This is a genomic window from Rathayibacter caricis DSM 15933, assembly GCF_003044275.1.
GTDB classification, from domain to species: domain Bacteria; phylum Actinomycetota; class Actinomycetes; order Actinomycetales; family Microbacteriaceae; genus Rathayibacter; species Rathayibacter caricis.
Genome location: NZ_PZPL01000001.1, coordinates 1811407 through 2036129, shown reverse-complemented (window position 1 = coordinate 2036129; position 224723 = coordinate 1811407). Strand labels below are relative to the sequence as shown.

Here is a 224723-nt window from a genome sequence, read left to right as displayed (position 1 = left end):
CCGTGAGGTCCTTGATCGCGCCGTCGATGATCTTGCCGTCGCGGGCGGCCTCGCCGACACCGGTGTTCACGACGACCTTGACCAGGCCGGGGACCTGGTGGATGTTGCCGAAGCCGAACTGCTCCTTGAGCGCCGGGACGATGTCGGCCTGGTACTTGGCCTTGAGCCGCGGCTGAACCTTCGCAGCCGCTGCGGTGGTGTCAGTCATCAGAGTTCCTCACCCGACGCCTTCGCGTAGCGAACGCGAACGGTCTTGGTCACGCCGTCCTTGGTGACGGACACGTTGCGGTGCCCGACCCGGGTCGGCTTCTTGGTCTTCGGGTCGACGAGCGCGATGTTCGAGATGTGGATCGAGGCCTCGACGGTCTCGATGCCACCCTCCTTGGAGCCGCGCTGCGTCTGGCCGACGCGGACGTGCTTCTTGACGAAGTTCACGCCCTCGACGACGACACGGTTCTTCTCGACCAGGACCTCGAGAACCTTGCCCTGCTTGCCGCGGTCTCCGCCGCGGGCCTGGGTAGCGCCCGAGATGACCTGGACGAGGTCACCCTTCTTGATCTTGGCCATGACTAGATAACCTCCGGTGCCAGCGAGACGATCTTCATGAACTTCTTGTCGCGGAGCTCGCGACCGACCGGTCCGAAGATGCGGGTGCCGCGGGGGTCCCCGTCGTTCTTGAGGATGACGGCGGCGTTCTCGTCGAACTTGATGTACGAACCGTCGGGACGACGGGTCTGCTTGACGGTGCGGACGATGACCGCCTTGACGACGTCGCCCTTCTTGACGTTGCCACCGGGGATCGCGTCCTTGACGGTGGCGACGATGATGTCACCGAGACCGGCGTAGCGGCGGCCGGAGCCACCGAGGACGCGGATCGTGAGGAGTTCCTTGGCGCCGGTGTTGTCGGCGACCTTCACTCGGGATTCTTGCTGAAGCATGTCTCTCTCCTGCTAACTCAAGTAGGCCGCGGCCTACTTGGCCTTCTCGAGGATCTCGACCAGGCGCCAGCGCTTCGTGGCGCTGAGGGGACGGGTCTCGCTGATGACGACGAGGTCGCCGATGCCCGCGGAGTTGAGCTCGTCGTGAGCCTTCACCTTGGACGTGCGGCGGATGACCTTGCCGTAGAGCGGGTGCTTCACGCGGTCCTCGACCTCGACGACGACGGTCTTGTCCATCTTGTCGCTGGTGACGTATCCGCGGCGGGTCTTGCGGTATCCGCGAGTGCCCGCCTCCTTGACGTCGTGGGCGGCCGACTCGTGGCCGGCGGTCTCGTTGGCCGTTGCCATTACTTGGCCTCCTCATTCGACTCGGTCGCCGCGACCTCGGCCTTGGCGGCCTTCTTGGTGGTCTTCGGCTTCTTCTCCGCCTTGGCCGGGGCCTCGACGGGTGCGGGGGTGGCGCGGATGCCCAGCTCGCGCTCACGGATGACCGTGTAGATGCGGGCGATGTCGCGCTTGACGGCACGCAGGCGGCCGTTGGTGTCGAGCTGTCCGGTGGCCGACTGGAAGCGGAGGTTGAACAGCTCCTCCTTGGCCTTCTTCAACTCGGTGACGAGACGCTCGTCCTCGAAGGTGTCGAGCTCGGCGGGGGCGAGCTCCTTGGATCCGATCGCCATTACGCGTCTCCCTCCTCGCGCTTGATGATGCGTGCCTTCAGGGGCAGCTTGTGGATGGCACGAGTCATAGCTTCGCGAGCGAGCTTCTCCTCGACGCCGGCGACCTCGAAGAGGACCCGACCCGGCTTGACGTTGGCGACCCACCACTCGGGCGAGCCCTTACCGGAACCCATGCGGGTCTCGGCGGGCTTCTTGGTCAGCGGGCGGTCGGGGTAGATGTTGATCCACACCTTTCCACCGCGCTTGATGTGACGCGTCATGGCGATACGAGCGGACTCGATCTGACGGTTGGTCACGTAGGCCGGGGTGAGCGCCTGGATACCGAAGTCACCGAACGACACCTTGGTGCCACCGGTGGCCTGGCCCGAGCGGCCGGGGTGGTGCTGCTTGCGGTGCTTGACTCGACGGGGAATCAACATGGTTATGCCTCAACTCCTGCTGCGACGGGCGCCTCGCCCTGCTGGCGGGGGGCGCGACGCGGTCGGTCGCTGCGCTCGGGGCGCGACGACTTGCTGTTCGCCTGCTCCCGCGCGAGCTCCTTGTTCGTGATGTCGCCCTTGTAGATCCAGACCTTCACGCCGATGCGGCCGAAGGTGGTCTTGGCCTCGTAGAAGCCGTAGTCGATGTTCGCGCGGAGGGTGTGCAGGGGCACACGGCCTTCGCGGTAGAACTCCGAACGGCTCATCTCGGCGCCGCCGAGGCGGCCGGAGACCTGGATGCGGACGCCCTTGGCGCCGGCGCGCTGCGCGCCCTGCAGACCCTTGCGCATCGCGCGGCGGAAGGCCACGCGGGCGGAGAGCTGCTCGGCGATGCCCTGCGCGACGAGCTGGGCCTCGGCCTCGGGGTTCTTGACCTCGAGGATGTTGAGCTGGATCTGCTTGCCGGTGAGCTTCTCGAGGTCGGCGCGGATGCGCTCGGCCTCGGCGCCGCGACGACCGATCACGATGCCCGGACGGGCGGTGTGGATGTCGACGCGGACGCGGTCACGGGTGCGCTCGATCTCGATGCGGGCGACGCCCGCACGGTCGAGCTGCGTGGCGAGCAGGCGGCGGATCTTGACGTCCTCGGCGAGGTAGTCGCTGTACCGCTGGCCCTTCTTGGTGCTGTCGGAGAACCAGCGCGACACGTGGTCGGTGGTGATTCCCAGACGGAAACCGTAGGGGTTTACTTTCTGACCCATTACTTGGTCCCCTCCTCAGGAGTGGCCAGCACGACGGTGATGTGGCTGGTGCGCTTGTTGATGCGGAAGGCACGACCCTGAGCACGGGGCTGGAATCGCTTGAGGGTGGTTCCCTCATCGACGAAGGCGCGGGACACGAACAGGTCCTGGTCGTCGAGGTACTCGTTCGAGGCATCGGCCTTGACGCGAGCGTTGGCCATCGCCGAGGCGACGAGCTTGTAGACGGGCTCGGACGCGCCCTGCGGCGCGAACTTCAGGATGGCCAGTGCCTCCTGAGCCTGCTTGCCGCGGATCAGGTTCACGACACGGCGAGCCTTCTGGGGGGTGACGCGGATGTGTCGCACGCGTGCGATCGACTCCACCATTTCTCTCCTCCTTCTCGTCGCCGCTTAGCGGCGACGGCCCTTCTTGTCGTCCTTCTCGTGACCGCGGAAGGTCCGAGTGGGGGCGAACTCGCCGAGCTTGTGGCCGACCATGGTCTCGGTCACGAACACGGGGATGTGCTTGCGACCGTCGTGGACCGCGATGGTGTGGCCCAGCATCGCCGGGATGATCATCGAACGGCGCGACCAGGTCTTGATGACGTTCTTGTTGCCGGCTTCGTTGGCCGTGAACACCTTGCGGAGCAGGTGGTCGTCAACGAAGGGGCCCTTCTTGAGACTGCGAGGCATCTTCTACAACTCCTACTTGCGCTTCTTACCGGCGGTGCGGCGGCGGACGATGAGCTTGTCGCTCTCCTTGTTGGGGCGACGGGTGCGTCCCTCGGACTGTCCCCAGGGGCTGACCGGGTGGCGTCCACCGGAGGTCTTGCCCTCTCCACCACCGTGCGGGTGGTCGACCGGGTTCATCGCGACACCGCGGACGGTCGGGCGGACGCCCTTCCAGCGCATGCGGCCGGCCTTGCCCCAGTTGATGTTCGACTGCTCGGCGTTGCCGACCTCGCCGATCGTGGCGCGGCAGCGCGCGTCGACGTTGCGGATCTCGCCCGACGGCAGACGGAGCTGCGCGTAGGGGCCGTCCTTGGCGACGAGGCGGACCGAGGTGCCGGCCGAGCGGGCGAGCTTCGCTCCCCCACCGGGCTTGATCTCGATGGCGTGGATGACCGTACCGGTCGGGATGTTGCGCAGCGGCAGGTTGTTGCCGGGCTTGATGTCGGCGCCGGCGCCCGACTCCACGATGTCGCCCTGCGAGAGCTTGTTCGGGGCCAGGATGTAGCGCTTGGTGCCGTCCACGAAGTGGAGCAGCGCGATGCGCGCCGTGCGGTTGGGGTCGTACTCGATGTGAGCGACCTTGGCGTTGACGCCGTCCTTGTCGTTGCGACGGAAGTCGATCAGACGGTACTGGCGCTTGTGGCCACCACCGATGTGACGCGTCGTGATGCGGCCGGAGTTGTTGCGGCCACCGGTCTTGGACAGCGGGCGAAGGAGCGACTTCTCGGGCGTCGAGCGGGTGATCTCGGCGAAGTCGGCAACGCTGGAGCCGCGGCGACCAGGGGTCGTGGGCTTGTACTTACGAATAGCCATTGTCTGTTTCCTCTACGCTTCTTCGGCTCAGCCGACGTTCGTGAAGATGTCGATGGAGCCGGACTTCAGCGTCACGATCGCGCGCTTGGTGTCCTTGCGCTTGCCGGTGCCGAACTTGGTCCGTCGGGTCTTGCCCTGGCGGTTCAGCGTGTTGATCGACGCGACCTCGACTCCGAAGATCTTCTCGATGGCGAGCTTGATCTCGGTCTTGTTCGAGCGGGGGTCCACCACGAAGGTGTACTTGCCCTGGTCGATCAGGCCGTAGGACTTCTCGGAGACCACCGGGGAGATGATCACGTCGCGGGGGTCCTTGTTGAACGCGGCGGACTGGCTCATGCGTTCACCTCTTCCTTCTTGGACTCGGCGCCGGTCTTGAGGGCGACGAAGCCCTCGAGAGCAGCCTGCGAGAAGACGATGTCGTCCGAGACGAGCACGTCGTACGCGTTGAGCTGGTCGAACGGCAGGATGTGCACGAACGGCACGTTGCGGAGGGACAGCTCGGCGATGAAGTCGTCGCGCTCGAGGACCACGAGGACGTTGCGCGACACCGAGAGGGCGTCGAGCAGGACGAGGACGTCCTTGGTCTTCGGGGTCTCGCCGAGGGCGAGGGACTCGACCGCGTGGATGCGGCCGCCGCGGGCGCGGTCGGAGAGAGCACCGAGCAGGGCTGCGGCGATCATCTTCTTGGGGGTGCGCTGCGCGTAGCTGCGGGGGGTCGGTCCGTGGACGACGCCACCACCGGTCATGTGCGGGGCGCGGATCGAGCCCTGACGAGCGCGACCGGTTCCCTTCTGCTTGAACGGCTTGCGACCGGCTCCGGAGACCTCGCCACGGTTCTTCGTCTTGTGGGTTCCCTGGCGCGCCGCGGCGAGCTGGGCCACGACGACCTGGTGGATGAGGGGGATGTTGGTCTGCACGTCGAAGAGCTCGGCGGGGAGCTCGAACGAGCTCGCCTTCTGGCCCTTGACGTCGAGGATGTCGATAGAGGTAGCCATGGAACTACGCTCCCTTCACGGCGTTGCGAACGAACACGAGGCGACCGCGCGCACCGGGGACGGCGCCCTTGACGAGCAGCAGGCCCTTCTCGGCGTCGACGGAGTGCACCTTGAGGTTGAGCACGGTGACGCGCTCGCCACCCATGCGACCGGCCATGCGCATGCCCTTGAAGACACGGCTGGGGGTCGAGGAGGCTCCGATGGAGCCGGGCTTGCGGTGGTTGCGGTGCGAACCGTGCGAAGCCGAGACGCCCTTGAAGTTGTGACGCTTCATGACACCGGCGAAGCCCTTGCCCTTGCTGGTGCCGACGACGTCGACCTTGGTGCCGGCTTCGAAGACGGCGTCGACGGTCAGCTCCTGGCCGGCCGAGTACTCGGCGGCGTCGGCGGTGCGGACCTCGGTGAGGTGGCGGCGGGGGGTGACTCCCGCGGCGTCGAAGTGACCGGCGGCGGGCTTGTTCACCTTGCGCGGGTCGATCGCTCCGGCGGCGATCTGGACGGCCGAGTAGCCGTCCTTCGCCTCGGTGCGGATCTGGGTCACGACGTTCGGGCTGATCTCGATGACGGTGACCGGGACGAGCTTGTTCTCGGCGTCCCAGACCTGGGTCATGCCGAGCTTGGTGCCGAGGAGGCCCTTGGAGGTCTTGGTGGCGACAGACATGTGTTACCCCTCCCCTTAGAGCTTGATCTCGATGTTGACGTCGGCCGGGAGGTCGAGGCGCATCAGCGAGTCGACGGCCTTGGGCGTCGGGTCGATGATGTCGATGAGGCGCTTGTGGGTGCGCATCTCGAAGTGCTCGCGGCTGTCCTTGTACTTGTGGGGAGAACGGATCACGCAGACCACGTTCTTCTCGGTCGGAAGCGGCACGGGGCCGACGACCGTTGCTCCGGCACGGGTGACCGTGTCGACGATCTTGCGCGCCGACGTGTCGATGACCTCGTGGTCGTACGACTTCAGTCGGATGCGGATCTTCTGTCCCGCCATGTGTGATCTCTCACTCTCTTGTTATTGCGTCGTACGCTGCGGACCCGTGGGCCCGCGTCGCATTGGACGCGCTCGCGAAGGAACTCCGGGGAACCGGGGAGTGCACCAGTGTTCTTCTGTCAAAAGCACCGCGCTCGGGGCGCTCCAGCGACGTGCAGAACGCACGACGCACGGAGAGCCCGTTGAGTTGTCGGTTGTTTCGTTCTGCTACCCGCTGCCTCGACGTCGCACCGGCTGGGCCGCCCTCTCGGGTCGAGCCTCAGCGGTGCCGTCTCGGCACTGCCTGGCAGTGTTCCACCGGTCGCAGCACGCTGCTTCGGCGGAAATTTTGAACTAGAAGAGTCTCCCACAGAACGGGCACCCGTGCAACCCGGGCGTGTCGCGGATCGAGGACCCCTCCTCGCCCGGGATTCCGGGGCGGCGCCTCATTCGTAGAGGAGGGCGCGGAGGGTCGTCTCGGCGGAGTTCGGACGGGCAGGGTCGATCGTCTCACCCGCGCGGTAGTGGTCGAGGACCCGCGGGTCCACGTAGCTGGCGCGCGCCACCGTCGGGGTGTTGCCGAGCACCTCGGAGGCGTCGCGCATGGCCTGCGCGATGGCGGAGTTCCGGGCCCGCTGCGTCGGCTTCGGTCCCGTGCGCGCAAGGCTGAGCGCGGCGGCGACGGTGCCGTGGAGAGTGCGGAAGTCCTTCGCGGTGAAGTCGTCGCCCGCCTTCTCCCGGACGTAGTCGTTGATCTCGGGAGCGGACAGCGGCCGCCACTCCCGCCCGTCCTTCCACGCGAGCAGGCGGGCGTTCGGGCCGCGGCGCTTCAGCGAGCGCACGACGCTCGCCAGGTCGTGGTCGAGGATCTCGCTCGTCCAGGCCTGATGGCTCTTGCCCGGGAAGGCGAGGGCGACGCGATCGCCGTGGGTCGTCGCGTGCGAGCACAGCAGCGTCGACAGGCCGATGCTGCCGTGCTCCTTGGCGTAGCGCTCGCTCCCCACGCGGAGGGAGCCCGTGTCGAGCATCCGGAACGCGGTTGCGAGAGCACGCTCGCGGCCGTAGCCGTCGCGACGGAGGTCCATCGTCACCGCGCGGCGCGCGCTCGGCAGCGACTCGGCCAGACGGAGTGCGCGGTCGAACTTGATCCGGTCCTTCTGCTCGCGCCAGGTCGGATGGTAGATGTACTGCCGACGGCCGGCCGCATCGACGCCCATCGCCTGGATGTGACCGTTGGGGTACGGCGCGATCCAGACGTCCTTCCACGCCGGGGGGATGCCCAGCGCATCGAAGCGGGCCCGGAGCTCGGGGTCGGTGACCGTCACGCCCTTCGGGTCGCGGTAGCTGAATCCGGAGCCAGCGCGGACGCGGGTGTACCCGCGACTGCTCGAATCGGTCCTGCGGAGTCTCTGCGCACGCGTCTCAGCCATCGGCCCGACCCTAGGCCGGGCTCCGTCCGCTCTGCACCCGCTTGACGGGAGGGTGCAGAACGAGCCAGGAGGGGCCGCTACTCGTTGCCGAGGCGCTTGTCGGCCTGGCGCTTGAGGTCCTCGATGCGCTCGTCGTACTTGCCCTTGGTGAGCCTGCTGGCGATGTCGCCCGTCTTCTCGAGCACCTGGTCGGAGACGCGCTCCGCCTTCTCGCTGCGCAGCGCCTCCTGCGCCTTCTGGCTCTTCAGCAGCTCCGCTGCCTGACGTCCGAGCTTCCCGAGATCCACCATGACTGCTCCTTGTTCGAGGGCGCGACGATCCGCGCCGAGCCAGTGTGGCGGGCGGGGCTGGACGAACGGTGGGGCGCTAGAGGGCGAGGACCCGGGCCGCGGCCTCGGCGAGGGCGCGACCGTAGGAGGGTCCGTGGCCGGCGGCGTGCACCGCGAGCGGGTGCAGCTGGTGCAGCGGGACGCGCTCCTGCCAGCCGTCGGCGAGAGGGTACGCCTCGTCGTAGCCCCGGAGGATCTCGTCGAGGTGAGGCGCGCCGAAGAGCGCCAGCATGGCGAGGTCGGTCTCGCGGTGGCCGCCGTGCGCGGCAGGATCGATCAGCACGGCGCCGGAGACGGACCAGAGCACGTTCCCCGTCCAGAGGTCTCCGTGCAGGCGGGAGGGCCGCTCCTCGCCGTCGAACTCCCCCGCCGCGACACGATCGAGCGCCTGCGCGACGGTCCCGGCATCGGAGCGCGAGAGGTTCCCCTCCCGGACCGCGACGGGGAGGAACGGACGGACACGCTGCTCGGCGTAGAAGACGCCCCACGACTCCTCGGGGCTGCAGGGCATCCGCCGGCGGCCGATGTACGCGGGGCCGTCCCAGCCGTCCGGGGCGGCACCGAACGCCGCGGCTCCCGCGTCGTGCGTCCGGGCCAGCGCTCGGCCGAAGGCCCGCGCAGCGACCGGATCGGGGCGGACGACCTCGATCTCCTCCAGGTCGATGCGGCCCGAGCCGACGGAGAGGACCTCGACGCAGGGCGCGCCGCCGGACGCCTCCGCCTCCCGCAGCCACTCCAGGCCCGCCGCCTCCCACTCGAAGAACCGCGGGGCCGCGGACGGATCGCTCTTGACGAAGGACATGGAGATCACGGTAGCCCGCACTCCGTGACCCCGCCCGGACACACGGAAGGGGCCGCCCGCACGAAGCGGACGACCCCTCTCGAGAGATCGAGCAGGCGAACCTACTTGACGATCTTGGTGACCGTTCCGGCACCCACGGTGCGTCCACCCTCACGGATGGCGAAGCCGAGGCCCTCCTCCATGGCGATCGGCTGGATCAGCGCGACCGTCATGTCGGTGGTGTCGCCGGGCATGACCATCTCGGTGCCCTCGGGCAGCGTGATGACGCCGGTGACGTCGGTGGTGCGGAAGTAGAACTGCGGGCGGTAGTTCGCGTAGAACGGGTTGTGACGCCCACCCTCATCCTTGGACAGGATGTACGCGGTGCCCTCGAAGTCGGTGTGCGGCGTGACCGAACCCGGCTTGACGACGACCTGGCCGCGCTCGACGTCCTCGCGCTTGGTGCCGCGGAGGAGCAGACCGCAGTTCTCGCCGGCCCAGGCCTCGTCGAGCTGCTTGTGGAACATCTCGATACCGGTGACCGTGGTCTTCTGCGTCGGGCGGATGCCGACGATCTCGACCTCGGAGTTCAGAGCGAGGGTTCCACGCTCCGCACGGCCGGTGACGACGGTTCCACGACCGGTGATCGTGAAGACGTCCTCGATCGGCATGAGGAACGGCTTGTCCTTGTCGCGGATCGGGTCCGGGATGGACTCGTCGACGGCGTCCATCAGGTCGATGATCGACTGGGTCCAGGCCTCGTCGCCCTCGAGGGCCTTGAGACCGGAGACGCGCACGACGGGGGCGTCGTCGCCGGGGAAGCCCTGCGACGAGAGCAGCTCGCGGACCTCGAGCTCGACGAGCTCCAGGATCTCCTCGTCGTCCACCATGTCGGCCTTGTTCAGGGCGACGAGGAGGTAGGGGACGCCGACCTGCTTGGCGAGGAGGACGTGCTCACGGGTCTGAGCCATGGGGCCGTCGGTGGCGGCGACCACGAGGATCGCGCCGTCCATCTGCGCCGCGCCGGTGATCATGTTCTTGATGTAGTCGGCGTGACCCGGGGCGTCGACGTGCGCGTAGTGGCGCTTCGGCGTCTCGTACTCGACGTGCGAGATGTTGATCGTGATGCCGCGCTGGCGCTCCTCGGGAGCGGAGTCGATCGACGCGAAGTCGCGCTGAACGTTGGTCGCGGACGGGAACTTGTCAGCGAGAACCTTGGAGATCGCCGCGGTCAGCGTGGTCTTTCCGTGGTCGACGTGACCGATGGTTCCGATGTTGACGTGCGGCTTGGTCCGCTCGAACTTGGCCTTAGCCACTGTGGGTCCTCCTCAGGACTTAGGTGCAAGCATCCGCATCCGACGCCGCACGGGGCGGCACGAGGACATGAGGGCTTGCGGGGGTTTTGTGTACTTATGTTACCGGCAGAGGTCGTGCGGGTTTCCACGCGCGTAAGCGGCAGCAAACCCGCACGACACTACCAGTCCCCCGCCGTCCGGTCGAACGGCGGGGGGAGGGGGCGGAGTTACTCGCCCTTGTTCTTCTGGACGATCTCCTCGGCGACGGCCTTGGGGACCTCGCTGTAGGTCTCGAACGTCATCGAGTAGACGGCGCGGCCCGAGGTCTTCGAGCGCAGGTCGCCGATGTAGCCGAACATCTCGGACAGCGGCACGTTGGCGCGGATGACCTTGATGCCGGTGGCGTCCTCCATCGACTGGATCATCCCGCGACGCGAGTTGAGGTCGCCGATGACGTCGCCCATGTACTCCTCGGGAGTGCGGACCTCGACGGCCATGAGCGGCTCGAGGAGGACGGGCTGCGCCTTGCGCGAGGCCTCCTTGAACGCGATCGAGCCGGCGATCTTGAACGCCATCTCGGAGGAGTCGACGTCGTGCGCGGCACCGTCGACCAGGGTCGCCTTGACGCCCACCATCGGGTAGCCGGCGAGCACGCCGACCTGCATGGCGTCGCGGATGCCCGCGTCGACCGACGGGATGTACTCGCGGGGGACGCGTCCGCCCGAGACGCCGTTGACGAACTCGTAGGTCTTGTCGGCCTCGACCTCCATCGGCTCGATGGTGATCTGGACCTTCGCGAACTGACCCGATCCACCCGTCTGCTTCTTGTGGGTGTAGTCGTACTTCTCGACGGTGCGGCGGATCGTCTCGCGGTAGGCCACCTGCGGCTTGCCGACGTTGGCCTCGACGTTGAACTCGCGCTTCATGCGGTCCACCAGGATGTCGAGGTGCAGCTCACCCATTCCCTTGATGACCGTCTGACCGGTCTCCTGGTTCTGCTCGGTGCGGAAGGTGGGGTCCTCCTCCGCGAGCTTCTGGATCGCGGTGCCGAGCTTCTCCTGGTCGGCCTTCGTCTTGGGCTCGATGGCGACCTCGATGACGGGCTCCGGGAAGGTCATCGACTCGAGGACGACCTGCGCCTGCGGGTCGCTGAGGGTGTCACCGGTGGTGGTGTCCTTCAGGCCGATGACGGCGTAGATGTGGCCGGCGGTGACCGAGTCGACCGGGTTCTCCTTGTTGGAGTGCATCTGGAAGATCTTGCCGATGCGCTCCTTCTTGCCCTTGGTCGAGTTGATGACCTGGGCGCCGGAGTCGAGCTTGCCCGAGTAGACGCGGACGTAGGTCAGGCGACCGAAGAACGGGTGCACGGCGACCTTGAACGCGAGCGCCGAGAAGGGCTCGGTCGAGTCGGCGTGCCGCATGATGACCTTCTCCTCATCGCGGACGTCGTGCGCCTCGATGGCGGGGACGTCGAGCGGGGAGGGGAGGTAGTCGACGACCGCGTCGAGCATGGGCTGGACGCCGCGGTTCTTGAACGCGGAGCCGCAGAGCACGGGGTAGATCTCGGAGTTGACGGTCAGCTTGCGGATCGCGGCCTTGACCTCGGCCACGGTCAGCTCCTCGCCGCCGAAGTACTTCTCGAGCAGCTCGTCCGAGGTCTCGGCGACGGTCTCGAGCAGCTTCTGGCGGTACTCGGCGGCCTTGTCGGCGAGGTCGGCCGGGATCTCCTCGATCTCGTACTTCGCCCCCAGCTGGACGTCGCCCTTGGAGTCGCCGCGCCACGTGAGCGCGCGCATCTCGACCAGGTCGATGACGCCCTCGAAGGACGACTCGGCGCCGATCGGGAGCTGGATGACCAGCGGCTTCGCGCCGAGGCGGTTCACGATGGTGTCGACCGTGTAGTAGAAGTCGGCGCCGAGCTTGTCCATCTTGTTGACGAAGCAGATGCGCGGGACGTCGTACTTGTCGGCCTGGCGCCAGACGGTCTCGGACTGGGGCTCGACGCCCTCCTTGCCGTCGAAGACGGCGACGGCGCCGTCGAGGACGCGGAGCGAGCGCTCCACCTCGACGGTGAAGTCGACGTGACCCGGGGTGTCGATGATGTTGATCTGGTTCTTGTTCCAGAAGCAGGTCGTCGCGGCGGACGTGATCGTGATGCCGCGCTCCTGCTCCTGCGCCATCCAGTCCATCGTGGCGGCGCCGTCGTGGACCTCACCGATCTTGTGCGTGATACCCGTGTAGAACAGGATGCGCTCGGTGGTGGTGGTCTTGCCGGCATCGATGTGGGCCATGATGCCGATGTTGCGGACCTTGTTCAGGTCGGTGAGCACATCTTGTGCCACGGAGTTCCTCCGATGAGTGATGGAGCCAGCGCAACGGGCTCATGGCCGATCGGCTGGGGTTCAGGTGGGACGATCGCCCGACCGCGGGGATCGGGCGATCAGCCGCCGGGCCGGGTCCGCAGCGCGGACGCTGCGGACCCGGGGGTCGCGGCCGCTCGGGAGCGGCCGCGGGACGCGCTACCAGCGGTAGTGCGCGAAGGCCTTGTTCGACTCGGCCATCTTGTGGGTGTCCTCGCGACGCTTCACAGCGGCGCCGAGACCGTTCGACGCGTCGAGGATCTCGTTCATGAGACGCTCGGTCATCGTCTTCTCGCGACGGGCCTTCGCGTAGCTGGTGAGCCAGCGGAGCGCGAGGGTGTTGGCGCGGTGGGGCTTGACCTCGACCGGGACCTGGTAGGTCGAGCCGCCGACGCGGCGGCTGCGGACCTCGAGGGTCGGACGGACGTTGTCGAGCGCCTTCTTGAGCGTGACGACGGCGTCCTGGCCGTTCTTGGCGGAGACTCCCTCGAGGGCACCGTAGACGATGCGCTCGGCGAGTCCCTTCTTGCCGTCCAGGAGGATCTTGTTCACGAGCTGGCTGACGACCGGTGCGCCGTAGACGGGGTCTGCGACGACGGGGCGCTTGGGAGCGGGGCCCTTACGAGGCATTACTTCTTCTCCATCTTCGCGCCGTACCGGCTGCGAGCCTGCTTGCGGTTCTTGACGGCCTGGGTGTCCAGGGCGCCGCGAACGATCTTGTAGCGGACACCGGGGAGGTCCTTCACACGACCGCCGCGCACGAGCACCATCGAGTGCTCCTGCAGGTTGTGGCCCTCGCCGGGGATGTAGGCGGTGACCTCGGTGCCGTTGGAGAGCTTCACGCGGGCCACCTTGCGGAGGGCCGAGTTCGGCTTCTTGGGCGTGGTCGTGTAGACGCGCGTGCAGACGCCGCGCTGCTGGGGGTTGGCCTTCAGGGCGGGCGCCTTGGTCTTGGTGACCTTGGGCGAGCGTCCCTTTCGGACCAACTGCTGAATCGTTGGCACTGATTTGCTCCTTGAATGCTGCACGGTGACAGCGGATCGATGGTCGACATTCGGCCTGTCCGTCGCCGGACGCGGCCGAGTTCATCTGGACCCGACGCACCCTCCTGCACCGGCGAGCGGCGCAGAGGGGAGGAGGACGGGTATGCCGTGGGGGCCGTCCGATCGGACGAACCCGCGGACCCTTGCGGACCCGGTGGAGCGAAGCGCGGCACGCGATCGACCCGGAGGCACGACACGAGCGCACGGCAAAGCGCACACCCGAAGAATATTACGGGGAGTGACGGGGCCGGTCAACCGGACGGCGTCCGCCGTCAGCGAGCAGGGCGGCGGGCGGGCTACTCCCGCTCGTCCCCCTCCCAGCCCCAGTGGGGCGTGCCTCCGCCGGCGTCGCGTCGCGCCAGCAGCAGCAGGAAGACGATGTGGACGGCCGCCGCCAGCACCCCGGTCGCGACCGCGAAGGCCGTGCCGGCGTGGTCGAGCGCGTAGCCCAGGATCTCGGCCGGCTGCTGGAGTCCGAGACCGTAGATCGCGCCGCCGACGAGCAGGAAGAGGAGGTAGACGACGACTCCGGCGAGCAGCGACGGCCCGAGCACGCGGGTGACCGACGGGCGCGCGGCGAGGGTGATCATCGAGAGCAGGACCGCCACGACGCACGCGCCGACCGCCACCGGGCCCAGGATCGGGCCGGCGTCGCGCTCGGGCACGACGTCCTGGTCGAGCAGGAGGCTCAGCACCCCGAACGCGCAGACGACCAGGGCGAGGTAGAGGAACGCGGCGAACGCGGCCAGGGCGATGCCGTAGCCCAGTCCCGCTCCCCTGCCCTGCTCCCCCGGCGAGGTCACGACTGCGCGGCGGCTTCCCGCTGGGCGTTGCGGCGCTTCACGCCGCGCGCGCGGGCGGCGATGAGGGCGCCGCCCCAGACGCTCACCTCGCGGCCGAGCACCGCGGCCGCGGCGACTTGGAGGAGGACGGCCGGGTCGCTCAGGAACTCCACGAGCTCGGTGCGGTCGGCGGGCGGAACGGCTCCCCCGATGTCGTACCAGGCGCCGGCGAGCGCCGCCGCTCCTGCGAGCAGGGCGATGAAGAAGCCGCCGAGGACGTACGCCCACCATCCGGCGCGGTTCACGGCGAGGACGAGGAGGGCGAGACCGATCAGGAACGCGGCGACGGGCGCCAGGAACGCGGCGGTGGGACCCTGCGCGAGGGCGACGGCGAGAGGGTCGCCCTGCGCGGCGTCCACGACGAGGCGGATCGCCGTGAGGCACGCCAGCAGCAGGGCCGCGAAGACGGCGGTGGCCAGCAGGGCGACGGCGAGGCCGGCGATCCGGTTCCCCTTCCGGCGCGGCGGAGCGGGCTCGGGCTCCACCGGTCCCAGCGGCGAGCGCTCGGCGGGCCCGGCGGCCGCGGGCGCCGTGGCGGGCGCCCCGCCGGTCAGCGGCTCGGGCCACACGTACTCGCGGGTCTTCTGCGGCCCGGTCGCAGTGCCGGACCCCTCGGGCGCGGACGGCATGCGCTCGGTCTCGGCGTCGCTTCTCCAGGTCACCCGGTCAGGATAGGCACACGCCCGCGCGGGAGTGGTCAGGCGCGCGGCCACCCGCAGAAGGGTGGCACGACCGCCTCACTCCAGCGGGTTCAGCAGGCGGTGGAGGAACTGCCGGGTCCGCGGCTCCCGCGGCTCGCGGAGGATCTCGGCGGGCGCGCCCCGCTCGACGACCACTCCGTCGGCCATGAAGACCACCTCGGAGGCGACCCTCCGCGCGAACTCCAGCTCGTGCGTGACGACGAGCATGGTCCAGCCCTCGGCTGCGAGCTCGCGCATCAGCGACAGCACGTCGCCGACCAGCTCGGGATCGAGCGCCGAGGTCGGCTCGTCGAAGAGCAGGAGCTCCGGACGCAGCGCGAGCGCGCGCACGATCCCGACGCGCTGCTGCTGCCCGCCCGAGAGCTCGAAGGGGTAGGCGCCGCCGCGGCCGCCCAGGCCCACCCGCTCGAGCAGCGCCTCGGCCTCGGGGACCACCTCGGACGCCGGGCGGCGCTGCACCCGCAGCGGTCCCTCCGTCACGTTCTCGAGCACGCTGAGGTGCGGGAACAGGTTGAAGTGCTGGAAGACCATGGCCGAGCGGTCGCGGAGCGCCGTGAGCGGGCGCCGGCCGACGCCCGCGGCGAAGTCGAGCGAGGTGCCGTCCGAGAGCACGACCACACCCGCGTCGGGCACCTCGAGGCTGTTGAGCGAGCGCAGCACGGTGGTCTTGCCCGAGCCGGACGGGCCGATCAGGGCGATGACCTCGCCGCGGCGGATGTCGAGGTCGATGCCGCGGAGGACCTCGACGGAGCCGAACGACTTGCGCAGGCCCCGGACGGAGAGCACGGGGCGCGCGTCCTGCGGGGCGTCAACGGGCGACATAGCGGTCCAATCGCTTCTCGAGGATGCTCTGCCCGCTCGAGAGCACGAGGCAGATGAGCCAGTAGATCAGGGCCGCCTCGAGGTAGAGCAGCATGAACTCGCTCGACGCCGTGGCGATCTTCTGCGCCTGGCGGAAGAGCTCGGTCACCAGGATCAGCGAGGCGAGCGAGGTGTCCTTCACCAGCGAGATGAACGTGTTCGACAGCGGCGGCACCGACACTCGAGCGGCCTGCGGGAGGATGATCCGCCGCAGGGCCAGTCCCCGGCCCATGCCGATCGTGTGCGCCGCCTCCCACTGCCCCTTGGGCACGCTGAGGATCGCGGCCCGGATGACCTCGGCCGCGTAGCCGCCGACGTTCAGGGCGAACGCGATGATGGCGCTGGGCCACGGGTCGATCCGCACGCCCAGGCTGGGCAGGCCGTAGAAGATGACGAAGAGCTGCACCAGGAGCGGGGTGCCGCGGATCACGGAGATGTAGACGCGGGCGATCCACGCGAGGATCCGGACCTTCGAGAGCCTCATCAGCGCGACGGCCAGAGCGAGGACCAGTCCGAGCACGAAGCTGGCGAGAGCGAGCGGGATCGTGCCCACGAGGCCGCCGGACAGGATCGGCCAGAACGACCGCAGGACGAGGTCGAGGTCCATGTGGTCTCCTCTCGCCGGGGCGATGGGCGGTGCGGGCGGCCGGGCGGTGCGCGTCGCTCCCCTGGGATGCTGTCACGCATCCGGGACGGACGCGGGAGGTTGCCACGGAGCCGGCCCGCGTGGGAGGCGCCGTGGACGACGGGAGGGAGCCGGCGCGAGCGACCGACCCCCTCCTGTGCGGTCCTACTCGGAGACGTCGGCTCCGAAGTAGCGCTCGGAGATCTCGGTCAGCGTGCCGTCGGCGCGGAGCTCGTCGAGCGCGTCGTCGACCGCGGCGACGAGGTCGTCCGAGCCCTTCGGGAAGGTGAAGGCGCTCTCGGAGCTGTCGTCGGTGGTCACCGCGACCTTGAGGCCCGCGGCCTGGTCCGGGAAGTTCGTCGACCAGTCGAGCCAGGTGAGGCGGTCGTTGATGGTCGCGTCGACGCGACCCTGCTCGACGAGGGCGACGGCCTGCGCCCAGCCCTCGACGCCCTCGACCTGCGCGCCGGCGTCCTGCGCCAGCTCGTACCAGTTGCTCGAGAGGGACTGCGCGGTCGTCTTGCCCGCGAGCGAGTCGAGCGAGGTGATCTCGGTGTCGGCGGTCGGGACGACCACCACTCCGGGGCTCACGGCGTAGGGCTCGGAGAAGTCGTAGCGGGCGCTGCGCTCGTCGTTGATCGAGACCTGGTTCGCGATGACGTCGAAGCGGCCCCCGTCCAGGCCCGCGAACATCGCGTCCCACTGCGTCTCCTCGAACTCGGGCTCGACGCCCAGCTTCTCGGCCACGGCCGTGATGATCTCGACGTCGTAGCCCGTCAGCTCGCCCGTGCCGCCGTCGGCGTGGAACGAGAACGGCTGGTAGGTGCCCTCGGTGCCGATGGTCAGCACGCCCGCGTCCTGCACCTCGGCGAGGCTCAGACCGGAGTTCGCCGCGGTGGTCCCCTCGTCGGTGGAGCCGGAGACGGCGTCCTCGGTGGAGGCAGGCGCGCAGCCGGCGAGGACGAGGGCGGTGGCGGCTGCGGCGGTGCCGAGCAGGACGCGCAGGGGGGTGCGGGCGGGGAGGTGCGTCACGGTGGGTGTCCTTCGGTGCTTCACGATGTGGTCGCGCCGGTGGTCGGCGCGGGTTCCCGAGCGGGGGCTCCGGGAGCGGGACGGCGCGGACCGGATCCGCGGCCGCCCGGAGTGACCATAACCACCGGGAGGGGGCGGCCTATTCCCCGATGTCCCCGGATGACGGTGCGAGCGCGGCGAGGAACTCCTCCGCTCCCGACACCTCGTCGGCGGTGAGGCCCTCGGCCGACTCCGGACGGACGAGGTGGAACGGGGTGTCCTGCTCGCGCGCCCAGGCGTAGGCGTCCTCGCGGAGGTTGTCGTCGATCCAGACCACGGCGTCGATCGGCGCGGTGGCACGCGCCCGCTCGAGCCACAGCGCGACGGGCTGCAGCTTGCCCGTGCCGCCCGGGAAGCGCGCGTCGCGGGGAAGGCCCCCGCGGAACACGATCGCCTCCGTCCCCTCGGGCAGGCGCAGATCGCGGGCGAGGACCGAGGTGAGCTCGGGCGGCCAGGTGGTCGCCCAGACGATCGTGCCGGCGGCGGCGAGGCGGGCGACCAGCGCGGCGCGGTCGGCGTCGAGCACCAGCCGGTGGCCGCCCGCCGTCCGATCGCTCACGACGGACGGATTCAGGACGCCGTCGACGTCGAGGAGGATGAGCGCGGCCATGCCTGCCACCGTAGCCGCGGCACCCAGGGCGCCGCGAGAAGCCGTAGCGTGGCGGGATGCCCCCCTCCGCTCGACTGCCCGGCGGTCGCACGGTCGCGCTCGAGCCGGACGCGGTCAGGACGGGCTCGCTCGTGCTGACGATCGACGGCGTCGAGCAGTCGCTGATCGACCCGTCCGACCCGGGTGCCCTCGACCTCGAGTACACCGCCCGGCTCGGAGCGGTCGTGGACGCCCTCGCGCCGCCCCGTCTGGCCGTGCGCGTGCTGCACCTGGGCGCGGGCGCCCTCTCCCTCGCGCGCTACACGCAGTGGACGCGGCCGGGATCCGAGCAGACCGTCGTCGACATCGAAGAGGGACTGGTCGACTTCGTCGTCGAGCACGCTCCCCTCCCGCCGGGCACCCGCCTGCGCGTCGTCACGGCCGACGCCTCAGCCTCCCTCCCCCGCGGCACCGTCGACCTGGTCGTCCTGGACGCCTACGACGGCGACGAGATCCCGGAGGCGTTCTTCGGCGCGGCGGCGCTGGCCCGGATCGCCGACCGCGTCGGCGAGGGCCTGCTGGCCGTGAACGTCGCCGACGACGCCGACCATCGCCGCCTCGACCGGATCCGCGCGGCGGTGGAGCCGCTGCTGCCGGTCACCGAGGCGATCGGAGCGGAGTCGTTCGCCCGCGGGCGATCGTCCGGCAATGCGATCCTGCTCGCCTCACGCGGCGCCGTCGCCGCTGAGGTCGCCGTCCAGCTGCTGGCCGCGGGTCCTCATCCGGTCGCCGCCGCTGCGCAGCGCCACGTCGTGCCCGTCGAGGTTGCGGTAGAAGTCGACCCGTGACTCGAGCGCGATGCCCGCGTCGAGGTACTTCACCCTGATCCGCTTGATGTAGGTGCGGACGGTGTGCTCGGCGATCCGCATCTCCACCGCCACCGTCTTGACCGCGGTGCCGGCCCCGTAGGAGCGCATGACGCGGCTCTCCTGCGGGCTGAGGACCGGGCGGCGGTCCTCCTCGGTCATCAGGAAGCGGCCGCGGGCCGCCTCGGAGATCCAGGTGCGGCCGGACGAGACCGACACCACGGCCGCGGCGAGGTCACCGGGGTCGTCGCCCTTCCAGACGAAAGCCGAGCGCTCGAAGCGGAGCACGGCGCGCACGGTCTCGAGCCCGAGCATCGTCGAGAGGGCCACGACTCCGCGGTACCGGCCGACGAGACCCGCCAAGGTGCGGACGAGGTCGCCGGTGGCGACGCCGTCGAGGTCCACCACGGCGACGGTGCCGGTGTCGGCACGGCTCGACGCGTCCTGCACGTCGAACTGCGGAAGGGCCGCGCCCAGGAGGGCGAGCAGGGCGGCGCGGTCGATCGCGAGACCGTCGACGACGGTCAGGGCGAGACGCTCGGTCTCGGGCACAGGGACTCCTCGTGGGCGCGGTCGGGAGCCGCCCCGGGGGCACCGTAGCGCCCTCGGAGCCCCCGGACCAGATCTTGGGACACACTGTCTCCACCGGGACCGGCTCCCTGGCTTCCCGCGACCTCGGCGCCTCTCGGGGTGTCCCCAGTGCGCGGGGTGCCCTGCGCGGGCTAGTGTCTGGCGGATGGACCGCCTCGACACCTCGACCCCCCGCGCCAAGAGGCTCCCGGCCGAGGAGGTGCGGGAGCGGATGCTGCACGCCGCCCGCGGGGTGATCGCGGAGAACGGCCTGACGGTCGGCTTCGCGCACCTCCCGATGGAGGAGTACATCCGGCTCGCGGAGGTCCCGCGCAGCTCCGTCTACCGCATCTGGAGCACCCGCGAGGAGTTCGTCGCCGATCTGATCGGCGAGGTCTTCGTGCGCGACCGCTACGCCGGGGGTACCGACCCCGAGGCCCAGGAGCTCATGCGGGAGGTCTACGAGCGGCACGGCGACCGCCTGTCCACGTCCCGCGGCCGCCGGGCGGTCGCGTGGGAGATGATCCGGATCGGGGCGAACGCCAACATGGCGAACCTGCGCCGCTCCGTCGACTGGTCCTCCTACAACGCCCTGCTCGCCTGCACGTTCTCGATGGAGGAGGGACCGGCTCGCGAGGCGGTCCGCGCCACCGCGAAGCGCATCGAGACGATGCTCACGCACCGGATGCAGACCTTCTACCAGGAGATGCTCGACGTGTTCCACGGGAGCATGCGCCCCGGATTCACGACGCTGCAGCTCGCCCACCTCACCGCGATCGTGATCGACGGGCTGGCGCACCGCAGCCGGCTGATCGACGAGGAGCTCGACGCGACGATCACCGCTCCGGGCCTGGACGGCGAGCCGGTGGAGTGGAATCTGGCCGCGTGGACCATCCGCTCGATCGTCGAGGGGATGCTCGAGCCCCCCACCGAGGACTAGCCCTCCGGGATCGGCTCGCAGAACCCGTCGATCAGCATCATCACTCCGGCGACGACGAGGCTCGGCGACTCGGGCCGCTCGGGGACGAGCGGTCCGGTGACCAGCTCCGGCGCCGCGATCCTCGCGACGCAGAGTCCTTCGATGTACGCCGAGATCGCGGACGCGAGCGACGTGTACTCGTCGCCGAAGCCCGGGCGCAGCCGCAGCCCCGCCTCGGTCAGGGTGTAGCGGTAGTACTTGGCCATGTTCTCGATGAAGTGCTGCTGGCGCTTGCGGAGGGCGTCGTGGACCACTCCCCGGACGGGCTCGTCGTGCGACTCGACGGTGCCGGCCAGCGAGACGAAGTTGCGCCAGTGCTGCGACGCGAAGGTGTTCTCGTAGTTGGCCTCGATGGCGACGGCCACGGAGGCGACGAGGGTCGCGCGCCGCTCGTCGGCCGGGGCCTCGGCGTCCGTGTTCCGCTGCAGGTAGGTCGCGCCCACCTGCAGCGCCGGCTCGTCGAGGCGGGTCGAGAGGAGCCGGTCGGGGATCCTGGCGAGCAGTTCGTCGAAGAAGTCCTGGCGGCTCGGCCAGATCCGGTAGACCGTGCTCCGCGGGACCCCGGCCGTGCGGATGAGGTCCTCCAGCGGGAGGTGGGAGACGCCCACCCTCAGGCCGTCGCTGCGCACGACGTCGAGTCCGGCGTCCACGAGGCGGGAGCGCACCTGCTCACGCGTCAGTCGGGGTGCGCGCGCGGGTGTCGCGGGCGGGACGGGGGTCTGGCTCATGCGGCCTCCGGCGGGAAGGCGGAGGCGCCGTCGTCGGCCCCCGGTGCTGGGAGCGTAGCGCGTGTCCCACCATCGTCGGGACGGGCGCGGCCCGCTGCCGGCCCGTGAGCCGAGCGGGCCGCGCTGCCTGTCCCCCTGGTGGCCGCCCCATCGGCCTCGCCCACGGTAAGCGCAGTCCGGACGCGGAGTCAAAACATCGGGACATCATGTCGCGTCGCGCGACGCGCGGATCCGCCGCGGTGCTCAGCGGATCGGACGGCGACGCGGGTCCTCCGACGGCGGGAGATCGGACCCGACCGGGGGCGTCGGCGCCTCGCCGCGGGAGTGCGCGAGGGAGGCGGCCACCGCGTCGGCCGCCTCCGCTCCGGCACGCTCGGCCAGCGCTGCGTTGCGCATCAGCCACGCGTGGTGGCAGGGGCTCGCGGCGATCCTCGTCACGACGGAGGCGAGACGCATCGCGTCCCCCACTCGCGCGAGCGGGTTGAGCTCCGCGAGGACGGACGGGACGTCCGGCAGCGACATCAGCGTGTAGCGGCACGTCGAGACCGCGTACTCGTCCACGCCCGCCTCGGCCGATCGCGCGCCGACGATGACGTCGCCCAGATCGAGGTCGCGAGTGCGCGCCCCGAGGACGGACACCAGCGTCACGCGGATGTCCCCCGCGAGAGCCACGACGTGCACTCCGGCCGGCCAAGGCGGGAGCCGGCTCAGCTCCGACGAGCCCGTGCGCATCGCGATGCCGGCCTGGGAGGAGAGGGCGTCGATCATCGGCATCCCCGTGCACTCACCCGCCCGCGCCGCGTCCTCGGACGCCGCCTCGCCGCAGGACGCAAGAAGGGCCGAGACCCCGAGCCGGGACTGCGGCTCGAGCCCGGCGACGACCGCGGGGCTGACCGACCCGGTCGACTCGATCATCTCGCCCAGGCGGGCGGCGAGGTCCGAGCCCGTGTTCGGCGTGCCGAAGGTGATGACGTCCGAGACCATCGACTCGACGCTCACCCCGTCGACCTCCTGGCTGAGCGCCTGGCGAGCGGCGAGGCCGCCCATCGAGTGCGCCACCACGATCGCCCTGTTGCCGGTCGCGGAGACCAGGCAGGCGAGGGAGGACGCGAGTGCGTCGCTGATGCCCGGATCCGTCACCCAGCGCGCCGAGAGGTCGCGGTAGTCGAACGTGTAGACGAGGGAGCCCTCGATGTCCTGCAGCGTGCCGATGACGGAGCGCTCGGCGACGACTCCCGGCTGATCCGCCTCGGCGCCCGGAGGGTCCGTGTCGGCGCCGGCGACCAGGTCGACGAGGTGCGAGAAGGCGCCGGTGCGGGCCTCGTCATGCGTCGAGGTGCCGAGCCAGCCGTGCACGACGACGATCGGCACGTTCTCGGCGGAGGGAGTCGCGTCGACCTCGTCGTCCTGCAGCACGGGAGCGAGCTGCGCGACTCCGCACGAGGCCGGGACGGACGGCGCTGCGACGGCGGGCGCTGCGGGCAGCACGACGGCACCGACCGCCACGAGAAGGGCGGCCAGCGCGACGACCACGACTCTCATCCGCGCGTATCCTCACCGCTGCGACCCCGACCGGACGGGCGCGGGGCGGTACCCCGTCGAACGTCCCTCGAGTCAATCACCGACGCAGGCACCGCGCGGTTCCTGGGCGACTCCCATTCACCCCCCTTGCGGTGGGCAACCGGCGTGGCGGGACGCTCCGGGAACGACGAAGGCCCCGCCGGGAACCCGGCGGGGCCTTCGATCACTCGGTCGGAGCTCAGCTGTAGTTGCCGGGCTCGTATCCGTCACTCGAGAACGAGTCGAAGTCGACGAACGACAGGTCGGCGTCGCTGAACGCGGCGTCGTCGGCGAAGATGCGGTTGGGGTACCGCTCGGCCTTCGCCTCCTCGGTCGCCTCGACGGACACGTTGCGGTACTTCGGGAGACCGGTACCGGCCGGGATCAGCTTTCCGATGATCACGTTCTCCTTCAGGCCCAGCAGCGGGTCGCGCTTGCCCTCCATGGCCGCCTGCGTCAGGACGCGGGTGGTCTCCTGGAAGGACGCGGCCGACAGCCACGACTCGGTCGCGAGCGAGGCCTTGGTGATTCCCATGACCTCCTGGCGTGCGGACGCGGTCCGCTTGCCCTCGGTCAGAGCCGCACGGTTGACCTCGCTGTAGCGCGAGCGGTCGACGAGCTCACCCGGCAGCAGATCCGTGTCGCCGTGGTCGACCACGGTGACCTTGCGGAGCATCTGACGGACGATGACCTCGATGTGCTTGTCGTGGATCGGCACACCCTGCGAGCGGTAGACGCCCTGGACGCCGCCGACCAGGTGCTTCTGGACCTCGCGGACGCCCAGCACGCGCAGGACCTCCTTGGGGTCGACCGTTCCGACGTGCAGCTGCTGACCGAGCACGACCGACTGGCCGTCCTCGACGAGGAGCTGCGAGCGCTTGAGCACCGGGTAGATGACCGCCTCGTCGCCGTTGTCCGGCTGGAGGATGAGTCGTCGGGCCCGGTCGGTGTCCTCGATCGTGATGCGACCGGCGGCCTCAGCGATCGGCGACGCACCCTTGGGGGTGCGGGCCTCGAAGAGCTCCTGCACGCGGGGCAGACCCTGCGTGATGTCGTCGGCCGAGGCCGATCCACCGGTGTGGAAGGTGCGCATCGTGAGCTGCGTGCCGGGCTCGCCGATCGACTGGGCCGCGATGATGCCGACGGCCTCTCCGATGTCGACGAGCTTGCCGGTGGCGAGCGAACGGCCGTAGCAGGCCGCGCAGACGCCGACGGCGGACTCGCAGGTCAGGACCGAGCGCACCTTGATGTGGCGCACCTCGGCTCCGACCAGCTTCTCGATGAGGACGTCTCCGACGTCCTCTCCGGCCTCCGCGATGACCTCGCCGGCCTCGTTCGTCGCCGGGGTGGCGAGCGAGCGAGCGTAGACGGAGTTCTCGACGTTGGAGTCCTGCGACCAGGCGCCGGTGGCGTCCTGGAGCATGATCGGCAGCTCGAGGCCCTTGGTGGTGCCGCAGTCGTCCTCGCGGATGATGACGTCCTGCGAGACGTCGACGAGTCGACGCGTCAGGTAGCCCGAGTCCGCGGTGCGGAGCGCGGTGTCCGCCAGACCCTTGCGGGCACCGTGCGTGGCGATGAAGTACTCGGCGACCGACAGGCCCTCGCGGTACGAGGAGATGATCGGTCGGGCGATGATCTCGCCCTTCGGGTTGTTCACCAGGCCTCGCATGCCCGCGATGTTGCGGACCTGCAGCCAGTTACCACGGGCGCCGGACGTGACCATCCGGTTGATGGTGTTGTCGGTCGGGAAGTTCGCGCGCATGGCCTTCGCGACCTCGTCGGTCGCCTCGGTCCAGATCTTCACGAGCTCCTGGCGACGCTCCGCCTGGGTGGTCAGACCCTTGTCGTACTCGGTCTCCACCTTCGCGGCCTTCTTCTCGTAGCCCGCGATGATCTCGGGCTTGGAGGGGGGCGTGAGGATGTCCGACAGGGCGACGGTCACACCGGACCGGGTGGCCCAGTAGAAGCCGGCGTCCTTGATGCGGTCGAGAGAGGCGGCGACCTCCACCTTCGGGTAGCGCTCCGCGAGATCGTTGACGATCCCGGAGATGGTCGTCTTGTCGGCGACCTGCTCGAAGTAGGGGTAGTCGACCGGCAGCGCCTCGTTGAAGAGCGCGCGGCCGAGCGTCGTGTCGAGCAGGATCGGCGCGGTGACCTTGCCGTTCTCGTCGAGCTCGACGCCCTCGGGTGCCGTGCCCTGCGCGAAGAAGACGTCCGACATGCGGATCTTCACCTTCGAGTTCAGGTGCAGCGAGCCCTGGTCCTTCGCGAGGATCGCCTCGGAGACCGAGGAGAACGCGCGTCCCTCACCGGCGGCACCCTCGCGGATGGTCGTCAGGTGGTGGAGGCCGATGATCATGTCCTGCGTGGGCAGGGTGACCGGACGGCCGTCGGAGGGCTTGAGGATGTTGTTCGACGCGAGCATCAGGATGCGCGCCTCGGCCTGGGCCTCGACGGACAGCGGCAGGTGGACGGCCATCTGGTCGCCGTCGAAGTCCGCGTTGAACGCGGCGCAGACGAGCGGGTGCAGCTGGATCGCCTTGCCCTCGACCAGCTGGGGCTCGAAGGCCTGGATGCCGAGTCGGTGCAGCGTGGGCGCGCGGTTGAGCAGGACGGGGCGCTCGCGGATGATCTCCTCGAGAACGTCCCACACCTGGGGGCGCGAACGCTCCACCATGCGCTTGGCGGCCTTGATGTTCTGCGCGTGCGACAGGTCGATCAGGCGCTTGATGACGAACGGCTTGAACAGCTCCAGCGCCATCTGCTTGGGCAGACCGCACTGGTGCAGCTTGAGCTGCGGTCCGACGATGATCACCGAGCGGCCCGAGTAGTCGACGCGCTTGCCCAGCAGGTTCTGGCGGAAGCGACCCTGCTTCCCCTTGAGCATGTCGCTCAGGGACTTCAGGGCGCGGTTGCCGGTTCCGGTGACGGGGCGACCGCGGCGGCCGTTGTCGAACAGGGCGTCGACGGCCTCCTGCAGCATGCGCTTCTCGTTGTTCACGATGATCTCGGGGGCACCGAGGTCGAGCAGGCGGCGGAGTCGGTTGTTGCGGTTGATCACGCGGCGGTAGAGGTCGTTCAGGTCGCTCGTCGCGAACCGGCCTCCGTCGAGCTGCACCATCGGGCGCAGCTCCGGCGGGATCACCGGGACGACGTCGAGCACCATCGCGGCCGGCGAGTTGCCGGTGGCGAGGAACGAGTTGACGACGCGCAGTCGCTTGATGGCGCGGATCTTCTTCTGACCCTTGCCCTCGGCGATCTGCAGGTGCAGCGTCTCGGCCTCGGCCTGGAGGTCGAACTGCTCGAGGCGCTTCTTGATCGCCTCGGCGCCCATGTAGGCCTCGAAGTAGACGCCGTAGCGGTCGACGAGCTCGTTGAAGACCGCGTCCTCGGGCTTGAGGTCGCCGACCTTGAGGGTGCGGAACTGCTCCCACACGCTCTCGAGACGCGCGATGTCCTCGTCGAAGGACTTGCGGATCTGCGACATCTCCTTCTCGGCGCCGTCCTTGGTGCGGCGCTTCTGGTCGCTCTTGGCGCCCTCCGCCTCCAGGGCGGCGAGGTCGGTCTCGAGACGGGCCAGGCGGTCCGCGATGCGGGAGTCGCGCTGGTCGGAGAGGGTCTTGATCTCGAGCCGGAGCTCGTTCTCGAGGCCGGGCATGTCGGCGTGACGGCCGTCGTCGTCCACGTCGATGATCATGTACGCCGCGAAGTAGATGACCTTCTCGAGGTCCTTCGGCGCCATGTCCAGCAGGTATCCGAGGCGCGAGGGGACGCCCTTGAAGTACCAGATGTGGGTGACGGGGGCGGCGAGCTCGATGTGGCCCATCCGCTCGCGGCGGACCGAGGACTTGGTGACCTCGACGCCGCAGCGCTCGCAGACGATGCCCTTGAAGCGGACTCGCTTGTACTTGCCGCAGGAGCACTCCCAGTCGCGGGACGGTCCGAAGATCTGCTCTCCGAACAGGCCGTCCTTCTCGGGCTTGAGGGTGCGGTAGTTGATGGTCTCGGGCTTCTTCACTTCACCGTGCGACCAGCGACGGATGTCATCGGCCGTCGCGAGGCCGATGCGCAGCTCGTCAAAAGTTGTTACGTCGAGCAATGTTTTCTCCTTGTCGGAAAACAGGTGTCTCGTCAGAGACGGGAGGTCGTCAGATGCTGGCGCGGGATCAGATGTCGTCGACGGAGGACGACTCGAACCGGGAGGAGATGTTGATGCCGAGCTCTTCCGCGGCGCGGTAGACCTCGTCATCGGTGTCGCGCAGGCTGACCGCGGTGCCGTCGGCCGAGAGGACCTCGACGTTCAGGCACAGCGACTGCATCTCCTTGATGAGGACCTTGAAGGACTCGGGGATGCCCGGCTCCTGGATGTTCTCACCCTTGACGATGGCCTCGTACACCTTCACGCGGCCGAGGATGTCGTCCGACTTGATGGTGAGGAGCTCCTGCAGCGCGTAGGCGGCACCGTAGGCCTCGAGGGCCCACACCTCCATCTCGCCGAAGCGCTGTCCACCGAACTGCGCCTTACCACCGAGCGGCTGCTGGGTGATCATCGAGTACGGGCCCGTCGAGCGCGCGTGGATCTTGTCGTCGACGAGGTGGTGCAGCTTCAGGATGTACATGTAGCCGACCGAGACCGGGTCCGGGAAGGGCTCCCCGGAGCGGCCGTCGAACAGCTGCGTCTTGCCGGACGAGCCGATCAGGCGCTCACCGTCGCGCGTCGGGGTGGTGGAGTCGAGGAGCCCGGCGAGCTCCTCCTCCGCCGCGCCGTCGAACACGGGGGTCGCGACCTTGGTGCCGGGCGCCGCCTCGCGGGCGTGCTCGGGCAGGCGTGCGGCCCACTCCGGCTCGCCGTCGACCTTCCAGCCCTGCTTCGCGATCCACCCGAGGTGGATCTCGAGGACCTGGCCGAAGTTCATGCGGCCGGGGACGCCGAGCGGGTTGAGGACGATGTCGACCGGGGTGCCGTCGGCGAGGAACGGCATGTCCTCGACCGGCAGGATCTTCGAGATGACGCCCTTGTTGCCGTGGCGGCCGGCGAGCTTGTCGCCCTCGGTGATCTTGCGCTTCTGGGCGATGTAGACGACCACGCGCTGGTTGACGCCCGAGCCGAGCTCGTCGTCGCCGTCCTGCGCGTCGAACACCTTGACGCCGATGATCGTGCCCTGCTCGCCGTGGGGCACCTTCAGCGACGTGTCGCGGACCTCGCGGCTCTTCTCGTTGAAGATCGCGCGGAGCAGGCGCTCCTCGGCCGAGAGCTCGGTCTCGCCCTTGGGCGTGACCTTGCCGACGAGGATGTCGCCGGGGCGGACCTCGGCGCCGATGCGGATGATGCCGCGCTCGTCCAGGTCGGCCAGGAGCTCCGGGCTGACGTTGGGGAGGTCGCGGGTGATCTCCTCCTTGCCGAGCTTGGTGTCGCGGGCGTCGACCTCGTACTCCTCGATGTGGATCGAGGAGAGGACGTCGTCCTTCACCAGGTTCTGGCTGAGGATGATCGCGTCCTCGAAGTTGTGACCCTCCCACGGCATGAACGCGACGAGCAGGTTCTTGCCCAGCGCGAGCTCGCCGTTCTCGGTGGCGGGGCCGTCGGCGACGATCTCGCCGACCTCGATGCGCTCGCCGGCCGAGACGACCACGCGGTTGTTGTACGAGGTGCCCTGGTTGGAGCGGTCGAACTTGCGCAGGAAGTAGGTCTGCGTTCCGCCCTCGTCCAGCTGGACGGTGACGGAGTCGGCGGAGACCTCCTGGACCACGCCCGCCTTGTCGGCGGTGATCACGTCGCCGGCGTCGATGGCCGCGAAGCCCTCCATGCCGGTTCCGACCACGGGCGACTCGCTGCGCAGCAGCGGGACGGCCTGGCGCTGCATGTTCGCACCCATGAGCGCGCGGTTCGCGTCGTCGTGCTCGAGGAACGGGATCAGCGAGGTCGCGACCGACACCATCTGGCGCGGGGAGACGTCCATGTAGTCGACGCGGTCGGCGTCGACGAGCTCGACCTCTCCGCCCTTGGGGCGGACCAGGACCTTGCCCTCGGCGAAGTGGAAGTCCTTGGTGAGGGGGGCGTTCGCCTGGGCGACCAGGTACTCGTCCTCCTCGGACGCGGTGAGGTAGTCGATCTGCTCGGTGACGCGACCCGCGACGACCTTGCGGTACGGGGTCTCGATGAAGCCGAACGAGTTGATGCGCGCGAAGGACGCGAGCGAGCCGATCAGGCCGATGTTCGGGCCTTCCGGGGTCTCGATCGGGCACATGCGGCCGTAGTGCGACGGGTGGACGTCGCGGACCTCGACGCCGGCGCGCTCGCGGGAGAGGCCGCCGGGGCCCAGCGCCGACAGGCGGCGCTTGTGGGTCAGACCCGCGAGCGGGTTGTTCTGGTCCATGAACTGCGACAGCTGCGACGTTCCGAAGAACTCCTTGATCGCGGCCACGACGGGGCGGACGTTGATCAGGGTCTGCGGCGTGATCGCCTCGATGTCCTGCGTGGTCATGCGCTCGCGGACGACGCGCTCCATGCGGGACAGGCCGGTGCGGACCTGGTTCTGGATCAGCTCGCCGACCGCGCGGATGCGGCGGTTGCCGAAGTGGTCGATGTCGTCGACGTCCAGGCGCAGGTCGACCGGAGCGCCCTCGCGGACGCCCGGCAGCGTGGTGCGGCCGTCGTGCAGCGCGACCAGGTACTTGATGGTCGCGATGATGTCCTCGACCGTCAGGACCGAGTCGGACAGCGCCTTGTCGATGCCGAGCTTGCGGTTGATCTTGTAGCGGCCGACCTTCGCGAGGTCGTAGCGCTTGGAGTTGAAGTAGAAGTTGTCCAGCAGCGCGCGGGCGGCCTCGGCGGCGACCTGCTCGCCCGGACGGAGCTTGCGGTAGATGTCGCGGAGAGCATCCTCCTTGGTGAGGATGTTGTCCTTCTCGAGCGTCAGCTCGATCGACTCGTAGCCGGCGAACTGCTCGAGGATCTCCTCGCTGGTGAGGCCGAGGGCCTTCAGGAAGACGGTGACCGACTGCTTGCGCTTGCGGTCGATGCGCACGCCGACCTGGTCGCGCTTGTCGATCTCGAACTCGAGCCACGCACCACGGCTCGGGATGACGCGGGCGGAGTAGATGTCCTTGTCGGACGTCTTCTCCTGCTGGCGCTCGAAGTACACGCCCGGCGAGCGGACGAGCTGGGACACGACGACACGCTCGGTGCCGTTGATGATGAACGTGCCCTTCTCGGTCATGAGCGGGAAGTCGCCCATGAAGACCGTCTGGGTCTTGATCTCACCCGTGAGGTGGTTCATGAACTCGGCCTCGACGTACAGAGGAGCGGCGTAGGTCTTGCCGCGCTCCTTGCACTCCTCGATCGTGTACTTCTCGGGCTCGAGGTACGGGTTCGTGAAGCTCAGCTGCATCGTCTCGCTGAGGTCCTCGATCGGGGAGATCTCCTCGAAGATCTCGTCCAGACCGGAGTTGGCGGGGAGGTCCTCCCGGCCGGCGGCCTTCGCCTCGGCGACGCGGGTCTTCCACGCCTCCGAGCCGACGAGCCAGTCGAAGCTCTCGGTCTGCAGTGCGAGCAGATCCGGAACCGTCAGGGTGTCGCTGATCTTGGCGAACGAGAGACGCGATGCGGCGCGTCCGTTCTTGGGTGAGGTGGTGGTTGCGTTGGGCGCAGCAGCCAAGGAAGGAACCTCCGTAGACCCTCGCGGGTCTCAATCTGTGGGATGTGTGGAGTGGGCTCCCGCCGGGCGGGCCGACACCCGCCCTCCACACGCCGCAGGGACCGTTTCGACGCGGTCTTCGGGGTGGGGGCTAGAGTGTGGCATCGGCATCCACCATCTGATGCCGGGTTCCGGTGACCTGCCGACCGCAATATGAGGGCGTGGGTACTCGGGAGCGCAAAGTACAAATATAGATGCATCGCGCCACGCCGCGCAAGTGCAGATCCTTGCGTCGTGTCGCGGGGTCCGGTATACGCCCCGGGCAGGCCGCCGTCGGGGTGCCGCGTCCCTCAGACTGAGGGGATGCAGGAACGAACCGGACGCCGACGCGGCGACGACGCCGAGCACCCCCGCGCGGTGCTCTCCAGCGGCTACCTCGCGCAGATCGAGCCCGACCGGCACTCCCCCGACGCCGCGACACTCGTGGTCGACGGGACGCCGCAGTCGCACGTCGACCTGGCCGATCCGACGCACCTGTCCTTCGAGTACGTGCGCCGCATCGGCCACGCCATCGATCTGCTCGCCCCCGAGGGCGAGGCCGTCACCGCGCTGCACCTGGGCGCCGGGGCGCTCACCCTCCCCCGCTACGTCGCCGCGACCCGGCCGGGCTCGCGTCAGCAGGTCGTCGAGATCGAGGGCGCGCTGGTCGAGCTGGTGCGGGAGGCGCTGCCGCTGCCCCGGGGAGCCCAGATCCGCATCCGCCAGGGCGACGCCCGCGAGGTGCTCGGCAAGCTCCCGCCCGGACTCCTGGGCAGCATCGACGTCGTCGTCGTCGACGTCTTCTCGGGGGCCAGGACCCCGGCGCACGTGACGAGCACGCAGTTCTACTCCGCGATCGCCCCGCTGCTCGCGCCCGGGGGCGTCGTCGCCGTCAACGTGGCCGACGGAGGGGCGCTCGCGTTCGCCCGCGCGCAGGCGGCGACCCTCTCCTCCGTCTTCGCGCACACCGCGATCATGACCGACACGCAGATGCTCAAGGCGAAGCGGTTCGGGAACGTGGTGATGCTCGCCTCCGCCGCGCCGCTGCCGGTCGATGGACTGCCGCGGCGCCTGGCCTCCGACCCCGCGCCCGCGAAGCTCGTGCAGGGCCGCGAGCTCGACAACTTCGTCGCGGGCGCCTCCGCCGTCACGGACGACACGGCCACGCCCTCGCCGCTGCCGGCCCGCAGCATCTTCCAGGTGCGGCGCGGCTGACCCTCGTCGGATGGGCGCGTCCGGAGGAGAGCCGTGCGCTCCGCCCCGTAAACTGGGCCGGCCCGAGCGGCCGCCCGCTCGTCGCACACGACCCGCGACGCACCGGATCCGCACCCCACGAGGAAGCACTGCTCTGAGCATCATCATCCGCCACGATCCCGCGACGCTCCGCGAGGAGATCGACGTCGACGCCGCCCAGGAGCGCCTCGAGGAGATCGGCGCGCTCCGCTCCCTCGCCGCTCTCACCGAGAAGGCCGAGCTGCTGCGCCTGCTCGGCCGGCTCGACGAGGCCTGGGACCTGGCCAACGAGGCCGTCCGCCGCACCCGCTTCTCGGGCGACCGCGCCGAGCTCCTGACCGCGCGCGTCCGCCGGGCCCGGCTCATGCAGCTGCGCGGGCGCCCCGACGAGGCGCTCTCGGAGCTCGCGCTGTGCGTCGAGGAGGCGCGCACCCACGAGTGGCACCTCGAGCACTCCTTCGCGCTCAAGCACCGGGGCCTCGCGTCCTTCGAGCTCGGCGAGTACGGCCGCGCCGCGCGCGACTTCGACGCCGCGACCGCGCTCGGCGAGCGCGTGGGCGTCCCGGAGGAGGAGCTCGAGATCGCACGGCTGGGCTTCGCCGCCGCGACCGAGTTCCAGGGCGGAGCGACGCGCGAGCGGACCGAGGGCACCGTCCGCGGGCGCCGCCGGGCCGACGGCGCCAAGGACGCCGCGGCGACCGACGACTCCGACGGCGCCGAGAGCGCCGACCAGGCCTGACGGCTCGCCCGACGGACGGCGGACGCGTGGCCGAGCTGGAGCAGGTCCGGGCCTGGGCCGAGGAGCTCCTCGTCGAGCACCTCGACGACTCCTGGAGCTTCGGCTTCGATCACGCGCGCACGCGGGGCGGCGCCTGCCACTGGAGTGACCGGCGGATCACCCTCTCGCGTCACCTCGCCGCCCGCTGGAGCGACGAGGAGGTGCGGCAGACCCTCCTGCACGAGGTCGCGCACGCGCTCGCCGGCCCGACCGCCGGGCACGGAGCCGCGTGGCGCGGCATCGCCGCTCGCCTGGGGTACACCGGCTCGCGCACGCACAGCAACCCGACCGCCGACGAGCTGGCGCCGTGGGTGGGCACCTGCCCGAGCGGACACCTCTTCTACCGGCACCGCCGGCCGTCCCGCCCCCTGGCGTGCGGACGCTGCGCCCGGCGCTTCGAGGCGGCGAACGCGATCCAGTGGCGCCGGCGCCCGGTCCCGGCGGCGTGAGCGCGACCGGCGAGCCGCGCGCGATCCGCGGTCGCGCGCCCAGCACGGGGCAGTGGCTCGAGGAGGCCGACGGCCGGCGCTGGTGGTTCGACTCCGGCAGCCTCGCGCTCGACTTCGCGTTCACCGGCGCGATGCGCGGCGCCCCCGGTGAGCGGCTGCCCTCGGGCGAGGCCCTGGGGGCCTGGCTCGCCGAGCGGTTCGACGCGCTGGACGAGGGCGGACGCGAGGCCGACCTGGCCGACGCTCTGATGCTGCGGGACGCGATCGCGCGGCTGGCGGAGGCCGCCGAGCAGGGCGGCTCCGGGGAGCCGGGGGACGTCGACGTGCTCAACCTCTTCGCGGCGATGCCGGACATCCCGCCGATGCTGTCGGGCGGATCGCGGCGGGCCGGCCGGGCGACCGCCGCGGCCCGCCAGGTGCTCTCGACGATCGCGCGGGAGGGTGTCGAGCTGCTGGGCGGCTCGGGCGCGGGGCGACTCCGCCGCTGCGACGCCGAGGACTGCCGGATGCTCTACCTGGACACGTCGCGGGCGGGCACGCGCCGCTGGTGCTCGATGCAGCGCTGCGGCAACCGGGCGAAGGTCCGCGCGCACCGCAGTCGGAGCGCGGCGCGCGCGGCCGGCCGCTAGTCGATGACCCGGACTTCCTTCCAGAACGCGACGTAGCCCGAGAAGTCCTTGCCGACGCGGTCGAACGCGGTGGGGTACGGAGTCGGGTAGGACCAGGCGCGGTCCTTCAGCAGACCGTCGCCGGACTTCACCGAGAAGTACTGGCACTCGCCCTTCCAGGGGCAGGTGTAGGGGGTGTCGCTCGGCTCGAGCAGGTCGGTCGCGACGCTCGAGGGCGGGAAGTACCAGTTGCCCTCGATCGAGATGAGGTCGGAGTCGGGGGCGTCGGCGAGGACGACGTCGTGGAGGACGGCTTTCATGCGGGCCAGCTTTCGGGTTCGGTCGCGGGGGCGGTGCGAGCGGGAGCGCTCCGTGCGAACGCTACGCCGCTCCGGGCCCGGCGGTCGAGGGGGCCCTCAGCGCAGGACGGTGACGTCGGCGACCGAGTCGAGACGGGCCGCGGCGGCGACCTCGTCGGCCCGTCCCGACTCCTTCAGCGCACGACCCGACGGCGACGCCGACAGCAGGTGGGAGCAGGCGCGGCGGAGCCCGGCGAACGACGCGGACGCGACCGCCGCGTCGGGCGAGGTGTGGTCGATCCCGAGCGTGATGAGGGCGTCGATGAGCGCGCCCGCGGCGAGCTGGTCCTCGAGGGTGAAGCGCGCGGCCCCGTCCTCGTCGACGTCGCCCGCGGCGACCACGTTGACGCTGGTGCGGCCGCCGTTCTCGTGCTGGCGCTCGAGGATCCAGCGGGCGACGGCGGTGCGGTCGGCGAGCCCGGCCCGCACGACGCGGCCCTCGACGCCGTCGAGGGGCAGCTCCGGGCCACCGGGCAGCGCGTCGACGACGACGGTGATGTGCGCGGGAGCGAGGACGCGCAGCGCCCGCGGACCCCAGTCGAAGCGGATCTGGTAGGTCGACTGGTCGTGGGCGGAGGACGCGGCGTTCACCCTGACACGGTACCGGGCGCATACACGGCCGAGAGCTCCCGCGCACCCGGTGACGGCACAGGGCCCTGCGGAGGAGGATGGGCGTCGTGAAGGTGATGCTGAAGCACGTGCTCGACACCGACGTGGACTCCGCCTGGCGCGCTCTGCAGAGCCCGGCCGTGTTCCGCGAGGTGATGTCCCCCCTCCTGACCGCCGCGTCGCTGGACGAGGGCGGCTTCCGGCCGACGTGGGGGCTGGGCCCGCACGACGTCGCGATGGACGCGCTCGGGATCGTGCCGATGGGCGCGCAGGAGATCGACCTCTCGTACCGGCGCGTGCCGTCGATGCCGGACGTGCGGATCCTGCGCGACAGCGGCGCTCCGCTCTCGGGCGCTCTGCGGCTGATCACCGCCTGGGACCACCGGATGGCGGTCGCTCCGCTCCCGGACGGGCGCACGCTGTTCCGCGACAAGCTCGAGTTCAGCGCCGGGCTCGCCTCGCCCGCCCTCTGGCCGTCGATGTGGGCGTTCTGGCAGTGGCGCGGCATCCGCATCCGCTCGCTCGCACCGACCTGGCGCCACGACGTGGGCGCGGATGCGCGCCCCCGCGGAGAGGCGGCGCAGTGAGCCCCGACGGCACCGCGGAGGAGGAGGTCGAGCTCTCGCGCGCCGAGCTGATCCGCTTCCAGTGGCCCTCAGCGGAGGACGAGTCGGACGAGTCGGACGAGGTCTCGCCCCGCCGCAGACTCGCGTCGGCGATCGAGGTCGCCGACTGGCGACGCCACGTGCACGCCCTCTACGCCGAGGTCCGCCGCCTCTCCAACGTGGACCTGCTCGCGGCGCACGCCTCGTGGATCCGCGGGCGCAACGCGCTCTTCGCGCGCCACCCCTCCACTCCGCTCCTGCCGGCGGACCGCGCTCACTTCCGCTCCCTCGCCATCGCTCCCTACGACGCCTCGTGGCGGTTCGAGCTCGAGGTCGCACCGGCCGAGGAGCCGCGGAGGATGGACGTGGAGACCGGGACGGACGGGACCGTGCCGTTCGAGCTGATCGGCACCGTCGCGGTCCCCCGCGCCGGGACGCTCGACGTCTGGCGGCTCGGCTCCTACGGCGGCGGGCTCTTCCTGCCGGTCAAGGACGCGCTGGCCGGGACCCCCGGCGGCACGTACGGCGGCGGGCGCTACCTGCTCGACACCGTGAAGGGCGCCGACCTCGGCCCCGGGAGCGCCCCGTCGACCCTGGTGCTCGACTTCAACTTCGCCTACAACCCCTCCTGCGCGTACGACCCGGCATGGGCGTGCCCGCTCGCGCAGGCCGGCAACACGCTCGCCGTCGAGGTGCCGGTGGGCGAGCGCTACAAGGGCTGAGACGCGCCCGGAAGGCGGGCTCCGATGCGGTGAGCGACCGGAGTCCGCTAGGGTTGTGGGGTGCGAGCGCGAAGTCTGCGCTCCCCCGCGTCGTAGAACGCCCCTTGTCCCCTGAGGACTCTGACCGTCGAGGACCCCGTCCCGACCATCTGGCGCACCGTGCATGAGGCCTCCGGCCGCGCGCACAGCTTCGTACGGCGAACGGATGTGACCACCGTCACCTTCGCCCGAAAGCCGATCACCCGCGCCCGGCCGTACGCCTGCGCTGTCGGATCGGCATGATGCCCCGAAAGGCACCATCCATGTCGTCCATCCCCACCTTCGCCGCTCTCGGCGTCCCCGCTCCCCTCGTCTCGGCCCTGACCGCGAACGGCATCACCGAGCCGTTCCCGATCCAGGTCGACACGCTGCCCGACACCCTCAACGGCCGCGACGTCCTCGGACGCGGCAAGACCGGCTCGGGCAAGACCCTCGCCTTCTCGATCCCGATGATCGCCCGCCTCGGCGGATCGCTCGCCGGCGGCCGCCGCCGCCCGGGCCGCCCGCTCGGACTCGTCCTCGCGCCGACCCGCGAGCTCGCCACCCAGATCACCGCGGCCATGCAGCCCCTCGCCGACGCCTACGGCATCGTCACCACGACGATCTTCGGCGGCGTCTCGCAGCAGCGCCAGGTCGCGGCCCTCAAGCAGGGCGTCGACATCGTCGTGGCCTGCCCCGGCCGCCTCGAGGACCTGATGAAGCAGGGCTTCGTCAACCTCGACGCCGTCGAGATCACCGTGCTCGACGAGGCCGACCACATGGCCGACCTGGGCTTCCTGCCCGTCGTCACGCGCATCCTCGACAAGACGCCGCGCGGCGGTCAGCGCCTGCTGTTCTCGGCGACGCTCGACAACGGCGTGGACAAGCTCGTCAAGAAGTACCTGCAGAACGAGGTGCTCCACTCGGTCGACGAGGCCAACTCGCCCGTCGCGCTGATGACCCACCACGTGTTCGAGGTCGACGGCCTCGACTCCAAGAACGCCCTCGTGAAGACCCTCGCGTCCGGCACCGGCCGCCGCATCCTCTTCATGCGCACCAAGCACCACGCGAAGAAGCTCGCCAAGCAGCTCACCGGCCAGGGCATCCCCGCCGTCGACCTGCACGGCAACCTCTCGCAGGTCGCCCGCGACCGCAACCTCGCGGCGTTCGGCGCCGGCGACGTGAAGGTGCTCGTCGCGACCGACGTCGCCGCCCGCGGCGTCCACGTCGACGACGTCGAGCTCGTCATCCACGTCGACCCGCCCATGGAGCACAAGGCGTACCTGCACCGCTCGGGCCGTACCGCTCGCGCGGGCTCGGAGGGCGACGTCGTCACCGTCGTGCTGCCCACGCAGCGCGGAGACGTGAAGACGCTCCTGCGCAAGGCCGCCATCCAGGTCCAGCCCCAGCAGGTCACGGCCGACTCGGCCGCCGTCGCGAAGCTCGTCGGGGACGTCGCGGCGTACGTGACCCCCTCGGCCGTCGTCGAGCCCGCCCGCGGGCAGTCGCAGGGCGGACGCTCACAGGGTGCGAACGCGCAGCGCAAGCGCGCGGCCCGCACCGACGGCACCGGCTCCGCCCCCCGCGGCGGACGCGGAGAGCGCTCGGCGGCCCCCGCCGGCGGCTCCGACCGTCCCCGTCGCGACCGCACCGCCGGCTCCGACGGAGCCGCCCGCGGCGGACGCACCCGCTCCGCGGCCCCCGCGTCGACCTCCGGCGGCTCGCGCTCGTTCTACAGCACCGCGACCGGCGGCGCCTCCTCGGCCGCACCGGCCCGCGAGGGCTCCGGCGGCGGCGCCCGCCGCGGCGGACGACGCGCGCAGGGCTGAGCTTGTTGGTGCGCCGCGGGGCGGCGCACCGCGGTCGGCTCTCCGAGGTGGTTGCGATTCGCAGAGCGTGTCGCGTCCGGCTACGCCGATCCGCTCGCACGCGGATCGGCGGTTCGCCTCGTGGGTGCTGCTTCGGCGGCACGTTCGGGTGAAGTGGGCGCGCTGAATGTAAAGAAGGCCGGGAGTTCCTCTTGCGGAGTCGTCCGTGGGAGGGGGTCCCGGCCTTCGTCGTTGCTGGGGGGCGTGCGTGGGTACGGTCCGACTGAAAAGTGGGTCCCGGTGACGGGGTGCCTCGAGTCGTCGACAGCGTGTAGTGCTCGGAACGGGGTTCGCCGCGGTCGATGTTCGCAACCGAGGTCACGAGCCGGCTCCGGGCCAGATACTGCCGGCCCAGCGGTCCTCGTCCTCGATGACGAACGGACCCGGTCAGCAAGAGCGAGCCAAGCAGACTGCGATTCCGACGCGGACCGCCGTCCCGCACGCCGAAGGACGAGCAGAGCGTCGGCCAGGACCTCCGCTCAGCCACCATCGCCGCTGACGGGTGCTCTCAGCTGAGGTTCTGCTTCCACAGTGGTTGCGACAGCTCCTCTCCCCCCAGCGAAGCAACACGCCACGCCACGCAGCGGGACGCCCGGTCCGCGGGCCAGGCGATCCCCTCAGGCGGGATGCACCACGCCTCGCGGCACGCGCCCCCGTCGGGCGGAAGTCGCGGCAGCGCTTCCTCTCCGGAGGGAGGCGCCGAAGCGCGCGGCGGAGCCGAACGCGCGATCCGCGTGCCAGCGGATCGCGCTAGGCGGAACGCAGGACGCTCCACGGAACGCGACCACCCCTGGAAGCCGACCGCGGTGCGCCGCCCCGCGGCGCACAAGACGAACACCGCGGAGCCGAACGCGCGATCCGCGTGCCAGCGGATCGCGCTAGGCGGAACGCAGGACGCTCCGCGGAACGCGACCACCCCTGGAAGCCGACCGCGGTGCGCCGCCCCGCGGCGCACAAGACGAACACCGCGGAGCCGAACGCGCGATCCGCGTGGCAGCGGATCGCGCTAGGCGGAACGCGCCACGCTCCACGGAACGCGGCCGCCTCCGACGGAAGTCGCAGCAGCGCTTCCCCTCCGAAGTGAGGCGCCGAAGCGCACGGCGAAGCCGAACGCGCGATCCGCGTGTCAGCGGATCGCGCTAGGCGGAACGCACGACGCTCCGCGGAACGCGACCACCCCTGGAAGCCCACTGCGGTGCGCCGCCAAGCGGCGCACAGTTCAACTCAGCCTTCCGACCGATGCCAGGGCCGCGCGGACCAGGGCGCCGCGTCCGCCCTCCATCTCGGCGGAGACGGCGTCGGAGCAGGCCTCGTCGGGGGTCATCCAGGTGAGCTCGAGGGCGTCCTGGCGGGGGTCGCAGGTGCCGGTCACGGGGACGACGTAGGCGAGGGACACGGCGTGCTGGCGCTCGTCCGTGAAGGGGCCCATGCCGGGCATGGGGAAGTACTCGGCGACGTGGAAGGGCAGCGGGCTCGCCGGCAGCAGCGGGAACGCCATGGGGCCGAGGTCCTTCTCGAGGTGCCGGAAGAGGGCGTCGCGCAGCGTCTCTCCGTACATCACCCGACCCGACACGATCGTGCGCGTGATCTGGCCCGATGCCGTCGCGCGCAGCAGCACGCCCACCTCCGTGACCTGGCCGAGCCCGTCGACGCGCACGGGCACCGCCTCGACGTACAGCAGCGGGAGCCGACGGCGGATCTCGGCGAGTTCGTCGTCGGACAGCCACCCGGAGTTGGGGTCAGGGGTACGCACGCTCATGGAGCCATTCTTACCCGACGTTCATGTCGGTCCGGTTTCGCAGCGGGCGCGGCGGGGCCGGCGGCGATGATGGAGTCATGGGAATCGATCCGAACGCCGTGCTGTGGTCCTCCTCCGAGAAGGACCGGGTGGGACGCCCGCTGCTGGTGCTCCTGCACGGCTACGGCTCGCACGAGGGCGACCTCTTCTCGCTCGGCGCGTACCTGCCGCTGGAGCCGGTGCTCGCGTCGCTGCGCGCCCCGCTCGCCCTGGACGGGCGGGCGAACGCGTGGTGGCCGCTGCGGCTGCCGATGGATCCGGAGCAGTCGCGCACCGATCCGGCCGAGGTCGAGCAGCCGACCCAGGACGTCCTCGACTGGCTGGACGCGCTCGACCACCCGGGCCCGATCGGACTCCTGGGCTTCTCCCAGGGGGCGGCGCTGGCGGTGCAGCTGCTCCGGCGTGCGCCCGGCCGCTTCGCGTTCGCGGTCGCCCTCTCGGGGTTCGTCGTGCCGCTGCCCGAGGGAGACGACGCGGATGAGCGCCTCGCGCGGGAGCGCCCGCTCGTGTTCCGCGGCCGCGGGACGCTGGACACGGTCATCCCGGAGAGGGCGGTGACGGAGGGCGACGCGTGGTTCCCGGCGCACACCGAGCTCGACTCGCGCGTCTACGAGGGCGTGGCGCACGGAGTGAGCCAGGCCGAGATCGCCGACGTGAGCGCCTTCATCCGCCGCGCGTTCGGCTGAGCCGCCGACGGCGGGCGCCGCGTCAAGGGTTTGCCCGTGGCGGACGCCGCGGCCAGTGTCGGTGGTGGCAGGGAGGATGGAATCATGCCCACCGATCTCGGCGGCAGCGCTCTCGAGCGCTTCTCCCCCGCCACCCGCGCCTGGTTCCAGGGCGCCTTCCCGGCGCCCACCGCGGCGCAGGAGGGGGCCTGGTCGGCGATCTCGTCGGGCTCGCACGCGCTCGTGGTCGCTCCGACCGGTTCGGGCAAGACGCTGTCGGCGTTCCTCTGGGCGATCGACCGCCTCGTGCAGGGCCCACCGCCGGAGGATCCGCAGCACCGCACCCGCGTCCTCTACGTCTCGCCGCTGAAGGCGCTCGGCGTCGACGTCGAGCGCAACCTCCGCTCCCCGCTCGTCGGGGTCACGCAGACGGCGCTGCGCCTGAACGCCGAGGGCATCGGAGTCGCTCCGTCGACCGTCACGGTCGGCGTCCGCTCCGGGGACACCCCCGCCGCCGAGCGGCGCGTGCTGCAGAAGACGCCGCCCGACATCCTCATCACCACGCCCGAGTCGCTCTACCTGATGCTCACCTCCGCCGCGCGCGAGTCGCTGCGCGGCGTCGAGACCGTGATCGTCGACGAGGTGCACGCCGTCGCCTCGACCAAGCGCGGGGCGCACCTCGCGGTCTCGCTCGAGCGCCTCGACGCCCTGCTGCCGAAGCCGGTCCAGCGCATCGGCCTCTCGGCGACGGTGCGCCCGCGCGAGGAGGTCGCCCGGTTCCTGGCGGGCCGCTCGCCGGTGTCGATCGTGGCGCCGGTGTCCGAGAAGCAGTGGGACCTCACGGTCGTCGTGCCGGTCGAGGACATGTCCGAGCTCGGGGCGGCCGCTCCGCAGGAGGGCTCGACCATGGGCGCGACCGGCCCGCAGAGCGGATCGATCTGGCCGCACGTCGAGGAGTCGATCGTCGACCGCGTGCTCGCACACACCTCCTCCATCGTCTTCGCCAACTCGCGTCGGCTCGCCGAGCGGCTCACCGCCCGGCTGAACGAGATCTACGCGGAGCGCCGCGAGGCCGACCTCGAGCGGGCCCGCGCGACGGCCGAGCCTGTCGCCGTCGGGGCCCTCGTCGACGAGGCGATCGGGTCGATGGCCACGGGGGCGTCCCGCCGGGCCCCGGCCGAGCTCATGGGCGCGGCCGGCGGCACGAGCGGCTCCGGGCAGTCCGCCCCCGACGACGAGCCGCTGCTCGCTCGCGCGCACCACGGCTCCGTCAGCAAGGAGCAGCGGGCGATCATCGAGGACGACCTGAAGTCCGGCCGCCTCCGCTGCGTCGTCGCCACGTCGAGCCTCGAGCTGGGGATCGACATGGGCGCGGTCGACCTCGTCGTGCAGGTCGAGACGCCGCCGTCGGTCGCGAGTGCCCTCCAGCGCGTCGGACGCGCCGGCCACCAGGTCGGCGAGGTGTCGCGCGGCGCCTTCTACCCCAAGCACCGGGCCGACCTGCTGCACTCCGCGGTCACCACCGAGCGGATGCGCTCCGGGCTGATCGAGGCGATCCAGGTCCCCGCGAACCCGCTCGACATCCTCGCGCAGCAGACCGTCGCCGCCACGGCGCTCGAGGCGCTCGACGTCGACGACTGGTTCGACACGGTCCGCCGCAGCGCGCCGTTCGTGTCGCTGCCCCGCTCCGCCTACGAGGCGACGCTCGATCTGCTGTCCGGCCGGTACCCCTCCGACCAGTTCGCGGAGCTGCGGCCCCGACTCGTCTGGGACCGCGACGCCAACACGCTGACCGGACGGCCCGGTGCGCAGCGCCTGGCCGTCACGAGCGGCGGCACGATCCCCGATCGCGGGCTCTTCGGCGTCTTCATGGTCGGTGAGCCCGGCTCGACCGGCAACCGCGTCGGCGAGCTCGACGAGGAGATGGTCTACGAGTCGCGCGTCGGCGACGTCTTCGCACTCGGAGCGACGAGCTGGCGGATCCAGGAGATCACCTACGACCGCGTGATCGTGACGCCCGCGTTCGGCGAGCCGGGCCGCCTCCCGTTCTGGAAGGGCGACTCCCAGGGCCGGCCCGCCGAGCTCGGCGAGGCGATCGGCGCGTTCACCCGCGAGCTGGGCGGGTCGGCCGCCGATCCGGCGCGGGCGCGCTGCGCGGAGGCGGGCCTGGACGAGTACGCCACGAACAACCTGCTGTCGTTCCTCGACGAGCAGCGGATCGCCACCGGGCAGATCCCGGACGACCGCACGCTGGTGCTCGAGCGCTTCCGCGACGAGCTGGGCGATTGGCGGCTCGTGCTCCACTCTCCGTACGGCATGCAGGTGCACTCCCCGTGGGCCCTCGCCGTCGGCGCGCGCGTGCGCGAGCGGCACGGGGTCGACGGAGCGGCGATGGCCGGCGACGACGGCATCGTCGTCCGCATCCCCGACACCGAGTCGGAACCCCCCGGCGCCGAGCTGTTCCTGTTCGAGCGCGACGAGCTCGAGTCGCTCGTGACGAGCGAGGTCGGCGGGTCGGCCCTCTTCGCTGCCCGCTTCCGCGAGTGCGCGGCGCGGGCGCTGCTCCTGCCCCGCTACAATCCCGGCAAGCGCTCACCGCTCTGGCAGCAGCGCCAGCGCGCCGCGCAGCTCCTCGACGTCGCGCGTACCTACCCGACCTTCCCGATCATCCTCGAGACGGTGCGCGAGTGCCTCCAGGACGTCTACGACCTGCCCGCGCTGCTGCGCCTGGCCGCGCGGCTCGACGGGCGCGAGCTGCGGATCCTCGAGGTCGAGACGCCGACCGCGAGCCCGTTCGCCCGGTCGATGCTCTTCGGCTACGTGGCGGCGTTCATGTACGAGGGCGACAGTCCGCTCGCCGAGCGCCGGGCCGCCGCGCTGTCGGTCGATGCGGCGCTCCTGGGCGAGCTGCTCGGCCGCGCCGAGCTGCGCGAGCTGCTCGACCCGGTCGTCCTCGCGCAGATCGAGCGCGAGCTGCAGCGCGTCGAACCGGAGCGGCGTCTGCGCGGGCTCGAGGGCGCGGCGGACCTGCTCCGCCTGCTCGGTCCGCTGACGATGGACGAGCTGGGCGAGCGCCTCGTCGAGGAATCCGTCGCGTCTGCGGACGTCGCGGCCGCTCCTCCGATCGCGCGCGAGACGCTCGAGTCGGTCGTCGCTCAGCTCGTGAAGGCGAAGCGCGTCCTGCCCGTCGGCCTCGGCGGCGAGCAGCGCTACGCGGCGATGGAGGATGCGGCGAGGCTCCGCGACGCCCTCGGCGTGCCCCTGCCGATCGGCGTTCCGGTCGCGTTCATCGACCCGGTGCGCGATCCGCTCGGCGACCTCGTCGCCCGCTACGCGCGCACCCATGGCCCCTTCACCGCCGCCGCCGTCGCGACGAGGCTCGGCCTCGGCGTCGCGGTCGTCACCGACACACTCCGCCGCCTCTCGGGCGAGCGGCGGGTCACCGAGGGCGAGTTCCGGCCGAACGGCACGGGCAGCGAGTGGTGCGACGCCGAGGTGCTCCGCCGGCTCCGGAGCCGCTCGCTCGCCGCGCTCCGCAAGGAGGTCGAGCCGGTCGACGGCGCGACCTACGGGCGGTTCCTGCCGGCCTGGCAGCACGTCGGCGGGTCGCTCCGCGGCATCGACGGCGTCGCCTCCGTCATCGACCAGCTCGCCGGAGCGCCGATCCCCGCGTCGGCCTGGGAGACGCTGATCCTGCCCTCCCGCGTCCGCGACTACTCTCCCGCCCTGCTCGACGAGCTCACCGCCACCGGCGAGGTGCTCTGGGCCGGCGCCGGCACGCTGCCCGGCAACGACGGCTGGGTGAGCCTGCACCTCGCCGAGACGGCCGGTCTCACCCTGCCCGTGCCCGGCGAGACGCTGCCTCTCGGCGAGCTGCAGCAGGAGATCGTCGGGGTCCTCGGCTCCGGCGGCGGCTACTTCTTCCGTCAGCTGTCCGAGGCGGTCGGCTCGACCGACGACTCCGCCCTGGTCGACGCGCTCTGGGAGCTCGTCTGGGCCGGGCTGCTCACCAACGACACGCTCGCTCCGCTGCGCACCCTCGTCGGCACCAGCGGAGGAGCGCACCGCCAGCCGCGCGCACCGGCCCGGGCCCGCGCGCCCCGCGGCCGCATGATGACCCGTCCGACCATGCAGACCCGGGTCGGCCCGCCGACCGCGGGCGGGCGCTGGTCGATCGTGCCGCTCGCCGAGTCCGATCCCACCATCCGCGGTCACGCGCTCGGCGAGGTGCTGCTCGAGCGGTACGGCATCGTCACGCGCGGCTCCGTGCAGGCCGAGGGGGTGCTCGGCGGCTTCGCGCTCGCCTACAAGGTGCTCAGCGGCTTCGAGCAGCAGGGCCGCGCCCGCCGGGGCTACTTCATCGAGAAGCTCGGAGCCGCCCAGTTCGGCACCGCGGGCAGCGTCGACCGGCTGCGCACCTTCGTGCCGCAGGACGACGCGCGCGACCGGCCCCGGCCGGTGCTGGCCCTCGCGGCGACCGACCCCGCGAACCCGTTCGGCGCGGCCCTGCCGTGGCCGCAGGGCGAGGGGCACCGGCCCGGACGCAAGGCCGGCGCGCTCGTCGCGATCGTCGACGGCGAGCTCGCCGTCTACCTCGAGCGCGGCGGCAAGACGGCGCTCACCTTCACGAGCGACGAGACCGCGCTCGCCGACGCGGCCGGCGCGTTCGCGCAGCTCGTGCGCTCCCGCGGAGTCGAGAAGCTCACCGTCGAGAAGGTGGACGGCGAGTTCTCTCTCGGCACCGCATTGGGCGACGCCCTCGTCGCGGCCGGCTTCGTGGCGAACCCGCGCGGACTCAGGATGCGCGCGTGAGCGCCGGGAGGAGCACCCGTGCCCGAGGGTGACACCGTCTACCGATCGGCGCACAACCTGGCCGAGGCGCTCGACGGCCACGTTCTGACGACCTGCGACGTCCGCGTGCCGAAGTACGCGACCGTCGACCTCTCCGGCGAGACGATCGACTCGGTCGTCCCGCGCGGCAAGCACCTGCTGATGCGCGTGGGCGAGGCGCTGATCCATTCGCACCTCAAGATGGAGGGCAGCTGGCACCTCTACCCGCTCGGCGGCCCGCGGCCGAAGTGGCACCGCCCCGCGTTCCAAGCGCGGATCGTGCTCGAGACCGAGCAGTGGCAGGCCGTCGGCTTCGAGCTGGGGCTCCTCGAGATCGTCCCCCTGTCGGCCGAGGAGGACGTCGTGGGCTACCTCGGTCCCGACCTGCTCGGGCCGGACTGGGATCCGGACGAGGCGCTGCGCCGCCTCTCGGCCGACTCGGATCGGCCGATCGGGCTGGCGCTGCTCGACCAGCGGATCATGGCCGGCCTCGGCAACGTCTACCGTGCCGAGCTCTGCTTCCTCCGCGGTGTGCTGCCGACCCGCCCGGTCGGCGAGTCCGGCGACCTCGTGCGGATGATCGCCCTGGCGAAGAAGCTGATCACGGTCAACCGCGAGCGCATCGAGCGCACCACGACCGGCAACCTCCGCCCGGGTCAGCAGCTCTGGGTGTACGGGCGCGACCGCAGGCCCTGCCGGCGCTGCGGCACGCCAATCAGGCAGGGCGAGCTGGGCGACAGCGAGCTGCGGCTGCGGGTCACCTACTGGTGCCCGCACTGCCAGAACTGACCGACCCCGACAGAGAAGCAGGTGCTTGTCGCGCTTTTTTCACTGCCGAGAAGGAGCATGGGGAAGGTCATCGTCGAGATCCCCCGACCACAGCACTCCCTCTGCGTCAGCTCGAACGAAGTTAATTCCGTCGCCGAGAGGCTCTGAGATGCTCTCCTGAATCTCCGCCGCTCCTGAACGGGCATCGATTCCCAAGTCGGCGTCGAAGAATCGGCGTAGGCCGAGGACGAGATCAGGGTCGAAGCTACTCCGATAGATGACGGCGAGGTGCGCTGCCCCATCCACCCACGCAGCAAGAATTTCGGGGGTTCGGTCATCCGGCCCGATGTCCCGCGCCACGAAGTCGAAGAACAACGTCAAAATCCTCTGAGCCAAGTCTGTTTCGTGCAACATACCTCCTGGCAATGAGCTTTGCTCAATACTAGCATGAGGAGCACAATGAAACAGACGATCTTACGGGGCATCGGCGTCGTACTCACCACCCTCGGCCTGCTCGTCGGTGCAGCAGCACCGGCAGAAGCAGCCCAGCCCCCGAAGGGATACCAGACCGACCAGGTGATGGCGACAGTTGACAATCCTCGGTTGGGCAAGATTCTCTTGCGTCGCGGCTTCTGGGACGCGGACATTCAGCGAGGATTCGGGATGGATAAGGCGTGGCACAAGCACGCATTGACCTCCCGGGCAGCCCAGAAGGTGCTCCTCGGCTCCACGAATAACAAAAAACAATCGAATGGCAACTTCGATCTTCGGACGTACGTCGGCAAATACGATTGCAAGGACCAGTGGAACTGCACCCTGAGAGAACAGATGCTCGTTCACGCGATTTTCGATCCGACGACCTATACCAGCTATCATGGCTGGCCGGTCAATGGCAAATTGGGTATGGTGACCGCCTATTGTGACAACAATGGCATCGAGAAGTGTCCGCGATGGGTGACCTACGCACTCACCAATCCCGGTAAAACGAATCCCTATCGTCTCAGCGGCGAGAGCACCGAGAAGTCCGGGCCGACTCCCCTGCCGGCGCCGGCGGAATCAACCCAACGATCGCAAGCCGACTCGCCTGTCCTCAAGTGGAGCTACAGCGAGCTGGCGCGGACGGTCACCAGGCCGTAGCGGCTCCATCACTCGTCACTGAGGACAGCGGACGTGGACTTCCGTCCACCGATCCTCACAGTTTTCCATCTCCGAGGCTGTCGACGAACACCCGCCCTGCCGAACCCGAGGGCGAGACTCCGCCTTCGCGGTCGGCAGGGACGGGCGAGAGACATGGGAATGGTCGGGATTTCACCTCAAGGTCGCACCGAACGTGCCGCGGGCCAGCACGCCCGCAGCACCTGGCGAAGAGGCTGATCACGGTCAACCGCGAGCGCATCGAGCGCACCACGACCGGCAACCTCCGCCCGGGTCAGCAGCTCTGGGTGTACGGGCGCGACCGCAGGCCCTGCCGGCGCTGCGGCACGCCGATCAGACAGGGCGAGCTGGGCGACAGCGAGCTGCAGCTGCGGGTCACCTACTGGTGCCCGCACTGCCAGAACTGAGGGTCCGCGCCGCCCCGGGTCGGGCGTCTCCGGCCGATCCCGGTGCGGATCGCGCCTCAGGGGACGGGGCTCCCCTCACTCGGGCATCCTGATTTCTGAGCATCACTCATCTCCCTCGCAGATCATCTCATCCGGGGTCCTTCGTCGATGCCTCGCGCCAACTCTCCACCTCGATCACGCCAGTGTCCTCGCCCGACGAGTCGAGTCGCTCCCGGGAACCCATTCTTGTGTGGCCCTACCCGAGAGCACGAGAGCGAGACCACCATGACCCGACCCCCCTCACACGCCATTCCCGCCACGATCCACCGCCGGACGGTCCTCGTCGGCGCGACCTGGACCGTCCCCACGATCGCGGTCGCGATCGCCGCACCCCTGGCCGCCGCATCCGGCGGTACTCCGTCCGTCTCGCCCGCGAACGGCACCGTGATCACCACCTGGAAGGGCGATCACCACTACGGCAGCGGCAACTCGAACTCCAAGCGGCGCTCCTACGATCTGCCCGTAGCCGTCACCGACGCGTCCGGCGCCGCCGTCGCGAACGCGACCGTCACGGTCGTCGCGACCGGTCGCAACCGCGACGGCGACCTCCTCGGCGTCTACGCCTCTCCGGCACCGTCGAACGGCGGACCCGAGAGCAGTCCGCACCCGTCCGCGACGATCACGACCGGCGCGACCGGCGTCGCCCTGTTCGCCGTCAACACGCAGAACCTGTCGTCGAGCGAGCGGCCCGCCGAGGCCGTCCTCACCATCACGGTGACCACGCCCGGCGGATCCGCGACCTCGGTCGTGACGGTGCGCCTCACCGAGACCGACTGACCGGCACCCCCGATCGACCGGCGCACTCGCCGGTCGTCCCGTGCCGTGGGGGCCGCTCTCCCCCTCCCACGGGCACGCCGCAGGGTGCTACTCCGCCTTCGCCGCGCGCGGGGACGGCACGTGCGCGCTGTGGACGGACAGCTGGAGCCGCTCGACCGACTCGACGCGCGGCGCGACCACTCCGCTGTTCGCGACGATCCAGCTGCCGACCAGCAGCAGCTCGTCCTGTCCGGCCGTCAGCGGCCCGCTGACGGTGAAGGTGCCCAGCGTCGGAGTCGAGAACGTCACGCGCACGGGATCGCCGTGCTGCAGCCCGTCGACCGACCGCTCCCCCGTCGGCGCTTCGCGCGCCGCCGCCAGCGCCAGGCTCTGCACCTCGGTGCCGGTGCCGAGGAACACGTCGGCGACGACGAGCTCGCCGCCCACTGCGCGGCCGACGACGCCCTCGATGCCGTAGAGGCCGTAGCGGGGCGAGCGGATGAGCATCCGCACGTCGTCGCCGACGCCGATCTCGGCGAGCGCTCCGCGGATCGACTGCACGTCGCGGCGGGCGGGAGCGGAGGCGAGGGCGTCGAGGATCTGCATCCGATCAGGGTAGCCCGCCGACCGGCGCCGCCTCGGGGAGGGTGCCCCGGAACGACGAAAGCCCCGCCGGAGCAGGGCTTTCGAGAGGTGCGGAGTCGGTGGGATTTGAACCCACGGAACCCAATAAAGGGTTCTCCACCTTAGCAGGGTGGTGCACTCGACCGGACTATGCGACGACTCCCGAGCGCCCGCTGGGCGAACGCACGACGACCATCATAACCGTACGCGGCGCACCGGGACGACACCGCGGGCGCGGGCTACTGCTCGTCGAGGGTGCGGCCGACGGTGCACGTCTCCTGCTGCGCGGTCTGGCCGGTGACGTCGCTCGGCAGCGCCACCGCGGTCCCCTCCGGCGCCGGGGTGTCGGAGGCGGCGTCGGTCGGCTCCACCGCGGGAGGAGCCTCGGACGCCGGGTCGGACGGGGCGGGCGTGGACCCGCCGGCCGCCTCCGAGCCGCCGCCGGTCGTGCCGGTCAGCGCGATCGGCCGATCGGCCTGCAGCGCCGCGGTCAGCGTCGCCGCCGCCTCCTCGCTCGGGTAGACGCCGTTCCCCTCGATGAAGGTGGGGTACTGCACGAAGACCACATCGGCGAGGTCGACGTCCTTCACGGCGAGGCCGATCGAGACCATCGTGTTGACGTTCTCGAGCGACGTGGACAGCTGCATGTTCGAGACGGCGGCCTTCGCGAGGCCGTAGAGGGCGACCGGGTTCGAGAGCGTCGACGCGCTCTTCACCTTGCGCACGAGCGACGAGAGGTACACTTGCTGGCTCGAGATGCGGGTGAGGTCGCTGCCGTCGCCCACGCCGTGGCGGGTCCGGAGGAACGCCAGGGCCTCGGCCCCGACGAGCGTGTGCGTGCCGGCCGCGAGCGTCAGCCCGGTGTACTCGTCCTCGAGCGGGGTGGCGACGCAGACGTCGACTCCGCCCACCGCGTTCGACATCTCGATGACGCCGTCGAACTGGATCAGGGCCGCGTACGGGATCTCGAGCCCGGTCAGCTGCTCGACCGTCTGCACGGTGCAGGCGAGCCCACCGGACTCCAGCGACTGGTTGATCTTCTCGGAGTTCACCGCCTCGGTCACCGCTCCCGTCTCGGGGTCGGTGCACGACGGGATGGGCACGTACAGGTCGCGAGGGAAGCTGACCACCTCGACCGAGGAGTGGTCCTCGGAGATGTGCAGCAGCATCGTCACGTCGTTGAGGTTCTCGGTGCGGTCGCCGAACGCGCCCGCCTCGGACCCCTCGGCGCTGTCGCTGCCGGCCAGGAGGATGTTGACGCCGCCCTCGATCGCGCCGATCTCGGGGACCGGACTGCCGGCCTCCAGGTCGACGGAGGGACGGGCGCTGGCGACGATCATCGACGCGGCGATCGCGATGATGCAGACCGTGCTGAGCACGCCGACGCCGACGCAAGCGGCGAGGATCCGGCCGAGCCGGCGCAGACCGCTCTGCGGGCGCAGCCGACCGTGGCGGGCGGCGGTCCTGCGCGACGGGGCTTCGCTCATCGGATGGGTCTCCCTCTCGGTGTCGCCGCGGGAGTCGCTCCGTGCTCCTCCCCGGCGGTCGGGCGCTCGAGGAGGGGCGTCTCCCGGGGACCGGGCCCGCCTCGGCTCAGCCGAAGAATCCGACCGAGCAGGTCTGCTGGTCGGCGCTCTGGCCGGTCACCGAGTCTGGCAGCGCAACCTTGGATTCGCCCGCGGGAGCCGGCACCGGGGTGCCCGGGGTCGCCTCCGCCGTCGCGAGCGGCTCGGCCGTCGCGGGACCCGCCGGGATCTCGGACTGCGCGGGCGCCGGAGCGGCGGGCGCTCCCTCGACGACGGCGCCGCCGCCGGTGCCCCCGGTGATCGCGATCGGCTGGTCGGTCTGCAGCGCGGTGGCGAGCACGTCGCCCGCGGTGCGCTCGGGAACGACTCCGCCGTAGGTCTCGGCCGTCGGGTACTGCGCGAACACCACGTCGGCGAGGTCCACGTCGCTGAGGGCGAGGCCCATCTGCACCATCGTGTTGACGTTGTTGAACTCGGTCGAGAGCGTCATGTTGCCCAGCGCCGCCTTCGCGAGCCCGTAGAGGGCGACGGGGTTCAGGAGGGTGTCGGCGCTCTTGATCTCGCGCACCAGCGAGGAGAGGAACACCTGCTGGTTGCTGATGCGGGTCAGATCGCTGCCGTCGCCGATCCCGTGGCGGCTGCGGAGGAACTGCAGCGCGGCCATGCCCTCCAGCGAGTGGGTGCCGGGCGTGAGGTAGGTGTTGGTGTACGGATCGGCGATCTCGGTGGCGACGCAGACCTCGACCCCGCCGACCGCGTTCGACATCTCGATGACGCCGTTGAACTGCACGACCGCTCCGTAGTCGACGCGGACGCCCATGAGATCCTCGACCACTCCGGCGACGCAGCCCAGGCTGACGTCCTTGCCCATCGCCTCGTTGATCTTGGTGTCGGACCGCTCGGGGATCGTCTCGCCGGTCGCCGCGTTCACGCAGGAGGGGATGTCGACGTACATGTCGCGCGGGAACGAGACGACCGTGGCGTTGGTGTGATCGGCGGAGACGTGCAGGAGCATGTTCACGTCGTTCAGGACGCTCGTCTCCTGGTCGGGGTCGCCATAGGCGTCGCCCTGCCCCTGCCGGGAGTCGCTGCCGACGACGAGGACGTTGAAGCCGCCCTCGAGGGCGCCGATCTCGGGTGCCGCTCCGGCGGCCCCGACGCTCGACCCGGCGGCGACGGGGTGCAGGTCGACGGAGGGCTGCGCGGACTGCACGAGGAGGGTCGCGGCGATCGCGACGACGGAGATCGAGGCGGCGATGCCGACTCCGGAGACCGCGGCGGCGGCCTTCACGAGGGTGCGGGGGACGCTGTGCCGCTTCTGCCGACCGTGCCGCACGTGCGGACGCGGGGACCGCGCCGACTCGTCCGCGGCGGATCGATCCGTCGAAGGGCGCGTCCTGAGCATCCGTCTCCCGTTCGCGTGCTGGGTGCTGCCTGATTCCTGCGCGCCGCAGCCGGGCGGGGTGCCACCGGCGTGTGCGCGTCGGGACATAGTACCCGGCGGGCCCCGGAACGGTCGGGGAGGCGGGATCCTGCGACCCGACGGGCGACAGCGGACCGCGACACGCCGCTAGCGTGGAACCGATCCCGGCGAACGGACATACCTGGACATGACCACCTCCTCACCGCCGCGGGACACCGCCGGGTCCAGCTGGGCCTCCGTGCTCGCGGGCGACCCGGACGGCTTCGGCCGGCTCTACGACACCTTCCGGCACCGCGTCTTCTGGCACGCGCTGCGGCATACCGGCGCCCTGCACGACGCCGAGGACATCGCCGCCCTCGTCTTCCTGGAGGCCTGGCGCAAGCGCGCAGGCATCCGTCTGGTCGACGGGTCGCCGCTGCCCTGGCTGCTCGCCACGACGAACAACGTCGCCCGCAACGTGGACCGCTCGCGTCGCCGGCACCGGATCGCGCTGAGCCGGCTCCCCCTGCACGAGGAGTACGGCGAGTTCACCGACGACTCGGACCGGCGGATGGACGACGCGCCGCTCCGCGAGGCGATCCGCCACGCCTTCGCCGGGCTCTCCCGGCGAGATCAGGACGTGCTCTCGCTCTGCGTCGTCGCCGAGATGCCCGTCGCCGAGGCCGCCGCGGTGCTCGGCGTCCCCGTCGGGACCGTGAAGTCCCGCCTCTCCCGCTCCAAGGCGAAGCTCGCCGCCCTGATCGCCGACCTCACCGCCGACGCCGCCACCGATGGAGGTGCCCGATGAACGACAAGCCCGTCATCGATCCCGCTCGCGACCGCGCTTTCCGCGCGATGATCGTCGAGAACGCCCGCGCCGGGAGCGCCCGGCCGTCGCTGCGCGGCCGCGCGTCGCTGCTCATCGGCCTCGTCGTCGCCGCACTGCTCGTCTCGGGCGGCGGAGTCGCCCTCGCGGTGACGGGCGTCCTCCCCGGCCCGGTCTCCGCACCCGCTCCGGTCGAGACGGTGACGGTCACCCCGACTCCCACGCCGACTCCCACTCCGACGACCGTTCCGGCACCGCCCCCGGAACCGGAGCCCACGCCGACCCCGACGGCCGCCGATGTCGGCAGCTGGACCATCGGCTTCGACGGTGTCGGCCCGATCGCGTTCGGCGGCACGACGGCATCGGCGACCGCCGCGCTGGACACGACGGACCTCGCGCCGTTCGACTTCGGAGTCGAGGAGTGCCGGGCGGACTACCGGCAGCTGCCGGGCAACGACCGCTCGTTCGTCGGCGTGGACTCCGACGAGGCGGGCGCCGTGGACGGCATCGAGGTCGCCGACTACCCGAGCGACGAGGGCGTCCAGCTCGGAGGAGCACTGCCCCGTACCGCGGAGGGCGTCTCGACCGGTTCGACCCGGGAGGAGCTCCTCGCCGCCTACCCCGGTCTCGTCGAGGAGGCGCCGGTCGCCGGCGACGGCCTCTACTCGCTGGCGGGACCCGAGGGGCGCACCCTCTGGTTCCGGGTCGCGAGCGCCACGGAGACGGTGGCGGCCATCACCCTGACTGCCTTCTCCGACTACACGATCGGAGGCTGCGGCGCGTAGGGCCGGGGCGTCCCGCCGCGGGCTGCGCTCCCGTGGCGGACGTCGCGCTCCCGCGTGATCCGGCGGAGGGCGTGGGATTCGAACCCACGAGACATCTCTGCCCACCAGTTTTCAAGACTGGCTCCATCGGCCGCTCGGACAGCCCTCCCGGCCGCGCTCCCGAGGGGCGCGACAGTCGATGGTAACCGACGGGCGTCCCGCGGGCGGGGACCGCGTTCGGAACCGAGGGCGTGAGCGTCGCGGCGACGCTGAGGGCCGCTGGCGGGCGCTCCCGACCTCGGTTCGGGACGGCGCGGGTCAGCGCAGGGTCGAGAGGGCGGCGGCGACGCCGTCCTCCTCGACGGGGGGCACGACGGCCGAGGCGACCGCGCGGACCTCGTCGGGCGCCTGACCCATGGCCAGGCCGGCTCCGTGCTCGGCGGCCCAGGTGAGCATCTCGATGTCGTTGCGGCCGTCGCCCAGGGCGACGACGTCGGAGCGCTCGATGCCGAGCTCCTCGCGGACGACCTCGAGGGCGGTCGACTTGTTCACTCCGTGGGGGGCGATGTCGAGCCACGCCGTCCAGCCGATGGCGTAGCTGACCTGGTGCAGGCCCATCTTCTCGACGAGGCCGGAGAACTCCTCGATGCCGGTCTCGGGCGAGATGACGACGACGCGGGTGCAGAGGCGGCCCAGGAGCTCCTCGAACGGGACGTGGGTGGTCTCGACGCCCATCACCGCGCCTCCCGGGAACGCCTCGGTGTAGAAGAAGGCGCCGTGCTCGTCCTCGACGGCGTAGTGCGCCTCGGGGAGGAAGCGGAAGATGTTCTGCAGCACCTCGGTGGGGTCGAAGGTCTTGACGATCTCGGGGCGGTAGCCGCCCTCGACGCCCTCGTCGCGGCGCAGGGTGACCGCGCCGTTGCAGCAGATCACGTACTCCGGAGCGATGCCCAGGCGCGCCACGACGGGCAGCGTCGACGCGGGCGAGCGGCCCGTGGCGAGCATGACCTCGTCGCCCTGGCGCTGGACGCGCAGGATCTCGTCGATCACGGCGTCGGTGATGGTGCCGTCCTCGTGCATGACGGTGCCGTCGATGTCGAGCGCGACGAGGCGACGACCGGAGGCGGCGCTCATGCCGTGGCGACCGGCTCGAGGACCTCGAGGCCACCGAGGTGCGGGCGGAGCGCCTCCGGGACCACGACCGAGCCGTCGGCGCGCTGGTGCGTCTCGAGCAGGGCGACGATCCAGCGGGTGGTCGCGAGAGTGCCGTTCAGGGTCGCGACAGGAGCGGTCTTGCCGGACTCGGTGCGGTAGCGGGTGTCGAGACGGCGGGCCTGGAAGGTGGTGCAGTTCGAGGTCGACGTGAGCTCGCGGTAGGCGTCCTGGGTGGGCACCCACGCTTCGACGTCGAACTTGCGCGCGGCGCTCTGGCCGAGGTCGCCGGCGGCGGTGTCGATCACGCGGTAGTGCAGGCCGAGGCTCTGCAGCATGCCCTCCTGGTAGGAGAGGAGGCGCTCGTGCTCGGCCTCCGCGTCCTCGGGCAGCGTGTAGACGAACATCTCGAGCTTGTTGAACTGGTGCACGCGGATGATGCCGCGGGTGTCGCGACCGCCCGAGCCGGCCTCGCGGCGGTAGCAGGTGCTCCAACCGGCGTAGCGCTTGGCTCCGCCGGCGAGGTCGAGGATCTCGTCGCTGTGGTAGCCGGCGAGCGCGACCTCGCTGGTGCCGGTGAGGTAGAGGTCGTCGTCGCGCAGGCGGTAGACCTCGTCGTCGTGCTCGCCGAGGAACCCGGTGCCGTCCATGATCTCGGGTCGCACCAGCGTGGGGGTGATCAGCGGGGTGAACCCGGCCTCGAGCGCACGCTCGAGGCCGAGGTTCATCAGGGCGATCTCGAGGCGGGCGACGAGGCCCTTGAGGAAGTAGAAGCGGGCGCCGCTGACCTTCGCGCCGCGCTGCATGTCGATGCCGTCGAGGAGCTCGCCGATCTCGAGGTGGTCGCGCGGCTCGAAATCGAACACGGGGCGCTCGCCGACCGTCTTGACGAGCTCGAACGCCTCCTCACCACCGGCGGGCACGCCCTCGATGATCGGGTTGGCGATGCGCTTCACGAGCGAGGTGAAGCGCTCATCCGCCTCCGCCGCCTCCTGCTGGGCCTGCTTGGCGCCCGCGGCGAGACGCTGCGCCTCCTGCACGAGGGCGGCCTTCTCGTCCTTCGGGGCCTTCGCGACGGTCTTGCCGAAGGCGTTCTGCTCGGCGCGCAGCCGCTCGGCCTCGGTGATCGCCGCGCGCCGTACGCGGTCGGCCTCGAGAGCCTCGTCGACGAGCTCGACGGAGTCGCCGCGCGCCTCCTGCGAGCGCTTGAGGACGTCCGGGTTCTCGCGGAGAAGTACGGGATCAATCACCCCGGCAGTTTAGCCGGGGCGCGCATCGTGCCCTCCCCACCTGGGGATCGACCGAGCAGTGCCATCCGATCGGGGGCAGTGCTGCGAATCTTGTGAGTCCCCTCCCCCGCCCCGCCCCCGAACGGAACCGCCGCATGACCGACCCGACCGCTCCCGTCCTCGTCGCCCGCGACGGCCCGATCGCCCGCGTCGTGCTGAACCGCCCGGGCGCCCTCAACTCGATCGACCTCGGCTTCGCCTCGCTGCTGCTCGAGACGGTCCTCGAGCTCGACGCCGATCCCGACTGCACGGTGATCGTGATCGAGGCTGCCGGTCGCGCGTTCTGCACCGGCGGCGACGTCTCGGCGATCATGGGGGCCGCCGAGCCCGAGCTCTACCTCCGCGAGCTGGCCACGGTGTCGGCCGAGGTCTTCCGCGTGCTGGAGCAGACGGACGCCGTCGTGGTCTGCGCCGTCGACGGGATGACGGCCGGCGCCGGCATCGCGTTCGCCCTCGCGGCCGACATCGTCGTCGCGACTCCGGGCGCGGTGTTCCTCAGCGCCTACGGCGACGTGGGGCTCGTCCCCGACTGCGGAGTGACGGTCTCGCTCCCCCGGACGATCGGCCGCCGCCGCGCGCTCGACTTCACCCTCTCCGGGCGTCCGGTCCGAGCGATCGAGGCGCTGGAGTGGCAGCTCGTCACCGAGATCGTGCCGCGCGCCGATCTCGCGGGTCGGATCGACGAGCGCGTCAGCGCCCTGGCCGCGCGTCCCGCCCACGTGGCCGCCGCGACGAAGCGGCTGCTGCGCACCGATCCGCTCGTGCACGCCGAGCGCCTCGAGGAGGAGGTCGACGTGCTGATCGAGCTCCTCGGGACGCCGCAGACGCGGGCGCTGCTCGGCGCCGAGCACGACCGCCAGCGCGCCCGTCGCGCCCGCACCACCGCCGGGGTGTAGCCCTCCCAGCCGGAGCGACGCCGCCGCCCGCTACCGTTCCTCCATGACGGAGACCGGATCCAGGCGCGCGGCGGTCGTCGTGAACCCCTCGAAGGGCGACCAGGCGCGGCTGCGGCACCTCGTGGCGACGGCCGAGCAGGAGCACGGCTGGGCGCCCACCGTCTGGTTCGAGACGACCCCGTCGGAGCCCGGAGCGACGCAGGCCCGCGCGGCGACCGCCTCCGGGGTCGACGTCGTGCTCGCCGCGGGAGGCGACGGCACGGTGCGCTCGGTCGCGGAGGGGCTGCGCGGCTCCGGCACCGCCCTCGCCGTGCTGCCGTTCGGGACGGGCAACCTGCTCGTGCGGAACCTCGGCCTGCCCCTCGGCTTCGAGGAGGCGGTGCGGGTCGCGTTCGGCGGCGGCGAGCGCCGGATCGACACCGGCGTGGTCGAGCTCGAGCGCCCGGACGGCGAGCGGGTCGAGAACGTGTTCCTGGTGATGGCGGGCCTCGGCATCGACGCGAAGATGATCGCGAAGACCAACACAGCGCTGAAGAAGGCGGTGGGCTGGCTCGCGTACGTCGACGGCGGCGTCCGCGCGCTGGCCGAGCTCCAGCCGGTGAAGCTGCGCTACTCGATCGACGGCGCGGCGTCGCGCACGGTCTCGGTGCACTCGGTCATGGTCGGGAACTGCGGGGTGCTGCCCGGCGGGATCCTGCTGATCCCGGACGCGGAGCCGGACGACGGAGTGCTCGACATCGTGGCGCTGCGGCCGCGCGGCCCGCTGGGCTGGCTCAAGGTGTGGAACACGATCACGTGGGAGAACGGCGTGCTGCGCCGCTCCGCCGCGGGCCGCAAGCTCATCGACCTGCGCGAGGACGCCCGTGACGTGATCTACCTCAAGGGCGAGGACGTGCGCATCCGGGTCGAGGAGCCGCAGGAGATCCAGCTGGACGGCGACGGCTTCGGGCTGGCCTCGGCCGTGCGGATCCGGGTGGATCCGGGCTCGCTGCTCGTGCGGGTGTCGGAGCGCTGAGCCGGAGTCAGCGCCGCCACTCGGGCGGCGGCACGGCGAGTCCGCCGAGATCCCTGATCGACGCGGCGCCCGACTGCCGCAGCATCGTGCGGAACTCGGCGTCGAGGACCGCGAGGTAGCGGACGACCTCGTCCGCCCCTCCCGCGGCGAGCGCCCACATCACCGGGCGGCCGACGAACACCGCGCGGGCGCCGAGCGCGAGTGCCGCGAGCACGTGCCTCCCGGAGCGCACGCCGCTGTCCGCGAAGACCTCGACGTCTCGGCCGACCGCCTCGACCACCTCGGCGAGAGCGGCGACGGCGGTGATCGAGCCGTCCATCCGCCGGCCCCCGTGCGTCGAGACGACGACCCCGGAGGCGCCCGCGTCGACCGCGCGGCGGGCGTCGTCGCCGCGCAGCACGCCCTTCACGACGACGGGGAGTCCGGAGACCTCGGCGAGCCACCCGATGTCGGCCAGCCCCGGATGCGGGACCGGGCGGTGCAGCACCCGCTCGCGCTCGGCGGCCGTCAGGTTTCCCAGGCGCGCTCGGCCGGGCACGTCGGGCCAGCTGAGCGGCTCGGTCCCCGGTCGCTCCTCCCGGAGCACCGGCGTCTCGACGGTGAGCATCAGCGCGCGGGCGCCCGCGGCGGCGGCCCGCTCGACGAGGGCGCGGGTCACGTCGCGGTCGGCGAGGAGGTAGACCTGGAACCACCAGGGCGCGCCCTCGGCGGTGACGCGCTCGAAGGGCACGGCCGTGTTGGTCGAGACGCCCAGCAGCGTGCCGGCGCCGGCCGCCGCCTCCGCCGTCGCGACCTCGCCGCGCGGGTCGGCCGCCACCTGCTGCGCCATCGGCGCGATCATCACCGGGCCGGCGATCGGGGTGCCGAGGACGGTCGTGGCGATCGAGGCGTCGGGCTCTCCGTGCAGGGCGGCGGGGCGGAAGCGCACCGCGTCCCAGGCCGCGAGGTCGGCGTCGCGCTCGAGCGCCCCTCCCGCGACCGCCCCGTAGTACTCGGCGACGAACCAGGGCAGCAGCTCGCGGGCGCGCTCCTCGAGCTCGGCGGCGAGCCGCACCGCGGTGTCAGAGCCCATCGAGAGCCTCCACCTCGAGCACGAGGGCGGAGGACGGCGCGAGCAGCGGGGTCCGCAGGCCCACCTCGGCGAGCAGCGAGCCCGGGAGCACGACCTCGCCGCGGCGCGTCCACTCCGGGGGCACCGCGTCGAGGAAGCGCTCGGGAGCGAGCTCGTCGACCACCCGCACCCGGTAGCGCAGCGACGGGTCGAGCCCGACGAGCCGGGTGGCCGGAGGCACCGCGTCCTCTCCGGTGCTCGAGCGCGCCAGTCGGTAGACGGCGTACCGGCGGTCGGGCGAGACGGCTCCGGTGAGCTCGGAGCCGTCGTCGGCCGTGTCGCCGTGCACGAGCTCGGCCGTCGCGAGGAGCGGCCGGATGCGCTTGTAGAAGCGGATCCACGCGGCGAGCGCTGTCCGCTCCTGGGCACTGCAGCCGGTGATGTCGGTCTCGATGCCGGGCGAGGAGAACAGCGTGGTCGCCATGCGGAACGCGAGCTCGGCTGTCCGCCCGGTGGTGTGCGCCCGCTCGGGGCCGACGTGGCTGCCGATCAGCTCGGGCGGCAGCAGCAGCTCGGTCCAGCGCTGGATCCGCAGTCGCTCGAGCGGATCGTTGGTGTCGGACGCCCATACCCGGTCGGTCCGCGCGAGGATCCCGAGGTCGACGCGACCGCCTCCGGAGGCGCAGGACTCGATCTCGAGCCCGGGGTGCCGCTCCCGCAGCGCGTCGAGCAGGGCGTAGACCGCGCGGGTCTGCGCATCCGCCCCCGCCCGTCCCGCGTGGACCGCCTCGAGCAGATCGCGGTTGTGGTCCCACTTGAGGTAGTCGATCGCGTACTCCTCGACCAGGGCCGAGAGCCGCTCGAGCAGCAGCGCCGACACCTCCGGACGCGCGACGTCGAGCACGTGCTGGTTGCGCCAGCTCCGCGCTCGGCGCGGCGACTCGAGCAGCCAGTCGGGGTGCTCGCGGGCGAGCCTCGAGCCGGGGCTCACCATCTCGGGCTCCACCCACAGCCCGAACTGCATCCCGGCGCCGCGCACGTGCTCGACGAGCGGGTGCAGACCCTCGGGCCACACCTCCGCGTCGACCGTCCAGTCGCCCAGGCCCGCGGAGTCGTCGCGCCGCCCGTCGAACCAGCCGTCGTCGAGGACGAAGCGCTCGACTCCGATCTCGGCGGCCGCATCGGCCAGGCGGATCAGGGTCGGCAGGTCGTGCCGGAAGTAGACGGCCTCCCAGGTGTTGAGGTGGACGGGCCGCTGGGTGCTCGGGTGCGAGGGGCGGGCGCGGAGGGAGGCGTGCAGCCGCCGCGAGAGGCCGTCGAGTCCGGCGTCGCTCCAGACGAAGTGCGCGGCCGAGGCCTCGAAGCGCTCGCCGGGGCCGAGGGCGATCTCGCCGGCCCGCAGCAGCTCGCCGGCGCCGAGCGCGCCGCGCCCCTCCGGCAGCCGGTCGACGCGGTGCACGGAGTCGCTGCTCCACGCCAGGTGCACGCCCCACACCTCGCCGCTGCGGTCGCCGAAGCCGGCGGTGCCCGCGATCGCGAGTGTCGGGGCGTCGTGCCCCGTGCGGCCGCGCCGCGACTCCCGCACGATGCTGCCGTGCGAGACGGGGCGGCGCTGGGGCGAGCGCTCGCGGGTCCAGCGGCCCGAGAGGTCGAGGAACTCGACGGCCCGCGCGTCCAGCGGCAGGGTCGCCTCGAGGATCGAGGGCTCGAGGACGCGCTCGCCGCGGTTCGCGAGGGCGTGCACGACGACGAGCACCCCGGCGTCGTCGAAGTGGAAGGAGGACGAGAGCGCGAGCTCGTCGGCGACGGCCTCGAGCACGAGGCAGCGCTCGTCGCTCTCGAGCGACACGACCCGCCAGGAGGGCAGCAGCGGCTCGCCGGCGATGTGCCCGGCGAGACCCGGCCGGCCCTGCCAACCGTCCTGCTCCCCCGGCAGGATCGTCTGCGGCCACGGGGCGTCCAGGGCGCTGGAGGGGACCTGCCGAACGGACGCGGCGTCCAGCGCGGCGAGCGCCTCGGCGTCGACCGGCCCGGGGTCGCGGCCCCAGTGCAGGATCTCGGGCAGCCCCTCGTCGCGGAGGGCGACGATCAGCGCTGTCCCGGCCGCTCGGAGCATCCGGACGCTCATGCGAGACTCCCGTCGCGCAGGGCGAGGACGCGCACGCCGCCGGCCGGGATCCCGACGGAGCCGTCGGCCTCGTCGCCCGAGACGAGGTCGCGTCCGCTCGCCTCCACGGTCACCGCCTCGTCGGTGTGGTTGAGGAGGAACAGGAAGCGGCCGGCGGGCCCCTCCCGCCGCACCGCCTCCACGCCCCGCGGCGCATCGAGCACCGGGGCGGTCAGGGCGGGATCGAGCAGGTCGAGCAGACCGCCGATCCCGTCGTCGTCGAGGAGCGCCGACACGTACCAGGCCTCGCCCGCGCCGACCCGGCGACGGGTCACGGCGGGGAGTGCGTCGAGGACCCCGCCGCGGTAGCGGGCCACGACCTCCGCGTCGACGGCGTGGACGCGCTCGGTCCACTCCGCTCCCCGCCAGCCGGTGTCGAGCTCGAAGGACTCGCCCTCCTGCAGCGGGCCGAACTCCTCGGAGCCGGCACCGAGCAGCGCCGAGAAGGCGCCGGGAGCGAGCCCCGTGCGCACGCGGTTCGCGGGGTCGACGATGCCCGAGAGCGGAGTGACGATCACCGTGCCGCCCGCCTCGGCGAACGCCGTCAGCGCCGCGACCGTTTCGTCCGAGACGAGGAACAGCGCCGGCACCACCACGAGGGAGTAGGCCGAGATGTCGCGCCACGGCGGGACGATGTCGACCAGCACGGTGCGGTCGAAGAGCACGCGGTGCCAGGCCCTGGCCTGCTCGGCCCAGCGGAGCCGGTTGTGCGGCTTCAGCCCGGACGAGAACGCCCAGCCCGCCTCGTCGTCGTGCAAGAGCGCCACGCGGGCGGGCTCGACCCGCGTGCCGAGCACCGGCTCGAGGCGCTGCAGCACGCCACCGAGCTCGACGACCTCCCGCCAGATCTTCGTGCCGGTGCCGGCGTGCGGCAGCATCGCGGAGTGGAACTGCTCGGCGCCCGCCGTCGACGCGCGCCACTGGAAGAACATCGCGCCGTCGGAGCCGCGCGCGATGTGCGCGAGGCTGTTGCGCAGGATCTCGCCCGGGTCCTTCGCGCGGTTGCGCGGCTGCCAGCTCGCCGCTCCGGTCGAGTGCTCGAGCAGGAGCCACGGCGCGCGGTCCTCGGTCAACCCGCGCATCCGATCGGCCGAGAAGGCGAGGTCCTGCTCGCGGCGGGGATCGGCTCCGGTCGTGTAGTGGTCGTTCACGACGATGTCGCAGTGCGGCGCCCAGCGCGCGTAGTCGACGACGTCGGGGCCCTGGCCGACCATGAAGTTGGTGGTGATGGGAGTCTCGACACCGGCCGCGCGCAGCACCTTCTTCTCGGCGAGGTAGTGCGCCAGCAGCTCGTCCGAGGAGAAGCGGTCGAAGTCGAGCTGGAGACCGGGATTGTGCATCGCCCGCGATCCCCGCGGCGGGAGGATCTGCTCGAAGTCGGAGTAGCGGTGGCCCCAGAACGCGGTGCCCCAGCTCGCGTTCAGGGCGTCGAGGGTGCCGTAGCGGTCGCGGAGCCAGCGGCGGAAGGCCGTGGCGGACTCGTCGCACCAGCAGTGCCGGTTGCCTCCGCCGAGCTCGTTCGAGACGTGCCAGAGGGCGACCGCGGGGTGGCGGCCGTAGCGCTCGGCCAGCGCGCCGGCGATGCGGAGGGCGTGGGAGCGGAAGACGGCCGAGCTGGGGCACCAGCCCAGGCGGCCGCCGGGGTGGATCGGCACCAGATCCGCGTCGACCGGCAGGATCTCGGGGTGCGCGGCGAGCAGCCAGCTCGGCGGCGCCGCGGTCGGGGTCGCGAGGTCGATTGCGATGCCGCCCTCGTGCAGCAGGCCCACGATCTCGTCGAGCCACTCCCAGTCGAAGACGCCCTCGGCGGTCTCGACGAGACCCCAGGAGAAGACGCCGAGAGTCACCATCGAGACGCCCGCCTCCTGCATCAGCCGGACGTCCTCGCGCCACACCTCCCGGGGCCACTGCTCGGGGTTGTAGTCGCCGCCGAAGGCGAACCGGGGCAGGACGGGGGCGCGGTGGGTCCGGGGATCGACGCTGGTCACCCTGCGAGCATCCCGGTCGCCGGCGGGCTTTGTCAAGCGGTGCAACAAAGGGCGGGGTGGGGGTGGGGGTGGATCTCGATACGCCCGCTGCGCGGGCTACTCGATCAGCGAAGGCACCACGGGCGGAGGGGGATCTCGATACGCCCCCTCCGCGGGCTACTCGATCAGCGAAGGAGGCGCACGCCCCTGCTGGTCGAGTAGCCGCGCAGCGGCGTATCGAGACCCCCGGCACCAGCAGGGTAGGTCTGGGTCTCCCCGATCAGCAGGGCGGCCGCGCGTCAGGCGAGCAGGCTGCGGACCGCCAGGGCGGCGCCCGCGCGGGCCCACTCCGAGAAGTCCCAGGTGCGCACGTCGAGCTCGACCGGCACGGCCTCGCGCTCGAGGCGCTCCGCGATCCCGGCGCGGATCGACGCCTCCGCGAAGGCGACGACGGCGATGCCGTCGCCGCTGACGACCACCTTCTCGGGGTCGACGAGGTTCGCGACCTCGGCGATGATCACGCCGAGCGCCCGGCCGGCGCGCTCGAACGCGCGCAGCGCCTCCGGATCGCCGTCGCGGGCGGCCCCGACCACGTCCTCGTAGGTCGCGTCGGGGCGGCCGGACGCGGCGACCACCGCCTCGTTCACGAGCATCGTCGACGCGCAGCCGCGGTGCCCGTGCGCGCAGAGCTCCCCCTCCGGATCGACGATCGTGTGGCTGACCTGGCCCGGACGGCTGTGGCCGCCCTCGACCAGGCGGCCGTTCACGACCAGCCCGCAGCCGATGCCGGTGCCCACCGTGACCAGCGCCATCGACTCGAGGCCGGCGCCGGCGCCGAACCAGTGCTCGGCCGCCGTCAGCGCCTGCACGTCGTTCTCGACCGAGCACGCGAGCCCGGTGGCCTCGCGCACCAGCCGGGCCAGCTCGACGTGGTGCCAGTCGAGGAACGCCGAGTGCTCGACGACGGCGCCGCCCGGGTTCTGGCGCACGCGGCCCGCGATCGCGATGCCGATCGAGGTGAGCGGAGCGCCGTCCCCTGCGAGCTCGTGCGCCGCCTCCGCGATCTGCCGCACGACCTCGGCCACGTCACTGCTCCGCAGGGCGTGCTCGGTCGACGCCGTCACCTCGGCGCCGAGGTCGGTGACCACCGCGTAGAGGGTGTCGCCGGTGAGCTTGACGCCGAGGAAGCGGCGGGCGGAGCTGCGCACCCGCAGCATCTCGGAGGGGCGCCCGGTCGCCGCGCGCAGCCGGGTCTCGCCCTCGGCGAGCAGCCCCGCCTCGACGAGCGTGCGCGCGATGCGGGTGAGGCTGGCCCGCGAGAGCCCGAGCCGGCGCGCCAGCTCGGCCCGCGGCAGCGATCCGTGGATCAGCACCTCGAGGAGCGTGGCGCGCGTGGCCGCGGGCATGTCCTCGATCCGCAGGGCCGCCGCGGGGACGACCGGCACGGGCGCGGTCAGCGGCGAAGTCGTCATCTCGCCGAATGTAGTCCGTCGGAGGTGCTCACGGCGCTCCCACGGCCGCCGCGCGATCGCCGGCCCGCTCCCACTCGCCGGTGAAGTGGTTGAAGCAGACCGAGTTGTCGATCCGCGACCGGTCCGGCGCCTCCTCCGAGCCGACCACCTTGCCGACCCGCTCGGGGTCGGGGGCGGCGAGCGCGAGCAGCCGCGTGTAGTCGTGCTGCGGGTTCAGGATCACGTCGTCCGCCGGCCCGCGCTCGACGATGCGGCCGCGGTAGAGCACGAGGATCTCGTCCGAGAAGTGCCGCGCGGTCGCCAGGTCGTGCGTGATGTAGAGGACCGCCAGCCGGTCCTCCCGCTGCAGCCGGCCGAGCAGGTTGAGCACGCCGAGGCGGATCGACACGTCGAGCATCGAGACCGGCTCGTCGGCGATGACGACCTGCGCCCCCGGGGCGAGCGCCCGGGCGATGGCGACGCGCTGCCGCTGCCCGCCCGAGAGCTCGTGCGGGCGCCGCGGGGCGAACTCCTCCGCCGGCTCGAGGTTCACCCGCCGGAGCATCTCGAGCACCCGCTCGTGGGTCTCGACCGCCGTGCGGGTGCGGTGGTGGATCCGCAGCGGCCGCGCGATGTGGTGCTCGAGCGAGTGGAACGGGTTCAGCGAGGCGAAGGGGTCCTGGAACACCATCTGCACGTGCCGCCGGTAGACCGAGCCCTGCACGGGCGTGCGGTCGTCGAGGGTCACGTCGACGGAGCCGGACGTGGGCTTCTCGAGCCGCGCGAGGATCCGCGCGATGGTCGACTTCCCCGATCCGGACTCGCCGACCAGGGCGACGGTGCGCCCCGGGACGAGGTCGAACGAGACGTGGTCGACCGCCCGGAACGCCTCGCGGCGCAGCCCCTTGCGGATGCTGAAGTCCTTCACCAGATCGGTGACGCTGACGCTGGTCATGCGATGTCCTCCTCGAGAACGGCGTCGGGGTGCTCCCCCGAGCGGATGAAGGCTCCGCGCGAGCCGGACAGGCTCGGGAACGAGCCGAGCAGCTTGCGGGTGTAGGGGTGCTCGGGGGCGCGGTAGATCTGCTCCGCCGTCGCGAGCTCGACGATCTCGCCGCGCAGCATCACGGCGATGCGGTCGCTGATCTCGAGCAGCAGCGGCAGGTCGTGCGTGATGAAGATCACGGCGAAGCCCAGCTCGTCGCGCAGCCGCACGATCTCGCGGAGGATGTCGCGCTGGACCACCACGTCGAGCGCGGTCGTCGGCTCGTCCATGATCATCACCTGCGGCTCGAGGATCATCGCCATCGCGATCATCACCCGCTGCCGCATGCCGCCCGAGAGCTCGTGCGGGTACGAGGTGAGCCGCACCGGATCCACGCCCACGCGGCGCAGGACGTCGGCCGCGCGCTCCTTCCGCTCCTTCCGCGACAGCCCCGGCCGGTGCGCGACCAGGACGTCGTCGAGCTGCGCCCGCACCGAGGTGACCGGGTTGAGCGCGTTCATCGCCCCCTGGAACACCATCGAGAGCTTCGACCAGCGGAAGGCCCGCATCCCGTCGTCGCCCAGCTCGAGCAGATCGGTGGAGGTGCCGTCGCGGTCGTGGAACACCACCCGGCCCGAGGCGATGCGCGCCGGCGGCTTGTGCAGCCGGTTGACCGCGTAGGCGAGGGTCGTCTTGCCGCAGCCCGATTCTCCGGCGAGCCCCAGGATCTCGCCCTCGCCCAGGCGGAAGGTGGCGCCGCGGACCGCCGTGACGGGCGACTCCACCTCGTAGACGACGCCGAGGTCCTCGACCTCGAGCACGGTGCGGGTCATGCGGCGCTCCTTCGCGCGGTGCGGGCTCCCGAGCGCTCGGCCTTGGCCGCCGCGCGGGCGCGACGGGCGTGCAGACGGACGTTCTTGAGCCGCGGGTTGATGATCTCGTCGATCGAGAAGTTGACCAGCGACAGGCCCATGCCGAACAGCGCGATGATCAGGCCGGGAGGGCCGAACCACCACCAGGCTCCGAGCGGCAGGGCGAAGCCGTTCTGCGCGTAGAAGAGCATCGTGCCCAGCGTCGACGAGTTGGACGCGCCGAGGCCGAGGAAGGACAGGCCCGCCTCGCCGAGGATCGCCGCGATCACCGCGAAGACGAACTGCGAGGCGAGCACCGGCAGCAGGTTCGGCAGGATCTCGACCGCGATCACGCGCCAGGCCCGCTCCCCCGCGACCTTCGACGCCGAGACGTAGTCGCGGCTCCGGATCGACAGGGTCTGCGCGCGCAGGACCCGCGCGGATCCGGCCCAGCTCGTGATGGCCAGCACGACGCCGATGGTCCAGAGACCGCGCTGCTCCTGGGGCACGAAGCCCGAGATGACGATCACCAGCGGCAGGCCGGGGATCACCAGGAACACGTTCGAGAAGAGCGAGAAGGCCTCGTCGACGATGCCGCCGAGGTACGCGCCGAGGATCCCGAAGAAGGCCGAGAGGGCCGTCGCGAGGATCCCCACGATCAGGCCGATCTCGAGCGAGCCGCGGGTGGCGAAGGCGAGCTGGGCGAGCACGTCCTGGCCGGTCTGCGTCGTGCCGAGCCAGTGCTCGGCCGATGGCCCGGTCAGGCCGATGTCGCGGATGGTCGTCGGGTCGCTCACGAGGAGCGGTCCGACGAGGCCGAACAGGGCCACGCCGAGCACGAGGGCGAGCCCGATGATCAGCCACGGAGTGGGCGTCGGCAGCATCATCCGCCAGGCCGGCCGCGGGGGCCGACCCTTGGAGGCCTCGACGGTCGCGAGCTGCTCGGTCGCGTCGACGACGACGGTGTCGGAGGAGGGGGCGAGGTTCGTCATCGGCGTCAGCTCCGCGCTCGGGTCCGGGGATCGATGATCCCGTAGAAGAGGTCGACGACGAGGTTCGCGCCGAGCACGGCCAGCGTGATGAAGAGGAAGATCCCCTGCATCAGCGCGTAGTCGTTGTTGGTGACCGCCGAGAGCAGCTTCGATCCGATGCCCGGGTACGAGAACACCTGCTCGGTGACGATCGAGCCCGAGACCACGAAGCCCAGCGAGATCGCGAAGCCGGCCACCGAGGGCAGCACCGCGTTGCGGGCCGCGTAGGAGCGGAGGATCTTCCCCTGCGAGAGGCCCTTCGCCTGCGCGGTGAGGATGTAGTCCTCGGACAGCGTCGACACCATCATGTTGCGCATCCCGAGCAGCCAGCCGCCGAGGGACGCGATCACGATCGTCGCGGCGGGCAGCAGTCCGTACTGGATCGCCGAGAGCAGGAACTCCCCGTTCCAGCCCGGGTCCAGCACCACGTCGTAGCCGCCCTGCGAGGGGAACATCCGGAGTGTGGTCGCGAACACGTAGACGAGGATCAGCGCGAGCCAGAAGTAGGGCACGGCGGCGAGGAGCGTCGTGGCCGGCACGAGCGAGTCGAGCCAGGTCCCGGGCTTCCAGCCGACGATCGCGCCGAGGGCGACTCCGATCACCGTCGCGATGACCGTAGCCACCCCCACCAGCACGATCGTCCAGGGCAGCGAGGTCCCGATGACCTCGCTCACCGGAGCGGGGAAGTACGAGACCGAGACGCCCAGGTCGCCGCGGAACACGTTGACCAGGTAGCTCCAGTACTGCGAGATCAGCGGCTCGGAGGTGTTCCCTCCGAGCAGCAGCTCGTAGGCCTGGCGGGTCTCGGCGCTGACGATGCCGCCGCGCTGCTGCAGCTTGGCGAGCAGGATGTCGACCGGGTTCCCGGGCAGCAGGCGAGGGATGACGAAGTTGATCGTCAGCGCCGCCCACAGCGCGATCAGGTAGAACCCGAGTTTGCGCAGGTAGTAGTTCACGCGCGGCTCACTCGCCGGTGGGGGTCAGGTTCTTGAAGATCTGCGCGTTGTCCGGCGACGCCCAGATCGCCGGGAAGGCGTACAGGTCGTCCTCGGTGGGCCAGCCGTCGAACTTGGCGGCGTTGTACTCCGAGGTGGTGCCTCCGGTCATGACCGGGATGTAGGGCATGTCGGCGACGATCTTCGCCTGGATGATGTCGAACTGCGCCTGGCGGGCGGCGGTGTCGTCCGGGCTGGTGGCGGTCAGGGCCTCGACGGCCGCGTCGACCTCGGGGTCGCTGTAGCGGGCCACGTTGATCGGAGCAGCCTCGCCGACGGGAGCGGTGTTCGCCGTGGTGAAGAAGTTGTTGTAGAGGTAGTACGGGTCGGAGGCGGGGCCCTGGCCGAGCGAGTCGATCGCGAGCTGGTAGTTGCCCTTGCTCTTCTTATCGGTCCACTCGTTCCACGAGGACTGCGACGCGGTGACCGCGATGCCGGCGTCGCCGAGCTGCTGGGCCATCGTGTCGATCGCGGTGATGTAGTCGGTCCAGCCGGTGACGACCTCGATGGTCAGCTTCAGCGGCACGCCGTCCTTGGCGTAGATCCCGTCGCCGCCCTTCGCGTAGCCGGCCTCCTCGAGGAGCGCCGTCGCGCGGTCGAGGTCCGGCGAGCTGGGCGCGACCGGCTCGGTGACCGCGGTCGAGATCGACTCGGCCTGCGACTCCGTCAGCACGAAGGTCGGCGAGACCTCGCTGGCGGTGTTCTGGAAGGCGAGGGAGTTGATCTGGTCGCGGTTGAGCGCGTAGTAGATCGCCTGGCGGACGGCCGGGTCGGTCTGCGGGCCGACGCAGCCGAGGTCGACGTTCGCGCAGCTGAGCAGGGCGACCTGGTTCTGCGGGACCGTGATGGCCTCGTAGCCGGGGTAGTTCTTCGCGACGTTCTCGATGTCCGGCACCGGACCGGTCTGCCAGTCGATGGTGCCGGCGGCGAGGGCGTCGACTCCGGCGGTGTTGCCCGAGAGCGACAGGAAGCGGATCGCCTTCACGGCGGGGGCGCCGTCCCAGTAGTCCTCGTTGACGCCGAGGGTGAAGGCCTGCGCCTTGAAGTCGGCGAGGAGGTAGGGGCCGGTGCCGACCGGCTCCGCGACGACGTCGGTCACCGGGTCGACGTCGGCCCAGAGGTGCTCGGGGACGATCGGCGTGCGGCCGAGGACCGTGGGGCCGGTGACGAAGGCCGGGTGGTCCCAGGTGATGCTCACGTGGGTGTCGTCGGTCGCCGTGACGACGCCGTCGAAGCCGCCGGTGTTCAGCGACGGGTTCTCGACCAGCATCTCGAAGGTGAAGACGACGTCCTCGGCGGTGAACGCCTCTCCGTCGCTCCAGGTCACGTCGTCGCGCAGCGTCACGTCGAGCTGCGTGCCCTCGGCGTTCCAGGTGTACTCGGTGCCCAGCAGCGGCACGTAGGGGTCGGAGTTGATGTTCGTGACGAAGAACAGCGATTCGTAGATGGTGCCGAGCCCGCCGATCTTGGAGGGCGAGTACGGGTTGAAGTTGATCTGGTAGTCGCCTGCCTGACCGGTGTAGGCGACGAGGGTGTCGGCCGACGAGGTGCCGGAGGAGCTCGCTCCCCCGGTGCAGCCGGAGAGCAGGAGGGCGGACGCCGCGGTGGCGGCGGCAGCGGCGAGGACGCGCAGGCGTCGGCCTTCTCGAACGCGAAGGAACATCGTTGATCCTTTCCTGGCGTCGGCAACGCAGGGCTGTCGACGGTGACGGAGCTGTGTGCGGCGAGCGCCGCCCGAGCATTGTTACATGACTGAACTAAGTGGTCAACAGATTCGGGAGCAACTCGTGAGAGCGCTCTTCCCCGCACACGACGACCGCCGCGGGACGACGGGGATCAGCCCCGGCGGGGCGCGGTGGTGCCGCGCATCACGAGTCGCGGGCGCTCCGGCGAGCGCTCGGGCGGCAGAGCCCCGTCGATCACGGCGAGCAGCGCCTCGGCCGTGAGCACGCCCAGGCCGTGCACGTCGCGGCTCATCACCGAGAGCGGAGGGTCGGCCAGGCGGCACAGCTCAGAGTCGTCCCAGGCGAGCAGCGAGAGCTCGCGCGGCACGGCGACTCCGAGGGCCCGTGCGGCGGCCAGCCCGCCGAGAGCCGCCAGATCGTTGTCGAACACGATCGCGGTCGGGCGCTCGTCGTCGGCGAGGAGCGCCCGGGTCGCGGCCTCCCCCGAGCGGGCGGAGTAGTCGCTCTCGACCGAGCGGCCCGACAGACCGGCCACCCGCAGCCCCCGCTCGAACGCCTCGCCGCGCTCCCGGGTGTGGCCGAGCCGGAACGGGCCCGACACCCGCCCGATCCGCCGGTGCCCGAGCGCGACGAGCGCCGCCATCGCCTCGAGCATCGGCGTCGCGTTGTCGACGGGGATCGACGGGACCGTGCCGCCCGCCGCCCGCCCGCCGAGCACGACGACGGGCAGCCCGAGCTCCCGCGCCCGCTCCGGCCGCGGATCGTCCTCGACGGGGTCGCCGAGCACCGCTCCGGCGACGCGCGGATGCGCGGCCCAGCGCGCGAGGACCGCGATTTCCGCGGCCTGGTCGTGCGCGACCTGCAGCAGCACGCCCCCGCCTTCCGGCACCAGGACGTCCTCCATCCCGGCGACCAGCTCGGCGAAGAACGGATCGCCGCCGTGCTCGCGCGGAGGGCGGCGCACGACGATCCCGACGATCGGGAGGCGCGCCGCCCCGCCGGCGCTCAGGCCGGCACCGCCGCGTGCAGCCCGCCGGCGTGGCGCACGACCAGCGGATCGAGGAACGCGTCCGGATCCGCGTCGGCCGCGGCACCCGAGATCGTGAAGCGCGCGGACTCCCCCGCCAGCAGGGTGACGAGGCCCTCGTCCACCCGGGCGCCGGCGTCGACGCGGTCGACGAGCAGGGTGACGTCTCGCGCCAGGGAGCGGGCCGTGACCGTGACGACGACGTCGGCGCCGGACCGCTCGGCCGAGGCCTCGAGCGGCGACGGGTCGAGAGCCTGGTCGACGACCTCGGCCGGGTGCAGCAGCGCGCGCGTCCATCCCTCCGGCTGCACGCTGACGATCTCTCCGGCCACGTCGCCGAACGCCGTGATCGCGGCGGGCAGCGGAGTCGTCGCCTCGCCGCGCGCCGGAACCGCCGCGTCCCAGCGCTCCTCCGCGAGCACCGTGCCGTCCAGCTGCAGGCGCCGGGCGACGACGGAGCCGCTCCACGCCTCGTCCGTGTCGTTCAGCAGCACCGCGGCCGGCCCGCCGTCGCGGGGCTGGATGGTCGCGAGCCGGGGCGCGTACGCCGCCCGGAGCGCGAACCAGAGGGGCTTCCGGTGCTCGTGGAAGTCGACGGCCGCCCACGAGACGACCGGCCAGTCGTCGTTCAGCTGCCACACCACGACTCCGGTGTTCAGCGGCGACAGCGAGCGGAAGTGCTCGATGCCGAAGCGCAGCGCGGCCGCCTGGTTCAGCTGGGTCGCCCAGTGCCAGTCCTCGATCGAGACCGGTGTGGGCAGGTGACCGGCGAGTCCGCGCTCGAGCTTGAGGTTGCCCTCGTGCGCCTTCTGGTGCACCAGCATCTGCTCGCCGTAGGGCTCGAGCGGCTCGTCGTGCACGACGCTCGTGAGCGTCGACCAGGCGGGCGGGCCCTGGAAGCCGAACTCCGAGACGAACCGCGGGCGCCAGTCGGCGTAGCCGGTGTAGTCGCGCGTGTTCCAGACGTCCCAGATGTGCACGGTGCCGTTGGCCGGATCGTTGGGGTGCAGGTAGTCGTCGAACGAGTACGGGCTGCCCGGCGAGTAGAACCGCGTCGGGTCGAGCTCGGCGAGGATCCCCGGGAGCAGGCGCCGGTAGTAGGCGTTGCCCCAGGTCGCGCCCGCGAGCCGGGTGCGCCAGCCCCAGTCGGTGTAGCCGACGATGTTCTCGTTGTTGCCGTTCCAGATGATCAGCGACGGGTGCGCGCTGAGCCGGGTGACCGCCTCGCGCGCCTCCGGCTCGACCTCGACGGCGAGCCACTCCTCCTCGGCGTAGGCCGCGCAGGCGAAGAGGAAGTCCTGCCAGACCAGCACGCCCTGCTCGTCGCAGAGGTCGTAGAAGTCGTGCGACTCGTAGATCCCGCCGCCCCAGACGCGCAGCAGGTTCATGTTCGCCTCGGTCGCGTCGGCGATCCGCCGCGCGTACCTGTCGCGGTCGACCTCGGTGACGAACGCGTGGTCCGGGATCCAGTTGGCCCCGCGGATCTGCACCGTCCGGCCGTTCACCTCGACGCGGTAGGGCGAGCCGTCCTCGTCCGGAGTGGTGTCGACTCGCACGGTGCGGAAGCCCACCCGTCCCGTCCAGACCGACTCGTCGCCCGCCGCGACGCCCACGTCGTAGAGGGGCTGCTCGCCGTAGCCGCGCGGCCACCAGACGTCGACATCCGGCACCCGCAGCGCGAGCACCGCCTCGGCCGTGCCCGCGTCCACGGTGGTCGCCGTCTCCGCTCCGCCCGCCGCGACCGACACCTCGGCCGAGGAGGCGCCGGCCCACTCGAGGTCGACGTGCGCGCTCAGCACGCCGTCGGTCCCGTCGACGTCGACGAGCGGACGCACGGCGGCGATCCGCACGCCCGACCAGCTCTCGAGGCCGATCGGCCGCCAGATGCCACTGGTGGCGACGTCGATGCCCCAGTCCCAGCCGAAGTTGCTCGCGGTCTTGCGCAGCGCGTTGTAGGGGTGGTGGTTCACGTGCGGGCGCGGGCCGTGCTCGATCGAGCGGCGCTCGGCCTCGTCGACCGGGGCCGCGAACTCGATCGAGAGCAGGTTCTCCCCCTCGACCAGGGACTCCCGCACGTCGAAGCGGTACGACCGGTGCTGGTTCTCCGTGCGCCCGATCTCGTCGCCGTTCAGGCGCAGGGTCGCCACCGTGTCCAGCCCCTCGGCGACGAGGTCGTACCGCTCGGAGCCGTCGTCGGACCAGGCGAAGCGGGTCTCGTAGACCCAGGCCGTCCGCCCGATCCAGGACAGCCGTGACTCGTTGCCGCCGTCGAAGGGATCGGGGATCAGCCCCGCGGCGAGGAGGTCGGTGTGCACGCAGCCGGGCACGGTCGCCGCCACCTCCCCCGTCGGCCGCTCGGGCGCCTCCGGGCCCTCCAGGGCTCGCAGTGTCCAGTTCTCGTGCAGGGGGATGACGGTCATGGCTTCCTCGCCTCGGTTGTCGTATCCGGTGTCGGATACTTTCTTAGACGACTTAACGAAGTACCGTCAAGGGACGCACGAGCAGAACGGAGGCGCCGATGGCGACCACGCGAGCGCCCCGCTCCCCCGCGACGAGCCGCGGGGTCCTGCTGGATCTCGTGCGCGCCCGCGGTCCGATCAGCCGGGTCGAGCTCGCCCAGGTCACCGGGCTGACGCAGGCGACCGTGTCGATCCTCGTCCGGCAGCTGCTCGCCGACGGGCTCGTCGCGGACGCGGGCCGCTCGGAGTCGACGGGCGGCAAGCCGCGAGAGCTCCTCGCCCTCGTGCCGTCCGCGCGCGTCGCCCTCGGCCTGCAGCTCGAGGCCGACTCGACCACCGCGATCGTGGCGGATCTCGCCGGATCCGTCGTCGGGAGGCTCCGCACCCGCGGCGTCCTCGACGAGGGCCCGGAGTCGTTCGTGCGCGGCTTCGCCGAGCGGATCGACCTCCTGATCGAGGCGCTCGGCGTCGAGCGCGAGCGGGTCGTCGGCGTCGGCGTCGTCACTCCGGGCGGCGTCGACCGCTCGGGCGAGCGCGTCGTCGGCCTGCCCGGCCCGCAGGGCGCGGAGTGGGCGGCCGCCGGGCTGCGCTCGCTGCTCGAGGAGGCCTGCGCGCTGCCCGTGCTGCTCGACGACGACGCCTCGGCCGCCGCCGTCGGCGAGTTCTGGGCCGGGACGTTCCCGGCGGCGGGCGCGCACTGCACGCTGTACCTCGCCGGCGGGATCCGCGCCGGCCTCGTCCTCGACGGCGCCCTGCACCGCGGCTCCGGAGCGGGAGCGGGCCGACTCGACCGCTTCGGGCCCCGCGGCTCCGCCCCCGTCGCCGAGCGCGTCGGACTGCCCGGCATCGCCGCGGGAGCGCGCGCGGCGAGACTCCCCGGCCTCTCGGGCGACGCGTTCGCCGACGCCGCCGTGATCGCGACCGCCGCCGTCCGCGGGGACCCCGCGTCCGCTGCCGTGGTCGACGCCGCCGCCCACGAGCTCGCCGACGTCGCCGTGGCGCTCGCGGATCTGCTCGACCTCGACTCCGTCGTGCTCGCCGGACCCGCCTTCGCGGTGGCCGGCTCCCGGCACCTGGCCGTCCTGCGCGCCCGCTTCGCCGACGAGCATCCGGGGTCGCGCGTACTGCTGTCGGCCCACGTCGCCGACGCGGCCGCGGTCGGCGCCGCCGCCCTGGTGCTGCAGCGCGCCCTCTCGCCGCGCGGTCCCGCACGACGCCCTCTCGAGCGATCCGGCCCGATCGGCGCCGATCTCGGCTACGGTGGTCCACGCGAAGGGGAGTAGTTCCCACCGCCTGCTCGGCAGGCGACGAGGCGCGTCGACATGCTGGTCCGGAACGATCCGGACCCGGCGCTCCACCCGGATCCGCACGGACCCGGGCGAACGAGACCTTCGGTCAGTCGACGCACGTCCTGACCGGTCCCTCTCGCGCGGGTCGGCGGGCCCGAACCCAGGAGATCCCATGGTGGACACCGTCCAGGACCCCGCTCCCCCCAGCCCCGCGCAGATCCGCCGCTGGCGCCGCTACCTCGCCGACGAGCTCGCCGAGGCCGCCACCTACCGCGATCTCGCGGGCCGCCGCTCGGGCGAGGAGCGCGAGATCCTGCTCGCCCTCGCCGCCGCCGAGGGCCGGCACGAGGAGCACTGGCGCGGACTGCTCGGCTCCGCCGCGGAGCCGTCGCCGCGACCGGATCTGCGCACGCGCGTGCTGGGCTTCCTCACCCGCCGCTTCGGCTCGGTCTTCGTGCTCGCGCTCGTCCAGCGCGCCGAGGCCCGCTCCCCCTACGCCGACGACGACGACGCGACCGAGGCCATGGCGGCCGACGAGCGGATCCACGGCGAGGTCGTGCGGGGACTCGCCGAGCGCGGCCGCACCCGCCTCTCCGGGACCTTCCGCGCCGCGGTCTTCGGCGCCAACGACGGCCTCGTCTCGAACCTCGCCCTCGTGCTGGGCGTCGGGGCGAGCGGAGTGGCCACCAGCGTCGTGCTGTTCACCGGCCTCGCGGGGCTGCTCGCCGGCGCGCTCTCGATGGGCGCGGGCGAGTTCGTCTCGGTGCGCTCGCAGCGCGAGCTGCTGAGCGCCTCCTCCCCCGACCTCGACACCAACCGCCTCGTCCCCGACCTCGACGTCGACGCGAACGAGCTCGCCCTCGTCTACCGCGCGCGCGGCATGACCGAGGCCGAGGCGAACGCCCGCGCCGAGCACGTCTTCACGGGGCTGCGCGGCGGAGTCGCGGCTACGTCGCCGATCACCATCGGCGGCCCGAAGGCCGATCCGTCGATCGACGAGCACGAGTCGATCGGCACGGGCATGGGCGCCGCGCTCTCGAGCTTCTGCTTCTTCGCGTCGGGCGCGATCATCCCCGTGCTGCCCTACCTCCTGGGCCTGTCCGGGATCGCCGCCGTGATCCTCGCCGCGGTCCTCGTCGGCCTCGCCCTGCTGGCGACCGGCGCGATCGTGGGGCTGCTGTCGGGCGCGCCCCCGCTCGCCCGGGCGCTGCGCCAGCTCGGCATCGGCTACGGAGCGGCGCTCGTCACCTACCTGCTCGGACTGCTGTTCGGAGCCTCGGGGGTCTGAGCGCGGGAGCGGGCCTCAGTCCTCCGCCTGCTCCTCCTCGCGCGGGGCCGGACGCCCGCGCCAGCGCAGCGCTGCGACCCCGATCGCGATCAGCAGCGAGAACGGCAGCGACCCCAGCAGCGGGATCGACGCGTAATAGAGGATCTGCCGCTGGATCCACTCCGGCGACGGGGTGTCGGAGTCGCCGTAGTAGGGGGCGGGCGGCGAGGAGTAGCCGATCGAGAGGATCGCGAACCCCAGCGCGGTCCCGGCGAGTCCCGCGAGCAGCAGCACCAGGAGCCAGGGGTTCCGCAGCAGCGGGGCGTCGGGCTCGGACGCGATCACCGGGGCGGACGGAGCCTCCGGCTCGACGTCCTGCGCGGGCTGCCGGGCCTCGGAGGGCAGGCGCACCGCCTCCTCGGGCCGCGCGGACCCGGCGGCCTCCCGGCGCGCGCGCCGGCTGTCGGCGACCTCGGCGATGCGCGGCAGCGGCGCCGAGCGCGCACCGGTCGGACGCGGCCCTGCCCCCGGTCGGGCGAACGCGCGGTCGTCGCCGCGCACCCGGTCCACTCCCCCGGCGAAGCCCCGCTGGAAGGCGGGGTCGTAGCGCGGGTCCATGCGCTCGCGCCCGCCGCGCTCGCGCACCCGCCCGCCCGTCGTGCTCGTGTCCGGGTCCTGCCCGTCCCTGTCAGTCATCGTCGACCTCCGGCTCCGCGGTGAGGAGTCCGCGCAGCCAGTCCCGCGCCTCGATGAACACCTCGTCGTCGTAGCGTCGCACGTACGAGACCGGACGGCGATCCGCCCGGGGGTAGGAACCCAGGAAGATCACCCCCGGGCTGAACCGCCGGAGCCCGAGCAGGGCGTCCGCGACGCGCTCGTCGGCCACGTGCCCGTCGAGATCCAGCACGAACCGGTAGCGGCCGAGGGCGTCTCCGATCGGCCGCGACTGGATCATGCTCAGGTTCACTCCGCGGGTCGCGAACTGCTCGAGCATCTCGAGCAGCGCGCCCGGCTCGTCCGCCGGCAGCTCCGCGATGATGCTCGTCTTGTCCGCGCCCGTCGGCTCGGGCAGGAGCGTCGTGCGCGAGACGTGCACGAACCGCGTGACGGCGTTCGGGTTGTCGCCGATCCGCTCGGCCAGCACGTCGACCGCGTGGTGCGCGACGATCCCCGGAGGAGCGATGGCGGCGTCCGCGGGAGACCCGGCGAGCAGGTCCACCGTCGCCTGCACGTTGCTGGACGCGGGCAGGTACTCGTGGCTGGGCAGCTCGGCGTCGAGCCACTGCCGGCACTGGCCGTAGGCGACCGGATGCGCGGCCACGGTCCGCACGTCGCCCAGCCGCGTCCCCGGCCGCGCCACCAGGATGAACGAGACGGGCACCAGGTACTCGCCCACGATGCGCAGCCCCGGGATCCGCGCCAGCGCGTCCTGCGTGGCCGTCACTCCGCCCTCGACCGAGTTCTCGATCGCGATGACCGCGCCGTGACTCCGGCCCGAGACCAGATCGCCCAGCGCCTCGCCCACGTTCGCGACGCTGCGCCAGTGCTGGCCGCGTGCCTCCGGGACCTGCGCGAGCGCCGCCTCGGTGAACGTGCCGGAGGGCCCGAGATAGCTGTAGACACGGGACTCGGAGGCGCTGTCGGGCATGGCGGACAGCCTAGCCACCGGCTGTCCAGGCGGTATCGCGGGCCCGGGCGGGCTGCCACTATGGACCCCATGACCGATCGCGCAGGGAAGCCGGCACAGGCCTCCGATCTCATCGACGTCGAAGCCCTCGTGAGGGCCTACTACGACAACAAGCCGGACGTGTCCGACCCGCTCCAGAAGGTGGTCTTCGGCACCTCGGGGCACCGCGGATCCTCGTTCGACACCGCCTTCAACGAGGACCACATCGCTGCGGTGACGCAGGCGATCGTCGAGTACCGGACGGAGCAGGGCATCACCGGTCCGCTCTTCATCGGCGCCGATACCCACGGCCTCTCGCGCCCTGCGCTGACGACCGCCCTCGAGGTGCTCGTCGCGAACCAGGTGCGCGTGCTCGTCGACGAGTTCGACGACTTCGTGCCCACCCCGGCGCTGAGCCACGCGATCCTCCGCTGGAACAACGACCCGGCGCACACCGACGAGGCCGACGGCATCGTCGTCACCCCGTCGCACAACCCGCCCCGCGACGGCGGCTTCAAGTACAACCCGCCGCACGGCGGACCGGCCGACTCCGACGCCACCACCTGGATCGCGGACCGCGCCAACGAGCTGATCGCCGACGGCAACCGCGGCGTGAAGTCGGCCGAGCCCTCGGCCGTCGAGACGTACGACTTCCGCACCCACTACGTGGCGGACCTGAAGAACATCATCGACATCGACGCGATCAAGAAGGCGGGAGTGCGCATCGGCGCCGATCCGCTGGGCGGCGCCTCCGTGCACTACTGGCAGCTGATCGCCGAGATGTACGAGCTCGACCTGACCGTCGTCAACGGCGAGGTCGACCCGGCCTGGGGCTTCATGACCCTCGACTGGGACGGCAAGATCCGGATGGACCCGTCCTCCCCGAGCGCGATGGCCTCCGTCGTCGCCCGCTCCGGCGACTACGACGTGCTCACCGGCAACGACGCCGACGCCGACCGCCACGGCATCGTCACCCCCGACGGCGGGCTGATGAACCCCAACCACTACCTGGCCGTCGCCATCCAGTACCTGTACACGCACCGCTCCGGCTGGCGCGAGGACGCGGCGATCGGCAAGACGCTGGTCTCCTCCTCGATCATCGACCGCGTCGCCGAGTCGCTCGGCCGCCGCCTCTGGGAGGTGCCGGTCGGCTTCAAGTGGTTCGTCCCGGGCCTCGTCGACGGCTCGGTCGGCTTCGGCGGCGAGGAGTCGGCGGGCGCGTCGTTCCTCCGCTTCGACGGCACCGTGTGGACCACCGACAAGGACGGGATCCTGCTCGCGCTGCTCGCCTCCGAGATCATCGCCGTGACCGGCAAGAGCCCGTCGGCGCTCTACCGCGAGCTGACCGAGCGCTTCGGCGACCCGGTCTACGAGCGCGTCGACGCCGTCGCCACCAAGGCGCAGAAGGCGGCGCTCGGCAAGCTCGACGGAGACGCCATCTCGGCCACCACGCTGGCTGGCGAGGAGATCGTCGCGAAGCTCTCGAAGGCCCCGGGCAACGGCGCGGGCGTCGGAGGCGTGAAGGTCGTCACCGAGAACGCGTGGTTCGCCGCGCGCCCGTCCGGCACCGAGGACGTCTACAAAATCTACGCCGAGTCCTTCCGCGGCCTCGACCACCTCCACGAGGTGCAGGCCGAGGCCCGCACCATCGTCGACGCCGCCCTCGACTCCTAGCCTGCTCCCCGAGGTGCCCGAGAACGCACTGGATCCGACGGATCCGATGCATTCTCGGGCACCTCGTCTGCCCCCTGTGGACAGAACGGCGCACGCTAGCCGATGGAGCGCCAGAGTGTCGGGGTGCAGGAGCAGCAATGGCCGCGAGGAGCGTTCAGCGTCGCGGAGGCGAGAGCCGCGGGGGTGACGCCCGGGGTGCTGCGCGGGCCCAGGCTCGCGCGTCCGACCTACGGGATCCGAACGGCCGTGCCGTCGTCCACTCTCGGCGACCGGTGCGCCGCACTCCTCCACCGCCTCGGACCGGGCACCGTGGTCTGCGGGCCGACCGCCGCGCTGTTGTGGGGAGCGCCGTTGCCTCCCGAGTGGGAGCACCGGTCCGATCTCGACATCGCGGTGGAGGCTCCCCGCCGCGCTCCGCACGCAGCCGGCACAGCCGGGCGCAAGCTGACCTTCCGGCCGGGCGACGTCGTCCAGGGCAGGCGCGGCGCCCTCACGAGCCCGGCACGCACCTGGTGCGATCTCGGCGCGCTGCTCGACCTGGGGGATCTCGTCGCGGTCGGCGACTTCCTCCTCCGCGAGAGGCTCGTGACTCGTGAGGGACTGACCGCCGCGGTCGCCTCCTCCCCGGGGCGCCGCGGAGTCGGGCTGCTCCGTCTCGCCCTCGACCTCCTCGACGCGCGGGCGGAATCGCGGCCGGAGTCGATCGTCCGCGTCGCGCTGGTGCGAGCGGGGGTCCGCGGAGTGGAGGCGAACGTCGAGATCAGGTCAGCGGACGGTGCGTTCCTCGGCCGCGTCGATCTCTGCATCGCCTGGGCGAGGGTGGTCATCGAGTACCACGGCGACTATCACCGGGTCGAGCGCGGCCGGTGGCGCAGGGACCGCGCCCGGATGGGGCGACTCCGCGCTGCCGGCTGGCACGTGATCGAGCTCACCGGCGACGACCTCGCCGATCTCTCCTCCGTCGTCGCGCAGGTCAAGCAGGCCCTTCAGCCCTGAGGTGCCCGAGAATGCTCGCTTCCCTCAGGAACAGCGACGTTCTCGGGCACCTCGGCGATCGGGCTACCAGCGGGGGTGGACGGCGGGGCGGAAGTGGGTGTCGTAGAGGGCGTTGACGGCCTCCATGAACGCGGGGCCGAGCGGAGCCGCGTCGGCGGCGGTCGCGTTCGCGCGGGCCTGCTCGGGCGAGCGGGCGCCGGGGATCACCGAGGTGACGCCGTCCTGCTGGATGATCCAGGCGAGCGCGGCGGCCGCGGGGGCGAGGCCGTGGTCAGCGGCGAGGCGCGAGAACTCCTGCGCGGCCTCGACTCCGGTGGCGAAGTCGACGCCCGAGAACGTCTCGCCGACATCGAACGCGGAGCCGTCGCGGTTGTAGTTGCGGTGGTCGTCGGCCGCGAAGGTCGTCTCGGTCGTGTACCGGCCGCTCAGCAGTCCCGAGGCGAGCGGCACGCGGGCGAGGATCCCCACTCCGGCTTCGCGGGCGGCGGGCAGCACCGCGTCGAGCGGCTTCAGGCGGAACGCGTTCAGGATGATCTGCACGCTCGCGACGTTCGGCCGCGCGATCGCGGTGAGCGCCTCCTCCGTGCGCTCGACCGAGACGCCGTAGTTCGCGATCGCGCCCTCGGAGACGAGGGTGTCGAGCGCGTCGAAGACGACGTCGTCGGAGTAGACGGAGGTGGGCGGGCAGTGCAGCTGCACGAGGTCGAGGGTGTCGACGCCGAGGTTCTTGCGCGAGCGGTCGGTCCAGGCGCGGAAGTTGTCGAGCACGTAGTTCTCGGGCACCTGGTCGACGCGGCGGCCCATCTTGGTCGCGACGAACACCCCGGAGTCGGGATGCGCGGCGAGGTAGGAGCCGATCGTGCGCTCGCTGCGGCCGTCGCCGTACACGTCGGCGGTGTCGAAAAGGGTCACCCCCGACTCCACGGCGGCGTCGAGGATCGCGAGGGCGTCGTTCTCGGCGACGTCACCCCAGTCGGCACCGAGCTGCCAGGTTCCGAGGCCGACGACGGAGACGGGCGCACCTGTGCGTCCGAGAGTTCGAGTGTCCATGCCTCCACCGTAGGCGCGGGCCGCGTCGCGCGGAGCCCCTTGCGCGTGCCCTAACGTCGAGGGCATGCCCCTCGTCGTCCTCGGAAGCGCCAACCTCGACCACGTCCACCGCGTCGCCCGCATCCCGGCTCCCGGTGAGACGGTGCTGGCTTCGGACTACCGCACGTTCCCGGGCGGCAAGGGCCTGAACCAGGCGGTGGCCGCGGCCCGGACCGCCGCGGGGACCGCGTTCGTCACGAGCCTCGGGCGCGATGCGGCGGGCGACGAGCTCGCCGGAGTCCTCTCCCGCGAGCCGCTCGAGCTGCACGCCCGCCGCGTCGAGCAGCGGACGGGCACCGCGCAGATCACGGTCGACGACGCGGGCGAGAACGCGATCGTCGTCGACTCCGGAGCGAACGCCGCGTTCACGGGGCTGACCGGCGCGGAGGAGGAGGTCGTCGCGGGCGCCTCCGCTCTGCTGCTCCAGCTCGAGGTGCCGCAGGAGACGGTGCTCGCCGCCGCCCGCGCGGCGCGCGCCGCCGGGGTCGTCACGATCCTGAACGCCGCACCGATCGGGCCGCTGCCGGACGAGCTGCTCGCGGCACTCGACGTGCTGATCGTCAACGAGCACGAGGCACGGGAGCTCGGGAGCGCGCGCGGCCTCGAGGCGGCGGACGACACCGCCCTGGCCGCGGCGCTGACGGCGCTCGTGCCGCTCGTCCTCGTCACGCTCGGCTCCGACGGAGTGGTCGTCGCCGTGCGCGGTCGCGAACCGCTGCACGCCCCTGCGTTCCGCGTCCGCGCCGTCGACACGACGGGAGCCGGCGACACCTTCTGCGGCGCCTTCTCGGCCCGGTTGGCGGCGAGCGCCGTCGACCTCGCCGGTCCGGAGGCGCTGCTGCCCCTGGTCCGATGGGCCGGCGCGGCGGCGGCCGTCTCGGTCACGCGCGCGGGTGCGGCCGTCTCGGCCCCGACCGCCGCCGAGACGGAGTCGTTCCTCGCCGATCAGGGCTGAGCGCGCGCCGGTCCTGGCCGAGCGATCGCCGACCCGAGCCGACGACGGCGATCCCCGGGTCTAGTCGACCGCCGCGATCCGCACCGCGATCCGCGCGCGGCGCTCCGGGTGCTCCTGCTCGCACCACTCCCGCGCCACGGCGCCCACGGCCCGGGCCACGCCCGGTGCGGACGCGTCGGCAGCCACTCCGATGTCGATCGAGACGACGATCCCGTCGGGCGCTATCCGCACCAGCACCGGCTCCGCGAGCGTGCCGCCCGAGGCGGTGCCCAGGGAGCCGGGGAGCAGCGGGATCGGCGAGGGAGCGAGCGCCGTCGCCGCGTGGGCGAGCACGTCGCGTGCCTCGGCCCGCGCCGGCACGACCATCGCCACTCCGGGAACGGCGCGCACGAGCGCGGTGAGCACGGACGAGGGGCTCTCCGACTGCGGGGCGACCACGCCGCCCGCCGTGCTCACGACCCCTCCGTTCCGGGGATGTAGACGTCCTCGACGCGGACGTCGATCGTCGAGATGCTCAGCTCGGTCTGGGTGAGCAGTCGCGAGTGGATCCGCTCGCGCACCTGCTGGGCCGCGTCGGCGATCGGCACGCCCCAGAACACCGAGATCGTGACCTCGATCGCGATCTCGGCCTCGGGGTCGCCGACGTCGCCGACCAGCCGGCAGCGGCCGACCAGCACGCCGGGGACGCTGTCGCCCGCCTCCCGGACGAGGCCGCGCACCGCGCCCTCGGTGATCGTCAGCTCGACGTCCGGTTCGGGGCTCGCCAGCGGGATGTCGCGACCGGCGCGCGCCTCCCGCCGCACCTGGGTGAGGATCGAGCCGAACCAGCTCTCCTCCGGAGCGGGCAGGCGCTCGGCGTCGTCGTCGATCAACGCGCCCGACAGAGCGCGCACCCGCTCGAGCGCCTGGAGCGTCCTGCGGTGCTCGGGCGACTCCTCGATCGCGGGGTCGTAGGGGAGGCGTCCACGGTCGAGGTAGTCGCTGAGGTCGTCGATCGTGCGCTCCTCGGCTGCGCCGTCGAGCGGCGCCGCCTCGACGGGCACGACCTCGAGCGCGTCGCTGCGCTCGGGTCCGGCCGGCCGGTCCCCCGGCACCTCCGGCCTGTCGTCGGCGTTCATGGGGCCTGCTCCTTCATCGGGGACGTCCTTCATCGCCAGTCCTCCATCGCCACGACGAGCGACTCGCGGGCTCGCGCGAGCTTGCCGCGCACGGCGGTCGGAGTGAGTCCGAGGTGCTCGGCGATCTCACCGTAGGACTCGCCGCCCACCTCGCGGAGCAGCCAGCACTGGCGCTGGGACTCCGGCAGTTCGGCCAGTGCTGCGGCGAGCGCCTTCATCGCGTCGGAGCGCTCGGCGGCCTCGAAGGGCCCCGGCTCCTTCGCGGCGGGGTGCTCGACGGCGTCGACGTCGTCGGCGGGGCGGCGCTGGCGCATCAGGTCGACGCTGGATCGGCTGACGATCCGCATCATCCAGCTGCGCACGCTCGCCGGCTCCTTCAGCTGGGGCAGCTGGGCCCACACGGTGATGAGCGCGTTCTGCACGGCGTCGGAGGCATCGGCCTGCGAGCCCGTCAGCCGCCACGCGTACGCGCGGAGGATCGACTGGTGCCGCTTGACCAGGACCTCGAAGGCCCGGACGTCACCCTCGGCCGAGCGCTCGGCGAGGAGCGCATCGCTCGCCGACTCCAGACCCGGCATGGCGCCCTCTCTCCTCCGACCGTCGGCACCGTGCCGGACGACTATCAGGCAACGGTCAGGAAATTTCCCGATCCGGACCGTGACGATCGCCCTCCGGGCTCCGTCTGACTCATGTAAGCACAGCCCGGACGAGCAAGACTGCGAAGTCGATCCGACCGGGCCCCCGATCCCCGACCGCGCTCCCGCGGCCGACGACACGTACAGGAGACATCATGAGCGACAGCACTCGCACCCCCTCCACCCCCCGCGTCGACACCTCCGTCGACACCGTGACGAGCCTCGGAGGCGCCGTCTCCGGCACCGCCCAGGGCCGCACGGTCATCGACGACGCCGTGATCGCAAAGGTCGCCGGCATCGCGGCCCGCGAGGTCCCCGGCGTCTTCGCCCTGGGCAACAACGCGGCCCGCGCGTTCGGAGCGATCCGCTCCGCCGTCGGCGCCAACGACCACGGCCAGGGCGTGCGCGTCGAGGTCGGCGAGACCCAGGTCGCGGTCGACGTCACCCTCGTCGTCGCCTACCCGGTGCCGATGCAGACCGTCGCCGACCGCGTGCGCGACGCCGTCGCCGAGGCCATCACCGAGCTCGTGGGCATGGCTGTCGCCGAGATCAACGTCGCGATCGTCGACGTGCACATCCCCGGGGACGACGACTCCGCCGAGACCGAGAGCCGCGTCCGATGAGCGTCCCCACTCCCCCCGCCGCCTCGAACCGCAGCACCGTCCTCGGCGTGGTCGTCGGCGCGATCCTCGCGTTCGCCGCCCTGCTCTTCGGCTTCTGGGGCTTCGTCCTCACCGCCGTCTTCATGGCGCTGGGCGTCCTGATCGCACGGATGCTCGACGGATCGCTCGACGTGCGCAGCCTCGTGGACGTGTTCCGCGGCCGCACGACCTCCCGCTAGGAGCACCGCATGACCACCGACCTGCAGTCGCGGCCCGCCACCGGTGCGCCGGTGGCGGGGACCGTCACCGTCAGCGTCCGCTCGATCGAGCGCGCCGCGCTCGCCGTCGTGCACGAGGAGCTCGGCGTGGAGGTCTCGGCGATCCGCGTCCGCCTGTCGGACGACCGCGGCGGCCTCGCGCTCGCCGTCACCACTCCGGTCGTCGTCGATCCCGATCCCGTCTCGGCTCCCGGAGCCGACGGCGGGAACCTGCTCGACCGCCTCCACCGCGACCGCGCCCGCATCGCCGCACGGATGCAGGCGCTCACCGGCCGCACCGTCACCCGCGTCGACGTGCGCGTCACCGGCACCCGGACCCGTAGCACGAGGAGAGTCGCATGAGCCCCGCATCGTCCCCCCGCGACGCCGCCCCCGACGCCCGGTACGGCCGCTTCCTGCGGCGCGAGACCCACCGGTCGCGCTCGGCCGCCGAGATCGTGGTCCTCACCGTGATCGCGCTGATCGCGGCGTACGTCGGCACCGAGGCGGTGCTCGCCGTCCTCGGCGCGACTCCGCTGCTGATCGCGCCGTCCGATCTGCTCGCCGCGCTCGTCGGAGTCGGGGAGCTCGCCACCGGCGCGCTCATCGGCATCGCCGTCGGCACGGGTCTGCTCGCGCTGATCCTGCTCGTCCTGGCCCTCGCCCCCGGTGCTCGCGCTCGGCACACGATCGCCGACGACCGCCTCGCGGTCGTGGTCGACGACGGAGTGATCGCCTCGGCGCTCGCCCGCTCGGCCCGGACGATCGCGCGGTCGCGCCGCGAGGACACCAGCGCCTCGATCGGCCGCCGCACCGCGGTCGTCTCGATCACGCCCGCCTCCGGCATCGGCGTCGATCGCGACGCGGTGCAGAAGGCCCTCGACGAGGAGCTGGAGCGCATCGCTCCGCAGCCCGCCACCCGCGCCTCCGTCCGCATCGCCGACTCCGGGAGGATCTGATGACCACGAGCAACCGCTTCCTCAACCGCCTCGTCCTGCTCGTGGTGGGCCTCGTGCTCGCGGCCGTCACCGCAGGGCTCGTCCTGGTCGCCGTGTCGCAGCCCGTGCGCGACGCCGTCTCGGCGTTCGGATCCGACCAGGGGGCGTCGCTCGTCTCGCGGATCTCGCCCGAGGACGGCACCGCCTGGAGCGATGCCGCCGTCCTCTGGCCGCTCTACGCGATCGTCGGCGTGTGCCTGGTGGGCATCGTGCTCGCCCTGGTGCTCGCCCTCGCCCACGGCCGTGGCCGCACCGGCACGGTCCTGCGCGACGAGTCGTCGGCCGACGGCGGCCCCGCCGGTGCCGTGGAGTTCGGCACGGGCTTCGCCGAGGACGTCCTCGAGAACGCGCTCGCCGGCCGCGGCGACCTGCTGGACGTGACGGTGTCGGCGTACGAGCACGGCTCGACGACCGCGCTGAAGGTGCGCGTCCTCCCCCGGTCGGGCGTCTCGCCCCGCACCGTGGTCGACGCGGTCCACGAGGAGGTCGAGAGCCTCGACCGGCTCCTCGGCGCCCGCCTGCCGGTCGTGCTCGAGGTCGCCTCGAGCGCCCGCGCCGGCTTCTCGAAAGAGGACCGCGTCTCCTGACCCGCGCAGCGCCTCCGGCGCTCGCTGCACCACCCCTCCAGCGGCCTTCGCCGGAGGATCCGAGAACAGAACGAAGGGAGCCCCTGATGGGTGCTGACGACAAGATCCGCAACGCCGCTGAGAACCTGGTCGGAAAGGCGAAGGAGGCGGTCGGCAAGCTGACCGACAACGAGCGCCTCGAGGCCGAGGGCCAGGCCGATCAGACGAAGGCCCACACCAAGAAGGTCGGCGAGGACGTCAAGGACGTCTTCAAGAACTGACTCTCTCGAGCCCCGGAGGGCCGTCACCGCTCAGGCGGTGGCGGCCCTCCGTCGTTCAGATGCTCCAGAACATGATCCGACCGGCCGAGGCCGAGTCGATGTCCTGGTCGAAGTTGTCCACGGTGTGCGAGGCGTAGAGGACCGTGTCGCCGTCCACGCTCGTGACGATGCCGGTGTGGTCCCAGTCGCCCGACCCGTCCCAGTCGAACTGGACGACGTCGCCGACCTCGACCTGGTCGCGCTGGTCGTTCGCCAGGGGCGTCGCGCGCTCGGGGTGCGCGGCGAGGTAGGAGTTGAACGCCGTCGAGGACGCCCAGGCCGAGCTGTACCCGCCGCCGGCCGAGAAGCTCCACTCGGAGTCCATGCTCCAGCCACGGGCGATGAGGGACTGCGAGGCGAAGTTGACGCAGTCGTTGCCGCCGATGACTCCGTACTGCGCCGAGTTGTACTCGTTCCAGTAGGTCTCGACGTAGTCGAGCTGCGAGGCCAGACGACTGGCGTCGAGCGCTGCGGCGGCCTTCGCGGCCTCGATCGTGGGGTCCGGCGTGTAGGCGAAGGTGATGGCCGACGCGACGACCTTGGTCGTCGCGAGCACACCGGTCGCTGTCGCGGTGGCGGTCGGCTCGGGCGTCGGCGAACCGAGGTCCGCGGCGGGGTCGGCGAGGAGCGGCTCGGGCGCCGTCGTCGCGATGGCCGGCTGCGCGACGGGCGTGCCGTCGGTCGTGACCGCCGCGGCGGCGTCGGTCACGGCGTCGAAGGTGATCGGCGCGCCGCTCGCGTCGAAGAACGCGACCGGCACGACGCCCTCGACCTCACCGGAGGCGGGCGGGGCGATGACCGTGATCCGATCGGGGTTCTCGACGGCGACGCTGCCCTCGGCCTCGCCGAAGCGCACCGAGGCGACCGAGTCGAGGTTCGAGCCCTGGAGCGTGACGGCGGTCCCCCCGGCGACGGTGCCGGTGGTGGTCGACACGCCGCTCAGCACGACGCGGGCGGAGGCGGTCGTGGCCGGGAGCACGGCGACGGTGGTGGGGACGGCGGTCCGAGCCGCGGTCCCCGAGGCGCTGGCCGAGGCGGACTCGGACGAGCCCGATCCGCCGATGGTCAGGCTCGCCCCCGCGGCGACGGCCACGACGACGAGGCCGCCGGACATCGCGAGCACGAGGTGGCGGCGCGTGGGCCGGAGGAACGCGGAGCCGCGACGGGTGGGCTCGACGCGCGGTCGGTGCTGGCGGTGGCCCTCGGAGGCGCGACGGTCGCGACGCGAGACGAAGACGGTCTCGGCGACGGGGTGCGGCGGCACGGCGGCGGAGGGGCGGACCGAGCGCGGGTCCTGCGCGGGGGCCGCCGGGACGGCGGGGCGGATGCGGCCCTCCCGCTCCCTGGCCTCGCGGCGGGTCAGGGGCGCGACGGTCGCGGCGGGAGCGACGACCTCGGGGGTGGCGGGGGACGGAGTCGGGGTGGAACGGGTGGAGCTGGGGGGCACAGAGGTATCTCACGGTTCGGGATGCGACGGCACGGTGACGCACTGATCTACAGGGGGGGGTGGCCCTGTCAAGGGGCTGTCGCGCTCGGACGAGGGGGTCGTCCGGAAACGCTCCGGGTAACAGTACGGTAACGAGCGGCGCGTGTCACGTCGCCGGACGCCCGGATGTGATCGCTAGAGCGCCTAGGAAACCGAACCGGGCGCGTAATCGGGCGCATCCGGAAGTCCGAACAGGCGCTCCAGCGTCTCGACCCCCGTGTCACGCAGGTGCTGCGCGAGCTCCGTCCCGACGTACCGCAGGTGGTACGGCTCGGACTCGTACCCGGTGATCGGAGTGTTCTGCGCCTTGTACCGGACGAGGAACCCGAAGCGGTGCGCGTTCTCCCCCACCCAGACCCCCTCCGGGGTGTCCCCCCAGCAGATCTCCAGCGCGCAGGCCCCGGACGCGCCGACCACGTCGACGGCCCAGCCCGTCTGGTGCTCGCTGTGCCCGGGCCGCGCGCTCGTCGCATCGGCTCCGGCCTGACCGCGGGTCGACACCCAGCCCGCGTAGACGCTGACCTGGGTCTCGTAGGAGCGGTACGCGCTCTGCACGGCGAGCGCGAGTCCCGCCTCCGTCGACGCGGCCGCGACCATCGCGACGAGCGCGTCGGCCGTCGCCTGCCGCATCGGCTGGCGGTTGACGTAGCGGACGTCCGGGTAGACGAGATCGGCGGGAACGTAGTCGACCGGGTTCAGCGTCCGCAGCTTGTTGACGACCACCCACGGGCTCGCCGCGTCGTCGACGGAGTTCGCCGACAGGTCGATGCCGGGCGTCGGGGTGGGCGCGGGCTCCTCCGTGGCGGTCGGGACCGGCTCGGGGGTCGCCGTGGCCGAGGGAGGAGGAGTCGGAGTGGGCGTCGGGGTCGTGGGAGTGGTCGCCCCCGCTGTCGGTGCCGACGCTCCTCGACCGGCTCCGATCGCCGCGCCGACGCCGAACGCTGTCGCCCCCGCGGCGACCGCGACTCCTCCGATGACCAGTGCGCGCCGGCGCACAGGACGTCCGCCGGGGGTCTCGTTCTCGCTCGACGTCATCCTCCGAGCCTAGACGCGGGTCCGTCGAGGTCTCCCGACGACCGCCCGGCGACCGGATCTTCGGGCCCGCCTCGAATATCCTTCAAGGATTCACCTGCTCGACTCCCCTAGCGTGGGTGACAGCACCGGCGATCGCGCGAGTCCGCCCCCTCGGCTCCGCACCGACGATCCCGGCGACGAAAGGACCCCATGCTCCGACCCCGCCTCGCCCCCGCGGTCCCTCTCGCGGCCCTCGCGCGCACTCTCGAGATCCCGGCCGACGATCCGGCCGACGCCGAGGTCACCGGAGTCGTGCTGACCGCGTCCGACGTCGAGCCCGGCGACCTCTTCGTCGCACTCGCCGGAGTGAACCGGCACGGCGCCGAGTTCGTCGGCGAGGCCCGCGAGCGCGGCGCCTCCGCGGTGATGACCGATGAGGCCGGGGCGGAGCTCGCCCGCGCCACGGGCCTGCCGGTGCTGGTCGTCGACGACCCGCGCTCGCGCCTGGGCGCCGTCGCCGCCGCCGTGTACGGCACGGCCGAGCGCGCGCCGGTGCTCTTCGGCGTCACCGGCACCAACGGCAAGACCTCGACCGTGCACATGATCGAGGGGATCCTCCGCCAGCTCGGCGTGGTCCCGGGCCTCAGCTCGACCGCGGAGCGCCACATCGGCGACACCTCGATCACGAGCGGCCTCACCACCCCCGAGGCGACCGAGCTGCACGCGCTGCTCGCCCGCATGCACGAGGACGGCGTGGGAGCCGCGGCGATCGAGGTCAGCGCTCAGGCGCTCACCCGCCACCGCGTCGACGGGGTCGTCTTCGACGTCGCGGGATTCACGAACCTCAGCCACGACCACCTCGACGACTACGGCGACATGGAGACGTACTTCTCCCAGAAGGCGCAGCTCTTCCAGCCGGACCGGGCCCGACGCGCCGTCGTCTCGCTCGACTCCCCCGCCGGCGCCCGCATCCGCGACACGGCCGGCATTCCCGTGACGACCATCACCTCGCTCCCGGACGTCGACGCCGACTGGACGGTGACGATCCTCGAGCAGGAGTTCGGCCGCACCGGCTTCCGCATCCAGAACCGCGAGTCGCGGGCGATCACCACCTCGGTGCCGATCATCGGCGCCCACATGGCGGCCAATGCGGCCCTCGCCATCGTCATGCTGGTCGAGTCGGGCCGGCCGCTCGGCGAGATCCGCGCCGCTCTGCACCGCGACGGCGGAGTCGACGTCTCGCTCCCCGGTCGCACCGAGCGCGTCTCGGGCGAGCGCGGCCCGACCGTCTACGTCGACTTCGGACACAGCGCCGACGCCTTCCAGCACACGCTCGAGGCGGTCCGCGGAGTGACCCGCGGCCGCGTGATCATGGTGTTCGGCGCCGACGGCGACCGCGACACGCTGAAGCGGCCCGCGATGGCCGAGGCCGCCGTCTCCGGCAGCGACGTGCTCGTCGTCACCGATCACCACCCGCGCTTCGAGGACCCGGCCTCCATCCGCCGCACTCTCGTCGAGGCCGCCCGCGCCGCGCGTCCCAACGGGGAGATCCACGAGGTCGACGACCCCAAGCGCGCGATCCGCGTCGCCGTCTCGCTCGCCGAGGAGGGCGACTCGATCCTCTGGGCGGGCCCGGGGCACCAGAACTACCGCGACATCCAGGGCGTCCGCACGCCCTACTCCGCCCGAGCCGAAGCCCGAGCCGCGCTCCGCGAGGCTGGCTGGACCGAGGAGCCCGCCGCCGCATCGGAGTGACGCCCGCGCGCGCCTCCTGAGATCCCGTTCAGGCTCGCCGCGGGCTCTGGAGGCGCGTCGGCTCCCGGTGTAACTTTGCGCAGCACGCAACGTTCGCGGCGGTCCGCCGTGCCCTGAAGGCGCCCGCCTGACGAGGGGACACCCATGGCCGACTCCGCTTCACGACCGACCGCACCGACGCCCTCCGGCGCGGTCATGTCGCACCGCCAGATCCTCTTCGTGATCTTCGGACTGATGGCGGGGATGTTCCTGTCCTCGCTCGACCAGACGATCGTGGGCACCTCGATGCGCACGATCGCCGACGACCTCGACGGACTGTCGCAGCAGGCCTGGGTCACCACCGCCTACCTGATCGTCTCGACCATCGCGACCCCGATCTACGGCAAGCTCTCCGACATCTTCGGCCGGCGCCCGCTCTACCTGATCGCGATCGTCCTGTTCCTGATCGGCTCCCTCCTGGCCGGGTTCGCGACCTCGATGCTCGGCCTCGCCGGCTTCCGCGCCGTGCAGGGACTGGGCGCCGGCGGCCTCATGTCGCTCGCCCTGACCGTCATGGGCGACATCCTCCCGCCGCGCGAGCGCGCCAAGTACCAGGGCTACTTCCTCGCCGTCTTCGGCATCTCGAGCGTCGTCGGCCCGCTGATCGGCGGCCTGCTCGCCGGCACACCCGAGATCCTGTTCATCACCGGCTGGCGCTGGGTGTTCCTGATCAACCTGCCGATCGGCGCCGTGGCGCTCGTCATCGTGCTCCGCTTCCTGCACCTGCCCAAGCCCGCGGGCACCCGCTCGATCCGCATCGACTGGTGGGGCGCGGCCCTCGTCATCGTCGCGGCCGGCCCCCTCCTGCTGATCGCGGAGCAGGGGCGCGAGTGGGGCTGGAGCTCCCCGATCGCGTGGGTCTGCTACATCGTCGGCGTCCTGGGGATCGTCGGCTTCATCGCGGCCGAGCGGATGATGGGCGACGACGCGCTGATCCCGCTGAAGCTCTTCCGCTCGCCGACCTTCTCGATGGCCACCGTGCTGGGCGTCCTCGTCGGCTTCGGCATGTTCGGCGGCATGATGACGATCCCGCTCTACCTGCAGCTGGTGAACGGAGCGACTCCCACGGAGTCGGGCTTCCTGATGCTCCCGATGATCCTCGGCCTCATGATCGCCTCGATCGTGTCGGGCCAGATCATCTCGCGCACCGGGCGCTACCGGGCGTTCCCCATCGTCGGCACGTTCCTGATGTCGGCCGCGTTCTTCTATTTCACCTTCGTCTCGATCGACAAGCCGGTCCTGTTCATGATGGGCGGCATGCTGCTGCTGGGACTCGGACTCGGCCAGATGATGCAGACGCTCACCCTCGCCTCGCAGAACTCGGTCGACGTGGCGAACATGGGAGTCGCGACGAGCGCCTCGACGTTCTTCCGGCAGATCGGCGGCACCCTGGGCACCGCGGTGATCTTCTCGGTGCTGTTCACCCGCATCCCCGACACGATCGCGGGCGCCTTCCAGAAGCCGGCGATCGCCTCCGATCTGCAGGCCGCTCTCGCCGACCCGGCGGTCCTGGCCGATCCCGCGAACGAGAAGATCCTCGGCCTCCTGCAGTCGCAGGACACTTCGGCGATCGGCTCGGCTCTCGACGGCGACACCTCGTTCCTGAACACCGCCGACCGCGCGCTGTCGGCGCCGTTCCTGACCGGCTTCAACGACGCCACCGTGACCGTCTTCTCGGTCGCCCTCGGAGTGGTCCTGCTCGCCTTCGTGCTGTCGTGGTTCCTCAAGACGCCGCCGCTGCGCGCGAAGTCGGCGATGCAGGAGGCGCACGACCTCGCCGCCGACGAGGAGCGCGCCGAGGAGCTCCGCCGGACCGACCCGCAGCTCGCCGCCCGGGCGGGCGCGGATCTCGCCGCCGGCAGCATCGAGCCCGACGTGCGGACCGACTCCGTCCGCACGACTCCGACCGCGCCCGACAACCGGCGGAGCTGAACCGCTCCGGCGCCGCCCCGAGATCTCGGCGCGGCGCCGGTACGGCGGCGAGAGAGCGCTCCATCGAAGGTCGTAGGATGGCCGTACCAGCCGAAGGAGTCGCCCATGAGCGTTGCCCGCACCCCCGCCACCGAGACGCCGAGCCTCGCTGAGCAGAACCTCCGGGCCGAGCGCCTCGCCGTGCGCGACTGGCCGGTCGGATTCCTGTGGGGCTCCGCGACGGCCGCCGCCCAGATCGAGGGCGCCGGCCACGAGGGCGGCAAGGAGGACAGCATCTGGGATGCGTTCTCGCGCGTCCCCGGCGCCGTCGCGAAGGGCGACACCCCCGAGGTCGCCGTCGACCACTACCACCGCATGCCCGCCGACGTGCAGCTGATGAAGGAGCTGGGCCTGGGCTCGTACCGCTTCTCGGTCAGCTGGTCGCGGGTGAAGCCGGGCGACCGCTCCGTCAACGCCGAGGGACTCGACTTCTACTCGCGCCTGGTCGACGAGCTGCTGGGCGCCGGGATCCTGCCCTGGCTGACGCTCTACCACTGGGACCTCCCGCAGGCCGTGGAGGAGACCGGCGGCTGGACGAACCGCGACACCGCCGAGCGCTTCCGCGACTACGCCGAGGCCGTCTACGAGAGCCTCGGCGACCGCGTCCAGCACTGGACGACGTTCAACGAGCCGTTCTGCTCGACGCTGCTCTCCTACGGTGCGGGCGTGCACGCCCCCGGAGTGATCTCGCCGCAGGCCGCGCTCGCGGCGGTCCACCACACCCACCTCGCGCACGGCCTCGCCGTCTCGACGCTGCGTCAGCTCGGCGCGCAGAACCTCGGCATCACGCTCAACCTCTCCAACGCCGTCCCCGACGACCCCGAGGACGAGGTCGACCTCGACGCCGCCCGCCGCTTCGACGCGCTGCAGAACCGCATCTTCCTCGACCCGCTGCTGCGCGGCGAGTACCCCGAGGACCTGCTCGAGGACGTCGCCGGACTCGGACTCGACGAGCTGATCGTCGACGGCGACCTCGACCTCATCTCGCTGCCGCTCGACTTCCTCGGCGTGAACCACTACCACGACGACAACGTCTCGGGTCACGCGCTCCCCGCCGGCACCGAGGACTTCGCCGTCGCGACCGACCGCGAGACGGCCTCCCCGTTCGTGGGGTCGGAGTTCATCACCTTCCCCAGCCGCGGCCTGCCGCGCACGGCGATGGACTGGGAGGTGCACCCCGACGGACTGCGCTACCTGCTCACCCGCCTGGGCCTGGAGTACGAGAACCTCCCTCCGCTCTACGTCACCGAGAACGGAGCCGCGTACGACGACGTCGTCGAGGACGGCCGCGTGCACGACGTCGACCGCACCCAGTACGTCCTCGACCACGTCGAGAAGGTCGCCGACGCGATCGACCAGGGCGCCGACGTCCGCGGCTACTTCGTCTGGTCGCTGCTCGACAACTACGAGTGGGCGTGGGGCTACGAGAAGCGCTTCGGCATCGTCCGCGTCGACTACGAGTCCCAGGAGCGCACGATCAAGGACTCCGGCCTCGTCTACTCGCGCCTGCTCGGCGGCTCTGCCGCGTCGCTCCTGGACTGACCGGTGGCCGACGGATCGATCGGCCGCGAGGCGGGGCGCTCCCCCACCCTCGAGATGGTCGCGGCGCGCGCCGGAGTGTCGCGCGCGACCGTCTCGCGGGTCGTCAACGGCGCCCCGCAGGTGGCCGCCGACATCGTCGCCGCGGTCGAGAAGGCGATCGGCGAGCTCGACTACGTGCCCAACCGCGCCGCCCGGATGCTGGCGTCGCGGCGCACGCAGTCGATCGCGCTGATCGTCCCGGAGTCGACGGCGCGCGTCTTCGCCGACCCGTTCTTCGCCTCGATCGTGCAGGGCGCGGCGATGCGCCTGGCCGACACCGACTACACCCTGTCGATGCTGATCGCGTCCGAGACCAACGGCGAGAAGACCCGCCGCTACCTCCTGGGCGGCAACGTCGACGGCGCACTCGTCGTCTCGCACCACTCGGGCGACCACTCCTACGCGGCTCTCGCCAACTCGCTCCCGATCGTCTTCGGCGGCCGCCCGCTGTCGCCGGAGGAGCGCGGCTCGTACTTCGTCGACGTCGACAACGCGGAGGGGGCGGCCGCCGCGACCGCGCACCTCGTCGAGCGCGGACGCCGCCGCCTCGCCACCATCGCCGGCCCCGCCGACATGCCCCCGGGCGTCGACCGGCTCGTCGGCTGGCGCCGCACCCTCGCCGACGCGGGTCTGGACGACTCGCTCGTCGAGTGGGGCGACTTCTCGCCCGACAGCGGCCGCGAGGCGATGCGCCGACTGCTCGAGCGCGACCCCTCGATCGACGGCCTCTTCGCCGCCAACGACCAGATGGCCGTCGGCGCGTACGAGGCGCTGCGGGCGGCCGGCCGGCGCATCCCGGACGACGTCGCCGTCGTCGGCTTCGACGACGACATGTTCGCCCGCACCGCCGCGCCCGCCCTGAGCACCGTCCGCCAGATGCCTGTCGAGCTGGGCGCCCGCATGGCCGAGCTGCTGGTCGCCCGCATCGAGGGCCTCCCGGTGGAGCACCGCACCCTGATGCCCACCGAGCTGGTCGTCCGCGCCAGCTCCTGACGCCGGCCGCCCCCGCCCCCCCCCACCCTCCCGCGCTTCTCCAAAAGTTGCGGTGAACGCTCGCGCTTACCGCAACTACTGCGGAAGCGCTGCATCTCCAGCCCACTGACCTTCCCTCCCCCCAGACCCCTCGCACTTCTCCCAACGCGCTTCTCCAGAAGTTGCGGTGAACGCTCGCGCTTCCCACAACTACTGCGGAAGCGCTGCATCTCAGGCCCACTCGCCGTCGCACTACCGAGCCCCGCCCTTCTCCAGAGTTTGCGGTGAACCCTCGCGCTTCCCGCAACTTCTGCGGAATCGAAGTGGATCCGGCGGCCACCTCCTTGTCCCGGAGCAGAAATCGATTACCGCACGTGAGGAGCGGCGGTAGCTCCTCACGCATGCCACAACGTCTGCGCATCCACCGCCCCAGCCCCTCCTCCTCCTCCTCCTCCTCCTCCTTCGGACCGACCCCCATCGTCGTTATCCAGAAGTTGCGGTGATTGCTCGCACTTCCCGCAACTTGTGCGGAAGCGACGCGGCCGCGGGCGTCGCCTGCCTGCCGGTAGTCGTGACCCGTCACTCCTCCCCGGACGTCGCGGTGAGGCAGTGCGAGCAGCGCCGTGCCGACCGCATCCGGGGCTCAGCCGCGCCAGCCGTGCGCGTGGAGCGCCGCGCGGATCTCGGCGATCGTCCGGGCGCTCCCCTGGCGCAGGCCCTCGGCACGGATGGGGACGATGATCCACCCGGCCAGCTGGAGGGCGAGCAGCCGCTCCCGGTCCCGGGCGAACTGCGCGTCGCTGGTGCGATGCTGCTCCCCGTCGTACTCGACGAGCACCTTCCATCGGGCGAACACCAGATCTCCGACGGTGAGCAGCTTCGAGCCCACGCGGATGGGGACGTTCAGCTCGGGCTCCGGAAGGCCCGCTTCGACGATCATCAACCGCAGGCCGGTCTCGGGACGGGATGCCGCCGCGTCCGACGCTCGCGAGAGAGCAGTGCGCAGCGCGCGCGCCGGCACCGTGGAAGTCCGCGAGAGCGGCCTCGAGGTCGGCGCGACGCGCGAACGGACGGTCGGGGTCGTCACTGCGGTAGCGGGGGACGAACAGGAGGTGGTCCGTCGCGACGACGAGCTCCCGGTACGCCAGGACCGTGCCGAGCAGGAGCCACGTCGACACCGCATCCGTGACGGGGAGACCTCGCCGAGTCGTCACGGAGAAGCGCCCGCCGTTCAGCGCGTGGCCGACGACACCGCGGCACCGCGGGGGCCTGGCAGGAGAGAAGACGGCGACGTGCACCGGGTCGTCCTCGGCGGCGAGGGTGGGCAGCGGGACGTCGTACAGCACCGCCGCTGTCAGGTGCGAGAAGAACCGGCCGTCCCGCAGGCGAGGGACGTACGCCTGAGCGCGCTGCAGGTGGGTGCGCGGCGCGACCACGGTGCGGACGCCGTGGAACGGACGAGAGAGTGCACGGTGCCGGATGCGATCCTCGGTCCACCCCCTCTCGATCGCGGACGCACGGGAGAAGGCTCCGAGAGGGTTGTCGCTCTGATGCATGGCGACAGGATCGCCCCGCTCGCCGCCCGCTGACGGCTCTCCACAGGTGGACGAGGGATCCGGCGCCTGTGGAGGACCCTCCCGCCCCGCGCTTCTCCAGAAGTTGCGGTAAGCGCGCGCGATCACCGCAACTTCTGGAGAAGCGGGCAGAGCCCCCGCGGGCGTCAGAGGAAGAGCGGCGCCGGATCCAGCGACGCGAAGCGCCGGCGCATCACGGCCACCGCGTCGGCGTGCGAGTCGATGAGCACGAAGCGGCGCCCGAGCGCGTGCGCCACCGCGCCCGTCGTCCCGGAGCCCGCGAAGAAGTCGAGCACCGCGTCGCCCTCGCGGCTCGACGCCTGCACGATGCGCCGCAGCACCCCCTCCGGCTTCTGCGTCGGGTACCCCGTCTTCTCGCGCCCCGTCGGCGACACGATCGTGTGCCACCACACGTCGGTCGGCCGCTTGCCGCGCTCGGCCTTCTCAGGCGTCACGAGGCCGGGCGCCATGTACGGCTCGCGGTCCACCGCGACGGAGTCGAAGTGGTAGCCGCGCGGATCCTTCACGTACACGAGGATCGTGTCGTGCTTCGTCGGCCAGCGGCGGGTGGCCTTCGCCCCGTAGTCGTAGGCCCAGATGATCTCGTTGAGGAAGCACTCGCGGCCGAAGAGCGCGTCGAGCAGCACCTTCGCGTAGTGCGCCTCTCGGTAGTCGAGGTGGAGGTAGAGGGTGCCGTCGTCGGCCAAGAGTCGCCAGGCCTCGGCCAGTCGCGGCTCCAGGAACGACCAGTAGTCGTCGAACCGGTCGTCGTACTGCAGCAGGTCGCCGCGGATCCGCTCGTAGCTGCGGCCCTTGAACCCGGCGATCGTGCCGGTCGCCGAGCGCACCGACGTGGTCGAGGTGCGCACCTGCGCACGCCCCGTGTTGAACGGCGGATCGAGGTAGACGACCGTGAACGACCCGTCGGCCAGCTGCGGCAGGACGTCGAGGTTGTCGGCGTGGATCACCGCGCTCCGCAGCTCGGGGACGCCGTCCGCGATCGGGAGGGGCATCCTGTGATTCTGCCAGTGCGGGGCGCCTCCGCCGACACGCCCAGGGCTCCGATCCGGGGCTGAAGGGCTCCCGACGGCCTCCGGCGTAGAGTGACGCGATGATCTCAGAAGTGCGTCACGACGCGACCGAGTCCCGGTACACGCTGTGGGTCGACGGCGAGAACGTCGGGCTCGCCGACTACGCGCTGCGCGGGTCCGACGTGGTGTTCCTCCACACCGAGATCGCCCCCGAGCACCGGCACGAGGGGCTCGGTGACCGCCTGGTCGAGGCGGCCCTGGACGACGCGCACGAGCGCTTCGGCTCGCGCATCGTGCCGGCATGCCCGTTCGTCGCGGAGTTCATCGCCGAGCACCCCGACTACCAGGAGCTGCTCGCGAGCTGAGCGCGCCGCGCATCGTCCCGGCGACCTCAGCGCCCCGGCGGCATCACGGCACCCGGCGCAGCCACTCCTGCGTCGAGTACTTCGTCCGCACCAGCTCCTCGGCCTCCGCGTACTCCGCGTCGGTGAGGTCGCCCGGCGTCCCGCCGTGCAGGCGCACGAAGGTGTCCTTCATCCGCTCGATGATCTCGGCGCGGCTGAGCCCGGTCTGGCTGCGCAGCGGGTCGACGCGCTTCACGGCGGAGGCGATGCCCTTGTCGGACAGCTTCTCGCGGCCGATCCGCAGCACCTGCACCATCTTCTCGGCGTCGATGTCGTAGCTCATGGTCACGTGGTGCAGCACTGCTCCGGAGCCCAGCCGCTTCTGCGCGGCTCCGCCGATCTTGCCCGAGGGCGAGGTGATGTCGTTGAGCGGCTGGTAGACCGCGTCGATGCCGAGCGACTGCAGCGCGCTGATCGTCCACTCGTCCAGGAACGCGTAGGAGTCGGCGAAGGTCAGCCCCTGCACCAGGTCGCCGGGCACGTAGATCGAGTAGGTGACGACGCTGCCCGCCTCCATGAACATCGCGCCGCCGCCCGAGATGCGCCGGACCACTTCGACGCCGTACTTCTCGGCGTTCTCGAGGTCGACCTCGTTGCGCAGCGACTGGAAGCTGCCGATGACGACGGCGGGCTGGTCCCACTCCCAGATCCGCAGCGTCGGTTCGCGCCGGCCCTCGCCGACGGCGGCCGTCAGGACCTCGTCGAGCGCGAGGTGCAGCGCCGGCGAGACGGCCTTCGCATGCACGATCCGCCAGTCGTAGTCGCGCCAGCTCGTCGCCTTCTGCAGCGAGCGGCGGATCGCGACCGCGACCGCCTCGGGCGTGAAGCCCAGCAGCACGGCATCGCTCGGCAGCGCCGCCCGGATCGCCGCGGCGATCGTCTTGGCGTCGCTCTCCTCCGGCAGCCCCACGACCGCGCGGTCGATGTCGTCGAGCGCCGTGTCGGGCTCGAGGAAGAAGTCGCCCGCGAGGCGGAAGTCTGCGAACCTGCCGTCGACCACCTCCAGGTCGACGACCACGAGTTTTCCGCCGGGGACCTTGTACTCGCCATGCATGGGGCCAGCCTAGGCCGGAGCGGGCCGCGCGGGCCGGGAGTCGAATCTCTCGTCCAGCCACGCGACCAGATCGGCCGTGACCTCGACGCGGTTCAGCTCCTGGAACAGCTCGTGCCGCGCCTCCGGGTACACCCGCACCGAGACGTCGGTGAAGCCCGACCGGCGCCGGTAGGCCCGGGCCAGCGCCCGCACCGACCGCTCGCCGCCGAGCGTGTCCTCGGCGCCGATGACGATGAGCAACGGCAGCGGAGGAGCGATGCGGCGCGCGGGGCGGCCGACCAGTCGCAGGGTCTCCGCGATCCCGATCCGCTTCGCGAGCGGGTCCGTGAAAGTCAGCTGGTCGTCGTGGAACAGCTGCCAGACCGCCGGATCGCGCGACAGCCACTCGAGCCCCAGCCCCCCGGGCTGCCGGTGGCGCTTGGTGAGGTCGCCGCCGTTCATGAAGAACGGCAGCCGGTAGGCGGTGCCGCTGAGCACCAGGGCGGCGTAGTCGGAGGAGTGGTGGTCGACGATCCGCTGCGCCATCAGCGAGCCCCAGGAGTGGCCCAGCAGCACGATCGGGAGGCCGGCGTTCTCGGCGGCGAGCTCGCGCGTGAGCCGGTTCACCGCCTCCTCCGTCGCGCGGAGCCCGCCGGGGCCCAGACGGCCGAGCTGCGACGCGTCGCCGCCGTGCTGCTGGAGGCCGGTGCGCCCGTGCCCGCGGTGGTCGTCGGCCGCCACCGCGTAGCCCGCGGCGACGAGCGCCTCGGCGAGCTCGACGTAGCGGCCCGAGTGCTCGCCCACGCCGTGCGCGATCTGCACCAGCGCGCGCGGAGCGGGGTGCGACCACCAGCGGTAGTGGATGGTCACCCCGTAGGCGTCGTCGAAGGTCTTGTCGACCGCGGTGTCCGGCATGGCACCAGTGTGGCCCACCGGCCGCTGGACGCGACGGCGGGCCCGGGAACTGAGAGGATGCTCATGATCGGGTCGCACCAGCCGGCCCGGCGTCGACGGATCGCTAGCGTTCTCACCTGCCCGACCCCGTCGCCGGCGCTCGGACCCCCCGACGACCGTCCCCCACCCCTTCACGAGCGAGGCCTCCCCCACTGATGACCGTATCGCCCCTGATCTGGACCCTGACGATCGTCTTCATCGTCCTGCTCCTGCTCTTCGACTTCTTCTTCCATGTGCGCAAGGCACATGAGCCCACGCTGAAGGAGTCGGCGGTGTGGTCGGCCCTGTACGTCGGCATCGCGGTGCTCTTCGGCCTCGGCGTGCTCGTCTTCGGCGGGCCGACTCCCGGATCCGAGTACTTCGCGGGCTACATCACCGAGAAGGCGCTCTCGGTCGACAACCTGTTCGTCTTCCTGATCATCATGGCGAGCTTCAAGGTGCCCCGGGCCGACCAGCAGAAGGTGCTGCTCTTCGGCATCGTCTTCGCCCTGATCGCCAGGACCGGATTCATCTTCCTCGGCGCCGCGCTGATCAACTCGTTCGCGTGGGTCTTCTACGCGTTCGGCCTCATCCTGCTGCTGACCGCGTTCAACCTGGTGAAGCCGGGCGACGAGCACTCGGGCGACAACATCATGGTCCGCCTCGCCAAGCGCGTCTTCAAGACGAGCGACACCTACGACGGCGACAAGTTCTACACGACCGTCGACGGCAAGCGCGTCCTCACGCCGATGCTCCTGGTCATGGCCGCGATCGGCGGCACGGACATCCTGTTCGCCCTCGACAGCGTCCCCGCCATCTTCGGCCTGACCAACGACGTCTTCCTGGTCTTCACGGCGACGGCGTTCTCGCTGCTGGGTCTGCGCCAGCTGTACTTCCTGATCGACGGCCTGCTCGACCGCCTGGTCTACCTCAGCTACGGCCTCGCCGCGATCCTCGCCTTCATCGGCGTGAAGCTGATCCTGCACGCGCTCCACGAGAACACGCTGCCGTTCATCAACAACGGCGAGCACGTGGAGGTCTTCGAGATCGGCACCGGCCTCTCGCTGAGCGTGATCATCGGAGTGCTGACCGTCACGGTCATCGCGTCGCTGGTGAGCCCGAAGGGCCGCCGCATGGCGAAGGAGGCCGCCGAGCGCCGCCGCGTCGAGACCGAAGCGAACGCAGGGCACTGAACGGTCCGCACAGCTCAGGCTGGGATGCCGTTGCGAGACGATGTCGCTCCGGAACCGCGTCCCAGCCTTCTCTCTGAACTCATTTCGCGCGGTACCGGTGCTCGGGACGGCCGGTGCTGCCGTAGCTCAGGGTCATCTCGACCAGCCCGCGGCCGGCGAGCCCCGAGAGGTAGCGCTGGGCCGTCGCCCGCGAGATGCCCGCGCGCTCGGCGACCTCCAGCGCCGAGAGCTCGGAGGCCGACTCCGTGAGCCGCGCCAGCACGAGCTGCTCCGTGGCCGACCTCGAGGGCCCGGCCGCCGCCGCATCGCCCGAGTGCAGGATCCGCAGCGCCCGCTCCACCGCCTCCTGGTCGGCCGCGCGGTCCTCGCGCAGCACGTTGCGGAACCGCACGTACGCGTCGAGCCGCTCGCCCAGCAGCCGCGCGTCGAACGGCTTGATCAGGTAGCCGAGCGCGCCGGCGTGCAGCGCCCGTCGCACGGTCGCCCCGTCCGAGGCGGCGCTCACGACGAACGCGTCGGTGTCGAGCTCACGAAGCAGCGCGATGCCGCTCTGGTCCGGCAGGTGCACGTCGAGCAGCAGCAGATCCGGAGCGGAGTCGAGCACCGCCGCCCGCGCCGCCCGCGCGGTGTGCACCGGCGGAAGGGCCCGCAGCCCCTGGCGCCCGTCGACCAGGTCGGCGTGCAGCTGCGCCACGCGGAAGTCGTCGTCCACGACGAGCACCGTGCGCTCCTGCGGGTCTGTCATCGCTCCTCCTCCGTGTCGGGCGGACGGACCGCGCCAGGCAGCCGCGCGCAGAGCACCGCTCCCGCCGAGCCGCCGCCCGCGTCGGCCAGCCACACCGCTCCTCCGCGCCGCGCCGCCACCTCGCGGCAGAGCGGCAGCCCGAAGCCGCGGCCGTGCACGCGGTCGTCGTCCCCGTCCTCCTCCGCGGGGCCGCGCTCGAACAGGGTGTCCGGATCCGCGACCCCGTCGCCGGAGTCGGCGACCGTCACGAACAGCGTGTCCCCGTCGTCCAGCAGCTCGACCTCGACGAAGCGCACGTCGCGGGCGCCGAGTGCGGCCGCCCGCACCGCGTTGTCGACCAGGTTGCCGACCACTGTCGCGACGTCCTCCGGCTCCACGACGACGCCGCGCACGAGCGTCTCGTCGCCCAGGGTCAGCAGCACGCCGCGCTCGGCCGCCTCGATCCCCTTCGCGCCCACGAGCGCCTGGAGGTACGGCTCCTGCAGCCGGTCGGCGTGCTGCACGGGGTACTTCAGCGGCCCGCGGGTCAGCACCTCGTCGAGGTAGTCGCGCGCCGACTCCGTCCGACCGGCGTCGAGCAGGCCCGCCACGACGTGCAGGCGGTTGGCGAACTCGTGCCGCTGCACGCGCAGCGCGTTCGTCATCGAGCCGACCGCGTCCAGGCGGCGGCTGAGAGCCGCGACGTCGGTCCGGTCGCGCAGCACGACGACGACGCCGAGGTCGCGGTCTCCGCGGGTCACCCGGCGGATGTCGACGTAGACGATGCGCGAGTGCACGACGAACCCCTCCGCTCCCGCCGACCGGGCCCGCTCGGGCGAGCGCAGCGCGGCGGTGATCGCGTCGGCCAGCGGGGTCGGCAGCTCGAGCTCGGCCAGGGTCAGCCCCTGCAGCGCATGCCCGGACGGATCGTCCGATCCGAGGATCGCGGCGGCGCGCGCGTTGCAGACGCCGACCCGTCCGTCGCGGTCGAAGGCGAGGACGCCCTCGTCGACCCCGTCGAGCACGGCCGCCTGGTCCTGCACGAGCGCGGTCAGCTCCTCCGGAGCCAGGCCCAGCGTCAGCCGCAGCAGCCGGCGCCGGATGAACACGGAAGCGACCGCGGCGAGCACCAGCCCCGCGACCGCCGCGGCGAGGACGCCCAGCAGCGCGGTGGGCAGGTCGTCGAAGACGCTCGAGCGCGCGAAGCCGATGCTCACCTCGCCGACGACCCCGCCGCCGCCGCCGGGAGCGAAGACGGGCACCTTCGCCCGCGCCGACTCCCCCAGCGTGCCGGTGCCCCACGAGACGCTCTCGCGTCCGGCGAGCGCCTCGGTCGCGCTGGTCGAGACGACCTCGCCCAGCCGGTCGGGGTCGGGGTGGGCGAGCCGGATGCCCTGGTCGTCGGTGATCACCACGAAGAGCGCGCCGGTGCGCTCCTCCACTCCGGCCGCGAGGTCCTCGAGGGGTCCCGTCCGCAGGCCGACCGCGTCGGGCGTGCCGGGGTCGGCGGAGTAGTCGCCGACGGCCGCGCGCACGTCGGGATCCTCGGCGACGGTGCGGGCGATGGCGAGCGCGGTCTCCTCCGCCTCGCCGCGCAGCTGCTGCACGCTGAGCGCGGTGACGAGGCCGGCGCAGACGAGGACGGCGGCCGAGACGGTCGCGAGCTGCAGCACGAGCACGTGGGTCGCGAAGCGCATGCGGCCTCCTCCCTGCGCAGAATGCGCAGAACCCACACTATGCGCAGATCGCGCGCTTATGAGCGATACCCGGACGGCGGGGCCGGGCCTCCCTAGGGTTCTCAGGACCCGGACAGCGCCGCTCGCGACGGGCAGCAGGACGCACGACGACGAAGGAGTCAGCAGTGTTGGTAGTACTCGGATTCACGATGATCCTGGCCTTCATGGCCCTGATCATGACCAAGAAGCTCACGCCCATGGTCGCGCTGATCGTCGTCCCCACGATCTTCGGCCTCTTCGCCGGCGCGGGTCTGGGCATCGGCGACATGGTCATCGAGGCCATCGGCAGCCTCGCCCCCACGGCCGCCCTGCTGATGTTCGCGATCATGTACTTCGGCATCATGATCGATGTCGGGCTCTTCGACCCGCTGATCCGCTTCATCGTCCGCGCACTGGGCGACGACCCGGCGAAGGTCGTCCTCGGCACGGCGCTGCTGGCCGGAGCCGTCTCGCTCGACGGCGACGGATCGACCACCTTCATCGTGACCACCGCGGCGATGCTGCCGATCTACCTCCGCCTGGGGATGAACCCGGTCGTGCTGACCTGCGTCGCCGGCCTCGCGAACGGCACGCTCAACATCGTGCCGTGGGGCGGTCCGACCGTCCGCGCCGCCGCAGCCCTGCAGGTCTCGCCGAGCGAGATCTTCGTGCCGATGCTCCCCTCCCTCGCGGTGGGCCTCGCCGTCACGCTCGTCTTCGCCTGGTTCCTCGGACTCGGCGAGCGCCGCCGCCTCGGCTCGCTGGCCCTCGCCGAGCCGATGGTGGAGCGCGAGCTCGTCGGCGCCGGCCGCGCCCCGCGCACCGGCGGCCTCGCCGCCCTGACCGGAGGCATCCGCACCGTCGCCCGCGAGAAGTTCTCGTTCCTCCGCGGGCCGGAGTCGCTGCGCGGCGCCCAGGTCGCCGTCGCCGCCCGCGTCCAGGCCGACGACGCCGACACCGCGATGGCCGACACCATGCTCGACCCTGAGCGCGAGACCCTGCGTCCGAAGCTGATCTGGGTGAACCTCGCGCTCACCCTGATCGTCATGACGCTGCTGGTCGCCGACATCCTGCCGCTGCCCTACGTCTTCATGGTCGGCTCCGCGGTCGCGCTGCTGATCAACTTCCCGAAGATGAAGGACCAGGCGTCCGAGATCGTGAAGCACGCGCCGAGCATCGTCGGCGTCGTCTCGATGGTCCTCGCCGCGGGCGTGCTCATCGGCGTCCTGAACGGCACCGGCATGGTCGACGCGATGGCCGAGTGGGTCGTCGATGTGATCCCGCCGGCGCTGGGCCCGTTCCTCGCCGTCATCACCGGTGTGCTGAGCATCCCGATGACCTTCTTCATGTCGAACGACGCGTTCTACTACGGCATCCTCCCGGTGCTCGCCGAGAGCGCCGCGAACTACGGCATCGACCCGGTCGAGATGGCCCGCGCCTCCATCACCGGCCAGCCGGTCCACCTGCAGAGCCCGCTGGTCCCCGCGATCCTGCTGCTCGTCTCGCTCGCCGCGGTCAACCTCGGCGACCACCACCGCAAGGTGCTGTGGCGCGCGGTGATCGTCTCGCTGGTGATGCTGGCGGTCGGCGTCCTGGTCGGAGCGATCCCCTTCGGCTGATCCGCCGCAGCCCTTCCGCAGAACCTCAGCCGGAACGACTCGTCGCGCACCATCGCGGCTGACGAGCCCTCCCGGCTGAGGTTCTGCCGCCTCAACCGGGCACCGGTCCTTGCCGGGGTCCCGGATCCTGAGCCCGGTCCTCAGCCCAGCAGCGGCGCCAGGTTCTCGGTCCACACGTCGAACCCGAGCTTCAGGATGAGTGCGCCGACCACCGCGAGGAACGCGATCCGGATGAAGCGGCTCCCCTTGGCCACCGCCATCCGCGAGCCCAGGTAGGCACCCGCCACGTTCGCGAGGCCCATGAACAGGCCCAGCACCCAGACGACGTGCCCGCCGGGGATGAAGTAGAGCAGCGCCCCGAGGTTCGTCGCCACGTTCACGATCTTCGCCTTCGCGCTCGCGAGCAGGAAGTCGTAGCCGAGCGCCGTGATCAGGGCGATGATCAGGAACGTGCCGGTGCCGGGGCCGATCAGGCCGTCGTAGAAGCCGATCACGAGTCCGAGCACCGCCGCGGTCACGAGGTGCCGCCGCCCCGCGTGCTTGAGCGCGGTGACGCTGCCCATCGTCGGGCGCGCGATCGTGACGACGGCGACCACGATCAGCGCGACGACGATGATCGGCTTGAAGACGGAGGAGGGCAGCAGCCCCGCGAGCGTCGCGCCTCCGTAGCTGCCCGCGAGGGCGACGGCCGCCATCGGCAGTGCGGTGCGCAGGTCGGGCCTCGCCCGCCGGAAGAACGTGATCGCGCTGGTCGTGGTGCCGAAGATCGACGCGAGCTTGTTGGTCGCCAGCGCCTGCACGGGCGAGATGCCGGGCACCAGGAGCAGCGCGGGCAGCTGGAGCAGTCCGCCACCGCCGACCACCGCGTCGATCCAGCCTGCGGCGAAGGCAGCGAGCACCATGAGCAGGATGATCGGGAGGCCCAGGTCGAGGGTGTCGGTCAGCATCGCTGGGAAGCGTACTGGAGCCCCCGCACCCCCTCGACCTCTCGCCCGGGCCGCCCTAGGGTCGGCGGCATGCGATTCGGACTCTTCATCCCCCAGGGCTGGCGCCACGACCTCGTCGGCATCGACCCCGCCGACCAGTGGCGCACCATGAACGACCTCGCCCGGCACGCCGACTCCGGCGCCTGGGAGTCGATCTGGGTGTACGACCACTTCCACACCGTCCCCGTGCCGACCGACGAGGCGACCCATGAGGCGTGGACGCTCATGGCAGCGTTCGCGGCGACGACCTCCCGCGTGCGCCTCGGCCAGATGTGCACGTGCATGTCGTACCGGAACCCGATGCACCTCGCCAAGATCGCGACGACCGTCGACGTGGTCTCGGGCGGCCGGGTCGAGATGGGCATCGGCGGCGGCTGGTACGAGCACGAGTGGCGCGCGTACGGCTACGGGTTCCCGCGCATCGCCGAGCGGCTCGGCCGCCTCGACGAGGGCGTGCAGATCATGCGCCAGGCCTGGACCACCGGCTCCGCGACGCTCGACGGGCGGTACTACACGGTCGACGGCGCGATCAACCGCCCGCTGCCGCTGCAGGAGGGCGGGATCCCGCTCTGGGTCGCCGGCGGTGGCGAGAAGGTCACGCTGCGGATCGCGGCCCAGTACGCGCAGTACACGAACTTCGCGGGCGCCGCCGAGGCGTTCGACCACAAGAGCGCGGTGCTCCGAGCGCACTGCGAGCGGCTCGGCACCGACTTCTCGGCGATCACCCGCAGCGCCAACTACAACGTGATGATCGGCGAGACCGAGGCCGACGTCGAGAAGGGCCTGCAGCGGCTGGAGGAGCGCGTGACCCCGTTCCTCGGTGCCGAGGGCGCCGCGTCCTTCGTGGCGGAGTACCGCTCCCCCGACGCGCTCGCCGTCGGCACCCCCGCGCAGATCGTCGACCGCCTGGCCGACATGGCCGCGCGCGGCATGGACTACGGCATCTTCTACTTCCCGGACGCGGCCTACGACCGCTCGGGGATCGAGCTGTTCGAGCGCGAGGTCCTGCCCGCCCTGGCGTGAACGGCGCGGATCGGAGGCGGCGCCTACGCCTCCGATCCGCGCTGTGCGGTCCGCACGAAGAACGCGCTAGCCGAGCGGATCGGACGACGATCTCGCCCAGAGCGCGAGGTCGTCGCCGGATCGAGCACCCGTGTCCTCGAAACCGGCCCCGGCGAAGAGGCGTTGACTCCGTGCGTTGCGGACGTCGATCCGGGCGACGAGATCAGGTCTCCCGGGACCGACGGAGCCGATGACCTGACTGAGTAGGTTCATCGCGAGACCGGCGCCCTGATGGTCGGGGCGGACTCCGATCGCGAACACCAGGAGAACGTCACCGTCGCTGTCGTAGCCGGAGTGGCACGCCGCGATCACCTCCCCCTGCTCGTCCAGGTCCACGAGGAGGGATTCCGAGGGAGGAAGAGGGAGCCGCAACGATCTGAGGTGCGATTGGACGTCCAACGCCCACGGAGTCGGATGGTACGAGCGCCGACCACCTCGGAACTCGGCTCGTTCCGGGCGCGCGCAGATGAATCGCTGGAGGGCGGGCAGGTGAATCCACTCCGCCGGAACGGCCACTCCGCGCTCTAGCGGCGTCGGCGCCAGGCGGCGAGAGCACGCCGCTCGGCCGACGTGAGGACCGGCGAGCCCGCGCCCGCTCGGTAGCGAGCAGCCGACGCGTCCCGCTCGCGGTCCGTCAGGCCATCGTCCCCCTCATCCGCGGAGTCCCGCGGAAGCGGAGGGGCGAGAGGAGGCGAAGCCATGCCGTCAATGGTAGGCGGAGCCGAGTCCCCTGGCGAAGTGTGGCGGGCGACGTCGGTCCAGACGGGACCTGATCCGCACTGCCGGGCCTGAGGCGGCGCCTACGCCTCCGATCCGCGCTCCGCAAGTCCCTGCGTCGCCCCCGCACCCCCGCCTACGGTCGGAGCATGGACGCACAGGACATCCGCTGGAACGATGAAGCCCGCAGCAAGATCCTCGAGGACTCGGACCGTGTCCTCCGCGAGGCGGTGCTCGACCTCGCCCAGAGCAAGAAGGGCGAGCCCTGGGAGGACGTCTTCGCCGAGCTCAACGCCCGGCTGAAGGACCGCTTCATCGACTTCGAGCCCGGGCCGGACCTCCGCAAGTACGCCGAGGCCGTCTCGGCCGGAGAGATCGAGTCGGGCTCGTGAGCGGCTCCCCGGACGACGCCTCGCTGTCCGACGACATCGAGTCGATCCGCGCGCTCGGCGAGGGCCGGATCGGCGAGACCGCCGGCCCCGAGGACGTGGAGCAGGAGCTCTCCCCCGAGGAGGACGCAGCGATCGAGGACGAGCTCAAGCACCGGGGCTGATCCCGGACACGACGAAGGCCCGCCCCCTGCACGGGGAGCGGGCCTTCGTCGTCGGTACGACTACGCCGAGAGACGCTCGTAGTCGGTGTAGCCCTCGGCGCCGCTCGCGTAGACGGTGGCCTGGTCGAGCTCGTTCTCGGGGTGTCCGCCCTGCCAGCGCTCGACGAGGTCGGGGTTGGCCATCACCGGACGGCCCACCGCGACGGCGTCGGCGTGGCCGTCGGCGATCAGCGAGCGGACCTCGTCGCGCGTGGTCGGCGATCCGAAGCCGCTGTTCGCGATCAGGACGCCGCCGAAGCGCGAGCGGAGGTCCTGCACCAGCTCGCCCGCGGGCTCGGCGTGCAGGACGCTCAGGTAGGAGAGTCCGAGCGGCGCGAGTCCGTCGACGAGGGCCTCGTAGGTGGCGCGCACGTCGTCGGCGTCCGTCTCGAGGACGTCCTGGATGTTGTGGCTCGGCGAGATGCGGATGCCGACGCGGCCGGCGCCGATCTCGTCGGCGATCGCGCGGGTGACCTCGATCGGGAACGCGGCGCGCGCGGCGGGGCTCCCGCCGTAGGCGTCGGTGCGCACGTTCGAGACCGGCGAGAGGAACTCGTGCAGCAGGTAGCCGTTGGCCGAGTGGACCTCTACGCCGTCGAAGCCGGCGTCGACCGCGCGGCGGGCGGCGGCGACGAACTCGTCGCGCACGACGGCGAGCTCTTCGGTCGTGAGCGCGTGCGGCACCGGGAAGCGGGCCTTGTCGTCGCCGGGGACGCGGACCTCTCCGTCGATCGCGATGGCGCTGGGAGCGACGATGCGGTCGGTGCCGGTGATCGCGGTGTGCGAGACACGGCCCGCGTTCATGATCTGCATGACGATGCGGCCACCGGCGGCGTGCACGGCGTCGGCGACGACGCGCCAGCCCTCGGCCTGCTCGGCGGTCTCGATGCCCGGCTGCCCGGCGTAGCCCTTGGACTCGGCGCTGGGGAACACTCCCTCGCTGATGATCAGTCCCAGGCTCGCGCGCTGGGCGTAGTGCTCGGCGATGAGGGCGCCGGGGACGCCCTTCTCGTCGGCGCGCAGGCGCGTCATCGGCGCCATGACGACGCGGTTGGGGAGTTCGAGGTCACCGGCGGTGAGGGGGGAGAAGGGATCCACGGAGGGCCTTTCGTCAGGGGTCGGGCGGGCGCGACCAGCAGTCGCACCGCGGAGGGGAACCGCGGCGGTGACGAGCGCATTCCGTCTCCCGGCGTTCTCCCATCCGCCACGGGCGGCGGACGCGCTCCGCGGCGATCGCTCCCTGCTCCTCGTCGACCGCCCTGTCTACACTCGGGAGGCGAACGACGAAGGAGTGTGCGCGATGACCGCGACAGCGAACCACCGGTCCGACGTCCGTGAGCGCTCCGCCGCCGGGCGTCCGCTCCTCTGCACGGTCGTGGCCCTGCTCGTGGCCGCCGCCGCCGTGCTCGCCGGGGCCCCCGCCGCGGTCGCCGAGGACCCGGCGACCCTCGGCTCCTCCCCCGTCCTCGACTCCGTCGGGGCCCTCGCACCGGGTGAGGCCGCGGAGATCGAGCAGGCCGCGTCGCGCCTGTACGAGCAGCACCGCGTCCAGCTGTTCGTCGCGTACGTCGACAGCTTCACCGGCGTCTCGGGCGACGAGCGCTGGGCCGACGCGACCGCGGAGCTGAACGGGCTCGGCGACGACGACGTCCTCCTCGCGGTCGCGGTCGGCGCCCGCCAGTACCAGGTCTCGGTCGCCGACGGCTTCGCGCTCGACGACGCGCAGCTCTCGTCGCTCGAGAGCGACGACATCGAACCGCAGCTCGTCGAGGGCGACTGGGCCGGAGCGGCGGTGGCCGCGGCGGACGGCATCGGCGAGCGCCTCGACGCGCCGACCGCCGGCGAGTCCCTCGGTCGCGGAGCGACGATCGTCCTCGCGGTCCTCGCCGTCCTCGTGGTCCTGGGCATCGTGATCCTCCTCCTCGTCCGCCGCTCGCGCCGCCGGAAGGCCGCGGAGGCCGTCGAGGCCTCGATCGACGAGCTCGCCACCCGCGCCGGATCCGCTCTCGTGCACGCCGACGACGCCGTGCGCACCAGCGAGCAGGAGGTCGGCTTCGCGGAGGCGCAGTTCGGCTCGGACGCGACCGGGCCGTTCCGCGAGGCGCTCGTGACCGCCAAGCGGCTCCTCGGCGAGGCCTTCGGGCTGCAGCAGCGCCTCGACGACGCCGAGCCCGAGACCGACCAGGAGCGCCGCGACGGCTACTCCCGGATCCTGCAGCTCTGCGCCGACGCCGAGCAGGCGCTGGACGAGAAGGCCGAGGCGTTCGAGCAGCTGCGCGACCTCGAGAAGAACGCTCCGGAGGTGGCGGTACAGCTCGCCGCGCGCATCGAGGCGGTCGCGGTCCGCATCGCGCCGACGCGCGCGATCCTCGGCGAGCTCGCCGTCTCCTACTCCCCCTCCGCGATCGACGACGTCGAGGACGACGCCGACCAGGCCGAGGACCGACTCCGCTTCGCCCGTGACGGCGTCGACGGCGCTCGCGAGGCCCTCACCGCCGGTGACACCGGGCGCGCGGCCGTTCTGCTGCGCTCGGGGCAGCAGGCGGCGGAGCAGGCGTCCGGCCTGCTCGACGCGGTCGCGACCCGCGCCGCCGACCTGCGCGAGGCCGAGGCGACCCTCGCCGCGCGCCTCGCCGAGATCCGCGCCGACGTCGCCCAGGGCCGCACGCTCGCCGCCTCGGCCGACGCGTCGGATCCCACCACCGCTGCCCTCGCGCAGAACATGGGCGCCGCGATCGCACAGACGGAGGCGTCCCTCGCTCAGGTGGAGCGCGCTGCCGCTGTACGCCCGCACGATCCGCTGGCCCTGTTCGCCACCCTCTCGTCGGCCGACGCCGTGATCGACGCGGCCGTCGGCGGCTACCGCGACGCCCAGGCCCAGCGGGAGCGCGAGCGCGCCGCCCTCGCGGCCGAGCTCACGACCGCGCGGAGCCGCGTCTCGGCCGCCGAGGACTTCATCGCCGCCCGGCGCGGGGCCGTGGGCTCGCTCGCGCGCACCCGGCTGACGGAGGCGGTCCGCGCCTCCGAGTACGCGGCGCAGATCGCGCCGACCGACCCGCGCGAGGCGCTGGCCTCGGCGCAGCGCGCCTCCGCACTGGCCCAGGACGCCCTGCAGCAGGCCCGCTCGGACACGAGCCGGTACGCGTCGCCGACCGCCGTGGGCAGCCCTTACGGCGGGAACACCACCGGGGCGTTCCTCGGCGGGATCCTCGTCGAGTCGCTGCTGGGCGGCGGGCGCCGCTCCGGCTACCGCTCCGGCGGGTTCGGCGGCGGTTTCGGCGGCTCGTCGGGCGGCGGCTTCGGCGGCTCCTCCCGCCGCTCGAGCGGCGGCGGCTTCGGCGGCGGCTCCCGTGGCGGCGGCGGACGCCGCGGCGGCGGCGGCCGCTTCTGAGAGTTCTCACACCTCTGATCGACACGACATCCCACGACGCAAGGAGAGACAGCATGGCCCAGAGACAGTCCATCTTCGGACGCATCGCGCAGCTCGCGAAGGCGAACATCAACGCGCTCCTCGACCAGGCCGAGGACCCGCAGAAGATGCTCGACCAGATGGTGCGCGACTACACCGAGAGCATCCGCGACGCCGAGGCCGCCATCGCGCAGACCATCGGCAACCTGCGCCTGCTCGAGGACGACTACCGCGAGGACGTCGACAACGCGCAGGAGTGGGGCGCCAAGGCGCTCGCGGCGAGCCGCAAGGCCGACGACCTGCGCACCTCCAGCAGCACCGGCGACGCCGACAAGTTCGACGCCCTGGCCAAGGTCGCGCTGCAGCGCCAGATCCAGTCCGAGAAGGAGGCGAAGGACGCCGAGCCGACGATCGCCTCGCAGACCGAGGTCGTCGACAAGCTCAAGTCGGGCCTGAACCAGATGCGCGAGAAGCTCAACCAGCTCTCGTCCAAGCGTGACGAGCTCATCGCCCGCTCGAAGACCGTCGAGGCGCAGTCGCAGGTCCAGGACGCGATCAAGAGCATCGACATCATGGACCCGACCAGCGAGGTGAGCCGCTTCGAGCAGAAGATCCGCCGCGAGGAGGCCCGCGTGCGCGGTGCGGAGGAGCTGGCCTCCTCGAGCCTGGACGCCCAGTTCGAGTCGCTCGAGGACCTCGGCGAGATGACCGAGGTCGAGGCGCGCCTCGCGGCGCTCAAGTCCGGACGCCCGCAGGACTCGATCGGTTCCTGAGCGCCGGAATCGGCGCGGCGGTCGCGATCGCGGCCGCCGCGCCGTCGTACCGTTCGCGAAGGCTGGCAATCCTCATGGTGCGGTGGGCACCCCCTGCCCGTAGTCTTCGAAGAGGTAGCCCAAGAAACCGGTCGCCGCACGCCACGACCGGCCCCTACCGGCGTGGTGAACCAGGAGCGGACCGGGCCGTGCCTCACGAGGCCGAGTCGGGGGTCGCTCTCCACGAGGCCGTCGACGCCGATGGCCGCCCCGAAAGAACGAGGCACCCCGTGAGCGTTCCCACCACCCTGTCCGACGGCGGCTCGACCGCCCAGAGCGGCAGCGAGGCGAAGCCCGTCTCTCGCGTCGTCCGGACGCGTCCGCGCGCCGACGGCCGCATCAACCCCACCACCGAGTATTCCGGCCTGCTCAGCACCGTCCGCGACGCGGGCCTGCTCCGTCGCAGAACCGGCTTCTACTACACGATGTTCGCCGTGCTGGTGCTCGCCCTCGGCGGCATCGTGACCGGCTTCGTCCTGCTGGGCGACTCCTGGTTCCAGCTCCTGCTGGCCGCCGCCCTCGGCATCGTCCTCACCCAGTTCGCGTTCCTCGCGCACGAGGCCTCGCACCGTCAGGTGTTCGAGTCGGGCAAGGCCAACGACGTCGCGGGGCGCACCCTCGCGAACCTCTTCGTCGGCATCAGCTACTCGTGGTGGATGCACAAGCACAGCCGGCACCACGCGAACCCGAACGTGCTCGGCAAGGACCCCGACATCGAGCGCGACGTCATCTCGTTCACCAGCGAGGACGCGGCCCGCTCGCGCGGCCTGTACGCCTGGCTGACCCGCCGCCAGGGCTACGCCTTCTTCCCCCTCCTCCTGCTCGAGGGCCTCAACCTGCACATCCACGGCTTCCGCACCGTCTTCGGCCGCGGCAAGGTCGACAAGCGCTGGGTCGAGATCTCGATGCTCGTCGCCCGCGTGGGTCTCTACCTCGCGGTCATCTTCTGGGCGCTGCCGCTGGGCATGGCGTTCGCCTTCCTCGGCGTGCAGATGGGCGTCTTCGGCCTCTACATGGGCGCCTCGTTCGCTCCGAACCACAAGGGCATGCCGCTGCTGCCGAAGGAGGCGCGCGTCGACTTCCTGCGCCGTCAGGTCCTCACCTCGCGCAGCATCAAGAGCACCTGGCTCACCGACCTCTACATGGGCGGTCTGAACTACCAGGTCGAGCACCACCTCTTCCCGAACATGCCCCGCCCGGCCCTGCGCCGCGCCCAGGTCATCGCGAAGGAGTACTGCGCCACCCACCAGATCCCCTACACCGAGACCTCGCTGCTCGAGTCGTACGGCATCGTCGTCCGCTACCTCAACCGCGTGGGCCTCTCGGCCGGCGGCGACCCGTTCGACTGCCCGGCCGCCTCGGCCTACGGCCGCTGAGCCGCACCGCCCGAACGACGAAGGCCCCTGCTCCGATCGGAGCGGGGGCCTTCGTCGTTCGCGTTCCGTCGCGGATCGGCGCGCTCGGGTCGGCGGATGCACGCACCTCGCCGCGCACGCGTCCTGAGACGCACGGAGGCCCGCCCCGCCGGTGAGGGCGGGACGGGCCTCGGGGAATGCGCGGAATCAGTTGTCGGAGCAGAGGATGAGCGTCGACGTGACGTTGCCCGCCGTCTTCGCACCCGTCCCGGAGTAGCCGGTGGGCAGGGTGGCGACCGCGTTGAGCACGAAGGCGACCGAGATCGACAGCGTGGTGCGGAACGCGATGGTCGCGCCCGCCGGCACCGCCGCGGTCAGGGTGATCTGACGGCTGGTACCGCTGAGGACGTTGACGGTGGCGGTGCCGCCGGAGACCGAGAACGTGCCGATGTTCGCGATGCCCGAGCCCGTGATGGTGACCGTCGTGCCGACCGGCAGCGGGGTCGTCGCACCGGCCCGGAGGGTGAAGCCCGGGCCGAGGAGTCCGAGTGCACCGCACGTGCCCTCCAGCTGGAAGGCGCCCACGTCGACGATCGACGCGGCGGCGGAGGGGGTCGCGACCGCGACCGCGACGACCGGGACGGTCCAGGCGGCGGCGGCGGTCACCGAACGGCGCGAGACGATGCGCTCGGCGTCCAGGGGGGCGGGAGTGGAATCGTGGGACACGGTGGTGCCTTTCTGTCGAGGGGCCGAGGCCTCCGGCGTGCACGCTTTCCCGCTGTCGAGCGGACGGTCGCGGAGGTGTACGGGAGCGATGCTTCCCAGCGGGCACCCCTCGATCAAGGCGCACGAGCTTGCCCCCCACACGCGGGTCATCTGCGAAATCAAGGGGGTGCGCCGCGACCGGACGGCGGCCTAGCGTGACGCTATGAGCAGCTCCGACAACGACATCGAACCGACCCTCGTCGACCCCGAGCAGACCCCCTCGCCGACCGAGCTTGAGACCGCCGACGGCACCACCGCGGGCCTGGACGAGGTCGGCCGCCCGTCCCCCGACGGACTCACCCAGGACGGCGACGCGGAGAACCCGCCGCTGCCCGACTGGGGCCCCACCGACGGCATCCACGGCACCGACGCCGACCCCGACGGGACCGCCGGCGCCACCCGCTGACCGCTCCCCGCGAGGGACCTCGCCGGGCTCCTGACGCCGTCGCGATCAGGACCCGACGAGGTCCCTCCGTGTTCGCCCGGACGTCGCCGCGACGCCCGACGAGCCGCCCTACACTGGCGGAATGCAGCCGAAAGAACGCGCCCTCCGGGTGATCTCCTACAACCTCCGGGAGCACCGAGCGCACGTCGAGATCGCTCCGCTCGCCGCCCGCCACGACGTCGACGTCCTCTGCCTGCAGGAGTGCGACACCACGAAGCTCCCGCAGGAGCTGGGCGACCTGCGCCTCGCGACCGTCACCGCCCGCAACCGGCTCGGGCTCGCGATCTACTACTCGCACGCCCGCTTCGAGCTGGCCGGCAGTGCCGCCTTCGAGCTCAGCAAGTCGATGCACGACCGTGTCATGTCCCCCGCTCACGAGCGCCTGCTCGCCGTCCGGCTGACCGATGAGCAGGGCGGATCGATCGCCGTCTCGTCCTTCCACGCGGCCCCCCTCTCGGCCGGCAACGCCCTGCGCCGGAAGCAGATCGACGAGGCGCTGAACCGGCTGCGCGAGTACGCGCCGGACACCCCCTCGCTCATGGTCGGCGACTACAACTACCCCTGGTTCTTCCGCGGACTCGACCGCAAGATGACGCGGAACGGCTACCTGGTGTCGCGGAGCGACTCCCCGACCTACGCCCGCTACCGGTACTTCAGCGGGCACTTCGACTTCGCGATCAGCGACTCCATCCGCATCGAGCGAGTGTCGACCCTGCCGCAGGGGCTCTCGGACCACCTCCCCGTCCTGGTCGACGCGCACTACTCCGCGGCCGACGCCTGAAGCCCGGCGAGCAGGATCCTGCGCGTCCCGCCCGCACCCACCTCCCGCTCGGGTGACGCTCGGTAGGCTCAGGGGGTGACGACCCTGATCCTCGCCCGGCACGGAGAGACCGTCTGGCACTCCGAGAACCGCTTCGCGGGCTCCTCCGACATCGCCCTCACTCCTCGCGGACAGGACCAGGCGGCGACGCTCGCCTCCTGGGCCGTCGACGCCGACCTCGAGGCGGTGTACTCGTCCACGCTCGTGCGAGCGGTCCGCACGGCGGTCCCGGCCGCCCGCGCGGCGCACCTCGAGGTTCATCCGGACCCCGCTCTCGTCGAGGTCGACTTCGGCCAGGGCGAGGGGCTGACGACGGCCGAGATGGAGAAGCGCTTCCCGGACGCCTACCGCGCGTGGGTCGCCGCTCCGGCGATCCAGCCGATGCCCGGCGGGGAGTCGGGGCTCGACGCGGTCGCCCGCGCCAACGCCTCGCTCGCCCGGATCCACCGCGACCACCCCGAGGGCCGCGTGCTCGTCGTCGCGCACGGCACCCTCATCCGCCTGCTCCTGTGCGCCTACCTCGGCATCAACCCCGAGACCTACCGCCACACGTTCCCCGTCGTCGACAACGTGTCGCTGACGACGCTCCGCTGGGACGCGACGGGCATCGGCCTGCTCGGCTACAACGTCCCTCCCGTGCAGAAGCAGCGGCGCTCGAGCTGAACGACGTGCGCGAGGCGCCGCGCCGCTCGGGCGGTGCCGGCTCGATCGGCCTCGTGCTGGGCGCGGTGGCGAGCGTGCAGCTCGGCGCGTCCTTCGCCGTCCTGCTCTTCCCGGCCGCGGGTCCGATCGGCACGGTCACCCTCCGCCTCGTCTTCTCGGCGCTGGTGCTGCTCGTCGTCTGCCGCCCGAGGCTCCGCGGCTACACGCGGGCCGACTGGGGCACCGTCCTGGTCTACGGGCTCGCCCTCGGCGGGATGAACGCCTGCTACTACGAGGCCATCGCCCGCATCCCGCAGGGCGCCGCCGTCACCCTCGAGGTCCTCGGCCCGCTGACCCTCTCGGTGATCGCCGGCCGGAGCCTGCTCAGCCTGCTCTGGGCGGGTCTCGCCCTGGCCGGGGTCGTCACGCTCTCGCAGGGCGGGTTCGGCTCGCTCGACCCGGTCGGCGTCGCGTTCGCACTCGGCGCCGCGGCGCTCTGGGCGACTTACATCGTCTTCGCCGAGCGGACGGGCGGGCGCTTCCCCCGCCTCGACGGGCTGGCGCTGGCCCTGGCCGCCGGCGCGGTCGTCTCGCTGCCGTTCGGCATCGCGACGGCGGGGCCCGCGCTGATCCTGCCGCCCGTGCTGCTGCTGGGCTTCGCGGTCGCGGTGCTCTCCTCCGCGGTGCCGTACGCGCTGGAGCTGCTCGCGCTGCGGCGCCTGCGCTCGTCGACCTTCTCGATCCTGATGTCGCTCGCTCCGGGTGCGGCCGCCCTGTCGGGCTTCCTCGTGCTCGGCCAGCGGCTCACGGTCGTCGAGGCGATCGGCATCGGCCTGGTCGTCGCCGCGAGCGTCGGCGCCGTCCGCTCCGCCTCCCGCTGACGGGCGGATCGGAACGACCCCCTCCGTTCGCGGTGATATTTCGTTAGGCTAACTATGTGCCTCACGATCCCACCACCACCGCCCTCGCCGGGGAGCTCCGCATCGCGGTCGCGCGCCTGGGCCGCCGACTCCGCCAGGAGAAGGGCCGGCACGAGCTGAGCGACGCGCAGCTGAGCGTCCTCGCCCTGCTCGAGCGCGAGGGCCCGCGCACCCTCGGCGAGCTGGCCGAGGTGGAGCGCGTGCGCCCGCCCTCGATGTCGCGCACGGTCGCCTGCCTCGTGGACGACGGGCTCGCCGAGCGCCTGGGCGACCCGGCCGACGGGCGCGTCGTCCGACTCCGCCCCACCGAGGCGGGATCCGCGCTCGTGCACGAGGTGCGCCGCAGCCGCGACACGTGGCTCGTGGCCGGGCTCCGCGAGCTCTCCCCTGCTCAGCAGTCCCTGCTGCGCGACGCCGCAGCCCTCCTCCGCGAGGTGGCGGAGCGATGAGTGCGATGTTCCGCTCGATGGCGGTGCCGAACTACCGCATCTGGTTCGCCGGGGCGACGGTCTCGAACATCGGCACCTGGATGCAGCGCACCGCCCAGGACTGGATCGTCATCAACGACCTGACCGACCACGACGCGACCGCGCTGGGCGTCACCATGGCGCTGCAGTTCGGACCGCAGCTGCTGATGGTCCCCTTCTCGGGTTTCATCGCCGATCGCTTCGACCGGCGGCGGCTGCTCATGGCGACCCAGGGCGCGATGGGGGTGCTCGGGCTCGGCCTGGGCCTGCTCGTCGTCACCGGCGTCGTCCAGCTCTGGATGGTCTACGTCTTCGCGCTGCTGCTCGGCTTCGCCGCGGCGATCGACGCACCCGTGCGGCAGACCTTCGTCTCGGCGCTCGTCGAGGAGAAGGACCTCTCGAACGCGGTCTCCCTCAACTCCGCCTCGTTCAACTCCGCCCGGATGATCGGGCCGGCCCTCGCGGGCGTCCTCATCTCTGCGGTCGGGTCGGGCTGGGTGTTCCTGCTCAACGCCGCGAGCTTCCTCGCCGTGCTGCTCTCGCTGCGCTTCCTGCACCGCGACCAGCTCCGCTCCGCTCCGCGCGCCACCCGAGGCCCGGGCGCGCTGCTGGAGGGGTTCCGCTACGTGTCGCGGCGACCGGACATCATCGTGGTGCTGATCATCGTGTTCCTGATCGGCACCTTCGGCCTGAACTTCCCGATCTTCGCCTCGACGATGGCCACGGTGGAGTTCGACATGGGTGCGAGCGAGTTCGGCCTGCTGTCCTCGGCGATCGCGGTCGGCTCGGTGATCGGCGCCCTGCTCTCGGCCCGCCGCGACCGGCCCCGGCTGCGGCTGATCGTCGGAGCCGCCTTCGCGTTCGGCGTCGCCCTCGCGCTCTCGGGTCTCATGCCGACCGCGTGGTCCTTCGCGATCGTCCTGCCGCTGGTCGGCGTCGCCGCGCAGACGCTGATGACCTCGGCCAACGGCTTCGTGCAGCTCTCGACCGCCCCCGAGATGCGCGGCCGCGTGATGGCGCTCTACATGGCGATCTTCGTCGGAGGCACGCCGATCGGCGCTCCGCTCATCGGAGCCGTGGCGAACGGCCTCGGCCCGCGCTGGGCGATCGCGGTGGGCGCCGCCTCCGGGCTCGCCGCGGCGGCCGTCGGGCTCGGCTTCCACCTGCGGATGCGCCGCAGCGCAGTACCTCCGGCTCGCGAGAACGCCTCCGGCTCGCAGGAACCGGACGATCCTGCGAGCCGAACGGGATCCGACGAGCCCGAGGTCGGCTCCGCCGTCAGGCCTCGCGCGTGATCTCGACCCGCACGAACAGCTTCGACGAGTGCGGGCCCGCGTACACGCCCCGCAGCGGGGCGATGTCGTTGTAGTCGCGACCGCGGCCGACGATGACGTGCCGGTCTCCGATGTCGATCAGGTTCGTCGGGTCGTAGCCGCGCCACGCTCCTCCGCAGAACCACTCGACCCAGGCGTGCGACTCCCCCGTCACCGTCTCGCCGATCTCGGCGTTCGGCTTGGGGTGGAGGTAGCCCGAGACGTAGCGGGCGGGGATGCCGACCGCGCGCAGCGCCCCGAGGACGATGTGCGTGATGTCCTGGCAGACGCCCTTGCGCGCCGTCCACGACTCCGTCGCCGTCGAGTGCACGCCGGTCACGCCCTGCTTGTAGGTCATTTCGCGGCCGATGCGCTCGGCGATCGCGAGCGCCGCCTCGCACGGACCCGCCGACTCGTCCGCGAGCGAGCGTGCGAGCTCGACGAGATCCTCCGGAGGCGCGGTGCGGACGGTCTGCTTCGACTGCTCCACGTACTCGGTGAGCGTCTCGACCTGCTCGGCGAGCTGCTCCCAGCCGTACGGGTGCTCGGGATGCGCCTTCGGGCGCACCTCGACCAGCGACGTCGCCGTGAGCGAGAGCTCCTGGTGCGCGTCGAGCACGTCGAACGAGGACACCCGGGTGCCCCAGTAGTCGGTGTACGTGTGCGCCGAGGTGACCGGCCGGATGTCGAGGTTCGAGAACAGCACGAGCTGCCCGTCCGAGGACGCCGGCAGCATCCTCGCCTCGTTGTAGGACGCCACGACGTCTCCCCGGTAGGTGAAGCCCGTGGTGTGCTTGATGCGCAGCCTGCTCACAGCGCCTCCCCGATCCAGCTCGGCATGACGTTGGTGGGGAAGTAGCGCTGCCGGATCGCCTCGGACGCGGCCGAGGTCGCCTCCTGCACCCCGTCCATGTGCCGCGGGAGATCCTCGAGGATCTCGGCGATCGGCCGGTACTCCAGCTCGCTCCGGATCTGACCCAGTACGCGCTGGGCGTCGCCGGTGTGCCCGACGCGGCCGGTGCGCGGCTCGATGTCGCGCATGCACATCTCGGCGCGCGAGATCGAGAAGAGGATCGACCGCGGGAAGAGCCGGTCGAGCAGGAGGAACTCCGCCGCGTTGCGCGCGCTCGGCACGCCGCGGTAGGTGCGGAGGTACGCCTCGTACGCCCCGCAGGAGCGGAGGATCGTGGTCCACGACGGGCCGCTCGCCTCGGTCAGCGACCGGGTCGCGAGCAGACGCGCCGTCATGTCGGCCCGCTCGATCGAGCGGCCCAGCGTGAAGAACTGCCAGGCCTCGTCGCGCGAGGTCGCCGACTCGATGATGCCGACGGCCAGCGCCGAGCGCTCGCGCACCCAGCTGAAGAACTCCGACACCCGCTCGCCCGACACGCGGCGCGGCATCCGGGTGCGGGTCGTGTTCAGGCACTCCCACAGCTCCGTCGACACGATCTCGCGGGCGCGGCGGGCGTTCTCGCGGGCGGCGCCGAGCGAGTAGGCGATGGAGGCGGGGTTGGTGCGGTCGATCGCGAGGATCGTCAGCACGTCCGCCCGCGTGATCTCGCGCATGTCGTCGGGCGGGGTCGAGCCCATCACCGACAGCAGCGAGCGGCACGCGGTGTCCTCGTCGATCCACGGATCCTCCAGCAGGAGCTGGAGGTGGACGTCGAGGATGCGCGCGGTGCCGTCCGAGCGCTCGATGTAGCGGCCGATCCAGAAGAGGGACTCGGCGATCCGGGAGAGCATCAGTCCTCCTCCCCCGCGTCGCGACCCTGCTGCTGCTGCTGCTGCTGCTGCTGCTGCTCCTGGTCGGAGTTCGGGGCGTCGTGCGGCGAGTGGTCGGGGGTGTGGTTCAGCGGGTAGACGATCGGGATCGAGCTGGTGACCGCGGCCTGCTCGGCGACGAGGCCCTGGATGTCGTGCGCGTCGGGCTCGCGGTCGCGCTGCGACTCCAGGCCCACCACCCAGGTGTCCTTCGAGCCGCCGCCCTGCGACGAGTTCACGACGAGCTGGCCCTCGGGCAGCGCCACGCGGGTGAGGCCTCCGGGCAGCACCCAGACGTCGGTGCCGTCGTTGACCGCGAAGGGGCGGAGGTCGGCGTGACGCGGGCGCATCCCGTCGTCGACGAGGGTCGGGATGGTCGACAGCTGCACGACCGGCTGCGCGATCCAGCCGCGAGGGTCGGCCTGCAGCCGTGAGCGCAGCTCGGCCAGCTCCTTGGCGGAGGCGTCGGGGCCGACGACCAGGCCCTTGCCGCCGGAGCCGTCGACCGGCTTCACGACGAGCTCGTCGAGGCGGTCGAGGACCTCCTCGAGCGCGCCCGGATCCTCCAGGCGCCAGGTGTCGACGTTCTTGATCACCGCGTCCTCGCCGAGGTAGTAGCGGATGAGGTCGGGCATGTAGGTGTAGACGAGCTTGTCGTCCGCGACTCCGTTGCCCACCGCGTTGGCGATGGTGACGGTGCCCAGGCGGGCGGCGAGCATGAGCCCGGGCGAGCCGAGCATCGAGTCGGCGCGGAACTGCAGCGGGTCGAGGAACTCGTCGTCGACGCGGCGGTAGATCACGTCGACGCGGGTCGGGCCCGAGGTCGTCCGCATGAACACCTTGCCGCCGGTGCAGAACAGGTCGCGGCCCTCGACGAGCTCGACGCCCATCAGCCGCGCGAGCAGCGTGTGCTCGAAGTAGGCGGAGTTGTAGACACCGGGGGTCAGGACGACCACGGTCGGGTCGTCGACGCCCTCGGGCGCCGACGCGCGCAGCGCCTGCAGCAGCTTGTTGGGGTAGTCGCCGACGGGGCGGACGCGCATCGAGACGAACAGCTCGGGCAGGGTCTGCGCCATGACGCGCCGGTTCGAGATGACGTACGAGACGCCGGAGGGGACGCGGACGTTGTCCTCGAGGACCCGCCAGCCGCCGACCTCGTCGCGGATGAGGTCGATGCCCGAGACCTGGATGCGCACGCCGTTGGCCGACACGATGCCGGCCGCCTGGCGGTGGAAGTGGCTGGAGCTCGAGATGAGCCCGGCCGGGATCACTCCGTCCTTGACCGCGTTCTGCGGACCGTAGACATCGGCGAGGAACGCCTCGAGTGCACGGACGCGCTGCTTGATGCCGCTCTGGACCTCGTTCCACTCGGCGCGCTCGATCACGCGCGGCACCGCGTCGAGCGGGAACGGCCGCTCCTCGCCGGCGAAGTCGAACGTGACACCCTGCGCGAGGTAGGAGGAGGCGAGCGCGTCGGTGCGACCGCGCAGCTCCTCCTGCGTCATCCGCGCGAGCGAGGAGTAGATGTCGCGGTACGCCGAACGGACCCCGTCGGGGCCCTTCGTCGCGGCGACATCAGCGAACATCTCGTCCCAGGGCGGGGCGCCGGCACGTCGGCGCTCGACCTTCTGGGACCCGTAGCCGTCGAAGAGGTCACCCATGGCACGACTCTAGTCCGGGGCGTATTGCGGGGATGTTTCGCGGGGTTCCGGCGGGGCTGGTGAGCCCGGCGGGACGGCGATCTCCGCCTGCGGAGGCAGCCGGCGATGCGGAACATCAGTGGAGAGAGGGGGATGTCGGCTGACAGCCGAAAGCGACCCTTCTCAACTGACGTTGCGCCGACGACGGGTCGAGGCAAGCCGCTTCTTCGGCGCTCCCGGCGAACCGCAGGCACCGCGCCTCCGGGGCACCCGCCGGACGGACCACCTGCGGAACATCAGTGGAGAGAGGGGGATGTCGGCTGACAGCCGAGAGCGACCCTTCTCAACTGACGTTGCGCCGACGACGGGTCGAGGCGGGCCGCTTCTTCGGCGCTCCCGGCGAACCGCAGGCACCGCGCCTCCGGGGCACCCGCCGGACGGACCACCTGCGGAACATCAGTGGAGAGAGGGGGATGTCGGCTGACAGCCGAGAGACCCCCCTCTCAGCTGAGGTTGCGCGAGTCGAGCCCTGCGAAGGGGCCCGCGAGGCCGTGACGCCGGCGCTGGGGCGCGGTCCAGAGATGCTCCTGGCGGCGGATCAGGGACAGGAGCGCCTCCTCGGTCCTCGGCCAGTCCTCGATGATCTGGTGGTTGTCGAGGCGGATGCAGAGGAACTCCTGCCGCGCCAGCTCGAGATCCCGGCGTCGGTCCTCGCGGAACTGCTCGAAGCTCCCGTGGTAGCGGTATCCATCGCTCTCGAGGACGAGCCGATCACCGACGATCTCGTCGACGAAGCCGACGCCCGGGACGGGGACCTGGGTGCGCACCCGGACTCGGCGTCGGCGCAGGCTGAGGCGGGTCTTGGTCTCGAGACCGGACTGGCTGCTGCCGTCGACCCTGTCGAAGAGGGCGCGCTTGCCGGGCGGCGCGAGCGCCTGCAGGTCCGCCAGCTCTTCGACCGGGAGGAGCCCCCGGTTCAGGGCCGAGTCGATGGTGACGATCGCGTCGTCTTCGCGGACGCAGGTCACGAGGTGCAGGATCGCCGCTCCGATGCCGTCCTGCGACAGGGAGCGTCGACCGTGTCCCGGCCAGCGTCGCCAGTGGCCGACCTCGCCTCGCCCGAGCTCGTGCACCGAGGACGCGCCGAGGGCGACGTGCAGGGCGGGACGCTCGACAGTCCACAGTCCGAGGTGACGAAGCAGCGACACGCAGGTGAGCACTCCTCCCGCCCGCACCGCGGCGAGCTCGATCGGCGGCACACCCGCAAGCGCGTACACGCCTCGACGCACACGCACGAGGAGTCCGTCGTCGAGGGCGCGCTGCACGACGGCACGCGGGATCGCCGAAGCGGTGATGCCCCGGGTGGTCGCGAAGCCGCCGCCGGCCTGGAGGAGAGAGACGAGCCCGTGCATCTCCGAGATCGTTCCGGAGATCGTGTCACTCCGGGCGGGAAGGGCTGCAGTCCGTGGACGGATCGACGTCGAAGCCGTCCGGGGAGGAAGCTCACGACTTCTCTCGGCTCGAGCGCGCACGGGGACGAGCCGGCAGAGGCGGGTGCACTGTGCCGCGCCGCCGCCCCCGGTCGAGCGGAGAACCTCGACCACGGACGGGCCTCTACGACCCGCTTCGGACGTGTGCGGCGCCCGCAGCGGACGCGGTCATCGCACGACGCCCGCACCTCGGCCCCGCCCGCCGACGATGACCGAGGCGGTTCAGCAGCAGCGACCGCAGACCACCGATCGAGGAGATCACATGACAGAGAAGCCCACCCCCGGCGCCGTCCAGCGCCGCACCGTCGTCGCCGGCGCCGCCTGGACCATTCCCGTCGTCGCGACGGCGGTCGGCGCGCCGCTCGCCGCCGCCTCCATCACGACTCCCCCGCAGCCTCCCGTCTGCAACCAGTTCCCACCCGCGTCCACCTGGACGTGGCAGGTCCCTCGCTCGGGCTTCATCTCGTTCCCCTTCTACTTCCGCGACGGCGAGCGCTTCGCCAGCTCAGCGGACGCGACCCCGGGGTTCGGCACGGCGACCATGGCCGTGCTCACCACCCTCGAGGTCGTGCAGGGCAAGCGCTACCACTTCACGATGCCTGCGTTCTCCAACCCTGTGGGCTCGCAGAGGCAGGCACTCAACGTCTACCTCAACGGGCAGCAGGTCTTCGCCGGCACGACTCGGCCTCTGCCGGGAGTGGAGTACATCCCGCCCGCCGGGAACACCTACCACTACGAGTGGACCGCGAACGCGACCGGCCCCGTCCAGGCCGTTTTCGAATGGATGATGCCGGACACCGCCGGGCTCAACCCGCCGACGAACCAGGACATCAACTTCACGCGCCCGACCGTCACCTGCCTCTAGGAGTCGCGAGTCCGCCGACGGCCGTCCTCCGGTCCGTCGGCGGACACGTCCGCAGCAGCGGTGCTCCTCGGTCGATCTCGCCAGTCAGACGGCGGTGTCCCGCTGCGCTGCAGCGCGCCGCAACGCCCGGGGAGACCGGAACCCGGCGAGACGCGCAGCGTCCCCCGGAGGCAGCGGCGCCGGAGCACTGAGGAGTGCGTGCGCCCGCGCGAGGCGCGCGTCGCGGAGCGCGGCGCCGGGAGTGGTCCCGCGCCCCTGGAAGATCCTCCGCAGATGCCGCTCCGACACCGCGAGCTCGCGCGCGAGTGCGCCGGCCGAGAAAGCGGGGTCGGCCGCGTGGAGCGCGAGGGCGTCGAGCGCCCGGCGGTGCAGCAGCGCCTCGCTCGACGACCGCCCGACGAGGCGAGGGGCGAGTGCCTCGTCGAGGAACCCGGCGAGCAGGCTCGTCGTCGCGAGCCGGAAGGACGCGAATCCCGCGGCGTCCGGATCGAGTCCCGCGTTGAAGGCGGCGTTGACCGCGGCGAGGAGCACGGGGCGGAAGGACGGGGCGGCGTCCGCGATCACGACTCCGGATCGCAGCACGTCGACCACCGCCGGCGAGAGCCCCGACCCCACGATGCGGATCTCGAACTCGAAGCGCGCGAGGCGATCGACCGCGGTCAGCGCGAGCGGCCCTCCTTCCGGGGAGACGACGAGATCGCCGGAGGCGATGGCGTGCGTCGTGCCTCCGAGGCTGACCTCGGCGTTCCCGTCGGCGATCACCTCGGCGAACAGCACGCCGGAAGCCGCCGCCCGCTCAACGCAGGCCGCGGTGTGCCAGACCCGGGCGACACGGAAGTCCGCCGCCGCGACCTCGTCCGCGATCAGGTGGGACGGCCCGTCACCGGAGACACCTCGCTCCGCGAGCCAGGCGGACGCCGCCGCGGCGAGGAGCACGTCCTCACGGGGAGCGCGATCGTTCGAGTGGTGCATGACGGTTCTCCTCGGTCGTGCGAGCGGCGGCGGGCCCAGCCGAGGAGAGTGTGCTCCGTACATCAGACGCGTATGGCCTCAAGGGAGAGAACCGGACATGCAGGGAGCCATGAGCGGACATGTGCGCCGGCTACTGCAGGGCTGTTCTCTCGCCGATCCGGGTCGAGCCGAACGCCCGTTCCGTGCGGTGCAGCGGCTGGGATCGTTCACACAGTGCTGAGAGCGTCCGTCCTCCTGGCGGACATCCGCTACGGGCGTGGCGCCGCCGGGGGACATGGCGACGCCGGAGAGGTAGGCGATCTCGCCATCCGTCGCGTCGTCGTCCTCGTCTCGCGCTGCGATCCAGACGATCCGGTCGAGTTCGTGGATGTTCGCCACTCCGTCGTCACTCGACGGCCGGTCGCCGCCGCTTCGTCGGGCTCGGAGAGCACCGATGCGCGAGACGTCCGAGACTGCGAGGAGGTGCTCGCAGGAGCCCCGCAGCGGCGGGACCCTCTGGCGCGCAGAGCGACGAGCGATCATGGTTCCTCCCTTCGTGGAAGCTCCAGCGCTCATCGACCGCACTTTCTGCTCTGTAGAGCGCTCATCGATCGACCGGCTCGGCGCCCGTCGACCTCACCGGCTCGCGCGCAGCGCCTCGTTCATCGCGCGGACAGTGCGGAAGCCCGAGCGGCGGGCGATCTCGAGACGGTCAGGGCCCGTCCGCCCGGGGTGCAGGGCGAGGTGCTGCCGGGCGAGGTCTGCGCGGGCGGCGCGGATCTCGGCCAGGGGCGTCGCTCCGTGCTCGGCGAAAGCGCGGTGGAGGTGGCGGTCCGAGACGAGGAGGCGGTCGGCGAGCCCCGCGACCGTCAGGTCCGGATCCGCCGCCTCCTTCGCGATCAGCTGCAGCGCCTCACGACGCAGCGTCTCCTCGGGCGTCGTCGCGGTCGGTCCGCTCCGCAGCGCCGGGAGGCCCGCCGCCAGGTTCTCGACGGCTTGCCTGAAGGCGGAGAAGCCGGCGTCCTCCGGGCGGAGGGAGGAGGAGAGGGCGCTGATCGCCGTCGCCACGAGCACCTCGCGGAAGGGCGTGCTGATCGCGTCGAGGGTCTCGATCCGGTGCCGGGCGACGTCCGGCGGCCAGAGCCCGGGGCGCGAGCGGATCTCGATGCGGGCGCTGGCGACCGCCCCCTCCAGGGTCCAGGGCCCGCTCGAGGGGAGCAGCGCGACACCGCCCGGCTCGAGGCCGACCGACTCCGTCGCTGTGGAGAGGACGATCGCGCCGTCGATCTGGATCACCGTCCCGCTGCTGGGGTGCTGAGCCGAGCGGCCGACACGAGCCGGGGTGTGCCAGACGCGGAGGAGCTCGAAGGGTCCGTCGACGAGCCGGTCGGCGAAGAGGTGGAAGGGGCCGCGGGGCTCGCACCAGAGACCGCGGCCCTGCAGCCAGCCGACCGCCGCCGCGTCGCGCAGGGCGAGCGAGCGCTCGGCGAAGGAGTCGCGCCGGCCGCGGGCAGGGGGCCTCGTCGACATCAGCAGCTCGGTCACGGATCCATGAGAGCGCACTCGCTGCGGCGGATCGACGAAGTGCGCGAATCAGACGGCGCATCGTGCGCATTCCCGACAGGAACTCACTTCCATCCGCCGACCGGCGCCGCTCCGGGACACGATCGCTCCGCACCGCTCCCGGTGCCCACCTCGATCTCGAAGGACTCCCATGACCGAGAACACCCCCGGCTCCGTCCACCGCCGCACCGTCGTCGCCGGCGCCGCCTGGACCATCCCCGTCGTCGCGACCGCGATCGGTGCGCCGCTTGCAGCGGCGTCCGGTACCGGACCGACGCTGGCCTTCACGAACGGCCCGTATTCCGTCGCCGCCTGCGGCACTCTGAAGGACGTCGTGATGACGGCGACGACGGACGGGACCGCTGCCGCTCCCCAGGGGACGCCCGTCACCGTGACCCTGCCCGCCGGGCTGACCTGGTCGGACGGCGATACCGGATCGAGGATCTTCCCGACCGATGGGAACGGCGAGGTCGTTCTGAGCGGGGTGAAGGCCACGGGCACTCCTGGAACGGGGTCGATCTCGGCGACCACGACCGGGGCGTCGACGTCGGCGCCGGTCTCGGTCTCGGGTGGCGCTGCTTTCTACCGCAGTCAGGTCTCCGGGGGTCCGGTCACGACCTTCCCCGTCGCGGTCCCCTCGGGCGCCCAGCCCGTCGGAACCCTCGGCTGGCTCGCCGAGGGCACGCTGTACGACAACTCCGGCGCCGTCATCGCCACCGACGTCGTGGCCGCGAACAGTGAGATGGAGAACTGGGGGACTCGCAACGCGCAGTACTTCACCTGGACCACCACCGACGGCACCGCCTTCTACCGCAACCAGGTCTCCGGCGGATCCGTCTCGACCTCCCCCGTCGCGGTCCCCTCGGGCGCCCAGCCCGTCGGAACCCTCGGCTGGCTCGCGGACGGCACGCTCTACGACAACTCGGGGACCGTCATCGCGACGGACGTCGCCACGGCCGACAGCAACATGGAGAACTGGGGAGATCGCAACGCGCAGTACTTCACCTGGACCACCACCGACGGCACCGCCTTCTACCGCAGCCAGGTCTCGGGCGGCCCCGCCTCGAGCTTCCCCGTCGCCGTTCCCTCGGGCGCCCAGTCCGTCGGGACACTCGGATGGCTCGCCGGGGGTACCCTCTACGACAACTCGGGCACAGTCATCGCCACCGACGTGGCCAGCGCCAGCAGCGATATGGAGAACTGGGGCACGGGCAACGCGCAGTACTTCACCTGGACGACGATGGACGGCACTGCTTTCTATCGCAGTCAGGTCTCGGGCGGCCCCGCCTCGAGCTTCGCTGTCGCCGTTCCCTCGGGTGGCCAGCCCGTCGGAACTCTCGGATGGCTGGTCGGAGGGACCCTCTACGACAACGCGGGCACCGTCATCGCCACGGACGTCAATGCCGCGAGCAGCAACATCGAGAACTGGGGCACTGCCAACGCGCAGTACTTCACTTGGACCGCCGGTTCGAACTGCTGAATCGGAGCCGAGACTCCCGGCCGCGCATCGATTCGAGTAGCGGGGCCGGAAACAGAGAATGGGCCGGAGCTCGAAGCGGGCTCCGGCCCTTTGCTGTGTGCAAGCGCTTCTCGAGTCACTGTCGTCCTGCGCACCGAAAGCGCGAGCGCGCTCCTCCTGGCGTCCGCGCGAGCAGTGACGAAGATCCGATCACAGCGCCCGCCGCAAGCTGTCCACGGAGCCGAATCCCGACAACCGCGCCAGTTCCGCGAAGTCCGGCCGCCCGTCCCGTTCCGCACTCTGCCGCTCGAGCAGAGCGAGCGCGAGGGAGCGCCTGTACGCGCGGATGACGCGCAGCGGAGTGTCGAGCCCCTCCGCCTGGAACGCGCGGGCGAGGTGCGCGGGAGACACCCCGAGCTCGCGGGCGAGCGATCCGACCGAGCAGTCGGGGTCAGCGGCGCGACGCTCCAGCACCACCTGCGCGCGACGCACCAGCTGCTGCGACCACGACTCGCGAACCGCCGGCTCGGCCGCCGTGCGGAGGAACGCCGCCGCGCACGAGAGCAGTGCGACGTGGAAGCGGTCGAAGTCGAGGAGCGGGGTCTCGTCCTCGAGATTGAGCACGCTGTTCGTGAGCAAGATCAGCGCAGAGCGCGCCCATCCGCGGTCCTCGGCGACGAGCACCGGCAAGGATCCCTCCGAGATCCGAGCGAAGACACCCTCGAGTGGGAGCCGCACCTCGATGCGAGCAGTGGGTTCCCGCGCGAGAACGCCGACCTCCTGACCGGCGCCGACGACGAAGGCGCCTCCCGCCGCGACGCGCAGATCCTCGCCGTCCGGAGCCGGGAGGTCGAGATCGCCGTCGAGCTGGAGCACCAGGAGGAGGGATCGGCTCGCCGACCGCAGCCGACCCTCGACCGGGCCGTGCCAGATCCGTGTGAGCCCCAGTCCGTCGCGCGACAGCTCGTCGACCGCCAGCTGGGCCGGGCCCGACGGCACCAGATCGTGCTCGACCAGCCAGCGGGCGGCGCTCTCGTCGCGCAGGATCACGCGATCCCCTCCTCGGACCGACCGCGGCGGGCGGCTCCGGAGGGAGCGCGCTGGCGGAGGAGTCGCCCGGCGGCGCGGAGCGGGCTGCGGTCCGACAGTACCCAGATGCGGCACGCAGGCCGGGCTCGACCGCAGAACGCAACGGCGTCGCAGCGGAACGCAACGGGAGCGCTCCGGAGCGTCGACGGGAAGGCGAGGAGCACTCAGGATCACTCTCGACACCGTCCCCTCAGCAAGGAGCACTGCATGACGCACGACACCACCCACCTCACCTCCGCCGGCCTCGAGCGCCGCACTCTCGTCGCCGGCGCCGCCTGGACGATCCCGGTCATCGCGACGGCGGTCGGAGCGCCCCTCGCCGCAGCCTCGACGGCCGCCACGCTCACCTTCACCAACGGCCCCTACTCGGTCGCCGCCTGCGGGACGCTCAAGGACGTCGTGCTCCGCGTCACCACGAACGGCACCGCTCCGGCCCCGGCCGGGACCCTCGTGACCGTGACGCTGCCGACCGGGCTGACCTGGTCGGACTCGAGCACCGGTGCGAAGGTGCTGCCGACCGACGCGAACGGCGAGATCGTGTTGAGCGGGGTGACGGCCGATGGAGCGTCCGCGAGCACCGTCATCGGAGCCTCGACCACCGACGCGTCGACCTCGGTGCCCGTCTCGATCGCTCCGTCCGACACGGCCCATCAGTACAACCTCGTCGGCGCCTCGGACCTCACCGTTCCGAATGTTCCCGGCGGCTCGACGCCCATCGGCGGAGGCTTCTACCGCAGCCCGACCGGTGACGTCTACCTGAACAACGGCGCCATCGTGGCTACCGGCTCAGCAGCAGGCGCGGTCGGGGGCTACGACCCCGAGGGTGGGAGCTACCTGCAGTACACGAAGAACGGAGCCGCCTTCCAGTACAACGCAGTGGGCTCCGCGACCACGCCGTGGACGCTCCCCACCGGCGCCACTCCCGTCGGCGGCGGCTTCTGGCTGACGGCGGACGGTGACGTCTACTTCGAGGACCGGCTCATCCGGTCGGGCGTCGCCGAGGCGGTCGGCAACTGGACCGCGGCGACGAGCGGATTCGTCGGGATCACCGATCGGTCCGGGGCGACAGGCCAGTACAACAAGGTGGGCGGGTACTTCGCGGTCCCCGCGCCCACCGGGTCACGCCCGGTGGGCGGAGGCTTCTACCTCGCTCCGAACGGCGACATCTACACGAACACCGGAGTGCTCGCCGCGACGGGCACCTCCTCCGCCATCGGCGACTACACGGTCACGTCCGGCGGGTTCGTGGGGTTCATCAAGGAGGGGATCGCCTTCCAGTACAACACCGTCGGATCGCAGACCTTCGCGCCCGCCATCCCCTCCGGAACGGTCCCCGTCGGCGGAGGGTTCTACCTCGCTCCGAACGGTGACCTGTACTCGAACACGGGTGTTCTCGTCAGGACCGACGTCATCGAAGCGAGAGGGCAGTACACCACCGCCTCGGGCGGCTTCGTCGGGTACACCAGAGCGTCCTGCTGAGCGGACGCCGTCGAGCGACGGCGCCCGCTGCCGATCCGTCGCGGAAGGCTGCCCTCCCCAGACCACAGGCGCCGTTCGCGACGGGTCGGTTCGTCCTCTCGGCGCAGACAGGCGCCCTCGCCGCCTGGTCCTTCAGATGGCCCGGCGCATCGACGAGGCGCTGCCGAACCCCGCGAGGCGCGCCACGTCGTCCGAGCTCAGCGCGCGATCGCCGCTCTCCCGCAGGGCGCGGGCGATCTCTGCGCGCTCGGCGCGGATCTCGGCAGCCGGACTCGATCCGTGAGCGGCGAACGCCTCCTGCAGCGAGCGCGGCGAGATCCGCAGCTCGTCGCTCAGCACGGCGCTCGAGAACGCCCTGTCGGCTGCTCTCTCCGCGATCATCCTGCGGGCGCGGTCGACCAGCAGCTCCTGCCGGGTAGCGAGGCGCCCCTGCGCCGCCGCGTCCACCGTGAGCAGCCCTGAGACGAGGCTGCGCACCGCGAGGCGGAACGCAGCGAACCGCGGATCCTCCGGTGCCAGCTCGGAGTTGAACGCCGCGTTGAGAGTCGAGATGAGAACCGAGGAGAACGGCCTGACCTCGGCGTCGAGCAGCGCGCCGGCCGTGTAGTCGCGGCGCACCGACTCCGGCAGCTGATCGGCGTCGAACTCGACCTCGAGCCGCGCTCCGGAGACCCGCGCCGAGACCGTCGCGCTGTCGAACGCCGGAAGCAGGGCGATGGATCCCGGCCCCGCGCAATCGGACCACGTCGGCGTCTCGAGTTCGACGGCTCCGTCGACCTGGAGGAGCACGGCGACTCGCGGACGCGCGGGCGCCTCGCGGAGCAGCGTCGTCTCGGAGTGCCAGTACCTCGCGATGCGGAGGTCCGCACCGCGCACCTCGTCGACGTAGACGCGGGGAGGACGCGGGTCGAGGACCCGGAAGCCGGCCGACGCGAGCCAGGCGACCGCCTCCTCCCCGGCGAGTGAGGCGGATCGGCGCACCGGGCTGCCTGGCGGTGTCGTCACGGGGTCCTCGTCTCTTCGCGCGCGATCGTCGGGGCCGCACGAGGCGCCCGCGGATCAATGGTGGGAGACGACGGAGCGAGCGGCGCCCGATTGCGCAGGATGCGCGGATCCGGCGCGCAGTCCGCGCGGAGTCCCCTCGGATCCCGGTTCCGCAGGACGTGCGCTCGACACCATGGCCGTCGTCCCGTTCACCGACAAGTCAGGAACCGCATGACCGAGAACACCCCCGGATCGCTCCCCCGCCGCACCGTCGTCGCCGGCGCCGCCTGGACCGTCCCCGTCGTCGCCACCGCGATCGGCGCTCCGCTCGCCGCCGCGTCGGACACGACCCCGCCCGTCGACACCAGCAACTTCGACCGCTACATCGTCTGGGCGAACACCAACGTCGGCGCCGTCGGCGGCGGGCAGACCCCGATCGTCGACGCCCTCATCCGCACGGCGGGGCCGACCGCGGGTACGCAGTCCTACGCGGTGGTCCGAATCCCGGCGCAGTACCTCGACATCGGGTACGTGAACGCCAACTTCCTCACTCCTGGCCACACCAACGGGTGGAACTACGTGACGTCCTACATCGACGGCGGATACGCGGTCTACCAGTTCAGCAACCCCACCGTCCCGGTCCCGGCCGACAGCGACAGCGTCTTCCGCTGGACCTACCGCCTCGCGAGCAACCCCGGTCTCGTGGGCACGTCCTACACGGTCGACGTGCTGTCGCAGGTCTCCCCCGGCGACCGCAACCCGGGCAACAACGTCTGGGTCGCGTCCCCGGCCGTCGCGTACGTGCAGCCGTAGCCTGCGACTCCATCCGACCCGGTGCGCCGGTCGCGTCACCACCCGAAGGTGTCGCGACCGGTGCTCCGCGTAGGTCTTTTCTCGACGCCGCCCTTCTCCTCCGGTCCCGTTGCGCTCGCCTCGTACTGCCGCTCGATCCGCAGGTCCGGTGACCGAATGATCGGGGCGGGCGCAACCCTCTGCTCAGAGACCGGCGGCGCGCCCCCAACTCACCCCGTCCGCCGCAACGCCCGCCGCATCGCCGTCGCGTTCGCGAAGCCGGCCAGGCGCGCCCGTTCGGCCGCGGTCAGCGCGCGCGTCCCGTCGTCGTAGCTCCGGGCCACCGCCGCCCGAGCGGCTCGGATCTCGACGGCCGGCGTGGATCCCGCCGAAGTGAAGACCCGGTGCAGGTAGCGCTCCGAGATGCGCAGCTCCCCGGCCAGCACCTCGATCGTGAGAAGAGGATCGCGCGCCCGCTCGGCGATGATCGACATCGCCCGACGGTGCAGCTCGAGTTCCCGGAGCGAGACGCGGTCGCGCGGCACCCCCTCCAGACCCGCCGAGACGATCGCGACGGCGAGGTGCGAGAACGCGAGCCGCAGCCCGGGGAGTCCCTGGGAGCGCGGGTCGAGATCGGTGTTGAGCACGGCGTTGGCCGCCGAGACGAGTGCGACGCGGAACGAGACCGGCACGTCGGCCAGCACGGCGTGCGCTCCGATCAGGTCGCGAAGCGGCGCGGGGATCATCGCGGCATCGAGCGCCACTTCGAACCGCGCGATCGACGGCTCCGAGACGGTCGCCGTCACCGAGCCCGCGGCGAGGACGAGCACGGCGCCGGGAGCGAGGACCGCGCCCTCGACATCGGCGTCGCCCTCGACCGGCACGACCACGAGGGCGGATCCCTCCGCGACCGTCACCTCGGCCGAGACGGACGTGTGCCAGAGGCGCGCGAGCCTGAAACCCGCTCCGGTGAGCTCGTCCGTCACGAGGCTGAGATCGTGCCGTCCCGCGACGACGGTGCCTCTCGCCGCGAGCCAGCCGAGCGCCTCCTCCCCGGTGAGCGTCACACCGCGCCGGAGGGTCGGCTCGCTCGGGACGTCGAAGCGCATGCCGAACTCCTCACTCGCCGGGTGGATCCCTCGCGGCGTCCACCCAAGCCGATCGGCCCCGCCGCCGGGTGCCGAGCGACACATCCCGCACGGATCAGGAGCACTCGCCGCACTCTTCGACCGCCGTCACCCGCGGGCGCGGACCCGGCCGACAGCATCGGTCGCGCCGCCTCGTCCGGCGGACCCCGGTCGGTCACTCCGGCCCCGAAGAGAAGAGCATCCATGAACGACTCCCCCTCGACCGCACGCACTCCCGGTGTCGAGCGCCGCACGCTCGTCGCCGGCGCAGCCTGGACCATCCCCGTCGTCGCGACGGCGGTCGGCGCGCCGCTCGCTGCGGCGTCCGCAGCCCTGCAGGTCGCCTTCGACCGACCTGAGTACTCGGGAACCGCGTGCGGGACCATCGACGGTGCGAGCGTATCCGTGACGCGAGACGGCGCCACGGCGCCCTCCGAGCAGGTCACGGTAACTCTGGCCGGCGGCTACACGTTCGTTGGCGGCGGAGCGACGCGCATCCTGACGTCGGGCCCGGACGGGACGGCTGCTCTGCCGCCGATCGCCGTCCCCGGGTCCGGCGGGCAGGCTGTCGTGACCGCAGCGATCACGGGCGCGTCAGCGTCGGCGGGTCTGACGTCGCTCTCGAACGGCCGCGCATTCCAGTACCGCACCGGGTCCGACACGCGTATGGACGAGTACCCCGCCGTCCCGAGTGACGCCACCCCGCTCGGTTCCGGGTTCTACCTGGCTCGGAACGGCGACGTGTACTACGCGAACAGCATCGTCGCGTCGGGCGTCGCCCGGGCCGCGACCTACAGCTCGCAGGGCTTCAACGTCGTGAACTACGTCACGACGACCGGCAGGGTGTTCCAGTACAGGACAGGGTCGGACACCCGTGTCGACGAGTACCCCGCGATTCCCGGCGATGCGACGCCCGTCGGTTCGGGGTACTTCCTCACTCCGAACGGCACTCTGTACTACGCGAACTCCGTCGTCGCGTCGAACGTCGCGGAAGCAGCGACGGCGAGCACCCAGGGGTTCAACGTCGCGAACTACACCACGACCACGGGCCGGGCGTTCCAGTACCGGGTCGGCTCGGACGTTCGCCTCGACGAGTACCCCGCTGTCCCCGCCGGATCCACACCGCTCGGCTCGAGCTACTACCTCGCGCCGAACGGCGACGTCTACTACGCGAACAGCGTGATCGCGTCGGGCGTCACGAAGGCGGCGACCTACAGCACGCAGGGGTTCAACATCGTGAACTACATCACGAGCGACGGAAGGGTGTTCCAGTACCGGGTCGGATCCGACACGCAGCGCGACGAGTTCACCGCCGTCCCGAGCGACGCGACCCCGATCGGCTCCGCCTTCTTCCTGGCGCCCAACGGCGATCTCTACTACGGGAACGGTGTGATCGCGACCGATGTCGCTGAGGCGGCCACGGCCAGCACGCAGGGCTTCAACACGGTGAACTTCATCACGACGCCGCCCTGCAGCTGACCCTCGTCCGTCACGGCGGCCCCTGCTCCCTTCCGCCGCGGAGCAGGGGCCTTCTACGCCGGGGTGAGCACCTCGCCTAACTGTCCTTCAGCGCTCGTCGGAGCGAGTCCTCCGAGCCGAACCCGGAGGTCCTCGCGAGGTACCGCAAGGATGTGCGTTCTCCGGAGGCCAGCTGCGCCCGCGCCAGGTCGGCCCGCGCGCGCCTGATCTCCTGCAGCGGCGTCCGCCGCCCCTCCTGCGCGAAGACGAACGCCAAGTGCTGCCGCGTCACACCGAGTCGCTCCGCCAGCCGCGAGACGGAGAGTGCGGGATCGGAGGCGTCCCGCGCGATGACGGCGATCGCGCGCTCGCCGAGAGTCCGCGCTCCGAGTGCGTCCGGGAAGAGCTCGTGGACGAGCGCGGTGCAGCAGCTGCCGATCGCGGCGCTGAAGAACTCCAGTCCCGGCGAGCCGTCGGCGAGGCCGGCGTTCAGGGCCGCGTTCGTGAGAGAGACGACGGCGGCCCTCGCCCACCCGCCGTCCCGGTCGTCCGCGCGCAGCACCTGTGCGCGAAGGGCGAGGATCGGGAGTCGCGCCTCGATCTCGATCCGAGCGGTCGCCTCCACGGCGGTGACGGAGACGGAGGAGCCGGCGGTCGCCAGGAGGACGTCACCCGCTCGGAGAACGCGGCGATCCGCCCCCTCACCTGCACCGAGGCGCATCGAGCCGTCGAGTTGAACGATCAGCAGCGCGCGGCCGGCGGACGCCCCGAGCCTCCCGGAGGCGGGCGTGTGCCAGATCCGCGCGACGCGCACCGATCCGTCGTCCACCTCGTCGACGGATGCGTGCGGATCTCCCTTCGCCTGCAGTCCCCGCGCCGCCAGGAGGCGCTCCGCCTCCGTCCCCCGTGCGATCACGGCGGACCCCCTCACGACAAGGACGCGCTCGAGCAGGCGGGATGCGGTCGACGTCTCCGAGCAATGGCCCCAGTAAAGCCGACGACCAGGGCGGTCCCGATCGAGGACCGCGGTTCGGAGGATCGACGCGGCAGAACGGAAGAAGGAGGCGGTCGGACGCCCGTCGCACGAGGAAACCTCGAACAATCGGCTGCGTCATCCACCCCTTCCTCAAGGAGCTCACGCATGTCCGACCACCTCACCGACTCGCCCACCGGCGGCATCCAGCGACGCACGATCGTCGCCGGCGCCTCCTGGTCCATCCCCGTCGTCGCCACCGCGATCGGCGCACCCCTCGCCGCCGCGTCGAACACCGGCGCGACGCTCGCCTTCACGAACGGGCCCTACTCCGTCGCCGCGTGCGGAACCCTGAAGGACGTCGTGATCAGGGCGACGACGAACGGCACGACGCCCGTCACCGAGGGCACGCCGATCACCGTCGCCCTGCCCAGCGGACTCACGTGGTCGAACGGCGACAGCGGCTCGAGGATCGTCACCGCCGACGCCAACGGCGAAGCCGTCCTCAGCGGGCTGAAGGGGACGGCCTCCTCCGGCACCCGCACGATCAGCGCATCGACCGCCGACGCGACCACCACGGCGCCGGTGAGCGTGCTGTCGTCCCCGACGGCCGTCACCGACGGATTCGGCAACACGGTCACCGGCATCCCGGCGGGCGCGACGATCGCCGACGTCACCGGCACCATCGATGCCAACGGGAACAGGTACCTCTTCGCGCGATCCGAGGAAGGGACGCTCTACGTCTCCATCAACGGAGCGCCCTTCACGGTCGACAGCACGAGCACCACCGCCGTCGCCACCAACACCGGCAACCCCGCCGCCGTCATCCGCGCCATCGACACCCCCACCGGCCCCGTCGTCTACGACGGCCTCACCGGAGCCGCCTCCCCCGCCCTCACCGGCATCCCCGCCGGCAGAACCGTCGTCGACCTCGTCGGCACCATCGACGCGAACAACAAGACCTACGTCTTCGCCCGCACCGACGACGACACCCTCTACGTCTCCATCGACCGAGGACCCTTCACCGTCGACAGCACGAGCACCACCGCCATCGCCACCAACACCGGCAACCCCGCCGCCGTCATCCGCGCCATCGACACCCCCACCGGCCCCGTCGTCTACGACGGCCTCACCGGAGCCGCCTCCCCCGCCCTCACCGGCATCCCCGCCGGCAGAACCGTCGTCGACCTCGTCGGCACCATCGACGCGAACAACAAGACCTACGTCTTCGCCCGCACCGACGACAACACCCTCTACGTCTCCATCGACCGAGGACCCTTCACCGTCGACAGCACGAGCACCACCGCCGTCGCCACCAACACCGGCAACCCCGCCGCCGTCATCCGCGCCATCGACACCCCCACCGGCCCCGTCGTCTACGACGGCCTCACCGGAGCCGCCTCCCCCGCCCTCACCGGCATCCCCGCCGGCAGAACCGTCGCAGAACTCGTGGGAACGATCGATGCGAACGGTGTCACCTACGTCTTCGCACGCACCGAGGACGGGTCCGTCTACGTCTCCGTGAACCGAGCACCGTTCGCACTTCAGAGCACGGGCGCCACGGCGCTGGCGACCAACACCGGCAACCCCGCCGCCGTCATCGTCGCGAGCCAGACCGCGACCTGCTGACACTGCCGCCCGATCCGTCACGGAGGGCCCCCGGCCGGGCGACCGGGGGCCTTCCGCGACGAGCCGAGACGTCACGACTCCTGGTGCGCCAATACCCGTGGCCCGCGGGAATAGATCGCGCCGCCCCACGTTGTACCGCCATGTACATGCAAACGCATGAACCAGGCGCCGCACCGGCGCCGGCGATGGAAGGGGCGCACCTCATGCAGTTCGGAATCTTCTCGGTCAGCGACATCACGACCGATCCCACCACCGGAGCGACCCCGACCGAGTCCGAGAAAATCATGGCCGCGGTCACGATCGCCAAGAAGGCGGAGGAGGTCGGCCTCGACGTCTACGCGCTCGGCGAGCACCACAACCCGCCGTTCTGGTCCTCCTCCCCCACCACGACGCTCGCCTACATCGCCGCGCAGACCGAGCACCTGCTGCTCTCGACCGCGACGACGCTCATCACCACGAACGACCCGGTGAAGATCGCAGAGGACTTCGCGATGCTGCAGCACCTCTCGGGCGGCCGCGTCGACCTCATGCTCGGCCGCGGCAACACCGGGCCGGTCTACCCCTGGTTCGGCAAGGACATCCGCCAGGGCATCGAGCTGACGATCGAGAACTACGACCTGCTGCACCGCCTCTGGCGCGAGGACTTCGTCGACTGGCAGGGGCAGTTCCGCACGCCGCTCCAGGGCTTCCAGTCGACGCCGCGCCCGCTCGACGGAGTCGCTCCGTTCGTCTGGCACGGCTCCATCCGCTCGCCGCAGATCGCCGAGCAGGCCGCCTACTACGGCGACGGCTTCTTCTCGAACCACATCTTCTGGCCCGCCTCGCACACGCAGAAGATGGTGCAGCTCTACCGCCAGCGCTTCGAGCACTACGGGCACGGCTCCGCCGACCAGGCGATCGTGGGCCTCGGCGGTCAGATCTTCATGGCCCGCAACTCCCAGGACGCGGTGACGCAGTTCCGCCCCTACTTCGACAACGCGCCGGTCTACGGCCACGGACCCTCGCTCGAGGACTTCACGGAGCAGACCCCGCTCACCGTCGGCTCGCCGCAGGAGGTCATCGACCGCACGCTCGGCTTCCGCGACTACGTGGGCGACTACCAGCGCCAGCTCTTCCTGATGGACCACGCGGGCCTGCCGCTCGCCACCGTCCTCGAGCAGCTCGACCTGCTCGGCGAGATCCTGCCCGTGCTGCGTCACGAGTTCGACTCCCGCCGCCCCGCCCACGTCCCCGAGGCGCCCACCCACGCCTCGCTCGTCGCCGCACGCGACGCGCAGCCCGTCGCCGTCGGCGCCTGAACGCCGGAACAGGAGAACCACCATGGACACCCGCAGGATCACCGTCCTCTCGGCCGGCCTGAGCACGCCGTCCTCCACCCGGCTGCTCGCCGACCGCCTCGCCGACGCGACCGAGCACGAACTCGCGGAGCAGGGCTTCGCGACCGAGCGGAGCGTCGTCGAGCTGCGCGATCTCGCGCACGACGTGACCAACATGCTGCTGACCGGATTCCCGAGCCCCGCGCTGCAGACCGCGCTCGACGCCGTCTCGGGCGCCGACGGGCTGATCGCCGTCACTCCGATCTTCACCACGAGCTACAGCGGCCTCTTCAAGTCGTTCGTCGACGTGCTCGACACGGAGGCGCTGCGCGGCCTGCCCGTGCTGCTCGCCGCGACCGGAGGGTCGCCCCGCCACTCCCTCGCGGTGGACTACGCGATGCGCCCGCTCTTCAGCTACCTGCACGCGGCTCCGCTGTCGACGACCGTCTTCGCGGCGACCGCCGACTGGGGTGGAGAGGGTGAGGATGCTCGCGCCCTGCCCGGCCGGATCGAGCGCGCGGGCCGCGAGCTGGCGACGGAGGCGGCCCGGGCGTCGCGGTCCGTGCGCGATCCGTGGGCGCTCGACGGCTCGTTCGAGGGGATGCTCGGCCGCCGCGGCTGACCCGGGGCGGCACCCGCTCAGCGGCGACGCGCTGTCAATCCCCGATCCGGGCCTCCCCCCGGGAAGGGTGACCGCGATACCTTTTCCCCAGGCGCCGTTCCGGAGCGCTCCGAACGTGCCGTTCCCTCGGAAGGCGGGCTCCTCATGAGCACCATCGCCGCCAATGCCGCCCAGCAGCGGGTGGCAGGGCGCTACTACCTGATCGAGCGCATCGGCTCGGGTGGGATGGGATCCGTCTACCGCGCGCGCGACGAGACCGTGCAGCGCGACGTCGCCGTGAAGGTGTTCCGCGCCGAGGCGTCGAACCCGGAGGACGTCGCCCGCCAGGAGCGCGAGGTGCGGATGCTGAGCTCGTTCGCCCACCCCGGCATCGTCAACCTCTTCGACGCGGGGCTGCACAACTTCGGCGGCGAGGTGCGCCGCTACGTCGTCATGGAGCTCGTCGCGGATCCGACGATGGAGGTGCGGCTCCAGGCGGGTCCGATGCCCGTCGACGAGGTGTCCGCGATCGGCACCCAGCTCGCCGAGGCGCTCTCCTACCTGCACGAGCGCGGAGTCGTCCACCGCGATGTGAAGCCCGCCAACATCCTCGTCAGCGACGTCGGCTCGAGCGGCTACGAGCACACCGCCAAGCTCACCGACTTCGGCGTCGCCCACTTCATGGACGGCTCGCGCCTCACCAGCGACGGCATCGTCATCGGCACGGCCAGCTTCGTCAGCCCCGAGCAGGTCGCGGGCGAGCCGATCAGCGGAGCGAGCGACGTCTTCTCGCTCGGCCTGGTCCTCCTCGAGGCGCTCACCGGCCACCGGGAGTACTCGGGAACGGTCCTCGAGGCGGCCATCGCCCGCCTGCACCGCAGCCCCACGATCCCCCCGACTCTGCCGGCGGAGTGGCGCACGCTGCTCGCCGAGATGACGCAGCGCGACCCCTCCCTCCGGCCGACCGCCGACGAGGTGGCGCACCGGCTGCGCGGCGGCCTCGCTCCCGGATCCGGGTCGGTCGCAACGGTCGACGGGAGCCGCACCGCGCGGATCCGCCGCGGCGTGATCATCGGCTCGAGCGTCGTCGGCGTCGGCGCGGTCGCCGCTCTGTCCTGGATGCTCGGGCTGCTCGCCGGCCGCTGAACGCACCGCCGCGTCTCGAGATGCAGCACCGCCTGGAGACGGGGATCTCGATACGCCCGCTCCGCGGGCTACTCGATCAGCAAGGTAGGACCGCGCACCCCGCGGGCTACTCGATCAGCAGGGCACGACCGCGCACTCCGCGGGCTGCTCGATCAGCGAGCATCCCTGCTGGTCGAGTAGCGGCGCAGCCGCGTATCGAGACCCGCGGTCACCCGGCGCAGGCGCGATCAGGCCTCGCCCGGCAGGGCCTTCCGGAGGACGATGCGGGTCCAGGCGCCGACGTAGAGGCGGTCGCCCTCCTCGATCTCGCGGCGCTGGCCGGGAGCGATCGGCGTCTGCGGCAGCGCGGCTCCCGCGGGCGCGAGGTAGGTGCCGTTGGCCGACTGCAGGTCCTCGACCCACCAGCGGTAGCCGTCGGTGCTCAGCTGGCAGTGCCGGCGCGAGACTCCGGAGTCGGTGCCGCAGTCGATCTCCGGCGAGATGCCGCGCGAGACGGAGGGGCGGCCGACGAGCAGCGAGCGCTCGCGCAGCACGACGACGTCCGGCGGTCCCGCGGAGGGCATCGGGTCGTCGGCGCGCTGGTCCGCGTACCACTCGGGGTCGATCCAGAGCTCGGCGATCCACGGCTCGTCCTCCGACTCGACCGGCGCGGGGGCCGGCTCGGGCTCGGGGATCACCTCCGTCGGCGGCGCCGTCGCGACCGGGACGTCGAACCCGGCCTCCTGCTCGGGCACGAACGCGGTCGGCGCCTCGGGATCGGCGGCCGGCGCCGGGGCCTCGCCCGGGTGCGCGCCGGGGTCCCCCGCCGGCGTCGCGGATCCGCCGACCTCGCCGGGAGCGCGCACGGCGCCCGACTCGGTGAACGGGTCGGCCTCGGGCAGCGAGCCCGTGGTGAAGTCGTAGCCGCAGTTCTCGCAGAACAGCGCGCCCGCCTCGTTGGGGTACGAGCAGTTGGGGCACACGGCCGGCCCGGTCGGGATCGCCGTGGTCGGCGCAGCGGCGCTGGGCGCAGGAGCGGAAGGCTGTGCGGCCTGGATCGGCGCGCCGCAGACGTCGCAGTAGTCGCCGGACGCGGAGGTGTGCCCCTCGGGGCACCGGTAGCTCACTTGCGCACCCGCGTGGTCTTGGTGGACGCCGTGTCGAGCGCCATCTCGTCCAGGCGCGTGACTCCGCGCTTCAGCCGCACGGTGCCCTCGTTCGGGTTGTCGATCTCGACCACCTTGCGCAGCTTCGCCGTCGCCTCGTCGTTGCCGGTGACGGCGGCGAGCTGCACGGCGCGGCCGAGCTTGACGGTGGCCGTCGCATCGTCGCCGGCGGCCTTCGCCGCGAGTCCGTCCTGGATCGCCGAGGCCAGCTCGGTCTGCCCCGTGTAGTGCGCGACCGCGAGGTCGATGCGGGCGGTGAGGGCGGAGTCGTCGGTCCAGCGGGCCTTCACCAGCGCCGAGGCGACCACCTCGTCGCGCACGCTCAGCTGCACGCGGGCGGCGAGCTGCTCCGCTCCGACCGGCTTCGAGGCGACGCGGACCGCCACGTGGTACTCCCGCGACTCGTCGCCCCAGGCGCCCGTGGGGTAGGAGCCGGTCAGCGGGTTGACCGGCGTCCGGCGCGAGCTGAGGTCCTCGAGGTTCGGCGCGACCTGACGGACGAAGAGCAGCTGCGCGCCCTGCGGGGTCCACACGCGCAGCTCGCCGTTCGCGACTCCGCGGCCCATCGACGCCTGCATGAGCTGCTCGAAGTCGGCCGCCATGTCGGACGGGTTCGCGATGAGGCCGACGGTGCCGAGCAGTGCGCTCGCGATCGTGCGCGCCTCCTCGACCACCCAGCGGGTGCCGACTCCGCGCACGTCGCACTGGAACGCGCCCTGGGCGGCGCGGATCGCGGCGTCGAGCTGCATCCGCGACTCGTGCTCGTTCTTGCCGTCGGTGAGGAGGATCGCGTGGCGCTGCGTCGCCTCCGGGACCGTCGCGAAGAGCTGGCGCGCGAGGGTCAGCCAGCTGCCCATCGCGGTGCCGCCGTCGGCCTGGAGGTAGCCGATGGCCTCGCGGGCCGCGGCGCGGGCGCCCGGCTCCATCCGCACCATCGAGACGGAGGCGTTGGGGTACGGGAACGCGCGGTCGGCGCGCTCGGAGCCCGCCACGACCGCGAAGAACGTGCCGTCGAGGATCTGGTCGACCGCGACCTGGGCCGCGCGCTTGGCGGCGGCCATGTTCTCGCCGGTCATCGATCCGGAGCAGTCGACGATGATGATCTCGGCGGCCGCTCCGTCGCTGCCGGCCGAGCCGGTGCCGGAGGCGGTGACCGTCACGATCGCGTGCACATCCGTGGCGCCGTCCGAGAGGTACTCGTTCTGGAAAACACTCGCGCTGAACTCCGCCATTCCCGCAGTCTATTTCGCGTTCCGCGCCGCGCGGGGACACGGTGTCCGCGCTCACAGGCGGCTCCCGCTCCGGAACGGCGCCGGGAGCCCGCACGGCCCGGCGCTCACCCCCGGGCGAACACCGGCACCGCCGACTCCGGCCGCGCCGACTCCCACCACTGCGCGTGGCGCAGCACCTCGAGGTCCGCGAAGCGCCGCCCCGAGATCTGCAGCCCGATCGCGCGGCCGTCGGAGGTCGTCCCCGCGTTGATGCTCGCCGCGGGCTGACCGGACATGTTGTAGGGGACGGTGAAGGCGATGTGCGCCATGCCGCGGTCCTCGTGCCCCCACGGCATCGGCCACTCCGCCGGGAACGCTGCGACCGGGGCGACCGGCGACAGGACGGCGTCGAACGGCAGCGTCGCCTCGACGGTCCGGCGGCGCAGCTCGCTGATCGCCTCGGTCGCCTCGAGCACTCGGCGTCCGGACACGTCAGCGCCTCCGTGCACCCAGGTGGTGATGAAGGGCAGGGCGCGCGCCTTCGCCTCGGTGGGCAGGTCGTAGTAGGTGCGCCAGAAGCGCACGCGCCAGAAGAGGTCGATCTGCTCGAGGACCCCGTCGTCGAGGAAGGCGGGCAGTTCGACGACCTCGGCCCCCGCATCGGAGTAGGCGTCCGCGGCCGCGAGGACCGCCGCCCGGATCTCGGGGTCGACCGCCATGCCCGCGCCCGGATCCGTGTGCACGGCCACGCGGGCACCGCGGACGTCGAGCGCCCGGTCGTCCCAGTCGATCGACTCGGGCGGCAGCGAGGTGTAGTCACGGGCGTCGGGTCGCGAGAGCACCGACATCCCGAGCGCGACGTCCGCCACGGACTGGGCCAGCGGACCCGCCGCCCGCCCCTGGTAGGGGTTGTCGAGCGGGATGCGGCCGTCGCTCGGCTTGAGCGTCGCGAGCCCGAGCCAGGCGGCGGGCAGTCGCACGGAGCCGCCGATGTCGGTGCCGACGTGGAAGGTGCCGAAGCCCGCAGCCGCCGCGGCTCCCGCGCCCGAAGACGACCCGCCGACGGTGAGCGCGGGATCCAGGGGGCTGCGGGTCACTCCGTGGGCGCTCGAGACTCCGGAGGAGAGCATGCCCCAGTCGGGCATCGTGGTCGAGCCGACGATCACGGCGCCCGCCTCGAGCAGGCGCGCGACGGCGGGCGAGTCCTGCCGCGGGACCGTCGCGGCGGCGGCCGCGGTCCCCGCGCGGGCCGGCAGTCCGACGCGGTACAGGTTCTCCTTGACCGTGACGGGCACTCCGTCGAGCCGGCTGAGGGGTGCGCCTGCGCGCCGGCGCTCCTCGCTCGCGCGGGCCGCCGCGAGGACGCCCTCGGGGTCGAGGTCGCTGAAGGCGTTGATCGCGGGGTTCCGCTGCTCGATGTCGGCGAGGAGCTCCTCCGCCACGTCGACCGGCGAGAGCTCGCCCGAGGAGTAGGCGGCCGCGAGGCGTGCCCCGTCGTAGCGGAAGGAGGTGTCGGTCGAGGGGGTCATCGGATCTCCTGGCGGTGGCGGATCGAGGGCGTGGCGGCGATGAGCGCCCGGGTGTAGTCGTCGACGGGGTTCTCGTAGAGCGCGCGGGTCGGCCCCTGCTCCACGATGCGGCCGCTGCGCATCACCGCGACGCGGTCGCAGAGGTAGCGCACGACACCGAGGTCGTGCGACACGAAGATCAGGGTGAGGCGGTACTCCTCGACCAGGTCGGCGAGCAGGTTCAGCACCTGCGCCCGGACCGAGACGTCGAGGGCGCTCACGGGCTCGTCGGCGACGAGGATCCGCGGGCGGCAGACCAGCGCCCGAGCGATCGAGATGCGCTGACGCTGTCCGCCCGAGAACTGGTGCGGGTAGCGGGCGACGGAGTCGGCGGGCAGGCCGACCGAGCGGATCACCTCGGCGACGCGGTCGGCGCGCTCGGACGCCGACACCGCGGCTCCGGTGTTCGCCGCGTTCAGCAGGGGCTCGGCGACGATGTCGCCCACCTTCATCCGCGGATCCAGCGACGCCATCGGGTCCTGGAACACGATCTGCAGGCTGCTGCGCAGCTCGGCGAGGTCGGCGCGGCGGTGCGTCGTCAGATCCCGCCCGACCACCTCGAGCGCTCCGGAGGTCGGGGTGTCGAGCCCCGAGAGGATGCGGAGCAGGGTCGACTTGCCCGACCCCGACTCCCCCACGATGCCGAACCGGTCGCCCGCCCGGATCTCGAAGTCGAGTCCGCGCAGGGCCTCGACCTTCTGCGGCGGCGAGAAGAGGGAGGTGCGGCCGCGCGTGTAGGTCTTCGTGAGACCGGAGGCGCGGACCACGGTCGGGGCCTCGGGGGCCGCCGCGCGCTCCTCGCGCCCCGCGTCCATCCGGTCGACCGAGCGGCCGGGGGTGTAGCCCTCGGAGGTCGCGACGGTGAAGAGCCGGCCGGCGGAGTCGGTGGCGTCGAGGTCGGAGGCGGCGAGCAGTCCGCGCGTGTACGGGTGCTCGGGCTTCGTGAATACCCGGTCGATCGGCCCCTCCTCGACGATGACCCCGGCGTTCATGACCAGCACCCGGTCGCAGGTCTCGCCGACCACGGCGAGGTCGTGGGTGATGAAGAGGAGACCGGTGCCCCGCTCCGTCACGCTGCGCAGGACCAGGTCGAGGACCTGGCGCTGGACCGTGACGTCGAGCGCGGTGGTGGGCTCGTCGGCGACGAGGAGGGCGGGGTCGTTGGCCAGAGCGATGGCGAGGACGACCCGCTGACGCTGACCGCCGGACAGCTGGTGCGGGTAGGCGCGCGCCGCCTCCTCGGGCGACGGCAGGCCGACATCGGCGAGCAGCTCGACCGCGCGGCGGGCGGCGGACCGGCGGTCCGGCTGGGTGCGGTGGATCCGCATCGCCTCGGCGATCTGCGTGCCGACCCGCATGAGCGGGTTGAGCGCGGTCATCGGCTCCTGGAACACCATCGCCATCGTCGAGCCGCGCAGCCGCGCCGCGGCGCGCTCCCCCAGGCCCACGACCTCGCCGGCGTCCTCGCCCACGCGCACGCTCCCCGTCGCGGTCACGGTGTCGGGCAGGAGCCCCATCACGGCGAGGGAGGTCAGCGACTTGCCCGACCCGGACTCGCCGATGAGGCCCACCCGCTCGCCGGCGGCGATGCGGAAGGTGAGGTCGTCGACGAGGAGGCGGTCCCCGGCTCGGACGGAGAGGTGGGAGACGTCGAGGGCGGCGGGGCGGAGCTCGGTCATCAGCGGTTCCTCATCTTCGGGTCGAATCGGTCGCGGAGTCCGTCGCCGAGCAGGTTGAAGCCGAGCACGGCGAGGGCGATGGCCAGTCCCGGCACGATCGCGAGGTAGTCGTAGGCCCCGAGGAACTGCTGCGAGTCCTGCAGCATCCGGCCCCAGGAGGGCGTGGGCGGCTTGGTGCCGAGCCCGAGGAACGAGAGCCCGGCCTCGGCGAGCACGGCCACGCCGAAGTTGACCGAGCACTGCACGACGAGGATCCCGGCGATGTTCGGCAGCACGTGGCGCAGGGCGATCGAGAGACCGGAGCGGTTCGCCGCGCGGGCCGCGAAGACGTAGTCGGTCGCCATCACCTGCAGCGTCCCGGCGCGGGCCACGCGGGCGAAGGCCGGTGCCGCTCCGATCCCGAGGGCGACCATCGCAGTCGTGGTGTCGGCGCCGAACACGGCTCCGAAGACGATGGCGAGCAGGAGACCGGGGAACGCCATGACGACGTCGCTGCCGCCCATGACCAGGACGCCGATCCGCTTCGGCCGCATCCCGGCGAGGATCCCGAACGGGACGCCGATCACGGCGGCGATCGCGACGGCGACCGTGCCGACGAGCAGGGTGATCTGCGCGCCGACCATGATGCCCGAGAGCACGTCCCGCCCGTAGCGGTCGGTGCCGAAGGGGTGCGCGGCGCTGGGGAACAGCAGCCGGTCGCCGGCGACGGAGCGGGTCGGGTCGTACGGCGTCCAGACGAGCGACACCAGGGCGGTGACCAGCACGAGCAGGATCAGCGCGCCGCCGATCCAGAGCTGCGCGTCGGCGCCGAGCCGGAGCCGCTGCAGGCGGCCGGGCGGCCGGGTGATCAGGGCGGTGCGCGGAGGGGTGGACCGACCGGACTGCGGCTCGGTGCCGGGAGGGAGCACAGCGGTCATGAGGCCCTCCTGAGGCGCGGGTCGAGGAGCGTGAAGGCGAGGTCGACCAGGAAGTTGATCGCGACGATCGCCACGACGAGGACGACGACCACCGCCTGCACCGCGAGCAGATCGCGGTTGCCGACGGAGTCGACGAGGTAGCTGCCGAGACCGGGGATGCTGAACACGCGCTCGATCACGACCGCTCCGATGAACAGGCCGGCGAGCTGGACGCCCACGATGGTCAGCACGGGGATGCCCGCGTTGCGCAGCCCGTGCCGCACCAGCGCCGCCCCCGAGGTCAGCCCCTTCGAACGGGCGGTCCGGAGGAAGTCCTCGCGCATGATCTCGAGCACCGCCGACCGGACGTAGCGGGTCAGGATCGACGCCTGCACCGAGCCCAGCGCGATCGCGGGAAGCGCGATGTGCGAGAGGAACGCGGGATCCGACGGCGGCACCCAGCCTCCGGAGGGGAACCAGCCCAGGCCGATGGCGAAGAACGCCACGAGCAGCACGCCGACGAGGAAGTTCGGCACGGCGACGCCGATCTGCGAGACGCCCGAGATCACGACTCCGGACGGGTGCCGCTGCCGCATCGCGGCGAACGTGCCGAGCGGGATCGCCACGACCAGGGCGATCAGCATCGCGACGACCACCAGGATCAGCGTCACCTGGAAGCGGTCGGACACGATCGGCGAGATGTCCTGCCCGCTGACGTAGGAGGTGCCGAAGTCGCCGCGCAGGAGCCCGGCGAGCCAGTCGAGGTACTGCACGACGAGCGGGGCGTCGATGCCGTTCTCGGCCCGCCACGCGGCGAGCTGCTCGGGAGTCGCCTCGATGCCGAGCGCGACCGTGGCGGGGTCGCCGGGCATCACCCGGAGCAGCAGGAACACGACGATGGTCGAGATGAGCACGGTGGCGAGGAAGTTGCCGACGAGTGCGAGCATCCGGAGGGCCATGATCGCCCCCTTTCACGGGGATGGAGGGGTGGGCGGACGGGAGCGGAGGCGGCGGCGCTCGCGGAGAGCGCCGCCGCGGTGACCGCTAGGACCAGGCCAGGCCGGTGAGGTCGAGCGACTCCGTGACCGAGTTGCCGGCGATGCCGGTGAGGTCGGAGTCGGCGATCACGATGTTCGGGAAGAGGAACAGCGGCACCGCGGGGACCTCGGCCGCGACGTCGGCGACGATCTCCTCCATGCCCGCGGCCCACTCCTCGGCCGATGCGGCGTCGGCCTCGGCGGCGCGGGTCGCGACGGTGGGGTCGTCGTAGCCGAGGTAGTACCCGGGGTCGCCGAAGTTGGCGAGGAAGTCGCGCGGCTCGACGGCGAGGATGACGGACATCTCGTAGTCGTGGCGGGTGAACACCTTGTCGAGCCAGACCGCGGGGAACTCGTCCGACGCGATCGTCGCGTCGATCCCGACCTCGGCGAGCTGCGAGACGACGACCTCGGACACGGCCGTCGCGTAGGGGCGGGTCGGGACGTCGAAGGTGATCGACAGGTCCTCGGCGCCGGCCTCGGCCAGCAGATCGCGCGCCTTGTCCGGGTCGTAGGGGTACAGGTCGGTGAGGTCCTCGTAGTAGGGGTCGGTCGGCGGGACCATCGCGCCGATGAGCTCGCCGTAGCCGGCCCAGGCGGTGTCGATGATCGCCTGGCGGTCGAGGGCGTGGGCGATCGCCTGGCGCACCCGCAGGTCGTCGAACGGCGCCTCGGCGTTGTTCATCGACAGCAGGATCTCGCCGTTCGAGGTTCCCTGGATCACCTGGAAGTCGTCGTTCGTCTCGAACTGCGCGACCAGGTCGGGGGCCTGCATGTTGTAGAGCATGTCGACGTCGCCGGCGCGGAGCGCGTTCGTGGAGGCGACCGCGTCGGCGAAGTACCGCAGCGTCACGTCGGTGACGGCGGGAGCCTCGCCCCAGTAGTCGTCGCGGGCCGCGAGCGAGATGTGGTCGCCGGTGACGCGCTCGGTGACCGTGTAGGGGCCGGTGCCGACCGGCGTGTTCGCGAGGTCCGCGACTCCGCTCTCGTCGAGCATCAGGCCGACGCTGCCGCCCATGTCGAACAGCCAGGAGTTGCTGGGCCGGCTGAGCACGACCCTCGCCTCGGTCGGCGAGACGACCTCGACGCGGTCCAGGACCGCCATCTTCGCCTGGTTGATCTTCCAGTCGGTCTTCACGCGCTCGAGCGAGAACTTCACGTCGTCGGCGGTGAACTCGGCGCCGTTCGAGAACGTCACGCCCTCCTTCAGGACGAAGTCGTAGACGGTGCCGTCCTCGCTGACCGTCCAGGACTCGGCGAGCAGCGGCTGCAGGGCGCCGTCCTGGTCGATCGCGACGAGTCCCTCGTACACGTTGTTCATCAGCGCCTGCGGGATCGCGGCACCCGCGGTCGTCGTGAAGTCGAAGTTCGCGGGCTCGCCGGTCAGGCCGACGATCGCCGTGGGGGCGTGCTCGCCGCCGGACGAGGAGGACGACGAGGCGCCCGCGCCGGCGCTGCAGGCCGAGAGCGCGAGGGCGGAGAGGAGGGCGGCCGCGGCGAGGGCGGGACGTCGGGATCTGTGGGTCACGGGTGCGGCTCCGAGGGTCGGGCGGTGCATGGTCGAGAGGGGGGTGAGGTGCGAGGATCCGAGCCGGGAACGGCTACTGGTCTGACCAGTAGAAGGAACGCTAGGATGGCGCCGAGACGCGGGTCAAGCGAGGAAACAAAGATGTAACACCCGTCGCGACCCGACGCGGAGAGGAGCCCCGTGGCGTTCAGCCCCGTGCAGAAGGTCAGCGCGTACGAGTCGATCGTCGAGCAGATCGAGCGCGCCGTGGAGATCGGCGACCTCAAGCCCGGCGACCGCCTGCCGGGCGAGCGCCAGCTGATGGCCGACTTCTCGGTCAGCCGCGCCACGATCCGCGAGGCGCTGCGCGTGCTGCAGGCGACGGGCCTCCTCGAGTCCCGCCCCGGCGATCCGCGGGGCCCGATGATCACCGCGTACTCGCCGCGGATCCTCGAGAAGTCCATGGCGCGCCTCGCCCATCTCGAGAGCATCAGCCGCGTCGAGCTGCTGCAGTTCCGCCTCCTGCTCGAGGGCCAGTCGTGCCTGCTCGCCGCCGAGAACCGCACCGCGGAGGATCTGGCCGGCATCGAGGAGCACCTCGCCGCCCTGCACGAGGTCGCCCGGGGCGAGGCCGACGGGTTCGGCGAGCGCGTGAACCGCTTCCACGCCGCCATCCGCCGCGCCTCCGGCAACCAGCTGATCGAGGTCTGCGGCAACGTCGTGGGCGGAGTGATGGCGCACCTGACCGAGGGCCGGCTGCGCTCCGAGACCGACCGTCTCGCCCGGATGCGCCGCAGCGCGGCCGACGCCGAGACCCTCGTCGACGCCCTGCGCCGCCGCTCCCCGCGCGAGGCGGCCGACGTGTCCCGGCGCAACATCTACCGCTACTACGCCGACGACCTCACGCCCGAGGAGGCCGCCGCGCTGGCCAGCTCGCTGCCGTCCCCGGTCGACGCGCCGGTCTGATCCGCGAGCGCGACCGGTAGCATCGACCGCTCCGACAGAGAGCGGGACGCATGAGCGAGCCGAGACGGGCCTTCACACCGATCGAGCAGCGGATCGACGACGCCGCGCACCGGCTGCTCGCGCGGGGGCCGTCGACCGGGCCGCGCGCGGCGCTGATCGAGTTCCTCGTCTTCGGCGCGAAGCAGGCGTGGGCGTGCGTGTTCGGCGCCACGCTGCTCGCGCTCCTGCTCGCGGCCCGCCTCTGGTACCCGGACGACGCGGTGCTGGCGCGCAACGACCTGCTGACGATCGCGGCGGTCGTGCTGCAGATCGTGCTGGTCGCCACCCGCCTCGAGACGGGGCGCGAGCTGTGGGTGATCGTGCTGTTCCACCTGGTCGGCACCGGCATGGAGCTCTTCAAGACCGACGTGGGCTCGTGGAGCTACGAGGCCGTCGGGGTGCTGCGGATCGGCGCGGTGCCGCTGTTCAGCGGCTTCCTCTACGCCTCCGTCGGCTCGTACATGGTGCGGATCCACCGCCTCTTCGATCTGCGCTTCGTCCGCTGGCCGCGCCGCTGGGTGACGGGCGTCGTCGCGCTGCTGATCTACGTGAACTTCTTCAGCCACCACTACCTGCCCGACGCGCGCTGGCTGCTGCTCGCGGCCGTGGCCGTGCTGTGGGCGCGCAGCACGATGGTCTACCGCGTGCACCGCGGCGCGCACCGGATGCCGGTGCTGCTCGCCTTCGCTCTCGTCGCCCTCTTCATCTGGTTCGCCGAGAACATCGCCACCTACTCCGGCGCGTGGCTCTACCCCGACCAGGTCGCCGGCTGGCAGATGGTCTCCGTGTCGAAGCTCGTGTCGTGGTTCCTCCTGATGATCGTGTCGGTGGTCCTGGTGACCTGGGTGCATCCGCCGCGCGGACCCGACGCCGCCGTCAACCCCGCGAGCGCAGGCGCGGCCGTCTGAGACGCTGGGCCGTGCCCAGTTGGTCCCTCGCCCTCCTCAGCGGCGCGATCGGAGGAGCGACGCTCCTGATCGGCGCCGGTCTCGCCTGGTTCGTCCGCGTCCCCCCGAAGCTGACGGCCGCCGTGTCGGCTTTCGGCGCCGGCGTCCTCATCTCGGCCCTCGCCTACGAGCTCGTCGCCGAGGCGGCCGACGACGGCGGGCTCCTGCCGACCGTGCTCGGCACCCTCGCCGGAGCCGTCGTCTTCGTCGGAGCGGACGCGCTGCTCTCGCGCGCGGGCGCCGGGAACCGCAAGTCCTCCTCCGGATCGGGCGGCGGAGGAGGAGCGGCCATCGCCGCCGGCGCGCTGATCGACGGAGTGCCGGAGTCGATCGTGCTCGGGCTGTCGGTGGCGCAGGGCGGCTCGGGAGCGGCGATCAGCGTGCCGATCGTCGCCGCGGTCGCGATCTCGAACCTGCCCGAGGGACTCTCGTCGACGGCCGGGATGAAGGCCGACGGCCGCTCCGCCCGCTACGTCTTCACGGTGTGGGGCGGGATCGCGGCGGCGTCGGCCGCCGCCGCGCTCGTCGGCTTCCTCGTGTTCGCGACGGCGCCGGGAGCCGTGGTCGCGTTCGTCACGACGGTCGCCGCGGGCGCGATCCTCGCGATGATCTCGAACACGATGATCCCGGAGGCGTTCGACCGGGACAACGTGCTGACGGGGCTGTACTCCGTGCTCGGCTTCGTCACCGCCTTCACTCTGCACAGCCTCGGTTAGGGCGGTGATGAAGCCTCGTGCACGCCGCGGGGCGGCGTGCCGCAGTCGGCTTCGGCAGAGGGGCGCGTTCCGCAGAGCGTCCTGCGATCGGCGACGGGAATCCGCTGGGACGCGGATTCCCGGATACGCCTCGAGGAGCGCGGCTGGCCCGGTCCTTCGCTGGTCGAGTAGCCCCGCAGGGGCCTATCGAGACCCACCACCACCGAACACCGCGGATCTCGATACGGCCGCTCCGCGGCCTACTCGATCAGCAAGAGGCGGCCACTCCCCGCGGAGCGCGGCTGCCCCGCCCCCTCGCTGGTCGAGTAGCCCCGCAGGGGCGTATCGAGACCCACCACCACCGGACACCGCGGATCTCGATACGGCCGCTCCGCGGCCTACTCGATCAGCAAGAGGCGGCCACTCCCTTGCTGGTCGAGTAGCCCCGCAGGGGCGTATCGAGACCCACCACCGCTAGGAGTCGGTGGATCTCGATACGGCCGCTCCGCGGCCTACTCGATCAGCAGAAGGCAGCCATTCCTCGCGGAACGAGCAGCCAACAGGGGCGTATCGAGACCCGCCTCAGCCCGCGTCAGCCGCTGAAGGCGGTCAGGGCGTCGTCGAGGATCGAGAGGCCGCGGGCGACCTGCTCGGGGGTGACGACGGCCGGCGGGACCACGTGGATGCGGTTGTCCGCGGTGAACGGCAGGAGCCCGCGCGACAGCAGGTCCGACTTCAGGCGAGCGACCGAGGCGGCCGGCACGGGCGCCCGCGTCCCGCGGTCCTCGACGAGCTCCAGCGCCCAGAAGACGCCCGAGCCGCGGACCTCGCCGATGACGTCGTGCTTCGCCTGCAGCGCGGCGAGCCCGGGCGCGAGGTGCTCGGAGCCGATGGTCTTCGCGTTCTCGACGATCCCCTCCTCCGCCATCGCGGTCAGGGTCGCGACGACGCTCGCCGCCGCGAGCGGGTGACCGGAGTAGGTGAGCCCGCCCGGGAACACGCGCTCGTCGAAGTGGTGCGCGATCTCCTCCGAGATGACGACTCCTCCGATGGGCACGTAGCCCGAGTTGACGCCCTTCGCGAAGGTGATCAGGTCGGGGCGCACGTCGAACGCGTCGAAGGCGAACCACTCGCCGGTGCGGCCGAACCCGGCCATCACCTCGTCGAGGATCAGCTGGATGCCGTAGCGGTCGGCGATCGCGCGCACGCCGGCGAGGTAGCCGGGCGGCGGAGTGAGGACGCCGGCCGTGCCCGGGATGGTCTCGAGCAGGAACGCCGCGATCGACTCCGGGCCCTCGGCCTGCACGACGCGCTCGAGGTGGTGGAGCGCGCGCTCGCACTCCTGCTCGAGCGTCTCGGCCCAGAACTCGCTGCGGTAGAGGTAGGGGCCGAAGGCGTGCACGTGTCCGCGCGCGTACTCGTTGGGGATGCGGCGCCAGTCGCCGGTCGACACGATCGCCGCTCCGGTGTTGCCGTGGTACGAGCGGTACAGCGAGACGACCTTGTCGCGGCCGGTGAACAGTCGCGCCATGCGGATCGCGTTCTCGTTCGCGTCGGCTCCGCCGTTGGTGAAGAACACCTTCTCGAAGCCCTCGGGGGCGAGGCCGGTGATCAGGCGCGCGGCCTCGGCCCGGGTCTCGTTGGCGAACGCGGGGCCGACGGTCGTCAGCACCGCCGCCTGCTCCTGGATCGCGGCGACGACCTTGGGGTGCTGGTAGCCGATCGTGACGTTCACGAGCTGGCTCGAGAAGTCGAGGTAGCGGGTGCCGTCGACGTCCCAGACCTCGGCGCCCAGCCCGCCGGCGATCGGGAGCGGGTTCAGCGCTCCCTGCGCCGACCACGAGTGGAAGACGCGCGAGCGGTCGGCCTCGGTGACCGAGGCGTTGCTGCGGCCGGGGGCGGTGACGGGCGGAACGGTCTCGGTGCTCATGGTGTCCTTCCGGAGGCGGTGCGTCCCATCCTGCCGCGGAACCGGAGTGGCCGCGCGCGCGGATCCGTCCAGCGCCGGCGCCTACGATGGACGGATCGTCGATCCCGTCCCCAGGAGGCCACCGTGCCCGCGACCGTCCGAGACCTGCTCGCCGAACCGGCGTTCGCCCTCCACGTCCTCGCGGGCGTGCACGACGAGGCGGCACTCGACGCCCCGCTGGTCTGGGCGCACTCCTCCGACCTCGTCGATCCGACGCCCTGGCTCGAATCGGGGCAGCTGCTGCTCACCGACGGCGTGCACTTCGCCGGCGAGCACGCGGCCGACTTCTCGGAGGAGTACGTCGCGCGCCTGCGCGGCCGCGGCATCCGCGCGCTCGGCTTCGCGATCGGCATCGTGCACGACGAGGTTCCGGAGGCGCTGATCGCCGCCTGCGAGCGGCAGGGTCTGCCGCTGCTCGAGGTCGCCGACCTGACCCCGTTCATGGGCATCATCCGGTTCGTCGCCGACGTCATCTCGCGCGAGCAGCGCGAACGGCTGGAGTGGTCGCTCGAGGCGCAGCGGCGGGTCGCCCGCGCGGCGCTGCGGCCCGACGGCCTCGCCGCGATCCTCTCGGAGCTGGAGCGGCAGCTCGGCTGCTGGGTCGCCCTCTACGACGCGGTCGGCCAGCGGGTGCAGGTGCCCACGCGGCTCGACGTGCCCCCGGAGGCGGAGCGCTCGGTCGCCGAGGCCGTGCGGCACACGCTCTCGCGAGGCAGCCGGGCGGGGCTTCGCCTCGACGACGGGGGCGGAGTCACGCTGCAGACGCTCGGGCGCCGCGACCACCTGCGCGGCGTGCTCGCGGTCGGCACCGGGACTCCCCTGGATCCGGCGGGCAACGACCTCGTCGCGAGCGTCATCGCGCTCGCGAGCATCGCGCTCGAGCAGCGGCGCGCGCTCGACACGTCTCGGCGCCAACTGCGCTCGGGGCTGCTCGAGCTGCTCGTGGCGGGGGCGTTCGACGTCGCGGCCCGCACGGCGCGTCAGGTGTGGGGCGCGCTGCCGGCGGCGCCGCTCCGGGTCAGCGTGCTGGCCGAGCCGGTGCGCGGCGATTCGCTGCTCGACGAGCTCGAGGTGGTCGCGGAGGAGAACGGCGCGCGCGTCTTCTTCGCCGAGCGCGAGGGGGCGCTCGTGCTGATCACCGGGGCCGAGGACCTCGAGGTGATCGCCGCGGTCCTGGGGCGGCACGGGGTGTCAGCCGGCGCCTCCGCTCCGACCGACTGGGCGTCGCTCGAGGCGGCCCTGCAGGAGGCGCAGCGCGCGGCCGAGCGCAGCTCCGCCGAACGGCCGCTCCTGCGCTTCGAGGACCTCGCCGCCCAGGGCATGCTCGGACTCCTGACCGCCTCGGGCGCGGAGCCGCTCGCGCGCCGCCGGCTCGCTCCCCTGCTGAACGCCGAGGGCGCCGTGCTGCTCGAGACCGCACGCGTCTGGCTCGGCCGCAACGGCGCGTGGGAGCCGGCCGCCCGCGAGCTCGGCGTCCACCGGCACACCCTCCGCAACCGCATCACCGCGATCGAGCGCCTGCTCGGCATCGACCTCGACGACGTGTCGGCCCGCACCGAGCTCTGGCTGGCCCTGGCGTTCGTGCGCTGAGCGGGCCCCCTGCTGGAAGCGGGCGTCTCGAGACGCCGCCTGCGACGGCTACTCGACCAGCAGGCTGGGAGCGGGCTTCCCTTGCTGATCGAGTAGCCCGCGCAGCGGGCGTATCGAGATCCACCCTCCTGGTGACGGGGGTCTCGATACGCCCGCTGCGCAGCTCAGTTCTGCGGGAAGCCGAGGTTGATGCCGCCGTGCGACGGGTCGAGCCAGCGGCTGGTGATCGCCTTCTGCTGCGTGAAGAAGCGCACCCCCTCCGCGCCGTGGGCCTTGGTGTCGCCGAACAGCGACGACTTCCAGCCGCCGAACGAGAACGTCGCCACCGGGACCGGGATCGGCACGTTGATGCCGATCATGCCCACCTGGACCTCGTTCTGGAAGCGGCGGGCCGCCCCTCCGTCGTTCGTGAAGATCGCCGTGCCGTTGCCGAACGCGCCCGCGTTGATCAGCGCCACGCCCTCCTCGTACGACTGCACGCGCACGATCGACAGCACCGGCCCGAAGATCTCCTCCGTGTACGCCCGCGACGTCGTCGGCACCTTGTCCAGCAGCGTCGGGCCCAGCCAGAACCCGTTCGCATCGCCGTCGACCTCGATGCCACGACCGTCCACGACCACCTCGGCCCCGTCCTCCTCCGCGATCGCGATGTACGACGCGACCTTGTCGCGGTGCTGCTCCGTCACGAGGGGCCCCATGTCGCAGCCGCGGCGCCCGTCGCCGATGCGCAGCTGCGACGCCCGGTCCTGGATCTTCGAGATCAACTCGTCCGCCACCGGCTCGACCGCGACCACGACCGAGATCGCCATGCAACGCTCCCCCGCGGAGCCGAAGCCCGCGTTGATGGCGGAGTCGGCCACCAGGTCGAGATCCGCGTCCGGCAGCACCAGCATGTGGTTCTTCGCCCCACCGAGGGCCTGCACGCGCTTGCCGTGCTTGGTGCCGGTCTCGTACACGTACTGCGCGATCGGAGTCGATCCCACGAACGAGATCGAGCGGACGTCCGGGTGCTCCAGCAGTCCGTCCACCGCGACCTTGTCGCCGTTGAGCACGGTGTACACGCCGTCGGGCAGGCCGGCCTCCTTCCAGAGCGCTCCGAGCCAGATCGCCGCCGACGGGTCCTTCTCGGACGGCTTCACGACGACCGTGTTGCCCGCCGCGATCGCGATCGGGAAGAACCACATCGGCACCATGGCCGGGAAGTTGAACGGAGAGATGATCCCGACGACGCCCAGCGGCTGCTTCGTCGAGTACACGTCGACGCCGGTCGAGACCTGCTCGGAGTACTCCCCCTTCAGGTGGTGCGCCAGCGTCGTAGCGAACTCGACGACCTCCTGGCCGCGCGTGATCTCGCCCATCGCGTCCGACACGACCTTGCCGTGCTCCGACGTGATGATCTCGGCCAGCTCGCCCTTCTTCGACTCCAGCAGCTCGCGGAACCGGAACAGGATCTGCTGCCGCTTCGCCAGCGACGTGTCGCGCCAGGCCGGGAAGGCCGCCTTGGCGGAGGCGACGGCCGCGTCGATCTCGGCGGCGTCGGCGAGCGCGACCTCGCGGCTCACGACTCCCAGCGCCGGGTCGTAGACGGGCGCGGTCCGACCGGACGAGGAGGCGGAGGGCGCCCCGTCGATCCAGTGGCCGACGATGGACAGCTCGGTGCGGGACTCGGCGAGGCTCATGGGGTCGAGCGTAGGGACCGCGCCCGGCGACGGAGTGACGGATTCGTCCAGACGACCCTCGGCCGACTGGACGGACCCGCTACTCCGCAGTCACCTCGAAGCGCGCCAGAGCCGCCGTGATGTTGTCGTGCCCGCCCTGCGCGTTGGCCCACGCGACGAGCGCCTCGGCGAGCGTCACCGGATCGCTCCCGACGCGCTGCTCGGCGTCGTGCAGCACCCCGGCGAGGTCCTCGGCGGGCGAGGCGTAGTTCCACAGTCCGTCCGAGCACGCGAGCACCCAGCCGGGCTCGTCGAGCACCGTGGTCGACAGCCGCGGCTCCTCGTCGTGCGCGTCGGCACCGAGCCAGCGGGTGATCGCGTGGGCGTCCGGCGAGGTCTCGGCCTCGGCGCGGCTCATCCCGGACGCGATCTGCTCCTGGGCCCACGAGTCGTCGACGGTGAGCTGCCGCGGGGCTCCCGCGTCGGGGAGCCAGTAGCAGCGGCTGTCGCCGACGTTCCCGGTGACCAGCAGCGACCCCTCGAGGATCGCAGCCGTGAACGTGCACGACGGCGGGTTGTCGCGCTTCTCCGGCACGGCCGCGTCGATCGCTCCGGAGGCGCGCGCCGTCGCCATCTGCAGCAGCGCCCCCCAGCGCTCGGCACCGCGCGCCCCGCCGCCGACCTCGGCCTGCAGCGCGCTCAGGGCGGCACGGGCCGCGGCGAGGGACGCGGTGTCGGAGTCGGGGGTCGACGAGACGCCGTCGCAGACGACGAGGAGCGCCGTGCGCAGGGCGCCGTCCTCGGCCGCCACAGCGCCGATCGCCATCGCGTCCTCGTTGGCCGCGTGCCGGATCCCGCGGTCGCAGACGCCTCCGACGAGCGGATGCGGCGCCTCGGCCCAGTGCTCGCGCTCGGTCGGAGCCCGCTGGCCGCACTGCTCGCAGTAGCCGTCGTCGGCGACGGCTCCTCCGCAGAAGACGCAGGCGGCGCGGGTGCCCTCGACGGCGGGGGGCGGCGCGGGCGCGGCGGCCGCGACGATCAGCGTCGCTCCGCACGCCTCGCAGAAGGCGTCCCCGGCCGTGACCGGCTCGCCGCAGACGGGGCACGGAGTGGAGAGCTCTCCCCCGCTCACGTCATCGTCCAGCGGCGCACCGCGTTCGCCTTGTCGACCAGCTCGAGTCGCTGCTCGCGCTCCCGGGTGGATGCGGCGAGCGCCCGGTAGGACGCCTCGAGCCCGTCGCGGATCGCCGGCTCGGTCGCCTCCACCGTGCCGAGCATCGCCCCCTCGGCGGGTCCGTCGCGCCGCACCAGCTCCAGCGCCGACTCCAGCACCCCGGTGGTCAGCTCGAGCCGGGTGCGCGGGTCGATCGCGAGGGAGTCGACGCTCGACAGCGCGGCCGAGAGCGAGGGCAGTCCGCGGCCCGACTCGGCGAGCAGCTCGGCCCGGCGCCGGCGGGCGTCGAGGAACGAGGAGCGGGTCGGGGTGACGATGTCGAGCGCGTCGAGTGCCCCGTCGAGGTCGCCGCGCTCCTGCCGCACCCGGGCGAGGCCGAAGGCGGCGGGGGCCGTGTAGTTCGCGTCCGAGCGTGCGCAGATCACGTAGAGCGACTCCGCCACCTCGGGCTCGCCGCTCGACTCGCACGCCGCCGCGAGCGCCAGCTTCGGCGCCAACTCGCCGGGCACCTGCCCGTACACGGTGTTGAAGGAGGCGCGGGCGCCGAGGTGGTCGCCGTGCGCGAGCTGCGCGAGACCGCTCATCCACACGGCCCGCCACTCCCACGGGTCCTCCGCCAGGATCTCGCCCGTCGCGCGCGACACCTCGTCCCACCGCTCGGCCTCGATCGCGGCGCGGGCCCGGGCGAGCCGCACCTCGACGGTGACGGTCGGAGCGAGTGCGAGCGCGCGCAGGCGCACGATCGGGTCGGCGACGTTCACCCCCGCGAGCCACGCCTTCGCAGCGTCGGACTCGTCGATCTTCAGCAGCGGCAGCGCGTCCCAGGGCAGCGGGCGGTCGACCACGTCGGCGACCGGCGCCTCGAAGAGCGCCGACTCGGTCGAGTGCAGCGACGGGTGCCCGGGTCCGCGGTCGGTCGCGACCACCTCGCGGAGGACCCCCAGCAGCTGCCCGCGCATCTCGTCGACCGTCGCGAACCGGTCCTGCGGATCCGGCGCGCACGCCTTCGCGACGAGCCGGTAGAAGGAGTCGTAGCGCTGGAACAGCGGCGTCTCGGACACCGGCGGGAGGGACGCGACGTACGTCGTCTGGTTCCCGCGGAAGTCCAGTACCAGCGAGGCGAGCGTGCGTCCGATCGTGTACACGTCGGACGCGATCGACGGGCCGACCTCGGGCACCTCCGGCGCCTGGTAGCCGACGGTGCCGTAGATCGCGGAGGCGTCGTCGTCGGCGCGGCGCACCCCGCCGAGGTCGATCAGCTTCACCTGGTCGCCCACCTGGATCATGTTGTCGGGCTTGAAGTCGCAGTAGAGCAGTCCGTGGTCGTGCAGGTACGCGAAGGCGGGCATCACCTCGAGCACGAACGCGAGCGCCTGGTCGACGGGCAGCGGATCGGCGCTGCCGCCGTTCGCCTCCAGCCGCTCCTTGAGGATCTGCTTGAGGCTCGGGCCGCCGACGTACTCCATCACGATGTAGCCGGCGCCCTCGTGCAGCACGAAGTTGTAGATCTCGACGATCAGCGGATGCTCCACCTCGGCGAGGAACTGCCGCTCGGTGACCGCCGCGGCGTACGCGTCCGGGTCGCCCGAGTTGAGCAGGCCCTTCAGCACCACCCAGCGCCCCGAGACGTTGCGGTCGCGAGCGAGGTAGATCCAGCCGAGTCCGCCGTAGGCGAGGCAGCCGACGACCTCGTACTGCCCGCCGACCACGTCGCCCTTCTGCAGCTGCGGGGTGAACGAGAACGGGGTGCGGCAGTTGGGGCAGAAGCCCTCGGTGCGGCCCGGCTTGCCGTCGCGGCCGCGGCCCACAGCGGTGCCGCAGTTCGAGCAGAAGCGCTTGCGCTCCGGGAGCACCGCCTCCGTCATCAGCGCGGCCATCGGGTCGGCGGCGGGGCGCGAGGGCACGGTGGTCAGACCGGCGCCCAGCCGCGGTCCGCGCAGACGCGTCGAGGTGGTGCCGACGCGGCGGGTCACCTTGGAGCCGGTCTGCGCGGTGCGGGCGGAGCCGAGCGCGGCGGTCGCGAGGCGGGCGGAGGAGGTGCGTCCGCTGCGCGCGGTCGCCGCCTCCTCGATGCTCGATCCGACGGGGGCGGAGGCGTTCGGGGAGCCCTCGACGAACCCGGTGCCGAAGGCGGCGGACGCGGTGGCGGGAGCCGCGGTCGGGGCAGCTCGTCGTGCGGTCGGCGTCGAGGCGGCCGGTCCGGCGCCGCCTTCCGGGGGCGGGGATCCGCAGACGTTGCAGTAGCCGTCCTCGATCGTCCCGGTGCAGCCCGGAGTCGCGGTGCAGGGTTCGCCGTTCATGGGGTGGCCTTCCGGTGGTGCGGCAGATCTCGGGTGACGACGTCGTACTGCTCGACGAAGTGACGGGCGAGCGGGACGGAGCAGGGCACCGCCTCCAGCGCGGCGCGCACCTCCTCCTCGGCGGCGCGTCCGACGGCGGTGGCGGCGCGGCCGTTCGCTGCGGCGCGCTCGCGGAGCGCCCGCAGCCGGAAGCCGAGCGCGGCCCGCTCGCGCAGCGGAGACGTGTAGGCCGCCTCGACGGCGTCGAACGCCCGCCCGACCGCGGTGAGGCGGCCGAGGTACTCGTCCAGCCCGTCGCGGTCCGCGGGCGCTTCGCCGAGGCGCGAGACATCGGGCACGGCGAGTCGGGGCGGATCCGCGATCTCGCGCCGGCAGCGCGCGACCAGTTCCCGGAGCGGCGTCTCGCGGCGCTCGGCAGCCTCGGCCAGCTCGCGGGCGCGCTGCCGGTCGCGCTCGAGCCCGCGGCGCTGCGACGCGGCGATGATCAGGTCGCGCTCGAGGCGGGCGGAGTCGCTCTCGAGCTGTCCGAGCGGACCCGACACGTCGGCTCCCCTGCCCGCCTTCTCGGCCAGCGCGTCCAGGCGCGAGCGCAGCACGGCGACGCGCTGCGCGGCGGGACGGTCGACCACTCCGCGCGCGTCCTGCGTGAGATCGCGGCAGCGCTCGATCTCGGCGCGGACGCCCACGATGCGTCCCGCGGTGTCGGTGCCGCTCGGGTCGAGCTCGAGTCGCGACTTCAGCTGCCCCACGACCGCGTCGCAGAGGCGCACGGCCTCGACGAGGGAGACCGCCGCACTCCCGCCGCGCCCGCTCGCCGCGTCGAGGCGTCCCCAGATGAGCTGCGACATCCGCTCCCGGGCGACGGAGTCGACCCGTCCCGAGTCCCAGACGGTCTCGAGCTCGGCGAGCCGCCGCGTGACCGATTCGCGCAGCGACTGGGCGAGCACGATGTCGGAGGTGTAGCTGTCGGCCTGCGGGGACGCGAGCGCCGCCGCATCCAACCGGGTCAGCTCACGGCCCGTGCGGTCCAGCCAGCGGGTCAGCTGCGCCAGGTACTCGAACAGCTCGCGCTGCGGGATCGCCTCGCCCAGGCGGCCCGGCGCGACCGGCGTGCCCTCCGCGACTCCGGCGCCCGTCGTCATCGCCCGTAGACCGGCTCGGGCGGCGCGGCCTCGCCGAGCTCGCCCAGCCAGCGGTCGTAGATGCTCTGCCAGCGGCCGTCCGAGCGGAGGGAGTCGAGCGCGCCGTTCACGAAGCGCACGAAGTCGACGTCGTCGGCCGCCATGCCCAGGCCGTACGGCTCGGAGCTCAGCGGCTCGCCGATGACCTTCGCGTAGGGGTCCTGCGCGACGAAGCCCGCGAGGATCGTGTCGTCGCCCGCGATCGCGTCGACGGATCCCTCCTGGAACAGCGCGAGACACTGCGTGTGCGTGTCGGCGGCCACCGCCTCCACTCCCGGGTACTCGTTCTCGAGCCGGCTGAGCGTCGTGGTCGCGCGCGGGGCGCAGACCTGCTGCGGCTCGTCGGCCGCCTCGAGGTCCTGGATGCTGGTCGCGTCGCTGCTCGCCGAGACGAGCAGCTTCAGACCCGCTCCGTAGTACTCGGAGGAGAACGCGATCGTGCTCCAGCGGTCGCAGGTCATGGTCAGCGTGCGGGCCACCAGGTCGACCTGGGGCGCGCCCTCGCCGCCGGTGAGCGCGGGGAGGCGCTGCGCCGAGGTGATGACGACGTAAGTGATCGCGTCGGGGCTGCCGAGGATCGCGCGGGCGATCTCGCGGGCGATGTCGATGTCGAAGCCCTCGATCGTGCCGGTGAGCGGGTTGCGCGCGCTCATCAGGAGGGTGTCGGCCGAGACGCCGACCCGGAGCGACCCGCGGTCGCGGATCTCGGTGAGCGTCGCGCTGTCGGTGACACCCGTGGGGGCGTAGGAGGTGGTGGCCGACGGCGTGCAGTCCGCGGTCGGCGGCGCGGCGGTCGTGGTCGGCGCGGGAGTGGCGGTCTCGGCCGGCGCCGACACGAGCGTGCCGAGGTCGTCGGCTCCCGTGGTGCAGCCCGAGACGGCGAGGACCGCCGCCGTGACGAGCGCGAGGGCCGCGGTGCGGATCCGGTTCATCGGTACTCCTCCAGTCGCTGCGAGAGGCCTCGCCAGGCGAGGACGGCCCCCACGAGCCCCGCGGCCAGCAGGACCCACGAGGTGAGCGAGGAGATGGAGCTCCACTCCCCCAGCGTCGAGGACGCGGTGGCGGCGTCGGTGCGGACCGTCTCGCGGGCGTCGGCCTGGAACGCGGTGAACGCGGCGTTGGCTGAGCCGTCCTTCGTGTCGACGGCGAGGGCGACCGCCTCGTCCCACCGCCCCTCGTCGTAGGCCTTCCGGATGCCGTCGTGCAGGGTCAGCCAGGACTGCAGCTCGCCGAGCAGCGACCCGTCGACGATCCCGCTCCCGATGCCCCGCTGGAGCTGGCGCTCGGCCTCGGTCGCCGCCTCCTGGAAGTCGGCCTCGAGGGCAGCCCCGGAGCCGCGCTTGATCAGGGTGAAGCTCTCGAGCGACTTCGCGTCGGTCGCGGCGGTGAGCGCCTGCGAGACGGCGAGGGTGGCGCGGTAGCTCTCGGAGCGCACCGTCGCGGCGTTCGAGGCCGCGACTCCGTAGACCCCGGTGCCGGCGATGCCGAGCAGCAGGAGCAGCCCGGTCGCGGTCGCGAGCGGCCGGTTGAGGTAGCGGTGCGTGCGCCGCGCGAGCGCGATCTGCGCGGCGATCAGCACCAGCAGCATCACGAGGGAGCCGATCATCAGCAGGACGCTGAAGCGGACCGTGTCGTAGGCGCTCGCGACCCGGTCGGCGCCCTGGGAGACGAGCGACTCGAGATCCTCCAGGATCCCGTCGTCGGCGTCGGTCAGCTGCGCCGACGCCTGGTCGAGGTAGGCCGAGCCCACCGGGAAGCCCTGGCGGTTGTTGGCCCGGGCCTGCTCGACGAGGCCGCTGTAGACGGCGACCTTCGTGGCGACGGTCGCGAGCAGCGGCGCGTCGGCAGGCTCGGCCGCGGCGAGGTCGGTCAGCTGCGACGTCGCCTCGGCGAGGCTCGTCGAGTAGCGCTGCCGCTGCTCCGCCGGTTCGAGACCGCCCACGAGGAACGTGTTGGCCGCGACGGCGTTGGCGTCGACCAGGAGGTTCCGGACCTCCTGCACGCCGACGAGCTGCGCCGACTGCGCCCGGGCCTCGGCGGCCGCGCGGGCCTGCAGCGCCCCGGTCTGCTGGGCGAAGAGCCCGAACAGCACGGCGGCGAGCGCGGTGAGGACCAGGAGCGTGCGGAACAGGCGCGGAGTGGTGGAGGTGGCGCGGACGAGGAGCGACGGCTTCTTCGCGGCGGGGTGGTTCGCGATCTGCACGAGCGGTGGCGCCGGAGCCTGCTGCGGGGGCGCGGCGGCGGGGCGGGCGGCGGGCGCGGTGCTCATGCGGTCTCCTCCGTCGTCGGGGCGTCGAGTGCGGGGGTCTCCTCCGCGGCCTCCGCGCTCTCGGTGATGTCCTCGGGCTGCAGGATCCGCAGGTCGTCGAGCGTCGGCTCCTCGACGTCGCGCAGGCGCCAGGCGTGGCGCGCGATGGCGGCGTCGAGCACGTTGCGCACCCAGCGGCCGTTGCCGAACGCCTCGGTGCGCTGCTGCGCGGACGCGAGCTCGGCGAACGCGGCGACCGCCTCCTCCGTCGGCTCGAAATCGGCCGACGAGGCCAGGCGCGCGAAGATCGCCGACAGCTCGTCGTCGGTGTAGTCGGCGAAGTCGATCGTGGTCGAGAAGCGGCTGGCGAGGCCGGGGTTGGTGTCGAGGAAGCCCTGCATGGGCCCGGAGTAGCCCGCCACGATGACGACCAGATCGCCGCGGTGGTCCTCCATGTCCTTCACCAGGGTCGTGACCGCCTCGGCGCCGTACTGGTCGAGCGCGAGCGCGTAGGCCTCGTCGATGAAGAGCACGCCGCCGCGGGCCGACGCGATGACCTCGGCGGTCTTGGTGGCCGTCTGCCCCAGGTAGCCGGCGACCAGCTCCGAGCGGTCGACCTCGACGAGCACGCCCTTCGAGAGGATCCCGAGCGAGCGGTAGATGCGCGAGACGAGGCGGGCGACGGTGGTCTTGCCGGTACCGGGGTTGCCGGTGAAGACGAGGTGGCGCGTGAGGGTCGGAGTGGAGAGCCCGGCCGCCTGCCGCAGCGTGTCGATCCGGAGCAGCTGCGTCTGCCGCTTGATCTCGCTCTTCACCCGGTCGAGGCCGATCAGGGCGTCGAGCTCGGCCATGAGGTCGTCGATCGACTCGGGCGGAGGGAGCTCCTCGGGCTCCTCCTGGGCGACGGGGGACGCGGAGGGGGCGGCCGCGGCCGGTCCGCCCGGATCGTCCTGCGGTCCGTCGTGCTCGGTGCGGCGCAGGCGCGCGAGGATCTCGTCGACTCCGGGGACGCCCTGCGGGAGCAGGTCGGGGGCGGGGAAGAGGGAGTCGCTCGGTGCGGCGGGTGCGGCCGGTGCGCGGGGCGCGCGGGGCGCCTCCCGCTGCGGGATCGCCGCGAGCTGGGCCGCGGCGGTCGCGGACGCCGAGGCGATGCCTCCGATGCCGGGGTCACCGAGCGCGCTGGCGGCCGAGACGACCTCGGTGAGCGCCCGCGCATAGGCGGGTGCGTGGTCGGACCCGGCGCGCACGAGGGCGGCGAGGTGGTCGGTCGGGCCGCTGCGCCAGCGGCGGGCGCTCGAAGCGGCGGTGAAGAAGGACTCGAGCCCGCCGGACGTGCCGGTCGCCTCGAGCCAGTCGGGGCCGGCTCCGGTGATCGACTCGGCGACGGCGGCCGCGAGGCGGGCGCCCTCGTCGCGCACGGCGGCGGCGTCGAGTCCGGCCGCGGAGCCGGCGAGCACGAGGGCGTCGAGCGCCGGGACGAGCGCGGTCACGAGGCGCTCGGCGGGGTCAGCGGGCCGCTCTGCTGCGGACCGGCCGGCGCGGTGGAGCCGCCGCCCACCGGACCGCCCTCGAGCGGGTTGCCGCCGAGCGACGACTCCGCGAACTTGTCGGCCAGGAACTGCCCGTGCGCGATCAGCGCCGACGCGTCCTGGCGCGAGACGGCGTCCGAGATGCGGTCGAGCGTCCCTCCGAGGATGTCGAGCTGGTCGGTCAGGATCATCAGCGAGGTCTTCCCCTTGTGGACGGCGCGACGGTCGGCGAAGTCGCGGGGCAGGCGGAGGTAGCCCTCCACCGCCTCCGGCAGGTAGCTGGTGGCGGTCGCGACGACGGTGTGGCCCTGCTGGCTCATGCCGCCGAGGCGGTCGAGCCGGGGCACCATCTCGCGCACGGTCTCGTCGATCCGGCGGATGCGCGCCGCGACGAACGGGGCGACCCGCCCCTCCGTCTCGGCCTTCACCCGGTCGAGCGCGGCGAGGATGTCGTCGCTCGTCGGCGCGGCCGGGAGCGCCGGGGCCGTCTCCGCGGGCGCCGGATCGGAGCCGCCGAACAGGCGCGACAGCCAGCCCATCCCGTCCCCTAGCGGCCGAGATCGAGCGAGGACGTCGCGTCGATGTCGGCGTTGCTGCGGCGGGCCCGCTCCACGTACTCGCCGGCCTTCGCGGTCTCGGTCTGCAGCACGCCCACCGTCTGGGCCATGCTGTCCAGCGCCTTGATCTTGAAGTCCGAGATCGAGTCCATGGTCTGGTAGATGTTCGCGAACGCGGCCTGCAGCTGCGGCAGCCCGACGGTCGCCGATGCGGCCTGCGACTGGATGTTCGCGGACTGCTCGGCGAGCATCCGCGACGTCGCCTCGATCATGTTCGAGGTGGTCGTGTTCAGCGCCGTGATCTGGTCGAGCACGAGCCGCTGGTTGGCGAGCGCCTGCGCCACGATGACCGCGGTGCGGAGCGCCGAGACCGTGGTCGTGGTCGCGCGGTCGACGCCCTTGATCAGCTCGACGTTGTTCTTGATGACCACGTCGATCGCGAGGTAGCCCTGGATCGACACGGCCAGCTGGGTCAGCAGGTCCTGGTGCTTCTGGCGCGCGTAGAAGAGGACGTCCTCGCGCAGAGCACGGGCGCGGTCGGGGTCGGTCGCGTCGAGCTCGGCGATCTTGGCCGACAGCTTCACGTCGAGGCGCTCGGCGACGTAGATGTACTCGTTGAGACGCGTCATCGTCTCCCAGAGGTGCTGCTTCTCGAGGTTGAGCGCGGCGTTGTCCTTGCGGAGCTCGTCCTGCCCGTCGTAGAGCGCCTGGATGATGGCGTTCAGGTGGGTCTGCGCGCTCTCGTAGCGGCGGAAGTAGTCGGTGATCTTGTTGCCGAACGGGATGAAGCCGAGGATCTTCTTCTGCACGTTGTCCTCGGACGGATCGAGGTCCTCGACCGTGCGGCGCAGCTCCAGCAGCGTCTTGCCGATGGTGGAGCCCTCGCTGAGGCCGCCCTCCTGCAGGGCGCGCACCGGCGCCTTGAGCAGGCGATTCGACGAGTCGGCGGCCGAGCGGATGTCGGCGTCGCCCATCGTGCGGATGTCGTTCGCCTTCGCCGCGAACTCGGGGCTGCGGGCCTCCGACTGCAGGAGCGACGCGAGGTAGCCGTCGACCTTCGCTTCGAGGCCGGGCAGCGCCTGCTCCGGCACCTTCGGCGCGATGGAGGGCGCCGAGGTCGTGGGCACCGCGGCGACGGGCTCCGGCGGAGTGAGCGACAGAGCGTTCTGGACAGGCGGCTGCAGGGCCTCGGTCATCGGGGGATCCTCACCGTTCCTGGCGCGCGGCGCCGACTCTGGTTGAACGTCCGGTCAGCATATCCGAGGGCACCGGGCGGGAGCCTGTGCGCCGGCTGTCGCGGTGCGGGTGGTTCGCAGCACGGAGGTCCACCATGGGCGGGTGCCTGCCCTCGAACCCCTGACCCGCTCCGCTCCCCCGCTCGGCGGGCCGCGGATCCTCCGCCAGCGCTGGACCGAGGCCGCCTTCCTGCACTGGCGGGTCGACGCGTCGCTCGTGGCGCCGCACCTGCCCCGCGGCACCCGACCGGATGAGCACGACGGCTCCTCCTGGGTCGGCCTCATCCCCTTCCGCCTCTCGCGCACCGCGTTCCTCGGCGGGCCGAGGGTGCCCTGGCTCGGCACGTTCCCCGAGGTGAACGTGCGCCTCTACTCCGTCGACGACCAGGGCCGCCGCGGAGTCGTCTTCGTCTCGCTCGACGCCTCCCACCTGCTCCCTGTGCTCACCGCGCAGGCCGTGTTCGGGCTGCCCTACCGGTGGGCCCGCATGAGCATCGAGCACCGCCACGGCGCGGTGGTCTACGAGACGTCGCGGATCGGGCGGCCGGAGGCGCGGTCGCGGATCGTCGTGCGGCCCACGCCGGAGTCGTCGGCGGCGGAGGATGCGCTCGCGTCGTTCCTGACCTCGCGCTGGGCGTACCACGAGACGCACCTGGGTTCGACCTGGTACGGACGGAACCTGCACAGGCCGTGGCCGCTGCAGCGGGCCGAGCTGCTGGCGCTGGACGACGGGCTGCTCGAGCAGGCGGGATTCCCGGGGCTCGCGGGGCGGGCTCCGGACTCGGTGCTGTACTCGCCGGGCGTCGAGACGGTGTTCACGGTGCCGCGGCGGGTGCGGTAGAGCGTCGGGCCGTGCCGCTCCGGTCGGTGCGGAGACGGCCCTCCCTCCCCCGCTGATCAACCCGCCCGCGCTCCTCTGAGGGATCGAGTAGCCCGTGCCCCTCTTGCCGATCGAGCAGCCCGCTCCTTCCTACTGATGGACAGCCCGCGCTCCTTCTTGCTGATCGAGTAGCCCGCGCAGCGGGCGTATCGAGATCCACGTCCACCAGCAGCCCCACCTCCGCCCCCTCCCTGGCGCGTTCCACCGCCTCGTGGCGCGATTGCGGCTGTGGTGTCGGTGGTCGCTGGTGTCATCCTCGTATGGTTCTTCTGGATGTCGAAGCAAGGCCGGCGGGCGGTGGTCCGAGCGTGCGCGAGTGCTTCGACGACGCCCTCGTCGCCGCCGTCGGAGCCGCCTGCGCGGTCGACGCGTTCCGCGCCCGGGCGGAAGCCGAGCGGGCGGAGCTGATCGAGCTCGCCCGCCGCACGGCGATGACGCTCCCGGATGCGCTCGTGGATCCGAGCGTGCAGGCGCACGTCGAACGCGAGGAGGCCGCGATGCGCGCGCTCGTCGCCGAGATCGCAACCGGGATGCGGATCTCCGAATCCCTCGCCGGCATCCTCGTCGAGGAGAGCCGGATGCTCGTCAACGAGCTGCCCGAGACGCTCACCGCCCTCCGCGAGGCCGCGATCGCACCCGAGCACGCCCGCGTGATCATCCGAGCCGCGCTCGATCTCCCAGTCGACGTGCGCGGCCGCTTCGACGACGCCGCCGCAGCCCTCGCCCGCGACTGCACGCCTCCCCAACTCCGCCGCCGCCTGCGCTCCCTGCGCGAACGCCTGCACCCGGAGTCCCTCACCGACCGGCACACGCGGTGCGCCGCCCGCCGCGGCGTCTGGCTCGACGGCGACCTCGACGGCATGGCCACCCTCCGCCTCCACCTCCCCGCCCCGGAAGCGCACGGAGCCTTCGACCGCATCGACCGAACCGCCCGCAGCCTGCACGAGAACCCCGACGAGGAACGGACCCTCGGGCAGTTGCGCGCCGACGTCGCCGCCGCACTACTGCTCGACGGCGAGACCGTGCCGAGCTCCGACGCTTCGCAGCCGATGACGGCGATCCTGCGGGGAATCCGCCCGCAGGTCTCCGTCACCGTTCCCGTCCTGACCCTCCTCGGACGATCCGACGAGCCCGGCATCCTCGACGGCTACGGCCCCATCGACCCCGCCACCGCCCGGCGCCTGGCCGCCGACGCGCCGTCCTTCACCCGGATCCTCACCCACCCCGAGACCGGAGCGATCCTCTCCGTCGGCCGCACCACCTACCGCGTCCCCGCCGACCTCCGCCGGGCCCTCGCCGCCCGCGACGTCACCTGCCGGTTCCCCGGCTGCACCCGGTCCGCCCGCGACAGCGACGTCGACCACACGGTCGAATGGCAGCACGACGGACCCACCGATGCCGACAACCTCGCCCACCTCTGCCGCCACCACCACCGACTCCGCCACACCACCACCTGGCAGGTCCACCACCATCCGGGCGGTGTCCTCGAGTGCACCAGCCCCACCGGACGACACCACACGACCGCACCGGAACCACCGGAGCCGCCGGAACGGCTCTTCGGGGGTGCGTCGGAGTGGCGGCGCGACGGCGATCCCCCTCCGTTCTGAGTGGCAGGGGATGCACGGCGGGATGTCGCCGACGGAGGAGGCGCATCGGTGACGATGGTCTGAGGGGACGGCGCGGGGACGCCGGTGGGACGACAGCTGGATGACGACGGGGGAACGATGATCAGCGAGCACACCGTCCACGAGCGCGACGGGGCCGACGCCGAACCGGCGAGGAACGGAACGGCGGCGGACGAAGCAGCGAGGGACGGAACGGCGACCGACGAGGCAGCGAGGATCGGAACGGCGACGGACGAGGCCGCGACGGGCGGAGCGCCGGCGGACGAAGCGGTGAACGACGACCTCGTCGACGTCGAGCTGGAGGGGTGGGCGATGACCTGCTGCGGGGAGCCGTTCGCGGTCGGCGACAGGGTGACCTGGACGCTGATCGCGCTCGAGCCTCGGAGCCCGGGGGTCCGCCCGAGGTTACTGGAGGAGCACCACGAGCCGACGAGGCCCGCTCGACCGGTGGCGGGCGTGGTCCGCGGGCTGGTCGGACGCACGGTCCTCGGCGCACGGCTCGCGATCGGCGAGGGAGTCCTCGTTCCGGACCGGAGTCGGCGGCGCGTGCAGCGGCTCGACGGCTGGGACGGCACTCGCGGCGGGATCGACCTGACGGCGGTCCTCGAGATCGACGACCGCACGGACCTCCCCGAGTACGAGGCGCTGCGGGAGGCCGTGCGCGAATCGCCTCCTCCGCCGCCGGCCGAGGTGATCGCTGCGCTCCACGAGCGGCTGGTGCGGCTGCACCACGACCACGGGGCGCGGCTGCGCATCCGCTCTCTGCACGGGGGACGGAGGGCGAGCCTGCTGCCCGAGGCGGAGGGCGCCCGTCCGGTGCACTGGAGTGTCGGTCCGACGTCGGTGTCCGTGAACCTCGGCGACCGACGCTTCCTGCTGCCCGCCGACGCCGACGGCGTCGCCGAGGTGGACCGGATCCTCGACGCGATCGTGCGGGGCGACGTCGCGCAAGGGGGTCTCACCCCGCCTCTCGCCCGGAGTAACGTGCCGTCCTCCCCCTGGTGACGGCGCCGGGCCGACGACGACAGCGCGAGCACGACGACAGCGCGAACGACCCGACAGCGGAGGACGACACGAGCATGACGGCAGACAGCACGAGCGACACCATCACCACGACGCACGTCACCCGCACCACCGCGGTGCTCTTCGACATCGACGGCACGCTCGTCGACTCGAACTTCCTGCACATCGAGGCGTGGGCGCGCGCGTTCTGGCAGTGCGACCTCGAGGTGCCGGCCTGGCGCATCCAGCGCGCGATCGGCGCCGACTCGTCCGAGCTGATCGGCATGCTGACCGACGACGACGTCGACGAGCAGACCCGCACGCAGCTGAAGACGCTGCACGCGAAGAACTACGCCGAGCTCGGACCCCGACTGGTGCTGCTCCCCGGGGCGCGCGAGCTGGTGCAGGCGATCGCCGAGCGGGGCGCGCGCGTGGTCCTCGCGACGTCGGCACCGCAGGAGGAGCTGGACCTCCTCCTGCGCGTGCTCGATCTGGGCGACGCGGTGCACGCGGTCACCAGCGGGGAGGACGTGGACACGGCGAAGCCCGACCCCGGGATCATCGCGATCGCGCTCGAGCGCGCGGAGGTCGGACCCGATGACGCGATCATGATCGGCGACGCCTCGTGGGACGTGCTCGCGGCCGAGAAGGCCGGACTCGCGACGGTCGCCGTCCTCTCGGGCGGCACCGGCGAGCACGAGCTGCGCGAAGCGGGCGCCGTCGCGGTGTACGACGACGCCGCCGCGATCCTGTCGGACCTCGACGGCGGGCCGGTGGCGAGCCTGCTGCGCTGACGCCGGAACGCGCGCAGCAGGCCGCGGCGGCTACTCCCGAGGACGTCGGCGCAGCACCAGCATCGTGACTCCGACGGCGAGGGCGACCGCAACGAGCGCACCGCCGATCCACAGCACGTCCCCGATCGGCACGGCATCGGCTCCCGAGAGGGCGGCGTCATCGGAACCGTCGGCCGAGCCGGACTCGGCGGACGCGGACTCCCCCGAGACGTCGACGGTGCCGTTGCAGTCCGGCACCGACTCCGAGCCCTCCGAGAGGGCGACGCCCGCGGCGGGCTGCCAGTCGAACGAGTACTGGCCCGACACCGGGTGTCCGTCGGTCGAGACGACCTGCCAGGTCACCTCGTACGCGCCGGCCGCACCGAGCTCGAGCGGCATCGACGCCTCGGGGCCGAGGACGGTGACGCAGCCGTCGCCGTAGTACAGGCCGTCGGGTCCGGTGACGCGCAGGCCGGCGGCACGACCGTCGTCGCCCAGCACGAGCAGGTCGTCGTTGGTCGTGACGGCCAGGGTGCCGGGCTGCTCGGTGAGCGTCGCGTCGGCCGCGGGAGTGCTCGAGACGAGGTAGTTGTGGGCGCTGGCGGGCGCCGCCACGACGACCGAGCCGGCGAGGCCGAGCAGGATCGCCGCGGCGGCGACGCTGGAGCTGCGGCGCAGCGTCACGCGGAGGCCTTCGGTCCGCGACGGCGCGAGGCGAGCGCGACCGCGACTCCGACGGCGCCGACGACGAGGCCGCCGACGCCGAGGACGCGGGCGACGACGTCGGCGCCACCGGCGGAGCTCGTCGAGGAGGCGGTGGTCGCGGCGGCGGTCTCCTCCTCCTCGTGCGAAGCGGAGCCGGCGCCGTGGTGGCCCTCGCCCTCCTCCGCGGCGGTCACGGTCACGACAGGCGCAGGCAGCTCCGGCTCGTCCTCGCCCTCGACGGTCGGCTGGTCCCAGGCGGTCGAGCCGGTCTCGCAGGTCTGCAGCACCGGGAACGCGAGGCTCTCGCCCTCCGCATCCTCGGGGAGCTGGAGCTGCAGCGAGACGGTGTCGCGGTAGCCGTCGGCGAGCGGGGTCTTCGCGGTGTAGACGACATCGGCGACGCGCTCGGTGACCGAGGCGCCGTGCGAGTCCGTGATCGGCTCGGCGAGGGCGACCTCGTTCTTCACGACCTCCCAGTTGGGGTTCACGGTCGGGCTGACCGAGTTGATCCCGTCCGGGATGGTGATGGTGAGGCCGGTGGTCGGCGAGCCCTCGCAGCCGTGAGCGAGCGAGAACGTGACGACCGTGTAGGCGCCGGCCGCCGTGGTGCTGGCGGTGGCGCTCACATGCGCGCTCGCCGCGGTGGGTGCGGCGAGCGCGAGGGCGACGGAGCCGGCGGCGACGAGGGCGCCGCTGCCGACGAGGCGGAGGCGCTGCGAAGGGCGGCCGGAAGAGGAACGGGCAGCGGAGGAACGGGCAGCGGAGGAAGGGGTGATCGAGGTCATGGTGACGAGTCCTTGAAGGGGGCCGGCGGTCGCCGGGCATCCGGAAGCGCAGCGCGGTCGTGCGGTGCGCGCGTGGACGCCGACCGGCACGCGCCCCGGAGCGGAGCGGTGTCAGGCGGCGTGCAGGGCGCGCAGCGGCGGACCGCGGTGCCGCAGGTGCGTGAGCGCGGCGTCGAGCGGGCGCGGGGAGCGCGGCTCCGGAGCGCCGTGCACGGCGACGGAGGGACCGATCGGCCCGAGCAGCAGCGCCCCCGCACGGACGACGAACCGCACCACGACGCGGGCGAGCTGCTCGCCGAGCGTCCAGAAGAGCGTCTCGCCGCGGCGCAGCGCGGCGATGGTGAGCACGCCGGCCACGAGGTGCGCCAGCGTCATGAGAGGAGAGTGTGCCGCATGCCCGCCGCCCGCGGCGACCAGTTCGACGGTGCCCTCGTCGTGGAAGTGCGCCCCGGTGGCGGTCGTCCCGACGACGCTGACGTCGCCCCCGCCGCTCGCGAGGAAGAGGACGTGGAACGCGAGCTGACTGAGCAGCACCGAGAGCGAGAGACGCAGCAGCGAGAGCCGGCGGCCGGCGAGGAAGACGCACACCACGGCGGCGAAGGCGCCCGCGAGGGCGAGGACGGCGGGAGTCGGAGCCGTCGCCCCGGCGAGGGTGTGCGACGCCGCGGCGGCGGCGGTCGCGGCGACGGCGGCGGTGACGCCCCGTGCGACTCGCGCCCACCTGGTCTGCACGTCGGATCCCGTTCGTCGAGGCGGACCCGGAGGATCGCGCAGCTGCTCCCGGCGGATCGCACGGATCGCGCGCCGGCGCCCGCGAGCGCGGACCGACTCCAGGGTAATCGACGCGGCAGAGCACCGGCGGGGCGAGGAGGACCTGCACGGCGGCCGGTCGGCCCCGTTACGAAGCCGTTACCGAACTTCGCCGATCCGATCCAAACCCCCTCGGCCAGGGCTCCGAAGACATGTCAACGGCCGCGAAACGGTCCACACAGCACGAACCCCCTCTGCACGACCAGGACAACGGAGCCCCTCACCGGGACCGTCTCACGAAGGAGAAACACCATGCGAACCACCAAGCGCACCACTTTCGCCGCATTCGCCCTCATCAGCGTCGCGACGCTCGGCCTCACCGCCTGCTCCAGCGGCAGCGGCTCGACCACCGAGTCGACCGAGGACTCGATGTCGTCCTCCGCTCCCATGGAGACCACCACCCCCATGGAGACCGAGACCCCCATGGCGACCATGGACCCGGCCGCGAACCTCGTCGGACCCGGCTGCGCCGCCTACGCCGAGCAGGTCCCGGACGGCGCCGGCTCCGTCGCCGGCATGTCGCTCGACCCGGTCGCCACGGCCGCCTCGAACAACCCGCTCCTCAAGACCCTCACCGCTGCGGTCTCCGGTCAGCTCAACCCCGACGTCAACCTCGTCGACACGCTGAACGGCAGCGAGTTCACCGTCTTCGCCCCCGTCGACGACGCGTTCGCCAAGCTCGACGCCGCGACGCTCGCCACGCTGGCCACCCCCGAGGGCGCCGCGACGCTGTCGTCGGTCCTGACCTACCACGTCGTCCCCGGCCAGATCGCTCCCGCCGACATCGACGGCACGCAGACCACCGTCCAGGGCACCGACCTCACCGTCACCGGCTCCGGCGACGACATCAAGGTGAACGACGCGTCGGTCATCTGCGGTGGCGTCCAGACCGCCAACGCGACCGTGTACCTCATCGACACCGTCCTCATGCCGGCTGCGTAAGCAGTCGACCCGCGGTCACTGACCGCAGCAACGCCGAAGGGCGGGCACCGTGAGGTGTCCGCCCTTCGGCGTTGCTGCGTCCGCCTACTCGGCGGGAGCGCTGATCTCGGCGAGCACGCGGTCGCCCGGGAACGCCTGGACCATGTCGGCCTCGATCTCGGCGCGCTCGAGGAGCTCCTCCATGCGGTGGCGGCGGTTGCGCGTGATGAGCGTGACGACGGTGCCCTTCTTGCCCGCGCGACCGGTGCGGCCCGAGCGGTGCAGGTACGTCTTGTACTCGTCCGGCGCGTCGGCCTGGATGACCAGGTCGATGTCGTCCACGTGGATGCCGCGCGCGGCGACGTCGGTCGCGACGAGCACGTCGACGCGGCCGCTGGTCAGCAGCGCGAGGTTGCGCGTGCGGCGCGACTGGTTGAGGTCGCCGTGCAGGCTGGTCGCGGGGATGTCCGCGTGCTCGAGCTGCTCGGCGAGCTGCTCGGCGAAGGCGCGGGTGCGGGCGAAGATCAGCGTCTTGCCCTCGCGTGCGGCGAGCTGCTCGATGATCTCGGCCTTGTCGCGGTGCTCGATGACCAGGACGCGGTGGTCGATCGTCGAGGACGCCTGGTCCTCGCCGGCGACTTCGTGCACGCTCGGCTCGACCAGGAACTCGTCGACGAGCGTCGCGACGCCCTTGTCGAGCGTGGCCGAGAAGAGCAGTCGCTGTCCGCCGGTCGCGGTGCGGCGGAGGATCCGCTGCACCGGCTCGAGGAAGCCGAGGTCGCACATGTGGTCGGCCTCGTCGAGGACCGTGATGGTCACCTTCGACAGGTCGAGGCGGCCCTGCTCGACGAGGTCCTCGAGACGGCCCGGCGTCGCGATGACGATGTCGACCCCGCGCTGGAGGGCGCCGACCTGCTTGTACTGGGGGACGCCGCCGAAGATCGTCGTGGTGAAGAGGCCGACCGAGCGCGCGATGGGCTGCACGGTGCGGTCGATCTGCATCGCGAGCTCGCGGGTCGGGGCGAGGATGAGCGCGCGGGGGGCGCGGCCCTGCTTGCGGTCCTTGCCTCCGTTGTTCTCCATCAGACGCTCGACGACGGGAGCGCCGAAGGCGATGGTCTTGCCGGAGCCGGTCTTGCCGCGGCCGAGGACGTCCTTCCCGCGGAGCACCTCGGGGATCGTGGCGGCCTGGATCGGGAACGGCGCCGCCGCTCCCATCGAGGTCAGCTGGCGGACGATGTTCGCGCCCAGGCCGAGGTCGCCGAAGGACACGCCCTCGACGTCGACCGCGAGGGTCGCGGTCGCCTCGAGGCGCTCGAGGACGACGTCGTCGACCTGGTGCGAGCCGCGGGTGTCGCGCGAGGGGTAGAAGTCGGAGGAGTCGCGGCGGGGCCCGCGGGCGCCGCCGGCGGAGCGGTCGGTGCGGTCGTACGAGGTGCGCGCCGGGCGGTCGGTGCGCTCGAAGGAGCGGGCGGCCGGACGGTCGCCGCGGTCGAACGAGCGGGCGGGGCGGTCGCTGCGCTCGGAGGAGCGGACGGGGCGCTCGTCGCGGTCGTAGGAGCGGGCCGGGCGGTCGGTCCGGTCGAACGAGCGGGCCGGACGGTCCGAGCGGTCGAAGGAGCGGGCGGGACGGTCGCTGCGCTCGGCCGAGCGAGCCGGGCGGTCATCGCGGTCGTAGGAACGGGCCGGGCGGTCGGTCCGGTCGAAGGAACGCGCCGGACGGTCGTTGCGGTCGAAGGAGCGAGCGGGGCGGTCGCCGCGGTCGGCCGAGCGAGCCGGGCGGTCATCGCGGTCGTACGACCGAGCCGGACGGTCGGTGCGGTCGAAGGACCGAGCCGGACGGTCGTTGCGGTCGAAGGACCGAGCCGGGCGGTCGCTGCGCTCGGAGGAGCGTGCAGGGCGCTCGTCGCGGTCGTACGACCGGGCGGGGCGCTCGCTGCGGTCGAAGGACCGCGCCGGACGGTCGCTGCGGTCGAACGACCGCGCGGGGCGGTCGGTCCGGTCGTAGGAGCGCACGGGGCGGTCGCCGCGATCGGCCGAGCGCGCGGGGCGCTCGTCGCGGTCGTACGAGCGGGCGGGGCGCTCGCTGCTGCGCTCGTCGGCGCGGGCGGCGCGCTCGTCGGCGTTCCAGCGCGCCTTCTTGGGCGCGTTCTCGTCGACCGGGCGGTAGCCGCGGTGACCCTCGCTGCGCGCGCCGGGCTTGGTCGCGGGGAAGCGCGAACGGCCTCCGAGCTGCGATTTGCCGCTGGACGCGCCGAAGCGGTTGGGCTCGAAGTTCTTGGCGGGGCGTCCGCCGGCGGGCTTCTTGTTCTTGGGCATGGCTGTGTCTTCCTGGGTTCGGTTCTGCGTGGGCTCGGTGAGGAGCGGGCAGACGCACGCCGGAGGGCGCCCTCGTGGGGCGCGTCCGAACGCAGCCTGCTGGAACCCGGGCGAGTCTTTGACCGGGGCCGATTCACACACATGTGATGTCTCTCACGACGACTGTCGGAGATCCGGCCCGCTTGACTAACAAACCCATCCGCGCGCAGAGCGCACGGTGTCAAGAGCCGACCGCAGGAGTCTACACGTGCCCTCGCGGCCTGGCTAGGGCGGGCGCGACTCCCCCGCTAGGATGCCGCGCCCTTTCCCCTACTCCCGCGTCACGCCTCCGCCGTCGCGCGCCGCGCCCGGTACGCCGCCACGTTCGCCCGGTTGCCGCAGTTCCCCGTGTCGCAGTACCGCTTGGAGCGGTTGCGCGAGAAGTCGACGAGCACCGCCTCGCAGTCCTCCGCCGCGCAGATCCGGATGCGATCGCGCTCGTCCCCGCGCACCACGTCGACGAAGGCCATCGCCGCCTCCACGACGATGCGGGTGGCGAGCGGACTCTCGTCGCGCGTCGCGTGCAGGTGCCAACCCCAGAGTCCGTGCCGCACGAGCTGCGGCAGCGCCCGGCCCTGCTCGAGCATCCCGTTGACCAGGGCCACGAGGTCCTCCTCGGCGCTCGTCAGCCAGAGCGAGCGGAGGGAGGAGCGGACGGAGCGGACGGCGTCGAGCTCCGCCGTCGAGTGCTCGCGGCTGCCCGTGTAGCGGTTGATGCGGAGGAAGTCGTCGAGCTGCTCGAGGGTGGCGAGCTCGTCCTCGCCCGTGTGCGAGAGCTCGGGCAGCGTGTTGACGAGGAAGGCCGTCGAGGTGAGGGAGGCCTCGACGTCATGAGCGAAAACCATGTTGACTCCTGACAGGGCGAGCCGGTACCGTCTGGACCACCGGATGCTGTCACGAGCATAACGAGTTTGACTCCTGAACCGGTCGGCCGAGACGAGGGACGCGCAGATGACCACCACGGCACCCCCGCGCCGCCTCGGCTCCGGTCTCGTGCTGGCACTCGCCGCGGCGGCCGCCTTCGGGCTGGGCGGCCCGTTCGTGAAGCCGCTCCTCGAAGCGGGCTGGACCCCCTCGGCCGCCGTGCTCTGGCGCGCGGGAGGCGCGGCGCTCGTCCTCGCGATCCCCGCGGCGCTCTCCCTCCGCGGCAAGGCGCACGTGCTGCGCCGCAACCTCGGCACGATCGGGCTCTACGGAGTCTTCGCCGTCGTGGCCGCACAGCTCTGCTTCTACAGCGCCATCGAGCACATGTCGGTCGGCATCGCCCTGTTGATCGAGTACCTGGCGCCCGTGTTCCTCGTCCTCTTCGCCTGGGCCCGCACCCGGAGGCACCCCGGCCGCTTCACGCTCGCCGGCTCGGCGCTCGCACTGGCCGGCCTGGTGCTGGTACTGGATCTGTCGGGTGAGTCCACCCCCGAGCTGATCGGCATCGCGTGGGCGCTCACCGCGTCCCTCGGGCTCTGCGTCTACTACGTGATCGCCGGCCGCGTCGATCCGGAGCTGCCGCCGATCGCCCTGACCGCGGGCGCGATGACCGTCGGCGCCGCGATCCTGCTCCTGCTCGGGGTGACCGGCATCACTCCGCTGCGCGCGACCTTCGGCGACGTGGTGTTCCTCGGGAACGAGGTCTCCTGGGCGGTGCCGGCCGCGGTGATCCTGGGCATGTCGACCGTGCTGGCGTACCTCCTCGGCATCCAGGGCGGCTCCCGACTCGGCACCCGGATCGCCTCGTTCGTCGGGCTCACCGAGGTGCTCTTCTCGATCGTCGCTGCGTGGGCACTCCTGGGCGAGCTGCCCGCGCCGATCCAGTTCGCGGGCGGCGCGCTGATCCTCACCGGGGTCGTGCTCGTGCGACTGCAGGCGGAGGAGCCGGCGCCGGTCGAGCCCGCGGCGCAGGAGCCGCCGGTCCCGGTCCGGAGCAGCTGACGCGGCCCGGCCGGTTCCGGCTCGGAGCAGCTGACGCGGCCCGGCACCCCCTGATCGCGGGGGTCCTGTAGGCGGAGCGCCGTCCACCCCTTACGCTCGTCTCACCCATGCGCAAGACCTCCCGAACCCCGCGATCCTTCGCCCTGTCCGCAGCGACCCTCGCGCTCACCGCCGCCGCCCTCGCGGGCTGCGCGAGCGCGGCTCCCGTGTCCGAGCCGATCGCCCAGGCGGCGGGCGCCGTGCCCTCGACGCAGTACTCCGACATCCCCGTCACCGCCGATCTCGTCTACGACGAGTCGACCGGCCAGGCCGTCGACGTCTGCTCGCCCGTCGACGCCGTCGACTCCGCTCCGCTGCCCGCGGTGCTGGTCGTGCACGGCGGCAGCTGGGCCCGCGGCGACAAGGCCGACGCGAACTGGCGGCCGCTGTGCCAGTGGCTCGCCTCCGAGGGCTTCGTCGCCGTCTCGGTGAACTACCGGCTCGCTCCGGCCGCGGTCTTCCCCGCGCAGATCGACGACGTCTCGGCCGCGCTCGACTGGCTCCTCGCCCCCGAGCAGACCGGGCGGCTGGGCATCGATCCGGAGCGGGTCGCCGCGTTCGGCGGATCGGCCGGCGGCAACCTCGCCTCGCTGCTGGGCACGGACGACGACACCTCCTCGGAGCTCGCCGCGGTCGTCGACCTGAGCGGCCCCTCCGACCTGACCGCCGCGGGCCTCGCCGACGACGACCCGGTCGTGGGCGTCGCCGCCGCCGTCCGCACCTACCTCGACTGCCCCGACCTCGCCGCGTGCCCCGCGGCCGAGGAGGCGTCGCCGATCTCGCACGTCGACGGCAGCGAGCCCCCGTTCCTGATCGCCCACTCGGCCGACGAGCGCGTGTCGCTCTCGCAGTCCGCGTCGTTCGCGGCCGCCCTGAAGGAGGCCGGCGCCCCGGTCGAGCTCCTCGTCGTCCCTGGAGCGCTGCACTCCATCGCCCTGCTCGACGACGCACTGCGCTCGACGATCGTCGACTTCCTGCACGCGCACCTCGACGCTCCGGCCGTGCAGACCCTCTCCCTCGAGCCGGCGGGAGCGGCGGAGCCGACCTCGTGAGCGGCGCGGAGGCCGTGAGCGTGCGACTCGAGCGCACGGGCTCCCCCGAGGTCGACGCGCTGCTGGACCTCGCAGGAGCGCCCTCCGCACTCGACCGCGAGCACGAGCGCCTGTTCGTCGCGCGGAGCGGAGCGGACGGCGCCGCCCTCGGGCTCGTCGCCCTGGCCCCCGGCCCCGACGACTTCGCCGAGCTCGTGCGCCTGGTCGTCCTGCCCGCGGCGCGGCGGCAGGGGGTGGCCCGCCACCTGGTCCTCGCGGCCGAGTCGTGGGCGCGGGTCCAGCGGATCCGGACGCTGCGGTTCCGCTCCGACGCGGCGGATCCGGCGACCGCCGCCGGAGCCCGGGCGCTCGGCTTCACGGAGGTCGACGGCTTCGGCGCGCACGTCGGGGACGACTCCGCGCTGTGCTTCGCGAAGTCGGTCTGAGCGGGTCACACCCCCAGAGCCCGGAGCCCCGCCGCCGTTCCCGCCGCCACGACGACCACGACCACCAGCGGCGCCTTCAGGAGTGCCGCCCCGGCGCCCGCCGCGACTCCCGCGGCCCGCGACACGGGAGCCGGCTCCGCCCCCTCCGTCAGCGCCGACACCAGGGCGACCGCGATCAGCAGGACGACGGTGCCCCGTTCGACGAGTCGCTCCGCCTCGTCGCCGAGCGGCATCCGGTCGCGCAGCAGCACCCCGCCCGCCCGCAGCGCGAAGCTGCCGACCGCGAGCACGACGATGCCGAGGGTCACGGCGGCGGTGCTCACGAGCGTTCCCGCCCTGCCGTGGCCGCGACGCCCGCGAGGGCGAGCACCGGAGCGAGCCCGAGCGGCACCACCGGCACCGCCGCGAGCGCGACCGCCCCGCCGAGCAGCGTCGCGGCGAGCGTCCCGGCGCCTCGGAGACCCGGGAGCGCGAGCGCGAGCAGCACGGCGGGGAACACGGCGTCCAGGCCCAGCACCGACGGGTCGGCGATCACCGCGCCGAGGAGCGCCCCGGCGAGAGCGCCCAGGGGCCAGGCGGTCAGCACGACCGCGCCCGCCGCCCAGAACAGCGCTCGGCGGCGCTCCGGGGTCCGGCCCGAGAGCGCGAAGGCGACGGTCTCGTCGTTCGCGAGATGCGCGGCCAGGAGCCGGCGTCGCCCGGAGCGCACGACGCCGCCCGCGGCCATGCCGTAGGGCAGCGCCCGCGCGTTGACGAGCAGCGCTGCGAGCGCGGCGGCCAGCGGGGCGCCTCCGGCCGCGACGACACCCACGAAGAGGATCTCGGCCGAGGCCCCGAAGACCGAGACGGCGAGCAGCAGGATCTGCCAGAGCGGGAATCCGGCGCCTGTCGCCCCGAGCCCGTACGAGACTCCGATCACCGCGACCGACGCCCCGATCAGCCCGAGGGAGCGCCCGTCGGCGGCACCGACCGTTCGGAGGATCGAACGAAAGGACGTCATAATGGTCACGCGGGACAGTGTGCAGGCCCGCGACGCGTTCGTCAAGCCGAACGCTCGACCGTTAGGACGAACATGGCCGTCGCGCCCACCCCTCGCGACCTCGTCGCCTCCTCGCTCCGACGCGAGCGCGCCCGACTCGGGCTCAGCATCTCCGAGATCGCGCGCCGCGCGGGCATCGCCAAGTCGACGCTCTCGCAGCTCGAGGCGGGCGAGGGCAACCCCAACCTCGAGACCCTCTGGGCCCTCGGCGGAGCGCTCGGAGTGCCGTTCTCGCACCTCGTCGAGCCGCCGCGCCGCACGGTGCAGCTGATCCGCGCGGGCGAGGGGCCGCGGGTGGCGTCGGCGACCGCCGACTACGCCGCGACCCTCCTCAGCGCCTGCCCGCCCGGTGCGCGCCGCGACCTCTACGTGCTCGCCGCCGAGCCCGGCACGCCCCGCGACTCCGACCCGCACGCCCGCGGAACGGTCGAGCACCTCGTGCTCACGGCCGGCCGCGCACTCGCCGGACCGGCCGACGCCCCTGTCGAGCTCTCCGTCGGCGACTACCTGTCGTACCCGGGCGACGAGCCGCACGTGTTCGACGCGCTCGAAGCGGGGACGACCGCGGTGCTCGTCAGCGAGCACGTCTGAGCCCAGCACGTCCGAGCCGAGCACGTCCGAGCCCAGGAGTGCCGGCTCGGCGGGCGGCGCCGCGTCAGTCGAACGAGCAGGCCGGGTCCTCCGACAGCGCCCGCTCGATGCGCGCGCGGTGCTCCTCGGACATCGGGGGCAGAGCGTCGAGCGCGAACCAGCCGACCTCGCTCGACTCCTCGTCGGCCACGTGCGCCTCCCCCGAGACGTAGCGGGCGCGGACGACGTGGTCGAGGTACTGCGCGCGGTCCCCGTTCGGGTAGGTCATCGGCGGCAGGGTGTGCACCCACACGAGGCGCTCGACCTCGATCTCGACGCCCGTCTCCTCCAGCGCCTCGCGCCGAGCGGTGCCGGCGACCGTCTCGCCCGGATCGATGACCCCCGTCACCGCGGTCCACGCGCCGGTGTCGGAGCGGCGCACGAGCAGCACCCGGCGCTCCGGCTCGAGCACGTCGAGACCGCCCCGCAGGATCACCGCGGTCACGCCGGTCAGCCAGAGCAGCTCCGTGCCGACCCGCTCGCGCAGGCTCAGGATGAAGTCCGGGGTCGCCATCAGCCCGCGAGGGCTCCGGCGTCGAACGGCTCGGGTCGGAAGTCGAACGCCACGACGCCTGCGGTGTCCAGCACCGGGCCGACGAAACCCTTGAACGCGTCGTGCGCCGGATCGAAGAGACCCGGTCCGTCGACGGCGGGCCGGCCGAGGTAGTAGTTGAGGTCGCCCTCGGAGGAGAAGGTCAGCAGGAACGCGCGGTCGAAGCCCTCGCCCGCGCCCTCGGTGCTGAGCTGCGGCCCGGTCTCGATCGAGACGATGTACGGCTCCCCGTCGCGCACGCACTCGTCGGCGAGCGCCAGGAAGCGCGCGGTCACCGCGTCGACCTCGGCGACCAGCGCGGTCGGGCGGAAGCGGAAGAGCACGATGTGGCGGAGGACCCCGGGGCGGTAGCCGCGCGAGACGAAGGTCGCGGGGCTCACCTCGGCGAGCGCCGCGGCGGCCCGCTCGGGGCCGCTGCGCCACCGCGAGCCGATGGTCTGCGCCTCGTCCGGAGGAGTGGAGCTCTGATCGACCGTCATGCCGACGCCTTCCCGGCGCGGGCGGCACGCCGCCGCTCACGATACCCCTCGACCAGGTTGTAGATGACCGGCAGCACGACCAGCGTCAGCACGGTCGACGACACCAGTCCGCCGATCACGACGATGGCCAGCGGCTGCGAGATGAACCCGCCGTGGCCGGTGATCCCGAGCGCCATCGGCAGCAGCGCGAAGATCGTCGCGAGGGCCGTCATCAGGATCGGGCGCAGGCGCCGCTCCGTGCCGTGCAGCAGCGCCTCGCGCACCGGCATGCCGCGCTCGCGGTACTGGTTCACGAGGTCGACGAGAACGATCGCGTTCGTCACCACGATGCCGATCAGCATCAGCACGCCGATGAGGGAGGGGACGCCCAGCGGGACGCCCGTGACCACCTGGAGCAGGATCGCTCCGGTCGCCGCGAACGGCACCGAGACGAGCAGCAGGAGGGGCTGCAGCAGCGAGCGGAACGTCGCGACCATCACCACGTAGACGATGAGGATCGCCACGAGCAGCGCGATGCCCAGCTGCGAGAAGGCGTCGGTCTGGTCCGCCGTCACTCCGCCGAGCTCGGCCGAGACGCCCGCGGGGAGGTCGGTGCCGTCGATCGCGCTCTGCACGGCGACGTTCGCCGAGGCGAGGTCGTCTCCCTCCGGAGTGACGGTGATCGTGGCCGAGCGCTGACCGCGCTCGGTGGTGATGCTCGCCGGGCCGTTCGTCTGCTCGACCGCGGCGAGGGTCGACAGGGCGACCGGGCCGGTGAGCGTCGGGATCTCGAGCGCCGAGAGCTCGTCGATCGTCGCCGGCGGCTGCGCGTCGGCGAGGTAGATCGAGAGCGTGCGGTCCTCGATCACGACGGTGCCCGCCTGCGAGGGCTGGAGCGCCTGGCTGACGATCGTGCCGACCGCCACCTCGCTGAGGCCCGCCTGCGCCGCGGCAGCCCGGTCGACCCGAACGGCGATGTAGGGCAGGGAGGAGGAGAGGTTCGACTCGGCCTGGCTGATCCCGTCGGTGCCGCGCAGCGCCTCGAGCAGCGCGTCGTTCGCGCTCTGCAGGTCGGACTGCGAGGCCGTGGTCAGGTCGACCTCGATGTCCGAGGACGCGCCGAAGCCGGACGCGGCCGAGACGCTGATGTCGTCGGGGTCGGCGACCTCGCCCAGCGCGTCGCGGACCTCGGACTGCACGACCTCCTGGTCGGCCGACTCGTCGGTGGTGACGGAGTAGCTGATGCTGCTCCCGCCTCCGCCGCCGAACGCGCTCTGCAGCCCGCCGCCCGAGGACCCGATCGAGAGCTGCACGGTCTCGACGCCGTCGACGTCGAGGATCGCGGTGCTGGACGCCTGCGCGGTGACGTCCTGCGCGTCCAGGCTCTGCCCGACCGGAACGGTCTGCGTGACGGTGAAGGTGTTCTGCCCGCTGGCCCCCAGGAAGTTGGTCTTCATCAGCGGGTAGAGCGCGCCGGTGCCGACCAGGACCAGCAGCGAGAGCAGCACCGTGACGACGGAGTGCTTGAGCGTCCAGGCGATGATCGGACCGTAGACGCGCTGGAGCGCGGAGGCCGGGCGCGGGGCGGCGTGAGCCGAGCGGTGGCCGTGGGCGGGCGACTCCGGCAGCGGTTCCCGCGCAGGCGCAGGTGCGACGGGGATCTCCCCCGCCGCCGTGCGCTCCTCGTCGAGCGCCGCGCGCGCGGCCTCGCGGACGCCCGGGCGCTTCGAGGGGCGCAGGAACCAGTAGGCGAGCACCGGGACGATCGTGAGCGCCACCACCAGCGAGGCGAGCAGCGCGATGGTCACGGTCAGCGCGAACGGACGGAAGAGCTCGCCGGTCGTGCCGCCGACGAACGAGATCGGCAGGAACACCGCGACGGTCGTGATGGTCGAGGCGGTGATCGCTCCGGCGACCTCGCGGACGGCGCGCGCGATGGTGCCCGCGCGCTCCTCCCCCGCGTCGAGATGCCGCTTGATGTTCTCGATCACGACGATGGAGTCGTCGACGACGCGGCCGATCGCGATGGTCAGTGCGCCGAGGGTGAGGATGTTGAGCGTGTACCCGGCGGTCTGCAGGCCGATGAAGGTGATCAGCACCGACGTCGGGATCGAGATGGCCGTCACCAGCGTCGACCGCACCGAGAGCAGGAACACCAGGATCACGAGCACCGCGAAGACGAGGCCCAGCGCCCCCTCCTGCGCGAGCGCCGCGATCGACTCCTGGATGTAGGGAGCCTGGTCGAAGACCGAGGTGAAGGTCGCGCCGTCGCCGAGCGAGGCCTCGAGATCCGGCAGCAGCGCGGTGACGCCGGTCGAGACGTCGACCGTGTTGGCGGCGGGCAGCTTCGTGATCGAGAGGGTGAGCGCGGGCTGGCCGTTGACGCGCGAGATCGAGGTGACGGGCGCCTCCGTCACGGCGACGGCGGCCACGGAGCCGATGGTCGGCAGGGCGGCGGTGGGAGCGGCGGGGAACGCCCCCGCGGACGCGCCGGCGGAGGACGGCAGCAGCGGCAGCGCCGCGATGTCGTCGGTCGAGCCGAGCTTCTGACCGGACTGCACCGAGAAGGTCGAGCCGTCCTGGGTGATCTCGCCGCCGGCGACGAGCACGCCGTTCTGCTGCAGCGCGGTGCGGATGTCGTTCGCCGTGACTCCGGCGGCGGCGAGCTGCGCGTCGTCGGGAGTGATCGTCACGCGCTGCGCGGTCTCGCCGACGAGGGCGACCTCGCGGACGCCGTCGACCTCCTCGAGGTCCGGGATCACGCTCTCGCGCAGGTCGCTCGCGAGCGCCTCGGCGTCGCCGTCGCTCGAGACGGCGAGCTGGAGGACCGGCAGGTCGTCGAAGGATCCGGTGACGACCTGCGGATCGACCCCCTCGGGCAGCGTGCTGCGGATGCGGTTGATCGCCTGCAGGATCTTCTGCTCGGCGGTGGCGAGATCGGTGCCGTAGGTGAACGACGCCGAGATCAGGGACGAGTTCGTCGAGGACGTCGCGCTGGTCGTCTCGAGCCCCGGAACGCCCTGGATCGCGGTCTCGATCGGGGTCGACACGTCGTCATTGACCACCTCGGGCGCCGCGCCCGGGTAGCTGGACACGACCGCCAGCTGCGGGAACGAGATCGACGGCGCCAGCTCCTGCTTCAGACCGGTGAGCGCGACCCCTCCGAACACGGCGACGACGACGGTGACGAGGGCGATGAGCGCCCGGTTCTTCATGCTGAGGACCGCGAGGAGATGCACCTCACGAGTCTTTCATCAGCCGACTGAGTACTCGTCGATCCTCAGGATGATGCGGGTGTGCTCCCAGCGTCGGGCGGTCAGACGACGTCCGCGAGGTACCCCGTCTCGGCCACCGGGTGCCGGGCGACCTGCGCCCACGCCGCGGCGAGCGCCTCGACCGCGCGGTCCGTCGTCTCGGGCGAGTAGCCGATCGGGATGCGGAGGAAGCGCTCGAACGCGCCGTCGATCCCGAAGCGGGGGCCGGCGGTGATCAGCAGGCCGAAGGTGCGGGCGGCGAGCGCCAGCTGCGAGCTCGCCGGACGGCCCAGGCCCACCCAGGTCGACAGGCCGCCCGAGACGCGCGGGACGCTCCACTCCGGGATCGCGCGGGCGAGAGCCGCCTCGAGGTGGTCGCGACCGGCGCGCAGCTGCTCGCGGCGCAGCTCGAACACCCCCTCCATCCGGCCGAGCATGTCGGTGACGAGCAGCTGCTCGAGGATCGGGCTGCCGAGGTCGCCGGCGGAGCGGGCCGCGACGAGCTTGCGGATCGTGCCCCGATCCGCGCGGATCCAGCCGATGCGGATCCCGCCCCACAGCGTCTTGCCGACGGACCCGATCGAGATCACCGTCCCCTCCGGACCGTACGCGGCGAACGGGAGCGGCGACATCCGCCGGTCGATGTCGAGTTCGGCGGTGGTCTCGTCGGCGATGATCACCGTGCCCTGGCGCGCGGCCGCGGCGATAGCGCGCTCGCGCAGCTCCGGAGCCATCGAGCGGCCGGTCGGGTTGTGGAAGTCGGGCATCAGGTAGGCCAGCGTCGGGCTGGTGCCGCGGAGCGCGGCGATCAGGCCCTCGTCGTCCCAGCCGTCCGCGCCGTCGACGTTGACCGGCACGAGCCGAGCGCCGGCGAGCCGGAGCGCCTCGTAGGCGTGCGGGTACGTCGGCGCCTCGATCAGGGCGCGGTCGCCGCGCGAGAGGAGGGTGCGCGCGACGAGGGCGATCGCGTGCTGGGCGCCGATGGTCACCATGATCTGACCGGGCTCGGTCCGCAGGCCGCGCTTCGTGTAGCGCTCGGCGATCGCCCGGCGCAGCATCGGCAGGCCCACGGTGTCGTAGGAGCCGTCGTCGAAGTGCTCGGGCACTCGCTGCGCCGCTCGGGCGTAGGCCTCCCCCAGCTCGGGCACGGCGGGGAGCGCCGCCTTGGTGAAGTCGAGGAAGTCGGGCGCCAGGGTCGGCACGGCGTGCACCGCGGCACCCGGGAGGCGCGTCACGCTGCCGGAGCCGCGGACGCTCACGAGGTAGCCGCTCTCGCGCAGCTCGCGGTAGGCAGCCGCGACGGTGGTGCGGCTGACGCCCAGCCGGGCCGAGAGCTCGCGCTCGGCGGGCAGCCGGCTGTCGGCCGGGATGCGGCCGTCGATGACGAGCAGGCGGATGCGGTCGGCGAGCGCCAGGTACGCGGGGCGGGTGCCGCGCTGCTCGCGCCAGTCGCCGAGGAGGGTCTGCAGGGCGCGCACGCCGAAGTGGACATCAGCCATGCGTCCAAGGTAGTGGGATTGGACCGCGCGCGGAAGGCCAATCCTGCGCTGTGATGTCCCCTGTGACCGCTTCGCCCGCCTCCCGCCCCCTCACCGCCCCGGCGCCCCTCGACGCTCCCGTTCCGCTCGGACAGTGGCGGATCCGAGCCGTTCCCCGGCTGATGGTCGGGCTCGTCCTCTACGGCGTCGCGGACGCCATGATGATCCGGGCGGCGCTCGGAGTGGATCCGTGGACCGTCTTCGCGCAGGGCCTCTCGCTCCGCACCGGACTGGGAATCGGACTGCTCACGAACATCATCGGCCTGCTCGTGCTGCTGCTGTGGATCCCTCTCCGGCAGCGGCCGGGGTTGGGCACCGTGCTGAACGTGCTGACCGTGGGACCCGCGATCGAGCTCGGGATGTGGCTGATCCCGACACCCTCGACGCTCTGGGGGCAGATCCTGCTCTTCACCGCGGGACTCGTGCTGCTCGCGGTCGCGAGCGGCGTCTACATCGGGGCGCACCTCGGGCCCGGCCCGCGCGACGGACTGATGACGGGGCTGCACCGCCGCACCGGCCTGCCCATCTGGGTCGGCCGCTCGGGCGTCGAGGCCACCGTGCTGCTCATCGGCTGGGCGCTGGGCGGGAACGTCGGCGTCGGCACCCTCGCGTTCGCGGTGCTCATCGGCCCGCTGTGCACGGTGACGCTGCCGCTGCTCGGCGTGGGGCGGCGGCGCTGACGCAGAACCGCCCCGCTCGAGGAACCCAGGGGGGCGGTTCCTCGAACGGGGCGGTCGTCGTGGGGGCGGGAGCGGCGCCTAGCGCTTACCGGCGAGCTCCGCGCGGTCGGCGGTGCTGATCGACGCGATGCCCTCGGTGATCGAGGTGCCCGACGCGGCCGGGGCGTCGTGGTCGTCGGCGCCGAGCGAGGCCTCGTCGAACGGGACTCGGCCGGCGAGGACCTCGCGGACCTGCGTGGTGTCGACCTGCTTGGTCCAGGTGCCGACGAGGAGGGTGGCGACCGCGTTGCCGGTGAAGTTGGTGACCGCGCGGGCCTCCGACATGAACCGGTCGATGCCGACGATGACGCCGACGCCGTCGACCAGGTCGGGGCGGAAGGACTGCAGGCCGCCGGCGAGGGTGGCGAGGCCGGCGCCGGTGACGCCCGCAGCTCCCTTCGAGGCGATCATCATGAAGAGGAGGAGCCCGATCTGCTCCGAGATCGACATCGGCGAGCCGGTGGCCGAGGCGATGAAGAGCGACGCCATGGTCAAGTAGATCGCGGTGCCGTCGAGGTTGAAGGAGTAGCCGGTCGGGACGGTGATGCCGACGACGGGCTTGGAGACGCCCAGGTGCTCCATCTTGGCGATCAGGCGGGGCAGAGCGGCCTCGGAGGAGGAGGTGCCGACGATCAGGAGGTACTCGCGGCCGAGGTACTTCATCAGCGAGAAGATGTTGACGCCGGTGACGATGCGCAGCAGGAGCCCGAGGATGACGACCACGAAGATCGCGCAGGTGATGTAGAAGCCGATCATCAGGGTGGCGAGGGCGACGACCGCGCCCCAGCCGGTCTTGCCGACGACCGCGGCGATCGCTCCGAAAGCGCCGATGGGGGCGACCCAGAGGACCATCGAGAGGATGCGGAAGACGAGCACCTGGAGCTGCTTGATCGCTCCGAGGATCGGCTGGCCCTTGGCGCCCATCTTCTGCAGCGCGAAGCCGACGAGGAGGGCGACGAAGAGGGTCTGCAGGATGCTGCCGTCGACCAGCGACGAGAACAGCGACACGGGGATGATGCCGAGGACGAACTCCGCGGTGGTCTCGGCCTTGAGGTCGGTCGTGTCGTAGGTGGCGCCCGAGATGTCGAGCCCCTCGCCCGGGTGCAGGATGTTGCCGACGACCAGGCCGATGGCCAGCGCGAAGGTCGACATGACGATGAAGTAGCCCAGGGCCAGTCCGCCGACCTTGCCGACCGTCGCGGCCTTGGCGATCGAGCCGATGCCGATCACGATCGTGCAGAAGATGATCGGCGCGATCATCATCTTGATCAGGCCCACGAAGGCCTTGCCGACGGGCTCGAGGGTCGCGGCGAACGCGGGGGCCACGAGGCCGACGATCACGCCGGCGACGACCGCGATGATGACCGCGATGTACAGCCAGTGGTTGCGGTCGATCCGCTTGCGGGTCTTCGCGGGGGTGACCGAGGGGCTGAGCCTGTCGGTGCCGTTCCGGTCGGAGGGGCGTCCGGGCGTCTTCGCCATGAGCGTGTCCTGTCTCTTCGTCGAGGGAGGGTGTTCGCGGGGTGCTGGTGCGACGGGTCGTCGTGCCGGTGAGGTGCGGGGCCGGAGCGGTGAGCGCTCCGGAACGTTCCGATGGTGGCCCCGCCGACGTCCGGGGGCGCGGTTGCGTTCATACTGTTCACGCGGAACGGCCGGAGCCCGCTCCGCCCGCTGCGAGAGGTGACGAGGAGGTCGCGATGCCCCGAGTGCGCGCCCCGCGTGCGCGCCGCGACCGCGGCCCGCGCGGCAGCATCGCCGCGCGGTTGTTCGCGGTGCAGCTGCTCTGCATCCTCCTCATCGCCGCCGCCGCGGTCGCCGTGCTCGCCGTCGACGCCCGCGGGCGCGCCGGTGACGACGCCGCCGCGCGCAGCCTCGTCGTCGCCCGCACCGTCGCCGACAACCCGTTCGTCGTCGAGTCGACGCAGGAGGCGGATCCGTCGCGCCCGCTGCAGCCGTACGCCGAGGCGATCATGGCCGACACGGGCGTCGACTTCCTCACGATCATGAATCCGGACCGCACCCGGTACACGCACCGCGACCGCGAGCGGATCGGCGAGGCCTTCATCGGGACCATCGCCCCGGCGCTCGAGGGCCGCACGTTCACCGAGACCTACACGGGCACGCTCGGGCCGTCGGTGCGCGCGGTCGCGCCGATCCTCGACGGGAGCGGCGAGATCGTCGCGCTGGTGTCGGCCGGAGTCACGCTGCAGGCGGTCGACGCGTCCTTCGGCGCCCGGGTGCAGGTCGTCGCGTGGGGCGCGCTCGGCGCCGTCCTGCTCGGCGGTCTCGGCTCCTGGCTCCTGGCCCGCTACCTGCGGCGGGTGACCGGCGGGCGCGGCCCGGAGCAGATGAGCCAGGTGTTCGCCTACTACGAATCGGTGCTGCACTCGGTGCGCGAGGGGCTGCTGCTGGTGGACGACCGGGGGCGCCTCGTGCTCGCGAACGACCACGCGCTCGAGCTCCTGGGCCTCGAGGGCGTCCGCACCCCGGTGCCGATCGCCGACCTCGACATCCCCGAGGCGCTGCGCGAGCTGCTCCGCTCGGACGAGCCGGTCACCGACCGCCTCGTCGTCGCCCGCGAGCGGATCCTCGTGGTCACGGAGCAGCCGGCCGCGTCGCCGGGAGCACGTCCGCTGGGCACGGTGACCACCCTCCGCGATCGCACCGAGCTGCAGCGGATGACCGGCGAGCTGGAGTCGATGCGCACCCTCTCGGACGCCCTGCGCTCGCAGACCCACGAGTTCTCGAACCGGCTGCACACCATCGCCTCGCTGATCGAGCTGGGCCGGCCCGAGCAGGCGCTGTCGTTCGCGGCGGGCGAGCTGACGCTCAGCCAGCGGCTCGCCGACCGGCTGATCACCTCGGTGCAGGAGCCGGTGATCGCCGCGCTGCTGCTGGGCAAGATGGCGCAGGCGCGCGAGCGCGGCGTCGAGCTGCACCTCGAGACGCACCTGGAGCCGGGCACGCAGGGCTTCGAGCCCGGCGATCTGGTGACGCTGCTGGGCAACCTGATCGACAACGCGCTCGATGCGGCCGCGGCTCCCGAGGGCGTCGACGAGCCGTGGGTCGAGGTCTACCTCGGCCACGCGGAGGGCGCGCGCGGCGAGCAGGAGCTGGTGATCCAGGTGTCCGACAGCGGCCCCGGAGTGGAGGAGACGGCGGACGTGTTCGCGCGCGGGTACTCGACGAAGGAGCAGGACGCGTTCGGCCGCGGCATCGGACTGGCGCTGGTGCAGCAGGTGGTGCAGCGCCTCGGCGGCACGATCGAGGTGTCGCGGCACGTCGGCGCGGTGTTCACCGTCCAGCTCCCGCTGCCGGTGCGCGCCGACCTGGCGACGGAGGCGGCGCGATGACCCCGATCCGCGTGCTCGTCGTCGAGGACGAGCCGCTCACCGCGAGCGCCCACGCCGACTACGTCCGCCGTGTCGAGGGGTTCGAGGTGGCGGCGGTCGCCGGCACCGGGGCCGAGGCCATCCGCGCACTGCGGGCCGACTCCGGCATCGCGCTGATCCTGCTCGACATGAACCTGCCGGACATGGGCGGGCTCGACCTCTGCCGGGCCGTCCGAGCGGCCGGGCTCGACGTCGACGTGATCGCGATCACGGCCGTGCGCGACGCGGCGGTGGTGCGCGCCTCCGTCGCCGCGGGCATCGTGCAGTACCTGATCAAGCCGTTCGTCTTCAGCACGTTCGCCGCGAAGCTCGCCAGCTACCGCTCCTACCGCGGGCAGCTGCACGGCTCGGCCGTCGCGAGCCAGCACGAGGTCGACGGCGCGTTCGCGGCGCTGCGGACCTCGAACGCGCCGGGCCTGGCGAAGGGCCTGTCGGCCGAGACGCTCGAGTCCGTCACCGCGCTGCTCGGCGAGGTCGGGCTGTCGGCCGCCGAGCTCGCGACCCGCCTCGACGTCTCGCGGGTCACGGCTCGGCGCTACCTCGAGCACCTGGCCGACACCGGAGTCGCGGAGCGCGCTCCCCGCTACGGCTCGCCCGGGCGGCCGGAGCTGGAGTACCGGCGGCGCTAGGGCCTGGTGAGCACTAGGCGGCGTGCTCGCGCAGCGACGCGGCGATCTCCTCCTCGATCAGGTCGTGGTTGATCGCGGCGCCCACCCGCAGACCGTCGGCGGCCGCCGCCATCACCTGCGACATCGGCTCCACCAGCGAGCCGGCGGCGAAGACGCGGGCGACTCCCGTGCGCCCCATCGGGTCGGCCGAGAGGTGGCGCGCGACGCCGGAGGGGTGGTCGACGAGCTCGAGACCGAGTCCGGCGGGCAGGCGCGCCGAGACGTCGGGGGCGACGACGAGCGCGTCGAGCGGGAGGATCGTCCCGTCGATCACGACGCCGACCAGGCGGTCGTCCTCCACGCGGACCTCCTCGACCGCGCCCTCGACGAGCGCGATGCCGCGGGCGGCGAGTCCGCGCGCCTCCTCCCCCGTCGGCGCCTCGACGCCGTTCAGCAGGATCGAGACGTGCGGGCTCAGCTGGCGGAACATCTGCGCCTGGTGCGGCGCGAATCCACTGCCGAGCACGGCGATCCTCCGCCCGCGCACCTCGAAGCCGTGGCAGTACGGGCAGTGCAGCACGTCGCGGCCCCAGCGCGGCGCGAGGCCGGGGATCGCGGGGAGCCGGTCGGCGACTCCGGTCGCGAGCAGCAGCCGCCGGGCGTGCAGCACGGTGCCGTCGGCGAGGGTCGCCGAGACGGCCTCGCCGGTGCTGGATGCGCTGACGACCCGCCCGGTGACGACCCGGGCGCCGTAGCCCTCGGCCTCGAGGCGGGCCAGGCGGACGAGCTCGGTCGGCGCGCTGCCGTCGCGGGTGAGGACGTTGTGCGCGCCGGGCGCCGGGGCGTTGCGCGGAGGGCCGCCGTCGACGACGAGGACGTCGCGGAGGCTGCGGCCGAGGGCGGTGGCGGCGGCGAGGCCGGCGAAGGAGGCGCCGAGGATCAGGACGTCGGCGGGGGCGGGGGTGCGTGTCATGGATCGAGAGTGCGCCGCCCGGGAGCCGGTGTCGCGGATCCGTGCTGTTCCGGCACGACGGCGCGGCCCTTCTGCCAGTCTCGGAGCATGCCCGACGACTCCCGACCCTCCGACGACGAGGTGCTGGCCGCCGTCGGACCGCGACTGCGCCGACTCCGCCTGCGCCGCGACCGGACCCTCGCCTCGCTCTCGGCCGAGACCGGGATCTCGGCGAGCACCCTCTCGCGGCTCGAGAGCGGGGGCCGGCGCGCGACGCTCGAGCTGCTGCTGCCGATCGCCCGCGCACTCGGCGCCCCGCTGGACGAGCTGGTCGGAGCGGCGCCCGAGGACCCGCGCGTGCACGGGCGCCCGATGCGGCGGAACGGGATGCTCATCCAGCCGCTCACCCGCGACTCCGGCGGACTGCAGGCGTTCAAGCACACGATCCCGGGCGGGCCCCTGGCACCGCCCGTCGACGATCTCGAGCAGCGCACCCACGAGGGCTTCGAGTGGCTCTACGTGCTCAGCGGACGGCTGCGGCTGCGGCTCGGCGAGCACGACCTGGTGCTGCCCGCCGGCGAAGCGGCGGAATTCGACACGCGAGTGCCGCACTGGTTCGGCCGGGCCGACGAGAAGCCGGTCGAGTTCCTGTCGCTGTTCGGGCGCCAGGGCGAGCGGATGCACGTGCGCGCCTCCACTCGGCGCTGAGCGCCGCTCACTGCGTCGCAAGCACCTCGCGGACGAAGCCGGCGGACTTCGCGCGCAGCGTCTCGATCCGCTCGGCCTTCGCCTGCTCGACGTCGAAGCCGACGTAGGCGATCGGGGGCCGCGCCCGCACGTTCGCCGAGCACTGGAAGTCGGCGCAGACGAGCGTGCCGAGCGAGTCGCCCGAGCGCCCGGCCGCGCCGGCCTTGCGCGCACCGAAGAAGACGACGTCGTTGGGGAGGCGCGTGTCGCGGCACCACGAGCACTGCGCGCGCGAGCGGGGCAGCGCGTCAGCCTGCCGCAGCAGGACCCCGACGGCCCGGCCGTCGATCGGCACCACCACGTAGGCGCGGCGCCCGATCTTCTTGTCGCGCCAGCCGAGGAGGTCGATCGAGTCCCAGTCGAGGGAGTCGAAGCCGACCGGCAGCGAGACGTCGGCGACCTCCTTGCGGGAGGCGTTCACGAAGGAGGCGCGCACCGCGTCCTCGGTCAGAGGGAGCATCCCAGCACCCTAACCCGAGGGTCGGCCGGAGTGGGGGCCTACCCCAGGTGCGCGACCGCCTCCGACGGCGCCTGCGCGAGGAACTCCTCCTTCTTCACCCGGATCATCGCGACGGCGACGCCCGCCGCGATCACGAGCCCGACCGCCGCGGTGACGAAGACGGCGGAGTAGCCGTCGACGAGAGCCGCGGGCGAGGGCTCGGCGCCCACGGCACCGGCGTAGATCGTGGTGAAGATCGAGAGCCCGATCGAGCCGCCGATCTGCATCGACGCGTTCGCCGCCGCGCCGGCGGCACCGGCGTCGTGCGCGGCGACTCCGCTGAGGGCGAGGTTCTGCACGGGGACGAAGATCAGCGCCATGCCGAGGCCGAGCACGATCAGCGCGGGCAGGACCTGCACGACGTAGGCGCCGTCGGCCGTGATGCGGCTGAGGTAGAGGAGCCCGACGGCGGCGATGATCGGCCCCGCGATCATCAGCGGACGCGGTCCGACGACGGGGAGCAGACGGGTCGCGACACCGGCGACGACCATGATCGTCAGCGTCATCGGGAGGCTGGCGAGCCCCGCCTCGAGCGGCGGGAGGCCGAGGACGATCTGCAGGTGCAGGGTGAGGTAGAGCGTGGAGCCGATCATCACGCTGCCGACGATGGCCTGGATGAGGAACGCGCCTCCGCGGACCCGGTCCGACACGATGCGCAGCGGCAGCGAGGGGTGGTCGGAGCGCGCCTGGATGCGGACGAAGAGCGCGAGGAGCAGGACTCCGACGACCAGGAAGCCGATCGTGTCGACGCGGAGCCAGCCCTGCTCGGCGAGGGTGAAGCCGTAGACGACCGCGCAGAGCCCGAGCGCGACGACGACGGTGCCGGCGATGTCGAAGCGGTTGCGGCCCTCGGCGCGGCTCTCGGTGACGAGCAGCGCTCCGGCGACCACGCCGACGACGACGAACGGCACGTTGACCAGGAGGCACCAGCGCCAGTCGGCGAACTCGGTGAGGAGGCCGCCGAGCACGAGGCCGACGGCCGCTCCCGCGCCGGCGACCGCGCCGAAGACGGCGAACGCGGTGCTGCGCTCGCGGCCGCTCGGGAAGGTGACCGTGAGCAGGGCGAGCGCGGCGGGGGCGAGCAGGGCGGCGAACGCGCCCTGCAGACCGCGGGCCGCGATCAGCTCGGTGCCGGAGGAGGCGAGCCCGCCCCACGCGGACGCGGCGCCGAAGCCGATCATCCCGATGAGGTACGTGCGCTTGCGCCCGGTGTAGTCGGCGATGCGGCCGCCGAGCAGCAGCAGGGCGCCGAAGGCGAGGGCGTACGCGGTGACGACCCACTGGCGCTCGACGTCCGAGAGGCCGAGGTCGCGCTGCGCCTCGGGGAGCGCGATGTTCACGATCGTGCCGTCGAGCACGACGACGAGCTGCGTGAGCGCGAGGATCACGAGGACCCACCAGCGGCGGGACGGGGAGTGGCTGGTCACGGAGGCCTTTCGAGGAGGGTGGGAGCGGGACCGGCGGGTCCTGATCCGCACCGCGTCGTCGGGGCCGAACCAGCCCAACCGGTTGGTTGGGCACGGACGAGTGTAACGTTCGTGCGGCCGGAGGTGCGAGGGTGAGCGAGACGACGACGGCGGGCCCCGAGCCCGCCCGCGAGCGGATCCTGCGCGCCGCGACCGGCGAGTTCGCGGCCCACGGCTTCGCCGGAGCGCGGATCGACCGCATCGCCGCCGCCGCGGGCTTGAACAAGGAGCGGCTCTACGCCTACTACGGCGGCAAGCGGGGCCTCTTCGTCTCGTCCGTCGTCGGGGCCCTGCAGGAGCTCGACGCCCTGCTGCTCGAGGAGGCCGTCGATCTGCCGGACCTCGCCGAGCGGATGTTCGACCACGTCTGGGACCACCCGGAGTTCCTCCGCCTGCTCACCTGGGCGCGGCTCGAGGGCCCCGGCTTCTGGGAGGAGGCGAGCGAGCGCCTCGGCGCCGTCCCGGCTCCCGAGATCCGGGTGCGGGAGTGGCAGGCGGCGGGAGCGGTCGACCCGGCCTGGGCGCCGGACGACGTGTTCATCGCCCTGCTCGGCCTCTGCGAGATCTGGCACCTGACGCCGTTCTCGGACCGCTCGGGCGGGGACGCGGTGCGCGCGCGGCGCCGGGCGTTCGTCGTGCACGTCGCGGCGCTGGTGGCGGGGCCGCCGCCCGGCGCTGACGCGGTCAGTCCGCGGTCGTGAGCCGCTCGAGGTAGCCGGCGAACGCGAGCAGGTCCTCCTCGGGCCAGGTGCGCAGGGCCCGGTGCATCCGCTGGCGCTGCTCGCCGCCGAGGTGCGCCGTGCGCTCGCGGCCCAGGGCCGTCAGTGCGAGGAAGCGGGCGCGCCCGTCGTCGGGGTCCACGGTCATCTCGACCATGTCCAGCTCGGCGAGCTGGCGCACCTGTCGGCTGATGGCGCTCCGGTCGACGCCCAGCCGCTCGGCGGCGACGCTCGCGTGGACCGGGCCGCAGCGCTCCAGCATCCGCAGCAGCCGCAGGCCGAACGGAGGGAGCGACGGGTCGATCGCGGCCGCCGCGTCGCGCACGGCGCTGCGCACCTGCACCGCGAGCGCCGTGATCTGCTCCTCGACCTCGGCGAGCGCGCGCGGGGACGCCGCGCCGGGAACGGATCCCGGCGCGGCGTCGAGGACTCCCGAGGGAGTCATCAGCGGCGCTCGACCACGTCGATCGAGCCGGTCGGCCTCGCCTGGCCCACGGGACGCAGGCCCGCCTGGCCGTCGGCCGTCGCGATGAGCGCGTCCTCCGCGTCCTCGACCACGCGGGTCGAGCCGGTGGCGGGGGCCCCGGGCTCCGACTTCAGCTGGATCGCGTTCTTGGTGCCGAGGTCGACGTTCGGGAGCAGGATCACGGCGATCAGGGTGATGATCGCGAGCGGGATGCTGAAGAGGAACACGTCGCCGACGCCGATGCCGTAGGCGCTCTCGACGACGATGCGGAGCGGCTCGGGCAGGGTGGCGACCTGCGGGATCGTGCCGCTGCCCAGCGTCTGGGCGGCGAGCGCCTGATCCGCGGGCTCGAGGCCGGCCACGCCGCTGCCGATGCGGTCGGCGATCACGGTGCCGAGGATCGAGCCGAGGACCGAGACGCCGATCGTGCCGCCGAGGCTGCGGAAGAACGTGACCGCGCTGGTGGCGACTCCGAGGTTCTTCACCTCGATCGAGTTCTGCACGACGAGGACGAGGTTCTGCATGAGCATGCCCAGGCCGGCGCCGAGGACGGCCATGTAGATCCCGACGAGCACCAGGTTCGTGTCGTAGCGCAGCGTGCTCAGGAGGTAGGTGCCGACGACCGCGAGGACGCCGCCCGAGACCATGATCGCCTTCCACTTGCCGGTGCGCGAGATGATGCCGCCGAAGATCGTCGAGGCGATCAGCAGGCCCGCCATCATCGGGATGGTGAGCAGACCCGACTGCGTCGGCGTCGCTCCGCGCGAGAGCTGCATGTACTGCGCGAGGAACACCGCGGTGCCGAACATCGAGACGCCGACCGAGACGCTCGCGACGACCGCGAGGCTGAAGGTGCGGTTCCTGAACATCCCCATCGGGATGATCGGCTCGTCGACCGTGAGCTCGACGATCACCGCGGCCACCAGCAGCACCACGGCGCCGCCGACCATGAGCGCGGTCTCCCACGAGGCCCACTCGAAGTTCTTGCCGGCGAGCGAGACCCAGATCAGGAGCAGGGACACGCCCGCGGCGATCAGGACCGCGCCGAAGTAGTCGATCTTCACCGTGCGCTTGGGGTGCGCGGGGAGGCGGAGGGTCACCTGGAGCAGCACGATCGCGACGATGGCGACGGGCAGCGCGATGAAGAAGTTCCAGCGCCAGCCGAACGCGTCGGTGACGACGCCGCCCAGGAGGGGGCCGCCGACGGTGCCGACGGCCATCACTCCGCCGAAGAGGCCGGCGTACTTGCCGCGCTCCCGGGGGCTGATGATGTCGGCCATGATGATCTGGCTCAGCGCCGCGAGACCGCCGGCGCCGAGGCCCTGGAAGACGCGGAACACGATCAGCATATTCGTGTCCTGCGAGAAGCCCGCGGCCGCGGATCCGAGGACGAAGACCGCGAGGGCGAGCTGGATCAGCAGCTTGCGGTTGAAGAGGTCGGCGAACTTGCCCCAGAGCGGGGTCGAGACGGTGGTCGCCAGGAGGGTCGCGGTGACGACCCAGGTGTAGGCGTTCTGGTCGCCCTTCAGGTCCGAGATGATCAGCGGCAGCGAGGTCGAGACGACCGTGCCGGCGAGGATCGAGACGAACATGCCCAGCAGCAGGCCGCTGAGCGACTCCAGCACCTGACGGTGCGACATGGCCCCGTCGGGGCCTGCGGGGGTGTGGCGATCCGGGGCGGAGGCCTCCGGAACGGTGCGCTGTGCGCGGGACATACGGCTCCTCGAGTGTGATCTGCGGTTCTAGTTGACCGGGGTCAACTATTGACCAAGAGCAACTATATAGCCGGGCGCGGGTTTTCGCCAGAGGGGCCGACGAACCGGTCGGAGGGGTCGCGAACGCAGACGGGCGCGCCCCGACCGCGACGGCAGCCGCTCAGCGCGACGAACGGACGGAGCCCCGCCGGCGGACGAGCACCACGCTCACGACCACCGCCGCGACGAGCACCGCGAGCACGGCCACTCCCGCGGGAGACCCGGCCGCCGCGCCGATCACGGCCCAGAGCACGGCGAAGCCGACCGTGGCGTAGATCAGCGCCCAGGCGGCGCAGCCCGGGATCATCGCGAGGAGGTAGACGAGCCAGCGCATCCGCGTCGCACCCGCCGCGGCGTTGACCACCGTCTGGAATCCGACCGTCAGGAAGCTCACCGTGACGGCGGGCGCTCCGTACCGGGCGAGCACCGCGGAGGCGCGCCGCATCGCCGGGGACTCCAGCCACCGGCCCCACCGGCGGGAGGCGACTCCCGCCGCGATCGCGCGCGCCAGCCAGTAGGTGGCCTGCGCACGGAGGAACACGATGGCGAAGAGGGCCGCCAGCAGCTCCACGAACCCCAGCTCGTCGAGGAGAGCGGGCACGGGGTCCTCCTTCTGCTCGAGCGGGGGTGCGAAGGCAAGGCTACCCTTCCCCGGAGCGCCCGCTCCGTCCTCCCGCCCTAGGCTCGACGCATGGACAACATCGACCGGAAGATCCTCGATCTGCTGCGCCAGAACGCCCGGGCGGGGTACGGCGACATCGGAGGGGTGGTCGGGCTGTCCGCCTCCGCCGTGAAGCGCCGGGTCGACCGCCTCGTGGCCGACGGCGTGATCCGCGGCTTCACCATCAAGGTCGATCCCGCGGTCGACGGCATGGCGACGGAGGCGTACGTCGAGCTGTTCTGCCGCGGCACCGTCGCCCCCGACGAGCTGCGCCGGATCCTCTCGGCGGTGCCGGAGGTCGTCGACGCCGGCACCGTCACCGGATCCGCGGACGCCATCGTGCACATCCGCTCGCGCGACATCCCGAGCCTCGAGCTCGCGCTCGAGAAGGTGCGCATCGCCCCGAACGTCGACCACACGCGCTCGGCGATCGTGCTGTCGCGCCTGATCCAGCGCGGCGAGGCGTAACGGGGGCTCGGCTCCCTGCGAGCGGGCGGGCTCAGTGCGAGCGGCCGGCGACCACGTCGGCCAGGCTCGCGAGCGGCGAGGTGGTCGCCCTCCCCCGGGCCTCGGCGCCGTCGGCCAGGCCGTACGCGGTGTAGAGCGTCGTCACCGCGAGCCAGCGCAGCGGCTCCGGCTCCCACCGCCGCACGCGGTGGTCGACCCACGGCAGCTCCGTGAGCGGGGTGCGCTCGCCGAGCACGAGGTCCCGGAGGGTCCTCCCGGCCAGGTTGGTCGCCGTCACCCCCGTGCCGACGAAGCCGCCCGCCCGGCCGAGTCCCGTGGCGCGGTCGAGACCGACGGTCGCGTGCCAGTCGCGCGGCACTCCGAGAACGCCCGACCACACGTGGTCGATCCCCACTCCCTCCAGCACAGGGAAGAAGCGCTCGAGGATCCCGCGCAGCATCCAGAGCGTGCGCGGGTCGGTCGCCCCGTCGACGTCGATCCGGGAGCCGTAGCGGTACGGCACTCCCCTGCCGCCGATCGCGATGCGGTCGTCGGCCGTGCGCTGCGCGTACATGTAGGCGTGCGCGAAGTCGCCGAGCGTCTCGCGTCCCGCCCAGCCGAGCTCGTCCCACACCGCGGCGGGCAGCGGCTCGGTGGCGACGAGCGAGGAGTTCATCGGCAGCCACTCCCGGCGGTGACCGGCGAGCTCGGCGGTGAAGCCCTCGGTGGCGCGCAGCACGATGTCGGCGCGGACGGTTCCGCGCGCCGTGACGGCGGCTCCGGGGCGGATCTCGTCGACCCGGGTGTCCTCGTGGATCACGACTCCGAGCGCCTCGACGGTGCGCGCGAGTCCCGCCGCGAGCTTCGCGGGATGGATCCTGGCGCAGTGCGGGTGCCACATGCCGGCCGAAGTGCCGCTCACGGCGATCCGCGCCGACGCCTCCGCCGCGTCGAGCAGCTCGACGTCGGTGTGGGCGCGGGCCCGGGCGGCGGCGACCGTCGCCTCGAGGCGCCGCTTCTGCGCCGGACCGCGGGCCACCTGGTACTCGCCGCCCTTGACGATGTCCGCGTCGATGCCTTCGGCGGCCGCGACGCGGATCACCTCGTCGACCGTCTCGTTCACCGCGAGCTGGAACCGGTCGACCGCCTCCCGGCCGTGACTGCGGGCGTAGGAGGAGACGCCTCCGGTGATCTCGTTCGTCAGCCAGCCGCCGTTGCGGCCCGACGCCCCGAAACCGGCGAAGCGCTGCTCGAGCACCGCGATCCGCAGATCCGGAGCGGCCTTCTTCAGGTAGTAGGCCGTCCAGAGGCCCGTGTAGCCGGCGCCCACGATGCAGACGTCGACGTCCAGCGGCCCCGGGAGTGCGGGCCGCGCCTCCGGTCGCCCCAGCGAGGACCACCAGAACGACACGTCGCCGTTGACCGGCTCCCGGGACGGCATCGGGTCAGTAGGCCATGCCGGGGAAGGCCGTCATCATCTCCGAGAAGAGCGCGCCGGTCCAGATGATCACGATGAGGAACGTCACCGCGACGACGCCGAGGAAGATCCAGAGCGGCAGGAGGCCGCCGCCGGTGACGCGCTTGACGACGACGCTGCGGCCGATGACGTACACGTACGGAGCGGCCAGGAACGCCCACGCCCAGTGGAACGGGCGCTGGATCCCGGCGCGCTTCAGCTGCCGCCAGTCGAGGAACGCGAAGACGACCTCGGCCGCGTAGATCAGGAACCCGATGACCTGCACCGCACCGAGGCCGAGGAGGTAGGCGGTCGAGACGCCCATCGACGACGTCGTGCCGTAGGCCGAGCTCATCGCCGACTCGACGACGAGGCTCGGCGGGAGCAGCAGCACCGACAGGGCCGAGAGCAGCGGCAGCAGGACGACGACCCAGATCCAGGGCGTGGCGCTGACGATGCTCGTGTCGCGGGGCTGCTGCGCGGGGCGCGAGGGCGCGGAGGCGTAGGGCTGAGCGGGGGTCTGCGCGGCGTAGGGGTTCTGCTGGGCGTAGGGGTTCTGCTGCGCGTACGGGTTCTGCTGCGCGGGCTGCTGCGCCGACGGCTCCGGCGGCACGGGAGCCTGCTGGCCGTACCGCGGCGGCTCCCCCGGCGCCTGCTGGCCGTAGCCACCGGTAGGGGCGACCGGTCCCGGAGCCGCCGGCCCCGTGGCCGACTGCCCCGAGGCCGACTGCCCGTACGTCGTCGACTGCCCGCTCGACGTCTGCCCGTAGAGCGGCGCGGGCGGCGTCACGGGCGCGGCGGGCGGTGCGGGAGGCGTCGCCGCCGGGGCGTCGCGGAGCGAGTCCGTCCAGCCGGTCCCGTCCCACCAGCGCTGCCGCGGCGATCCGGCGGGGTCGGGGTACCAGCCGGCCCGCGGTCCGGACGAGGCCTGCGCCTCGCCGCCGCCCGCGGTCGACCCGGCCGCCGTGTTCTCGTTCTCGTCGGTCATGGCGTTCTCCGCATCCCCGTCGGGCTCCCTGCCCGCAGTCCTCCTGAAGGCTAGCGTCGCGGAGCCCGCGGCGGCCTGAGCGTGCCCGGCGAGCATCCGAGGAGAGGGCGATGAGGGCGGGCCTCATCAGGAGGGAGGAGATCGGGCCCCGGGCAGGGCGCGACGCGGCGGTGCTCGCCTACGGTGAGGCCATGTCCACGCCGCGCCGCTCCCGTCCGCTCCTCGTCGCGCTCGCCCCGCTGCTGGCCGCGCTGTTCGCCGCGTTCTGGATCACCGCCGAGATCGGCCGGCTCGCCGCTCCGGGCGCCGCGCTCGCGTTCGCGGTGCTCCTGGGACCCGTCGCGCTCGCGATCGGCCTCAGCACCATCCGCCCGTCCGTCGCCCTCGCCCTCGTCCTGGCCGTCCCGCTCCTGCAGCTCGTCCGCCTGCCCGGCGCCGACTCCACCACCTGGCCGATCCTCGAGGGCTCGCTGATCGTGGCGTTCGCGGTCGCCCGACGGGCCGGCACGCGCCTGCGCTGGGGCGCCCTGCTCGTCGGCGTCGCGTGGTCGACGGCCGTGGGCTTCTCGCTCGTCTTCTCGGCGGGCTGGCTCAGCTGGATCGGCATCGGCGAGACTTTCGAGCACCCGCAGCTGGCGCTCGGCTGGGCGCTCAGCCTCACCGCCGTGCACGCGCTGCTCTGGGCGGTCTGCTGGACGGCCGGCACCGCCCTCCAGTTCGCCGCGCGCACCGAGGCCGCGAGCGAGCGGATCGAGAGCACCGAGCGCGAGCTGCTCATCGCGGGCTACGAGCTGCGGGCGCTGAAGGAGCGCAGCGAGATCGCGCAGGAAGTGCACGACGTGCTGGCGCACTCCCTCGCCGTGGTGATCGCGCTGGCCGACGGGTCGCGGTTCCTCCGGCGTTCGGAGTCGGACGCGGGAAGCGGATCGACCGAGACCTCTCTCCTGCGCATCGCCGAGACGTCCCGGTCGGCGCTCGTCGACCTCCGGGGCCTGATCGAGGGGCTCACCGAGGAGACCGACCGACCCCAGCCCGGGCTGGCCGATCTGCCGGAACTCGTCCGCCGCTTCGAGGGCACCGGAGTGCAGGTCGAGCTGCGCGAACTCGGCGACCCCGCCGACCTGGCGCCCGCGCAGCAGCTCGCCGTCTACCGCATCGTGCAGGAGAGCCTGACCAACGTGCTCAAGCACGGCGGCGCCGGGCCGCACGCTTGGGTCTCGCTCACCTGGGACGGACCGGGCCTCCTCCTCGCCGTCGCGAGCCGCCCGGGCGGCGCGGCCCCCGCCGCGCTCCCGGCCCGTCGGGGCTTCGGCCTCGCCGGGATGGAGCACCGCGCCCGGCTGGCGGGCGGATGGCTCACGGCGGGCCCCGACCCGGACGGATCCTTCCTCGTCACCGCGTTCCTGCCGACCACCACCGCGGCCCTGCAGCGCCGGGAGGCCCACGCGTGAGCGCGCCGATCCGCGTCGCCGTCGTCGACGACCAGGAGCTGTTCGTGCACGGCCTCCGCATGCTGCTCGCGTCGCAGCCCGACCTCGTCGTCGCGGGGACCGCCCACGACGGCGAGGCGGCGCTCGCACTCGTGGACCGGGAGCCGCTCGACGTCGTGCTGATGGACATCCGCATGCCGCTTCTCGACGGGCTCGAGGCGACCCGGCGGATCACCGGCGGCGAGGGCGCCGAGCGCACGAGCGGTCCGCAGGTGATCGTGCTGACGACGTTCCGGCAGGAGGAGGCGGTGTTCCGTTCGCTGCGCGCCGGCGCGAGCGCGTTCCTCACGAAGGACGCGACGCCGGAGCAGCTGCTCGCGACGGTCCGTGCCGTGGCCGCGGGCGATGCTCCGCCGGTCGCCGCCGACGCCCTGGTCCGCCGGTTCGCGCACGTCCACGGCGAGCGCCGACCGGAGGAGGTCCTCGCGGCCCTCTCGCCGCGGGAGCGCGAGATCTACGCCCTCGTCGCCAAGGGCCTGACCAACGCCGCCGTCGCCGGAGCGTCCTTCATCAGCGAGGCCACGGTCAAGACTCACGTGCGCAGCATCCTGGTGAAGCTGGGGCTGCGCAGCCGCGTGCAGATCGTGGTGCACGCCTACGAGAACCGGCTGGTCTGAGCCGCGCGCGCCCCCTGGGCCAGGATGGAGGCATGCCGCATCTGATCCGCGCCCGCGCCGCCCTCTTCGACATGGACGGGACGCTGGTCGACTCGACCGCGGTCGTCGAGACCATCTGGCGCTCCTTCGCCGACCGCTTCGGCCTCGACCGCGCGATGATCCTCGCCTCCGTCCACGGGGTGCGCGCCGAGGACAGCGTGCGCCGCTTCGCCCCGCCCGGCAGCGACGTCGCCGGCATCGTGGCCGAGCTGAACGCGTACGAGCTCGAGCACACGGAGGGGACGGTCGAGATCCCGGGCGCCGTCGCGTTCCTCGCGGCCCTGCCCCGCACCCGCGTCGCCCTCGTCACCTCGGCGAGCCCCGCCCTCGCCGCCGGCCGGCTCGCGGCCGCCGGCGTCCCCTCCCCCGACGTCGTCGTCACCGCCGACGACGTCCTGCACGGGAAGCCCGCCCCCGACGGCTACCTCGCCGCCGCCGAGCGCCTGGGCGTCGTCGCCGCCGACGCTGTGGTCTTCGAGGACGCCGAGGCGGGCGTCCGCGCGGGCCTCGCGGCCGGCATGCGCGTCGTCGTGGTCGGCGGGCACAAGAGCCCGAGCACCGAGGGCCTGCCCCGCATCGCCCACTACTCCGACGCGCGGGTGGTCGTCGACGGGGACGACCTGCTGATCGACCTCGGCTGACGGCAGCGGGCCCCCGCGATCCGAGGATCGCGAGGGCCCGCTGCAGGGGAGGCGAGGATCAGAAGTCGAACTCGCCGATGTTCTCCGAGTCGAACACGAACGGGTCGCCGAGGAGCACGGTCGCGTCCTCGCCCACCTCGAACGTGCCCAGGTCGCCCGCCTCGAACGAGTCGCCGGTCTCGCCGGTGATGTCGCCGTCGATCAGGGCCTTCGCCGCGTAGGCCGCGAGGTAGCCGAGGTCTCCCGGGTTCCACAGGGCGAACGCGGTGACGGTGCCGTCCTCGACGTACTCGCGCATCTGGTTCGGCGTGCCGAGACCGGTCAGCGCGACCTTCCCCTTGTAGTCCGAGGTCGAGAGGTAGCGCGCGGCCGCCGCGATGCCGACGGTGGTGGGCGAGACGATGCCCTTGAGGTCGGGGTGCGACTGCAGCAGCGCCGCCGTCTTGTCGAACGAGGTCTGGTCGTCGTCGTCGCCGTAGACGGTGTCGACGAGCGTGACGTCGGGGTGGTTCGCCTCGAGCTCCTCCTGCATCAGCTCGATCCAGGTGTTCTGGTTCGTCGCGTTGGCCGACGCCGAGAGGATCGCGATCTCGCCCGAGTCGCCGATCTGCTCGGTGATCAGGTCGACCTGCGCCTTGGCGATGCCCTCTGCCGTGGCCTGGTTGATGTAGAGGTCGCGGCAGTCGGCGTTCGTGTCGGAGTCGAAGGTGACCACCTTCACGTCGTTGTCGCGGGCCTCGTTCAGCGCGTCGCAGATGGCCTTCGGGTCGTTCGCCGAGATGACGATCGCTCCGGCGCCCTGCTGCGTGAGCGTGTTGATGTAGGAGACCTGGGCGTCGGGGGTGGCCTCCGACGGCCCGACCTCGGCGTAGCTGCCGCCGAACTCCTCGATCGCCTTCTCGCCTCCGGCGTCGGAGGTGTCGAAGTAGGCGTTGCCGAGGTTCTTGGGGAGGAAGGTGATCGCGTAGTTCGCGTCCCCTCCGCCCTCGGAGCCGGAGCCCGCGTCGGAGTCGCCGCCGGCGGAGCATCCGGTCGCGACGAGCGCGAACGCGACCGCCGCTGCGGTCACGGAGCCCAGACGCCGGAGCGTGCGGCCCTTCGTGGGAAACGTCATCGTTTCGTCCTTTCGATGTGAGGTGCGGGGGCGGCGCTCGCCGTCCCCGTGCGGGAGGTGCTGTCGGTGCGGACCGGTCACGGGCGGGTGCCCGCGGCCGATCGGGGTGTCCCGGAGCGGGTGCGCTTCTTCTGCACCCACGCCAGGAGGCTGGTGGTCACCACGGAGAGCACGAGGAGCACTCCGGTGATGATGTTGATGACGTCGGAGGTGACGTTGGCCAGGCGGAGCGCGCTGGCGAGGATCCCGATCAGGACGACGCCGGCGAGCACGCCGTGCAGGGCGCCGCGGCCGCCGAAGATCGAGACGCCGCCGAGCAGCACCGCCGCGATCACCTGGAGCTCGAGGCCCGTGGCGTTGTCGCCGCGGGCGGATCCGTAGCGGAGGGTGAAGTAGACGCCGGCGAAGGCCGACACCACTCCCGAGAGCAGGAACAGGACGAACTTCGTCCGGTTTACGTTCACGCCCGAGAAGGTGGACGCCTCGTCGTTCAGTCCGATCGCGTAGATCCCGCGGCCGAAGGAGGTGAAGTGCAGGAGCACCGCGAACACGATCGCGAGGATCACGATCGGCACGACGATCGTCGGGACGGGCGAGTCGCCGATCTTCGAGGTCGCGAGGTCCGTCCAGAACTCCGGGAAGTCGGTGACGGCGGTGGTGCCGAGCAGGCCCACGGCCAGACCGCGGTAGAGCGCGAGCGTGCCGATCGTGACGGCGAGCGAGGGCAGGCCGACCACCGTGATCAGGAACCCGTTCAGCGCTCCTCCCACCGCGCCCGCCAGCAGGGCCACGAGCGCGGCGACCGCGAACGGGGCGCCGGCCTGGGTGAGGATCCCGGTCAGCACGCTCGCCAGGCCCACCGTCGAGGCGACGGAGAGGTCGATCTCGCCCGTGACGATGATCAGCGTCATCGGCAGGGCGATCAGCAGCACCGGGGCGATGTCCAGGAGGAGGTAGGTCACGGTGATCGGGCGGTCGAAGTTGCGCACCGTGGCCGACGCGACGAGCACGACGAGCACGAGCAGCACGATGATCGCGGTCTCGCGGGTGAGCAGCAGGCGCCGGAGGCGTCCGTGACCGTAGTCGCGGTACGTCCGCGCCGTCCGCACGGCGGTCGTCTCGGTCGAGAGAGAGCTCATCGCGCGTCGTCCCTTTCTGCCAGGAGCCGGCGGGACTGCCGGATCGAGAGGACGCGGTCGAGCACGATCGCGCCGATGATGAGGACGCCGACCACGGCGCGCTGCCAGAAGTCCTGCACGCCGAGGATCGGGAGCGCCCGGTTGATTGTCAGGAGCAGGACCGCGCCGAGCGCGGCGCCCCAGACCGTGCCCGAGCCGCCGAAGATCGCGACGCCGCCGATGACCGCCGCTCCCACCGCGTCGAGCTCCCAGCCCGAGCCGGCCTGCGAGTTGACCGTGCCGTAGCGGGCCGCGTAGAGCACGCCGGCGAGCCCGGTCAGCGCCCCGCTCAGCACGAAGGCGGTGAGGATCCGGCGCGTGACGGGCAGGCCGTACAGGCGCGCCGCGTCGGGCTCGGAGCCGATGGCGTAGAACTCGCGCCCGGCCCGGAGGTTGCGCATGCAGTAGCCGGCGACGACCAGCACCACGAGGGCGATGATCGTGAGGATCGGGATGGTCAGGATCTGACCGGTCCCCAGCGCCAGGAAGTCCTTCGGCATGTCCGAGGCGTTGACCCGGTCGCTGCCGGCCCAGGCCACGTTGATGCCTCGGTAGGCGTAGAGCGTGCCGAGCGTGATCACCAGGGCGGGCACCTTGGCGAACGCGACGAGGGCGCCGTTGATCAGTCCGAGCAGACCGCCGAAGAGGATCCCGGCCACGAAGACCACGACGATCGGCAGGCCCGGCACGTCCAGGAACAGCCGGCCCGTGAGGTAGGCGGAGAGCCCGAGGATCGAGCCGACCGAGAGGTCCACGCTCCGGGTGATGACGACGATCGCCTGGCCGACCGCGACGAGCACGAGGATCGACGGCGTCAGCAGCAGGTCCCGCCAGCCGTCGGGGGAGAAGAGGAAGGACGGGTTCTTGACGGTCGTCACCGCGACGAGCAGCACGATCGCGAGCAGGATGCTCGTCTCACGCGCCGTCGCGAAGCCGCGGAGTCCGCGGGAGAGGCCGCCGGAGGAGGGCGTCGGCCGTCCCGTCGAGGGCGCGGTGGTCGTCGCGGCGCTCATGCGGCGCTCCCTTCGGTGCGGTGCGGGGCGGTGGGATCGGCGGTGACGGCGCCCGTGCCGCCGGTGGCGGCGAGCATCACGGCCTCGCTGGTCGCGTCCTCGCGGGCGAGCTCGCCGGTCAGCCGGCCCTCGCGCATCACCAGGACGCGGTCGGCCATGCCGAGCACCTCGGGCAGCTCGGAGGAGATCATGAGGATCGCCATGCCCTCGCCGGCCAGCTGCGAGAGCAGCCGGTGCACCTCGGACTTGGTGCCGACGTCGATGCCGCGGGTGGGCTCGTCGATGATCAGCACCTTCGGATTCGTGGCGAGCCACTTGCCCAGGACGACCTTCTGCTGGTTGCCGCCCGACAGGGTGCCGGCGACCGTGTCGAGCGCGTTGGTCTTCACCTCGAGGCGCCCGGCCCAGATCCGCGCCGCCGAGTTCTCGGCTCCGCGGGTGAGCAGCCCGCCCTTGGTCAGGCCGCGGCGGATGGCCGTGGTGATGTTGTTCGAGACGGAGGCGTCGAGCACCAGGCCCTGCTTCCGGCGGTCCTCGGGCACGAGGGCGACTCCGGCGCGCATCGCGCCGGCCGGGTCGCGCCGGGGCAGCGGGGCTCCGTTCAGCGTCACGGTGCCGCTCTGGTACGGATCCACTCCGAAGACCGCGCGGGCGACCTCGCTGCGACCGGCGCCCACGAGCCCGGCGAGACCGACGATCTCTCCGGCGCGCACGGTGAACGAGATGTCGTGGAACACACCCGGCTGGGTGAGCGAGTCGACCGCGAGGACCACCTCGCCGATCTCGGCCGGCTGCTTCGGGAACAGCTCCGTCACGTCGCGGCCGACCATCTGGCGCACGATGCCGTCGATCGTGGCCTCGCTCGTCGGCGTGGTCGCGATGTAGGAGCCGTCGCGCATCACGGTGATCGTGTCGCAGAGGGCGAAGACCTCGTCGAAGCGGTGCGAGATGAACACGAGCGCCCGGCCCTCGTCGCGCAGGCTCCGCGCCACCGCGAACAGGCGCTCGACCTCGACGCCCGAGAGCGCGGCGGTCGGCTCGTCCATCACCAGGACCGAGGCGTCGAGCGAGATGGCCTTCGCGATCTCGATGATCTGCTGGTCGGCGATCGAGAGGCCCTCGGCCGGCCGCTCCGGATCGATCGACACGCCCAGGCGGCGCATCAGCTGCTCGACCTCGGCGCGCATCGCTCTGCGGTCGATCCGCCCGAAGCGGTCGGTGGGCTGGCGGCCCATGAAGATGTTCTCGGTGACCGAGAGATCCGGGAACAGCGTCGGCTCCTGGTAGATGACGGCGACGCCGGCCGCCTTCGACTGGGCCGTGGAGGTGAAGTCGACGTCGCGTCCGTGCAGGCGGAACTCCCCCGCGTCGCGGCGGTGGACGCCGGCGATGATCTTCACGAGGGTCGACTTGCCGGCTCCGTTCTCCCCGATCAGCGCGTGGATGGAGCCCGAGTGCAGCGAGAGGGTGCCCGAGCGCAGCGCGATGACGGCGCCGAAGGACTTCACCACCCGGGCGAGCTCGAGCGCCGGGGCGGGCGCGGTGTCTGTCACGGAGGTGCCTCCTCGTCGAGGGCGTCGGGTTCGGCGGCTCAGGAATTCTGAATCGATTCAACCTGTGTTCAGGCATACTCTAGGGACGGCGACCGGGTCGGTCAAGACGAGCAGTGCCGCTCGGTGCACGGTCGTGACGGAGGGGAACAGTGGCAGCGAGCATCCGCGACGTGGCCCAGCACGCGGGCGTGTCCGTGGGCACCGTGTCGAACGTGCTCAACCGCCCCGACGAGGTCTCGGCCGAGAACCTGACGCGGGTGAACCTCGCCATCGAGGAGCTCGGCTACGTCCGCAACGACGCCGCGCGCAAGCTCCGCAACGGCGTCAGCTCGACCGTCGGCTTCGTCGTGCTCGACGGCCGCAACCCGTTCTTCGGCGATGTGGTGCACGGAGCGGTCGACGAGGCCTCCCGCCACGGCATCGCGGTGCTCCACGGCAACACCGACGAGGACGTCGCCCGCGAGCGGCACTACCTCGACCTCTTCGAGGAGCAGCAGGTGCGGGGAGTCCTGATCTCACCGCACGGGGACATCACCCGCCGGCTCGAGCGGCTGCGCGAGCGCGGGATCCCGGCCGTGCTCGTCGACCGCTTCAGCGGCGACGGGCGCTTCAGCTCGGTCTCGGTCGACAACGTCGCGGGCGGCCGGATGGCCGTCGACCACCTGATCGCCACGGGTCGGCGGCGCCTGGCCTTCGTCGGCGGCCCCTTCGAGATCCGCCAGGTCGTGGACCGGCTGGCGGGGGCGCGGGTCGCGGCCGAGGACAGCGCCGCCCCGGTCGACATCGAGGTGGTCGCCACCTCGGCCCTCACGGTGGCCGAGGGCGTCGCGGCCGGCGAGCGCCTCGTCGCCCGCCCCCGCCGCGAGCGGCCCGACGCGGTCTTCGCCGCGAACGACCTGCTGGCGCTGGGCCTCCTCCAGTCTCTGGCGACCGGCGGGCGGATGCTCGTCCCCGACGAGATCGCGCTCATCGGCTTCGACGACATCGCGTTCGCGGCCGCCGCCGCGGTGCCGCTCTCGTCGATGCGCCAGCCGAGCACCACGATCGGGCGGACGGCCCTCCGGGTGCTGCTCGAGGAGGCCGCCGACCCCGAGCTGATCCCCCGCCAGACCGTCTTCCAGCCCGAGCTCGTCGTGCGCCGCTCGACGGCGCGCTGACCGGCGGCGGTCCGCGTCACTGCGGTACGCACTCCGCGGTCGCCGTGAGGCTCAGCCCCTCCTGGGTGCCGCGGATGCTCGCCGAGGCGACGCGGTCGTCCCGCTCCGCGGAGGTGGTCCAGAAGTCGCGGCCCGAGGCGCGGTCCGTCCGCTCGAACCCCTCGGCCGCCCAGCCCGCGACCACCGCATCGAAGGGCTCCTGTGCGCTGTCGAGCACGGTGAAGACCGGGATCACGACGTGGCCCTCCGCCCGAGACGCCGACGCGTCCGAGCAGGGCGCGACGACCGTGGTCACCTCCGCCGGAACTCCGGAAGCGGCGATGGCGGCCTCGAGGAACGCGCGCACGCCCGACTCCCCCTCGGCGAGCGCCGCCGCGGCCTCCGCCGGATCGATCACGGGGGCGGGGGGATCGCCCAGCGCGAGGTCGTCCGGCTCCGGCGATCCGAGCGGCAATCCGAGCCAGCCGCTCCGCTCCTCGGAGTAGTCGGGCGCCGTGACGCTGAACGACGTCCGGGGGCGCAGTCCCGCCTCCGCGGCCTCGTCCGCCGTCGCAGCGAGGATCCCGGCCACCTCGTCGAAGTCGGCAGCGGTCAGCCGGATCGAGCCGCGGGCCCTCTCGATCGAGGTCGTCGAGGTGAGCCTCTCGACCCGGGGGTCGGCCGCGAAGGCGTCGATCCGCGAGAGGAGGGCCGCCCCGGGCGAGGATCCGTCCACCCCGACGGACGTCGTGCCTCGCACCAGCGCGAGGTCGGCGGTCGGTGCGAGGGCGCGGAGCGCGGGCACGGCGTCGGCAAACGCCGCTCCGTCGGCCAGCGCGACGGAGCGCCACCACGGGAGGAGGTCGACTCCCGCGGCGAACGACTGCCCGCGCAGCAGGCCCGCCATGTCGACGTCGTCCTCAAGTCGGGGATCGAGGGACACAGCCGCGCCATGGGTGCCCTCCGGGATCCGGAGACCGACCTGCAGGGCGACCTCCGGCACTCCGGCGGAGACCTCGCGCCGGACCTCCGCAGCGATCCCGAGACCGCTCTCGGTCGCCTCGATGTCGAGGCCGGCGATCCACTCGTCCGGTCGGTCCTTCGGATCGGCCTCCGTCAGCGATGTCTCGACCGCCGCCACCCCCGGTAGCGCGCGGAGGCGGTCCGCCAGTCGCTCGAGCGCCACCTCGGAGCCGTCGGGCGGTGCCGTGCAGCCGACGAGGGCGAGGACCAGCGTCGCGAGCAGTCCCGCCGCCGCGCGCCGCCCACTCCTGCGCACGTCAGTACCGGATCGCGTCGATGACCTTGACCCGGACGGCCACGATCGCGGGCACGAGACCGGCCAGCGCGCCGACGAGGGTCGCCGCACCGAGACCGAGCAGCGCCGCCTCCGCCGGGAACGGCGGGATGTCCTCGATGCCGTTCTGCTGGACCCAGTCGACGGTGATCGGGTTGGTGACCAGGATCACGGCGATCGCGACTCCGACGACGCCGGCGACGACCGTCGCGACCACGCTCTCCATCATGATCGAGAAGAAGATGCGGCCCGAGGAGGCGCCGAAGCTGCGCCGGATACCGATCTCGCGGATGCGCTGCCGCACGGTCACGAGGGCGATGTTGAGCAGCCCCAGCGCACCGAGCGCCAGGACGAGTCCGGCGACGCCTCCGATCACCCAGGTGAGCACGGCGAACGGATCGCTGTCGTAGGCGAGGTAGTCCTGGCGGCTCACATCGGCGTCGACGCCGGGGCCGAGCGCCGCGGCGATGTCGCGCTGCACCGCCTGGGCGAGATCGTCCGCGATGTCGAGCGGCACCCACATCTCGTAGCTGGGCGTCGCTCCCCCGCCGAACTGGTCGTCGGCCGGCGTCTGCTCGGCGATCCCCGCGTACGAGTCGGCGAGCATCATCATCGTGGGCTCGGTGTCCCACTGGCTCACCGGAGTGACGCCCACCACGACCGCCGTGGTGTCGCCCTCGGAGCCCAGCAGGGCGACCGTCGGGTGCGTAGCGAGATCCGGTCGACCGAGCCTGTCCCACATGATCTCGCTCACGACCACGGCGGGCGCGAACCGGCGCTCGTCGCGCTCGGTGAACCACGCGCCCTCCTCCATCTCGAGGCGGTGCATCTCCGCGTACGGCTGGTCGACCGCGGTCACCGAGACGTCGACGGCGCCGTCGGAGAACTGCACGCGCGTGGAGCCGAAGGTGGTGCGGCTCGCGTAGGTGATGCCGTAGCGCTCGAGCACCTTCTCCCACGCCGTGTCCAGGACCTCCGCGTCGACGACGCCCTCCGGCCCCGTGGCGTAGGCGCTCACGTACAGGCTGGCCGGGCGGCCGCTCGAGCGCTCCATCTGCTCGACGTTCGCCTGCCGGGCGATGCCGCCCGCCGCGACGACTCCGGTGAGCGCGGCCACCGCCACCGCCACTCCGATCAGCGAGAGCAGGACCCGGCCGCGGTGGATCCGCAGCTCGGTCCAGGCCTCGACGATCGCGCCCGCGACGCCGATCAGGCCGCGCATCAGAGCACACCCTCGGAGTCGGCGGCGGGATCGACTGCGGGACCGAGGACGGCCGGAGCGACGGTCGCCGCATGCGCGGGCACGCGCTCGTGCAGAGTGCCGGCCGAGGACGCCGTGCCGAGACGACCATGATCGAGCCGGTAGTGCCGCTCCGCCCGGGCGGCGATCGCCGGGTCGTGCGTGATGGTCACCAGTGCGGAGCCGGACTCGCGGGCGATCTCGTCGAGCAGGCTCATCACGGTCTCCCCCGTGTCGGTGTCGAGTGCGCCGGTCGGCTCGTCGGCGAGGATCAGCCGGGGTCGGCGCACGAGGGCGCGGGCGATGGCGATGCGCTGCTGCTCGCCGCCCGACATGCGGCCGGGCATCGAGTCGACCCGGTGGCCGAGACCCACGCGCTCGAGCATCTCGGCGGCGAGGTCGCGGCGGCGCCAGAACTCGCGCCCGGTCGCGTACAGCAGCGGCGTCATCACGTTCTCGCGGGCCGTGCGGCCGTCGAGCAGGTTGAACTGCTGGAAGATGAAGCCGATGCTGCCGCCGCGGATCCGGGCGCGCGCCCGCGCCGACAGGGTCTCGGTCGGCACTCCCTCGAGGAGCATCCGGCCGTCGGTGGGCTCGTCGATGAGTCCGAGGATGTTCAGGAGCGTCGACTTGCCGGAGCCGCTCCGGCCGACGACCGAGACGTGATCGCCCTCGCCGACCTCGAGGTCCACCCCGTCGAGGATCGTGAGCGGCTCCGCGTCGGGCAGGGGCACGACCTTCCGGATCCCCTCGAGCCGGAGGACCGTCACGGGCAGAACACCGAGCCGTCGGGGTTGGCGACGCACTCGCCCGACTCGAGGCCGGGGTCGACGGCGGCGGCACCGGGCACGAACTGCAGCAGCTCCACGCCCTCGTCCACGCCGCCGGTGATCTCGACGTTCACGCCGTCGGTGAGGCCGAGGGTCACGGGGATCTCCTCGGTCGAGCCGTCCTCGGCCAGGCGGAAGACGACTCCGGACTCGGCGGTGCCCTCGACCGCCGTGGTCGGCACGACCAGCACGTTCTCGGCGAGGCCGCCCGCGAGCGTGACCGAGGCCGCGAGGCCCGGGAACACGGTGACCTCGGCGGGCACCTGGCAGCGGAAGCTCGTCCCGGAGCCCGTGGTTCCGCCCTCGCCGGTTGCCGCACCCTCGGTGCCTTCGCCGGCGAGCGGAGTGGTGATCGTGAGCCCCGTGCAGGCGAACGCGGCGGGACCGCCGGTGATCGCGACCTGCGCCTCCGTCGGCCGGTCCTGGATCCGGTAGAGCTGCTGGGCGTCGATGGTGCCGGTGACGGAGTAGCTGGGCGGCGCGACCTGGCCGGTCACCTCGCCGACCGTCACGGCCTGGTCGTGGATGACGCCGAGCGCGCTGAGCACGCCCGCCGCCTCGGCGTAGACCCGCTCGAAGCGGACCGCCGGCGGGGGCTGCGAGACGCTGACGGTGCCGTCGGCGGCCGTGGTCTCGACCGGCTCGCGCACGGTCTCGACACGGATGTCGTAGACGAGGTCGCCCTTCGCGACGGTCGCCCCCTGCTGGATGTACACGTCGTCGACGGTGCCGACGGCGGTCGCCTTGAGCGGCACGGCCGGGTCGGCGGCGACGGTGCCCTGGAGCTCCAGGTCGTTGGTGATCGTGCCGCGCGCGACCGCCACGACGGGCTCCGTCAGCTCGCCGGTCGGGACCGTCGGATCGGCCTCGGCCGAGGTGTCCGGGAAGAAGGCGATCTTCACGAGCGCGACGCTCGCCGCTCCGATGATCACCATCCACACGATCGGGAACACCCAACGTCGAACCGCACTCATCTCGTCCCCCGGCTCCGCGCGACAGCGCACTCGGCGCTCCCCCCGTGGGGCACCGAGGTGAACCTTACCCAGGGCGCGGGACGCCGGTGCCGTGACGCGACATCCGGCGGTGCGGAGTCATCCCTGAGGAGGAGGGAGGGGGACTCCGAGCTTCTCGAGGACGCCCGCGAGGCGCCGGGCGCGGGTCGCCTCGGCCTTCGCGCCCTCGACCGCGACGACGTGCGCCTTGCGGGCGCTCGGGGACAGCGCTGCGAAGCGCTCGGTCAGCCCGGCGGCCTCCAGCGCTCGCGCGAGGTCCTCGGGCACCACCACCTCGCGCGGAGCGGTGTCGAGCTCGATCTCGACCTCGAGCGCGTCGCCGCCCGCGATCCCCGTGGCGGCGCGCTTGTCGGCCGAGAAGGGCACGAGCGCCCTGCCGCCCATCACTCCCACCGTGCTGCGGTACTCGAACCCGTTCACGAAGACGCGGACCGCCGGCCGTCCGCCTCCGCCCAGGGCCGCGATGACCTCGGGCGGGACCTCGATGCCGGTGTTGCGGCCGACCTGGTGCATCGTCGTCGAGAAGCGCATGGCCAGAGGATGGCAGAGCCCTCGACGACGGGCCAGAGGTGCGTCGGGGCTCAGTCCTGCGCCCGGTCCGCCTGCTCCCGGTCGAGGGCCGGGCCGAGTGCGGTGCGGACGGCGTCGACGGTCATCCGCCCGTCGGGATCGAGCCGGGTGAGCATCCGCGCCATGATGTCGGCGAGCTGCGGGATCTGCTCGGAGTCGAGCGGGTCGATGACATCGGCGAGCACCGTCGCCACGTGTCCGGGCGCGGTCTCGACGAGCTTCGCCAGACCCTGCTCGGTGAGCACGGCGTTCGTCGCCCGGCCGTCGGTCGGGCAGGGGCGCCGCTCGAGGTAGCCCCGGGACACGAGCCGCGTGACGACGTGCGAGAGACGCGGCAGCGTGGCGTTGGTGCGGGTCGCGAGGGTCGTCATGCGCAGGGTCCGGTCGGGGGCGTCCGAGAGCATCGCGAGGGTCATGTACTCGAAGTGGGTCAGGCCCGCCTCGCGCTGGAGCTGCTGGTCGAGCGCACCCGGGAGCAGCTCGACGACGGCGATGAAGCGGATCCACGCGCCCAGCTGCTCGGAGGTGAGCCAGCGGGGCTCGGGCGGGGTCGAGGACATGACATCCACTCTACACGATTCGTTGAAGCGACAACCTTTTGCCTCGTCCCGGCGTCAGATCACGTCGTCGGACAGTGCGATCGGATTCCCGAAACGATGGTTCGTGATCGAGATCGACTGCTCGCGGAGGAACGGCAGCAGCTCCACCCGGCCCGAGGGGGTGACGGGGTTCGCGAAGATCGCGACGTCCGGAGCGCCGCCGAGGGCCTCGGCGAGCGCCGAGGCGAGCGGGATCCTCGACCCGTCGGCCCGCTGCAGCGGGATCGGCTTGCCGGTGCTGCCGCGCGTCATGCCCGTGACCACGTCGGTGAAGGAGCGGGTGGCGTTGCGCGCGTCGACGGTCGCCGCCGTGTCCGGCCCGAGCGAGGGCCCGGTCCGGCCCTGCGGACCGGCGAAGGCGTCGACCCGGTCCGACACGATGTCGCCGACGATGCGGATGCGCGACGCCGTGATGCGCCCGGCCGCCGCGCGCGCCAGCCACTGCGCGTCGGACTCCACGACCACCTTCGGCACCAGTCCGGCCATCTCGGCCAGCTCGTCGCCGCCGAGCATCTCGAGCACGCGCGGTGGCAGCGGGATCGACGTCGAGATGTCCATCCGCGATCGCGTCAGCAGGCCCGCGGCCACCACCCGGAGGAGCTCCCCCAGGTCCCCGCCGTCGGCCAGGCGCAGCGCGATCGGCACCCGCAGGTAGCGGAACAGGTTCCGCTCCACGCCGATCTTCGAGACGTCCGTCACCACTCCGAACTCCGTCGACCAGGCCAGCTGGTCCGAGAGCGCGGAGCGGCGCAGCAGGTCGAACTGCTCGTACTGCAGCGACGACTGCGCGGCCTCGATGAACTGGCGGGCCCGGTCGTCCAGTCCGCGCAGGTGCAGCGTCGAGGACGGGCGGGCGGGCGAGGGCTTCCACGACCCGAGGCCGATCAGGTGGTTCGGGCCGCCCGCCTTCGAGCCGCCGCCGACCGACGAGCGCTTCCAGCCGCCGAAGGGCTGTCTGCGCACGATCGCGCCGGTGACGCCGCGGTTGACGTACAGGTTGCCCGCCTCGACCGAGTCGAGCCAGAGGGCGAGCTCGTCGGAGTGCAGGGAGTGCAGCCCGGCGGTCAGCCCGTAGTCGGTCGCGTTCTGCATCCGGATCGCGTCCTCGAGCGTCATCGCGTGCATGATCCCGAGCACCGGTCCGAAGAACTCGGTCAGGTGGAAGTAGCTGTTCTCGCCCACTCCCTCGCGCACGCCCGGCGACCAGAGCCGGCCCGTGCCGTCCAGGCGCCTCGGCTCGACGAGCCAGGACTCCCCGCCGCCGAGGGTGGTGAGCGCGTGGGCGAGCTTCCCGGTCGGCGCCTCGATCAGCGGGCCCATCGCCGCCGCGGGGTCGTCGGGGTACCCGACGCGGAGCGACGTGACCGCGTCGACGAGCTGCGCGCGGAACCGCTTCGAGCGGGCGACCGAGCCCACGAGGATCACCAGCGAGGCGGCCGAGCACTTCTGGCCCGCGTGGCCGAAGGCGCTCTTCACGATGTCGGCCACCGCGAGGTCGTAGTCGGCGTGCGGAGTGACGACGATCGCGTTCTTCCCGCTCGTCTCGGCGACCAGCGGCAGGTCCGGGCGCCAGGAGCGGAAGAGCTTCGCGGTGTCGTAGGAGCCGGTGAGGATCACGCGGTCGACCAGCGGATCGGTGATGAGGGCACGGCCCAGGGACTCCTCGTCGAGGTCGACGAGGGCGAGCAGGTCCTGCGGGACCCCGGCGTCCCAGAGCGCCTCGACCAGGACGGCAGCCGAGCGGCGGGCCTGTGGGGCGGGCTTCAGCACGACTCCGGACCCCGCGGCGAGCGCCGCGAGCACCGAGCCCGCCGGGATCGCCACCGGGAAGTTCCACGGCGGGGCGACGACGGTGACCCGGGCGGGAACGAAGGTCGCGCCGGTGATCGCGTCGAGCTCGCGCGCCCGGGTCGCGTAGTAGTGCGCGAAGTCGATCGCCTCCGAGACCTCGGGATCGCCCTCGGCGAGGGTCTTGCCCGTCTCGGAGGCCATGACCTCGAGCAGGCGGTCGCGGTTGGCGGCGATCGCGAGCCCTGCGCGGTCCAGGATCGCGGCGCGGTCGTAGCCCAGGCGCTCGCCCCAGCGCTCGGCGCGGCGGCCGACCGCGCGCAGGCGCTCCTGCAACGCCTCGGGCGAGGTGATCCGCGCGGCATCGGCGGTCGCGGTGCCGATGGTCGAGGCGGCGATCCGGTCGGTGATCAGGCGGGCCCAACGGCGGTTGCCGGGCAGGGACGGATCCGTGTCGGGTTCGTTGCGGAAGCCGGCGGTCGCCGCGGAGGCACTCGATCCTCGGCTGAGCCCGAGCACGGCCTGGGTCAGCCCCTCCGCCGCCGGGTCCAGCGCGTGCTCGCCCGCGCCCGCGTGCTCCTGCACGAGGCGCAGTCCCGAACCGGAGGACCACTCCCGCAGCCGGTCCTGCGTGCGGTTCGGACGCGGCACGCGGTCGTCGAGCGCCTCGAGCGAGACGCGGAAGCGCTCGAGCTCGCGCTGGAACACGGTCTCGTCCTCGAGCTCGAACACCGCCGAGAGGAAGTTGTCGGGGCTCGAGTTCTCCTCCAGGCGCCGGATGAGGTACGAGATCGCGACATCGAACTCGCCCGGGTGGACGACGGGCGTGTAGAGCAGCAGGCGCCCGACGTCCTCGCGGATCGCCCGCGCCTGGCCCGTCGCCATGCCCAGCAGCATCTCGATGTCGACCGCGTCGACCACTCCGCGGTCGTTCGCGAGGAGCCAGGCGAACGCGACGTCGAAGAGGTTGTGCCCCGCCACTCCGATCCGCACCGCGTCGGTGCGCTCGGGGTCGAGCGCCCACTCCAGCACGCGCTTGTAGTTCGTGTCGGCCTCGGCCTTGCTGCCGACCGTGGCGAGCGGCCAGTCGTGGATCGCCGCGTCGACCCTCTCCATCGGCAGGTTGGCGCCCTTCACGACGCGCACCTTGATCGGCGCTCCGCCCCGGGCCCGCCGGGCGGCGGCCCAGGAGGTGAGCCGCTGCAGCACGCCGAGGGCGTCCGGGAGGTAGGCCTGGAGCACGATGCCGGCCTCGAGCTCGAGGAGGTTCGGGTGGTCGAGCAGGCGCTGGAAGACGGCGACCGTCAGGTCGAGGTCGCGGTACTCCTCCATGTCGAGGTTGATGAAGGTGGGGGTCGGGCTCATCGCCGCGGCCTCGTACAGCGGGGTGAGCCGCTCGACGACCCGCTCGACGGCGTCCTCGAACGCCCACATCGACAGCTGGCTCGCGATGCTCGAGACCTTGATGCTGACGTAGTCGACGTCGTCGCGCTCGAGGAGCCTCCGGGTGCCCTCGAGTCTCCGCAGCGCCTCGCGCTCGCCGAGCACCGCCTCGCCGAGGAGGTTCAGGTTCAGCCGGTCGCCGCCCTCGCGCAGCTTCGCGATCGACGCGCCGAGCCGGGCGTCGGAGGCGTCGACGACCAGGTGCGCGACGAGCTGCCGCAGCACGCGCCGCGCCGCCGGTACGACGACCCACGGGAGCACCGGTCCGACCGCTCCTCCGGTGGCGACGGCCGCGCGCAGCCAGGAGGGGAGGAACGCGGGGGTCCTGGAGGTGAGCGCCGACAGGTTCTCCGCGGCGACCGAGACGTCCTCCGGTCGTGCGACGCCGTCGACGAAGCCGACGGTGAAGTCGAGGCCGTCGGGGTCCTGCAGAACACCGGCGAGCCGCTGCGCGGCCGGGTCGGGCTCGAAGGCGCGGCTGCGCTCGAGCCAGCGCCGCGCCAGCGTCTCGACGCGCGCGATCATCGGCTCGGGGTCGTTCCCGGGTACGGCTGGGGACTCCGACTGCTCCATGCCACGAGGCTATGCCCGAGTCGGCATGCAGGCGGTGCGTGTCGTCGCGCCTCTGGGAAGACTCCCGAACCCGGGCCCGTCCGGTGGACGCCGGAGCGGGCGCGCGGGACGATGGGCGCACCCGACCGCTCCCGCTCCTGATCGGAGATCCGATGGATCCGCTGCCCGTCCCGCAGGGCGCGATGATCGCCGCCCAGGCCCTCATCGACAGCACCGCCGCGTTCGACGGGGAGGCGACCGGGCCGATGAACCGCGCCGTGCTCGAGCGCGCCCTCAGCCCCATCGAGGAGGGCGTGGTCGACCTCGACGGCGTGGTCGTGCCGACGGCGTCCGACGTCGCGGGCGCCTCGGTCATCTGCCTGACCTGGCTGACCGGCCGGCTCGCGGAGTCGAGCGGCCGCTCCACGGAGGAGATCCTGTTCTCCCTCCGCGAGTTCGTCGCCCAGGCGCTGCGCACCGACGACGCCTGAGCCGTTCCGGACTCGCGCCCCGCCGCCCGGCCGACCACACTGGCCTGCATGGCGCGAAGCACAGCCCGACGCGATCGGCACCGTCCCCGCGACGCTCAGGACCGCGAGCGCAGCGGCACCGCGCCGGGTCCCCGCGCCCCGCGCACCCCGTCCGACGCCGCGGTGGACGTGGTCGTCGTCGGCGCGGGGCACAACGGGCTCGTCGCCGCGGCGTACCTCGCGCAGGCGGGGCTCGACGTCCTCGTCCTCGAGCGGAGCGAGCACACGGGCGGCGCCGCCGTGTCCGAGTCCCCGTTCCGCGGCGTGGAGGCGCGGCTCAGCCGCTACTCGTACCTGGTGAGCCTCCTGCCGCGCGCGATCCTCGACGACCTGCGGATCGACGTGCCGCTCGTGCGCCGCCGCTACTCCTCCTACACGCCCGATCCCGTCGATCCGAGTCGCGGCCTGCTGGTCGACACGCAGGACCGGGAGGCGACGGCCGCATCCTTCGCCCGGCTCGGCTCGCCGGAGGACGCCGAACCGTTCGCCGAGTTCTCACGCCGCACCGGTCGGATGGCCGCGGCGCTCTGGCCGACCCTCACCCAGCCGCTCCTGCGCCGGAGCGAGGCGCGACGGCTGGTCGGCGACGACTCCGTCTGGCGCGCGATGATCGAGCGGCCGATCGGCGAGGTCATCGAGCGGAGCATCGCGAACGACCTCGCGCGCGGCGTGCTGCTGACCGACGCGCTCATCGGCACCTTCGCGGGCGCCGCGGACGCGGACCTCGCGCAGAACCGCTGCCTGCTCTACCACGTGATCGGCCAGGGCACCGGCGACTGGGACGT

General features: G+C 72.2%; 209 protein-coding genes and 2 tRNA genes (2 of these 211 only partly in view). 81 read left to right on the top strand and 130 right to left on the bottom strand.

Annotation, left to right across the window (positions count from 1 at the left end; translation table 11 throughout):
- The 28 genes from rplE to C1I63_RS09265 form a co-directional block, all read right to left on the bottom strand.
- A protein-coding gene (gene rplE, locus C1I63_RS09400; protein ID WP_055787105.1) for a 50S ribosomal protein L5 crosses the window boundary here: on the bottom strand, positions 1-208 show its 5' portion. Its footprint begins 377 nt before the window's first position; only the first 208 of its 585 coding nucleotides appear in the window; its start codon is at positions 206-208; the stop codon falls past the left edge of the window.
- Positions 208-567 (bottom strand): 50S ribosomal protein L24, encoded by a 360-nt coding sequence (gene rplX / locus C1I63_RS09395; protein ID WP_055787101.1) that lies wholly within the window; start codon positions 565-567, stop codon positions 208-210. The genes rplE and rplX overlap by 1 nt, the downstream gene beginning before the upstream one ends.
- Before the next feature lie 2 nt (positions 568-569).
- A complete protein-coding gene (gene rplN, locus C1I63_RS09390; RefSeq protein ID WP_055787095.1) occupies positions 570-938 on the bottom strand; it encodes a 50S ribosomal protein L14 in 369 nt (122 codons plus the stop codon).
- 33 nt (positions 939-971) lie between these two features.
- On the bottom strand, positions 972-1286 hold the full coding sequence (gene rpsQ, locus C1I63_RS09385) for a 30S ribosomal protein S17 (RefSeq protein WP_055787092.1): 315 nt from the start codon (positions 1284-1286) through the stop codon (positions 972-974).
- On the bottom strand, positions 1286-1615 hold the full coding sequence (gene rpmC / locus C1I63_RS09380) for a 50S ribosomal protein L29 (RefSeq protein ID WP_055787089.1): 330 nt from the start codon (positions 1613-1615) through the stop codon (positions 1286-1288). The genes rpsQ and rpmC overlap by 1 nt, the downstream gene beginning before the upstream one ends.
- Positions 1615-2034: a 50S ribosomal protein L16 gene (rplP, locus tag C1I63_RS09375; protein ID WP_055787085.1), complete on the bottom strand. Its 420-nt coding sequence runs from the start codon at positions 2032-2034 to the stop codon at positions 1615-1617. The genes rpmC and rplP overlap by 1 nt, the downstream gene beginning before the upstream one ends.
- A 2-nt stretch (positions 2035-2036) precedes the next feature.
- Complete coding sequence (rpsC, locus tag C1I63_RS09370) at positions 2037-2795, bottom strand: 30S ribosomal protein S3 (protein WP_055787081.1); 759 nt, start codon at positions 2793-2795, stop codon at positions 2037-2039.
- Positions 2795-3160: a 50S ribosomal protein L22 gene (rplV, locus tag C1I63_RS09365; protein ID WP_082480979.1), complete on the bottom strand. Its 366-nt coding sequence runs from the start codon at positions 3158-3160 to the stop codon at positions 2795-2797. Before rplV ends, rpsC begins: the two co-directional genes overlap by 1 nt.
- A 24-nt stretch (positions 3161-3184) precedes the next feature.
- Positions 3185-3466, bottom strand: coding sequence for a 30S ribosomal protein S19 (gene rpsS / locus C1I63_RS09360; protein WP_055787078.1), 282 nt, complete (start codon positions 3464-3466; stop codon positions 3185-3187).
- 12 nt (positions 3467-3478) lie between these two features.
- Positions 3479-4318 carry a 50S ribosomal protein L2 gene (gene rplB / locus C1I63_RS09355; protein ID WP_055787074.1) on the bottom strand — a complete coding sequence of 280 codons (840 nt, stop codon included), beginning with the start codon at positions 4316-4318 and terminating at the stop codon, positions 3479-3481.
- Positions 4319-4345: 27 nt separating this feature from the next.
- The gene (gene rplW, locus C1I63_RS09350) at positions 4346-4654 is read right to left on the bottom strand and encodes a 50S ribosomal protein L23 (protein WP_055787071.1); all 309 of its coding nucleotides are present in this window, start codon (positions 4652-4654) and stop codon (positions 4346-4348) included.
- A complete protein-coding gene (rplD, locus tag C1I63_RS09345) occupies positions 4651-5313 on the bottom strand; it encodes a 50S ribosomal protein L4 (RefSeq protein WP_055787067.1) in 663 nt (220 codons plus the stop codon). The genes rplW and rplD overlap by 4 nt, the downstream gene beginning before the upstream one ends.
- Positions 5314-5317: 4 nt before the next feature.
- On the bottom strand, positions 5318-5974 hold the full coding sequence (gene rplC, locus C1I63_RS09340; RefSeq protein WP_055787062.1) for a 50S ribosomal protein L3: 657 nt from the start codon (positions 5972-5974) through the stop codon (positions 5318-5320).
- Positions 5975-5989: 15 nt separating this feature from the next.
- Positions 5990-6298: a 30S ribosomal protein S10 gene (gene rpsJ, locus C1I63_RS09335; RefSeq protein WP_005050520.1), complete on the bottom strand. Its 309-nt coding sequence runs from the start codon at positions 6296-6298 to the stop codon at positions 5990-5992.
- Between the two features lie 425 nt (positions 6299-6723).
- On the bottom strand, positions 6724-7707 hold the full coding sequence (locus C1I63_RS09330; protein WP_055787058.1) for a DNA topoisomerase IB: 984 nt from the start codon (positions 7705-7707) through the stop codon (positions 6724-6726).
- Positions 7708-7784: 77 nt separating this feature from the next.
- Positions 7785-7997, bottom strand: a complete 213-nt coding sequence (locus tag C1I63_RS09325; protein WP_055787055.1) for an Rv0909 family putative TA system antitoxin — start codon at positions 7995-7997, stop codon at positions 7785-7787.
- 76 nt (positions 7998-8073) lie between these two features.
- The gene (locus C1I63_RS09320; RefSeq protein WP_107575807.1) at positions 8074-8838 is read right to left on the bottom strand and encodes a fructosamine kinase family protein; all 765 of its coding nucleotides are present in this window, start codon (positions 8836-8838) and stop codon (positions 8074-8076) included.
- A gap of 101 nt (positions 8839-8939) precedes the next feature.
- Positions 8940-10133 carry an elongation factor Tu gene (gene tuf, locus C1I63_RS09315; protein ID WP_055787051.1) on the bottom strand — a complete coding sequence of 398 codons (1194 nt, stop codon included), beginning with the start codon at positions 10131-10133 and terminating at the stop codon, positions 8940-8942.
- 206 nt (positions 10134-10339) lie between these two features.
- A complete protein-coding gene (gene fusA, locus C1I63_RS09310; protein WP_055787046.1) occupies positions 10340-12454 on the bottom strand; it encodes an elongation factor G in 2115 nt (704 codons plus the stop codon).
- A gap of 177 nt (positions 12455-12631) precedes the next feature.
- Positions 12632-13102 (bottom strand): 30S ribosomal protein S7, encoded by a 471-nt coding sequence (rpsG, locus tag C1I63_RS09305; protein ID WP_055787043.1) that lies wholly within the window; start codon positions 13100-13102, stop codon positions 12632-12634.
- A complete protein-coding gene (rpsL, locus tag C1I63_RS09300) occupies positions 13102-13476 on the bottom strand; it encodes a 30S ribosomal protein S12 (protein ID WP_055787040.1) in 375 nt (124 codons plus the stop codon). Before rpsL ends, rpsG begins: the two co-directional genes overlap by 1 nt.
- A gap of 335 nt (positions 13477-13811) precedes the next feature.
- Positions 13812-14318 carry a DUF6121 family protein gene (locus C1I63_RS09295; RefSeq protein ID WP_107574608.1) on the bottom strand — a complete coding sequence of 169 codons (507 nt, stop codon included), beginning with the start codon at positions 14316-14318 and terminating at the stop codon, positions 13812-13814.
- Positions 14315-15019 (bottom strand): hypothetical protein, encoded by a 705-nt coding sequence (locus tag C1I63_RS09290; protein WP_146168425.1) that lies wholly within the window; start codon positions 15017-15019, stop codon positions 14315-14317. Before C1I63_RS09290 ends, C1I63_RS09295 begins: the two co-directional genes overlap by 4 nt.
- A gap of 75 nt (positions 15020-15094) precedes the next feature.
- Entirely contained in the window at positions 15095-15880 is a 786-nt protein-coding gene (locus C1I63_RS09285) for an amino acid ABC transporter ATP-binding protein (RefSeq protein WP_107574606.1), read from the bottom strand.
- Positions 15867-16526 carry an amino acid ABC transporter permease gene (locus C1I63_RS09280; protein WP_055787023.1) on the bottom strand — a complete coding sequence of 220 codons (660 nt, stop codon included), beginning with the start codon at positions 16524-16526 and terminating at the stop codon, positions 15867-15869. Before C1I63_RS09280 ends, C1I63_RS09285 begins: the two co-directional genes overlap by 14 nt.
- Positions 16527-16709: 183 nt before the next feature.
- On the bottom strand, positions 16710-17576 hold the full coding sequence (locus tag C1I63_RS09275) for an amino acid ABC transporter substrate-binding protein (protein WP_107574605.1): 867 nt from the start codon (positions 17574-17576) through the stop codon (positions 16710-16712).
- Between the two features lie 139 nt (positions 17577-17715).
- Positions 17716-18225 (bottom strand): HAD domain-containing protein, encoded by a 510-nt coding sequence (locus tag C1I63_RS09270; protein WP_107574604.1) that lies wholly within the window; start codon positions 18223-18225, stop codon positions 17716-17718.
- A 704-nt stretch (positions 18226-18929) separates the two neighbouring features.
- Entirely contained in the window at positions 18930-19622 is a 693-nt protein-coding gene (locus C1I63_RS09265; protein ID WP_146168424.1) for a LuxR C-terminal-related transcriptional regulator, read from the bottom strand.
- Positions 19623-19806: 184 nt separating this feature from the next.
- Here C1I63_RS09265 and C1I63_RS09260 point away from each other — a divergent pair, with 184 nt between their 5' ends.
- Entirely contained in the window at positions 19807-20580 is a 774-nt protein-coding gene (locus C1I63_RS09260; RefSeq protein WP_055787010.1) for a hypothetical protein, read from the top strand.
- On the opposite strand, the gene C1I63_RS09255 is transcribed toward C1I63_RS09260, so the two are convergent.
- From C1I63_RS09255 to rpoB, 4 genes are all read right to left on the bottom strand, one after another.
- Positions 20577-21347 (bottom strand): TetR/AcrR family transcriptional regulator, encoded by a 771-nt coding sequence (locus C1I63_RS09255; protein WP_055787006.1) that lies wholly within the window; start codon positions 21345-21347, stop codon positions 20577-20579. The two genes, C1I63_RS09260 and C1I63_RS09255, sit on opposite strands and share 4 nt — an antisense overlap.
- 243 nt (positions 21348-21590) lie before the next feature.
- On the bottom strand, positions 21591-22889 hold the full coding sequence (locus C1I63_RS09250; protein ID WP_107574601.1) for an esterase/lipase family protein: 1299 nt from the start codon (positions 22887-22889) through the stop codon (positions 21591-21593).
- A gap of 217 nt (positions 22890-23106) precedes the next feature.
- Positions 23107-27006 carry a DNA-directed RNA polymerase subunit beta' gene (locus C1I63_RS09245; protein WP_107574600.1) on the bottom strand — a complete coding sequence of 1300 codons (3900 nt, stop codon included), beginning with the start codon at positions 27004-27006 and terminating at the stop codon, positions 23107-23109.
- Positions 27007-27073: 67 nt separating this feature from the next.
- The gene (gene rpoB / locus C1I63_RS09240; protein WP_055786995.1) at positions 27074-30565 is read right to left on the bottom strand and encodes a DNA-directed RNA polymerase subunit beta; all 3492 of its coding nucleotides are present in this window, start codon (positions 30563-30565) and stop codon (positions 27074-27076) included.
- A gap of 342 nt (positions 30566-30907) precedes the next feature.
- Between rpoB and C1I63_RS09235 the strand changes: the two genes are divergently transcribed.
- The 4 genes from C1I63_RS09235 to C1I63_RS09220 are packed head-to-tail and all read left to right on the top strand — an operon-like array spanning position 30908 to position 33672.
- A complete protein-coding gene (locus C1I63_RS09235; protein ID WP_107574599.1) occupies positions 30908-31798 on the top strand; it encodes a spermidine synthase in 891 nt (296 codons plus the stop codon).
- Between the two features lie 10 nt (positions 31799-31808).
- Positions 31809-32555 carry a tetratricopeptide repeat protein gene (locus C1I63_RS19945; protein WP_211315605.1) on the top strand — a complete coding sequence of 249 codons (747 nt, stop codon included), beginning with the start codon at positions 31809-31811 and terminating at the stop codon, positions 32553-32555.
- A 26-nt stretch (positions 32556-32581) separates the two neighbouring features.
- Entirely contained in the window at positions 32582-33043 is a 462-nt protein-coding gene (locus C1I63_RS09225; protein WP_055786988.1) for a SprT-like domain-containing protein, read from the top strand.
- Entirely contained in the window at positions 33040-33672 is a 633-nt protein-coding gene (locus tag C1I63_RS09220) for a CGNR zinc finger domain-containing protein (protein ID WP_107575806.1), read from the top strand. Before C1I63_RS09225 ends, C1I63_RS09220 begins: the two co-directional genes overlap by 4 nt.
- Here C1I63_RS09220 and C1I63_RS09215 read toward each other — a convergent pair.
- Together C1I63_RS09215 and C1I63_RS09210 are read right to left on the bottom strand one after the other, a co-directional pair.
- Positions 33669-33971, bottom strand: a complete 303-nt coding sequence (locus C1I63_RS09215; RefSeq protein ID WP_107574598.1) for a DUF427 domain-containing protein — start codon at positions 33969-33971, stop codon at positions 33669-33671. The two genes, C1I63_RS09220 and C1I63_RS09215, sit on opposite strands and share 4 nt — an antisense overlap.
- 96 nt (positions 33972-34067) lie before the next feature.
- Positions 34068-34601: a 2-phosphosulfolactate phosphatase gene (locus C1I63_RS09210; RefSeq protein WP_107574597.1), complete on the bottom strand. Its 534-nt coding sequence runs from the start codon at positions 34599-34601 to the stop codon at positions 34068-34070.
- A gap of 95 nt (positions 34602-34696) precedes the next feature.
- On the opposite strand from C1I63_RS09210, the gene C1I63_RS09205 reads away from it, so the two are divergent.
- The 3 genes from C1I63_RS09205 (at position 34697) to C1I63_RS09195 (ending at position 37793) form a co-directional block, all read left to right on the top strand.
- Positions 34697-35206 (top strand): hypothetical protein, encoded by a 510-nt coding sequence (locus C1I63_RS09205; RefSeq protein ID WP_230673102.1) that lies wholly within the window; start codon positions 34697-34699, stop codon positions 35204-35206.
- A 131-nt stretch (positions 35207-35337) separates the two neighbouring features.
- Positions 35338-35946, top strand: coding sequence for a DUF1684 domain-containing protein (locus C1I63_RS09200; RefSeq protein ID WP_107575804.1), 609 nt, complete (start codon positions 35338-35340; stop codon positions 35944-35946).
- Positions 35947-36248: 302 nt separating this feature from the next.
- Positions 36249-37793, top strand: coding sequence for a DEAD/DEAH box helicase (locus C1I63_RS09195; protein ID WP_107574596.1), 1545 nt, complete (start codon positions 36249-36251; stop codon positions 37791-37793).
- Positions 37794-39051: 1258 nt separating this feature from the next.
- Here C1I63_RS09195 and C1I63_RS09190 read toward each other — a convergent pair.
- On the bottom strand, positions 39052-39591 hold the full coding sequence (locus tag C1I63_RS09190) for an NUDIX hydrolase family protein (RefSeq protein ID WP_055786971.1): 540 nt from the start codon (positions 39589-39591) through the stop codon (positions 39052-39054).
- A gap of 77 nt (positions 39592-39668) precedes the next feature.
- Here C1I63_RS09190 and C1I63_RS09185 point away from each other — a divergent pair, with 77 nt between their 5' ends.
- From C1I63_RS09185 to C1I63_RS09175, 3 genes are all read left to right on the top strand, one after another.
- Positions 39669-40316, top strand: a complete 648-nt coding sequence (locus C1I63_RS09185) for an alpha/beta hydrolase (protein WP_107574595.1) — start codon at positions 39669-39671, stop codon at positions 40314-40316.
- 84 nt (positions 40317-40400) lie between these two features.
- Complete coding sequence (locus tag C1I63_RS09180; RefSeq protein WP_107574594.1) at positions 40401-45107, top strand: ATP-dependent helicase; 4707 nt, start codon at positions 40401-40403, stop codon at positions 45105-45107.
- 18 nt (positions 45108-45125) lie between these two features.
- A complete protein-coding gene (locus C1I63_RS09175; protein ID WP_107574593.1) occupies positions 45126-45914 on the top strand; it encodes a DNA-formamidopyrimidine glycosylase family protein in 789 nt (262 codons plus the stop codon).
- 39 nt (positions 45915-45953) lie between these two features.
- Here the strand turns inward: C1I63_RS09175 and C1I63_RS09170 are convergent, their stop codons facing one another.
- Complete coding sequence (locus C1I63_RS09170; RefSeq protein ID WP_146168423.1) at positions 45954-46268, bottom strand: hypothetical protein; 315 nt, start codon at positions 46266-46268, stop codon at positions 45954-45956.
- Between the two features lie 84 nt (positions 46269-46352).
- On the opposite strand from C1I63_RS09170, the gene C1I63_RS19445 reads away from it, so the two are divergent.
- Together C1I63_RS19445 and C1I63_RS09165 are read left to right on the top strand one after the other, a co-directional pair.
- Positions 46353-47030, top strand: a complete 678-nt coding sequence (locus C1I63_RS19445) for a hypothetical protein (protein WP_146168422.1) — start codon at positions 46353-46355, stop codon at positions 47028-47030.
- 689 nt (positions 47031-47719) lie between these two features.
- Positions 47720-48271, top strand: a complete 552-nt coding sequence (locus C1I63_RS09165) for a transcriptional initiation protein Tat (RefSeq protein ID WP_107574592.1) — start codon at positions 47720-47722, stop codon at positions 48269-48271.
- An 87-nt stretch (positions 48272-48358) separates the two neighbouring features.
- Here the strand turns inward: C1I63_RS09165 and C1I63_RS09160 are convergent, their stop codons facing one another.
- The 4 genes from C1I63_RS09160 to C1I63_RS09145 form a co-directional block, all read right to left on the bottom strand.
- The gene (locus tag C1I63_RS09160) at positions 48359-48856 is read right to left on the bottom strand and encodes a hypothetical protein (protein WP_244907016.1); all 498 of its coding nucleotides are present in this window, start codon (positions 48854-48856) and stop codon (positions 48359-48361) included.
- A gap of 90 nt (positions 48857-48946) precedes the next feature.
- Positions 48947-49037, bottom strand: a tRNA-Ser gene (locus C1I63_RS09155).
- A 76-nt stretch (positions 49038-49113) separates the two neighbouring features.
- Positions 49114-50361: an LCP family protein gene (locus tag C1I63_RS09150; protein ID WP_107574591.1), complete on the bottom strand. Its 1248-nt coding sequence runs from the start codon at positions 50359-50361 to the stop codon at positions 49114-49116.
- 106 nt (positions 50362-50467) lie between these two features.
- On the bottom strand, positions 50468-51736 hold the full coding sequence (locus C1I63_RS09145; RefSeq protein ID WP_244907015.1) for an LCP family protein: 1269 nt from the start codon (positions 51734-51736) through the stop codon (positions 50468-50470).
- A 274-nt stretch (positions 51737-52010) separates the two neighbouring features.
- Here C1I63_RS09145 and C1I63_RS09140 point away from each other — a divergent pair, with 274 nt between their 5' ends.
- Both C1I63_RS09140 and C1I63_RS09135 read left to right on the top strand, forming a co-directional pair.
- Complete coding sequence (locus C1I63_RS09140) at positions 52011-52610, top strand: RNA polymerase sigma factor (protein WP_055786946.1); 600 nt, start codon at positions 52011-52013, stop codon at positions 52608-52610.
- The gene (locus tag C1I63_RS09135) at positions 52607-53413 is read left to right on the top strand and encodes a hypothetical protein (RefSeq protein ID WP_107574589.1); all 807 of its coding nucleotides are present in this window, start codon (positions 52607-52609) and stop codon (positions 53411-53413) included. Before C1I63_RS09140 ends, C1I63_RS09135 begins: the two co-directional genes overlap by 4 nt.
- Before the next feature lie 63 nt (positions 53414-53476).
- On the opposite strand, the gene C1I63_RS09130 is transcribed toward C1I63_RS09135, so the two are convergent.
- The 3 genes from C1I63_RS09130 to serS form a co-directional block, all read right to left on the bottom strand.
- Positions 53477-53561, bottom strand: a tRNA-Ser gene (locus tag C1I63_RS09130).
- Between the two features lie 149 nt (positions 53562-53710).
- Positions 53711-54526 (bottom strand): HAD family hydrolase, encoded by an 816-nt coding sequence (locus C1I63_RS09125; protein WP_107574588.1) that lies wholly within the window; start codon positions 54524-54526, stop codon positions 53711-53713.
- Positions 54523-55794, bottom strand: a complete 1272-nt coding sequence (serS, locus tag C1I63_RS09120; RefSeq protein WP_107574587.1) for a serine--tRNA ligase — start codon at positions 55792-55794, stop codon at positions 54523-54525. The genes C1I63_RS09125 and serS overlap by 4 nt, the downstream gene beginning before the upstream one ends.
- Before the next feature lie 134 nt (positions 55795-55928).
- Between serS and C1I63_RS09115 the strand changes: the two genes are divergently transcribed.
- Together C1I63_RS09115 and C1I63_RS09110 are read left to right on the top strand one after the other, a co-directional pair.
- Positions 55929-56729, top strand: coding sequence for an enoyl-CoA hydratase/isomerase family protein (locus C1I63_RS09115; protein WP_055786934.1), 801 nt, complete (start codon positions 55929-55931; stop codon positions 56727-56729).
- 43 nt (positions 56730-56772) lie between these two features.
- The gene (locus C1I63_RS09110; RefSeq protein ID WP_107574586.1) at positions 56773-57744 is read left to right on the top strand and encodes a diacylglycerol/lipid kinase family protein; all 972 of its coding nucleotides are present in this window, start codon (positions 56773-56775) and stop codon (positions 57742-57744) included.
- A gap of 7 nt (positions 57745-57751) precedes the next feature.
- Here the strand turns inward: C1I63_RS09110 and C1I63_RS09105 are convergent, their stop codons facing one another.
- The 11 genes from C1I63_RS09105 to C1I63_RS19745 all read right to left on the bottom strand — a co-directional run bounded on the left by C1I63_RS09105 (position 57752) and on the right by C1I63_RS19745 (position 73374).
- On the bottom strand, positions 57752-58816 hold the full coding sequence (locus C1I63_RS09105) for an alpha-hydroxy-acid oxidizing protein (RefSeq protein ID WP_211315604.1): 1065 nt from the start codon (positions 58814-58816) through the stop codon (positions 57752-57754).
- Complete coding sequence (locus C1I63_RS09100; protein WP_107574585.1) at positions 58806-60923, bottom strand: alpha-galactosidase; 2118 nt, start codon at positions 60921-60923, stop codon at positions 58806-58808. Before C1I63_RS09100 ends, C1I63_RS09105 begins: the two co-directional genes overlap by 11 nt.
- The gene (locus C1I63_RS09095; protein WP_244907014.1) at positions 60920-62950 is read right to left on the bottom strand and encodes a beta-galactosidase; all 2031 of its coding nucleotides are present in this window, start codon (positions 62948-62950) and stop codon (positions 60920-60922) included. Before C1I63_RS09095 ends, C1I63_RS09100 begins: the two co-directional genes overlap by 4 nt.
- A 278-nt stretch (positions 62951-63228) precedes the next feature.
- Positions 63229-64401, bottom strand: coding sequence for an ROK family transcriptional regulator (locus tag C1I63_RS09090; protein ID WP_235576843.1), 1173 nt, complete (start codon positions 64399-64401; stop codon positions 63229-63231).
- A gap of 28 nt (positions 64402-64429) precedes the next feature.
- A complete protein-coding gene (locus tag C1I63_RS09085) occupies positions 64430-65335 on the bottom strand; it encodes an ABC transporter ATP-binding protein (RefSeq protein ID WP_107574584.1) in 906 nt (301 codons plus the stop codon).
- Complete coding sequence (locus tag C1I63_RS09080) at positions 65332-66198, bottom strand: ABC transporter ATP-binding protein (RefSeq protein ID WP_055786921.1); 867 nt, start codon at positions 66196-66198, stop codon at positions 65332-65334. Before C1I63_RS09080 ends, C1I63_RS09085 begins: the two co-directional genes overlap by 4 nt.
- A complete protein-coding gene (locus tag C1I63_RS09075) occupies positions 66195-67208 on the bottom strand; it encodes an ABC transporter permease (protein WP_055786918.1) in 1014 nt (337 codons plus the stop codon). Before C1I63_RS09075 ends, C1I63_RS09080 begins: the two co-directional genes overlap by 4 nt.
- A 5-nt stretch (positions 67209-67213) precedes the next feature.
- Complete coding sequence (locus tag C1I63_RS09070) at positions 67214-68203, bottom strand: ABC transporter permease (protein ID WP_056866468.1); 990 nt, start codon at positions 68201-68203, stop codon at positions 67214-67216.
- Positions 68204-68210: 7 nt separating this feature from the next.
- Positions 68211-69905: an ABC transporter substrate-binding protein gene (locus tag C1I63_RS09065; RefSeq protein ID WP_107574583.1), complete on the bottom strand. Its 1695-nt coding sequence runs from the start codon at positions 69903-69905 to the stop codon at positions 68211-68213.
- Positions 69906-70078: 173 nt separating this feature from the next.
- On the bottom strand, positions 70079-70891 hold the full coding sequence (locus C1I63_RS09060; protein WP_170116361.1) for a LacI family DNA-binding transcriptional regulator: 813 nt from the start codon (positions 70889-70891) through the stop codon (positions 70079-70081).
- A 41-nt stretch (positions 70892-70932) separates the two neighbouring features.
- Positions 70933-73374, bottom strand: coding sequence for a glycoside hydrolase family 2 protein (locus C1I63_RS19745; protein ID WP_107574581.1), 2442 nt, complete (start codon positions 73372-73374; stop codon positions 70933-70935).
- A gap of 98 nt (positions 73375-73472) precedes the next feature.
- Here C1I63_RS19745 and C1I63_RS09050 point away from each other — a divergent pair, with 98 nt between their 5' ends.
- Together C1I63_RS09050 and C1I63_RS09045 are read left to right on the top strand one after the other, a co-directional pair.
- Complete coding sequence (locus tag C1I63_RS09050; protein WP_107574580.1) at positions 73473-74696, top strand: ROK family transcriptional regulator; 1224 nt, start codon at positions 73473-73475, stop codon at positions 74694-74696.
- Positions 74697-74874: 178 nt separating this feature from the next.
- Positions 74875-75990 (top strand): VIT1/CCC1 transporter family protein, encoded by a 1116-nt coding sequence (locus C1I63_RS09045; RefSeq protein ID WP_107574579.1) that lies wholly within the window; start codon positions 74875-74877, stop codon positions 75988-75990.
- Positions 75991-76005: 15 nt separating this feature from the next.
- On the opposite strand, the gene C1I63_RS09040 is transcribed toward C1I63_RS09045, so the two are convergent.
- Positions 76006-76665: a hypothetical protein gene (locus C1I63_RS09040; protein ID WP_146168421.1), complete on the bottom strand. Its 660-nt coding sequence runs from the start codon at positions 76663-76665 to the stop codon at positions 76006-76008.
- Positions 76658-77617 carry a prephenate dehydratase gene (pheA, locus tag C1I63_RS09035; RefSeq protein WP_107574577.1) on the bottom strand — a complete coding sequence of 320 codons (960 nt, stop codon included), beginning with the start codon at positions 77615-77617 and terminating at the stop codon, positions 76658-76660. Before pheA ends, C1I63_RS09040 begins: the two co-directional genes overlap by 8 nt.
- A 69-nt stretch (positions 77618-77686) precedes the next feature.
- Between pheA and pgm the strand changes: the two genes are divergently transcribed.
- Together pgm and C1I63_RS09025 are read left to right on the top strand one after the other, a co-directional pair.
- The gene (pgm, locus tag C1I63_RS09030) at positions 77687-79309 is read left to right on the top strand and encodes a phosphoglucomutase (alpha-D-glucose-1,6-bisphosphate-dependent) (protein WP_107574576.1); all 1623 of its coding nucleotides are present in this window, start codon (positions 77687-77689) and stop codon (positions 79307-79309) included.
- 123 nt (positions 79310-79432) lie between these two features.
- Positions 79433-80305 (top strand): DUF559 domain-containing protein, encoded by an 873-nt coding sequence (locus C1I63_RS09025; protein ID WP_146168420.1) that lies wholly within the window; start codon positions 79433-79435, stop codon positions 80303-80305.
- Between the two features lie 63 nt (positions 80306-80368).
- On the opposite strand, the gene C1I63_RS09020 is transcribed toward C1I63_RS09025, so the two are convergent.
- Complete coding sequence (locus C1I63_RS09020) at positions 80369-81355, bottom strand: aldo/keto reductase (protein ID WP_107574574.1); 987 nt, start codon at positions 81353-81355, stop codon at positions 80369-80371.
- Positions 81356-81419: 64 nt separating this feature from the next.
- Here C1I63_RS09020 and C1I63_RS09015 point away from each other — a divergent pair, with 64 nt between their 5' ends.
- Positions 81420-82349 (top strand): ribokinase, encoded by a 930-nt coding sequence (locus tag C1I63_RS09015; RefSeq protein WP_107574573.1) that lies wholly within the window; start codon positions 81420-81422, stop codon positions 82347-82349.
- A gap of 60 nt (positions 82350-82409) precedes the next feature.
- On the opposite strand, the gene C1I63_RS09010 is transcribed toward C1I63_RS09015, so the two are convergent.
- Genes C1I63_RS09010 through C1I63_RS09000 form a run of 3 tightly spaced genes read right to left on the bottom strand, consistent with a single transcriptional unit; the run spans position 82410 to position 84045 of the window.
- A complete protein-coding gene (locus tag C1I63_RS09010; RefSeq protein ID WP_056866458.1) occupies positions 82410-82805 on the bottom strand; it encodes a hypothetical protein in 396 nt (131 codons plus the stop codon).
- Positions 82802-83467 carry an Asp23/Gls24 family envelope stress response protein gene (locus tag C1I63_RS09005; protein WP_244907013.1) on the bottom strand — a complete coding sequence of 222 codons (666 nt, stop codon included), beginning with the start codon at positions 83465-83467 and terminating at the stop codon, positions 82802-82804. Before C1I63_RS09005 ends, C1I63_RS09010 begins: the two co-directional genes overlap by 4 nt.
- 29 nt (positions 83468-83496) lie before the next feature.
- Positions 83497-84045: an RNA polymerase sigma factor gene (locus tag C1I63_RS09000; protein ID WP_055786875.1), complete on the bottom strand. Its 549-nt coding sequence runs from the start codon at positions 84043-84045 to the stop codon at positions 83497-83499.
- A 212-nt stretch (positions 84046-84257) separates the two neighbouring features.
- Here C1I63_RS09000 and C1I63_RS08995 point away from each other — a divergent pair, with 212 nt between their 5' ends.
- The 6 genes from C1I63_RS08995 to C1I63_RS08970 all read left to right on the top strand — a co-directional run bounded on the left by C1I63_RS08995 (position 84258) and on the right by C1I63_RS08970 (position 86806).
- Positions 84258-84725, top strand: coding sequence for an Asp23/Gls24 family envelope stress response protein (locus C1I63_RS08995; RefSeq protein ID WP_055786873.1), 468 nt, complete (start codon positions 84258-84260; stop codon positions 84723-84725).
- Entirely contained in the window at positions 84722-84943 is a 222-nt protein-coding gene (locus C1I63_RS08990; RefSeq protein WP_055786870.1) for a DUF2273 domain-containing protein, read from the top strand. The genes C1I63_RS08995 and C1I63_RS08990 overlap by 4 nt, the downstream gene beginning before the upstream one ends.
- A gap of 9 nt (positions 84944-84952) precedes the next feature.
- Complete coding sequence (locus tag C1I63_RS08985) at positions 84953-85324, top strand: hypothetical protein (RefSeq protein WP_107574571.1); 372 nt, start codon at positions 84953-84955, stop codon at positions 85322-85324.
- A complete protein-coding gene (locus C1I63_RS08980; RefSeq protein WP_107574570.1) occupies positions 85321-85920 on the top strand; it encodes a DUF6286 domain-containing protein in 600 nt (199 codons plus the stop codon). Before C1I63_RS08985 ends, C1I63_RS08980 begins: the two co-directional genes overlap by 4 nt.
- The gene (locus tag C1I63_RS08975; RefSeq protein ID WP_107574569.1) at positions 85920-86546 is read left to right on the top strand and encodes a hypothetical protein; all 627 of its coding nucleotides are present in this window, start codon (positions 85920-85922) and stop codon (positions 86544-86546) included. Before C1I63_RS08980 ends, C1I63_RS08975 begins: the two co-directional genes overlap by 1 nt.
- Positions 86547-86632: 86 nt before the next feature.
- A complete protein-coding gene (locus C1I63_RS08970; protein ID WP_082480972.1) occupies positions 86633-86806 on the top strand; it encodes a CsbD family protein in 174 nt (57 codons plus the stop codon).
- A 55-nt stretch (positions 86807-86861) separates the two neighbouring features.
- Here the strand turns inward: C1I63_RS08970 and C1I63_RS08965 are convergent, their stop codons facing one another.
- Together C1I63_RS08965 and C1I63_RS08960 are read right to left on the bottom strand one after the other, a co-directional pair.
- A complete protein-coding gene (locus C1I63_RS08965; protein ID WP_107574568.1) occupies positions 86862-88292 on the bottom strand; it encodes an amidase domain-containing protein in 1431 nt (476 codons plus the stop codon).
- A 183-nt stretch (positions 88293-88475) separates the two neighbouring features.
- A complete protein-coding gene (locus C1I63_RS08960) occupies positions 88476-89366 on the bottom strand; it encodes a M15 family metallopeptidase (protein ID WP_107574567.1) in 891 nt (296 codons plus the stop codon).
- Between the two features lie 189 nt (positions 89367-89555).
- Here C1I63_RS08960 and C1I63_RS08955 point away from each other — a divergent pair, with 189 nt between their 5' ends.
- From C1I63_RS08955 to C1I63_RS08940, 4 genes are all read left to right on the top strand, one after another.
- On the top strand, positions 89556-91100 hold the full coding sequence (locus C1I63_RS08955) for a Mur ligase family protein (protein WP_055786851.1): 1545 nt from the start codon (positions 89556-89558) through the stop codon (positions 91098-91100).
- Positions 91101-91244: 144 nt separating this feature from the next.
- A complete protein-coding gene (locus tag C1I63_RS08950; protein WP_244907012.1) occupies positions 91245-93071 on the top strand; it encodes an MDR family MFS transporter in 1827 nt (608 codons plus the stop codon).
- Between the two features lie 105 nt (positions 93072-93176).
- The gene (locus tag C1I63_RS08945) at positions 93177-94652 is read left to right on the top strand and encodes a GH1 family beta-glucosidase (RefSeq protein WP_107574566.1); all 1476 of its coding nucleotides are present in this window, start codon (positions 93177-93179) and stop codon (positions 94650-94652) included.
- Positions 94653-94706: 54 nt separating this feature from the next.
- The gene (locus tag C1I63_RS08940; protein WP_107575800.1) at positions 94707-95684 is read left to right on the top strand and encodes a LacI family DNA-binding transcriptional regulator; all 978 of its coding nucleotides are present in this window, start codon (positions 94707-94709) and stop codon (positions 95682-95684) included.
- Positions 95685-96306: 622 nt separating this feature from the next.
- On the opposite strand, the gene C1I63_RS19440 is transcribed toward C1I63_RS08940, so the two are convergent.
- Positions 96307-96750: a DUF559 domain-containing protein gene (locus C1I63_RS19440; RefSeq protein WP_170116360.1), complete on the bottom strand. Its 444-nt coding sequence runs from the start codon at positions 96748-96750 to the stop codon at positions 96307-96309.
- A 633-nt stretch (positions 96751-97383) separates the two neighbouring features.
- Entirely contained in the window at positions 97384-98250 is an 867-nt protein-coding gene (locus tag C1I63_RS08925) for a DNA-methyltransferase (protein WP_055786845.1), read from the bottom strand.
- A gap of 98 nt (positions 98251-98348) precedes the next feature.
- On the opposite strand from C1I63_RS08925, the gene C1I63_RS08920 reads away from it, so the two are divergent.
- The gene (locus C1I63_RS08920; protein ID WP_055786843.1) at positions 98349-98633 is read left to right on the top strand and encodes a GNAT family N-acetyltransferase; all 285 of its coding nucleotides are present in this window, start codon (positions 98349-98351) and stop codon (positions 98631-98633) included.
- 43 nt (positions 98634-98676) lie between these two features.
- On the opposite strand, the gene lplAB is transcribed toward C1I63_RS08920, so the two are convergent.
- Together lplAB and C1I63_RS08910 are read right to left on the bottom strand one after the other, a co-directional pair.
- On the bottom strand, positions 98677-99726 hold the full coding sequence (gene lplAB / locus C1I63_RS08915; RefSeq protein ID WP_107574563.1) for a lipoate-protein ligase LplAB: 1050 nt from the start codon (positions 99724-99726) through the stop codon (positions 98677-98679).
- 9 nt (positions 99727-99735) lie between these two features.
- A complete protein-coding gene (locus C1I63_RS08910) occupies positions 99736-100620 on the bottom strand; it encodes an alpha/beta fold hydrolase (RefSeq protein ID WP_107574562.1) in 885 nt (294 codons plus the stop codon).
- A 194-nt stretch (positions 100621-100814) separates the two neighbouring features.
- Between C1I63_RS08910 and C1I63_RS08905 the strand changes: the two genes are divergently transcribed.
- On the top strand, positions 100815-101831 hold the full coding sequence (locus C1I63_RS08905) for a TerC family protein (RefSeq protein WP_107574561.1): 1017 nt from the start codon (positions 100815-100817) through the stop codon (positions 101829-101831).
- Between the two features lie 79 nt (positions 101832-101910).
- Here C1I63_RS08905 and C1I63_RS08900 read toward each other — a convergent pair whose 3' ends face one another.
- Complete coding sequence (locus C1I63_RS08900; RefSeq protein WP_055786834.1) at positions 101911-102576, bottom strand: response regulator; 666 nt, start codon at positions 102574-102576, stop codon at positions 101911-101913.
- Positions 102573-104252: a sensor histidine kinase gene (locus C1I63_RS08895; protein ID WP_211315603.1), complete on the bottom strand. Its 1680-nt coding sequence runs from the start codon at positions 104250-104252 to the stop codon at positions 102573-102575. Before C1I63_RS08895 ends, C1I63_RS08900 begins: the two co-directional genes overlap by 4 nt.
- A 188-nt stretch (positions 104253-104440) precedes the next feature.
- Here C1I63_RS08895 and C1I63_RS08890 point away from each other — a divergent pair, with 188 nt between their 5' ends.
- The gene (locus C1I63_RS08890) at positions 104441-105889 is read left to right on the top strand and encodes a CitMHS family transporter (protein WP_107574560.1); all 1449 of its coding nucleotides are present in this window, start codon (positions 104441-104443) and stop codon (positions 105887-105889) included.
- A gap of 140 nt (positions 105890-106029) precedes the next feature.
- Here the strand turns inward: C1I63_RS08890 and C1I63_RS08885 are convergent, their stop codons facing one another.
- A complete protein-coding gene (locus C1I63_RS08885) occupies positions 106030-106836 on the bottom strand; it encodes a sulfite exporter TauE/SafE family protein (RefSeq protein WP_055786827.1) in 807 nt (268 codons plus the stop codon).
- Positions 106837-106905: 69 nt separating this feature from the next.
- Between C1I63_RS08885 and C1I63_RS08880 the strand changes: the two genes are divergently transcribed.
- Positions 106906-107898: an LLM class F420-dependent oxidoreductase gene (locus tag C1I63_RS08880; RefSeq protein WP_107574559.1), complete on the top strand. Its 993-nt coding sequence runs from the start codon at positions 106906-106908 to the stop codon at positions 107896-107898.
- 66 nt (positions 107899-107964) lie between these two features.
- On the opposite strand, the gene C1I63_RS08875 is transcribed toward C1I63_RS08880, so the two are convergent.
- On the bottom strand, positions 107965-108453 hold the full coding sequence (locus C1I63_RS08875; RefSeq protein WP_170116359.1) for a GNAT family N-acetyltransferase: 489 nt from the start codon (positions 108451-108453) through the stop codon (positions 107965-107967).
- Positions 108454-108803: 350 nt separating this feature from the next.
- Between C1I63_RS08875 and C1I63_RS08870 the strand changes: the two genes are divergently transcribed.
- Both C1I63_RS08870 and C1I63_RS19740 read left to right on the top strand, forming a co-directional pair.
- Positions 108804-109046: a hypothetical protein gene (locus tag C1I63_RS08870; RefSeq protein ID WP_055786822.1), complete on the top strand. Its 243-nt coding sequence runs from the start codon at positions 108804-108806 to the stop codon at positions 109044-109046.
- Positions 109043-109207 carry a hypothetical protein gene (locus C1I63_RS19740; protein WP_157603043.1) on the top strand — a complete coding sequence of 55 codons (165 nt, stop codon included), beginning with the start codon at positions 109043-109045 and terminating at the stop codon, positions 109205-109207. Before C1I63_RS08870 ends, C1I63_RS19740 begins: the two co-directional genes overlap by 4 nt.
- A 60-nt stretch (positions 109208-109267) precedes the next feature.
- Here C1I63_RS19740 and C1I63_RS08865 read toward each other — a convergent pair whose 3' ends face one another.
- A complete protein-coding gene (locus C1I63_RS08865; protein ID WP_107574557.1) occupies positions 109268-110344 on the bottom strand; it encodes an alkene reductase in 1077 nt (358 codons plus the stop codon).
- A gap of 202 nt (positions 110345-110546) precedes the next feature.
- Here C1I63_RS08865 and C1I63_RS19435 point away from each other — a divergent pair, with 202 nt between their 5' ends.
- The 3 genes from C1I63_RS19435 (at position 110547) to C1I63_RS08840 (ending at position 114843) form a co-directional block, all read left to right on the top strand.
- Positions 110547-112637 (top strand): TPM domain-containing protein, encoded by a 2091-nt coding sequence (locus C1I63_RS19435; protein WP_170116358.1) that lies wholly within the window; start codon positions 110547-110549, stop codon positions 112635-112637.
- 53 nt (positions 112638-112690) lie between these two features.
- On the top strand, positions 112691-113428 hold the full coding sequence (locus C1I63_RS08845) for a PspA/IM30 family protein (protein WP_107574554.1): 738 nt from the start codon (positions 112691-112693) through the stop codon (positions 113426-113428).
- Positions 113429-113805: 377 nt separating this feature from the next.
- The gene (locus C1I63_RS08840; protein WP_055788897.1) at positions 113806-114843 is read left to right on the top strand and encodes a fatty acid desaturase family protein; all 1038 of its coding nucleotides are present in this window, start codon (positions 113806-113808) and stop codon (positions 114841-114843) included.
- A gap of 186 nt (positions 114844-115029) precedes the next feature.
- Here C1I63_RS08840 and C1I63_RS08835 read toward each other — a convergent pair whose 3' ends face one another.
- Entirely contained in the window at positions 115030-115548 is a 519-nt protein-coding gene (locus C1I63_RS08835; protein ID WP_146168417.1) for a hypothetical protein, read from the bottom strand.
- Between the two features lie 202 nt (positions 115549-115750).
- On the opposite strand from C1I63_RS08835, the gene C1I63_RS08830 reads away from it, so the two are divergent.
- The 6 genes from C1I63_RS08830 to C1I63_RS08805 all read left to right on the top strand — a co-directional run bounded on the left by C1I63_RS08830 (position 115751) and on the right by C1I63_RS08805 (position 120176).
- On the top strand, positions 115751-115993 hold the full coding sequence (locus tag C1I63_RS08830; RefSeq protein WP_107574553.1) for a hypothetical protein: 243 nt from the start codon (positions 115751-115753) through the stop codon (positions 115991-115993).
- A 121-nt stretch (positions 115994-116114) separates the two neighbouring features.
- A complete protein-coding gene (locus C1I63_RS08825) occupies positions 116115-116813 on the top strand; it encodes an endonuclease/exonuclease/phosphatase family protein (protein WP_055786805.1) in 699 nt (232 codons plus the stop codon).
- 75 nt (positions 116814-116888) lie between these two features.
- On the top strand, positions 116889-117515 hold the full coding sequence (locus C1I63_RS08820) for a histidine phosphatase family protein (protein ID WP_055786801.1): 627 nt from the start codon (positions 116889-116891) through the stop codon (positions 117513-117515).
- A gap of 5 nt (positions 117516-117520) precedes the next feature.
- The gene (locus C1I63_RS08815; protein ID WP_211315602.1) at positions 117521-118375 is read left to right on the top strand and encodes an EamA family transporter; all 855 of its coding nucleotides are present in this window, start codon (positions 117521-117523) and stop codon (positions 118373-118375) included.
- 56 nt (positions 118376-118431) lie between these two features.
- Complete coding sequence (locus tag C1I63_RS08810; protein WP_107574552.1) at positions 118432-118863, top strand: MarR family winged helix-turn-helix transcriptional regulator; 432 nt, start codon at positions 118432-118434, stop codon at positions 118861-118863.
- Positions 118860-120176, top strand: coding sequence for an MFS transporter (locus tag C1I63_RS08805; protein ID WP_107574551.1), 1317 nt, complete (start codon positions 118860-118862; stop codon positions 120174-120176). The genes C1I63_RS08810 and C1I63_RS08805 overlap by 4 nt, the downstream gene beginning before the upstream one ends.
- Here C1I63_RS08805 and C1I63_RS08800 read toward each other — a convergent pair.
- From C1I63_RS08800 to C1I63_RS08785, 4 genes are all read right to left on the bottom strand, one after another.
- Positions 120160-121008 carry a transglutaminase family protein gene (locus C1I63_RS08800; RefSeq protein WP_055786795.1) on the bottom strand — a complete coding sequence of 283 codons (849 nt, stop codon included), beginning with the start codon at positions 121006-121008 and terminating at the stop codon, positions 120160-120162. The two genes, C1I63_RS08805 and C1I63_RS08800, sit on opposite strands and share 17 nt — an antisense overlap.
- Positions 121005-121937 carry an alpha-E domain-containing protein gene (locus C1I63_RS08795; RefSeq protein WP_055786784.1) on the bottom strand — a complete coding sequence of 311 codons (933 nt, stop codon included), beginning with the start codon at positions 121935-121937 and terminating at the stop codon, positions 121005-121007. Before C1I63_RS08795 ends, C1I63_RS08800 begins: the two co-directional genes overlap by 4 nt.
- Positions 121937-123616 (bottom strand): circularly permuted type 2 ATP-grasp protein, encoded by a 1680-nt coding sequence (locus tag C1I63_RS08790; protein WP_107574550.1) that lies wholly within the window; start codon positions 123614-123616, stop codon positions 121937-121939. Before C1I63_RS08790 ends, C1I63_RS08795 begins: the two co-directional genes overlap by 1 nt.
- 482 nt (positions 123617-124098) lie before the next feature.
- Positions 124099-125007: a type IV toxin-antitoxin system AbiEi family antitoxin domain-containing protein gene (locus C1I63_RS08785; RefSeq protein WP_107574549.1), complete on the bottom strand. Its 909-nt coding sequence runs from the start codon at positions 125005-125007 to the stop codon at positions 124099-124101.
- 340 nt (positions 125008-125347) lie between these two features.
- Between C1I63_RS08785 and C1I63_RS08780 the strand changes: the two genes are divergently transcribed.
- The gene (locus C1I63_RS08780) at positions 125348-125950 is read left to right on the top strand and encodes a hypothetical protein (protein WP_107574548.1); all 603 of its coding nucleotides are present in this window, start codon (positions 125348-125350) and stop codon (positions 125948-125950) included.
- Positions 125951-126034: 84 nt separating this feature from the next.
- Here C1I63_RS08780 and C1I63_RS08775 read toward each other — a convergent pair whose 3' ends face one another.
- Together C1I63_RS08775 and C1I63_RS08770 are read right to left on the bottom strand one after the other, a co-directional pair.
- Positions 126035-126922, bottom strand: a complete 888-nt coding sequence (locus tag C1I63_RS08775) for a helix-turn-helix transcriptional regulator (protein WP_107574547.1) — start codon at positions 126920-126922, stop codon at positions 126035-126037.
- A 615-nt stretch (positions 126923-127537) separates the two neighbouring features.
- Positions 127538-128446, bottom strand: coding sequence for a helix-turn-helix domain-containing protein (locus C1I63_RS08770; RefSeq protein ID WP_107574546.1), 909 nt, complete (start codon positions 128444-128446; stop codon positions 127538-127540).
- Between the two features lie 169 nt (positions 128447-128615).
- Here C1I63_RS08770 and C1I63_RS08765 point away from each other — a divergent pair, with 169 nt between their 5' ends.
- Entirely contained in the window at positions 128616-129944 is a 1329-nt protein-coding gene (locus C1I63_RS08765) for a hypothetical protein (protein ID WP_107574545.1), read from the top strand.
- Positions 129945-130133: 189 nt separating this feature from the next.
- Here C1I63_RS08765 and C1I63_RS08760 read toward each other — a convergent pair whose 3' ends face one another.
- Positions 130134-130973: a helix-turn-helix transcriptional regulator gene (locus C1I63_RS08760; RefSeq protein ID WP_107574544.1), complete on the bottom strand. Its 840-nt coding sequence runs from the start codon at positions 130971-130973 to the stop codon at positions 130134-130136.
- Between the two features lie 246 nt (positions 130974-131219).
- Here C1I63_RS08760 and C1I63_RS08755 point away from each other — a divergent pair, with 246 nt between their 5' ends.
- Complete coding sequence (locus C1I63_RS08755; protein ID WP_107574543.1) at positions 131220-132491, top strand: hypothetical protein; 1272 nt, start codon at positions 131220-131222, stop codon at positions 132489-132491.
- Between the two features lie 132 nt (positions 132492-132623).
- On the opposite strand, the gene C1I63_RS08750 is transcribed toward C1I63_RS08755, so the two are convergent.
- On the bottom strand, positions 132624-133496 hold the full coding sequence (locus tag C1I63_RS08750) for an AraC family transcriptional regulator (RefSeq protein WP_146168416.1): 873 nt from the start codon (positions 133494-133496) through the stop codon (positions 132624-132626).
- A 210-nt stretch (positions 133497-133706) separates the two neighbouring features.
- Between C1I63_RS08750 and C1I63_RS08745 the strand changes: the two genes are divergently transcribed.
- On the top strand, positions 133707-134288 hold the full coding sequence (locus C1I63_RS08745; RefSeq protein ID WP_107574541.1) for a hypothetical protein: 582 nt from the start codon (positions 133707-133709) through the stop codon (positions 134286-134288).
- Positions 134289-134497: 209 nt separating this feature from the next.
- Here C1I63_RS08745 and C1I63_RS08740 read toward each other — a convergent pair whose 3' ends face one another.
- The gene (locus C1I63_RS08740) at positions 134498-135376 is read right to left on the bottom strand and encodes a helix-turn-helix transcriptional regulator (RefSeq protein ID WP_107574540.1); all 879 of its coding nucleotides are present in this window, start codon (positions 135374-135376) and stop codon (positions 134498-134500) included.
- 222 nt (positions 135377-135598) lie between these two features.
- Between C1I63_RS08740 and C1I63_RS08735 the strand changes: the two genes are divergently transcribed.
- A complete protein-coding gene (locus C1I63_RS08735; RefSeq protein WP_107574539.1) occupies positions 135599-136873 on the top strand; it encodes a hypothetical protein in 1275 nt (424 codons plus the stop codon).
- A gap of 76 nt (positions 136874-136949) precedes the next feature.
- On the opposite strand, the gene C1I63_RS08730 is transcribed toward C1I63_RS08735, so the two are convergent.
- The gene (locus tag C1I63_RS08730) at positions 136950-137768 is read right to left on the bottom strand and encodes a helix-turn-helix domain-containing protein (protein WP_107574538.1); all 819 of its coding nucleotides are present in this window, start codon (positions 137766-137768) and stop codon (positions 136950-136952) included.
- Positions 137769-137993: 225 nt separating this feature from the next.
- Between C1I63_RS08730 and C1I63_RS08725 the strand changes: the two genes are divergently transcribed.
- The 4 genes from C1I63_RS08725 (at position 137994) to C1I63_RS08710 (ending at position 142517) form a co-directional block, all read left to right on the top strand.
- A complete protein-coding gene (locus C1I63_RS08725) occupies positions 137994-139454 on the top strand; it encodes a hypothetical protein (RefSeq protein ID WP_107574537.1) in 1461 nt (486 codons plus the stop codon).
- A 203-nt stretch (positions 139455-139657) separates the two neighbouring features.
- Positions 139658-140752, top strand: a complete 1095-nt coding sequence (locus C1I63_RS08720) for an LLM class flavin-dependent oxidoreductase (protein ID WP_107574536.1) — start codon at positions 139658-139660, stop codon at positions 140750-140752.
- Positions 140753-140774: 22 nt separating this feature from the next.
- A complete protein-coding gene (locus tag C1I63_RS08715; protein WP_055786747.1) occupies positions 140775-141392 on the top strand; it encodes an FMN reductase in 618 nt (205 codons plus the stop codon).
- A gap of 144 nt (positions 141393-141536) precedes the next feature.
- Positions 141537-142517: a serine/threonine-protein kinase gene (locus C1I63_RS08710; RefSeq protein WP_055786744.1), complete on the top strand. Its 981-nt coding sequence runs from the start codon at positions 141537-141539 to the stop codon at positions 142515-142517.
- 227 nt (positions 142518-142744) lie between these two features.
- On the opposite strand, the gene C1I63_RS08705 is transcribed toward C1I63_RS08710, so the two are convergent.
- The 7 genes from C1I63_RS08705 to C1I63_RS08675 all read right to left on the bottom strand — a co-directional run bounded on the left by C1I63_RS08705 (position 142745) and on the right by C1I63_RS08675 (position 151581).
- On the bottom strand, positions 142745-143623 hold the full coding sequence (locus C1I63_RS08705; RefSeq protein WP_107574535.1) for a double zinc ribbon and FHA domain-containing protein: 879 nt from the start codon (positions 143621-143623) through the stop codon (positions 142745-142747).
- The gene (locus C1I63_RS08700; RefSeq protein ID WP_107574534.1) at positions 143620-144894 is read right to left on the bottom strand and encodes a VWA domain-containing protein; all 1275 of its coding nucleotides are present in this window, start codon (positions 144892-144894) and stop codon (positions 143620-143622) included. The genes C1I63_RS08705 and C1I63_RS08700 overlap by 4 nt, the downstream gene beginning before the upstream one ends.
- A 104-nt stretch (positions 144895-144998) precedes the next feature.
- Positions 144999-146402, bottom strand: coding sequence for an amidase (locus tag C1I63_RS08695; RefSeq protein WP_055786735.1), 1404 nt, complete (start codon positions 146400-146402; stop codon positions 144999-145001).
- Positions 146399-148120, bottom strand: a complete 1722-nt coding sequence (locus C1I63_RS08690) for a dipeptide ABC transporter ATP-binding protein (RefSeq protein ID WP_107574533.1) — start codon at positions 148118-148120, stop codon at positions 146399-146401. The genes C1I63_RS08695 and C1I63_RS08690 overlap by 4 nt, the downstream gene beginning before the upstream one ends.
- On the bottom strand, positions 148120-149037 hold the full coding sequence (locus C1I63_RS08685) for an ABC transporter permease (RefSeq protein WP_107574532.1): 918 nt from the start codon (positions 149035-149037) through the stop codon (positions 148120-148122). Before C1I63_RS08685 ends, C1I63_RS08690 begins: the two co-directional genes overlap by 1 nt.
- A complete protein-coding gene (locus tag C1I63_RS08680; protein ID WP_055786729.1) occupies positions 149034-149975 on the bottom strand; it encodes an ABC transporter permease in 942 nt (313 codons plus the stop codon). The genes C1I63_RS08685 and C1I63_RS08680 overlap by 4 nt, the downstream gene beginning before the upstream one ends.
- Before the next feature lie 85 nt (positions 149976-150060).
- On the bottom strand, positions 150061-151581 hold the full coding sequence (locus tag C1I63_RS08675) for an ABC transporter substrate-binding protein (RefSeq protein WP_243591174.1): 1521 nt from the start codon (positions 151579-151581) through the stop codon (positions 150061-150063).
- A 180-nt stretch (positions 151582-151761) separates the two neighbouring features.
- Between C1I63_RS08675 and C1I63_RS08670 the strand changes: the two genes are divergently transcribed.
- Genes C1I63_RS08670 through C1I63_RS08660 form a run of 3 tightly spaced genes read left to right on the top strand, consistent with a single transcriptional unit; the run spans position 151762 to position 154228 of the window.
- Complete coding sequence (locus C1I63_RS08670; protein ID WP_055786724.1) at positions 151762-152526, top strand: FadR/GntR family transcriptional regulator; 765 nt, start codon at positions 151762-151764, stop codon at positions 152524-152526.
- Between the two features lie 50 nt (positions 152527-152576).
- Positions 152577-153473: a DUF817 domain-containing protein gene (locus tag C1I63_RS08665; protein ID WP_107574530.1), complete on the top strand. Its 897-nt coding sequence runs from the start codon at positions 152577-152579 to the stop codon at positions 153471-153473.
- 11 nt (positions 153474-153484) lie between these two features.
- A complete protein-coding gene (locus tag C1I63_RS08660; protein WP_107574529.1) occupies positions 153485-154228 on the top strand; it encodes a ZIP family metal transporter in 744 nt (247 codons plus the stop codon).
- A 571-nt stretch (positions 154229-154799) separates the two neighbouring features.
- Here C1I63_RS08660 and C1I63_RS08655 read toward each other — a convergent pair.
- Positions 154800-156137, bottom strand: a complete 1338-nt coding sequence (locus tag C1I63_RS08655) for an aspartate aminotransferase family protein (RefSeq protein ID WP_107574528.1) — start codon at positions 156135-156137, stop codon at positions 154800-154802.
- 123 nt (positions 156138-156260) lie between these two features.
- On the opposite strand from C1I63_RS08655, the gene C1I63_RS19430 reads away from it, so the two are divergent.
- Positions 156261-157766 carry a PucR family transcriptional regulator gene (locus C1I63_RS19430; RefSeq protein ID WP_170116357.1) on the top strand — a complete coding sequence of 502 codons (1506 nt, stop codon included), beginning with the start codon at positions 156261-156263 and terminating at the stop codon, positions 157764-157766.
- Positions 157767-157930: 164 nt separating this feature from the next.
- Here C1I63_RS19430 and C1I63_RS08640 read toward each other — a convergent pair whose 3' ends face one another.
- From C1I63_RS08640 to C1I63_RS08600, 9 genes are all read right to left on the bottom strand, one after another.
- Positions 157931-159445, bottom strand: a complete 1515-nt coding sequence (locus C1I63_RS08640) for a CoA-acylating methylmalonate-semialdehyde dehydrogenase (RefSeq protein ID WP_107574527.1) — start codon at positions 159443-159445, stop codon at positions 157931-157933.
- Between the two features lie 79 nt (positions 159446-159524).
- A complete protein-coding gene (locus tag C1I63_RS08635) occupies positions 159525-160556 on the bottom strand; it encodes a protein phosphatase 2C domain-containing protein (protein ID WP_107574526.1) in 1032 nt (343 codons plus the stop codon).
- Complete coding sequence (locus tag C1I63_RS08630) at positions 160553-162898, bottom strand: serine/threonine-protein kinase (protein ID WP_107574525.1); 2346 nt, start codon at positions 162896-162898, stop codon at positions 160553-160555. The genes C1I63_RS08635 and C1I63_RS08630 overlap by 4 nt, the downstream gene beginning before the upstream one ends.
- The gene (locus C1I63_RS08625; RefSeq protein WP_107574524.1) at positions 162895-164040 is read right to left on the bottom strand and encodes a coiled-coil domain-containing protein; all 1146 of its coding nucleotides are present in this window, start codon (positions 164038-164040) and stop codon (positions 162895-162897) included. The genes C1I63_RS08630 and C1I63_RS08625 overlap by 4 nt, the downstream gene beginning before the upstream one ends.
- A complete protein-coding gene (locus C1I63_RS08620) occupies positions 164037-165011 on the bottom strand; it encodes a glutamate ABC transporter substrate-binding protein (RefSeq protein ID WP_107574523.1) in 975 nt (324 codons plus the stop codon). Before C1I63_RS08620 ends, C1I63_RS08625 begins: the two co-directional genes overlap by 4 nt.
- Entirely contained in the window at positions 165008-166348 is a 1341-nt protein-coding gene (locus C1I63_RS08615; protein WP_107574522.1) for a hypothetical protein, read from the bottom strand. The genes C1I63_RS08620 and C1I63_RS08615 overlap by 4 nt, the downstream gene beginning before the upstream one ends.
- A complete protein-coding gene (locus tag C1I63_RS08610; protein ID WP_107574521.1) occupies positions 166345-167817 on the bottom strand; it encodes an AAA family ATPase in 1473 nt (490 codons plus the stop codon). The genes C1I63_RS08615 and C1I63_RS08610 overlap by 4 nt, the downstream gene beginning before the upstream one ends.
- Positions 167814-168395: a hypothetical protein gene (locus tag C1I63_RS08605; RefSeq protein ID WP_211315601.1), complete on the bottom strand. Its 582-nt coding sequence runs from the start codon at positions 168393-168395 to the stop codon at positions 167814-167816. Before C1I63_RS08605 ends, C1I63_RS08610 begins: the two co-directional genes overlap by 4 nt.
- Before the next feature lie 8 nt (positions 168396-168403).
- A complete protein-coding gene (locus C1I63_RS08600) occupies positions 168404-169609 on the bottom strand; it encodes a toxic anion resistance protein (RefSeq protein WP_055786676.1) in 1206 nt (401 codons plus the stop codon).
- 142 nt (positions 169610-169751) lie between these two features.
- On the opposite strand from C1I63_RS08600, the gene C1I63_RS08595 reads away from it, so the two are divergent.
- From C1I63_RS08595 to C1I63_RS08580, 4 genes are all read left to right on the top strand, one after another.
- A complete protein-coding gene (locus tag C1I63_RS08595) occupies positions 169752-170489 on the top strand; it encodes a YqjF family protein (protein WP_244907011.1) in 738 nt (245 codons plus the stop codon).
- A gap of 347 nt (positions 170490-170836) precedes the next feature.
- Complete coding sequence (locus tag C1I63_RS08590; protein WP_170116356.1) at positions 170837-172135, top strand: HNH endonuclease signature motif containing protein; 1299 nt, start codon at positions 170837-170839, stop codon at positions 172133-172135.
- A gap of 117 nt (positions 172136-172252) precedes the next feature.
- A complete protein-coding gene (locus C1I63_RS08585) occupies positions 172253-173158 on the top strand; it encodes a DUF6578 domain-containing protein (RefSeq protein WP_107574519.1) in 906 nt (301 codons plus the stop codon).
- A gap of 74 nt (positions 173159-173232) precedes the next feature.
- Positions 173233-173949 carry an HAD family hydrolase gene (locus C1I63_RS08580; RefSeq protein ID WP_107575795.1) on the top strand — a complete coding sequence of 239 codons (717 nt, stop codon included), beginning with the start codon at positions 173233-173235 and terminating at the stop codon, positions 173947-173949.
- 30 nt (positions 173950-173979) lie between these two features.
- Here C1I63_RS08580 and C1I63_RS08575 read toward each other — a convergent pair whose 3' ends face one another.
- The 3 genes from C1I63_RS08575 to C1I63_RS08565 form a co-directional block, all read right to left on the bottom strand.
- A complete protein-coding gene (locus tag C1I63_RS08575; RefSeq protein ID WP_146168414.1) occupies positions 173980-174612 on the bottom strand; it encodes a copper resistance CopC family protein in 633 nt (210 codons plus the stop codon).
- Complete coding sequence (locus C1I63_RS08570; protein ID WP_107574518.1) at positions 174609-175418, bottom strand: YcnI family copper-binding membrane protein; 810 nt, start codon at positions 175416-175418, stop codon at positions 174609-174611. Before C1I63_RS08570 ends, C1I63_RS08575 begins: the two co-directional genes overlap by 4 nt.
- Positions 175419-175529: 111 nt before the next feature.
- Positions 175530-176150, bottom strand: coding sequence for a hypothetical protein (locus tag C1I63_RS08565; protein WP_107574517.1), 621 nt, complete (start codon positions 176148-176150; stop codon positions 175530-175532).
- 330 nt (positions 176151-176480) lie between these two features.
- Here C1I63_RS08565 and C1I63_RS08560 point away from each other — a divergent pair, with 330 nt between their 5' ends.
- Positions 176481-177170, top strand: coding sequence for a fasciclin domain-containing protein (locus C1I63_RS08560; RefSeq protein WP_055786654.1), 690 nt, complete (start codon positions 176481-176483; stop codon positions 177168-177170).
- A gap of 84 nt (positions 177171-177254) precedes the next feature.
- On the opposite strand, the gene C1I63_RS08555 is transcribed toward C1I63_RS08560, so the two are convergent.
- A complete protein-coding gene (locus C1I63_RS08555) occupies positions 177255-179468 on the bottom strand; it encodes a DEAD/DEAH box helicase (RefSeq protein WP_107574516.1) in 2214 nt (737 codons plus the stop codon).
- Between the two features lie 320 nt (positions 179469-179788).
- Positions 179789-180352: a CGNR zinc finger domain-containing protein gene (locus C1I63_RS08550; protein WP_056866397.1), complete on the bottom strand. Its 564-nt coding sequence runs from the start codon at positions 180350-180352 to the stop codon at positions 179789-179791.
- Positions 180353-180458: 106 nt separating this feature from the next.
- On the opposite strand from C1I63_RS08550, the gene C1I63_RS08545 reads away from it, so the two are divergent.
- The 3 genes from C1I63_RS08545 (at position 180459) to C1I63_RS08535 (ending at position 182949) form a co-directional block, all read left to right on the top strand.
- A complete protein-coding gene (locus C1I63_RS08545) occupies positions 180459-181433 on the top strand; it encodes an EamA family transporter (protein ID WP_107574515.1) in 975 nt (324 codons plus the stop codon).
- 107 nt (positions 181434-181540) lie between these two features.
- Positions 181541-182524 carry an alpha/beta hydrolase gene (locus C1I63_RS08540; RefSeq protein ID WP_107574514.1) on the top strand — a complete coding sequence of 328 codons (984 nt, stop codon included), beginning with the start codon at positions 181541-181543 and terminating at the stop codon, positions 182522-182524.
- Complete coding sequence (locus C1I63_RS08535) at positions 182521-182949, top strand: GNAT family N-acetyltransferase (protein WP_107574513.1); 429 nt, start codon at positions 182521-182523, stop codon at positions 182947-182949. The genes C1I63_RS08540 and C1I63_RS08535 overlap by 4 nt, the downstream gene beginning before the upstream one ends.
- A gap of 5 nt (positions 182950-182954) precedes the next feature.
- On the opposite strand, the gene C1I63_RS08530 is transcribed toward C1I63_RS08535, so the two are convergent.
- Together C1I63_RS08530 and C1I63_RS08525 are read right to left on the bottom strand one after the other, a co-directional pair.
- Positions 182955-183272 carry an AzlD domain-containing protein gene (locus tag C1I63_RS08530; RefSeq protein ID WP_055786633.1) on the bottom strand — a complete coding sequence of 106 codons (318 nt, stop codon included), beginning with the start codon at positions 183270-183272 and terminating at the stop codon, positions 182955-182957.
- Positions 183269-183949: an AzlC family ABC transporter permease gene (locus tag C1I63_RS08525; RefSeq protein WP_107574512.1), complete on the bottom strand. Its 681-nt coding sequence runs from the start codon at positions 183947-183949 to the stop codon at positions 183269-183271. Before C1I63_RS08525 ends, C1I63_RS08530 begins: the two co-directional genes overlap by 4 nt.
- 72 nt (positions 183950-184021) lie before the next feature.
- Here C1I63_RS08525 and C1I63_RS08520 point away from each other — a divergent pair, with 72 nt between their 5' ends.
- Entirely contained in the window at positions 184022-184579 is a 558-nt protein-coding gene (locus C1I63_RS08520; protein ID WP_107574511.1) for a helix-turn-helix domain-containing protein, read from the top strand.
- Positions 184580-184643: 64 nt separating this feature from the next.
- Here the strand turns inward: C1I63_RS08520 and C1I63_RS08515 are convergent, their stop codons facing one another.
- The 4 genes from C1I63_RS08515 to yczR all read right to left on the bottom strand — a co-directional run bounded on the left by C1I63_RS08515 (position 184644) and on the right by yczR (position 190382).
- Positions 184644-185132, bottom strand: a complete 489-nt coding sequence (locus C1I63_RS08515) for an NUDIX hydrolase (protein ID WP_107574510.1) — start codon at positions 185130-185132, stop codon at positions 184644-184646.
- Complete coding sequence (locus tag C1I63_RS08510) at positions 185132-185650, bottom strand: Dabb family protein (protein WP_107574509.1); 519 nt, start codon at positions 185648-185650, stop codon at positions 185132-185134. The genes C1I63_RS08515 and C1I63_RS08510 overlap by 1 nt, the downstream gene beginning before the upstream one ends.
- Complete coding sequence (locus tag C1I63_RS08505; protein WP_107574508.1) at positions 185647-188868, bottom strand: efflux RND transporter permease subunit; 3222 nt, start codon at positions 188866-188868, stop codon at positions 185647-185649. Before C1I63_RS08505 ends, C1I63_RS08510 begins: the two co-directional genes overlap by 4 nt.
- 77 nt (positions 188869-188945) lie before the next feature.
- Complete coding sequence (yczR, locus tag C1I63_RS08500) at positions 188946-190382, bottom strand: MocR-like transcription factor YczR (protein ID WP_107574507.1); 1437 nt, start codon at positions 190380-190382, stop codon at positions 188946-188948.
- 161 nt (positions 190383-190543) lie between these two features.
- Between yczR and yczE the strand changes: the two genes are divergently transcribed.
- Complete coding sequence (gene yczE, locus C1I63_RS08495) at positions 190544-191101, top strand: membrane protein YczE (protein ID WP_107575793.1); 558 nt, start codon at positions 190544-190546, stop codon at positions 191099-191101.
- Positions 191102-191179: 78 nt separating this feature from the next.
- On the opposite strand, the gene C1I63_RS08490 is transcribed toward yczE, so the two are convergent.
- On the bottom strand, positions 191180-192622 hold the full coding sequence (locus C1I63_RS08490; protein WP_107574506.1) for a cation:dicarboxylate symporter family transporter: 1443 nt from the start codon (positions 192620-192622) through the stop codon (positions 191180-191182).
- A gap of 215 nt (positions 192623-192837) precedes the next feature.
- On the opposite strand from C1I63_RS08490, the gene C1I63_RS08485 reads away from it, so the two are divergent.
- Together C1I63_RS08485 and C1I63_RS08480 are read left to right on the top strand one after the other, a co-directional pair.
- Positions 192838-194493, top strand: coding sequence for a sensor histidine kinase (locus C1I63_RS08485; protein WP_107574505.1), 1656 nt, complete (start codon positions 192838-192840; stop codon positions 194491-194493).
- Positions 194490-195161, top strand: a complete 672-nt coding sequence (locus tag C1I63_RS08480; RefSeq protein ID WP_056866384.1) for a response regulator — start codon at positions 194490-194492, stop codon at positions 195159-195161. Before C1I63_RS08485 ends, C1I63_RS08480 begins: the two co-directional genes overlap by 4 nt.
- Positions 195162-195174: 13 nt before the next feature.
- On the opposite strand, the gene C1I63_RS08475 is transcribed toward C1I63_RS08480, so the two are convergent.
- On the bottom strand, positions 195175-196113 hold the full coding sequence (locus C1I63_RS08475; RefSeq protein WP_107574504.1) for an NAD(P)/FAD-dependent oxidoreductase: 939 nt from the start codon (positions 196111-196113) through the stop codon (positions 195175-195177).
- 87 nt (positions 196114-196200) lie between these two features.
- Here C1I63_RS08475 and C1I63_RS08470 point away from each other — a divergent pair, with 87 nt between their 5' ends.
- Positions 196201-196800 (top strand): helix-turn-helix domain-containing protein, encoded by a 600-nt coding sequence (locus tag C1I63_RS08470; protein ID WP_055786587.1) that lies wholly within the window; start codon positions 196201-196203, stop codon positions 196798-196800.
- Between the two features lie 7 nt (positions 196801-196807).
- On the opposite strand, the gene C1I63_RS08465 is transcribed toward C1I63_RS08470, so the two are convergent.
- Positions 196808-197299: an FBP domain-containing protein gene (locus C1I63_RS08465; RefSeq protein WP_107574503.1), complete on the bottom strand. Its 492-nt coding sequence runs from the start codon at positions 197297-197299 to the stop codon at positions 196808-196810.
- A gap of 38 nt (positions 197300-197337) precedes the next feature.
- Positions 197338-198765, bottom strand: coding sequence for an MFS transporter (locus C1I63_RS08460; protein ID WP_211315600.1), 1428 nt, complete (start codon positions 198763-198765; stop codon positions 197338-197340).
- A 131-nt stretch (positions 198766-198896) separates the two neighbouring features.
- On the opposite strand from C1I63_RS08460, the gene C1I63_RS08455 reads away from it, so the two are divergent.
- The gene (locus C1I63_RS08455; protein WP_107574502.1) at positions 198897-199505 is read left to right on the top strand and encodes a TetR family transcriptional regulator; all 609 of its coding nucleotides are present in this window, start codon (positions 198897-198899) and stop codon (positions 199503-199505) included.
- On the opposite strand, the gene C1I63_RS08450 is transcribed toward C1I63_RS08455, so the two are convergent.
- The 3 genes from C1I63_RS08450 to C1I63_RS08440 all read right to left on the bottom strand — a co-directional run bounded on the left by C1I63_RS08450 (position 199489) and on the right by C1I63_RS08440 (position 202344).
- Positions 199489-199968: a MarR family winged helix-turn-helix transcriptional regulator gene (locus C1I63_RS08450; protein WP_107574501.1), complete on the bottom strand. Its 480-nt coding sequence runs from the start codon at positions 199966-199968 to the stop codon at positions 199489-199491. The genes C1I63_RS08455 and C1I63_RS08450 overlap by 17 nt on opposite strands.
- Entirely contained in the window at positions 199968-201629 is a 1662-nt protein-coding gene (locus C1I63_RS08445; protein ID WP_107574500.1) for an MDR family MFS transporter, read from the bottom strand. The genes C1I63_RS08450 and C1I63_RS08445 overlap by 1 nt, the downstream gene beginning before the upstream one ends.
- 235 nt (positions 201630-201864) lie before the next feature.
- Positions 201865-202344, bottom strand: coding sequence for a DedA family protein (locus C1I63_RS08440; protein ID WP_107574499.1), 480 nt, complete (start codon positions 202342-202344; stop codon positions 201865-201867).
- 90 nt (positions 202345-202434) lie between these two features.
- On the opposite strand from C1I63_RS08440, the gene C1I63_RS08435 reads away from it, so the two are divergent.
- Positions 202435-202872: an Lrp/AsnC family transcriptional regulator gene (locus C1I63_RS08435; protein WP_055786568.1), complete on the top strand. Its 438-nt coding sequence runs from the start codon at positions 202435-202437 to the stop codon at positions 202870-202872.
- A gap of 31 nt (positions 202873-202903) precedes the next feature.
- Here C1I63_RS08435 and C1I63_RS08430 read toward each other — a convergent pair whose 3' ends face one another.
- Positions 202904-204292 carry an NAD(P)/FAD-dependent oxidoreductase gene (locus C1I63_RS08430; RefSeq protein WP_107574498.1) on the bottom strand — a complete coding sequence of 463 codons (1389 nt, stop codon included), beginning with the start codon at positions 204290-204292 and terminating at the stop codon, positions 202904-202906.
- Between the two features lie 4 nt (positions 204293-204296).
- On the bottom strand, positions 204297-205295 hold the full coding sequence (locus C1I63_RS08425; RefSeq protein ID WP_107574497.1) for a DUF2510 domain-containing protein: 999 nt from the start codon (positions 205293-205295) through the stop codon (positions 204297-204299).
- Between the two features lie 191 nt (positions 205296-205486).
- Between C1I63_RS08425 and C1I63_RS08420 the strand changes: the two genes are divergently transcribed.
- Genes C1I63_RS08420 through C1I63_RS08410 form a run of 3 tightly spaced genes read left to right on the top strand, consistent with a single transcriptional unit; the run spans position 205487 to position 208082 of the window.
- A complete protein-coding gene (locus C1I63_RS08420) occupies positions 205487-206746 on the top strand; it encodes a sensor histidine kinase (protein ID WP_170116355.1) in 1260 nt (419 codons plus the stop codon).
- Positions 206743-207402, top strand: a complete 660-nt coding sequence (locus C1I63_RS08415; RefSeq protein ID WP_280523115.1) for a response regulator — start codon at positions 206743-206745, stop codon at positions 207400-207402. Before C1I63_RS08420 ends, C1I63_RS08415 begins: the two co-directional genes overlap by 4 nt.
- Positions 207403-207434: 32 nt before the next feature.
- Complete coding sequence (locus tag C1I63_RS08410) at positions 207435-208082, top strand: HAD-IA family hydrolase (protein ID WP_244907010.1); 648 nt, start codon at positions 207435-207437, stop codon at positions 208080-208082.
- Between the two features lie 58 nt (positions 208083-208140).
- Here the strand turns inward: C1I63_RS08410 and rhaS are convergent, their stop codons facing one another.
- From rhaS to C1I63_RS08390, 4 genes are all read right to left on the bottom strand, one after another.
- Positions 208141-209196 (bottom strand): rhamnose ABC transporter substrate-binding protein, encoded by a 1056-nt coding sequence (gene rhaS, locus C1I63_RS08405; protein WP_055786551.1) that lies wholly within the window; start codon positions 209194-209196, stop codon positions 208141-208143.
- Between the two features lie 77 nt (positions 209197-209273).
- On the bottom strand, positions 209274-210335 hold the full coding sequence (locus tag C1I63_RS08400; RefSeq protein WP_055786547.1) for an ABC transporter permease: 1062 nt from the start codon (positions 210333-210335) through the stop codon (positions 209274-209276).
- Entirely contained in the window at positions 210332-211387 is a 1056-nt protein-coding gene (locus tag C1I63_RS08395) for an ABC transporter permease (RefSeq protein ID WP_107574494.1), read from the bottom strand. The genes C1I63_RS08400 and C1I63_RS08395 overlap by 4 nt, the downstream gene beginning before the upstream one ends.
- Complete coding sequence (locus C1I63_RS08390) at positions 211384-212940, bottom strand: sugar ABC transporter ATP-binding protein (RefSeq protein ID WP_107574493.1); 1557 nt, start codon at positions 212938-212940, stop codon at positions 211384-211386. The genes C1I63_RS08395 and C1I63_RS08390 overlap by 4 nt, the downstream gene beginning before the upstream one ends.
- A gap of 149 nt (positions 212941-213089) precedes the next feature.
- Between C1I63_RS08390 and C1I63_RS08385 the strand changes: the two genes are divergently transcribed.
- Complete coding sequence (locus C1I63_RS08385) at positions 213090-214097, top strand: LacI family DNA-binding transcriptional regulator (RefSeq protein ID WP_107574492.1); 1008 nt, start codon at positions 213090-213092, stop codon at positions 214095-214097.
- Positions 214098-214113: 16 nt separating this feature from the next.
- Here the strand turns inward: C1I63_RS08385 and C1I63_RS08380 are convergent, their stop codons facing one another.
- From C1I63_RS08380 to C1I63_RS08350, 7 genes are all read right to left on the bottom strand, one after another.
- Entirely contained in the window at positions 214114-215355 is a 1242-nt protein-coding gene (locus C1I63_RS08380) for a hypothetical protein (RefSeq protein WP_107574491.1), read from the bottom strand.
- Between the two features lies 1 nt (position 215356).
- Positions 215357-216595: an ABC transporter permease gene (locus C1I63_RS08375; RefSeq protein ID WP_107574490.1), complete on the bottom strand. Its 1239-nt coding sequence runs from the start codon at positions 216593-216595 to the stop codon at positions 215357-215359.
- Positions 216595-217383, bottom strand: coding sequence for an ABC transporter ATP-binding protein (locus tag C1I63_RS08370; protein ID WP_107574489.1), 789 nt, complete (start codon positions 217381-217383; stop codon positions 216595-216597). Before C1I63_RS08370 ends, C1I63_RS08375 begins: the two co-directional genes overlap by 1 nt.
- Complete coding sequence (locus C1I63_RS08365) at positions 217380-218396, bottom strand: permuted SH3 domain-containing protein (protein ID WP_107574488.1); 1017 nt, start codon at positions 218394-218396, stop codon at positions 217380-217382. The genes C1I63_RS08370 and C1I63_RS08365 overlap by 4 nt, the downstream gene beginning before the upstream one ends.
- A gap of 138 nt (positions 218397-218534) precedes the next feature.
- Positions 218535-218987, bottom strand: a complete 453-nt coding sequence (locus C1I63_RS08360; RefSeq protein ID WP_107574487.1) for a YdeI/OmpD-associated family protein — start codon at positions 218985-218987, stop codon at positions 218535-218537.
- 50 nt (positions 218988-219037) lie between these two features.
- Positions 219038-219586: a MarR family winged helix-turn-helix transcriptional regulator gene (locus C1I63_RS08355; protein WP_107574486.1), complete on the bottom strand. Its 549-nt coding sequence runs from the start codon at positions 219584-219586 to the stop codon at positions 219038-219040.
- Between the two features lie 54 nt (positions 219587-219640).
- Positions 219641-223429: a bifunctional proline dehydrogenase/L-glutamate gamma-semialdehyde dehydrogenase gene (locus C1I63_RS08350; RefSeq protein WP_107574485.1), complete on the bottom strand. Its 3789-nt coding sequence runs from the start codon at positions 223427-223429 to the stop codon at positions 219641-219643.
- A gap of 152 nt (positions 223430-223581) precedes the next feature.
- On the opposite strand from C1I63_RS08350, the gene C1I63_RS08345 reads away from it, so the two are divergent.
- On the top strand, positions 223582-223899 hold the full coding sequence (locus tag C1I63_RS08345; protein ID WP_146168411.1) for a hypothetical protein: 318 nt from the start codon (positions 223582-223584) through the stop codon (positions 223897-223899).
- A gap of 48 nt (positions 223900-223947) precedes the next feature.
- A protein-coding gene (locus C1I63_RS08340; protein WP_107574484.1) for a phytoene desaturase family protein crosses the window boundary here: on the top strand, positions 223948-224723 show its beginning. It continues 898 nt past the right edge of the window; 776 of the gene's 1674 nt are visible here — the first part of the coding sequence; the start codon lies at positions 223948-223950; its stop codon lies beyond the right edge, outside the window.

Coding starts and splice junctions, on each gene's coding strand:
- rplX (WP_055787101.1), bottom strand. CDS start 567: ATGGCCAAGATCAAGAAGGGTGACCTCGTCCAGGTCATCTCGGGCGCT.
- rplN (WP_055787095.1), bottom strand. CDS start 938: ATGCTTCAGCAAGAATCCCGAGTGAAGGTCGCCGACAACACCGGCGCC.
- rpsQ (WP_055787092.1), bottom strand. CDS start 1,286: ATGGCAACGGCCAACGAGACCGCCGGCCACGAGTCGGCCGCCCACGAC.
- rpmC (WP_055787089.1), bottom strand. CDS start 1,615: ATGGCGATCGGATCCAAGGAGCTCGCCCCCGCCGAGCTCGACACCTTC.
- rplP (WP_055787085.1), bottom strand. CDS start 2,034: ATGTTGATTCCCCGTCGAGTCAAGCACCGCAAGCAGCACCACCCCGGC.
- rpsC (WP_055787081.1), bottom strand. CDS start 2,795: ATGGGTCAGAAAGTAAACCCCTACGGTTTCCGTCTGGGAATCACCACC.
- rplV (WP_082480979.1), bottom strand. CDS start 3,160: ATGGTGGAGTCGATCGCACGCGTGCGACACATCCGCGTCACCCCCCAG.
- rpsS (WP_055787078.1), bottom strand. CDS start 3,466: ATGCCTCGCAGTCTCAAGAAGGGCCCCTTCGTTGACGACCACCTGCTC.
- rplB (WP_055787074.1), bottom strand. CDS start 4,318: ATGGCTATTCGTAAGTACAAGCCCACGACCCCTGGTCGCCGCGGCTCC.
- rplW (WP_055787071.1), bottom strand. CDS start 4,654: ATGAGCCAGTCCGCCGCGTTCAACAAGGACCCCCGCGACGTGATCATC.
- rplD (WP_055787067.1), bottom strand. CDS start 5,313: ATGGCTACCTCTATCGACATCCTCGACGTCAAGGGCCAGAAGGCGAGC.
- rplC (WP_055787062.1), bottom strand. CDS start 5,974: ATGTCTGTCGCCACCAAGACCTCCAAGGGCCTCCTCGGCACCAAGCTC.
- rpsJ (WP_005050520.1), bottom strand. CDS start 6,298: ATGGCGGGACAGAAGATCCGCATCCGACTGAAGTCGTACGACCACGAG.
- C1I63_RS09330 (WP_055787058.1), bottom strand. CDS start 7,707: ATGGCTGAGACGCGTGCGCAGAGACTCCGCAGGACCGATTCGAGCAGT.
- C1I63_RS09325 (WP_055787055.1), bottom strand. CDS start 7,997: ATGGTGGATCTCGGGAAGCTCGGACGTCAGGCAGCGGAGCTGCTGAAG.
- C1I63_RS09320 (WP_107575807.1), bottom strand. CDS start 8,838: ATGTCCTTCGTCAAGAGCGATCCGTCCGCGGCCCCGCGGTTCTTCGAG.
- rpsG (WP_055787043.1), bottom strand. CDS start 13,102: ATGCCTCGTAAGGGCCCCGCTCCCAAGCGCCCCGTCGTCGCAGACCCC.
- C1I63_RS09285 (WP_107574606.1), bottom strand. CDS start 15,880: ATGTCGCCCGTTGACGCCCCGCAGGACGCGCGCCCCGTGCTCTCCGTC.
- C1I63_RS09280 (WP_055787023.1), bottom strand. CDS start 16,526: ATGGACCTCGACCTCGTCCTGCGGTCGTTCTGGCCGATCCTGTCCGGC.
- C1I63_RS09270 (WP_107574604.1), bottom strand. CDS start 18,225: ATGGCCGCGCTCATCCTCCTCGACGTCGACGGCGTCCTGAATCCGTCC.
- C1I63_RS09260 (WP_055787010.1), top strand. CDS start 19,807: ATGGACCGCCTCGACACCTCGACCCCCCGCGCCAAGAGGCTCCCGGCC.
- C1I63_RS09255 (WP_055787006.1), bottom strand. CDS start 21,347: ATGAGCCAGACCCCCGTCCCGCCCGCGACACCCGCGCGCGCACCCCGA.
- C1I63_RS09250 (WP_107574601.1), bottom strand. CDS start 22,889: ATGAGAGTCGTGGTCGTCGCGCTGGCCGCCCTTCTCGTGGCGGTCGGT.
- C1I63_RS09235 (WP_107574599.1), top strand. CDS start 30,908: ATGCAGGAACGAACCGGACGCCGACGCGGCGACGACGCCGAGCACCCC.
- C1I63_RS19945 (WP_211315605.1), top strand. CDS start 31,809: ATGGGCGCGTCCGGAGGAGAGCCGTGCGCTCCGCCCCGTAAACTGGGC.
- C1I63_RS09215 (WP_107574598.1), bottom strand. CDS start 33,971: ATGAAAGCCGTCCTCCACGACGTCGTCCTCGCCGACGCCCCCGACTCC.
- C1I63_RS09205 (WP_230673102.1), top strand. CDS start 34,697: ATGCTGAAGCACGTGCTCGACACCGACGTGGACTCCGCCTGGCGCGCT.
- C1I63_RS09195 (WP_107574596.1), top strand. CDS start 36,249: ATGTCGTCCATCCCCACCTTCGCCGCTCTCGGCGTCCCCGCTCCCCTC.
- C1I63_RS09190 (WP_055786971.1), bottom strand. CDS start 39,591: ATGAGCGTGCGTACCCCTGACCCCAACTCCGGGTGGCTGTCCGACGAC.
- C1I63_RS09185 (WP_107574595.1), top strand. CDS start 39,669: ATGGGAATCGATCCGAACGCCGTGCTGTGGTCCTCCTCCGAGAAGGAC.
- C1I63_RS09180 (WP_107574594.1), top strand. CDS start 40,401: ATGCCCACCGATCTCGGCGGCAGCGCTCTCGAGCGCTTCTCCCCCGCC.
- C1I63_RS19445 (WP_146168422.1), top strand. CDS start 46,353: ATGAAACAGACGATCTTACGGGGCATCGGCGTCGTACTCACCACCCTC.
- C1I63_RS09165 (WP_107574592.1), top strand. CDS start 47,720: ATGACCCGACCCCCCTCACACGCCATTCCCGCCACGATCCACCGCCGG.
- C1I63_RS09160 (WP_244907016.1), bottom strand. CDS start 48,856: ATGCAGATCCTCGACGCCCTCGCCTCCGCTCCCGCCCGCCGCGACGTG.
- C1I63_RS09150 (WP_107574591.1), bottom strand. CDS start 50,361: ATGAGCGAAGCCCCGTCGCGCAGGACCGCCGCCCGCCACGGTCGGCTG.
- C1I63_RS09140 (WP_055786946.1), top strand. CDS start 52,011: ATGACCACCTCCTCACCGCCGCGGGACACCGCCGGGTCCAGCTGGGCC.
- C1I63_RS09135 (WP_107574589.1), top strand. CDS start 52,607: ATGAACGACAAGCCCGTCATCGATCCCGCTCGCGACCGCGCTTTCCGC.
- C1I63_RS09125 (WP_107574588.1), bottom strand. CDS start 54,526: ATGAGCGCCGCCTCCGGTCGTCGCCTCGTCGCGCTCGACATCGACGGC.
- C1I63_RS09115 (WP_055786934.1), top strand. CDS start 55,929: ATGACCGACCCGACCGCTCCCGTCCTCGTCGCCCGCGACGGCCCGATC.
- C1I63_RS09110 (WP_107574586.1), top strand. CDS start 56,773: ATGACGGAGACCGGATCCAGGCGCGCGGCGGTCGTCGTGAACCCCTCG.
- C1I63_RS09105 (WP_211315604.1), bottom strand. CDS start 58,816: ATGGGCTCTGACACCGCGGTGCGGCTCGCCGCCGAGCTCGAGGAGCGC.
- C1I63_RS09100 (WP_107574585.1), bottom strand. CDS start 60,923: ATGAGCGTCCGGATGCTCCGAGCGGCCGGGACAGCGCTGATCGTCGCC.
- C1I63_RS09090 (WP_235576843.1), bottom strand. CDS start 64,401: ATGACGACTTCGCCGCTGACCGCGCCCGTGCCGGTCGTCCCCGCGGCG.
- C1I63_RS09085 (WP_107574584.1), bottom strand. CDS start 65,335: ATGACCAGCGTCAGCGTCACCGATCTGGTGAAGGACTTCAGCATCCGC.
- C1I63_RS09080 (WP_055786921.1), bottom strand. CDS start 66,198: ATGACCCGCACCGTGCTCGAGGTCGAGGACCTCGGCGTCGTCTACGAG.
- C1I63_RS09075 (WP_055786918.1), bottom strand. CDS start 67,208: ATGACGAACCTCGCCCCCTCCTCCGACACCGTCGTCGTCGACGCGACC.
- C1I63_RS09065 (WP_107574583.1), bottom strand. CDS start 69,905: ATGTTCCTTCGCGTTCGAGAAGGCCGACGCCTGCGCGTCCTCGCCGCT.
- C1I63_RS19745 (WP_107574581.1), bottom strand. CDS start 73,374: ATGACCGTCATCCCCCTGCACGAGAACTGGACACTGCGAGCCCTGGAG.
- C1I63_RS09050 (WP_107574580.1), top strand. CDS start 73,473: ATGGCGACCACGCGAGCGCCCCGCTCCCCCGCGACGAGCCGCGGGGTC.
- C1I63_RS09045 (WP_107574579.1), top strand. CDS start 74,875: ATGGTGGACACCGTCCAGGACCCCGCTCCCCCCAGCCCCGCGCAGATC.
- C1I63_RS09040 (WP_146168421.1), bottom strand. CDS start 76,665: ATGACTGACAGGGACGGGCAGGACCCGGACACGAGCACGACGGGCGGG.
- pheA (WP_107574577.1), bottom strand. CDS start 77,617: ATGCCCGACAGCGCCTCCGAGTCCCGTGTCTACAGCTATCTCGGGCCC.
- pgm (WP_107574576.1), top strand. CDS start 77,687: ATGACCGATCGCGCAGGGAAGCCGGCACAGGCCTCCGATCTCATCGAC.
- C1I63_RS09020 (WP_107574574.1), bottom strand. CDS start 81,355: ATGGACACTCGAACTCTCGGACGCACAGGTGCGCCCGTCTCCGTCGTC.
- C1I63_RS09015 (WP_107574573.1), top strand. CDS start 81,420: ATGCCCCTCGTCGTCCTCGGAAGCGCCAACCTCGACCACGTCCACCGC.
- C1I63_RS09005 (WP_244907013.1), bottom strand. CDS start 83,467: ATGAACGCCGACGACAGGCCGGAGGTGCCGGGGGACCGGCCGGCCGGA.
- C1I63_RS09000 (WP_055786875.1), bottom strand. CDS start 84,045: ATGCCGGGTCTGGAGTCGGCGAGCGATGCGCTCCTCGCCGAGCGCTCG.
- C1I63_RS08995 (WP_055786873.1), top strand. CDS start 84,258: ATGAGCGACAGCACTCGCACCCCCTCCACCCCCCGCGTCGACACCTCC.
- C1I63_RS08990 (WP_055786870.1), top strand. CDS start 84,722: ATGAGCGTCCCCACTCCCCCCGCCGCCTCGAACCGCAGCACCGTCCTC.
- C1I63_RS08985 (WP_107574571.1), top strand. CDS start 84,953: ATGACCACCGACCTGCAGTCGCGGCCCGCCACCGGTGCGCCGGTGGCG.
- C1I63_RS08980 (WP_107574570.1), top strand. CDS start 85,321: ATGAGCCCCGCATCGTCCCCCCGCGACGCCGCCCCCGACGCCCGGTAC.
- C1I63_RS08975 (WP_107574569.1), top strand. CDS start 85,920: ATGACCACGAGCAACCGCTTCCTCAACCGCCTCGTCCTGCTCGTGGTG.
- C1I63_RS08970 (WP_082480972.1), top strand. CDS start 86,633: ATGGGTGCTGACGACAAGATCCGCAACGCCGCTGAGAACCTGGTCGGA.
- C1I63_RS08960 (WP_107574567.1), bottom strand. CDS start 89,366: ATGACGTCGAGCGAGAACGAGACCCCCGGCGGACGTCCTGTGCGCCGG.
- C1I63_RS08955 (WP_055786851.1), top strand. CDS start 89,556: ATGCTCCGACCCCGCCTCGCCCCCGCGGTCCCTCTCGCGGCCCTCGCG.
- C1I63_RS08950 (WP_244907012.1), top strand. CDS start 91,245: ATGGCCGACTCCGCTTCACGACCGACCGCACCGACGCCCTCCGGCGCG.
- C1I63_RS08945 (WP_107574566.1), top strand. CDS start 93,177: ATGAGCGTTGCCCGCACCCCCGCCACCGAGACGCCGAGCCTCGCTGAG.
- C1I63_RS08940 (WP_107575800.1), top strand. CDS start 94,707: ATGGTCGCGGCGCGCGCCGGAGTGTCGCGCGCGACCGTCTCGCGGGTC.
- C1I63_RS08925 (WP_055786845.1), bottom strand. CDS start 98,250: ATGCCCCTCCCGATCGCGGACGGCGTCCCCGAGCTGCGGAGCGCGGTG.
- C1I63_RS08920 (WP_055786843.1), top strand. CDS start 98,349: ATGATCTCAGAAGTGCGTCACGACGCGACCGAGTCCCGGTACACGCTG.
- lplAB (WP_107574563.1), bottom strand. CDS start 99,726: ATGCATGGCGAGTACAAGGTCCCCGGCGGAAAACTCGTGGTCGTCGAC.
- C1I63_RS08910 (WP_107574562.1), bottom strand. CDS start 100,620: ATGCCGGACACCGCGGTCGACAAGACCTTCGACGACGCCTACGGGGTG.
- C1I63_RS08905 (WP_107574561.1), top strand. CDS start 100,815: ATGACCGTATCGCCCCTGATCTGGACCCTGACGATCGTCTTCATCGTC.
- C1I63_RS08900 (WP_055786834.1), bottom strand. CDS start 102,576: ATGACAGACCCGCAGGAGCGCACGGTGCTCGTCGTGGACGACGACTTC.
- C1I63_RS08895 (WP_211315603.1), bottom strand. CDS start 104,252: ATGCGCTTCGCGACCCACGTGCTCGTGCTGCAGCTCGCGACCGTCTCG.
- C1I63_RS08890 (WP_107574560.1), top strand. CDS start 104,441: ATGATCCTGGCCTTCATGGCCCTGATCATGACCAAGAAGCTCACGCCC.
- C1I63_RS08885 (WP_055786827.1), bottom strand. CDS start 106,836: ATGCTGACCGACACCCTCGACCTGGGCCTCCCGATCATCCTGCTCATG.
- C1I63_RS08880 (WP_107574559.1), top strand. CDS start 106,906: ATGCGATTCGGACTCTTCATCCCCCAGGGCTGGCGCCACGACCTCGTC.
- C1I63_RS08870 (WP_055786822.1), top strand. CDS start 108,804: ATGGACGCACAGGACATCCGCTGGAACGATGAAGCCCGCAGCAAGATC.
- C1I63_RS19435 (WP_170116358.1), top strand. CDS start 110,547: ATGACCGCGACAGCGAACCACCGGTCCGACGTCCGTGAGCGCTCCGCC.
- C1I63_RS08845 (WP_107574554.1), top strand. CDS start 112,691: ATGGCCCAGAGACAGTCCATCTTCGGACGCATCGCGCAGCTCGCGAAG.
- C1I63_RS08830 (WP_107574553.1), top strand. CDS start 115,751: ATGAGCAGCTCCGACAACGACATCGAACCGACCCTCGTCGACCCCGAG.
- C1I63_RS08825 (WP_055786805.1), top strand. CDS start 116,115: ATGCAGCCGAAAGAACGCGCCCTCCGGGTGATCTCCTACAACCTCCGG.
- C1I63_RS08805 (WP_107574551.1), top strand. CDS start 118,860: ATGAGTGCGATGTTCCGCTCGATGGCGGTGCCGAACTACCGCATCTGG.
- C1I63_RS08795 (WP_055786784.1), bottom strand. CDS start 121,937: ATGCTCTCCCGGATCGCCGAGTCCCTCTTCTGGATCGGCCGCTACATC.
- C1I63_RS08790 (WP_107574550.1), bottom strand. CDS start 123,616: ATGGGTGACCTCTTCGACGGCTACGGGTCCCAGAAGGTCGAGCGCCGA.
- C1I63_RS08785 (WP_107574549.1), bottom strand. CDS start 125,007: ATGCACGGGCTCGTCTCTCTCCTCCAGGCCGGCGGCGGCTTCGCGACC.
- C1I63_RS08780 (WP_107574548.1), top strand. CDS start 125,348: ATGACAGAGAAGCCCACCCCCGGCGCCGTCCAGCGCCGCACCGTCGTC.
- C1I63_RS08775 (WP_107574547.1), bottom strand. CDS start 126,922: ATGCACCACTCGAACGATCGCGCTCCCCGTGAGGACGTGCTCCTCGCC.
- C1I63_RS08765 (WP_107574545.1), top strand. CDS start 128,616: ATGACCGAGAACACCCCCGGCTCCGTCCACCGCCGCACCGTCGTCGCC.
- C1I63_RS08755 (WP_107574543.1), top strand. CDS start 131,220: ATGACGCACGACACCACCCACCTCACCTCCGCCGGCCTCGAGCGCCGC.
- C1I63_RS08745 (WP_107574541.1), top strand. CDS start 133,707: ATGACCGAGAACACCCCCGGATCGCTCCCCCGCCGCACCGTCGTCGCC.
- C1I63_RS08740 (WP_107574540.1), bottom strand. CDS start 135,376: ATGCGCTTCGACGTCCCGAGCGAGCCGACCCTCCGGCGCGGTGTGACG.
- C1I63_RS08735 (WP_107574539.1), top strand. CDS start 135,599: ATGAACGACTCCCCCTCGACCGCACGCACTCCCGGTGTCGAGCGCCGC.
- C1I63_RS08725 (WP_107574537.1), top strand. CDS start 137,994: ATGTCCGACCACCTCACCGACTCGCCCACCGGCGGCATCCAGCGACGC.
- C1I63_RS08720 (WP_107574536.1), top strand. CDS start 139,658: ATGCAGTTCGGAATCTTCTCGGTCAGCGACATCACGACCGATCCCACC.
- C1I63_RS08715 (WP_055786747.1), top strand. CDS start 140,775: ATGGACACCCGCAGGATCACCGTCCTCTCGGCCGGCCTGAGCACGCCG.
- C1I63_RS08710 (WP_055786744.1), top strand. CDS start 141,537: ATGAGCACCATCGCCGCCAATGCCGCCCAGCAGCGGGTGGCAGGGCGC.
- C1I63_RS08700 (WP_107574534.1), bottom strand. CDS start 144,894: ATGGCGGAGTTCAGCGCGAGTGTTTTCCAGAACGAGTACCTCTCGGAC.
- C1I63_RS08695 (WP_055786735.1), bottom strand. CDS start 146,402: ATGACCCCCTCGACCGACACCTCCTTCCGCTACGACGGGGCACGCCTC.
- C1I63_RS08690 (WP_107574533.1), bottom strand. CDS start 148,120: ATGACCGAGCTCCGCCCCGCCGCCCTCGACGTCTCCCACCTCTCCGTC.
- C1I63_RS08685 (WP_107574532.1), bottom strand. CDS start 149,037: ATGACCGCTGTGCTCCCTCCCGGCACCGAGCCGCAGTCCGGTCGGTCC.
- C1I63_RS08680 (WP_055786729.1), bottom strand. CDS start 149,975: ATGGCCCTCCGGATGCTCGCACTCGTCGGCAACTTCCTCGCCACCGTG.
- C1I63_RS08665 (WP_107574530.1), top strand. CDS start 152,577: ATGAGCGAGCCGAGACGGGCCTTCACACCGATCGAGCAGCGGATCGAC.
- C1I63_RS08655 (WP_107574528.1), bottom strand. CDS start 156,137: ATGAGCACCGAGACCGTTCCGCCCGTCACCGCCCCCGGCCGCAGCAAC.
- C1I63_RS08640 (WP_107574527.1), bottom strand. CDS start 159,445: ATGAGCCTCGCCGAGTCCCGCACCGAGCTGTCCATCGTCGGCCACTGG.
- C1I63_RS08630 (WP_107574525.1), bottom strand. CDS start 162,898: ATGAACGGCGAACCCTGCACCGCGACTCCGGGCTGCACCGGGACGATC.
- C1I63_RS08625 (WP_107574524.1), bottom strand. CDS start 164,040: ATGACGACGGGCGCCGGAGTCGCGGAGGGCACGCCGGTCGCGCCGGGC.
- C1I63_RS08620 (WP_107574523.1), bottom strand. CDS start 165,011: ATGAACCGGATCCGCACCGCGGCCCTCGCGCTCGTCACGGCGGCGGTC.
- C1I63_RS08615 (WP_107574522.1), bottom strand. CDS start 166,348: ATGAGCACCGCGCCCGCCGCCCGCCCCGCCGCCGCGCCCCCGCAGCAG.
- C1I63_RS08605 (WP_211315601.1), bottom strand. CDS start 168,395: ATGGGCTGGCTGTCGCGCCTGTTCGGCGGCTCCGATCCGGCGCCCGCG.
- C1I63_RS08600 (WP_055786676.1), bottom strand. CDS start 169,609: ATGACCGAGGCCCTGCAGCCGCCTGTCCAGAACGCTCTGTCGCTCACT.
- C1I63_RS08585 (WP_107574519.1), top strand. CDS start 172,253: ATGATCAGCGAGCACACCGTCCACGAGCGCGACGGGGCCGACGCCGAA.
- C1I63_RS08580 (WP_107575795.1), top strand. CDS start 173,233: ATGACGGCAGACAGCACGAGCGACACCATCACCACGACGCACGTCACC.
- C1I63_RS08570 (WP_107574518.1), bottom strand. CDS start 175,418: ATGACCTCGATCACCCCTTCCTCCGCTGCCCGTTCCTCCGCTGCCCGT.
- C1I63_RS08560 (WP_055786654.1), top strand. CDS start 176,481: ATGCGAACCACCAAGCGCACCACTTTCGCCGCATTCGCCCTCATCAGC.
- C1I63_RS08555 (WP_107574516.1), bottom strand. CDS start 179,468: ATGCCCAAGAACAAGAAGCCCGCCGGCGGACGCCCCGCCAAGAACTTC.
- C1I63_RS08550 (WP_056866397.1), bottom strand. CDS start 180,352: ATGGTTTTCGCTCATGACGTCGAGGCCTCCCTCACCTCGACGGCCTTC.
- C1I63_RS08545 (WP_107574515.1), top strand. CDS start 180,459: ATGACCACCACGGCACCCCCGCGCCGCCTCGGCTCCGGTCTCGTGCTG.
- C1I63_RS08540 (WP_107574514.1), top strand. CDS start 181,541: ATGCGCAAGACCTCCCGAACCCCGCGATCCTTCGCCCTGTCCGCAGCG.
- C1I63_RS08525 (WP_107574512.1), bottom strand. CDS start 183,949: ATGACGTCCTTTCGTTCGATCCTCCGAACGGTCGGTGCCGCCGACGGG.
- C1I63_RS08520 (WP_107574511.1), top strand. CDS start 184,022: ATGGCCGTCGCGCCCACCCCTCGCGACCTCGTCGCCTCCTCGCTCCGA.
- C1I63_RS08515 (WP_107574510.1), bottom strand. CDS start 185,132: ATGGCGACCCCGGACTTCATCCTGAGCCTGCGCGAGCGGGTCGGCACG.
- C1I63_RS08510 (WP_107574509.1), bottom strand. CDS start 185,650: ATGACGGTCGATCAGAGCTCCACTCCTCCGGACGAGGCGCAGACCATC.
- yczR (WP_107574507.1), bottom strand. CDS start 190,382: ATGGCTGATGTCCACTTCGGCGTGCGCGCCCTGCAGACCCTCCTCGGC.
- yczE (WP_107575793.1), top strand. CDS start 190,544: ATGGTCGGGCTCGTCCTCTACGGCGTCGCGGACGCCATGATGATCCGG.
- C1I63_RS08490 (WP_107574506.1), bottom strand. CDS start 192,622: ATGGCGAAGACGCCCGGACGCCCCTCCGACCGGAACGGCACCGACAGG.
- C1I63_RS08485 (WP_107574505.1), top strand. CDS start 192,838: ATGCCCCGAGTGCGCGCCCCGCGTGCGCGCCGCGACCGCGGCCCGCGC.
- C1I63_RS08480 (WP_056866384.1), top strand. CDS start 194,490: ATGACCCCGATCCGCGTGCTCGTCGTCGAGGACGAGCCGCTCACCGCG.
- C1I63_RS08475 (WP_107574504.1), bottom strand. CDS start 196,113: ATGACACGCACCCCCGCCCCCGCCGACGTCCTGATCCTCGGCGCCTCC.
- C1I63_RS08470 (WP_055786587.1), top strand. CDS start 196,201: ATGCCCGACGACTCCCGACCCTCCGACGACGAGGTGCTGGCCGCCGTC.
- C1I63_RS08465 (WP_107574503.1), bottom strand. CDS start 197,299: ATGCTCCCTCTGACCGAGGACGCGGTGCGCGCCTCCTTCGTGAACGCC.
- C1I63_RS08450 (WP_107574501.1), bottom strand. CDS start 199,968: ATGACTCCCTCGGGAGTCCTCGACGCCGCGCCGGGATCCGTTCCCGGC.
- C1I63_RS08445 (WP_107574500.1), bottom strand. CDS start 201,629: ATGTCGCACCGTCAGGTGCTGGAGTCGCTCAGCGGCCTGCTGCTGGGC.
- C1I63_RS08435 (WP_055786568.1), top strand. CDS start 202,435: ATGGACAACATCGACCGGAAGATCCTCGATCTGCTGCGCCAGAACGCC.
- C1I63_RS08430 (WP_107574498.1), bottom strand. CDS start 204,292: ATGCCGTCCCGGGAGCCGGTCAACGGCGACGTGTCGTTCTGGTGGTCC.
- C1I63_RS08425 (WP_107574497.1), bottom strand. CDS start 205,295: ATGACCGACGAGAACGAGAACACGGCGGCCGGGTCGACCGCGGGCGGC.
- C1I63_RS08420 (WP_170116355.1), top strand. CDS start 205,487: ATGTCCACGCCGCGCCGCTCCCGTCCGCTCCTCGTCGCGCTCGCCCCG.
- C1I63_RS08410 (WP_244907010.1), top strand. CDS start 207,435: ATGCCGCATCTGATCCGCGCCCGCGCCGCCCTCTTCGACATGGACGGG.
- rhaS (WP_055786551.1), bottom strand. CDS start 209,196: ATGACGTTTCCCACGAAGGGCCGCACGCTCCGGCGTCTGGGCTCCGTG.
- C1I63_RS08400 (WP_055786547.1), bottom strand. CDS start 210,335: ATGAGCTCTCTCTCGACCGAGACGACCGCCGTGCGGACGGCGCGGACG.
- C1I63_RS08395 (WP_107574494.1), bottom strand. CDS start 211,387: ATGAGCGCCGCGACGACCACCGCGCCCTCGACGGGACGGCCGACGCCC.
- C1I63_RS08375 (WP_107574490.1), bottom strand. CDS start 216,595: ATGCGCGGCCTGATCGGCGTCGCGGGCGCGATCGTCGAGGCCTGGACC.
- C1I63_RS08360 (WP_107574487.1), bottom strand. CDS start 218,987: ATGCGCTTCTCGACGACGATGCACCAGGTCGGCCGCAACACCGGCATC.
- C1I63_RS08355 (WP_107574486.1), bottom strand. CDS start 219,586: ATGTCCTCGACCCCGCCCGAGCCCCGCTGGCTCACCTCCGAGCAGCTG.
- C1I63_RS08350 (WP_107574485.1), bottom strand. CDS start 223,429: ATGGAGCAGTCGGAGTCCCCAGCCGTACCCGGGAACGACCCCGAGCCG.
- C1I63_RS08345 (WP_146168411.1), top strand. CDS start 223,582: ATGGATCCGCTGCCCGTCCCGCAGGGCGCGATGATCGCCGCCCAGGCC.